This window comes from Gillisia sp. Hel_I_86 (assembly GCF_007827275.1).
Lineage (GTDB): Bacteria > Bacteroidota > Bacteroidia > Flavobacteriales > Flavobacteriaceae > Gillisia.
The window spans coordinates 115343-346028 of the sequence record NZ_VISE01000001.1 but is presented as its reverse complement, the minus strand read 5'-3'; the positions used below and the strand labels follow the sequence as shown (position 1 = coordinate 346028).

Genomic DNA, 230686 nt, shown 5'->3' with positions numbered 1-230686 from the left:
AGACAGCAAGAGCTAAAAATTCACCTAAGGAATCCCAGCGTAAATGCCCTTCTTCCAAGAATTGTTGGATGTGCTTAGGTGCAGATCCTCCTGCGCCAGTTTCAAATAAACCACCACCATTCATAAGGGGAACGATAGATAGCATTTTTGCGCTTGTTCCTAATTCTAAAATTGGAAAAAGATCTGTTAGGTAATCCCTAAGTACATTTCCACTTACCGAAATAGTGTCTTTCCCTTCTTTTACCCTTTTTAGTGTATAGTTAGTTGCTTCAAACGGTGCCATTATTTGAATGTCAAGCCCTTCAGTAGTTGCTTCAGTTAAATATTTTTTAACTTTTTTAATTACTTCGGCATCATGGCTTCTATTTTTATCTAACCAGAAAATAGCAGGCATCCCAGAAGATTTTGCCCTGGAGACAGCTAATTTTACCCAATCTCGGATTGGAGCATCTTTAACTTGGCACATTCTCCATATATCACCTTCTTCTACGCTATGCTCAATAATTACTTCGCCTTTGGAGTTTTTTACTTTTACGGTTCCATTTGAAGGAATTTCGAAGGTTTTATCGTGAGAACCATATTCTTCGGCCTTTTGAGCCATAAGACCAACGTTAGGGACTGTTCCCATGGTGGTAGGATCGAAAGCGCCATTTTTCTTGCAAAAATCTATAGTTGCTTGGTATATTCCAGCATAGCTACTATCTGGAATCACAGCTTTTGTGTCCTGCAATGCTCCTTTGGAATTCCACATTTTACCGGAAGTCCTGATCATTGCAGGCATAGAAGCATCAATAATCACATCACTTGGCACATGCAGGTTGGTAATTCCTTTATCTGAATTTACCATGGCAAGGGAAGGACCGTTTTTAAAACCTTCCTTTAGGTCAGCTTCTATTTCTTCTCTTTTGTTTTCTGATAAATCTGAAAGTGCATTTAATAAATCTCCCAATCCACTATTTGCATTTACTCCAATTTCATCAAAAGTTTCGTTATACTTTTCAAAAAGATCTTTAAAAAAGGTACGTACAGCATGACCAAAAATTATGGGATCGGACACCTTCATCATTGTCGCTTTCATGTGTAGAGAAAACAATACGTTTTTTTCTTTGGCGCCAGCAATCTGTTCATTTAAAAATGATATAAGTGCTGATTTACTCATTACAGTGGCATCAATAATCTCGCCGTCAAGAACTTTTAAATTTTCTTTTAAAATACTGATTTGACCATTGGAACCTTCTAATTCTATGCTCAAGACATCAGCATGATTAAAGGTTAGAGACTTTTCGTTGTGAAAGAAATCCCCGGACTTCATAGTAGCCACATGGGTCTTAGAATCAGATTCCCATTTACCCATGGAATGCGGGTTTTCTTTGGCATAATTTTTTACAGCTCGGGGAGCTCTCCTATCCGAATTTCCTTCCCTAAGAACCGGATTTACAGCACTCCCTTTAACCTTGTCATACTTTTGCTTAATCTTCCTTTCTTTTTCATCTTTTGGTTCACTTGGATAATTGGGTAAATCAAACCCCTTTTCTTGTAATTCTTTGATCGCTGCCTCCAATTGAGGTTCGGAAGCACTAATATTGGGAAGTTTAATAATATTAGCTTCGGGTTTAGTAACCAGTTCTCCCAGTTCCTTTAGGGAATCGGATACTTTTTGGCTTTCTGGAAGTACATCGTTGAATGCCGCTAAAATTCGAGCAGCTAGGGAAATATCCTTTGCTTCGATTTCTATATTCGAAGATTTAGTAAACTTCCTAACAATTGGTAGGAAAGAAAAAGTTGCAAGCATTGGAGCTTCATCTGTCTTGGTATAAACTATTTTGGATTTTTGTGTCATGTAAATAAATTATTTTTCTTCTCAATTGCCACAGGAAAAAATAATTTTTCCTATGATTCTCGTTTGGTTATTAAATATTAAAATTGAACTATTTTGGATGTAAATTCCAAAGTGTAGCGAAGATAGGGTTTTTAGCTATTTTATCATAGGAGCCAATGAGTATTCACGGAGTTTTAAACAAATTTTATCACTAAAAAAGCCATTTCAACATACCTTGTATATTGAAATGGCTCCTGACGAAATAACGCTTTACCGCTGGATCTTTAAGATCATTCGTAAGTCAATTACCACAACTTACTTCGTGCGTTACTTCACATGATATAATTTACTCACAAACGCGCTTAAATTATATCAAAGACGTTCAAATCTTTCAAACTGCTTTTGCTTGGCAAAATATGCGTTATATAGAAGATAAGAACCTATGTAAAGAACTTCCTTTACAGTACTATTTAAAATGGAGAAATCCTTTTGTCATTCTTCCTGTTTTTAAATGTACCTTTAAATTTACGACCAAATTTATTCATTGTCAAGAATTTTAACTATTTAGTTTTCAACAGGTTGTAAGGCTTAGTTATTAACTTTTGTTAATTACTCCTTTTTAATATTGTTAGTGGATTATAATAAAATTTCCAATAAAAAAAGCCCCAGATACGGGGCTTTTAAATAATAATAAAATTGATATTATTCCGTAACTGCTCTTAAGGCATTTACCCGACCTTTACCAAAGAAAAGGCTTTGACCGTTACCATCTATCTTGTCAGAAGTGTTTTCTATTTGTCTTGCAACTTCTTTAGGATCCATTTTACCATTTTTACCGATTATCAAGGCAGCAACTCCACTAACATGTGGTGCAGCCATACTTGTTCCTGCGCTAAAGTAATAACCATTACTTCCAGTGCTTACAATTCCATCAAGTATTGAAACATCAAAGTCCCCGCCTGGCGCTGCAACATCTATTAAAGATCTGCCATAGTTAGTGTAACTGGCAGGAATATCATAATTTGAAGAAGGATCAAAATTCCACCCTTCTGGAGCAGTGGCGGAAATTGTAATTATATTGTTCAAGCCACCAGGCAATTTAATTGCCGCTCCATTGCCGTCATAATTCTCTGCATCATTTCCTGCAGAAGCTATAATGGTTACACCTTTATTAAAAGCATAATCGATTGCTCTTTGTTGTGCGTGGATAATCTCCTGAATAACTTTTGGGCTAACCCGGTATGCATTACCGTCAGCATCAATTAATTTTCCATTTTTGCTCAAAGTTGCACCAAGGCTCATATTTACGACATCGGCATTGTTGTTTCCCGCATAAACAATTCCTGCATTTATACTACTAAATGCCCCACTTCCCGTATATTCAGATAAAACCTTTACGGCAACGAGTTCTGCTTCATAAGCAACTCCAATTACTCCAATTTGGTTTTGGGCAGCTGCAATTGTTCCTGCAACATGTGATCCATGATTAAAATAACTCCCTGGTCTAATGTTCCAATCTTCTCCAGGAACAAATGAAGCAGATAGAGATGTGTTTAAGTTAGGTGCAAGATCTGGATGTTCTGCATCAATTCCAGAATCCAGTACAAATACACTAGCTCCTTTACCAGTAAACCCAGCATTCCAGGCCTGGGGTGCGTCTATTGCATCCATGCCCCATAAATATCCATAAAAAGGTTCTTCATCACCTATACTTGGTGGAGTAACTTCTTCTTTTGGTGCGGTAACTGCCCCTCCGTCTGTAGAAGGAATCCATTTTATTTCATAATCTGGTACTACTGAAACAATTTCCTTGTTCTTTAAAGTATTCTGGATAAAATTTGCATCTTCTGAGTTTACAATCGCAATTCCAATCTCGGGAATAGTGCTAATTACTGTTCCTCCACTCTTTTTCAGGAAATTTTCTACACTTTTGGTTAATTCAGTGCTTTCGGAAATTACCATATAGTTTTTAAAAGTAGGCTCTTGCAGGTCGATGTTTACAATATCTGTAGAGTTTTCTGTAGCTTCCTCTTTTTCACAAGAGGTAAATAAAAGCCCAATGATACCTAAACAGAAAAGAATTTTAAACAAGTTTACATGTTTCTTCATAGTTAAATTTTTTATTAATTAATAAGTGGCTCCAATATAATAGATTAAATAACAATTATTATAATTTAAATCTTAAATAAGATGATAACTCGATGAAATGCGTTATAGATAATGTCAATTGCATCATTAGTTAAAACTCTTTATAAACATCGAAAAAAATAGCGCATAAAAAAAGCCCCAATTAAGGGGCTTCTGGTTTCTTGAGAAGAAAAATTATTTTCTTCTAAGTTCTTTGATACGGGCTTTTTTGCCTGTAAGACCTCTAAAGTAATAAATACGGGCTCTTCTTACGGCACCACGCTTATTAACTTCAATTTTTTGCAATGCTGGCAAGTTAACTGGGAAAATACGTTCTACTCCAACAGTACCACTCATTTTTCTAATGGTAAAAGTTTTAGAAGTTCCAGTTCCTTTAACTTGAATTACAACACCTCTAAAAAACTGGGTACGGGTTTTTGCTCCTTCCTTGATTTCATAGTACACAGTGATCGTGTCACCTGCTGAAAATTCAGGAAATTCTTTCCTTGTAACGAATTCGTCTTGAACGAATTTAATTAGGGATTCCATATTTGTAATTTTAAATAAAGTCTAAATCAACATTCACGGATCTCGCCAGAGGTTAATATAGAAACGAGTGCAAAATTATAAAATTTAAAACTATAAACAAGGCGAATTTAAATTAATCTTCTTCCAATAAATCCGGACGTAGCTTTTTTGTTCTTTCATAAGACTGCTCTTCTCTCCAGGAATCAATTTTCGGGAAATTTCCGGAGGTTAGAACTTCAGGAACCTTCCAGCCTTTGTAATCTGCAGGTCTTGTATATACAGGCGGGGCTAAAAGGTCATCCTGAAAGGAATCTGTTAGTGCCGAAGTTTCATTCCCCAATACCCCGGGAATTAATCTGATTACAGCATCGCAGATGATAGCCGCTGCCAATTCCCCTCCAGATAATACGTAGTCTCCAATAGAGATCTCTTTAGTGATAAAATGATCCCGAACCCGTTGATCTACCCCTTTGTAATGCCCACAAAGAATGATGATATTTTCCTTTAAGGAAAGTGTATTTGCTGTTCTCTGATCAAATTTGGATCCATCTGGGGTCATATAGATTACCTCGTCATAATCTCGTTGCGACTTTAATTTAGTGATGCATTTATCTATAGGTTCTATCATCATCACCATTCCCGCGCCACCACCAAATTGGTAATCGTCTATTTGCTTGTAATTATCGGTAACGTAATCCCTAAGATTGTGCAAATGGATTTCTACCAGTCCTTTTTCAATGGCCCTTTTTAAGATGGAAACTTCAAAGGGGCTGGTAAGAATATTGGGGACAACGGTTATTATATCTATGCGCATGCTAATTTATTTTACTCGATAATCGAGATTTAAATGCTCAAAGGCTTGCCTCGAAATTTTATTTTTTTTCCTATAAATACCTCGTGAGTTCGTCCGAGGTAGTTTACTTATCACTAGCTTTATTTCTTTCATCCTGCAGCAATCTTCCAAGTCTTTGCTCTTTAACCAGTGCTTTGGCTTTAAATGCTTCAAATTCTTTTTCGGTTTCTGTAAGATTGTTTTTAGCCTCGCTAGTTTGTGCGTGGCCTTTTTTGTATTTGTAAATAAAGAACAGCAGTAATAAAATCAAAATTGCAACTATTCCCCACATTAGTGCCATATACGAACCTTTACTAAAGGGCATCCCTAAAAAGGTTATCGCATCTTTTTCTGCGGTAACTTCTTTTAAATTGTCCCGGGTGTTTTCAAGATCCTTTCTTAGCTGTACTATTTCTTTTTGCTGCTGATCTATAGTGTTTTTTTGGGCAACAATTTCATTGTTTAGGTTGGAAATGAAGTTTGCTGTATTCTGTTTCAGCTTCATTAGGTCACTGTAGTCTACCACTTTATAGCCTTGATAGTCATTTGAGTTTTCAATGATAGTCGTAAATTCATCTTCCACAGGATTGTCACTTTCTTCTTTCTCCTGTGCAGTTAGCGAAAATGTAGAAGAGAGGATCGCTAATCCCAATAATAATAGTTTATTCATTTTAATGCTTTTTGGTTTGGTACTCCTAACAACGTTCCTAAAAAACAGATATTGCCAATATTCTTAATTTATTCAATTTAAGCTACTTTCATTTAAAAGAATCAATGCAGTTCATTATTGAGGTTTTATTCCCCTTGGTTTTCTCCAAGTTCTATTGTTGGTTTATAATCTCTTGCCATTTATGCAGTTTCCTATAAATTTTATTTTTCGACAGTATGTTTTGTATTAATTATCATCATTTTTTCTTTCCTGCTTTCTTTCAGCCCTTTTCTTTTGCCTCAATTCCTTTTTTTCTTCTTTGGATAATTCTTTTTCCTGAAAAGCATCTTTAAATTCGATATCATCATCTACTTCCCCAGAAAACGCTTTTATCCATGCATTTTCAAAGATGTTGAATACCGTTGGCCATACTCCAGCTTCTACATTATTAAGGTCACCTTCTAAAGGCACTTTTGTGGCCAAAGTATCTGTGCTTTGATTTTTCAGAAGAAATTTAAAAAAGCCAACAAATCCTTCCCATAATACTCCTAAAAATCCATCTTCTTTACCAATTAGCTTCGTATCTGTAAGCAGGGGTTTTAAATAACCTTTCATATACCCATCGGCTATTGCAACTTCACTATAAAGTCCAAAAGTTCCACTTTCAAAATCTATTCCTGCATAGGGCCTTGTAAAGTTATTGAGGGCAGTAACATCTCCGCCTTCGATAGATAGACTGAGATCCATATCTGGGATCTCTTTTACAAGGTTCACTTTGCCATCCAGTTTCATATTTCCTTGTCCAATGGTGATTCCCGTAGCATTTATTGGGGAGGGCAAGGTTCTGTTAGCACCAACAACATTCCTTAAATTAGCCGCAACCAACTCTATATTATTTATATATAGATCTACATTGGGTTCCTTTCGAAGTTCTACAAAAGCCACTTTTGCATTATGGGCTTCAAAATGGTTGATATCTATTGGTACAAGGTCCGTAAGTACCTTTGTCCAATCGTCTATATCTGCCGAGCCTCCTTCTTCTTCAGGAATTTCTTCATCCTGATCTTCAAAAACATAGATAACTTCTGGTTTGTACATTATTATTTCACTTACAATCTTTCCTTTTAGAAGGGATTTCCATTCGATCGAAATATCATTGGAAGGAAAATTAAGAAATGGCACTTGGGTATCTGCATTCACCTTGTTTAAATACATGCCTTTTATCTCATAGGCTCCCCTATATAGCGAAACATCGATATCTTCCACTTGTCCATAATATCCCGGAATTTCTGCTAACACTTTATTCACATGGTCTTTTAACCAATATGGCAAATAGATCCTTGCAGCAATTAACAAAGCCAAAATAATTAATGGAACGGTATACCTTTTCTTTTTATAAGCCTTCCTTTTTTTCTTTTTTTCTGAAGTCATTTTGTCATTATTGAATATGCAAATTACTTAAAACATTGTGTTTTATAAAATTCATTCCTTGGCCAAGCAATTAAGGCAAGCCGTAGGGATATTTCGTCTCCCAAATGCTCGGGAGTATATTTTGTCTTACCCAAACTGCCAAAAAAGGCAGTTCCGTCCTCTCCTTAGTAGAGGCAAATCGGAAACCCCGGGGCAGGGCCGTCGGGGAATTTTTAGATCACACCCTCCATGAGGGATAAATTTAGTGAAAATAAAAAAGGTTCGGGAGACTTCCCGAACCTTTTGATCTTATCTTGAATATTGATTTTTCTGCTAGTAGTAAGTAAACCGTCTTACTTTAGCTATATACTTGGCCAGTCTAATAACTTGATGGCTATAGCCATATTCGTTGTCATACCAGATGTAAAGCACTATATTTTTTCCATCAGCGGTAACAATGGTAGCTTTGCTGTCATAAATCGCAGGAGCCGAAGAGCCCACAATATCTGAAGACACTAATTCATTGTCTATAGAATATTTTATTTGCTCCACCAATTCTCCTTCAAGAGCATATTTTTTTAGAATAGTATTCACGCCTTCTATAGAAGTTGCCGCTTCCACTTCGAGATTTAAGATTGCCAAAGAACCATTTGGAACGGGCACTCTAATTGCATTGGAAGTTAATTTGCCATCAAAAACAGGTAGTGCTTTTGTTACTGCTTGTCCGGCACCGGTTTCAGTAATTACCATATTTAGCCCTGCCGCACGACCTCTTCTATATTTACTGTGCATATTATCTACCAAGTTTTGGTCGTTGGTATATGCATGAATCGTTTCTAAATGGCCATGAACAACCCCCAAGGAATCTTGAATAGCTTTTAAAACAGGTGTAATGGCATTCGTTGTGCAAGAAGCGGCAGAGAAGATGGAGATCTCGTCTGGATTGTGTTCCTTATGGTTAACGCCATGAACAATATTTGGAACCCCCTTTCCTGGTGCTGTAAGTAAAACCTTGCTGGCTCCTTTAGACGTTAAATGCCTGGATAGTTCTTCTTTGTCCCTAAATGCACCTGTATTGTCTATAATAAGAGCATTGTTTATTCCATATTCAGTATAATCTATCTCTTCTGGATTGTTTGCTGAAATAATATGAACAGTCGTACCATTGATGATCAAAGAGGAATTCTCTACATCTATATTAACAGTTCCTGAGAAATCACCATGTACCGAATCATTTCTTAAAAGTGAAGCTCTTTTTTCCAAAACAGTCGCATCAACCTTACCACGCGTTACAATAGCTCGCAACCTTAGTTGATTTCCAACTCCCGTCCTAGTCATTAACTCTCTGGCTACCAGTCTTCCAATCCTTCCGAAGCCATAAAGAACAACGTCTTTTGGGGTAATATCTTTATAATCTTTTGCATCTTTTAGTTTAGAAGAAATAAATGCCTTGGCATTATTGTAATCCATATCTTCTAAGTGATATTCGTACGTAAGTTTTCCAATATCCAATTTTGCAGGGGGAAGGTCTAGGTCCTTAATGGCCTGGGCAATTTCAACAGAATCGAAAATAGAGATTGGTTTTTCCACAACCGCACCTGCATATTCATGCAAACTTAGAATGTCACTTACATTTCTATTGATTAGTTGATTCCTGAATAAAACCAATTCAATGGATTTATCATACCATAAATCGCTTATTATTTTTATAAACTCCACAGAGGCACGTCTGCGGTCTGCTTGAAAAGCAAGTTCTTTTTCGTAAACTTCGTTAAATCCCATTTGTTTTTGAGTTATGTTGTGTGTTTTTAAAACGCTGCAAAAGTATAGATTTCAATCGTTTTCGTGAAATATTTATATAAAAAATAACCTGCTATAAATTTTATAGCAGGTTATTGTAATTATGATAGATTATTACCTCCAAATATAGGTTTGTTCTTTGCCTTTTTTATTTACGAAAGTAACGCTAATAGGTTCTGAAGAATTATTGGAACCCAAGATACGTTTAACGTCCTCTATACTGTTGACTGTTTGCTTATTTATTTTGGTGATGATAATTCCAATAAGTGCCTGGGATTGTTGGTCCCCTTTTAATGCCCTGGAAATTTTCACGCCATTTTTTGTATTGTATTCTCTCAGGTCTGCCTTGGAAGCATTGGTTACTTCAAGACCAATTTGCTGAATAGCAAAGGTTTCATATTTTGCCAGTTTCACTGCTACCTCACGTTCCCTACCTTCTCTAATAATCTTCACTTTAACCACATCTTTTGGCCTTTTAGACCCTAAATACCCGGTGAGGTCGGACATTTTTCTAATTTCAATATTATCTATTTTTCTTATTACATCTCCTTGTTCTATTCCCGCTAGCGCAGCACCACTCCCAGAATCTACGTCCCTAACAATAACTCCTTGAGAAGTTGTAAGGTTAAACTCTTTGGAAATAAACTGGTTTACATCTGTACCTCTAATCCCTAATATTCCTTGCTGCACATTCCCATACTCCATAAGATCCTCCACGATCTTTCTGGCATTGTTGGATGGAACTGCAAAACCATACCCTATGTAGCTACCAGTTTGAGAGGTGATCGCAGTATTGATCCCAATAAGTTTCCCGTCTATGTTAACCAAGGCACCACCGCTATTTCCTGGATTTATGGCTGCATCTGTTTGAATAAAGGATTGCGGAGTTCCATCATAAGCATTCAAATCCCGGGCTTTTGCACTTACAATACCAGCGGTAACAGTGGAAGTTAAATTAAATGGATTTCCAACAGCCAAAACCCATTCCCCCAATTTAATATCGTTGGAGTTCCCAAATGGGATATATTCCAGTTGGGTTGCATCAATTTTTATCAAGGCTATATCTGCCTTGCTGTCAACTCCTATTACTTCAGCAACATAGGTTTTATTGTTATTTAGGGTGACTTCGATTTCCCCGGCACCCTTGATTACATGATTATTGGTAATAATGTAACCATCTGGAGAGATAATAACGCCAGAACCAGACCCCTGTAAAGCTTTCCCGCTATTGCCTCCTCTAGAATAGTATTCCCATATACTATTAGGCTTATCGAAAACTGCCACATTTTTTACATGGACGACAGAGTGCACTGTCTTTTCGGCAGCTTCGGTAAAGTCTGCATTTGTTCCGTAGATATTATTTGAATTGGATACGGGAATGAATGATGAAGATTCTGTTTTCATAGGGGAGGATTCCTCAAAAAAAGATTCATCTTCATCTATTATCAATTTGTAGGAGCCTAGGGTTAATACCCCACCTAATACGGAAACACCGAGTAATTTAATAAATTGTTTCATTTCTATTTTATGATTTTTAATTCTTTAAATAACCAATCAATCTGCGGTCAAATACAAAAAAGCCCCAAATGCCTGTATATACAACGATGGTTTTTGTGCGATTGTTGTATATTTGTTTTATCCAAATTTGCATCCATGAACATCCCTTTTTATAAATTCCACGGTACAGGAAACGATTTTATAATGGTTGATAACCGCAATGATGTATTCCCCAAAAACAATACCAATCTTGTGCATGATCTATGTCATCGTAGATTTGGAATAGGAGCAGATGGTTTGATTCTTTTGGAAAACCCCGAAGGGACCTCGGAAGATTTTAAGATGGTCTATTACAATGCTGATGGCAACCAAAGTAGTATGTGCGGAAATGGAGGAAGATGTATAGTAGCGTTTGCAAAACTTCTTGGTATTATTAATGAAAAAGCGACTTTTAACGCTATAGATGGTCTGCATGAGGCAATTATAAATGGAAATATTGTGAGTTTGAAAATGCAAGATGTATTGGCGAAAGGGATAAATGAAGATGAATTGTTTTTAGATACCGGCTCTCCGCATCATATTTTATTTTCAGAACAAGTGGGGGATGTGAATGTTAAAAGAGATGGAGCATTCATTAGGTATTCAGAAAAATATGAATCTTGTGGAGGAACAAATGTAAATTTTGTTCAGAGAAAGGATGAGGATACTTTTTTGGTGAGAACGTATGAAAGAGGCGTGGAGGATGAAACCTATTCCTGTGGGACGGGAGTTACTGCGGTGGCCATCGCTGTTAATGCAATAGGAAAAACCCAAGCTACTACTATAAATTTGGAAACACCAGGGGGGAAGCTTCAAGTGTCTTTTAATAATAACAATGAAACCTATCAGAATATCTGGCTTACCGGCCCAACTACAAAAGTTTTTAAAGGAGAGTTTGAATGTTAACTTTAAAAGGAGATAAAGTATATTTAAGGGCATTGGAGCCCGAAGACCTGGATTTTATTCTGGAGGTGGAAAACTCGGAAGATTTTTGGGAGATAAGCGCCACCAGGGTACCATATTCCCGCTTTTTGATAAAGAAATACCTACAAAATTCCCATCGGGATATTTTTGAGGTAAAACAGTTGCGTTTAATGATCTGTAAGCAGGATAACACCCCCATAGGCTTAATAGATGTGTTTGACCTGGAACCCAAAGATCGTAGGGCTGCATTGGGCATCCTAATTGTAGATGATGAAAACCGAGGGAAGGGCTATGGTGTGGAAGTACTAAAACTAACCAGCAATTATTGTTTTACCCACTTAGGTTTGCATCAGTTATATGCAAATGTTATTGCAGATAATTTGGCCAGTATCAAGTTGTTCGAAAAATGTGATTTTAAATCTGTGGGGACTAAAAAAGACTGGGTTTTAGTAAACGGAAAATTTAAGGACGAAATTCTTTACCAATTAATAAATAATGTATATTAAAAAAATTCTTTGGATTATTGCCCTTCTTGGGCTTGTAGCATTAGGGATCTTCAGTTATTCTGTCTATAATTCAATTTTCTCACCGAACACTAAATTCCAAAGTAATACAGCAACAGTCTATATTCCAACAGGAGCCACATACCAAACTGCAATAGATAGTTTGCGACCGTTGCTTGATGATTTGTCTTCTTTTGATGCTGTGGCGCAAAAAAAGGGATACGCTGCAAACGTAAAGGCAGGAAAATATATTTTGAAAAAGGGCATGAACAACAATGATCTTGTGAATGTACTTCGAAGTCAGAATACTCCGGTATCGGTGGTGTTCAATAATCAAGAAAGATTGGAAGAACTTGCAGGAAGAATTGCGGTGCAAATTGAAGCAGATAGTATTTCCTTATTAAAAACCATGCAAGATGAAGCTTTTTTAAGTGCCAATAATTTAAATAAGGAAGAGGCATTGGGCCTATATATCCCCAATAAATATGAGTTTTTTTGGAATACGTCGGCAGAAGGTTTTAGAGAAAGGATGCTAACAGAATACAAAAGGTTTTGGGACCAGGGCAGGTTGGATAAAGCGAAAGAAATAGGGCTAACGCCGAATCAAGTTACCGTTGTGGCTTCCATTGTCCAAAAAGAGACTGCGAAGGTAGATGAGCGCCCAAAGGTTGCTGGTGTATATATGAATAGGTTTAATAATGGTTGGAAATTGGAGGCAGATCCAACAGTGATCTATGCTATAAAGGAAAAATCCAGAAATTTTGATACGGTTATAAAAAGGGTGCTTTACAAAGACCTTAAGTTGGAATCACCTTATAACACCTATATGAATATAACCCTACCTCCGGGTCCTATTGCAATGCCCGATATTTCTTCTATAGATGCAGTTCTAAATTATGGAAAGCATAAATATTTCTATTTCGTGGCCGATGTGGAAAATTTCGGATATCATAAATTTGCTGAAAATTTGGCTCAACACAATAGAAATAAGCAAGCGTATGTGCGATGGATCAATGCGCAAGGGGTGAATAGATAGGTATTCTTCAATTAAATTTATAACCCAACCCTCCGTAAACCGATCCTTTAATTTTATCATTAATATCCGGTCGTACCTTAATTTCCCCTTTTATATAAATAAAGAAAGGTCCAAAGTGGTAATCTAGTTCGCCTAGCGCTGCTAGGGAAGGATATAAATGTTTGGGGCGTTGGATCATTCCCAGTTCTATCCCGAGTAAAGGAGTCAGTTTTTTATCCGGCATAAGCACATAGTTCAAAGTTATTCCAAAAGATTTGTATTCAATAATCTTGAAGATTTCATAAAATAAATCTACTTGAATCTTTTCTTTTCTTGCCCCAAAACGAAACACCCCATCAAATCCACGACCGTTCACGGTTCCTTTATAAACCGCATTTCTTATATCGGCGCCAGCACTAATAAAAAAAATAAGAGTCATTGGAAAATGTGCTTCTGTACTGACTCGTGCATAGACAAGGAAATAATATAAAAATTAAAAATAAAGTTTTCAATATAATTTATAAGGTGAAAAGTTTCGTGATTCGTATAAATTTAGATCCATTCCATGGAGAAACTGCTCTTAGAATATTTTTATAAATTTTTATTCGAAGCAATTAATTAAAAGTATAATAAATGGCAGTTTGCTTCAAGGTATTTAACTTTCTAATTATCAGTTAGTTAAAATATTTAAGAGGACTTATAAAAAGTTATGTTTTGTTTAACAGGCTGTAAATCAAATTATTAAAATTTAATGTATCTTTGCACGGCGAAATTGAGAAGGGATATAAATATAATTTTATAACCAGTTGCTTCTCAGAATCAAAACATTATGAAAAAGAAAGTTGCAAAATTTTCAATTCTACCTATTTTATCAGGTGCTTTATTTTTTAGTTTCTCTACAAAAGAAGCTGCAAATTTAGAAGGATATGCCACCTCTTCCCTTGAACTATTAGAATACACAGTTCCCAATACAGAGGAAATGCCGGAAGCAAGCCTTGAGGTTCTAAAGGCTACACCTAAGCTGGGGAAATCTTATATTGGTTTTAAAGAAGCTCTGGGTTTTAAAGAATCCCGCGGTAATTATAAAATCATTAACCAATATGGGTATATGGGCAAATACCAATTTGGAAAAGGTACCCTAAAACTGATTGGAGTGTATGACACTCAATTATTTTTGGATTCACCAGCCTTGCAGGAAGCGGCATTTTATGCAAACGCATCCAGAAACAAGTGGATCTTAAAGAGGGATATTAAGAGGTTTGTTGGTAAGCGAATAAATGGAATTCTTATTACGGAATCTGGAATATTGGCTGCAGCGCATCTTGCAGGCCCTGGAAGTGTAAAAAAATATCTTAGAAGTTGGGGAGCAACTGCTTTTAGCGATGCTTTTGGAACTACTATTGGTTATTACATGAAAAAGTTTTCGGGATATGATACTTCTTTTGTTCAACCAGAAAGAAAAGCAAAAGCAATTATAGCTATTTCTTAAATATCTTTTTGAATTATAAAAATGGTAGGCCTTTTATGAAGGTCTACTTTTGTTTTGGACCATTCCAGAATAGATTTTGTGATTATATATTCCGATGCCAAGGTTAAATCGCATGCAATACAGAGCTTCGTGGCAGGATTTAAGATCTGCACCAAATCTTCAACCAACTGATTGTTTCTATAAGGGGTTTCTATAAAAAGCTGTGCCTGATTTCTTTCTGAAGAAATTCTTTCCAAGGTTTTTAATTCGTGTTTCCGCTCTTTTTTGTCTATGGGCAAATAGCCGTTAAAGGTAAAGCGCTGTCCGTTCATTCCGCTGCCCATCATAGCGAGAAGAATAGAGGAGGGACCAACTAAAGGAACTACCTGAATTCCCATTTCATGCGCCAGCTTTACAATTTCAGCACCTGGATCTGCAACCCCTGGGCAACCAGCTTCACTGAGTAAACCAACATCGATTCCCTCTTTACAAGGATTTAAAAATGTGGATAAAACAGAAACATCGGTAAATTTATTTAAGGTATTTAGCTTTAAGGAAGCTTGTGATTTTTCGGGAAGTACTTGTTTTATGGATCTTCGAGCTGTCTTTTCGTTCTCAACAATGTAATTATCTATTTTTTCGATAATACTTCCTATAGAAACTGGCAAAACATCAGAAATTTTCGATGTTCCTAAGGTGGTTGGTATTAAATATAATTTTCCTGAGAACTGAAAAATGGAATTGCTCATATTAAAAATTCGATGTTATTCGTGCGGGTGCTTCTCCTTCAATTTGCTGGCGATGATCTCGCAGGCCTCATCCAGCATTTTGTATACGTTTTTAAATCCTTCAGCTACACCCTGATAAGGATCTGGAACATCAACATTTTCACCGGGAAATATTTCATCCAAAATAAGCTTCACTTTCTTTTTGTCGTCTTCATTTCTAGCCAATGCAATCACATCGGCATAATTAAACGTATCCATAACATAGATTTGGTCAAAATGGTCGAAATCCTGAGCACTAAATTGTCTCCCCCTTTGCGAGGTGATATCTAATTTGTGACTTTTTGCTATGGCAATAGAACGGGGATCTGGCGGATCTCCTACGTGATAATCTCCCGTACCGGCAGAATCTACATAGATTTTTTTAGGGTCTGTTTTGGACTTTAGAATCCCTTCGGCTAGTGGCGATCTACAGATATTCCCGAGACATACCATTAAAACGTTGGTTTTCATAAAATATAAATTATAGGGTAAGTTTTTTGTTTAGGTCTTCCACAAACTTCTTGAATTGCTTATCTGTAGCAGCTAAATTGTCCACCGTTTTACAGGCATGAAGTACTGTGGCGTGATCTCTTTTGCCAATCTGGCTTCCGATACTCGCTAGGGATGCCTTTGTTAACTTTTTGGCAAAGAACATGGCAAGTTGTCTTGCTTGCACGATATGCCTTTTTCTGGTTTTGGACTGAAGTGTTTCTACATCCATTTGGAAGTAATCGCTAACGATCTTCTGGATATAATCTATAGATACTTCCCGCTTGGTGTTCTTAACGTAATTATCTACAATTTTTGTAGCCAATTCCAGAGTAATATCCTTTTTATTGAAAGAGGAGTGGGCGATAAGTGAAATAATAGCTCCTTCCAGTTCCCTAATATTCGTTTTTATATTGTTGGCTAGGAATTCAATAATATCTTCTGGCATTTCCACACCGTCCCGATACAATTTATTTTTGATTATGGAAACCCGGGTCTCAAAGTCTGGATGTTGCAGTTCTGCTGAAAGTCCCCATTTAAAACGGGATAATAAGCGTTGTTCGATATCTTGCATATCTACAGGTGCCTTATCACTGGTTAAAATAACCTGTTTTCCGTTTTGGTGAAGGTGGTTGAAAATATGAAAGAACACATCTTGCGTTCCCGCTTTACCGGATAATAACTGAATATCATCTACAATCAACACATCTATTATCTGATAGAAATGAATAAAATCGTTTCTGTTGTTCTTTTTAACAGACTCTATATATTGTTGCGTGAATTTTTCCGCAGAGATATATAAGACCGTCTTTTCTGGATATTTGTCCTTGATGTCCACCCCAATAGCATGCGATAAATGGGTTTTTCCAAGCCCTACGCCTCCAAAGACCAATAAAGGGTTAAAAGAAGTGCCTCCCGGTTTGTTGGATACCGCTAAACCTGCAGAACGGGCAAGCCTGTTGGAATCGCCTTCAAGAAAATTTTCGAAACTATAGTTTGGATTAAGCTGGGATTCGATCTTAACATTTCTAATCCCTGGAATAATAAAGGGATTTCTAAGCTCGGGATTTTTATTTTTAATGGGTACGTTTACTTCTTGTGAAACCATTTGGCTTCGTTGTGTGCTAGGAATTTTTTCGGTAAACGGGATTTTGTTTCCATAGGTGTTTTCCATTTTAATAACGTATACCAGTTTCGCTTTGTCACCTAATTCTTTGGTCAATGAAACCTTTAGAAGTTTTACGTAATGCTCTTCCAGCCATTCGTAAAAGAACTTAGAGGGTACTTGTATGCTCAAGGCACAATCTGTAAGTTTTACTGCCTGTATAGGTTCAAACCAAGTTTTATAAGCTTGGGGAGTGATGTTATCTTTGATAAAAGCTAGACAGCTATTCCAAACTGATTGCGCAGTTTTTGACATGCTTGTTCTTGGTTATAAAATGGTTAGTAGATCGTTGGAAACTTGAAAAGCAAAAATTTGGCTTTAACTTCTCGTGGAACAAATATGTGAACAAAATATCTAATAAAAAAATGCTTTTGGTATTGAATTTTAAGAAAATTTTACGCATACTTACTTCGTTTGATGAAAGTACAAAACCTACTTAACTTATCCCGAAAAAATCCAATGAAAAGTCATAATACTTATGTTAAAGTCAGATATGCGGAAACAGATCAAATGGGTGTGGTGCATCATGGAAACTATGCCGATTATCTGGAAATAGCGCGGCTGGACTGGCTTCACAAATTAGGAGTGTCTTATAGATCCATGGAGAAAGAAGGGGTGATGTTGCCTGTTTATGAACTTTATTTTAAATTTATAAAATCGGCATTGTTTGATGATGAACTAAAAATAGTAACCAAATTAACAAAAACGCCAAGTATTAAAATTGAATTCAACTATGAGATCTATAATCAAGCAGGTGAGTTGCTAACAATTGCAAATACAGTATTAGTGTTCATGGATACACAGTCTAGAAAACCAATTAGATGTCCAGCATATATTTTAAATAAATTGAAGGTTTAATGCCCCAGCTTTTTTATTTCAACTTTGTAAACATTGGAAAATTTTTCGAAAATAGCTTCAGATTCTTTTTTTCTTACTAAAATAAATAGTTTGCAGTCCAAGGCAAGTTGCTGATCTATCACATTAAGATTATGTTCCTTTATAATTCGCATTACCACATTCATTTCTGGATAATCGAATTGTAACAAGTAGCTATCGTCTATAGTTCTTTTTAGAATATTGCTTTCTTGCAAAGCCATTTGAGCAGCAGTTCTGTAAGCATTGATCAGTCCGCCTACGCCTAATTTTATACCGCCAAAATAGCGTACGACCACGATCAAGATATTGGTAACATCAAAAGATTGAATTTGTCCGTAAATTGGCGTTCCGGCGGAATTTGATGGCTCCCCATCATCGTTGGCCCTAAACTGATGCTCTTGTTCTTCTTTTCCTATTTGCCAAGCATAGCACCAATGTCTCGCTTGATGATGTTTCTTTTTGAGGTCTTCAATAATGCCTTTGACTTCTTCTTCAGAAGTAATAGGAAAGGCATAGCCAAAGAATTTGGAATTCCGGTCTTTGAAAATGACTTCATCAGAAGCTTTGGTTATACTTTTATAAGTGTCTTTCACAGTTTTTAAATTGCGCTGTTTGCAACCAAAAGAATACTAATAATCGCTAGAACGATCCCAATCCAGTTCTTGGTGATCAATTTTTCTTTGAACAAAAAAATTCCTAGGACTGTGGATACCAAGACTATGGCCACGTTGTTTATTGTGAAAATGGTGGAGCTATCGAAGCCGTTATTTCTAAGTGCCATAACCAGGAAATATATAGAGAAAAAATTAGGAATTCCAAGGGCGATCCCTCCAAGGATATTCCTACCGGTTATTTTTAATTTCCCCGTAATTCCTTGAAAGATCAAAACAAAGATCCCAATTATGCCAGCTACAGAAAATATGGTGGAAGAGAAAAGGGCAACGTCGGTCTTGTTTACATACCCAGATTCAATGAATTTTATAAGAGTGTCTATGAGCCCACTTCCCAAAAAGACCAAGATGGGGTATAGTAGGTTTCTTTTCTTTATGGCAATGCCCACATCTGCTTTTATGGAACTCAAGTAAACCGCGATTAAGGCCAGAACAATTCCTAATACTTTTAAAATCCCTGTACTTTCATTAAAATATAGAATCCCAAACAATACAGGAATGGCTACAGACATTTTAGTGGCAACAGAAACTACTGATAGCCCACTTCGTTGGGCGGTGATTGCGGCAAGATTGAACACGATAATAAATAGCAGCCCCAAGATCAAGGTGCCATAAAACCAAGGTTTAGATGGGATTTCGCTAATAGTAACACCTTCTACAAATCCAAAGTACCCAACTGCACATGCAATAACATAATTAAGAATGATTGCTTGAAGGGTGTTGATCTTAAATCGCTCGAACAATTTAAAGACCACAAAGATGATAGTGGACGAAAGGATACTAAGCAGTAGATATATCAAAACAATGCTTTATTGGTGGTGAATAGATCAATTACGTCCTCGCGGGTTGGTTCAAGGGTCCATATATGAATCCCTAATTTTTCGGCAGCTTTGGTATTTTCTAAAGTGTCATCTATGAACAAGCATTCTTCGGCTTTTAGTTGATGCTTGTTCAAAACAAATTCAAAAATATCTGAATTTGGTTTTCTTAAATTGATCTCATGAGATAAATAAAATGCATCAAAACAAGCTTTGAATTCTTCAAAAAATGGAATTTTTTCCTTCACCCAATCTATATGGATCTCATTGGTGTTGCTTAAAAGGATAAGTTGGTAATTCTTCGCTGATGAAAGCTTCTTGATGAATTGATATCGGTATTTTGGAAAATCCATTAATATGGAATTCCAAGCCGTAGTCATTCTTTCAGAAGTAAGGGATGAATAATTATCTATATAGGAAGCAATAAATGATTCCGTGGAAACCAAACCCATTTCATATTCCTTATTAATATGAAGGATGTTTTCTGGCAGCTCTTTGATATTTAATTTTTTAAGCTCCCTAAAAGTTGCAGGTTTGTCTAGATTGATAAATACATCGCCGAAGTCGAATATGATGGTTTTAATCATTGTGATAAATTCTTAACATATCTCCTGTATAATTGTTCTTTTCTATAAATGTGCCTGGCGGTAGAGGCGCTTTAATCCCTTTTTTGAAATGTGCGTCTCCGGTAAATATTCGAGCTTCGTCCCAAAGTCCAGCATCTATAAAAGATTGCAATGTCGTGGCTCCTCCTTCAATAATAACAGATTGAATGCAATGTGTGTATAGTACCTTACAAATTTCTGAAGTGATCTCTTTTTCGAAATCTATGGTTTCAAAAATCAAATTTTCAGAGGAAGTTTTAGTGTTTGAATTTCGGGCTTCTTCGCCACAAATCACAATGGTCTTTATGCTTTCATCCAAAAGTGCAGAATCATCTGTTAATCTTAATTGCCGATCCAAAAGTACTCTTACAGGATTTGTGCCTTTCCAAAGTCTGGTGTTCAGCTTTGGATTATCCATCACTGCTGTATTGGTGCCCACTAAAATAGCAGCCTCTTCGCTGCGCCATTTGTGCACCAATTGTTGGGAATATTTATTGGTGATCCAAACCGGTTCCCGGGGATGATTTTCTTCAGAAGAAATAGGTGCTAGAAAGCCATCTACACTTTGGGCCCATTTTAAAATAATATAGGGCCTTTGATGCTTTTGATATGTGAAAAAGCGCTTATTTAAAGCCTTGCATTCTGCATCCAGAATCCCTAAAATCACTTCGCAACCTGCATCCATCAGTTTTTTGATTCCTTTCCCAGAAACGGCAGGAAAAGGATCTACGCTTCCTATCACGATTTTTTTGATCCCACTGGCAACGATCAAATCGCTACAGGGCGGGGTTTTTCCATAATGGGAACATGGCTCTAGGCTAACATAAATAACCGCCTTTTTTAAAAGGGATTTATCTTTGACAGAATTTATGGCATTTACCTCTGCATGGGGCTCTCCTGCCTTATGATGCCAACCCTCACCAATGATTTTTTTATTATGAACAATGACACTTCCAACCATCGGATTTGGATAGGTAGTGCCTAATCCATTTTCTGCTAATTGAATGCAGCGTTTTATATATTTTTCGTGTATATTCACATCACAAAAATAGGATTAATTAGAGGAATGTGCAGTTTTAAAATTCGAGAGATTCAACCTAAAGACAACCAGAGCGTTGCAAAGGTGGTGAGAAAGGTTTTAGTGGAAATGGGAGTGCCCAAAATTGGTACTGCTTACGAGGACAAATCGCTGGACGATATGTTCACAACCTACGATCATGACAAAATGCAATATTTTGTTGTAGAAGAGAACGGTGAAATTATTGGAGGCGCAGGAATTGCTCCCTTGGCAAATGCCGATGCAACAATTTGTGAGCTTCAAAAAATGTATTTTTTGCCGATTGCCCGTGGCAGGGGAATTGGAGCTGCAATGATGAACACTTGCTTACATTATGCAAAGGCTGAAGGCTACAAACAATGTTACTTGGAAACATTGCCTTATATGGAAAATGCGAGAAGCCTTTATAATCGCACGGGATTTAGGAACCTTGAAAAACCAATGGGAGATACCGGGCATTACAACTGTACTATGTGGATGATCAAATATCTGGATTAGATTACTGAAAGCCCGCTTTTGCGACAGTTAATACTATTAACTAGCAATTCCTATTTTTCGTCATGCTGAACTTGTTTCAGCATCCCTGAAAGGAAGGTATCTTGGAGTTCTTGATGCGACGAACCTGAGAGATGAGATGGTCAGGTTTTTCTTGTCCGAAAAACGGATATACATAATGAATAATAGAATCCTTCTTAAAACTTAATTCAAAAATTCTTGGCATTGTTACTTTTAGATTATAAAAAACAATTTAATACTGCTTTGAAAAAGGAGTATCCTAAAGGGGAAATCAATTCATTTTTCAATATTCTAATAGCGCATTATCTAAATATAAGCCGGTTGGAATTAGCTTTGGATCCAAAAAAGGAGTTGTCTCCTGAAGAAAAAAACATTTTTGATAAGATTTTACTGAGATTGCAACAACATGAACCAATACAATATATATTAGGGGAAACGGAGTTCTTCGGATTAAAATTCCAAGTGGATAAAAATGTGTTAATCCCAAGACCAGAGACAGAAGAATTGGTTTCCTGGATCCTTTCAGATTTATCTGAAAATAAAACTCCAGCTTTAAAAATTATAGATATTGGTACAGGAAGCGGCTGTATTGCAATTAGTTTGGCCAAGAATTTACCAGAGGCAAAGCTTACTGCACTAGATATTTTCAAAGATGCTTTAAAAGTCGCAACCCGAAATGCCGAAGCCAATAATGTTAAGCTGAATTTTTTAAACCAAAACATCCTGAATATAAAAGACCCGCTGGGTCCTTTTGATATTATTGTTTCCAATCCGCCCTATGTTCGGGAATTGGAGAAAAAGCAAATGCACCGGAATGTCCTTGAAAATGAACCAGATGTGGCACTTTATGTGCGGGATAAGGATCCACTTGTATTTTATGAAGCTATCACGAAGCTGGCACAAGTCAGTTTAAATAAAGGAGGAAGTTTGTATTTTGAGATCAATCAATATCTTGCCGAAGAAACGGAACAAATGATGAAAAAGGCCGGTTTTAAGACCTGTCTTAAAAAGGATATTTTTGGTAATTTCAGGATGATAAGAGGAATAAAACAATAACATATAATTTCTAAATCTGTTAACATTTTGAAAACCCATAATAATTACAAGAACAACCTAAAAAGTATTGCGGTGTTTTGCGCCAGCAGTGAGGGCATGGACCCCGTGATTTTTGAGGAAGCATATCATGTAGGGGCATATTTGGCCAAGAACAATATAAATTTGGTCTATGGCGGTAGCAAACTGGGGTTAATGGGGCAAGTTGCCAAAGGAGTGTTGGATAACAATGGTACAGCAATTGGAGTGATCCCCGATTTTTTGAAGACCAAAGAAGTGGTGCATACAGGATTAACACAACTTATTACTACGGAAAATATGCACCAGCGCAAGCTAAAGATGCATGATCTTAGCGAAGGTTTTATTGCATTGCCCGGCGGATTTGGAACTTTGGAAGAGCTTTTCGAGATCCTTACCTGGGGCCAATTGGGATTGCACAAACATCCCATCGGGATCTTAAACAGCAATAATTATTATGATGATCTCTTGGCGATGATGGATAAGATGGTCGCAAAAGGTTTGCTGAAAAAATCCAATATGGATCTGGTTTTAGTAGCGAATACTATTGAAGGTTTAATAGAAAAGATGAAGAATTTTAAGCCTATGCCGGTACCGAAATGGATGAATAAAAATCAGACATGAATTTGTGATGAAGTAAAAGAGCGAAGGAGTGAAAGAGGGAAGGAGAGAGAGTGAGAGAGTGAAGAAAAAGAAAGTCTCTGTGAAGGAGCAAAGCGACTGAAACAGTCTCATGATTTGAAGTTCTGTTCATGAGATTGCATCGCTTCGTTGCACTACGCTCGCAAAGGCAGTTAAAGAGTGAGGGAATGAAAGAGTGAGGGTATGATGACCTTGCCTCACGGTGCTAAAAACTTCAAACTCATTTTTACAGGGCAACAACCAATTGAATCATGAAAATAACAAGGCTCGAAATAAAACAATCCTAATTTTTTGTCATGCTGAACTCGTTTCAGCATCCCAAGAGACCCTGAAACAAGTTACCATTGACGTATTTTTATTTATTTGTGAATCCCAGACCCTAAAACCAGTTCAGGGTGACGATGCGGAATTGTCGTCATGCTGAACTCGTTTCAGCATCCCAAGAGACCCTGAAACAAGTTGAGGCCGACGATTTTAATAGGTGAAGTGCAAATAGAAATGTACAGTATAAAAACCTCATCAGGGTTCAGTTTGACATTGTAGCAATGAATTGAAATATGAGAATTACAAGACTGGAAATAGGCTGTAGGAATATCGAAAAGCAACAAGGGTTTTACAGGGAAGTTCTTGGTCTTAAAATATATAATGAAACAGTAAACTCCTTCGAATTGCATCTTGGCTATTCTGTTCTATATTTTCAGCAGACCGATAGTTTTACGCCATATCATATTGCTTTTCATATTCCAGATAAAGAGGAGGAGAAAGCCTTGGAATGGTTGAAGTGGAGAGTCGGGGTTTTAAAGTATGAAAATTTTGAAATAGTGGATTTTAAGGGGTGGGATGCAAAATCTCTTTATTTTTATGATACCGATAAGAACATCATGGAATTTATTTCCCGACGAAAATTTAATGGCGAATCATCCAGTAGTTTTTCAGAAAAAAGTATTTTGGGCATTAGCGAGATAGGTATGGCAACGGATGAGCTTCAAGAAAAGTACAAGATTTTAAATACCAATACGCGTTTAGAGGTCTTCGATGGGAATTTCGAAAAATTTTGTGCTATTGGAGATGATGAAGGTTTACTAATAACTATCAATAGCAAACTTAAAACTTGGTTCCCTACCGGTGATATAGCATATAATTCAGCTTTTAAAATAGAATTTCAAAATAATGAAAAGGAATATGCGCTTCAATACAATGGTGAAAAATTGAAGTTTCAGAACCCTTTGAAAAACAATAATTCAGCATAACTTTCAATAAATGAATACAGAAGAAAAGATCAAGCAACTCAGGAAAGAACTGGAGCAGCATAATTACAAGTATTATGTGCTGGATTCCCCAGAAATTAGTGACTTCGATTTTGATATGAAATTGAAAGAATTACAGGAGTTGGAAGAGAAAAATCCTGAATTCTTTGATGCTTCTTCTCCTACTCAGAGAGTTGGTGGCACTATCACCAAGAATTTTGAGACTGTGGTTCATGATTTCCCGATGCAATCCCTTTCCAATTCGTATTCCAAAGAAGAATTGGAAGAGTGGGAAGCCAGGGTAAAAAAAATGGTGGATGGAAATTTGGAGTATGTATGTGAATTAAAATACGATGGTGCCTCTATAAGTATCACTTATGAGAATGGTAAGTTAACCCGTGCGGTAACCAGGGGAGATGGGTTTCAAGGAGACGATGTGACCAACAATATTAGGACAATTAGATCCATTCCCTTGAATTTAATTGGGGATTATCCCGAAAAATTTGCCATTCGGGGAGAGATCGTGTTGCCATTTGAAGGTTTCGCTAAAATGAATGCAGAGCGCGTGGAAATTGGGGAAGAACCCTATTCCAATCCGCGGAATACCGCTTCTGGAAGCTTGAAAATGCAGGACAGTGCAGAGGTTGCCAAAAGGCCTTTGGAATGTTTGCCCTATGGAATAGTTGGAAACGATCTACCAATAAAAACCCATTTTGATAGCTTGCAAAAGGCCAGGGATTGGGGCTTTAAGGTGCCAAAAGAAGCGAAATCGGTGCAAAATATGGCTGGGGTATTGGAGTTTATAGATTATTGGGATGTGCATAGGCACGAGCTGCCTTACGAGACTGATGGGGTCGTGGTAAAAGTGAACGATCTGCACCTGCAGGATGAATTGGGGAGTACCGCAAAATCCCCTCGATGGGCCATCGCTTATAAATTTAAGGCAGAGCGGGAGTCCACTATGTTAAGAAAGATAACCTATCAGGTTGGAAGAACGGGAGCAATCACACCAGTAGCAAATTTAGACCCTGTACAGTTGGCAGGAACTATTGTTAAAAGGGCATCGTTGCATAATGCCGACCAAATTCAGAAGTTGGATATTCGAGAGGGAGATACTGTTTTTGTTGAAAAAGGAGGAGAAATTATCCCAAAGATCATCGGAGTGGATTTCACCAAGCGCGACCCAAATTCTGAAGCAACCCACTATATTGAACAATGCCCTGTTTGTAAAACAGACTTGGTAAGGGCAGAAGGCGAGGCGCAGCATTATTGTCCAAATTATAATGGGTGTTTGCCTCAAATAATTGGTAGGATTCAACATTTTATTTCCAGAAAAGCGATGGATATTGAAGGTCTTGGAGGAGAAACGGTGGCCTTATTGGTGAATGCCGGCCTAATCCATAATTACGCTGATCTATATACCCTGAAAAAAGAAGATGTACTACCCTTGGAAAGAATGGCAGAAAAGTCTGCAGATAATTTGATCAATGGGATAGAAGCTTCAAAACAAATTCCCTTTGAAAGGGTGTTGTTTGCGTTAGGGATTCGCTATGTGGGAGAAACGGTAGCTAAAAAACTGGCCAAACATTATAAAAGCATTCAAAATTTAATGCAGGCTTCTACAGAAGATCTTATACATGTAGATGAAATTGGAGAGCGAATTGCCCAAAGTGTCACCGAATTTTTTGCTTCAGAAGAAAATAGAAATACTATAAGAAGACTGATGGATTTCGGCTTACAACTAGAAATATCTGCTGAAAAGTTAGCGAATCAAACCGATATCCTACAAGGAAACACTTTTGTGATCTCCGGGGTGTTTTCCAAGGTTTCCCGAACAGATCTTAAGAAATTGATAGAAGATAATGGTGGGAAAGTTTCCAGTTCCATCTCAGCTAAAACCAATTATCTGGTAGCAGGAGAAAACATGGGTCCCAGTAAATTGGCAAAGGCAGGGAAACTGGGCACACAAATTCTAACAGAAGATGCCTTTTTGGCGATGTTGAATTAAACGCTAATACTCACTCCGCTGCCGTTTAGGTTGTTCTCATTATCCAAGTAAAAGTCGATTCGACCTAAATAAAGTCCGTAGCAACCAACTTGGTTTACCAATACTTTTTTGCCTTCAAGGTTTTGCAGAATAGAGGGTTTGTCCAAAAAGGTGTGGGTATGCCCGCCAATAATCAAATCTATATTTTTTGTTTGCTTCGCTAGCAGAACATCAGATATTTTTGATTCATTTTTGTATTCATAGCCCAAGTGGGATAAACAAATTACCAGCTCACATTTTTGTTCTTGTTTTAATTTCCTTGTCATTTCCGTCGCGATCTCAACCGGATCCAGATACTGTGTTTCTTTATAAAGGCCCTCGTTCACCAATCCTTTTAATTCTATACCTAAGCCAAAAACACCAATTTTCACTCCATCTTTCATGAAGATCTTAAAGGGAGAGGTTTGACCATCCAATATGGTATTGCTAAAGTCGTAATTAGAGGATATAAAATCGAATTCTGCGTGGGGCATCTGTGCTAGTAGTCCGCTTAGGCCATTGTCGAAATCATGGTTCCCCAAGGTTGCGGCATCATATTTCAATTTGCTCATCAGCTTAAATTCCAATTCCCCGCCATAAAAATTAAAATACGGAGTGCCTTGAAAAATATCTCCTGCATCCAATAATAAAGTATTTGGATTTTCAGCTCTAATTTGTTCAACCAATGTAGCTCTCCTTGCCACTCCGCCCATATTCGGATTTCTTGCATCATTTGGCCCAAAAGCTTCAATATGGCTATGCACATCGTTAGTGTGCAGGATGGTGATATGTTTTTTTGGGTTTTTGGAAAAAGAAAGCGATAACCCACCCAATCCTATAAAGGCTCCTGTGGCAGCAGTTTGCTGAATAAAATTTCTTCTTTTCATCATTTACGGAATTTGAATGTATCGGTTGTCTATACTTGCTTTAAGTGTGTCCACTTTTTTAAAATGATCTATGATTGCATTTCTAAGCTTGTAATCTATTCGAAACAGGTTTATGGGATTTTTAAAGAATACCATGTTATCGCCACCTTGCTGCAAATAATCTGATGTCGCCACGAAATAAGTTTCTTCAGCCTTAATGAGTTCTCCATTAATAGTTGCGTTCATCGTTTTAAAATCTCGGTCGACTTTTAATTCGAGCCCACTTATCGGGTGTGCGGTTTTAGCGTTTTCAAGATAAGTTAGCATTTCCAACAGTTTTTTTCCGGAGAGCTCTACCACGACGATCTCATTTTCGAAAGGCATTAACTTAAAGCCAGTCCTTGTGGTAACCGCTCCCTTCCCGATTCCAGATCTAATACCACCGTGATTTAGAAGAACCATATCTATATTTTTGCCGGTTCGAGACTTAAAAATTGGATTGGCTTGTTCCATTATCAAATCTGCCATCATATTTCCCAGTGCCGTATTGAGCTTTCCATCATTCTTGTCCAAACTCGTGGGATTGTATGCCAGCACACTGTCCAAAGTACTGTTTAAATGTTGGGCATAAGGTTTAATATAATTTTCTATGGAAGTGTCTGCGATAATAGTGTTATCAATAGGAATTCTTTCGCCTTTTATTGCCGTTAACGTGGGCGGGATATATACATTGTTTTTACAGGCAATGAGACTTAATGCTAAAAGGAAAAGAGAGCAAATTTTAAGGTTCATCAATTTTTAATTATTGTACAATTAGCAACAAATATAGGTAGTTATTTGAAAGTCATTTTCCAAAGGATTATCATTACTACGTTCTAAAGAAATAAAAACTTGTTTCATATATTGGGGTCTGGATAAAGATTAAAGAACCTGATGTTTAACTAAAAGGTATACATAATAACAATGATAAATGAATTAAAACTCGCCATTGCAAAAAGTAGGATCGCCAGGTTAAAAAGTAGCTCTTCACACGAGTTTGCATTACCAGTGAGGTCTGCATTACTTGTGTTGGAATCGCACAACCTTTCGAAATTGCCGATTTTGTTGAAGATGAAGCAGGAGTTGGGCATAAAGGATACAAATTTCAAGGTGGTGCTCTTCAAAAATAAACAGGAAAATTTTTCGGAATTTGATGGTCTGACTTTTGTGAAAGAAGATTTAAATGTCATCGGAAGCTTCAGTAATAAAGAATTGTTGGATTTAAGCAAAAACCGCATCGATTTACTTATTACTTTTGCGGAAGAAAATAATGTGCCAATAAACCTCCTAGCGACAATTTGTAGCGCGTGCCTAAAAGTTGGAAATTCTCCAGGAAACGAGAAGGTTCTGGATGTGGTTATAAGATCCGGGGACGATGCAGGGGTTTTTGCTTCAGAAGTAATAAAAATTTTAAAACAGTTTAAAAGGAATTGGAATGAATAAATTTATAGGTACCGGAGTTGCAATTATCACCCCTTTTAGTGACGCCTTTACGGTAGATGTAGCTGCGCTTAAGAATTTGGTAAAAGATCAAATTGAAAACGGAATAGAATACATCGTGGTTCTTGGAACCACTGGGGAAAGCGCAACTTTGAGCAGCTCTGAGAAGGAATTGGTGAAAAATACCATTATAGAAGCCAACAATGGGAAATTGCCCTTGGTTTTAGGAATTGGAGGTAACAACACCGCCGCTTTGGTTGATGAGTTTAAAAATACAGATCTGGATGCATTCGATGCTATCCTATCTGTTTCCCCATATTACAATAAACCATCCCAGGAAGGGATCTATCAGCATTATAAAGCATTGGCTGCGGTTTCACCAAAACCTATTATTTTGTACAATGTTCCTGGAAGAACCGCTTCTAATATTTTGCCGGAAACCGTAAAAAGATTAGCTACGGATTTTTCAAATATCATAGGAGTGAAGGAAGCTGCGGGAGATATTGTACAAGCAATGAAACTCATTTCTTTGGTTCCAAAGGATTTTCTTGTGATATCAGGTGACGATATGGTGGCCCTGCCAATGGTGCTTGCAGGAGGACATGGGGTTATTTCGGTAATTGGACAGGGTTTGCCAAAAGGGTTTTCGCAGATGGTGCGTTTGGGATTGGAAGGAAAGGTGAAGGAAGCCTATAAATTGCATTATAAAATAGCGCCTTCTATAGATATGATTTTTGCTGAGGGCAATCCCGCAGGGATTAAATCGTTATTAAGTGCAAAGAATTCTTGTAAACCTGTAGTTCGCCTACCACTAGTGCAAGTTTCAGATAAACTGAAGCAGGAAATACAGGCATTCGTAGATCAATTTTAATTAAAGGGGGAAGTCACTATTTGCGATATTTTAAAGTTTTTTTAATATCATAGAAAAGAGTACTTTTGCCAGATGTTTTTACAAAGGATGAAAAAAGGTTTATTATTATTGGGTGTGTTTTTAATGCTGGCGTCTTGCAGTGAATACCAAAAGGTACTAAAGAGCGACGATGCAGGTAAAAAATATGCTTTGGCCGAGGAGCTTTACAATCAGGCAATTGTAGAAAACAGCAAGCCTAAATTTAGGAAAGCACTTCGTGTTTTCGAGCAGATAGTCCCGCAATATAGAGGGAAACCTCAAGGTGAAAAATTAACCTTTTTGTTTGCAGATACATACTATCAATTAGGAGACAATCAAATAGCCGGATATCAATTTGAGCGTTTTGTGGCATCCTACCCAAAAAGTGATAAAGCAGAAGAGGCTGCTTTTAAAAGTGCAAAAAGTTATTTTGCAGATTCCCCAAGGTTCGATTTAGATCAAGCGGAAACAGTAAAGGCAATTGAAGAGCTACAAAAATATATAGATAAATATCCTAACGGAGAGTTTTTAGATCAGGCTAATGAGTATGTTGCAGAATTGCGTATAAAGCTAGAGAAGAAAGCATACGAGATCGCCAAGCAATATCACCATACCGAAAATTATAAGTCGGCAATTGTGGCATTCAATAATTTTATTACAGAGTATCCTGGTTCTCCATTTAGGGAAGCAGCCTTTTACTTTAGATTCGATTCTGCTTACGAACTGGCAATAAACAGTTACGAAGTTTTAATGCAAGAAAGATTGAATACCGCAAAAGGGTTTTACACTAACTATAATAAATATTATCCTGAAGGAAGTGTGTATTACGAACAAATACAAGCAAATTATCAGGACTTGGAATCGAAATTACAAAATTTTTAATAAGAGAAAGATGATGGATTACAAAAAAATTAATGCGCCAATTAATACTACTACAATCGATAAGAATTTAGTAGATGCTCCAACAAATAATATTTATGAAGCTATTTCTGTGATCGCAAAAAGAGCTACTCAAATAAACTCTGAGATCAAAAAGGAGCTTTTGGAAAAATTGGACGAATTCGCTACTTACAACGATAGCCTTGATGAGGTTTTTGAAAACAAGGAGCAAATAGAAGTATCGAAATTCTACGAAAAATTGCCTAAGCCACATTCTTTGGCAGTTCAAGAATGGTTGGATGATAAAATTTACTACAGGGATACAACAGAACCTTCTGAAGCATAAGCTAAGATGGGAGTGCTAGAAGGCAAGAAAATACTGCTGGGGATAACTGCTGGTATTGCTGCCTATAAAACGGCCTCTTTGGTAAGATTGTTTATAAAATCTGGAGCGCAGGTTAAAGTTGTAATGACCCCCTCGGCCAAAGATTTTATTACCCCACTTACTTTATCCACACTTTCCAAAAACGAGGTGATTTCTGACTTCACAATAAATGAAGATGAAAATCCTATCTGGAACAATCACGTAGAACTCGGCCTTTGGGCCGATTTTATGCTTATAGCCCCTGCTACAGCAAACACGTTATCTAAAATGGCTTCGGGGAGCAGCGATAATTTATTACTTGCAACCTATCTTTCAGCTAAATGCCCGGTATATTTTGCTCCGGCGATGGATCTGGATATGTATTTACATCCAGCAACAAAAACCAGCTTGGAAACTTTACAATCTTACGGGGACATTATGGTTCCCGCAGAATCTGGAGAACTTGCCAGTGGCTTGGTAGGAGAAGGTAGAATGGCAGAACCAGAGAATATAGTGTCTTTTCTTGAAAAGGACCTTTTGTCGCAATTGCCCCTTCGGAACAAAAAAGTGCTTATTACCGCAGGGCCAACTTACGAGGCTATAGACCCTGTACGATTTATTGGAAATCATTCCAGTGGAAAAATGGGTTTTGAACTTGCCAAGGAAGCCGCGAAATTAGGGGCACAAGTAATTCTTATAACCGGTCCTACATATTTACAGCTGGATTCTTCCCGTGTTCAACTGGTTCGAGTTACCAATGCTCAAGAAATGTTCGAGGCAGCACATACTTATTTTGCCGATCAAGACGTTGTAATAGCTGCTGCGGCAGTTTCAGACTTTAAGCCGAAGAAAGTTTTTGATCAAAAAATAAAAAAAATGGAATCTAATTTGAACATCGAATTGATTCCTACCCAAGATATTTTAGCCTCTTTAGGTAAAATTAAAGAGCACCAAAAACTGATAGGTTTTGCTTTGGAAACCAATAATGGGGTAGAAAATGCAAAATCTAAATTAGAAAGAAAGAATTTGGATTTTATCATCCTCAATTCCCTTCAGGATAAAGGCGCAGGTTTTAAAAAAGACACCAACAAGATCAGTATAATTTCTAAAACTGAAATTAAAAATTTCGGGTTGAAACCCAAAACCGAAGTTGCGCAGGATATATTAACGGAAGTCATATCTTTATTCCATGAGTAAATTAATTTTGATGCTTGGTGTCTTCTTTTGGGTTTCCCTTGCCAGCGCACAGGAACTTAATTGTGAGGTAATTGTAAATGCTGAACAGACAGGGCAAACCAATTTGACGGTTTTTAAAACCCTGCAAACTTCCTTGTCGGAATTTATTAATAAAACAACTTGGACGGGAACTACCTATCAAGACCAAGAGCGTGTTAATTGCAGTATTTTTATAAATATCGCCAGTTTCGATAACGAGTCTTTTACAGGAACTATCCAAGTGCAGTCCTCGCGGCCGGTTTTTGGATCTTCATTAATTTCACCGATTTTTAATTTTAACGACGAACAATTCACATTTAATTATCGTGAATTCGAACCTTTAAATTATAGTGAGAACACCTATTCTTCGAACTTGGTTTCTGTGATCTCTTATTATGTCTACACCATACTGGGCTTAGATGCCGATACTTTTGCCCAAGAAGGTGGAACTGCTTTTTATGAAGAAGCAAATAGAATAGTCACCACCGCACAACAGGGAAATTCCTCTGGTTGGAGGGGATCAGATGGAACCCGGTCCAGGTATAGATTAAATGCCGATCTTTTGTCCAATGCTTTTTTAGGATATAGAACCACTTTGTATCAATATCATAGATTAGGCTTGGATACCATGCATAAAGATGTGGCAAAAGGAAAACAAGCTGTGGCTGCTTCTATCCTGAATTTAAAAAAGATGAGCGATTCTAGGCCAAACTCCTTGTTAATGCGGGTTTTCTTTGATGCAAAAGCCCAGGAAATAGAGCAGGTTTTTAGCGGGGGACCAAGCGTTCCGGTTACAGAATTAAAAGAGGCTTTAAACAGGATAGCTCCCCTATATGCTGAAAACTGGAGCAAGCTTCAATTCTAGTCATTTCCTTTTTGATTCCGAAGAAATTCTCACGTATCTTTAGCTTCAAAATTATCACACCTTGCTCACCGAATTATCCATTAAAAACTACGCCTTAATTGAAGATATAAAAATCAATCTTCAGCAGGGCTTTACCATTATAACCGGGGAAACCGGTGCCGGAAAATCCATTATGCTTGGGGCCTTGGGTCTTCTGCTAGGAAAAAGGGCAGATTATAGCGCCATTAGAAATGCAAAGAATAAATGCATTATAGAAGGCGTTTTTGACATTTCCAATTATTCCTTAAAAAGATTTTTTGAAGCCGAAGATCTGGATTTTGAGGAGCAAACCATCATTAGAAGGGAAATTTTAGTTTCAGGAAAATCCCGCGCGTTTATAAACGATACTCCTGTTACCTTACCGGTTCTTGTAAAATTAGGGGACTTCTTAATAGATGTTCATGGGCAACACCAAACCTTGAGTTTGGGTGAAAACCAATATCAGTTTCAGGTGTTGGATACTCTCGCTAAAAATCAGGGAATCCTTCAGAAATATAAAAAAGGATTAAAAGAGCATAAAAAGCTTCAGCAGCAATTAAGTGTTTTAAAAGAGGATCAGTCTCAAGCATTAAAAGAGCATGATTACAATCTCTTTTTACTGAATGAATTGCTGGAAGCGAACCTTAAAACCGGAGAGCAAGAGGAACTGGAAGAGCGCTATGAAGAACTTAGTAATGTGGAAACACTCAAGGAACATTTAGGTTTTGCGGTAAATCAAATTCAGCAAGAGGAGATAGGAAGTCTTTCCGGGCTTAAAGAAGTGAAAACAAACCTTTCTAGGATCTCGAAATTTTCAGCGAACTATGCTGCTTTTCAGGAGCGAATAGAAAGTGTAATTATAGAATTGGATGATGTGGCACAAGAACTGGAGAATTCCTTGGAGCGGGTAGAAGCCAATCCAGAAGAATTGGAACAAGTAAATGCGAAACTGCAACGTATCCATAATTTACAAAAGAAACACGCAGCCGCGAGTGTAGAAGAATTAATTGAAATCACTAATTCCCTAAATGAAAAAGTAGCACTTACAGAAAATGCCGATGCCGATCTTGAAAAGCTACAGCAAGAGCTTGTGAAAAATAGAAAAGAGTTGGAAAGTGTTTCTTTAGAGTTGCACAGGAATCGTAAAAAGATTATCCCTGATTTTGTGAAAACTGTCGAGAAAATCGTGGCAGAGCTTGGAATGCCCAATGCACGATTGAAAATTGAGCTCACCCAGAAACCAGATTTCTTTGCGAACGGGCAGGACACATTAAATTGGTATTTGTCCGCGAATAAAGGAGGAGATTTTAATGAGCTTAAAAAAGCAGCTTCCGGGGGGGAATTGTCAAGGATCATGTTGGCAGTAAAGAGTATTCTGGCCACGCAAAGCAAATTGCCAACCATTGTTTTTGATGAGATAGACACGGGTGTTTCTGGGGATATCGCACAAAAAATGGGGGATATCCTTCAAAAAATGGGCTTGAGCATGCAGGTGATTGCCATTACGCACTTACCGCAAATTGCAGGGAAGGGCAGCAAGCATTTTAAAATTTTCAAAGAAGATATCGGGGAAATTACGGTTACCAAAATTGAAGAACTCGCAAAAGAAGATAGAATAGAAGAACTTGCAATGATGCTTGGCGGTAACACCAGAAGCGAATCGGCGATGGCACATGCAAAAGCGCTGCTCAATTAATCCCTCATTGAGGGCTTAATTCCCCGAGGCCTGCCTCGAATATGTTAAAGTATTTTCCAATTCATAGCTCGTGGGCTTACCACGAGGTTCTTGATTTGAAGTTTGCTATATTTGCCAGCTAATACAACCATTAAAAACAATACATATGTCATACAATCTACTTAAAGGGAAAAGAGGAATTATTTTTGGGGCTTTAGATGAAAATTCTATCGCTTGGAAAACTGCTGAGCGTGTTCACGAAGAAGGTGGAAGTTTTGTGCTTACCAATGCGCCAATCGCTATGAGAATGGGGAACATCAATCAGCTTGCTGAGAAAACAAATTCCCAAATTATCCCTGCAGATGCTACGAAAGTAGAAGATCTTGAAAATTTAGTAGATAAGGCACAAGAAATCCTAGGCGGAAAATTGGATTTTGTATTGCATTCCATTGGAATGTCTATTAATGTAAGAAAAGGAAATCATTATACAGATATGAATTATGATTTTACTACCACAGGTTGGGATGTTTCTGCGGTTTCCTTTCACAAGACCATGCAAACCCTTTACAAAAAAGATGCGATGAATGAGTGGGGAAGTATTGTGGCATTAACATATATGGCGGCACAACGTGTGTTCCCAGATTATAATGACATGGCAGATAACAAAGCCTATTTGGAATCTATTGCGCGTAGTTTTGGATATTTCTTCGGAAAAGATAAAAAAGTTAGGGTAAATACTATTTCTCAATCTCCAACGCCAACTACAGCGGGACAAGGAGTAAAAGGATTTGACGGATTTATCGCTTATGCCGATAAAATGTCGCCGCTTGGAAATGCAACGGCTATAGATTGTGCGAATTATACCATTTCTTTGTTCTCAGATCTTACAAAAAGGGTAACACTTCAGAATTTATACAACGATGGAGGATTCTCCAACATTGGAGTAAGCCATGAAGTGATGGAAGCATTTATGAAGAATATGGAGTAAGTTCCATTCCGGTTTTATATTAAGAGAACTGTCCAAAAAATATGTAATGGTTTATCCTGAACTTGCTTCAGGATCTTAAATATGTATACCCGTAAAGTATCCTAAATTCAAAAAGGACGTCATTCTGAACTTTTTTCAGAATATTATAACATTAAGAATCAATATAGTAGGTTGAGACCCTGAAATAAATTAAGGGTGACGCAAAAACTATTGGACATACAACGGATATACAATTCTTAATAGAAGCTGAAACTCCCGAAGTGTCGGGACAGCTTGGCCTTAATCATTCTTTTCGGACGGTTTTTTTGTAAGCATAGCTGAAATATCCATTTATCGAAACTTGTAATTTTTAAAAATGCAATTAGAATATTCTTTTATAATCCCTGTTTTCAATAGGCCAGCTGAGATCCGGGAGTTGCTGGAAAGCATGGAGGAATTGGATTTTGATGGCAGTTTTGAAATAGTGATCGTGGAAGATGGTTCCACTATTTCTTCGGAAGCGATATTGGAAGATTTCAAAGATAAATTGAATATCAGTTATTATTACAAAGAGAACACCGGTCCCGGGGATTCCAGAAATTACGGGATGAAGTTGGCAAAAGGCAACTATTTTCTCATTTTGGATTCAGATGTGTTACTGCCAGAAAACTATTTACAAGAAGTAGATTTCTTTTTGTCCAAAAAGTATTACGATTGCTTTGGGGGCCCAGATGCGGCACACGAAAGTTTTACAGATCTTCAAAAAGCGATCAATTACTCGATGACGGCCTTGTTGACTACCGGTGGGATTCGCGGAAATAAACAGGCAGTATATAAATTTCAGCCAAGAAGTTTTAATATGGGGCTCTCAAAAAAGGCATTTTTGGCATCAGGTGGTTTTGGATCTATCCATCCCGGGGAAGATCCAGACCTAGCATTGCGATTGCAAAAAGAAGGTTTTGAAACCATCCTCATTCCTAATGCCGTAGTCTTCCATAAACGCCGGATAGATTGGAACAAATTCTATACACAGGTTACTAAATTTGGAACGGTTCGCCCAATTTTAAATACATGGCACCCAGAATCGGCTAAGATCACCTATTGGTTCCCGAGCTTGTTTATTTCTGGACTTTTCTTTGCCATTATCTTGTGGCTGCTGGGATCCTCCTTTTTTATATCGCTTTATCTGCTCTATTTTTTAATAATTGGAATAGATGCAGGAATAAAAAATAAAAGTGTTTATATTGGAATTGCTGCAATAATGGCAACATTCATTCAGTTTTTAGGTTATGGAATAGGATATTTAAACTCCATTTGGAAACTTAAATTTTTAAAAATGCAACCTCGGGAGGCATTTCCAAAGCTATTTTTTACAAATGAAGACTAAGTTGAAAGAGAAAAAACCATGGATAAAAAGAGGGCCTTTAAAAACCTTCTCATTTTTCCTTGGGCTTTCTGCAGTAATATGGGTGGTTGTTCAATATTCCAAAGAATATACAGAGGTAATAGAATTCCCTATTTTATATACAAACCTTCCCAAAGATAAAATCCTGGTTGGTAATAATCCAAAAACACTGGATTTGAGAATAAGGGAGCGCGGATTTCATATTGCCTGGAACCGTGTTTTCCCTAAAAATATTGCCATAGATATAAGCGATGCCATCGAGGAAGGAAATTTTTTGATCTATGACCTGGAATTACAAAAAACGGCTATTCTCTCCCAGTTGAATTTCGATTATGAGAAAGTTGATTTGCTTCAGAAAAACATGAAAATAAACTTTGAGCAGCGAGCGGTTAAAAAAGTCGCGGTTTTATCCTCGATAGACCTCAGTTTCGCAATAGGCTATTCCGCATTGGAAGAAATTAAATTACAGCCAGATTCCATAATGCTTAGTGGGCCTGCCAACATTTTGGACACCTTAAGAACCATCAAGACCAAACCTTTAAAGATCAGCAATATCAGCAATGATGTTAGGGGAAAAGTGAAACTGGAAACGGCAAACCTTAAAGCGGTTGCTTTGTATCAGGAAGAAGTGAACTACTTTGTAAGAACCGAAAAATTCACCGAGGGCAAATTGGAAGTCCCCATAAAATTACTGAATGTTCCCGAAGGAACCAATGTGGTGATCTTTCCCAAAGAAGTGGTTGTTTTTTACCAAGTGAGTTTAAAGGATTTCGAAAAAATAGAACCATCCTCATTCGAGGTGGCTGTAGATTTTAAGAATGCAAAAGACAGTGATGGATTCCTGATCGCTCAAATTCTCGAAAAGCCCAATCAGGTGAACAACATTAGGCTTAATGAGAAGAAAATCCAATTTGTAATTAAACGATGAGAATTGTAGGACTTACCGGTGGCATGGGCAGTGGGAAAACCACTGTTGCCAACTTTTTTAAGGAATTGGGTGTTCCGGTTTATATTGCCGATGATGCGGGAAAATCCTTGATGAACACCAATGCAGGGGTGAAATCCAAAATTGTTTCCTTATTTGGCAAGCTTGCTTATAGCGATGGGCATTTGGATAGAAAATATATAGCCAGTCAGGTTTTTAATTCCCCGGAAAAACTTCAGCAATTAAACCAAATCGTGCACCCGGCGGTGGGTTTGGACTTTAAAAAATGGAAGAACAATCAAGATGGCCCTTATGTGATCTACGAGGCGGCAATCCTATTTGAGGCCGGCGGCTATAAAAATTGTGATCTTATAATTTTGGTCACTGCTCCTTTGGAAGAACGAATCAAAAGATTGCAAGCCCGGGATAAAAGTTCCCTGGAGGAAATTGAAGCGAGAATTCAGCATCAATGGAGCGATGGGAAGAAACGAAAACTATCCAATTTTGAGATTATCAATAACAAACTTTCTTCAACAAAAGATCAAGTGCGAAATCTTCATGAAATTCTGATAAACACTAGGGAAATTTAGTATTTGTTTTGTTAACATTTGGTTAAATGGGTGAGGCTCTAAATGTTAAAATCTTATTTTTGAAGCATGAATAAAAGATTATTCCTCCTCCTCGTAGTGTTGATGAGCTTATCGCTCATCGGAATAATTTTCGTTCAGGGATATTGGATCAAAAGTACTGTGGATGATAAGGAACAGCAATTTTCCTATAATGCCAAACAGGTGCTTATCAACGTTTCCAAAGAACTTCAAAACAAGGAATTGGAAGCTTTTTGGTTCAATTTCGATTTTGAGGATAGCACTGCTTTAAAATTGAACAGTGCCAACCTTGAAAAATTTTTTGGTTTAAATGAATATGGTAGAAATGCTAATGGGGATCACCACAATTTATTAGAGGAAGATTTCAAGGAATCTTCTAATTTCTTGGTATCTACATCAGATAGTATTCACCTTGCTAACCTTATAAACAGCAAGGTCAACGATTTTTTAAATAAGGATCAGGTTTCTGGAAGCATCTCGGCAGAGGAGCGCATAGATAGGTTGATGAGAATGGAGGAGGCAGAAAAAGACATGTTGAGTGCCTATATTTCTGAATTTACTTCTAAAATCCCAATTCATAAAAGGCTTTCTAATGAAAAGCTTGAGGCGACGATCAAGGAGGAGCTACAAAATTTTAATTTAAAATCTGCTTTCGAATTTGGTGTTTTCACAAATTCCCTTGCAACCAAAGTTCATTCAGCTAATTTCACGATGGATTCCCCCGCAACCTATTCGGTTCCATTGTTTGTAGATATGACCGGAAAAAGCAATTACCAGTTAATGGTGAACTTTACAGAAAAAAAGGAAGTGGTACTTTCTTCGGTAATACTTATGGCGGCATTGTCCATACTATTTACCCTTATTATTGTGATTGCCTATTCAAGTGCTTTATCGCAATTGATAAAGCAACGACAGATTTCTAAAATTAAAACAGATTTTATAAACAATATGACGCACGAGTTTAAAACTCCTATAGCTACCATAAATTTAGCTTTAGATGCAATCAAAAACCCAAAAGTGGTCAACGATCAGACCAAGGTGGCAAGGTACCTGCAAATGATCCGGGACGAAAATAAGAGAATGCATGCACAAGTAGAAAATGTGTTGCAGATCTCCAAGCTGGAGAAAAACGAACTGGATCTTAAGAAGGAGCGCTTACAGCTACATGAATTGGTGGAAGATGCGCTAACACACGTAGAACTGATTGTGGAAGATAGAAATGGCTATGTTAAAACCCATTTTGGAGCTTTGAAATCTTCGGTTTTGGGAAATGAGGACCATTTAACAAATGTGATCGTAAATATCTTGGATAACGCCATAAAATATTCTATAGAAGAACCTAAAATCGATATTTATACAGAAAACGTTAGAAATTCCATAATTTTGAAGGTTCGGGATCAAGGTTCTGGAATGAGCAAAGCTGTTCAGAAAAAAATATTTGAGAAATTTTACCGGGAACATACCGGGGACATTCATAATGTAAAAGGCCATGGTTTAGGCCTTGCATATGTAAAACGAATCCTGGACGACCACCATGCTACCATATATGTGGAAAGCGAACGCGGAAAGGGAAGTACATTTATAATTAAATTACCATTAATAACGTGATATATGGAAACTGAAAACAAGAAAATTTTATTAGTAGAGGACGATCCCAATTTTGGAACCGTACTAAAAGATTATTTAGCAATGAACGACTACGAGGTTACTCATGCCAAAAATGGGATGGAAGGTTTTGAAAAGTTCAAAAAAGACGATTTCGATCTTTGTATCCTGGACGTAATGATGCCTTATAAAGACGGATTTACCCTTGCAAAGGAAATTCGCGACAAGAATGAAGATGTGCCCATTATTTTCCTAACCGCGAAAGCGATGAAAGAAGATGTATTAAAAGGATACAAAGTAGGGGCAGATGATTACCTGAACAAACCTTTTGACAGTGAAGTGCTTTTGATGAAGATTAAAGCCATCATGCAGCGTAAAACTACAGATAGTGTTGCAGATAGCAAACAATTTGAATTTCAGGTTGGTGGGCTGCACTTAAACTCCAAGTTACGGTTCTTGACCTATAAGGATAAGGAGCCTATTAAGCTATCCCCAAAAGAGAACGAATTATTAAGGTTGTTGGCATTGCACGAAAACGATCTAATGCCAAGGGAATTGGCACTTACCAAGATATGGAGGGACGATAATTACTTTACATCCAGGAGCATGGATGTTTATATCGCGAAACTTCGTAAGTATTTAAAAGTAGACGAAAATGTAGAGATCTTGAACATTCATGGGGAAGGTTTTAGATTGGTAGTTAAAAACAAAGAGGGCGAAGCCTAGATAGAAGAAATTTCAGTTTCCTAAAAAGGACTGTATAAAGGGTAGTAGGGCATATTGGGGTTTTAATTTCGGGAAGGGTTTCTTGGGATTAGACACTTCTACAATGCAGCTACAACTTTTATACGGTCTTTTTGTATTTTAAAGTTACCAGGCAAGCACAATAATATATGGGAATGGGCATTATATTTGTAATTCCCACGCAACAACTATGAAACATCACTACGCTCACATTTTATGGGTTCTACCTGTTCAAGGCACTCGCCTTGCCAAGAATTCCATGCTGTTTTTTGGCGTGATGTTTTTGATGTTTTTTTCTTCGTGGAGCGTAGTGGGGCAAGGAGCAGCAATTACCTCCCCAGGTACCCCAGACCCAACTTCAGATAGTCCAATTCCTATTACTATTGAATTTGAAGATGGAGTTGATAATTTGAATATAATAGATTTTACTGTAACTAATGGAAACTTAAGTGATCTTCAAAGATTAATTCCTGATTTCAAATATTTACCTCCTGATCAAATTTTGAAACAGTTCGAAGTTAAAACTAATATCGAAAAAATTATTGATGAAATTGAGTTGGACTTTGATAAATTAGGTAATTACTTAAATGATTTGTTAGCGGATGCTGTAGTTAGTATAGATTACAATGGTAATAATGAACTCTTCTATCTAACATACGGAAATGGATTATTTAAGAGTGGACAAACAAATCCCGTTATAGGTCCTGATGAATTTGATACACCATTAGATTTCGTAATTAATAGGAATAATGGAAAAATTTATATTGCAGACTCAGGCAAAAAACAGGTGTTGGTTTATGACTCTAATTATATCAAATTGAAACCTATCGGATCTGGAATTGCGGGAGAAAGTGATGGTCCAAGAGGGGCAACCGGACTCGCTTTAGATATTGATGGGAATATTTACGTGGCTGATAATTTTACAGAAGGTTATGATGCAATTAAGGCGTATAAGCCCAACGGAACTTTACTTTTTCCACCTATATATGATTATGAGGGAAGTCCCATTAAAGATCCATTTAGAATTGCAGTGGATTTTGATGGGAATATTTTTCTAAGTGATTCAGGTGAAGGAACAGGCAGGGTACTTATTTACAATAAAAATCGCCAACCAATAAAGAAAATTAAAGGAGGTAAACAAGGTACTCCTGGCAGTTTAATTACTGATCAATATGGTTATTTATATGTTGTGGATTTTGCAGATGAGTTCAATTTAAACGATTTATTCAATGAGCCACTGAATGTCCTTGAAAATTATAATAATCTAAAGAATGCTAACTTTTCGATTAACGTGTTTGATCCTGAAACAAATTTTGGATTTTTAAAAGAGTTATCTAATATTAATTTACCTATAGATATTACTATTGATCAATGTGGTCTTTTGAAATTAAATGATCTTCAATTAGGAGGTGAAGGAGTTGATATTTTAAAAATTTGTCCATTTGGACCATTTGGGGATTGTTATAATGTGCCAAAGACAATTGATGCTACTTTTAATTTTAGTCTAAAGACATTAAAAAAGCAAGATATTTTTTCGGCAGAAATCATTCCTGAAGTTCCTGGTCCGGTTACTGTTTCCTTGAAGGATGGGACACTTTTTAAATGTGATCCTCAGCCAAAAGCTACCTTTTCTATTGAATATAAACCTGAAGATACTACTGCCCCTGAAGCAAAATGTAAGCCTGCAACACTTTCCTTGGATGCTGATGGAAATGCTACGCTGACTGCTGCACAAGTTTATGATGGCGATGCCAGTGCGGACAATGTAACCCTAGAAATAGATAAGGAAAATTTTGATTGTTCCAATTTGGGAGCGAACACAGTTACTTTGACGGTTACGGGAGAAAATGGAAAAATAGATACTTGTGATGCTGTAGTTACGGTTGCAGATGATACCGCTCCAACCGCTAATTGTGTTGGGCCTTTTACCATCCAATTAGATACTAATGGAGAAGCTTCCATAACAGAAGCAGATATAAATAATAATTCTACGGATAATTGTGGAATCGAAAATTATAGTTTATCTCAATCCAATTTTACTAGAGCTGATGTTGGGGTGAATACTGTTTTATTAACTGTTACCGATACTTCTGGATTAAAATCAGAATGTCCGGTGCAGGTTACTGTAGAAGATAATAATGTTCCTGAAGCGACCTGCAAGCCAGTAACCCTTTCGCTGGATGCTGATGGAAATGCAACACTTACTGCGGCCCAAGTTTATGATGGCGATGCCACAGCAGACAACGTAACTCTTAAAATAGATAAAGAAAATTTTGATTGTTCTAATTTAGGAGCGAACACAGTTACTTTGACAATTACAGGAGAAAATGGAAAAACTGCAATTTGTGAAGCAATGGTAACTATAATTGACAAAATCCCACCAACCGTAAGCTGCCCACAAGATATATTGGTAGAATATACCACAGATAAAACCTATACGGTTCCAGATTTTTCAACTTTATATGCGAGTTCCGATAATTGTAGCAGCACTCTTAGTTATTCGCAAAACCCTGCATTCAATACCGTGATTACTGATGATACTCCTGCAAGCTTTAGGGTGGCAGACGAAAATGGGAATTCTATTAGTTGCCCGTTCAATATAATTTTCTTTAAAAATACCGAACTTCAAATAACAAATTGTCCAACCAGTCGGTCTTTTGAGGTGGATGAGGATTGTAGTTATTTGGTGCCAGATATTGCTTCTACCATCGAAACAAATCTTGAGGGAGCGACTGTCACACAAGATATAGCGCCCGGATTTCGGTTAAATGGTTCCCACCGCCTTACCATCACTGCGAAATTCGAAGATCAAATAGCTACTTGTGAGATCGAGCTAATTGCAAAAGATAGTATAGATCCAGTGGTTAGCTGTCCAGAAGATCAAAATGAGACTTTTGATCCCGAAAACGGATTTTCCCTGCCAAATTATATCTTGCTGGCCCAAACTTCCGATAATTGCGCAGTGGCTAAAATCGAGCAAATCCCAGACGTGGGGACTGTGATCTTTGAGGACACCGAAGTTACGCTAAGGGTAGAGGATTTAGATGGTAATGTTGCATCATGCACGTTCCAGGTGTTTTTAAACGAAGAAACTGTTGGAAATACACCACCTGTGGCAAAAGATGATGCGTATGTTACAGCTAAAGATATAAGCTTAACGGTTTCATCTCCTGGAGTTTTGGGCAATGATTCCGACGAAGATGGAGATGAACTAACAGCCGTAATACAAAGTCCACCTGCTAGTGGAACCTTGGCGTTCAATTCCGATGGTTCTTTCACCTATACCCCAAATAGTGGATTTACGGGAGAGGTTACTTTTACGTATGCGGCGAACGACGGTACTGAAAATTCGAATATAGCAAGCGTAACCATCACCGTTACTGAACCATCAGGTGATACCGTTGTTTGCAAGGAGTCGCTAACCATAGGGCTGGATGAAAATGGGATCGCCAATTTAAATGCAAGTGAATTGTTTATTTCAAGACCTGAAAACCTTCAATTTTCTGTAAATAAAGAAATTTTTACTTGTGATGAGCTTGGTGAAAATACAGTTACCTTATCTTATTCCAATAATGAGGTTCAAGCTTCTTGTGATGTCACAATTATTGTTGAGGATGTTTCTGCACCTATCCTTGGTGTAAAAGACATAAGTGTCGCTTTAAATGAATTTGGATCGGTAAGCATCACTCCAGAAATGTTAGACAATGGATCTTCGGATAATTGTGGGGAACTATCACTTAGTGTAGATAAAAGTAATTTTGGATGTAAAGAGCTAGGGTAGAACACGGTAACTTTTACCGCTACCGATTCCAGTGGGAATTCTTCCAGTACCACTGCGAGGGTTACCATTACCGGGAATTGTAATATCAATCCTTTTCCCGGAGAAGAATATATCTTTATCTATCCAAATCCTACTTCGGGGCCATTTCAGTTCGCCACCCCAACAGGAGTCACGATTCAGCGGGTAGAAGTTTTTGATGCCCGCGGAAGGATGGTCATGTTCAAAGAATATTCTGAAGCAGCCCTTCAATACAATATGGATCTTAGCGGGGTGCAAAGTGCGGTGTACATCCTAAAATTATTTACTTCGGAAGGAACCGATGTGGTAAGAGTGCTAATAGATTAATTCTAAAATGTCATTCTGAACATAGCGTAGCGGAAGTGAAGAATCTAAATAAAACCGAGTTGTCATCCTGAGACCTGTGATAAAAAAATTATCCAGCGTAGGAAATTGACGTGTTTAAAATTCTATTAGAGGAAATTTATTTCCAGGTTTTTAAGATTTTGAGGCCAGTTTAACATTGTTCGGCGTTTTGTTGGTTCTCTGGATATTGCCACGAATTCACGAATAATTTTTCGGGATTTTTAAAAGCAATAATTCGTGCATTCGTGGCCAATGATCCTGTTTATCGTTAGCCATCCTAAAACCTTTGATAAAATTATCTAGCGTAAGGAATTGATGTATTTTACGAATCCGTCAATGGTAGTTTATCGAAGAATCTCAATGAAGCAGAAATAATTATATAGTAAAAGGGATCCTTCCTTCGTCAGGATGACAAAAGGGAGTATGATTGTCACTTCGAGATCCGTGATAAAAAAATTATCCAACGTAGGAAATTGACGTGTTTAAAATTCTATTAGAGGAAATTTATTTCCAGGTTTTTAAGATTTTGAGGCCAGTTTAGCATTGTTCGGCGTTTTGTTGGTTCTCTGGATATTGCCACGAATTCACGAATAATTTTTCGGGATTTTTAAAAGCAATAATTCGTGCATTCGTGGCCAATGATTTTATCGTTAGCCATCCTAAAACCTTTGATAAAAGTATATAGCTTAGCAAATTGATGTATTTTACGAATCCGTCAATGGTAGTTTACCGAAGAATCTCAACGAAGCAGAAATAATTATATAGTAAAAGAGATCCTTCCTTCGTCAGGATGACAAAAGGGAGTATGATTGTCACTTCGAGACCCGTGATAAAAAAAATTATCCAACGTAGGAAATTGACGTGTTTTTTATATAAGCTGATGGGATGCTGAAACAAGTTCAGCATGACGACAATTCGGCATCGTCACCCTCAACGGTCTTGGTTAACACAGGAAGCGTGGAGTAGGGATGCGAACTTGTGGGCTTTGTTGTTTTTTAATTGGTCTCTAAAATATCACTTTTCACCAGACTGCCCGCTATTTGCTGGAACCGATGTTGGCAACCGGCCCTTGAGAGTTAATTAGACAAAGCTTGAATTTCTTTTTTGAGTCCTAACAAATGTCTTTTTACAATTACCCAAACAATTGCATTATCAATACTATCATATGCGTGAACCAATCTATTTCTAAATCCAATAACCTACTTATGATTTTCAATTGATAAATCCGATTCTGTTTGTTTTAGCTTATTTAATGCTTCTCCAATTATTACTAATTGTCTTTCTACAACGCTTTGTGTTTTTAAATCCTTTTGATATAAGTGAAAATCATGGGTTTAAGCTATAAAATTTTCAATCAAGTCGATAGCCATTAGTATATCAGAGAGATACTTTTTGCCTTTTTCCGTCATAAATTAAAATTTTTGTAGCATCAATATTTTTTCTTAAAATTGGATTTTTTAACGAAGATTGTGTCAATAAATCAACTTTTATTTGGAAGAATTCTTCTAATTTGTCCCAGATAGCTAACAATTTTTCTCCTCTTTCCAATGGGTCATTTTCATCAATTTCGATCAACAAATCAATATCGCTTAAATCTTCATCAAAGTGATCTGTGGTAGAAGAACCAAACGCATATAGATTTTTCACATTATATAATTTACATAATGTGGTAAAGTCAATCAATTTAGCATGTATGCTATCTTTAATTTTCATAAAGCTAATATAATCATTTTCTTTTTTAAACTAAATGGTTCTTTTCAGAGTTGAAATCGGCTTGTTGCCAACTTGTTCCAGGGTCTTTTCCGTACTTTTTGAGATGCTGAAACAAGTTCAGCATGACGAGATAGTTAGTGAATAAAACATATTTTCTTTAGTTTCAATTAAGATTTTTTTTCACTACCTATACTTCTCCTGCATCACCGATTTAATAAAATCTTCAATTTCAGAGAAAGGAGTTTTATAATCGAACCAAGTGGTTTTTTCATTTTTCCGGAACCAGGTCAACTGTCTTTTGGCATATCTACGGGAATTCATCTTGATCTCCCCTACAGCAGTTTCCAGGTCTATCCTGCCTTCAAAAAAGGCAAACAATTCTTTATATCCTACCGTATTTAAGGCATTCAACCTGTGTTTTGGATACAATGCTTGTGCTTCTTCCAGCAAACCTTCGTCCATCATAAGATCTACCCTACGATTTATACGTTCGTAAATCTCTTCTCTGGGAGCGGTAAGACCAATAGAAATTGTTTTGAAATTCCTGATTGGTTTAGGCTGATTCAAAAAAGAAGAGAACGTTTTTCCAGAACCAATACAAACCTCTAAAGCCCTAATTACCCGATGGGGATTGTTGATGTCTATCTTATTGTAATAATCTGGATCTAATTGTTCCAGCTCCGTCTTTAAAGGCCCTAAACCTTCATTTACAAGCCTGTCGTTTAGCTGTTCCCTAATTTCTTGATCTATCTCCGGAAAATTATCCAAGCCTTCAATTAAACTTTTAATATATAGTCCGCTGCCACCAACCAATATAAGAACCTCGTGGTCTTTAAAAAGCAGGTCTAGCTTTTCTATCGCTTCCCGTTCAAAATCCCCCACAGAATAATCATCTTCTATCGATTTATTGTGAATGAAATGGTGGGGGGCTGCAGCCAGTTCTTTTTTGCTTGGAGCGGCGGTACCAATAGGGATTTCTTTATAGAATTGCCGGGAATCTGCAGATAGGATCTCTGTATTGAAAGTTTGGGCAAGTTTAATGCTCAAAGCCGTTTTCCCAATGGCTGTTGGCCCAACAACACTAATTAAAATTCTAGTTTTCATTTAATTTTTTACCGCAATTATGGCAAAATTCCGAGGTTGGTTTATGATTATCTTCTCCACAGTTCTTGCATACATAAGGCTTTCGTTCATTCGGCTTGATCATATCCTTGGAAATCTCCGCCCCAACAATTCCCGTAGGCACGGCAATCACACCATAACCAACAATCATAATAAAAGAGGCGATAAACCTTCCTAAAGGAGTTAATGGGTGGATATCCCCAAAGCCTACTGTGGTAAGGGTCACTATAGCCCAGTAAATACTTAGCGGGATATTTGTAAAGCCGTTTTCTGGGCCTTCTACCAAATACATTAAAGTGCCCGTAATAATACATACTATTAATACTGCAAAAAGAAATATGCTGATCTTGGCGCGACTATTTTTTAATGCACTAATCAATTTTTGGGATTCCCCAATATATCTAGTGATTTTCAGGATCCTAAAAACCCTAAGTAAACGCAAGGCTCGCACCGCCAAGAACATATTACTCCCCCCTACAAAAAAGATGATATATGAGGGGATAGTAGAGAGTAGGTCTACAATTCCATAAAAACTGAAAATATAGTTCCTGGGTTTATTTATAGTGATGATCCTTAAAATATATTCTATACTAAAGAAAATTGTGATAATCCATTCTGCAATATAGAACTGGTCGTGATATTTAATGTTTATACTGGCAACGCTTTCCAGCATAACCAGGATAATACTTAGTACAATTAAAGCGAGTAGAACTAAATCGAACAACTTTCCCAAAGGAGTATCGGCTCCATAAATAATATGGTAAATTTTTACCCTCCAAGCTGCATGATCTTTATCAAACTTTATTTTTTTCAAATAAGGAGATTTTTAATTATTCCTAAAGTTAGGTATTTTCTTTAATTAAGAGATAAAAACCGGAATTGCCAATAACAAAAAAAGAGAGCGGATATTATATACCGGTATCTTGGGCAGCAAATTGGATGATCTTTAGTTTATGGTTCTTTCTTAGATAACTCTGGATGATATGTCGGGCATCCCTATCATTGGTCATGGGAGTAATAATAGAGCGCACAATATCTATATTGTTCATTTGATGGTTTAAATTGAAAAACCCTATTCCCTTAAATTCACCTTCTTCTACCAAAACCGCACTTTTTTCATCTATTTCCCGGCCACGATCTATCACCAGCATATTTTGATTTTGGAAATTATGAAGCGCTATAACGTCCAGGATCCGTAAATTATATTCCTCTGGCGTTTCTATATTGATGCATGCACCTTTACAGGATTTTATAGTGTAGCTGAAGCAAGGACCATCGCCAGCATGCAAGCCAGTGAGGCCCTGACAAAGTTGATGTTTCTCTATTATATTGTGTAGAACAGATTTTGCTTGCTGCAAATTTGTAAAGGTGGTGATGCTCTGTTTATGGGCATCTGATCTACCGATTTTTAGATTGATATATCCATTTTCATCCACAAATTGGTATAGGGCATAATTGAAAATAGCCTTTTTAAGAGCCTTGTTATATTTGGGCTTATTCTGCTTGATCTCTTCATGTTCTTTGAGCAAGGCAATGAGTTCATTGCCGGTAGCTTCAAAACTAACCGAGGCTACATCCTTCTGTATTTCCTTGGATTTATGATGATCGTTTGTAAAATGCTGATTGATACGCTTTCTTATGTTCTTGCTCTTGCCAATATATATAATTTCGCCCTCATCGTTGTGCAAGTAATATACGCCGGTAATAGATGGCAATTCATCTATGATCTGGATGAGTTTGGTATCTATTTGGTGTGAAGGCTCATTTCTTACGGTGGCTTTAAGGATCTCTTTTTCCAGATCTTTCGCCATTAGCATTTTAAACAACTTTACGGTTGCTAGGGCATCTCCATTGGCCCTATGCCTATCGGTTAAAGGGATTCCTAAAGATTTCACGAGTTTTCCCAAACTATAGGAGCCTTGTCCCGGGATCAGTTTTTTGGATAATTCTACAGTACAAAGGGTTTTTCGCTCAAAATCGAATCCAAGTCGGCGAAATTCCAATCTAAGGATTCTATGATCGAATTTGGAATTATGGGCAACAACAATACATCCCATAGTAATTTCCACAATTCTTTTAGCAACCTCATAAAATTTGGGTGCATTGCGAAGCATATCGTTGTTGATGCCCGTAAGTCCAACCACAAAGGGTTGGATGGGCTGTTCTGGATTAACAAGGCTAATAAATTGATCTACTACTTTGGAACCATCAAACTTGTAAATGGCTATTTCTGTAATTCCTTCTTCGTTATACTTACCACCGGTAGTCTCTATGTCTAATATTGCGTACAAAAATTCTTTTTCTTCTTAATTATAATTTCGTTCCCCAAATATAGCACTTCCTATTCGTACCATAGTGCTACCGCAGGTTATTGCTATTTTATAGTCACCACTCATTCCCATGGAAAGCACCTCAAATTGAGGGTGCTTTTTCTTGAGATCGACGTAAACAGATCTTAGATAATCGAATTCTCCTCTTACTATAGCTTCATCATCAGAGAACGTGGCCATTCCCATTAATCCTTTTACCTGGATATTATTTAATTTTTGAAATTCCGGAGAAGCTAGAATTTCCTTTGCTTCTTCTGCATCCAAACCGAATTTTGATTCTTCTTCAGCAATTTTAATTTGAAGCAAACAAGAGATGGTCCTTTCGTTCTTTTCCGCTTCCTTATTGATCTCTTTTAATAATTTAAGGCTATCAACGGCATGTATCAAACTCACAAATGGTGCCATGTATTTCACTTTGTTGCGCTGTACATGCCCAACCATATGCCATTCTATGTCTTTTGGTAGCGTTTCCCACTTCTCGGTCATTTCCTGGATCTTGTTCTCTCCAAACACCCGTTGTCCTGCATTGTAAGCTTCCAAAATGTCACTATTGGGTTTGGTTTTTGAGATAGCAACCAAGCTTACTTTTTCCCCAAGCTCCTCTTTATGTTTTTTAATGTTTTCGGAAATTTCCATTCTCTAAATTAAGTATTTATTATCCTATATGGTATTTTTAACCCTAAAACTCATAGATCGTTAATCCGCTTCTTAGTTTAGGTTCAATATAAGTGCTTTTTGGGGGCATTGTCAAGCCTTCATCTGCCACTTTTTTAAGTTCTTCAATAGTCAATGGCAACATTCCAAAACCCACGGCGAAATTACCGCTATCTACTTGAGATTTAATCTCGATCAAATCGTTTTTTCCATGGATGTAGGCAATCCTATCGTCATTGCGAAGATCCTGAATATTTAAAATAGGCTTCAATATTTTTTGATATAAAATATAGGTATCCAAATTACTCAAGGAATCCGTGAATTCATAATTTGTCTTCCGCAGATATAAAGAGTGGAATTCTCCATCCAGATACATGTTAAAATGATGTTTTTTGGTAGGTGTATAGACTTCCAGCCCTCTGCTTTCTATCCTAAACCAAAGATCCAACTGTATTAAAAACTCCTCTTTGCTCAGACCGTTTAGATCTGTGATCAATCTGCTGAATTCGAAGATCTGTAGTTTGCTTTCAGAAATAAGAAAGCTCATAAAATAATTATATGGCTCTTTGCCGGTATGATTTGGATTTGCTGCTTTGGATTCCTTGGCCAGTAAATAGGAAGAGGCACTTCTATGATGCCCATCTGCTATATAAAGTGTGGGCATAGTTTCAAATTCAGCTTTTATCTTTGCAACTTTTTCGGGGGACTCGATCTTCCATAAGATATGTTTCTCCTTATTATAGGTGGAAAACTCATATTCAGGTTCCCCTTTCATTACCTTCAGCATGAGGTTGTCCATAATTTCTGAATCGGGATAGGTCAGGAGTACCGGTTCTGTATTAAAGCCGACTACCTTTAAATAATCCTTAAAGAGGTTCTCACGGTTGGCTAGAGTGTCCTCGTGTCTTTTTATCACATTATCCTCATAATCCTGAACGCTCGCTGCGGCAATAATTCCAGAGAACATATTGGTCCTGGTAAGTATTTTATAGAAATAATAGCAAGGTGTTTTATCCTGAATAAATATTTCCTCTTCCTTAAATTCCAGATATCTATTCCTTACCAACTGAAACCTCTTCTCCCCGGTTATTTCATGCTGAAATTTATAGCCGGGATTTATGATATGCAGGAAAGAAAAAGGATTGTATTCCAACTGGGCTTTTAATTCCCCCGCACTATAATTTTCATACGGTCTGGAGGCAACCATCCCTGCCTTATCTTTGGTAGGCCTTACTGCTTTAAACGGAACTATTTTTGCCAATGATTTTTTGTTTCAGAAATTATGAAAAATTATATTTGAATGTCTGTAAAGTTTCCTAACCTAATAACGGACGTCATTCTGAACTTGTTTCAGCATCTTATAACCCTGTAATTCAATACAATAAAATGAGACCCTAAAACCCGCCCGACCGGTAAGGGCTGGTAAATTCAGGGTGACGATGCGGTATTGCCGTCATGCTGAACTTGTTTCAGCATCTATTTCATTAGAAAATCGAAAATTACGTCAAAAACCTACGCTAGGTAAATTTTTTTATCGCAGGTTTCAGGGTGACGACGAAATATTTTTATTTGTCATTTAACTCTCACTTGAGATTTCATTTGATTTAACTGAATTGTTTTGAAACGTTTTCAGCTTTCCTATTTTCAGAATAATCATAGAAACCTTCCCCAGATTTTACTCCGAGTTTTCCTGCGCGTACCATATTTGTTAATAAGGGACAAGCTGCATATTTGGGGTTTTTGAAGCCTTTGTACATTACCTCAAGTATAGAGTGGCAAACATCCAGGCCTATAAAATCTGCCAATTGCAAGGGTCCCATTGGGTGAGCCATTCCCAATTTCATCACAGTATCTATCTCATAAACTCCTGCAACACCATTGTAAAGGGTTTCAATAGCTTCATTGATCATTGGCATAAGGATCCTGTTAGCTACAAAACCGGGATAGTCGTTAACCTCTACGGGACTCTTACCAAGTTTTTCTGAAAGATCCATGATGGTTTTGGTAACCTTGTCGCTGGTATTGTATCCTCGTATGATCTCCACCAATTTCATCACCGGTACCGGATTCATAAAATGCATACCAATAACCCTTGAAGGATTGGAGATCTTAGAAGCGATCTGGGTAATAGAGATCGAAGAGGTGTTGGTAGCAAGAATAGTATCCTCAGTACAATTAGCATCCAATTGTTCGAAGATTTTCAATTTTAGATCTTCATTTTCTGTAGCAGCTTCTACTACCAATGAAACATTTTTTACTCCTGAAGGGATATCGATGAAGGTTTTAATGTTTTTTAATGTTGCTGTTTTATCTGCCTCCGTGATTTTTTCTTTTGCAAGCATTCTGTCCAAATTCTTGGAAATTGTATCCACACCTTTTTGAAGGCTTTCCTTGGAAATATCTATTAGGTTTACCTGGTATCCGCTTTGGGCAAAGGTATGGGCTATTCCGTTCCCCATGGTTCCTGCTCCAATTACTGCTATGTTCTTCATGCTGTTTTTTTAAGTAGCTATTGGTACTTGTTCCCAAATAGCTTTGTTAATTGTTGTTTGTTTGTCCGTAAAGTATCCTAAACTGAAAAAGGACGTTATTCTGTCCCGATACTTCGGAGTTTCAGAATCTTATTATAATTTAAATCACTACAATATTGAGACCCTGAAATATCCCGACGCTTCGGGACAGGGTGACGAAAGAACTTTTAGGACAAAAAACGGATATGCATAATTTCTTTTTATTTCTGAAAGTCTTTAATACTTCAATGAAGGTTTATTTCCCGAAGCTAATCTCTATTTTTTAAAACTTTCTATCACCATGTTAGCTACTTTCAAGGCTTCGGCGCCTTGTTCTAGGGTAACAACTGGTTCTGTATTATTATTTATTGCTTGCGCAAAAGATTCCAGTTCATCCAAAATCGCATTGTTGGCATCGATAGTGGGATTCTCAAAATAGATCTGTTTTTTAATCCCTTCAGCATTCTGAAGGATCATCGCAAAATCATCTGGTTCCTTGGGAGCATCCTTCATTTTTACCACCTCGCATTTGCGTTCAAGAAAATCTACCGAAATATACGCATCCCGCTGAAAAAACCGTGCTTTTCGCATATTCTTAAGGGAGATTCGGCTTGCCGTTAAATTTGCAACGCATCCATTTTCAAACTGAATTCTGGCATTGGCAATATCTGGAGTCTCACTAATAACCGATACCCCACTGGCATATACATTTTTCACCTTGGATTTCACCACACTTAAGATCACATCTATATCGTGGATCATCAAATCCAAAACCACGGGCACATCTGTCCCACGCGGATTGAACTCTGCCAATCTATGCGCTTCAATAAACATCGGTTGCCCGATCTTGTCTTTTACCGCTCTAAATGCCGGGTTAAAACGCTCTACATGGCCCACCTGCCCTTTGACTTTATGTTTTTTAGCTAAAGCAATTAATTCTTCAGCTTCCGCATAGGTGGAAGTGATAGGTTTTTCTACAAAAAGGTGTTTTCCGGCAGTGATTGCTTTTTTAGCCGTTTCAAAGTGGGTGATTGTCGGGGTTACCACATCTATCATATCTACAGCATCTATCAGGGCTTCAGCAGAAGGGAAACTTTTATAACCAAATTCGTCTTCTATATCTTTGGCTCGTTTGGTATCTCCGTCATAAAACCCTATTAACTCATATTCCGAAGATTGTTGGAGCAGTTTTAAATGGATCTTACCTAAATGACCTGCACCAAATACACCAGCTTTTAGCATGTTGTTACGTTTTCAACAAAAATAACATTTCTCGGCATAAAGCCAATATCATTTTGGTTGTAAATGAATTGGTACAAGCGTTAAATAATAATTAAAACTTAGCTTGAAGGCTTGGGTTAGATTGTTTAATTTTATGCCATAATTGCAATTTATTAAGTTGAAGGATACATTTAGACATCGGGGGAAAAGGCAACAATTGGCAGCAATTGTGGAGGCAAAAGGGGTAAAGGACAAAAAGGTTTTGGCTGCAATCAACAAGATTCCCAGACACCTGTTTATGGATAGTGGTTTTGAAGACCATGCATACCAGGATAAAGCATTTCCAATCGCTGCAGATCAAACTATTTCCCAACCCTATACCGTTGCTTTTCAAACCGAATTATTGGAGATCAAAAAAGGGGATAGCGTACTGGAAATTGGTACAGGAAGCGGCTACCAGACCGCTGTTTTATGTGAGTTAGGGGCTAAAGTTTATAGCATAGAACGCCAACGCGAGTTGTATAAAAAAACCAAAGTGTTCTTATCTAAAATTGGCTATAGGCCCAAATATTTAAGTTTTGGGGATGGATATAAAGGCTTGGAAGAATATGCGCCCTACGATAAGATTATCGTGACCGCTGGTGCGCCCTATGTTCCAAATGCGTTATTGGCTCAATTAAAAGTGGGGGGACGCTTAGTGATCCCAGTAGGAGAAAATGTGCAGGTAATGACCCTTTATATAAGAAAATCTGCCAAGGAATTCGATAAAAAAGAATTTGGTGATTTTAGGTTTGTTCCCCTTTTAGAGGATAAGAATTAGACTGATTTCATGGTTTTGTCTCCCTGAGGGGAGTCGAAGGGTCAAATAACATCTCGACTACGCTCGATGTGACAAAAGAATAAAACTGTCATTCTGAAAGTAGTGTAAAGTATTGAAGATTCTCAAGAGCAAGTGTTTTTAACCAAGAGATCCCTCCTGTCGTCGGGATGACAGTAAAATATTTTTGTCATTCAAAAGGAAACTTAGTGTGCTAAAGAACCTTTAAGTAAAAAAGCATCTCGACTACGCTCGATATGACAAAAGAATTAAACTGTCATTCTGAAAGTAGTGTATCGTATTGAAGAATCTCAAGAGCAAATGTTTTTATTTCGAGATCCTACATTGAGGGTTCTATTCATTGTGGTAATTTAAATAATTTGTCTGTTTGAGTTCTTCGACTGCGCTCAGGATAAACTGAATTCGAGAACTTTTGGACTGAACAAATAGGTTTCCCTCGAGGCATCGGGGCACTCAACCTGAAAAACCTGTAGCAAGTTTTGAACAGGCTATATTCAGATTTGTCGTCATGCTGAACTTGTTTCAGTATCTTAGGAAATACTAAGAAGACCCCTGAAACAAGTTGGGCATAATTTTCACGCAACCTTTTACAATTTTAGTGTCATATATATAAATGGAACACATGAAAAAAATTATAATACTTATAATTTCCTTTATTGCTCTAAGTTGTAGCAAGAATGATGATGACTTTATCGGTTCTATAGAAACGGATATTAACTTTATGCCAGTAGAAATTTATAACAATTCAAATATATCTGAAAATCCTAGGTTAAAACTTAAACTAATAACAAGAGAAGAATTTCCTTGCTACAATTACAGTTTAATTACAACGCAATCTATAGAAGATAATGAACTAATAATACGACTTGAAAAAATATCAGTTCCAACAATTTGCCTTACTGCCATTGGTCCGGCAACTTCTTACATTGATTTGCCAGAAAAAATCAACAAAATAACTTTTATTAATGGGAATACTATTGACCAATATTCCATTACAATAAATCAAGAAAAGATTTCTATAAACATTATTGATAATAATTTTACGCATTTATTATTTAATCAAACTTTTAGATATCCTCCCAATTCATTTGCTTATGTCTCTGGGACAAATATTGATAATACAGAAATTTATGAGCAGTTTTTAGAAGTCCTTAAAGAAAATCCTAATTTCACGGAATTTGAGTTTGAAGGAGAAGGAAGAATACCTTATCCTACTACTTCAGATGGACATTGGGTTAACCATCCTTCTAAATACTTTAAATACACAGATTACGAAGAATTTGAAAATTTAAAATCAATTCTCAAGAATTTTTCAGAGGAAAATATTGAGGAAAATTCAGGTGTTTCTATTTCGATTTACGGCTGGAATAATATAAGTTATCATAGTTGGCTAAGTAACTAAAAACCATTAGCCAACAAGTCGGTTAAGCGCAAATAGCGGGTATTCCAATGAAAAGTGTTATTTTAGAGACCAAGTAAAAACCAACAAAGCCGACAAGAATGCGTCCCCACTCCACGCTACTTGCCAAGACCGTTCAGGGTGACGGAATGGGATGGTCAAGTATTTACTGGACGAAAATGGATTTTCATTAAATCTAAAGATTACCTACTCAAAAATCCCTAAAAACTTAAGTCCGAAGATAAAGGCTGCTTCTGTTTTTCCTTGATACTTAGAGACTACATAATCAAGTCTTAATAATCGGTACTTTCCAAAGCCTAAATTGTCTATTCCCACAGAAAACTCTGTGTAGGGTTTGTTGTTTTCTATAGAAAGCGCATGCGCTCCAAGGATCAAATTATAATTCAGTTTATTGATTAGGGGAAGTTTCCCTAAGATCCAACCCTGAAAATCCTGTTCGGCATGTAGCTCCAAATAGTTGTTTTTGGTGCTCAGTTCATAATAAGGCAATAAATTGAATTTATTGAGGTAACTACCACTGCCAATACGCGTCTGATTGCCATTAAAATGCTGATAGTCCAAATAAGAGATCTCATTAGCATTTAGAAAAGCACCGCCTTTTAACGTATATTGAAAATCCCCTTTATTGCCAAGATTTACGCTTTGTATCAATGCCACGCGAACCTGATCGAAATTATATTCAGAAATATCGCTGGCAAAACCTTTCTCGTATGTGATCCATAAAGTTGGAAATTTATTAGAAGGGACATTTACTTTACTATCGGGATAACTCATGTATTTCTGGCCAAAATCTATTCTTCCGGAAACATTCAACTTAAAAATATGGTGATCTTCAAAAGGCGCACTTTCAAAATTTTCTGGCTGTAACGGATTATTGGAGGTATAAGCAACATCATCTTGATTGATCCAAGAATTATCACTGGTATTAAATAATGCATTTCGTTGCTGATAACTAACATCTGAAAACAATCTAAATCCGTTAAAAAGCTCTTGCTGGTAGGAGATTTCAGCAAACTGTTTTTCGTATAATTTCAAATAATTTCGCTCGAAAAACAAACTGGTGATATCGTTTATTCTTTCTGAAATTGGTAAAGTTGGATTTATTTGTGCAGTTGCTACTCCTGCTTCCACATTTAAAATAGGCTTGGAGATATTGTTGAATTTCTTTTGAAAACCTGCTGTTATCCTGAAACGATCATCGCTAAAGCCATAATTCATCTTAGAATAGATCCTCCAATACTTTCTGAAATTATCATCCAGATTCTTTCGATAGGAAACATCTATAGAAGTATTATATCCTTGAACGGTATTGTAGTGAGTTCCAAATAAGGGAGAAGAGATGCTAAATCGCTGCTTTTTGTAGGTTTTCCCATAGCTATATCCAAAAAGCAGATTGGAGATTGAAAATTTATTTTGGGCGGTATCTACAGAGTCCAGGTATTTTTTGGAACTTTTTAGTTCTTGGATACTATCCTTCTTCACATAATCTGTTAGCTCTTCTGTCGTTAAGGGTACCGGCCTGATATTGTTCCAGTACAGAGAATCTTTTTTGTTGGCCTGATTTGCAAAACTTAACACCTCTCTCGTAAAGGTCCTTTTTTCGAATTGAGGTTCAAAATTATAATTGCTATAAACCGCGGTAAACCTTCCATCCCCGCCAATCCCAAACATCGAAAAGCTAAAATCCACCGCCTGACTTATCTTGATCCAGAATTTATTTTCTTCAGAATATTTAAAGTTTTGCGTAAAAGTGAGTTCTTCAATTGGTGGCACCTGAATGGCCTGTCCGGTGGTTTTAAGTTCGGTTCCATAGATTTGCCAGGTATCTTCGACTATATAAATAAACCCGCTAAAAACCCGATCTTTTGGGCGTTTAGGATTTACTTGGATCTTATTTATTAGGGTGCCTTCATCATAAAAAACGCCTTCTAATTTATAATCGTAATAATTGAACGCATAATCGGCGATGGGTGAGACAATCTCTGCATTGAGGTTTATGGTATTGTTATAAAAGGAGAAATCGGATTCTTCGGCAGAATTTAAGCTGAAACCATTGTCATTCCCACTCACTTTGGAGGCGATTATTTTTTCTTTAAAATCATCTGGAGCACGAAAAGTGATTTCAGAAATAGTTTCACTTAAATATATAATTCCGCTTCGGGTAGAATCCAAGCCGCCACCAAGATCTCCAAGTTCTTGTCCCAAAATCTTTTCTGGGGCATTCTTAATCCGCCATAATCCACGGGAATAATAATTGGCCGTGTATTGCTCTAGTTTTGCAAGGTTTTTCTTTCTGCTCGCAATGGCATTTCTAATAATCCTATCAGCAGGATTGTCTTTAGAGTTGATGGTAACCTCATCCAAATTGGTTGTTTCTGAATTTAATTGGACATCCAATTGAAATGGAAATTTATCTACAAGGATCTTTTTTTTACGGGTTTGGTACCCTAAAAATTGAAAGACCAATTCATATTCGCCCTTTTTGGATAATCGAAGCTCGTAATTTCCATCTTCGTTTGTGGTAGTTCCATGTGCACCATCTTCAGTATAAATATTTACATAGGAGAGTGGGAGGCCGTTATTGTCCCTAACTGTACCTGTAACCTGTGCAAATGAAAATCGGGAAATAAGGAAAAGAAATAGGAGGAGTTTTAAGCTACCTTTCATATATAGAAGTTTTACCCTTGCAAAATAACCAAATAATAGGAATGGGGGTGGGGCTTAATTAAAGTCTTTTTTAATTCTATCTAAATTGCGCTTATTGTCCCTGTCTTTCATGGTTTCTCGTTTGTCGTATAACTTTTTACCTTTTGCCAATGCGATCTTGAGTTTTGCAATTCCACGATCATTTATAAACAGGTTGGTAGGAATAATGGTGAGACCGGTATTCTTGACCTCTTTCTCCAGTTTTTTAAGTTCCCGTTTTTGCATTAGCAATTTACGCTCACTTTTAGGATTATGATTGAAATGTGTAGCGTGGGAATACTCTTCTACATGCATGTTGATCACAAAGAGCTCGTGGTTCTGGAATTCACAAAAACTCTCGGTAATAGATGCTTTCCCCATACGAATTGCTTTGATTTCTGTCCCGGCAAGTTTAATTCCTGCCACATAGGTTTCCAGAAATTCATATTCAAATTTCGCTTTGCGGTTTTTTATGTTGATGGTATTCTTCATAGAGGCACAAAAATAGGAAGGTTTCTTTAGAAATTCCTATAATGATTTTGTAAAGTTTTAAGATCGTTCTTTTCTAAATAGGTATATGGTAAAACACCTAATAATGGGCAAATTAGAACATATATTGTCACGTCGAGCCTTTCGTCTACGCTCAAGACAGGCTAAAGTCGAGACGTTTTTGTTTGACCTTTCGACTCCGCTCAAGGTGACAAAAACTTACTCTAGGTGTCTAAATGGACCATCATAATAATTATAAAGGAATTTGCCAAGTGTAAGGAAATTGGAATTAAAGAGTCTTAAAAAATGGATATTCTGAATAATAAATATTCTATTCTGCTAATTTTTTTATCTTAGCGCCTATTAAAATTGAACTATGAGATACCTTTTAATATTTGCTTTGTTAGTATTATTTACTGCCTGCCAGAATGAAAAAGAACAACTTTCTGCAGAGGAGATTATCAATAAAACCATTGCAAATGCAGGTGGGGATAACTACAAAAATGCAACCATCGAATTTAAGTTCCGCGATAATAAATACAAGAGTGTGCGCAATGGAGGGGAATTTCTTTTAGAACGTGAAATTAGAGATTCCTTGGGTACCATTCGGGATGTAGTGAGCAACACCGGATACAAACGATTTTTAAATGATAGTTTGGTCACCGTGCCAGACAGTATGGTGGTTAAGTATACTGGCAGTATTAATTCTGTTCATTATTTTGCACATTTGCCTTATGGCCTAAACGACAAAGCTGTCAATAAAAAACTGGAGGGGGATTCAGAAATCAATGGGATGCCTTATTACCAGTTAAAAGTTACTTTTAGCCAGGATGGTGGAGGTGCAGATCATCATGATGAATTTTTATATTGGATCCATAAAGAAAATTTCACCATAGATTACCTAGCTTATAAATTTCATGTAAATGAAGGGGGACTAAGATTTAGAAAGGCGTATAACCCGCGTGTAATCAAAGGAATTCGGTTTGTGGATTACAAAAACTATGTGCAGGAGGATTTTAATACAGATCTATGCCAGTTGGATGAGTTGTTCGAAGAAGGCAAACTCGAATTGTTGTCTAAAATTGAGACAGAAGATATTCGTGTAGAGTTGAAAAAATCTTAAGTTCAATTTAATTTACCGGAAAAGATTCTCTTTATATTATGGTCCGATGGCTCTAATGAGAAGGGATATACCCGTTGTTTACCAGATCCATCGGTTCTAAGATCTCTATTTTATTTCCATTTTTTAGAAGAAAATTGGAATGGGTGATGTCTAGAACATCACGGTAATAATGATCTGTTACAATAATTCCCTTGGTTTGGCTTAGGTTTTGTAAAAGTTCCTTGAGGAGCTCTTTGTAAAGAGGTTCCAACATGGAGAATGGTTCATCTAGCATGATAAATGGGTGATCTAAAGACCCTACCAGCAATGTTTCCAAATATCTTAGCTGTCCCATGGATAATTTCCCGATTTGGGTATGATCGAATTTAGAAACCCCTTGGGCATAAAAAACTTTGTTCTGCTTTTCTTCATCATCGCAAAAAAGGGGAATGATATCCCTAACTTTAGTGCTCTTTGGTAAAAAACTATCTTGTGGAAGATAGCCAATAAGTTGGCGTGGGATTATCTCTTTGGGTTCAATAATTTCTGAATCAAATTTAATCTGAATATGATTGGCAGGCAAAGTTCCAAAAATCATTTTTAAGAGGCTTGATTTTCCGCTACCGTTCCTTCCGAAGATGCCCAAAATCTCTCCTATTTTCAGCTCAAAAGCAATATTCTCCAGAACCTTTTTTTTGCCGAATGATTTATAAGCTCCGCTTATCTCTAAAAGATGACTCATAATTTATATAGCTAAAGCGATTATGAACAATGGAAGAGCAATAATGAGATTGAGCACCCAAACTATTTTTAACAATTTCAACTTACTAAATCCCAGATTGTAATAGAGGTTGTATTCGTTGTTCTTAAAGTATTGGAAGGCAAAGCGGCCTACAAAAATTCCAAGCGTACAAAACATAAAGATGGCCCAGTACCTATTGAATAGATACATGATGAAAATAGAAAAAATCAAATTCACGATATTAACATCTATATAATAGCTCCACAGTGCCCGTACATTCATTTTCTGGATTTTTTAAATAAATTCTGCTTTGATGAAGTTATTGTTTTTAATCTAGAACATTCCTCAATGGCTCTACCTCCTTTAGGTTTTTTTTATTTTCAGTTTAACCTAAAAGGTGCAAAACAATCTTGATTTCTTTAATCCCTCATTGAGGGTTTAATTCCCCGAGGCTTGCCTCGAATTTCTAAAATTATTTTCCAATGCATACCTCGTGGGCTTGCCCCGAGGTGTTTGATTTTTATGGATTGATGCCATACCCGCCTATTATTTTAATTTCCTTAATTCTTTCTGGTGGCGAAGCCAATAGGGGCGTAGCTTGAGAAATAAGCTCTTTAACCCCAATGACTGATAAAAAGTTATAGTGATCTTCCTTGGAATCCCAAATTTCCGTGGTCCATATGGTGTTTGGATCTTCACTATCTATGCTCACTAAATATAATTGACAGCCTTTCGCCCTTGAAACCAACTCTGAAGCTTTTAATAATATAGAAGATAATTTATGCCCATTATCTTCCGTAGATTTGAATTTTACGCTAAGACCGTATTTATACATACTTTAAATTTTGTAGGGTGGTTAATCCTATAAATTTATGATATTATTTCTAAATATGTACAATAGCATGTTTTAGGCTTTACGAAATCCAACTAAAAGTCGGTTTTTACTTATAAAAACAAATAAAATCACCTTTTCACCTTAAATTCGTATATTTCGATCCATTCTTTATAGGTCATTTTTGAAGCGAGTTCAGCAATTAATTCAAAAGGAATTTGTTCTGGTTTTTTAAACCTAATACAGCTTTTCTCCATATCGAGCTTTAGTTTGCCATGCTTGGGATATTCGCTTACAGTGGCTGCTTTTATTGGCATTTATCGGTTTGGTTGCTAGTTCATTTTTCCGTTTCTCAGGTTGATCCCAGTATATAGGTATGCCTTTAGCGAACAAATAAAATCTGTCCAACCTTGAGTTTGCTGAAGGGCTTTGGCAATACCTTCTTTATTAGTTTCAAATGAATCTTCAGTAATAACCAGCTTGGTCTTGTTCTTTTCTTCAGAAAAAAGGGAGATAGATACTCGCGTCTTAATGCCACTCGCTTCCCAATTGAAAGTGATCTGCTCATTTTCTATCACTTTTAATACCTCTACATTCAATTCTACATTATAGTCCTTAAATACCCAAGTAACCTTATTTCCTTCGGAAAGTTGATCGCTGGCGTTGGATACAAAATATTTTGTTATTTGAACAGGATCTATAATGCTGTTAAACACCTTTTCCAAGGGCCGCACTACATGGTCTGTAACCTTTACTTGAATGTTCATTATTTATGGTTTCAATTTATAGTGTCTTTATAAAAATTAAAACAGCTTTACTTTCATTTTTTTATATCGGTTAAGATCCAACACATCACCCATTAAAAATTTCCCTGTCACTTTTAAATAGGGTTTTGTAACTCCTTTTGGTAAATCAAAGATCAAGGTAGTGGTTTCTTCAGATTTTGGATGGGTGTGATACTCCTCTTGCCATCCAAAGGGTTCTCTATCATTTAGCTTAATTTGAAGCTCTTTATTATTGTTGTAAATATTTCCTTTAGCATCTACTATATATGCAATGGAATTATTCCAAGTATGCTCTACAACTTCGGCATTGTTAATCACTTTAAAATTAATCCTATATCGCTTGGTATATTCATCTATAGATAAAACCTTGAAATCTGTCACGAGATACTCGAAGTCGTCATGATGGATACTTTCATTCAACCCAATTTCGAGGTCTTCGGAATTCATCTTGCAGGAAAGTGATAATCCCATTATTAGAATTAAAAAAAATAGAGGTAATTTAAGACTTTTCATTCGTACTTATTATTATTTAAAAAAAAATGAATTTTATTTAAAATAAAGATAGGGTAGTTTTTTTTAGTCTTGTTGTCCTAAAATGGGAATTACAAGGGTTATAAGGATAGAAATACTTATAATAATTTAAAAATACGAAAAATGAACATCAGGTACAATTTAATTGTTCAGGTTCTAGCTTGGAGAAGTGTTGATAATGAGAAAATATTCGTTCACTTCCTTGGGGAAGGGTTGGGGGCGAGTTTGAATAATTTATACTGTCATCCCTCCTAAATCCTTGCTGGCAAAAAGGTGGGCTCTGTCTTTGGGAAGGACTTTAAAAAGCACAGTGCTACCCTCTAGGCTTTCTTTTAAATACATACAGGATCTTGAATTCCACTGGTTCAAGTTTAAAATAGGTGTAGGCGGTATATGTGATGATTTTATGAATGTTAGTTAGACTTTAGAATTTCTGTAAATCAATTCGTTGTGTTTTTTAATAAAAAATACTGTCATTCCGAACGAAGAATGAGGAGGAATCTAATTCTATAAGGATTTCTCGTCGCTCCTACTTCTTCCCTTAACGGAACTGTCAAAACGACAAAAATTTTCTATCGAACTCGGTTTATCAACAAAAAAAAATCCGCATTCAATTTTTGATTGAATGCGGGTTATATAAGCTTTTATTGTGTTCTAGAATTTGAAAGCAAGATTGGTAAATATTCTTGTACCATCAATTCCAAATTGAGTGGTTTGCCAAGGATATTTAAACCTTCCTACGAAATCCAAGTTTCTGTCATTAGGTACACCTCCATTAGCGCTATACGCATCGGCGAAAGTATCTGGATATACATTAAATAAATTATTAGCTCCAGCAGTTAAAGTAATTTTTTCTGTGAAATCATAACTAAAACTAAGGTCAGTTAATAATTTACCTCCATAAGTAGCATCATCTGCCGGGTTACTTGGGTGTCTATAAGTAACTTTTCCGTAGTGCATCATGGATAAGTTCGTGGAGAATTTATCCAGGTTGTAATTTACTGAACCTATAATCTTAGATCTTGGTCTCCAAGATTCTACACGAGATACATCTTCTCTAGAGAACAAGGCATCCCCTAAATTGTTATCCTCAATGAATTCTGGAAACTGGGTGCTTCTAACTTCAGTTTTATTAAAGTTGGCAGCAATACTACCACCCAAATACCCTTTTCCTAGTTCTATATTGTCATAACTAAATACGATATCTATTCCTTTGGTACGTGTATTAATTGCATTTAAAAAGAATCCTGCAGCTCCTACATTCACGCTAGACAATGTTTGGTCTATTGGACTTGTAGGATCTCCGGTTGGAGTTACCTGGCCAGAAAGCACAATTCTATCATCTACATCTATTTGGTACACATCCATTGTTAATCCAATTTGTCTACTAAATCGGTAAGTTAAACCTGCTCCAATATTAAAGGAAGTTTCAGCATCTAATTTTGGAATCCCCAATGCACGTAAAGCTGGATTGGCATTGTTCAAAATTCCATTTTGTTGAATCCCATTTTCGGTAAGGGTAGTAGTAATAGCAGTATAATAAATTTGGTGTAAAGAAGGTGCCCTAAAACCACTGCTTAAAGATCCCCTAAGTGATAACTTATCATTTAGTGCTTTATACCTTGTGTTTAATTTCCAACTTACATTAGAGCCAAAGTCTGAATAATTCTCATAACGCAAAGCACCTCCAAGGAGAAAGTCTTCCGTAATATCTGCAGTAACATCTGTATATATTCCTAAATTGCTTCTATAATCATTGGAAGCATTTTCAGGTCTAAAACCACCAAAAGATTCAGATCCAGTTCTATCTGATGGATCATCCGGGGTTCCATCACCATAAGAAGCAAACTCACCTTCCTCAGTAACAAAACGTTCTGTTCGGTGCTCTGCCCCAAAGGCTACAGTAAGTGCATTTAATCCTGTGTCCTCAAACGATCTTACGATATCCAGATTATTTACGACATGGCTAAATTGATGTGCCCCATTATAAAAGTCTGATGGGCTACTTGCTCCAAAAGATTGATTGAAGGAATTTTCAATATAGTAATCTATTCTATTCTGTCCCATGGTAGAACTTAAGTCGAAATCCCACTTATTAAAAGTAGTTCTTAAACCTAAAGCAAGAGTGTAATCATTAATTCTAGGTGCCATCTCTGCCAAGAAAAATTCTGTACCTGGATAAATTTGCTCAAAACCGGGAACCCAGTAAGGTACTCTGGCAAATTGTGGAGAAGATCCACTTCTATTGGCTAGGGTACCAAAGGAATAAATTTCGGTATTGCTTTCCTCATCTAAGGTATAACCAGTGTTGTAAGTGAAATTAGTAATGGTCATATCTGGCGTTCCTACTTGGAACCCTGCTCCCGGGTTGCGTTGCAAAAATGATTGTAAATCTGATGTGGAAAAATCTGAATCGTCTGTAACTCCCCAATAATTCGCCTCATCTTCTAAGCTGGTTATTTCGCCTGCTCTTTGAGTTCTTTTAGAATCGAAATAATTAAAAGTGAAGTTGGCAAAACCTTTATCGGCTATATTTACTCCAAATCCAGTTTCAATTTGATATTGTTCTCCGTCACCTTCTGTAGTTACACTATAACTTGTGTTTATAAATGGATCTGATTTTTTCTTTAAAACCAGATTTACTACTCCGGCAACAGCATCAGAGCCATATTGGGCTGCAGCACCATCCCTTAAAATCTCTACACGCTCTAAGGCTGCAGAAGGTATTGATTTCATATCTACTCCAACCTCACCACGTCCAGGGGTTACATAGCTATATACTAATGCACTTGCATTCTTTCTTTTGCCATTTACCAATACTAATGTTCTACTTGGAAACAAGCCCCTAAGATCTGCAGGACTAAAATGTGCTGCAGCATCAGATACAGGTTGTTCTGTAGAATTATAAGATGGTACTTTATACATAAGTTGCTGATCCAGCACTCCTTTACCGGTTTGTTTTAATTCTGAAGTTGAAATATTATCAACCGGTACCGGGGAATCGAAAGATGTTCTAGGTTTCCCGCGACTTCCAACAATTATAACGTCGTCTAATCTTGCGGCATCATCTTCTAATATAATATTAATTATAGTTTGTTCTGCAATAACAATTTCAACTGTTTTAAAACCAATATAGCTTATTACAAGAATAGATTCAGCTTCAACATCAATACTAAAATTACCATCAAAATCTGTGGAGGTCCCTCTTGATGTGCCTTTAACAAACACATTAACTCCAGGCAATGGCATACCATTAGTATTGGTTATCGTACCTGATATCTGTTTTTGTTGATTATTTTTAATAAATATATCGGGCTTTTCGTTAATTACAATTGAATTATTTTCTAAAACTTCAAAATCGTAATTGCTAACTGAAAAACATTTCTTCAGCAATTCATTAAGTCTAATAGTTCCTTTAGTTATTTGAACCTCAGGTAGACCGTTAAATAAATCGGTTTGATAAATAAATTTATAATCCGTTTGATTACTAATTATTTTGAAAACTTCATCAATTGTTACTGTTCTATCTTGGTTTATTTTCACTTTAACATTTTGAGATAAAACATTATTTGGCGTGAAGCTGAAAGTTACAGAGCAGAAAAAGAATATTAAAGTTTTCATGATGTTTGTTAGCAGTTTTTTTCTGGAAAAAAGCAAAACTTTAGTTGGTTTAATTTTCATAAATTTGCGTGTGTAAATTGGTTAAAATTAATTGATTAATCACATAAGGGGGAGGAGATTTTTAGCGGTGAGATGTTGATATTTCCGTCCCTTTTTTATTTTAATATGATGGTATTCTTATTTATTTCATAAGCATTAATAATTTTGGTTTGTTTAATTAATTCTAGTATATCTTCTATTTTTTGGTCTCGACTAAGCTCTCCATTAAATTGCGTGTTTTCAAAAGATTTATTTTCAAAAATTATGTTAACATCATACCATCTAGAAAGAACTTTCATAATTTCTTTTAGCGGTTTTTTGTGAAAGATAAATTCTCCATGGATCCAACTAATTTCACTATTAACATCTATTTCTTGGACTTTTATGTCATTGGTATTGATGTCAATAACTGATTGCTGTTTAGGTTTTAAACTTCTAGTTTTATTATTGTTTTTAACCAAAACTTTCCCCTCTACCAATGTTGTGTAAATTATATTTTCATCTTGATAAGCTTTTACATTAAACTCAGTTCCCAAGACTTCAATTTCTTGAACATCAGTAAGTATTTTAAATTTTGAACCTTTATGTTTTGTACTTGGTGATACATCAAAATACGCTTCGCCATAAATAAGTTCAACTTGGCGAAGTTCTCCATCAATAAAACTTATTGGATACTTAAGTTGAGATTCAGAATTTAACCATACTTGGGTTCCGTCAGAGAGTTTGACAAAAAATTGACCTCCTCTAGGAATGGTGAGATAATTATAAGCGATTTTAGAAGGTGTTTTATTTTTAGTGGTACCATAAATTATTTCCTCTCCATTACTTTTAGCGTTTTTAGATTGAAAAGACCCTCCTTTCCCTAATAATACTACCGAGCCGTCGCTTAGTGTTAGTGATGCTTTATTAGTTCCTGCTTTTATATCGTTCGCGACTACTGGAACACTTTCTACAGGACTAATAAATAGATCATCTCTGAAAAGGTAGGTTGAAGCAAACATTCCAATAATTACAGCTGCGGCAATGTATTTTAATATGTTATAGATCTGATATTTTTCTTTTCGAATACTACGAACAATATTTTTTTTGGCTATTTTGATATCATACTTACTGATTGCCATATTCGAAAAAGTATTGGTCTTGATATATTCAAGAAATAGTATTTCGTTCTTTGGGTTGCTCATCCATAATTCCAATTGTCTAAGTTCATCGACATTTGATTCTCTGGTAAGAAACTTTACAATTAATATTTCTATGTTTTTATCCATTTATATTATAGCACCTATACTTCTATAACGAAACTAAAACTACTATACCACCCCTCTTCGTTAAAAAAAAATTAAATTTGTTTTGATCTAATTTCATATTACCCAATTGCGCTACGTATTTTCAAGTCCAAAAAAACTAATTAAACACCTTAAAAAGGGAAATACTCATGCATACACCTATATAGTAGATTTGTACTATAAAAAGCTATGTGATTATGCTAGTAACCTAGCCAGAGATAATTTTAAATCGGAAGATATTGTTCAAAATGTTATTACTCGAATGTGGCAACATCGCAAAAAGTTAGATGCTAATATTTCTATTAAGAATTACCTTTATAAATCAGTTTATAACGAATTTATAGATCAATACAGAAAGGAAAAAGCTGTTACCGTATTAGAGAAAAAGTATATAGAAGGTTTAGATAATTTTGTTGAATTAATAGATGAAAAGGAAGCCAATAGGCTATTGACTCTCGTACAACATGAAATAGAGAAATTACCTCCTAAATGCAAAGAAACATTCTTACTAAGTAAGCAGGATGGCCTAACTTACGTTGAAATTGCTGAATATCAAAATGTGTCTGTGAACACCGTTGAAAAGCAAATGGTTAAGGCTTTTTCAATTCTTAGAAAAAAAATGAAAGAAAAGGTAATGTCAATTACATTTTTATTGTTTGGTACTCAAAAAACTTAGTTAATGATGCGAATCAAGGGTTAAAAAATTAAAGGAGAATGAAGGCCGCGGCCAATTTTTCTAAAAACATGTACCAAAAAACTTTCGTTAACCTGACCTTGCTAGCCCTTTGAAAATCTGTTTTTCGATCAACCAGTTGAAAAATGATTCTATTGGTTGTCGTACGGCAGATACCGACCTCGAATACAGGTTATTGGCGGTCCTGTTGAACTCCTTTTTATTTGTAGAGTGTATATACGTTTTTAGAAACTTATCTTAAACAATTCTTCAGGATCATATAGAAGTGCTATTTATGGAAGCAAATAGCTTAGTGCAAATTAGCTAATAGAAAATGATAAGCTTCTAATTCACCGAAATCAATTTCACCTCAAAGATCAATACAGAACCTCCGGGAATCCCGCGAACATCATTATTTCCATATCCCAGATGAGCAGGAACTAGTAAAAGACCAGATCCTCCTTCCTTGAAATAAGTAATACCTTCTGTCCAGCCTTTTATTACTTGTTGTAAATTGAAGCTAATCCCATTGGAATCACTTTGATCGAACACAGAACCATTTAAATAGTAGCCTTTATAAACCACCGTTACATTGGAATTTGATGTAGGCCGCTCTCCGGTCCCTTCTTCATTTATAACATAGTATAAACCCGAGTCGCTTTTTTGAGCGTTCAAATTTTTATCAGCTATATAGGCCGTGATATCTTGTTCGTTTTGTGCCTTATAGTCTACATTTTCATTTTCTTTGCTATCACAGGCTAGAAATAGAACAACAACAAATGCAAGGAGGGGATGTTTCATGTTTGTTTTTTTTTGAGTTCAAATATAGGGAATATAGAGACTGGTTTAGGACACAAATAAATTATATACTAAAAATTCTCCTTCTGGGATATTAGTTAAAGGATTTGTTGGCTTAAAAATTTTGTGCAATCACTTCCTAAACTATCCCAACAAAAAGGTTTGTGAAAGGTTAAAAAGATACAATATGCTCTTTTCTGTTCCAATTTTATAGATTGAGTTTCCGTATTTTCAAAGATCTCTAAGAACCATAAAAAAGTGAGAACATGAAACTATTGATTTTAAAATTCAATAGCTGAAATAATTTCTAGAATTATAGGCTCTCCCACTTTTTCTTCAATTTGTTCCTTGATTTTTTTCATTTTTTCTGAATCTATAGCTTCTGGACTTACCAATTTTACAGAGACCATTAATGGTTTACCTGTTCTAACCTTTACATCCCTCAGGAAGATCGTGTCAAAATTAGTTCCCTCTAGTTTTGATGTTATTCTGGCTTCCTGCTTAATTCTATTAAAAGAAAGGGAAAGGGGGATCATTACGAGGCCAATGATAATAAGAGTATAAACAAGTCCCATTCTGGCGCGTTTAAAGGGAGCAAAACCTAGTAATAAAAATGTTATTCCGGCAAACATGATGATCCCTGCAAGGTTGGTTAAGTAAAGCAGGAAAGCACCAGAAAAGACTTCCCAGTCCCACCAGCCAATTCCAATTCCTGCTACTGCCAATGGTGGAACTAAGGCAACAGCAATTGCCACACCCGCCAAACTTTTCGCAATCCCTTCTTTTGCATGTGCGTAGGCTGCAGCAATCCCAGATGCAACAGCTATTCCCATATCCAAAAGGGTAGGAGTAAGTCGTGCATTTATTTCAGTTGTTAAAACCTTGAGGGGTATAATTATACTTACCGCAGCTGCAAATATCAATGCTACAATGGTTCCAATCAAGATGGTGACTATCCCGGTTTTAAGCATATTGGGGTCATAGCGCACCATTCCCATAGAAAATGACACGATTGGAGCAATGATGGGCGCAAGGATCATAGCACCAATAATTACCGGAGAGGAGTCTCCAAAAAGGCCAAATGTGGCAATAAGGGTGGCCAAAATCATCATCACTATAAAAGAGGAAGATAACTTGGCGTTTTCTTTTAAAACTTTGAAAAGTTCTTGAAACTCTTCTGTAGTTGCTCTGGGTAATATTGGTAATTTACTGATTATTAATTGTTCACGGCGCTCACCAGTGGGTAATTTATCTATTTTCAGGCTTTTTTTATCGTTTGCTCCAGATTTCTCAAGTGCATATATGCTTTTTTGATGAAGTTTTAATTTCTCTTTGGATACCTCTATTTGGATCTCTTTATTGCTAAATTTTTCTCCATCGTTGGTAAATTCAATTGGGGAGTCATTTTCAATTTTAAGGTTAGTAGTGGTTATTTGCCCTATGAAACTTGGGAGCTGATGTAAGGTTTTTGGATTGGGTATGAGGCTTTTAAATAAAAACACCAAAAGCTGAAACAAATTTTGAGGTGATAAGATAAGTGCCTGAAACCTGCCGTCGTTCATCACGCTATTTGAGATCAACCTCTTTGAGATCACAGAGCCCGATGCATGTTCTACTGCAACTATTCCTAAGGCTGAAGTATGGATGATCTTTTCGCCCTCTGCACTAATTACAAACGACAAATGTGAAAGTCCTGGTAGCCTCCTGATATTTTTCAAAAAACCAAATACCTCCGATAAAAACCCACCTTTGCTTCTTTTTTCTGAAAAAATAAAAACATCCCCAATATTAACCGATTGGAATACAGGAACATCATTACAACTAAGAAGATCCAATTCACAAAACTCCTCATTAGAAAGGATTTCATTTATAGCATTTTCCAATTCTTCTGATAGACCGAAGCCTTTTACGGCTTTTTGAGCTTCTGGATGGGGTAAAATTCCAAAACTCCATTCTTTTTTGGAAATGCGGGGCAATAATTTTTTTAATGCTGAATCTCCCAGATAGGTAATTAAAGTGTCATTTTCTTCAAGGGTAAAATCTGGAGATAATGGCAGCGAGAGAAGTGAAAATTCTAAATTTTCAAAATAAGGAACCAATTCATCTGCAACGATTTCTATTTCTTGCGGGTCATGTAAAATATACAGCATACAGCGATTTCAGAAATTCTAATGCAAGGTATTAATTTTTAGAAATGTCTATTTTATTTTAACCCAATCTTGGCAAAGCTTACTCTTCCTCATATTTAGGATTATTTTGTGTTGATTAGCCTGTAAATTAATATAGCGGTACGTTTGGTTAAATTTTCTATGGTATTTAAGTTTACGGTCTCTTGAGGTGTATGAGCATTAGATCCCATAGCGCCTAAGCCATCTAGGGCATCTACATAGGATACAACAAAAGATACGTCTGCCGCCCCACGCTTACTTGGATCGTAACCTTCTACTTTACCTTGATTAAGATCTATACTCACATCACTTAAAAGATCTAATAATTTTTGATTTCCCTCTGTAGGTGCCATTGCAGGATAACTATCTATAAACCTTATTTCGGCAGAAGTTTGTGGGAGATTATTGCTAACAATTTCCCTCATTTTATTTCTAGCATTTTCTTTTTGCTCTTCAGAAATAAACCGCAATCCGCCTTTTACGATCGCCTTTTGGGCTACCACATTGGTTTTCCCGAACACATTTCCTTTACTGGTCATATCATCTATTTCAGCAAAAGTTCCACCCACCAAAACGCCTGGGTTAAAAGTTAAATATTCTTCCCCTCTCACCTCTGTGTAAAATGCATTAAGAATTCTTGACATTTCAAATATCGCACCTGCACCCGTATCTTCATTAAATATTCCCGAAGAATGTGCTCTCTTTCCAGTAACTTCCACTTCCCAATCTGAAGATCCTCTTCTGGCTATCGTTGCATTGTTATAACCAGTTGCAGTTTCGAATCCTAGGGCAATATCACTTCTTTTTGCAGCATCTATTAAGTCTTTTCTGCTAATTGTTAGTGGCTTTCCAGTGCTTTCTTCATCTCCAGTAAAAGCAGCAATAATTTGAGCATTCTTCAATAGGCCGTTATCATGTAAAGCTTTTAAAGCAAATAGTATTATAACATCGCCACCCTTCATATCATTTCCTCCAGGGGCATGCGCAATACTATCATTTATTTTTTCGAATTTTTGAAACGGACTGTCCTCTTCAAATACGGTATCTATATGGCCAATTAGCAGGAGTTTTTTTCCTTTATTCCCATTGGTTTCAGCAAAAAGATGTCCTCCCCTGTTCATCTCTAATGGCATTTCTATCCATTGGGTCTTAAAGTCTATATCATTAAACGCTTCTTGAAATACCTGCCCCACTTCTTTTACTCCTTTAGAATTTAAAGACCCACTATTTATGTTTACAACTTTTTCCAAAAAGGCAATAGCCTCTGTATTGTTGCTTTCAATAGTTGCGATAATCTTTTTTTCCTTTTTGGATAATTTTTGTGCGTTTGTAGGAGTGAAACTAAAACCTATTAGGACGCTAAGAAAAACTACTTTTAAATTCATTATAAATGGTTTTTAGATTCTGTAAGTTAATAGATTACTTTAAATATGCATTCTATAATCATGAAAAATGGGATCGATAGAAGTAAATTAATGAAATAAAAAACTCCAGAGGATTAGATCTGGAGTTTTCAATAATTTTAAATTGTTATTTCTACCTGATTGGCAATAAGATCTTCAAAAACCTCTCTTTTTCGAATAAGATGAGCTTCTCCATTATACCATAATACTTCAGCAGGACGATATCTGGAATTATAATTGCTTGCCATGCTAAAACAATAAGCCCCGGCATTGCTAAAACTCAACATATCACCTTCCTTAATTTCAGAAATTCTTTTATTGGTAGCAAAGGTATCTGTCTCACAAATATACCCAACCACAGAATAAAATCGAACTTTTCCGTCAGGATGGGAAATGTTGGATATTTCATGTTGAGAGCCATAGAACATCGGCCTAATTAAATGATTGAAACCAGAATCTATCCCGGCAAAAACAGTAGAGGTGGTTTGTTTGATCACATTTACCTTAGCAACAAATTTTCCGGCTTCACTCACCAAAAATTTCCCGGGCTCGAAGGCCAGCGTGAGAACTCTGCCATATTCTTTGGAAAATTCCATAAAGCGTTCGCTCAGTTTTTCGCCTAATTCTTCAATATTGGTTTCAATATCCCCTGGTTTGTATGGCACTTTAAACCCGCTTCCAAAATCTATAAAATCCAGATCCGGAAAGTGTTTAGCAGTTTCAAATAAGATCTCCGATGCATATAAAAATACTTCGATATCCAAAATGTCGCTTCCGGTGTGCATATGGATCCCATTAATGTGCATTCCTGTATTTTCCACGATCCGCAATAAATGTGGAATTTGATGGATGGAGATGCCAAATTTAGAGTCTATATGACCTACCGAAATATTGCTGTTTCCGCCAGCCATTACATGTGGGTTGATCCTGATACAGACAGGAATTGAAGGATGTCTGGTTCCAAACTGCTCTAAAATAGAAAGGTTGTCTATATTAATTTGAACCCCTAGTTTCGTTACTTCTTCAATTTCTTCCAAAGAAACCCCATTAGGAGTGTAGATGATTTTTGAGGGATCAAATCCAGCTTTTAAGCTCAATTCTACTTCCTGAATTGAAACAGTATCCAATCCGGCTCCTAATTTTTTAAACAACTTTAGGATAGAAATATTGGATAATGCCTTGACCGCATAATTAATTCTAAGGCTTTTTACCTGTTTGAATGCCGAAGTAAGCCTGTTGTATTGGGATTCAATTTTTTCAGCATCATATACGTATACTGGGCTGCCAAATTCCGCAGCGATATTTAAGAGATCTTGATTGTTCATTAAAGTTGGATTTTAATTGCAAAAATAATCGACATTTTTAATAAGATATAAGGAATGTCAAAATAAAACACATTATCCAGATATGTTATAATTTATAAGATATACTAATTAAAAAAATATCTAAGCCTCTAGGGGGATAGGTAATTTTTCTTGATGTCTTTTTCTTATTAGGATAACACCAATGGCTATGAGGATTCCTGTCCCCGCCATTGCTGCACCTACATACTGTGCTGCAACAATGCCGTAACCGGCTGCAATGGGAAGTCCGGCCAGATAGGCTCCACTGGCATTCCCCATATTAAAAGCACTCTGATTAAGTGATGATCCCAACATTTCTGAACCTTTTGCTGAAGTGATTACCGCCATTTGAATAGGCGTGGCAATACAAAACGCGATCAATGGGAGTATAAAGGTCATCACTAATACGCCTGTTTTATCATAAGCTAGAAAAGTGTTGGTTAAAAGGGCAATTACCATAAGGACAAGGGCAATTACCACTGCATGGATGGGGCTGAACATTTCCGCAAGCTTTGCGCCAAGAAAATTTCCTGCTACCATGCCTAGGCCGGCTAGGATCATGGCATAACTTACCACGCTGTCGCTGTGTCCTGCCACATCGGTAATTAACGGGGCAATGTAACTATACCAAGCAAAAAATCCACCGGTACCAATAGTGGTGAGTAGGATTACCATCCATAATTCAGTTTTTTTTAGAATGGCAAAATCCTTTTTCATTCCTTTAGAAGGTTCTGCAGGAAAATTGGGCATCCAGAATTTAATACTTAAAAACGCAGCGACCCCAACAACCCCTACGGCAATAAAAGAAGCACTCCAATTAAAAGTCTGCCCCAACCATGTTCCTAGAGGGACCCCGATCACGTTGGCGATGGTAAGGCCGGTAAACATTATAGAAATGGCTTGAGCTTCTTTTCCTGGTTTGGCAAGTTTACCCGCAACCACCGCTCCAATTCCGAAGAAAGCACCATGTGGCAAACCAGATAAAAAGCGGGTGACCAATAAAACGGTATAAGAATTAGAAAATGCTGAAATCGTATTGAAAACTGTAAACCAAATCATTAAAAAAAAGAGTACTTTTTGTGCAGGAAATCTACTTCCAAAAACCGTAAGTAGGGGCGCCCCCACCACAACCCCTATGGCATAGGCTGATATAAAATGACCTGCCTGCGGGATATTCACATTCATGGCATTGGCCACTTCTGGCAGAATTCCCATGATCACAAACTCCGTCATCCCAATTCCAAACCCACCAATTGCTAATGCTAATAATCCTTTATTCATCTAGAAAAATTAAACCGCAAAAATAAGGTAGAATTCTTGTTTCGCGTAATAATATGGAGAGAAAACACTATAACGATTTAGTGAATTTTGTGTATAAAGTATCAGTATATATATGTTTTTTTAAAGCTTTTGAGGAGAAGAAAGTTATAACCTAAAAAAGATTGGTACAATACTTATACATTTGCTACTTTTGCGTTCCGTAATTAATACTGAAGAAAACAGATTATGAACATACACGAATATCAAGGAAAAGAAATTTTGAACAGCTTTGGCGTGCGCATTCAGCGTGGTATTGTTGCTCATAATGCAAAAGAAGCAGTAGATGCTGCAAAAGAACTTACCGAGTTAACCGGAACCGGTTGGCACGTAATCAAAGCTCAGGTGCATGCCGGGGGGCGTGGTAAAGGTGGCGGGGTAAAACTAGCCAAGAACCTCAAAGAGGTTGAAGAGATTGCAGGACAAATAATCGGGATGAACCTGGTTACCCCTCAAACCTCTGCTGAAGGTAAAAAAGTTCACCAAGTATTGGTTGCAGAAGATGTTTATTATCCTGGTGATAATGAGCCGGAAGAATATTATATGTCGGTCCTATTAAATAGAACTACAGGTCGTAATATGATCATGTATTCTACAGAAGGTGGAATGGATATAGAAACCGTTGCTGAAGAAACCCCGCATTTGATCTTTACTGAAGAAATAGATCCATCTGTTGGATTGCAAGGTTTTCAAGCCAGAAGAATTGCGTTTAACTTAGGGTTAAGCGGAACTGCTTTTAAAGAAATGACGAAATTCGTAACGGCCCTTTACAAAGCTTATGTAGAATCTGATTCAGCGTTGTTTGAGATCAATCCTGTTCTTAAAACAAGTGATGATAAGATTATGGCGGTAGATGCTAAAGTGACTTTAGATGATAATGCCTTATTTAGACATAAGAAATATGCAGAAATGCGTGATATTCGTGAAGAAAACCCGGTAGAAGTCGAAGCAAGAAAAGTGGGACTTAACTATGTAGACCTGGACGGAAATGTTGGATGTATGGTTAATGGTGCCGGACTTGCAATGGCAACGATGGACCTTATTAAACAAGCCGGTGGAGAACCAGCCAACTTCTTGGATGTTGGTGGAACTGCAGATGCAAAAAGAGTAGAAGAGGCTTTTAGATTGATCTTAAAAGATGAGAATGTAAAAGCGATCCTTATTAATATTTTTGGTGGTATTGTTCGTTGTGACCGTGTGGCACAAGGAATAGTAGATGCATACAAGAATATGGGGAACATCAATGTGCCTATAATTGTTCGTCTACAGGGCACCAATGCGGATATTGCAAAAGAAATTATAGACAACAGCGGATTGGATGTACAAAGTGCCATAGAATTCCAAGAAGCTGCAGATAAAGTTCAGGCTGTTTTAGCTTAAATCAATCTCAACTCATAAAAAAATCCCGAGCAAAGCTTGGGATTTTTTGTTTATACCAAGTGAGAAATGTGCTTATTCCCCGCTTTTATTTTCTGCAATTTTCTTCTTGGGCATGGGGCCACGCATGTGTATCACCAAGCCATTTAGGAAGTTCCTCAAAAATTGATCCCCACATTCTACATATTTGGGGTGATCTTCATTTCTGAATATGGCCCCAAGCTCGCTTTTGGTCACTTTAAAATCCACTAGCGCACATATTTGCACTATATCGTCATCACGTAGTTTTAGTGCGACCCGTAACTTCTTAAAGATGTCGTTATTTGTTAATCCCATAGCGACAAAAATAAGGATTTAAAAAAGAAGGTGGAAATATTCCGATTCATAAAAGAGGGGTATTTAAAATGGGAGGACCTAATTTTTTGACTGTGGATCTTCTGGCCTTAGTATTAGATCGATTATGGATTGAAACATCGCCATTCCTGTTGGAATAATTTCATCAGGAAAATCATAATCTGGATTGTGCAGGGCAGGGGAATGGCCTCCAGATCCTAAACCAAACATTGCCGATTTATAATATTTTGAAAACCAACCAAAATCTTCACCGAATTTATAAGGGTAGGTTTTTTCATGTATTTTTAAATTATTGATTTTAGCAGCTTTTCCAATAACCTCATTACAAAATGGATCATTTGCAGAAGTAGGAAAATAATCGAACCAGCGAGTTTCCAATCCAAGATTATATCGCTGGCAAGTTTTTACGAGTTGCTTGTTTATAGCCCATTTTAACTTCTTCATGTGTTCTTCATCCCTTGTTCTTAGTGTATAATGCAATTCCCCAGAACCAGCTGAAATGCCATAGGCAATTTGTCCCATTTTTATATGTACGGGAGTTAAAAGGGCAAAATTGGGTTTTTCAGGTGCCAAAATATTCAATAGATCAAATTGTTTTATTGTTTCTGCAATGGCCAGGGCTGGATTTATTCCGTTTTCAGGTTCTGAAGCATGAGACTCTTTTCCATTGAGCCAAATTCCAAGACTTTGTACAGAGGAGGAAAAATTGTTTTGAACCTTGATTATGGTGTGCAGTGGTACGCCAGGAATGTTGTGCAGCGCAAATACATGATCTGGTTTCAAATCTTGAAATTTTTCGGCTTCAATAATTGCTTTTGCCCCTTTTCCGGTTTCCTCTGCTGGTTGAAAAAGTAAAATAATTTTCCCGCTCTTATAATTTTGTTCTTTTATCCAAGAGCTCAATCCGGCAACTATAGCCATATGGCCGTCATGTCCGCATTTATGGGAAACTCCATTGATCTTTGAACGATATTCGAACAGATTGGCTTCTTCTATTGGCAATGCATCCAATTCGCATCGAATCATAATTACAGGGCCTTCCTTACCATACGTATAAATCGCTGCAAGACCATGCCCCCCAATATTTTCTATTAATTTTGATGGCGGATGATGGGCCAAGAAATTTTTAATACGACGTGCAGTTTCTATTTCTTCTCCCGATAATTCAGGATGTTGATGCAATTCTTTTCTTAATGCTATAATCTTTTCCAGCATTGTATGTGTAGATTTTTATTTGTTTAAAAGGTGTGCTAAAATACAGATTTTGTGTGCACTTTATGTTTTAGTAATGGGAAAGGTTTGGTTTTGAGCGCGCAGAATAATCTAGACTTAAAAATGTATTCACTTTAATTTAAATATATTTTAATTAGAATCATTAACGATCTCAATATAAAAAAGCAGATGGATTTATATCCATCTGCTTTCTATTATTAATAAGGTTCTATTTAACTAGAACTCATAATTTAAACTTAAGCTAAAATTAGCTCCTAATTGACCCAATTGTTGTACTTCTGAAGAGTATAAAAATCTTCCTCCGGCACCTGCAGTATTAGTTGATGCTTTAGTGATATCTGGATATACATCAAAAATATTGTTCAAGTTTGCTGTTAAGGAAAACTTATCTGTAAACTTATAACTAGCAATAAGATCGGTTGCAATTTTAGATGCTAGCTCTTGATCTTCTCCCCCAGATTCTGGAGCAGTAACAGTTACTTTTCCAAACATAGTATTATTCAGCCCTAAATACCACTTATCAAGATCTTGAGATAAGCCTAAGATCACTTTTGATTTTGGTCTTGAGTTCGTGATCAAGCCTTTTTCTTCACGAGCAAAAATGTTATAACCATTTGCAGCTAGTGGGCCAGGAGTAGTAATTGCATCAATAGTAGTCTCATTAAAGTTAGCTGCTAAACTTGCGCCAAAACCACTATAGTTTTTATAGTTTAATACGATATCAGCACCAGTTGTTTTAGTGTCGCCAGCATTAATAAAGAATTGAACTGCCACCACATTGTTGTCTTCCAAGATTTGCTCTACAGGGTTTGTAGAGGTGTCGTCTCCATCCGCACCAATTTGAGAAGAGAATAACACCCTGTCGTCCACATTGATCTGATAGAAATCCACAGAACCATAAAAGTTGTTACTGAATTTATAAGTAACCCCTGCCGATATATTCTTAGAAGTTTCTGCAAATAAACTTGGCACTCCTAAAGCTTGTACAGCAGGGTTGTCATTAGCTAACGTACCTTGTAATAATGGCTCGTTAGATCCAGCAACAATAATATACTGGCTGTTGGTTAAGTAACGTTGGTGTAATGTTGGTGCCCTAAAGCCTGTAGAGTAGGATCCTCTAAGAGCTCCTTTTTCTCCTAACTTATAACGACCATTCACTTTCCAAGAGAAGTTATCTCCAAAATCTGAGAAATCCTCATATCTCCCTGCAACTCCTAATAAAAGTGCATCTGTAATATCGTAATCTACTTGTGCATATGCAGCTATACTATTTCTATCCCATTCTCCAGCCTCATTAGGCCTAACCCCTGCGAACGAGTCTGAACCTCCTTTATAGTAAGAACGTGGGTCACCTTCGTAAGCAGTGAAATACTCTTTTTTCACCTCTAAGCCTGCAGCCAAACTGATGTCTTCAGTTAATAAACCGGTTACATCCAAGTTTCCTATTAAATTCTGTAATCTATATCCACCTGGATTAAAAGTTGTTGGAGACGTACCGTTATCTGCCAAATAATCCCTGTTCACAGAGTTGTTAACTGTATAGAATACCGAGTTAGCACCATAAGTTGCAGAAAGATCTGCTGTCCAGTTTTCTTTAAAGTCATATTTTAGACCTGCAGCATTAATGTAATCATCGATTGCAGTTTCGAAAGTTGGCTGGTACCCTACAAAATCTTCTTTTCTAGTCAAGAATTCAGATTCTCTTACATCTGGTCTCCAATATGGAGCGCGGTAATATGCAAAACTTTTACCGGTTCTGGTGGTGAAACCATGAAAAGAGTAAAATTCAGCATTTTCTCCTACAGGATGAGCCATGTTTACGAACAAGTCTTTTTTCTCCATTTCTGGCTGTCCAACATGCATTCCTAAAGCAGGATTATCTTTTTGCCATTGAATTTCTTGAGGCAATATAGCTCCAGGATCATCTGTCCCTGGAGTTCCTGGTCTGTTGGTAGCATTTTGCTTGTAGTATCCAAGCGTTACATTTACGTAACCACCATCTCCAATATTAAATGCAGTATTTAAATCAGATGCAAAGTTAAACCCATCACCTTCAGAGGTAATTCCTGTTTGAGAGCTAAAAGTTGTGAATTCAACATTCTTTTTCAAGACCATATTGATAACTCCTGCGATTGCATCCGACCCGTACTGTGCAGAAGCACCATCTCTAAGTATCTCTACACGCTCGATAGCTGCAGTTGGGATACTCTTTAAATCTACTCCAACTTCTCCTTTACCAGGAGTTCTGTTCAAGTAAACCTGCGCACTTTGATTTTTTCGCTTTCCGTTTACCAATACCAGAGTTCTACTTGGCCCTAATCCACGAAGATCTGCCGGGTCATAGTGAGCGGTAGCATCAGAAATTGCTTGGTTTTGTGAGTTAAAAGATGGCACCTTAAAGGTTAACATCTTATCTATAGTAGGCTGGCCACTTCTTGTTAATTCTTTTACTCCAAAATTGTCTATAGCGTTTGGAGAGTCAAGAATAGTTCTTGGCTTAGTTCTGTTTCCGGTTACCACAATTTCATCTAATCCAAAACTATCTTGTACAAGTGTAATCACAATGTTGGTTGCCGTAGTGATTTCCTGATTATTGGTTTTGAAACCTACATAAGAAGTTACTATTGTAGTTGGAAGTTTGGAAACACTAAACCCAAAATTTCCGAATTCATCTGTTGTGGTTCCGTTTGTGGTGCCTTCTTCCATTACGGTTGCAAAAGGTACACCTTCGCCTTTTTCATCCAATATTTGTCCGGTAATTGAAGTCTGTGCCCAAGATACTAAGGGGATAGAGAAAATTAATAATAAAAAATTTAACTGTTTGATTGTTTTTTTCATAATTCGATTAGTTAGTATCGTCAAATATTATCAAAAAATAGGAATTTTACTATACTAACTATTTTGTCATACATAATTAAAAATTAATAACAAAATATAAATGAAGATGATTGGCATATGATGTATTTTCAAATGTTTTGTTAAAAAGTTATATATTTCCTGTGAAGGTATCTGCAAATTAGAAAATTATATATTTGAAGGAATTATAATGAAGGATTACTAATGTTAAGGGAACTGAAAATTTAATGATCTCTTATCTATAATAATTCTAAATTGTAATTTCCGCCGGTTTTGTGAAATTATGAGTATAATTAAACCTTTATTTAGTCTAAAATGGTGGGCTAAATGCTTCAAATTCATCGCAATAAATTTCTAAAATTGAACTTTTTGTTTTGGGGTATTATGAAATTATATATTTTTCATTGTTTTTATCTGTAAATCACTGACTTTCAAAATTTGGTTGGTTTGTTATTTGTATATCCGTAAAGTATCTTAAAATGATAAATAAGGTGATTCTGTTCCGATAGCTCTCGGAGTTGTTTCAGAATCTCATAACACTAATAATCAATACAGCAAATAGACACCCTGAAATTTAGGGTGGCAAAACAACTATAGGACAAAAAACGGATATACACGTTTATTATGACCTAGTTTAAGTTAGGGGTGTGAATTCTTATTTTTACTTCGAATTACAATAGAATAATATTTTGTGTTGAAAAAAACCATTATTAAGAGCAGGCTTTTTTCAACACAAATTGTTTTTAATTCCTCATTAAGGGTCTAACCCGCCAGAAGGGACGGGCAGGTTTCCCAAGGCCTGCCCGTAACATTCAGGTGTGCTTGCCCCGAGCTTCTTGATTTAATGCTCGTTCGATCTAAAATCTGGATAAGCATTCATCCCGTGTTCATGCAAATCCAATCCTTCCAATTCTTCCCTTTCAGAAACCCTGAGTCCGGAAACAGCTTTAATTAATTTTAATATTGTAAAAGCGCTAATTGTGCAAAATCCGCCCACTATTCCAATTCCTGCCAATTGAACAAAGAACTGGTCTATTCCTGCCATGGTTCCAAAGATTCCAACCGCCAGCGTGCCCCAAATTCCACAAATTAAGTGTACCGCAACAGCTCCCACGGGATCGTCCATTTTCAGTGTATCTATTAAGGCAACTCCAAGAACAATTATGACCCCGGCAATTAAACCAATTACCACTGCTTCATTTGGCGACATTAAATCGGCTCCGGCGGTAATTCCCACAAGACCACCTAATATTCCATTCAAAAACATGGTAAGGTCATAATTCTTGTACATTAATGTAGAGGTTATAAAAGCGGAAATTCCACCTGCTGCCGCCGCCAAGGAGGTTGTTACCAGTACCCATGAGGTAATTGCGGGATCGGCAGATAGCACAGATCCTCCATTAAAACCAAACCATCCCAGCCAAAGGATCAGTACCCCTGCTGCCGCAAAAGGGATATTGTGGCCCGGGATAGGTTGAGGTTTGTTGTATTCGTTGAATTTCCCAATACGCGGGCCTAAAAGGAAAATGGCCACCAAGGCTGCCCAGCCGCCCACAGAATGTACCAAGGTAGATCCGGCAAAATCATAGAAGCCCATGCCATCAAGGAATCCACCACCCCATTTCCATGAACCTACTATTGGGTAAATTAGTCCTACATATATCACCACAAATATCATAAACCCTCCTATCTTAATACGTTCTGCAACAGCTCCAGAAACAATGGTGGCCGCAGTGGCAGCAAACATTCCTTGGAAAAGGAAATCTGTCCACCACGTATACCCCCCATTTGCATATTCAGGTAACATTCCATTTTCTGGAGCTGCTATTCCGAAGCCCGCAAACTTCAAGATCCCTGCAGAGCCTTCTTCAAATCCCGGATACATTAAATTGAAGCCTCCTATATAGTACATTAGCAACCCCGCACAAATTATAAATAGGTTTTTAAAAAGTATGTTTATGGTATTTTTTTGTCTGGTAAGTCCAATTTCCAATAATGAGAAACCGAGGTGCATAAAAAATACCAGCCCCGTGCATATCATCATCCATAAATTGTTTGCCGTAAATAATCCTGAGTCCATATAATAAATATTTTATTCTTTAATAATTAGTTTAGCGTTTCTTTTCCTTTTTCACCGGTACGAATCCTATAGGCTTCATTGATATCGGAAACAAATATTTTCCCGTCGCCAACTTCCCCGGTACGTCCTGCCGTAAGAATGGCATCGATAGTGGCTTGTTCAAAAGAATCATCTACAACTATAGATAAGTACCTACGCTGAATATCACTGGTGCTATAGGAAACCCCCCGATAGACACTCCCTTGTTTTTCGTTTCCCAAACCGGTAACATCCCAATAGGAAAAGAAGTTGATGCCTTCTTGATGTAAAGCTTTTTTGACGGCAGAAAATTTTGATTTTCTGATGATCGCTTCTATTTTTTTCATGATTTATATATTTAGGTTAAAATTTATATACTGCTGCCAGAAGAATTGAGGCTAGACTGCCTTGTGTTCCGTCGATATCTTGGTTTATGAATATATCTTGATTAGCAGAATCCATGCGCACTTCCGGGATGAGCATTAGATCCCCTATTGCCATATTTCCTGAAACAGTTACAGCAAAAACTGAAGAATCCCCGTTTGCATCATAAACGCCTAAAGCTCCAGCACCTCCGTTGAACTCTTTAAAATACTCGCCTCTGGCTCCCAGGGCAACTTTATCGTTCAGGCTATATTGTAGATATAGCGCCGCGCCATAAAAACCATAATCATCCCCCTCTACATCTCGTATTCCTGTATCTGTGAAAGCTTCTCCTGTGGCGGTAGTATTGTATGTGGTATTGAAACCTAAATAAAATCCATCTGATAAATCAACACCTGTAGCAAGATCCACCTGAAAAGTTGATCCAGCAGAAATATCTCCCCCTTTATTGCCGTTAGCCTCAAGTTTTCCGTCTTGATCTCCATATAGAAAATTCAAATAGACACTTCCTGCCTCTTTTGCATATCCAAGTTGTGCACCAAAAGTGTAGGTTCCTGCAGGATTGAACTCCGTAAAATCTGTAGGATTCATTACTGCTACCATCGCGCTAAACTCATCATTTAAAGCAAAATCCGCTTTTATCCCTGTGTGAGAAAAAGGTCCATAAGAAAACATATAAGAAGTGGAATAATTAAAGTTTGCTGAGGGCGAGATCACCTCGTATCCCAAATAGGTGTTCCAGTTACCCAGCGTTAGCGTTACCTTTTCGCTTGCATTCCAGTATACATATAACTGGTTCACGATATTGGAACTACCCAGTGAATTAAAAACGGCGTCTTCCCCTCTCGGTCCAAATACCAGATCTGCTACCGCTCCTATTTTTCCCATTTCATAGTTCATAACCACGTTTGCCATACCTATTGCAAATCCCGGATCATTAGCAAAGGACGTTGCGGGAGCCGGTGCTTCTAGTTCCTCATAATTCCTGTTAAAGGAATTTAAATTGAAGCGTGCATATACATCAGCAGAACCAGAGATATTGAATTGTTTTGTTGGAGGCTCATCTTCTTGCGAATAAGAATTGAGCACAAAAAGCATTACGAAGGGTAAATAAATTTTTTTCATATTGATATACAGTTAATTAGTTGGTCCCTAATCTATGTATATTTTGAATATGATTGCTAAAAAATAGGGGGGTATGGTATAATATTTATCACATTATTAATTAAGACCCCCTAATTTTTAGGGGGTCTTAATTAATAATAACAAAAAAACCTTAAAATTATCATTTTACTGATTAAAAATCACTCATTTTTGTATTTACGACGAAGAATTCACCTTCAAAAACTGGCAAAAACGTCAGATTCCGATTTTCAATCGATTATATCTGTCTGTAAAAAGTTGGTTGTTTGGAAATGATGTTAAAATTTTTGTTGAAGATATGATAAAAACGAGCTTTTAAATCATGAATTTCACATTAATAGATCAATATTTTGATAAATTATTAAATGTAAAAATCATTTTATTCAATATTATGCAATCAACTTTATATTATATAGATTTATCAATATTAAGTCAAAAAAAAAGGATGAGTCATGAAGGAAAAGCAAGGGTTATATTCACCCGAATTTGAACATGAAAATTGTGGTGCGGGGTTTATTTGTAGTCTAAAAGGAAAGAAATCTAATGACATTATACATAAGGCACTGGAAATTTTACAAAAATTAGAACATAGAGGTGCCGTAAGCAGCGATGGAAAGACTGGTGATGGCGCGGGTATATTAATAGACATTCCTCATGAATTCTTTGTAGAAAACTGTGACTTTGATCTTCCAGATGAAAGAGAGTATGCCATGGGAAATGTATTTCTTCCCAGAAAGGAGAATCAGCGAGAACATTGTAAAAAGATCTTTGAAAAACAAGTAACTGAAAAAGGCCTAAAAGTATTGGGATGGCGAGTGGTGCCGGTAGATGCGGGTCACTTGGGCGCCATTGCTGCGGATGTGGAGCCGGTAATAGAACAAATCTTTATAGGGAAACCAGAAAAAGGTTTAGAAGACCGGTTGTTTCAAATTAAATTATATAGCGCAAGAAAAATCACAGAACATACCATTGTAAATTCCAAATTATCGGAGAGGGAATTCTTTTACCTTCCCAGCTTGTCTACCAAGACCTTAATATTTAAAGGACTTCTTATGCCCGAGGATATTAAGTTCTATTACAAGGATCTTTTAGATCCTAAGGTAGTTACCCGTTTGGCTTTGGTACATCAGCGGTTTTCAACCAATACATTTCCAACCTGGGATCTGGCTCAGCCGTTTCGATATATGTGCCATAATGGTGAGATTAACACCTTAAGGGGCAATATTGCCAGAATGCGGAGTAGGGAAGAACTGCTGAAAAGCAAACTTTTTGATGAAGATTTAAAAGCGCTTTTTCCTATAATATTAAGTGGAAAATCAGATTCAGCCTCTATGGATATGGTAGTGGAACTATTATTAATGTCCGGGAGATCTTTGCCTGAAATAATGATGATGTTGGTGCCCGAAGCATGGGAAAAGCATCAGGAAATGAGCGAAGCCAAAAAAGCATTTTACGAATTCAATAGCTGTATCATGGAGCCTTGGGATGGACCAGCTTCCGTACCATTTACAGATGGCGATTATATTGGTGCTGTATTGGATAGGAATGGGCTTAGGCCTTCCAGATATTCAGTTACCAAAGACGATTATGTTATTATGTCTTCAGAAACAGGGGTTTTAGATATAAAACCGGAAAATATCGCATTTCACGGGAGGTTGCAACCAGGGAGAATGTTCCTGGTAGATATGAACGAAGGCCGAATAATCAATGATGAAGAGATCAAAGAAAGGATAGCTACTCGTAAACCCTATGAGAAATGGTTAGATGAAAATAGAATTCATCTAAAAGATATTCCATATAGAAATGAACCTTTACAGGTGGATCTAACTCCTATCCACCTACGTAAAAATGCTTTTGGTTATACCCAAGAAGATGTAAATAACATTATACTTCCCATGGCTGGAAATGCTAAGGAACCTATTGGTTCTATGGGTACAGACACCCCATTAGCAGTGCTTTCAGAAAGGCCACAGCTTATATATAACTACTTCAAACAACTCTTTGCACAAGTTACCAATCCGCCACTGGATGGTATCAGGGAAGAACTTATAACCGATCTAAGTTTAACTTTAGGGGGAGATACTAATCTTATGGAAATCACTCCAGAATTTTGTAAAAAAATCCGAATTAAAAATCCGGTGATTTCAAAAGAGGATTTAGATAAGATCAAGAATTTTGACCATCCAGATTTTCAATCTACCGAAATTCCAATCCTATATAAAATAGATCAGGGATTAAATGGTTTGGAAGCAGCTTTGGAAGAGATGCTTAAAACCGCAGCAAAAGTAATTGAACAAGGGAAAACCATACTTATACTTTCTGATAGAGGGGTAGATGAAACTTTGGCGCCAATTCCTGCTTTATTAGCATGCTCTTATTTAAATAGCGGCTTGTTTAAGATAGGGAAACGTTCCAAAATGAGTTTTATAATAGAATCTGCAGAGCCAAGGGAAGTACATCATTTTGCACTGTTATTTGGATATGGCGCAAGTGCCATCAATCCTTATATGGTGAACGAGATCATTAAAGAACAAATTGATGAAGGAAATTTAAATGCTGTAGATTTTAAGGAAGCCGTAGAAAATTATAATAAAGCTGTAGGAAATGGAGTAGTAAAAGTGATGAACAAGATCGGGATCTCTACCCTTAACTCATATCGAGGGTCCCAGTTGTTTGAAGCCTTAGGATTGAATTCTCAACTTATAAATAAATATTTTCCAAATACTCCTAGCCGGATAGAGGGAATTGGCCTTTATGAAGTAGAAAAGGAAATAGCAAAAAGACATAAACGTACTTTTAATGCAAAGCATATCCCCGGGGATCTGGATATGGAAATTGGCGGTGAATACAGATGGAGACGAAACGGTGAAAAACACATGTTCAATCCATTAACCATTGCAAAGCTTCAGGAATCTGTTAGAAATAATGACCCTGCGACTTACAAGGAATATGCTACTTTAGTAAATAAGCAGTCAAAACAACTTATGACAATTCGTGGCTTGTTTGAATTCTCCAATTACGATCCCATTCCTTTGGAAGAGGTAGAACCTTGGACAGAAATTGTAAAGCGTTTTAAAACCGGAGCAATGTCCTATGGCTCCATAAGTAAGGAAGCACATGAGAATTTAGCGATCGCCATGAACCGGATTGGAGGAAAAAGCAATAGTGGGGAAGGCGGTGAAGATGCAGACAGGTTTTATAAAAATGTCAATGGAGATTGGAGGAATAGCGCTATAAAGCAGGTTGCTTCTGGTCGTTTTGGAGTAACAAGTAATTATCTTACCAATGCTTCCGAGATTCAGATAAAAATGGCTCAGGGAGCTAAACCTGGGGAAGGTGGTCATTTGCCAGGGCCAAAAGTGAACAAACAAATAGCAAAGACCCGAAATAGCACCCCGTATGTAGGGCTTATTTCACCACCTCCACACCACGACATTTATTCCATAGAAGATTTAGCACAGTTGATCTATGATCTTAAATCGGCCAACCGGGAAGCCTTGATCAATGTGAAACTTGTTTCTGAAGTTGGCGTTGGAACTATTGCTGCGGGAGTGGCAAAAGCGAAAGCAGATGTCATCCTTATTTCTGGTTATGATGGTGGTACCGGGGCATCGCCTCTTACCTCTTTACGTCATGCTGGTTTACCTTGGGAATTGGGGATCGCTGAAGCCCAACAAACATTGGTTCTTAATGATCTTAGAAGCAGGATAAAATTGGAATGTGACGGGCAGTTAAAAACCGGTCGGGATGTAGCCGTTGCATGCCTATTGGGAGCAGAGGAATTCGGATTTGCGACCGCACCCTTAGTAGCGTCAGGATGTATCATGATGAGGGTTTGTCATTTAAATACCTGTCCTGTAGGAATTGCAACACAAAATCCGGAGTTGAGGAAGAAATTTGAAGGGAAGCCAGAGCATGTGGTGAATTATATGTATTTCATAGCTGAAGAGCTCCGCGAAATCATGGCGCAATTGGGCTTTAGAACCGTTGATGAAATGGTTGGGCAGGTTCATAAATTAGATAGGCAAAAAGCTGTCGATCATTTTAAATCTGCCGGGGTAGACCTTAGTCCAATTCTACATAAAATAGAAGTTCCTGCAAATGTTTCGGTACATAATACTGAAAAACAGGACCACCATTTAGAACGATCTATAGATTTTGAAATTATAGAATTAGCCCATACGGCTTTGTTCAGAAAAGAAAAAACAGTGTTGGATCTTGAAATTCATAATACCGATAGAGCAGTAGGGGCTATTTTAAGTAATGAAATATCCAAGATTTACGGTGAGCAGGGACTACCAGATAACACTTTGAAGATCAATTTTAAAGGTTCGGCAGGCCAAAGTTTCGGGGCTTTTGCAACTAAAGGACTCAGTCTTAAAGTTGACGGAAATGCGAACGATTATGTGGGGAAAGGTCTTTCCGGAGCTCGCCTTATTGTAAAGATCCCTGAGGAATCCACACTAAAGGCAGAGGACAATATCATTATAGGAAATGTGGCTTTATACGGAGCCGTTAGTGGGGAGGCGTATTTTAATGGGGTTGCTGGGGAGCGTTTTTGTGTGAGAAATAGTGGGGCTCATGCCGTAGCCGAGGGAATTGGGGATCATGGGTGTGAGTATATGACAGGAGGAGTCGCTGTGATTTTAGGAGAAACAGGTAGGAATTTTGGTGCAGGAATGAGTGGCGGTTTAGCATTTGTTTTTGATGAGAAAAATTCATTCAAAAAGAATTGTCTTGCTAAAGATTTGAATCTTGAAGAGGTGAAGGAGGAGGAAGATAAAATGCTTCTTAAAAAGTTGATCACCAATCATTACAATTATACACAAAGTAGGTTAGCACAAAGGATCCTAGAAAACTGGGAGCAATGTCTGCCAAACTTTATTAAAATATTGCCGGAAGAATATCGTTTGGCCTTGATAAGGATTGAAGAAGAAAAATTAATCGATTTAACAGAATAGGAAAATGGGAAAGCCAACCGGATTTTTGGAATATGAAAGAAAGGTAGAAGCCTATGCTCCTGCCCAGGAGCGAGTAAAAGCATTCAAGGAGTTTACCATTCCTCTTGAAGAAAAGGAACTAAAAAATCAGGGTGCACGCTGTATGGATTGCGGGGTTCCATTTTGCCATAGCGGCTGTCCTTTAGGTAACTTGATTCCCGATTTTAATGATGCTGTTTACAAAGGTAAATGGGAGAGAGCGGCTAAAATATTACATAGCACTAATAATTTCCCTGAGTTTACAGGTAGATTGTGCCCTGCACCTTGTGAAGAGGCTTGTGTATTAAACATCAATGAGGATCCTGTAACTATAGAAAATATCGAAAAAAATATAGCAGAGCAGGCTTTTGAGAATGGATGGGTTCAAGCACAAATCCCGGAGAGTAGGACAGGTAAAAAAGTGGCTGTAATAGGATCTGGTCCTGCAGGTCTTGCCGCAGCACAACAACTAAACAGAGCGGGACATTATGTTACCGTTTATGAAAGAGATGAAAAAGCAGGAGGCCTTTTAAGATATGGCATCCCGGATTTTAAATTGGAAAAATCCATAATAGATCGACGCTTGGAAGTCCTGGAAGAAGAAGGGATAAAATTTATAACCAAAGCGCATGTAGGGAAAAATATTGCAGTAGAGAAAATTAAATTGGAGTACGATGCACTAGTGCTTTGCGGCGGTGCAACGGTGAGTCGGCCATTGCCAATTAAAGGAGCTCATTTAAAGGGAATATATCAGGCGATGGATTTCTTGCCACAAAACAATAGGAGAGTAGATAATTTGCCATTTTCGGGAGAGGAAATTTCAGCAAAAAATAAGAAAGTAGTGGTAATTGGCGGTGGAGATACTGGAAGTGATTGTATAGGAACTTCTTTTAGGCAAGGAGCGCTTAGTGTTGCCAACTTTGAGATTATGGGTAAGGCTAGCTTGGAAAGGCCTAAAAATCAGCCTTGGCCCTATTGGCCTATGAGGCTTCGAACTACTTCCTCCCATAAAGAAGGAGCAGAAAGGCAATGGAGCATTTCCACAAAAGAGTTTTTGGGAGATAAGGATGGGAATTTAACTGGTTTGATCACTACACAGGTAGAATGGACGCATAAGCTGGGGGAACGTCCGCAGCTATCGGAAGTTCTTGGAACCGAACAAAAATGGGACTGCGATCTGGCATTGCTGGCATTGGGTTTTACCGGGAGTGAAACCACTTTGGCAGAACAATTGGGTTTAAAAATGGATGCTAGATCCAATGTAAAAGCATCCCTAGATAATTATATGAGCAATGTTCCCGGAATTTTTGTGGCAGGCGATATGAGAAAAGGTCAATCCCTTATAGTGTGGGCAATTTCAGAAGGGCGGGAGGCTGCGTATCATGTAGATAAATATTTAATGGGAGTTTCAAACTTACCGCTTAAAGGAGATGGGGATTTGCCGAGGGTGTAATTTTTTGATGGTATTTAAAAAAAAATGTTGTTGGATCAGAGGGAGTTCATTTTCTTTTGGGATAAATTGGTGAGCATGCATTCGAGACAGCGTCTGTAGGACTGTAACAATATAATTATAAAACAAAAAAAGCCGGCTCGATAGGGAAGCCGACTTTTAAAATACTATCAGGAAAAAGTTATTCCATGATCGAGTATATACTGTAAGAATTTGCCGGAGCCTCGAGGCTTACCAACCCATCTGCTCCCGTAGTTGGAGAAAAGGAGGAATTCCTACTATAATCCATTAACTTTTTGGAAGTCCAATGAGTTACTGTTTCTCTTCGCTTGTTATTCCCGCTTGTATTTATATAAAGAATCAATCCAGGATTATTCCCAGTCCCGTTTCTTTTCATAATATATTCATCTTTATCTACATATAACATCTCCACTTCGCCAGTAGCTATGCTGTTATGAATGGCAATTAATTGCTTTAACTGCTCCTGAAATGCAGGATCTTCATAATCTGAATAAAAAATCGTCGGATACCCATCGTGGGTGAGAATGTAAGCATAGGCTTTTAATTTGTTTTCTTTGGCAATGCGATTATCTTCATTGGAATCTTTCTCGGTATCATGATTTGCCACAAAAGTAACCGCCATTTCAGGATTGGATTTTCTAAGCATATCTTTTTCCAGGTAAGTAAGATCATCATTGCGGTCAAAAGCTTCTTCCATTTTGTAGAAGGCGGCAAAATCGAAGGCAGGAATACCTGAGGCTTCTACCCATGCCGCTAGGTTTGCCCCATTGCCATCCCAGTTTTCGCCAACAGCAAATCCACCTACAGCGTTCATCCATTCTTTGATCACCCAAGGTTCGTAGCCTTGTACATAGTCAAAGCGCCAGCCGTCAAAGCCCATCACATTTTTGTAGTATTTAGCTACGGAATTATCATTTTTCCATAGCCACTCCTGAACGCGCTCCCGGTTATGATCCAGGTTCTGTTCCGGATAGAACAAACTTCCCTCATCAAAATCGCTTACGCCGTTTGGATAAAAATCTTCAAAATTACGGTTAAACATTCCAGAAGCATTCCCATTCTCTTCATTGAAAAGGGTATAAGTGTTTTTATCCCGGTAGGGATTGTATTCTTCACCACCTCCTGAATTATGATTGATTACAATATCGGCAATCACTTCCAGGTTGTTATCATGGGCTTTTGAGATAAGGCTTTCTAATTCTTCCCTGGTTCCGAAGCGGGTTGCAACGGTACCGTGTTGGTTATATTCGCCAAAGTCAAAATAATCTGAAGGATCATATCCCATCGAATACCCGCCAGATTGTCCTTTGGTGGCTACAGGCAACCAAAGGCGATCTATACCGGCATCTGCCCATCCTACAACTTTATCAGAGAGGTTGATCCACCACTCAAAGCGGGGTTCCACATCCCAGTAAAAAGTTTGCATCATTACCCCGGAGCCGTTATCATAATTGGATAGATCCAATGCTTTGGGAGTAACCGGCGTAGGGTTTTCACCGCCCCCGGTAACATCGTCTATGGGATCTACAGGATCATTGTCACTTGAACACGCGCTTAAAGAGAGCAGTGCAGCAAACATGCTTCCGTATATTAATTTTCTTGTTTTCATGTATTTAATTATTAAAAGTAAAAAAACTGTCTAAAATTGATTTTTTTGGATTAACATTCGCCTTAATAAAGCTGGAATATTACCGTAAAACTTTTCTAGACAGCTTTAATATAAAGTCAGCTAGCCCTTGATTATTCTGTTGCAGTAGGAATAAAGATATACCTCTTGGTAATATCGTTAAACCAAATGGTATATGTTCCTGCACTTACCGGAATGTTCGCACCATCTAAAGCTTGACCACTAATGGCACTGCCTGTTCCCCAGCTAACAGCCCAATCATTATCTACCCTAAATTTCATTTCACCATTCCCCAGTTCAACATCTTGAATGTACCAAATGTGAGCATCAAATTCAGATTGAGTCATGTCAGTATCCTCATCCCACCCCCCAGAAGTAGCGTCACCAATAATACCAATAGAACCATAAGTGGCCTCTGCGCTGGCATCATATTCTGCCCAGGTGTAGGTCATGTCATCCAAGTTTACCATAAAGCTATAATATGCGTCGGCCGCTACCGGGAAAGCAGTAGGATCTTCACCCAACAGGTCACTACTTGTAAAAGATTCCCCATCAAGGCCCCATTGTGGTTGCCAAGCACCCTTGTTTTCAAGTAATTTAAAACCTTCTACATCTGCTCCACCTTTGAACCTTCCAGTGAAATAGTATATGTTTTCATTTGCTGGATCCCTAAATAATGGAGTGTTGTTATTATCGTTGCTCCATCCAGCAGCGGTTGCATCACCTACCATATACAGCTCGCGTTTGGCAGGTTCTCCTTCTACAGCTGCTTCAGGCATAACCACCGTAATAGATTTAACTTCAGAAGTTGTGTTCAAAGCATTCCCTCCATCATTACCTGCAAAAGCTTTTACTCTAAAATAAACTTGCCCTGTGTTAGGTGCTTCAGTTTCAGCGTCGTTATCCAAACCTGCATCATTAGCAAGTGTGATTAACTGACTTACTTTTACTGCTAAATTATTGTCACCTGTACTTGCAATAACATCGAAGCTTGAGAAATCTGCACTTGTTGATGCTTGAAGCTCATACGTTATATTGGTTGGAACATCAAAATCTACAGTATTCCAAACAAATCTTTCTGCAATATTGCTGGAAGTCGCTGGAGTTAATACATAAGTATCATTAAAAGAATTAATGAAATTTATACCTTCAACGTCTGGCTGGGCAATAAAAACTACATCATCATCACTAGAACAGGAATTCAATCCTAAAAGTGAAACAAACGCAAACAATAATATTAATAATTTTTTCATTTTTAATTTTTTAAAATTAGTATCCTGGATTTTGTTTTAAATTGGTGTTTACACCTAGATCTGAAGCTGGTATCGGCATAATATTTCTAAATGAAGAAGTTGTAGTTCCTTGTGGAACACCACCTTTAAATGCCCATATTCCATTTTCTGTAAACTGGTTGAATCTTATAAGATCTGTTCTTCTTTGAGCTTCCCAGTATAATTCCCTACCCCTTTCATTTATTATAAAATCTAAAGTAAGATCTGAAGCAGCGATGTTTCCACTAGAATCTCCATAAGCTCTTTCCTTTAACTCATTAATATAAGTTACAGCCTCGCCAGTGCTTCCGCCACCGCCTCTAAGTACTGCTTCTGCATACATTAAGTAAGCATCTGCAAGTCTAAACATTGGGAAATCGGTGTCTGGAAATTCTCCTGTAGAATCACTTCCTTGGTTTCCATTTATATCTACATTCTTATATTTTGCAACAGCAAATCCATCAGTAAATACAGAGATATTATTGATTTCTTTATTCTGACCTTCTGTATAAAAAATGGCTCTTTTATCTTCAGATTCTGCTCCATTAGGGAAAAGGTTTACAAACTGTGGAGTTGTTCTTAATCCAGCCCATCCGCTACTTACCCCAAAATTAGCAGGATCCATAGAACCTCCAATCGAAGCATGTATTATAAAAGTCATTCCACCATAGGCTTGGGTGTTTAAACCATCAAAAGTGATTGGGAAAATCACCTCTTCTTGTGCGCCATTTGTATCGTTATCTGCTAAAAATAAATACTGATAAGGCACATCTGGAATAGAATATCCAGCCTGGATAACTTTTGTGGTATAGGCGATAACATCTGTATATCGACCTTGTCCTGTATACACTTCAGAATTCAAATACAATTTAGAAAGCAACATCCAAACTGCAGCTTGATCTGCTCTACCATATTCATTTTGTCTTGCAGGTACAATAGTGCTTTCAATAGCTAATAATTCTCCTTCTATATAGCTAAAAAGATCTGCTCTTTGAATTTGTGGTGGTAAGAAAGCTCCAATAGGATCTTCTTCTGTTACAAACGGTGGATTCCCGAAAAGATCCATTGCGTGATAATAGCTTAAAGCTCTTAAAAATCTTGCTTCAGCTCTATATTCTGCAATTTCAGATTTTAAATCTCCCGTTACTCCACGCGCATCTAATTTAGCATCTGTAGTTTGACGTAAAAATTCATTTGTCAATGCTATTTGGTATAACAACCTGCTGTACATGGTTCTAATAAACTCATTTCCTGAAGTCCATGTTTGAGAATGAAGATCTTTAATAGTTCCATCATTCCACCCAATTACAGCTTCATCTGTAGTAAGTTCTTGAAGTTTAAAGAAAAGTCTCATATAGTTTGAGAATCCTTCATCCAATCCTGCTAAATCTGCATTTCCTGCAGGTCCTTGTTGTCCACTCAAAGAAAATCCCGCATATAATTTAGCGGTAAATTCCCTGTAAGAATCGGGATTATCAAAAACCGTGGCAGAGGTTTCTCTGTTATCCTCAGGTTTTAGTTCTAAGTCGTCCTGGCAAGACCACAATAATATTGTGCTCATAAAAAGGATCATGACTGGTTTAAAATTTCTATACATAATAATAGCTATTTGTTTTTTATTTTCTAGAAAGAAAGATTTAATCCTAACACAACATTTCTTGTTCTAGGGTAAAAGTTATTATCTATTCCATTTCCAATTTCTGGGTCTAGACCTTCGTAATCTGTAATTACAAATAAATTAGAACCTGTAATACTTGCTCTTACATCTACCTCCTCTCCTGGGAAAAGATATCCTAGAGACACATTATCTAACCTCACAAAATCAGCATTTCTTATATAATAATCTGAAAATATTTGAGATGCTTCAAAATTAGACTCTAAAACATTTGCATTTAAATTAGAATAATAGGCTTGTGGTGTTACTGTTCCGGCACCAACAAACCCATTTCCAGATTGTGTGCTGTTGTACACATAGTTTCCAAAATTCCCTCTAAAAGTGAAGCTGAAATCTAAATTCTTGTAATTAATTGTATTTGTTAACCCCATAAAATAATCTGGAGTTGCCTTCTTGTAAGCTTGACGATCTGCTTCGGTTATTTGGTTGTCTCCATTCACATCTACATATGCCCCTTCAATAGGGTTTCCTTCTTCATTGTAAACTTGACGATATACAAAAAAGGTAGTAGGATCATAACCTTCTTTCCAGATTTGGATATTGTTACCAACACCGCCACCTATTCCTCCTTGTGGAATAAAGAAATTAGGATCGTTTCCTAAAGATAAGGCAGTTATTTCGAGATCCTGAAATGAAATGTTATAATTAACATTCCAGTTAAAATCTTCTTTACGAACAATTGCAGCATCCAAACCAACTTCAATTCCACGACTTACCGTTTCTCCCACATTGGTGGTTAGTAAATCTGAAAGATTGGCACCTGCGGGTACTGGTACTGTTGCCAAAAGATCTTTAGTTTCCCTGTAATAAGCATCTACGCTCCCAGATACTCTATTGTCAAAAAATCCAAAATCCAATCCAATATTGGAAGTTTTTAATTCTTCCCATTTTAAATTTTCGTCAAATTCTTCAGGCCTTAAGGTACTTATAAAAGTATTTCCGAATTGCACCTTTGCTCCATTTTGGCTAGGCGTGTAAATACCAAGGTATCCATAATTAGGGCCAATCTCTTGGTTTCCTGTTATCCCGTATCCAGCCCTTAATTTTAAATTACTGAATACGTTGCTGTTTTCCATGAAAGATTCGTTCATGATCTTCCATCCTACAGATACTGAAGGAAAACTACTCCATCTGTTATCTTCAGAAAATCTTGAAGAACCATCTCTACGGTAACTTGCAGAAATTAAGTATCTATTAGAGATATCAAAACTTGCTCGCGCAAAATACGATTCTAAAGAATTTCTATTGATACTTATAGGGTTAGTAATAAGAGCATTGGTTTGAGTAGTTCTACTTTTGCTATTAATAAAGAACTCCTGGTAAGAATGTCCTGCTGTAAGATCAAGTTTAGTATCAATAGCATCTATTTCGTTTTTATAATTGAAGTAAAAATCCAATAAGGTATTTCTGTTGATTCCTTCATAGAAATTATCAAAACGAATAGATTGGTTATTGGCAGCCGATGTAATTGGCCTTGTTTCATATCCATTCAATTCAGCATAATCGAAACCTGCATTTAAATTGAATCTTAATTCTGGTAAAAAGGAGAATCTATAGTCTAAATTTAAGTTAGTAATGTTTCTTTTGTTCTTGGCGTTGTTGTCTCTTTGCTGTAAAAGTGCCAATGGGTTTCTGGTGGCTTGTCTAAATTCATCATCAGTTGTGTCTCCCCCTCTAAATTCAAAATAGCCATCAAAAGGACTGGTTGGGTCGTACACAGCCTGTGTAGGATCGAAACCTATCGCAGCGCCAATAGCACCTGTATCTGCGTAACTATTTTCATCTAAGATAGCTTTAGAATTAAGAGTTAACTTAAGATTGTTATCTAAGAGATTTTGAGTCAAAGTTAAATTCAACGCATTACGCTCATAGAAATCTGTTTTTAAAACCCCTTGCTGATCTGTATGGTTGAAATTTAATCTGTATGTAAAATTATCATATCCCTGACCAACTGTAATATTATGGATAGCTCCATAAGCTCTTCTGTAAATTTGGTCTTGCCAGTCTGTATCTGATGTTCCTAACAAACTAGGATCTGTACCTTCTGTACTTTCAATGATATTTCTGAACTGTGCAGCATTTAGGATACTTACTTTATCTGTAATTTCTCCACCAGTAATTTTAAGATCATATTCTACAGCAAAATCTGTTTTTGTAACTCCTTTTTTAGTAGTAATAAGAATTACTCCATTGGATGCGCGTGAACCATAAATGGAAGTTGCAGCAGCATCTTTAAGAATTACAAAATCTTCAATTTCATTAGGGTTAATCACATTCAGCTGGTTTCTAACACCTTGAACCCCTCTTTGATCTAAAGGAATTCCATCTACAACAATAAGCGGAGAATTATTCCCAGATAGGGAAGATCCACCACGAATTCTTATTTCTCCACCACCACCTGGCTCGCTGCTTGGAGTAATACGTACTCCTGCAGATTTCCCAGCAATAAGTTGCTCTGGAGAGATCACAGCTCCTTTATTGAATTTTTCAGGATCTATTTTTTCTACAGCTCCTGTTGCATCTTGTTGGGTTGTAGATCCATAACCAATCAATAATACTTCCTCTAAAGCATTCTGGCTTTCGTCTAATGTAATATCTATAGATGCTTGTCCATTATAAGGAACTTCTTGAGTAGTAAATCCTAAAAATGAAAATACCAGCACATTTCCCTCTGCCAAATTGGTTATAGTGTACTTACCGTCAAAATCTGTGGTAGTACCATTGGTTGTTCCTTTTACAATTATATTTGCTCCAGGGACTGGGAGACCGGTTGCGCTTTCTGTGACTGTACCGCTAACAGTTTGTTGGGCAAAAAAGCTCATTGGCAGCATGAAGAGCAAGATCAATGAACTTTTAAATAATTTTTCCATAAATGTTTTTGATTAATTCAACTAAAATTCAACTTTATATTCTCACTTCCTGATGCTAAATGTATGTAAACTAATTGTTAATTTTTTGGCGAAGCCCCCGATTTAGCTAGCGAAAACGTTTTCGTGTTGAAAACTTTCGTAAATTAACGTTTCCCCAAAATATTTGTAATAATTTTACATGACAATAATTAATTTCCAGCCCTACCAAGAATCCTATGAAAAAAAGATTGACCCTTAAATTAATAGCAAAAGAATTGGATGTTTCCGTTTCCACAGTTTCCAAAGCCTTACGGGACAGTGCGGAAATAAGCGAGGATACGCGCCAAAAGATCAAAGCCTTCGCAAAATTGTACAATTACAAGCCCAACAATATTGCCTTAAGCCTCAAAAACAGAAAGACCAAGACAATAGGAGTGATCATTCCCGAGATCGTTCATCATTTTTTTACCACGGTTATAAGTGGAATAGAGCACGTTGCCAATGAAAAGGGGTACCATGTAATTATTTGTAGCTCGAATAATTCCTTCGATAAGGAGGTAATAAATATGGAAATCCTTGCCAATGGAAGTACAGATGGATTTATTTTATCTGTTGCCAAAGAAACGCAGCAAAAAAAAGATTATCACCATCTTACTGAAATTATAGAGCAGGGAATGCCTTTGGTGATGTTCGACAGGGTTATAGAAGAGATTAATTGCGATAAAATAATCATCGATGATTTCTTGGGGGCCAAAAAAGCGGTGCAGTATCTTATCGATAAAAAATGCCGAAAAATAGGCCTGATCACTACCATAGATTACGTAAGCGTAGGAAAATTAAGGACCCAAGGCTATACCCAAGCATTAAAAGAAAACAATATACAACTAGATGAAGATCTAATTTTAAAAGTGGAGGATTTCGATCATAGCGAAACTGAAATTCAATCTTTTTTAAAGGATAAACAAATGGATGCCCTATTTGCCGTGAACGAACATTTTGCCATTTATGCCATTAAAGCATTTCAGGAACAAGGCTTAAAAGTGCCAGATGATGTCCAGGTCATAGGATTTACAGATGGGGAACTCTCCAAGAGGTTTATTCCAAGCCTTACAACGATAAACCAACATGGAGAAGAGATGGGGGCCCAAGCAGCACGTTTGCTTATCAAAAAATTGGAGAACGATGCTGCTGAAGAAGAACCTTTTGAAACCATAATTATCGAAACCGGACTTGTAGAGCGAAATTCCACAAAAAAATAATTTTACTGCTAACAATTAAAAATTTATATATCTTTACCGACTTATAAGTTTAGTCAAAACTAATATTTTCACTTCCGTAAATACGTTTTGACGAGTCATAGTGCTTGTCGTAATAGAAATTAATCTTACGATATGCAAAAACGCAACCTTAGTTTTTGGGAGATCTGGAACATGAGTTTTGGATTCCTGGGCATTCAATTTGGATTTGCTTTACAAAATGCCAACACCTCAAGGATTTTTGAGACATTGGGCGCCAATGTAGAAGATATTCCCATTTTATGGATTGCCGCACCGGTTACAGGGCTAATTGTTCAGCCAATTATAGGATATTTTAGCGATCGCACTTGGACCAAATTAGGCAGAAGACGCCCCTATTTCTTGGTAGGAGCCATCCTTTCATCAATTGCTTTGTTTATTATGCCCAATTCCCCCACGCTTTGGGTAGCTGCCGGAACGCTGTGGATCATGGATGCTTCCATAAACATTTCTATGGAACCATTCCGGGCTTTTGTAGGGGATAATCTTCCCGAACGCCAGCGTACGCTTGGTTTTTCCATGCAAAGTTTCTTTATAGGGATAGGAGCCGTCGTTGGTTCTCTATTGCCTTATATGTTTACAAATTGGTTTGGATTAAGCAATACCGCACCCGAAGGGATTATCCCAGACTCCGTAAAATGGTCATTTTATGTGGGAGGGGTCGTGTTTTTTCTCGCTGTTCTCTGGACCGTTTTTAAATCCAAGGAATATTCTCCCGAGGAATTGGCAGCCTTTGATAAGGCAGATAAAGCACTAACGGCTGATAAAGTTGAAATTAAAGACAAGCGAAAAAATATCAAGCAACAGTTTATTTCTGGTCTTGTTATGGCCGGGATTGGCGCAATTTTTTCTGCGATGATCTTTTATAAAGGGCTAACCAAAGAATTGTATATACTTTTTGTGGGACTCCTAATTGTGGGAGTCTTGTTTATGATCGTTTCGCAACTTCGCAAAAAAGAAGTTAGAAATGGATTTACGATCATAATAACCGATATGCTAAATATGCCTCCAACCATGAAGCAATTGGCATGGGTGCAATTCTTCTCATGGTTCGCGCTTTTTTCAATGTGGATCTACACCACTCAAGCGGTTACAGGTCATGTATTTGGCACTTCCGATACTACTTCAGAATTATATAACGATGCAGCCGATTGGGTTACTGTAATGTTTACGGTTTATAATGGTGTGGCAGCCGCTGTTGCGTTTCTATTGCCGGTTTTGGCGAGAAGGACCAGTAATAAATTCACCCATTTATTGGCGCTCTGTGCCGGAGGATTGGGTTTGATTTCCATCTATTTCCTTTCAGATAAAGTTGGATTGTTATTGGCAATGGTAGGAGTAGGGATTGCTTGGGCAAGTATTTTGTCTATTCCATATGCAATGTTATCAGGTGCGTTGCCATCCAACAAAATGGGATATTATATGGGGGTTTTTAACTTTTTTATAGTGATCCCTCAAATTGTGGCAGCAACAATTTTAGGATTTTTAGTAAAAGAATTGTTTGGAAATCAGCCAATATATGCCCTTATAATAGGTGGTTTCTCCATGATCCTTGCGGGAATCCTTACCCTTAGAGTAAAAACACAACGTAAAATAAATATCAGTGAATAAAATTAAAGGAGTAATATTCGATTTGGATGGAGTGATCGTAGATACCGCAAAATTCCATTTCCTGGCATGGAAAAAACTGGCCAATGGCCTGGGCTTCGATTTTACAGAGCTTCAAAATGAAGAATTAAAAGGAGTGAGCCGAGTGCGATCCCTCGAGAAAATATTGGAATGGGGCAACACGAGCTTATCGGAAGATGAATTCAGGGAAAAAATGGCGGTTAAAAACGACAATTATTTGTCTTATATCACCACCCTTACCAGTGAAGATATCCTGCCCGGGGTTTCCAAAATAATAGATTTTCTTTCCGAAGAAAATATTCCAATTGCATTGGGCTCTGCCAGTAAGAACGCGCGCCCTATTTTGAAGAAAACAGGATTGCTTGAAAAATTCCAGGCAATTGTGGACGGGAACGATGTAAGTAAAGCCAAACCAGATCCAGAGGTTTTCAATATTGCTGCTGAAAAAATTGGTGTGGCTCCAGAAAACTGTCTCGTCTTTGAAGATTCGGTTGCAGGAGTGCAAGCCGCGAATATCGCAGGAATGATAAGTGTAGGAATCGGTGAAAAGGAAGTGCTTCACGAAGCAGACTATATTTTCAGCAGTTTTGAAGAGATTGAAGAAGAATTTTTAAAAAAATTATTGACTACGTAAGAATGAATCAAGATTATATAAAACCAGACAATTGGTCTATCATAGAAGAAGGTTTCGATAAGGATCGAGTAGAATCTTCAGAAAGTTTATTCAGTATAGGAAACGGGAAAATGGGCCAGCGCGCCAATTTTGAAGAACAATATACAGGTGCAACCTTTCAAGGAAGTTACATCGCCGGAGTGTATTACCCGGATAAGACCAAAGTGGGTTGGTGGAAAAATGGCTATCCGGAATATTTTGCGAAAGTATTGAATGCTCCCAACTGGATTGGTATTAACGTTTTAGTAAACGGAGAAGCCCTAGATTTAAATACATGTAAAAAAGTAGAAGATTTTAGGCGGGAACTAAATATGCAAGAAGGTTGGTATAAGCGTAGTTTCATTGCCACTTTGCCCAATGATATTTCGATAAAAGTAATAACTACCAGGTTTTTGTCCTTGGAATTGGATGAAGTTGGTGCTATAGATTATCAAGTAGGGCTATTGAATGCAGATGCAGAGATTATTTTTCAACCTTATTTGGATAGCGGGATTTCCAATACCGATGCCAACTGGGAAGAGCATTTTTGGGAAACCCTTGAAGTAAAATCTGAAAAAGACCAAGGATTTATAGTTTCAAAAACATTAAAAACAGAATTTCATGCCTGTACTTTTATGCAATCGGAAATTTATGTGAACCACAAAAAAACAGCGATAGATTTTTCCGAAGAGATCCAAGAAAATAAAATAAGCTTCAGCTATAAAATTTCAGCTGAAAAAGGGGCAACGCTAAGCATTCAGAAATTTGCGGGTTACGTGACAGATATGAATCATGATCGCAAAGACCTAATTCAACCTGCTAAAGCAGTATTGGCCAGGGCCGTAAAAATGGGCTTCGAAGGCTTGCTTCAGCAACAAAAAGATGCTTGGGCAAAGATCTGGGAAATGGCAGATATCTCCATCACAGGAGATGTAAAAGCACAACAAGGGATCCGATTTAATATTTTTCAGTTAAATCAGACCTATTCCGGGAAAGATGAACGCTTGAATATTGGTCCAAAAGGGTTTACCGGCGAGAAATATGGGGGAAGCACCTATTGGGATACCGAAGCTTATTGCATTCCATTTTATATGGCGACCAAAGACCAACAAGTTGCGCGAAATTTGCTTTCTTATAGGTACAATCAGTTGGACAAAGCAATAGAGAATGCCGAAAAATTAGGTTTTTCGAATGGTGCTGCTTTGTATCCTATGGTAACAATGAACGGGGAAGAGAGCCATAACGAATGGGAGATCACTTTTGAAGAGATCCACCGAAATGGTGCCATGGTGTTCGCTATTTACAATTATGTGCGATATACGGGAGATTTCGATTATATCCCCGAAAAAGGACTTGAAGTGATGATCGCGGTTGCGCGTTTTTGGCAACAACGTGCCAACTTCAGCAACGATAAAAATAAATTTGTGATCTTGGGAGTTACCGGCCCAAACGAATATGAAAACAATGTAAACAATAACTGGTATACCAATTACCTGGCGAAATGGTGTATCGATTATTGTTTGGAAACATTGAAAAAAGTAAAAGATGGACATGCAGAGGATTTTGACCGGATCTTTGGTTTGACCAACCTTTCTGAAGCGGAGTTGATGAAATGGCAAGAAGTGGCAGATAATATGTACTTCCCATATTCTGAAAATTTAGAGGTGTTCCTTCAGCAGGACGGCTTTTTAGATAAAGAATTGGTTCCAGTCGAGAAATTAGATAAAAAACAGCGTCCAATCAACCAGAAGTGGAGTTGGGACAGGATTTTAAGATCTTGCTATATAAAACAAGCAGATGTCCTCCAAGGTTTCTACTTTTTTGAAGATCAATTCGATGAAAAAGAACTAGCAAGGCATTTCGATTTTTATGAGCCTTTAACCGTTCATGAGTCCTCACTTTCCCCCTGTGTACATAGTATCCAGGCTGCAAAGTTGGGAAGAATGAAGCAAGCTTATGAGTTTTATGTGCGTACATCCAGATTGGATTTGGACGATTACAATAATGAAGTGAAAGAAGGTTGCCATATTACGAGTATGGCCGGAACCTGGATGAGTATTGTGGAAGGCTTTGGTGGAATGCGGGTAGTGAACGATCAACTTTCTTTTAATCCTAGAATTCCAGATGAATGGGATGGATATTCTTTTAAAGTGAATTTCAGAAATCAGATTTTAAAAGTGGATGTTAAAAAAGACAACACCTCTTTTAGTTTGGAAGGAAACGAGGCTATAAAAATTTCGGTAAAAGGGAAAGAAATAGAGGTTCATCCAGATACCGCGTTAATCGTATAAAAGCTTAAATTATTTATCATGAAACAATTCTTTTTTTTGTTTTTATTTATTTCAGCAGTAAATGTAAATGCCCAAATTGAACGGATGGAACCTCCATTTTGGTGGGCAGGCATGGAGAATTCTGAAGTTCAGGTGATGTACTATGGAAAAGATATTGCAACGTACCAGGTTTCGGCTGGAGAAGGGCTTCTTTTTCAAAATGTGGTTAAAACAGAGAACCCTAATTATGTGTTTGTTACCATAGAAACTGAAGGCCTAAAGCCTGGATCTTATATAATTAACTTTCAGAAAAAAGGAAAAACTGTTTTCAGTAAACCTTATGAGCTAAAGAAGCGCAGAGAAAATTCGGCCTTGAGGAAGGGTTTCGATGCTAGTGATGCCATGTACCTTATTATGCCGGATCGTTTTGCCAATGGGAACCCAGAAAACGATTCTTCCCCAAAAATGGTCGAAAAAGCAGACCGTACAAACTTGGGTGGGCGCCACGGAGGGGATTTACAGGGAGTTATAGATAATTTGGATTATTTGGAGGATCTTGGAATTACAACATTATGGAGCACTCCCCTTTTGGAAGATAACGATAAAACCTATTCCTACCATACCTATGCGCAAAGTGACGTTTATACTATAGATCCTAGATACGGCTCTAACGAAGATTATAAAAAGTTAGCAGATGAAATGCATAAAAGGGATATGAAATTGGTGATGGATTATGTGACCAATCATTGGGGTGCAGAGCATTGGATGATCAAGGACCTGCCAACTTACGATTGGATCCATCAATTTCCGGGATATGCCAATTCAAACTATAGAATGACCACGCAATACGATCCCAACAGATCCCAGATAGATTGGAAGTATTGCGTAGATGGTTGGTTTGTAAGCTCTATGCCAGATCTCAATCAGAGTAACCCATTGGTGCTGAATTACCTTACCCAAAATGCTATTTGGTGGATAGAATATGCCAATTTAGACGGTTTTAGGGTAGATACCTATTCGTATAACGATAAAGATGGAATCGCTGCATGGACGAAAGCTATCATGAAGGAATACCCGCATTTTAATATCGTAGGAGAAGTTTGGATGCACGATCAGGCACAAATTTCTTACTGGCAAAAGGATAGCCCAATTGGAGCTATACAAAGTTATAATTCCAATTTGCCGTCTGTGATGGATTTTACGCTTCATGATGCTATCATGAGCGTTTTTGATGAAGAAAATGCAAGTTGGGACCAGGGAATGATCAAGGTGTATGAGAATTTCGTGAACGACTTTTTGTATGCAGATATCAATAACATGTTGGTTTTTGCGGGGAATCATGATACCGATAGATTTAATGAAATCTATAAAAGCGACCTAAACAAATATAAACTGGCAATGACGTTGGTGCTTACTACCCGTGGGATTCCGCAGTTGTATTATGGAGATGAAATAGGGATGGTTGGAAATAAGGCAAAACTGGGGGATGGGGATATTCGGAGAGATTTCCCGGGAGGCTGGAAAGGAGATTCGCAATCTGCTTTTTCTGAAGCCGGAAGAACAGATGTTCAGAATAGCTATCATTCGTTCACCAAGAAATTACTGAATTATAGAAAAAATAAAGAAGTGCTGCACTTCGGGAAATTGCTACAGTACTTGCCAGAGAATAATGTGTATGTCTATTTTAGGTACAATGATACAGCGCGAGTGATGGTGGTGATCAATAACAACACAGAAGACCAGGAATTAGATCTTGCTCGTTTTGCTGAAGGATTGGCAGAAAGTAGCGCTGGAAAAGAAATAATATCTGATAGGCAAATAGAATTAAGCGATAAATTGAAGATCGATGGGAAATCCTCTTTGGTGATCGAATTGAAATAATGAATTAATGATTGCCCGTTAAGATTCCTAATGTAAGTTTTTGTCACCTTGAGCGGAGTCGAAAGGTCAAACAAAAACGCCTCGATACAACGGGATTTCTAGCATCCCAGTAAATTAGGATGAGACCCAGAAACGAGTTCAGGGTGACGTAGGGAAATATTGAAATAATGAATTAATGATTGCCCGTTAAGATACCTAATGTAAGTTTTTGTCACCTTGAGCGGAGTCGAAAGGTCAAACAAAAACGTCTTTAGTGATTGAATTGAAATATTGTTTTATGATTGTTGGATTTAGTGCCATTTATGAATGCTAACTAATAAAATCTAGCTTTGCGTCATGCTGAACTGGTTTCAGCATCTTGGTAGGAATACAGGAGACCCTGAAACGAGTTCAGGGTGACGTAGGGAAATATTGAAATAATGAATTAATGATTGCCCGTTAAGATTCCTAATGTAAGTTTTTGTCACCTTGAGCGGAGTCGAAAGGTCAAACAAAAACGTCTCAATACAACGGGATTTCTAACATCCCAGTAAATTAGGATGAGACCCTGAAACGAGTTCAGGGTGACGATATGGTTTAATCATTATCAGAGAAAAAAATATATTAAATTATAAATCGGAAATAAAAAATATGAAATTCCTCCCAAATAATAAAAAAGCACTTTTTCTCTTGTTCTTGGGAATGAATTCCTTTTTCATTTCAGCTCAAAATGCAAATAGAACTTATAAAAGTTTCGAACAGAAGGCAGATATCATAAACGTTAGTACCAATGATGGAATGTATAGATTTCAAGCCTATTCTCCTGAAATTATGGAGACCAGTTTTATTCCAGCTGGCGAAAAATTTGTTCCCGAGTCGTATTCAGTTGTTTTAAAGCCGACTAAGGTTGAAACCACTACTTCTGAAGACGCTTCCTCTGTAAAAATCAAGACCCCGGGAATTAATGTAGTAATTACAAAAAAACCTTTTCAGGTGAAATATTTCTTTGAAGGGGAAGAGGTGATTTCAGAAAAAACAGGCTATTCAAAGTCTGAAATGCATCAAAAATTGGATTTCAACATATCAGAATATGAAATGCTTTTTGGTGGAGGGGCTCGTGCCTTGGGAATGAACAGAAGAGGAAATAGATTGGAATTATACAACCGTGCACATTATGGCTACGGTACAAAATCTTCTCTATTAAATTACACCTTGCCAATTATATTGTCTTCAGAAAAATACATGCTGCATTTTGACAATGCTCCCATTGGGTTTTTGGACCTGGATAGTGATCATTCAAATACGTTGAGTTACGAGACGATAAGTGGCAGAAAAACCTATCAATTAATTGTTGGGAAATCATGGGAAAAGATCCTCGAGAATTACACGCTTTTAACCGGACGGCAACCCTTGCCACCGCGTTGGGTATTTGGAAATTTCTCTAGTAGATTTGGGTATCATTCTCAAGAAGAAGTGGAAAACACCATCGAAAAGTTTAAAAAAGACAGCATTCCCGTAGATGCCGTTATTCTGGATCTTTATTGGTTTGGTCACGACATCAAAGGTACTATGGGGAACTTGGAATTTGTAAAAGATTCGTTTCCTCAGCCCAAGCAAATGATTTCTGAACTTGCCGAAAAAGGGGTTAAAACGGTTTTGGTCACCGAGCCATTTATTTTGACCACTTCGAAAAAATGGGAGGATGCTGTTAAGCAAAATGTTTTGGCTAAAGACTCGGTTGGAAATCCCTTTAAATATGATTTTTACTTTGGAAATACCGGCTTGGTGGACATTTTTGATCCAAAAGCAAAAAGTTGGTTTTGGAATATTTATAAAGACCTTAAATCCTATGGTGTTGCCGGTTGGTGGGGAGATCTGGGAGAACCAGAGGTGCATCCAGCAAAACTACAGCACAGCATAGGATCGGCAGATGAGGTACATAATATCTATGGACATTATTGGGCAAAAATGATCAAAGAAGGTTACGATGCGGAATTTCCAGAAGAGCGACCATTTATATTGATGAGGGCGGGTGCTGCAGGATCACAACGTTTCGGGTTAATTCCATGGTCTGGGGATGTAAACAGAGGTTGGGATGGATTGAAGCCACAGCCGGAGATCAGCTTACAAATGGGACTGCAAGGCTTGGCGTATATGCACTCCGATCTTGGTGGATTTGCAGGAAATTTGGAGGACGATGAGTTGTATGTGCGTTGGTTACAATATGGGGTTTTTCAACCGATTTTTAGACCTCATGCACAGGAAGAAGTGGCGTCTGAGCCGGTGTTTAAAAAAGAAAAGACCAAAGCTGTGGCTAAAAAAGCCATAGAATTAAGGTATAAGTTATTGCCCTATAATTATACGTTGGTATTTGAAAATAACCAGTCGGGAAAGCCATTAATGAGGCCTTTGTTCTTTGAGGAACCGGAAAACTATAAGATGTATACAGTCTCCAATACCTATTTATGGGGAGATAGTTTTCTGGTTTCGCCAATTTTAAATCCGGGTGTTACTACCAAAGAGGTAATATTTCCAGCAACAAACAACTGGTTCGATTTCTATACGGGCGAAAAGTATTCTAAAGGAATTACAGCTTCTGTAAAAGTGGTAGAAGATCATATTCCGGTCTTTGTGAGGGGTGGCGCCTTTATTCCCATGGCAAGGCCAATGCAAACCACTGCCAATTATAATCCTTCGGTTTTAGATGTGCATTTTTATTATGATGTGCAAGCCAAAAACAGTAATGGCACAATATATAATGACAACGGGAGCACCCCGAATGCTTTTGAAAAAGGAATGTATGAAATCGTCAAAATGGAAGCTGAAGTCAATACTGGTGCAATCAATATCACAATTAAAAAAGAAGAAGGGGAAAATGCAGCTTCAGAAATAAAACTAATAAACCTACATATTGAAAACCTTGAAAAAGAAGTGCAATTTGTTTATGTAAACGGCATAAAATTCACGGGTAAAAACTATATGCACCTAGGGAATTTAAACATTCCTGTGAGATTCGATCAAACAGATACAAGTATAAAAATAGAATTCAATTAACTAAAAACCAAGTAGCTATGATCAAAAAAATAATAATAGCATTTTGCATGATTGCTGTAATGACATCTTGTAAAGACGAAAAAAAATTAGAAGTGGCTCAGGAAAAACCTGATGAAAAGTCATTTGCCATTGCCGAGTCTGATCTTGAAAATGGAGTGATCTACGAAGCCAATATTCGCCAATATTCTCCGGAGGGCACCTTTAATGCCTTCACGCAGGATATTCCGCAGTTAAAGGAATTGGGGGTAAAAGTGATCTGGGTAATGCCGGTATATCCTATTTCAGTAAAAAACAGGAAAGCCACAGGAGGAAAAATGGTCACTGAAATCGAGGATGAAAAAGAGCGTGAAAAATACCTAGGAAGTTACTATGCAGTTTCAGATTACACCAAAGTGAACCCGGATCTTGGAACTATCGAAGATTTTCAGAAGCTGGTAGATGTAGCTCATGAGAATGGAATGTTCGTGATCATGGATTGGGTGGCCAATCATACTGGATGGGACCATGCATGGATCACAGAGCATCCGGAATATTATACCCAGAATGAAAAAGGGGAAATTGTAGACCCTTTAAATCCAGAAACAGGAGAATCTTGGGGATGGACAGATACCGCCGATCTTAACTACGACAATAAAGAGCTTTGGGAAGCGATGACCAACGAGATGAAATACTGGGTGGAGAATCATGATATAGATGGATTTAGGGCCGATGTTGCCGGAGAAGTACCAACAGAATTCTGGAACCAGGCAGTAAGAGAGATCAAAGAAGTGAAGCCGGTATTTATGTTGGCAGAATCTGAAAAAAAAGATCTTTTTTATGATGCTTTTGATATGGGCTACAACTGGGAAGGTCATCATATAATGAATGAGATCGCTCAAGGAAAAAAAGGAGTTAAAGATTGGGATGCTTATATGACCAAGATCGATACCCTCTATCAAAAAGACGATTTCTTGATGAACTTTGTTACCAATCATGATGAGAACTCATGGAATGGGACTGTAAAAGAAAGAATGGGGGATGCAGGAGAAGCGATGTTGGCCCTTACATACACATTGCCGGGAATGCCATTGATCTATAGTGGGCAGGAATACGATTTGGATCGCAGATTATTGTTTTTCGAGAAGGACAGTATTCCAAGAACCAAAGGGAAAATTTGGCCGTTACTTGTAAAGTTAGGGCAACTTAAAAATAACAATAATGCTCTTGCAGGCGGAAAAAATGCGGCTGCTTATAGTAGGTTAAAAACCAACAAAGATGAACAGGTTTTGGCTTTTTCTAGAGGAAGCGGAGATGATATGGTGATTTATGTTGCAAATCTTACAAAGGCACCTGTAAAATTCAAAATGGAATTGCATGGAAAATTTCAAAATTATATGAATTCTGAAGAGTTGGACCTAAAGAAAGATATGGAGATGGAATTCAAACCATGGGAATACAAAATATTGATTAACAACTAAGTATTTTTCAAAAATCTTTAAAAAAGCCTCATTGTTGAGGCTTTTTTTATGAGTTATCAACCGAAAACGTTTTAGTAAAATAGCAGATTAGGATATAAGGATCAAATCAAATAGATTTACGGCAATGCATGGAAAAATAAAGAAAATAGGAGTGCTTACATCAGGTGGTGACGCCCCGGGAATGAATGCCGCGATACGTGCGGTGGTAAGAAGTTGTGCATTCGAGGAAATTGAATGTGTCGGGATTTATAGAGGATATCAAGGTCTCATAGAAAACGATTTTGAAGAATTGAATGCACGTTCTGTGCGAAATGTTATAAGTAGGGGGGGGACCTTTTTGAAATCTGCCAGATCCAAGGAGTTTAGAACAGAAGAAGGTAGAAGGAAAGCCCATGAAAATCTTTTGAAAGCCGGGGTGGATGCATTGGTGGTAATTGGGGGTGACGGAACTTTTACCGGAGCCTTGCTCTTTAATCAAGAATATAATTTTAAAGTTATTGGGATTCCCGCGACTATAGATAACGATATCAATGGCACCGATTTTACCATTGGGTACGACACCGCTTTGAACACGGTGGTGGAAGCGATAGATAAAATTAGGGATACCGCCAGTTCCCACAATAGGTTGTTTTTAGTAGAGGTAATGGGGCGGGATGCCGGAGATATCGCCTTAAATAGTGGAATTGGGGCGGGTGCCGAGGAGATTTTGATTCCCGAGGAAAATAGAGGAATAGAGCGCTTGGTCCAATCTCTAAAGAAAAGTAGAAAATCCGGAAAGACCTCCAGCATCATTGTAGTTGCCGAAGGAGATAAAAGCGGAAAAAATATTTTTGAACTGGCCGAATATATAGAGGAAAACCTGGAAGATTACGAAATAAGGGTTTCTGTGCTTGGCCATATACAACGTGGCGGCTCCCCGAGTTGTTACGATAGGGTGTTGGCAAGCAAATTAGGGGTAGGCGCTGTAGATGCTCTGGTAAATGGCGAACAAAACATCATGGTGGGCATACATCATCAGCAAATTGTTTCAGTACCTTTGGAAACAGCCATTAAAAACGGAGCGAAATACGATAAGAATTTAAGAAGAGTAGCTGATATTACTTCAGTATAAAAATTGAAAAATTAAAAATTATGAGTACTAAAATTGGAATAAACGGCTTTGGCCGAATTGGAAGAATAGCATTTAGAAATGCGATTTTAAATGATGCTGTGGAAGTTGTTGCTGTGAACGATCTTTTAGATGTGGATCAACTTGCATACCTATTAAAATACGATTCGGTTCATGGAAGATTTAATGGGGAAGTGGAAGTTAAGGACGGCCATTTGGTTGTAAATGGAAAAACCATAAGAATTACCGCAGAGCGTAATCCCGAAGATCTTAAGTGGGACGCGGCCAATGTAGAAGTTGTTTTGGATTGTACAGGAATTTTTACCACCAAAGAATCTGCCGGTGCCCATATTAAGGCTGGAGCAAAAAAAGTCGTGATTTCGGCACCGTCAAAGGATGCCCCAATGTTTGTGATGGGAGTGAACCATAAAGATGTAACGGCTGATGACACTATTGTTTCCAATGCCTCTTGTACTACAAACTGTTTGGCGCCCTTGGCGAAAATTATAGATGATGAGTTTGGATTGGTGGAAGGTTTAATGACAACAGTCCATGCTACCACTGCTTCAGAATATACTGTGGATTCCCCGGCCAAGAAAAATCATAGATTGGGCAGAAGTGCCTTAAACAACATCATTCCTACTTCAACAGGGGCGGCAGTTGCGGTTACCAAGGTAATTCCTTCTTTAAAAGGAAAACTTACCGGTATGGCTTTTCGAGTTCCCACGGTAGATGTTTCTGTTGTGGATCTAACGGTGAGAACTGAAAAAGCAGCTTCTTACGATGAGATAAAGGCGGCATTTAAAAAGGCTTCGGAAGGAGATTACAAAGGAGTGGTTGCTTATACTGAAGATATGGTGGTATCGCAAGATTTCGTATCCAATACCTATACCTGTAATTTCGATGCTGAAGCTGGCATTGCATTGAACGATAATTTCTTTAAATTAGTAGCTTGGTATGACAATGAGTATGCATATTCTGCAAAATTGGTAGAACTTGCAGCCTACATAGCTTCAATTTAGAAAATTAAAAAGCCATTTATTACTAGTTAAATTTGGAATAAATGGCTTATTTTATCTCATAAAGAAATTAAAATGATATTAATTGCCGATGGTGGTTCCACCAAATGTGACTGGATTCTTCTGAACCATAAAGGGGAACAGATTCTCCAAACTCGAACTAAAGGATTAAATCCCGCAGTTTTTCCGGAAGCGATGTTGGAACAACGAATTGCAGAAAATCCGGAACTTTTTGAAGTTAGAAACGAGATAGAACGGGTTCATTTTTTTGGTGCCGGGTGTGGAACAGAAGTTCCCCGCAAACTTTTACAAGATATTATCGCAAATTTTTTTACGAATGCTTCAGAAGTTTTAGTGAAGGAAGATATGGTGGCCGCAGCTTATGCAGCTACTACAGAACCCGGAATTGTATGTATTTTAGGTACCGGTTCCAATAGCTGCTATTTCGATGGCAAAGACGTGCATATGGCCGTGGAGTCTTTAGGATATGTCCTAATGGACGAAGCCAGTGGGAATTACTTCGGAAAAAGACTAATTAGGGATTACTATTATAAAAGAATGCCACCGGAGATCGCTGCTAAATTCGAAATAGATTTCAATTTGAATAGCGATGAGATTAAAAAGAACCTTTACAAGAAAGAAAACCCAAACACCTATTTAGCTTCTTTTGCAGAATTCATTTTCACCAATGAGCGCAATGGATATTTCTACAAATTAGTGCATGAGGGAATAAAGGAATTTATGCACACACGTGTACTTTCCATAAAACACGCTCAAACAGTACCAATTCATTTTATAGGAAGTATCGCTTTTTTTAGCCAGGATATTATTAGAGCGGTTGCACAACCTTACAATCTTGAGATAGGTAACATTATTCGCAGACCTATAGACGCACTTATAGAACACTACAGAAAAAATGTGTTAAATACCTAACAGTCAATCTACCATAAATTTTTACTACATTTAAATCAAAATGATAATTAGATGCTGGTAAAAGTTTATGGTAGTGCTGTTTTTGGAGTAGAGGCTACCACAATTACCGTAGAAGTAAATGTAGCAACCGGCATTGGGTATCACCTTGTAGGGCTTCCCGACAATGCCGTTAAAGAAAGTAGTTTTCGAATTGCTGCAGCGCTTCAGAACAATTCCTATAAATTTCCTGGCAAGAAGATCACTATTAATATGGCACCTGCAGATCTTCGTAAAGAAGGCTCTGCCTATGATCTTACCTTGGCTCTTGGCATTCTCGCAGCATCCCACCAGATAAAAGCAAAAAATATAGGTGACTATCTTATTATGGGAGAACTTTCCCTTGATGGAAGCCTGCAACCAATAAAGGGAGCTTTACCAATTGCAATAAAGGCTAAAGAAGAAGGATATAAGGGGTTTATACTGCCAATCCAAAATGTGAAAGAAGCCGCCATAGTTAGTGACCTCGAAGTATATGGCGTTTCCAATATTCTGGAAGTGATAAATTACTTCGATAAAGGAACTCCTTTGGAAAGAACTATTATAGACACCAAACAGGAATTTTATAACAGCCTAGATCATTTGGAACACGATTTTGCCGATGTAAAAGGCCAGGAAAGCATAAAACGCTGTATGGAGATCGCTGCAGCAGGCGGGCATAATATAATTCTTATTGGTCCGCCGGGAGCAGGAAAGACCATGCTGGCCAAGAGATTACCGAGTATTTTACCGCCAATGACACTTCATGAAGCTTTGGAAACCACCAAGATCCATAGTGTGGTTGGTAGAATTAAAGAGCATGTGGGTTTGATGTCGCAAAGGCCTTTTAGAAGCCCTCATCATACAATTTCAGACGTGGCACTTGTTGGCGGCGGCGCCTATCCACAACCCGGTGAAATTTCCTTGTCCCATAACGGGGTTTTATTTTTAGATGAATTGCCAGAATTTAAGCGGGGTGTCTTAGAAGTGATGCGCCAACCTTTGGAAGATAGGGAAGTTACCATTTCTCGTGCTAAATTCACAGTGACCTATCCTTCCAGTTTTATGCTGGTGGCAAGTATGAACCCGAGTCCGAGTGGGTTTTTTAATGATCCCGGTTCTCCAATGTCTTCTTCCCCGGGAGAGATGCAGCGATATCTTAGCAAAATAAGTGGGCCCTTATTGGATCGAATCGATATTCATATTGAAGTAACCCCTGTCCCTTTCGAAAAATTAAGTGAGGAACGCAATGGAGAAAAAAGTATAGATATAAGAAAAAGGGTGACCAAGGCCAGGCAATTGCAAACCAATCGGTTCAAAGAAAATGATAAAGTACATTACAATGCACAAATGAACGTTAAACAGATTGCAGCATATTGTAAATTGGAAGATTCTTCAAAGGAACTGCTGAGAATTGCCATGGAACGTTTGAATCTTTCAGCAAGGGCGTATGACAGGATTCTGAAGGTTTCCCGCACTATTGCCGATCTTTCTGAAAGTGAACATATTCAAGGAAGCCATATTTCCGAAGCAATTCAATACAGAAGTTTGGACAGGGAAGGTTGGTTAGGTTAAAATTATCCTACATAACTATCGCTTACATAAGATTTTAATACATTTGAGAAATATATTTAAAACACACCTACTTGAAAACAAAAATAACAGTATTGAGCCTTTTTCTTATCTTTTTGATAGGTTGTAAAGGAGAAGAGCGCACCAAAGCAGATACAGATAAGAATGTCAAAACTGATACTATATCAGATCTCGATATATCCTTGGATTCCATTTTAGGGTCAGAAGGTGTCGAACTCAATCTAGATCAGGCGAACAAACTTGCTGCTTTACCACTTGCTTGCATTCATACTGAATATCCCAACAAATTAGGACAGACTTTAGGCGGAATAGAAGATATTAAATCTCCTAAAGAATTACATCCTGCATTTTATGGTTGTTTCGATTGGCATTCTGCAGTCCATGCGCAATGGAGCCTGGTGAAACTGCTAAAACAATTCCCTAAACTGGAAAAAGCCGAGGAGATCAAGGCGAAATTGGAAGAATCGCTTTCTAAGGAAAATATTGCTGCCGAGCTAAAGTATTTTAAAACCGAGCATAACAAAGATTACGAGCGCACTTATGGATGGGCGTGGTTGCTTAAGTTATCGCAAGAGCTTCAAACCTGGGATTCTGATCTCGGAGAGGAGTTGGCAGGTAACTTAAAGCCGCTGTCAGACCTTATGGTTGCTAATTTTACTGAATTTCTTCCAAAGCTAATTTATCCTATTCGTGTGGGAGAACATACCAATACGGCATTTGCCTTGAGTTTTGCCTACGATTATGCCGAAGCAGTTAAGGACACAGAATTTCAGGCACTAATAGACAAGAGAGCGAAAGAATTCTATCTTAAAGACGATAATTGCCCTGTGACATGGGAACCAAGCGGATTCGATTTTCTATCCCCTTGTTTACAAGAAATAGATATTATGAGCAAGGTATTGCCAAAAGCAGCTTTTCCATTATGGATCAAAGATTTTATGCCAGAGTTGATGAATGAGGATTTTGATATGGCCGTAGGAAAAGTGTCTGATAGAACTGATGGGAAGTTGGTGCACTTGGATGGACTTAATTTCAGTCGTGCATGGGTGTTATATGGTTTAGCTAATAAGTATCCCGATAGATTTTCCCATTTAAGGGCCGTGGCAGATCGTCATGTTTCCAATTCTTTTCCCAACTTAGTAGGAGATAGTTATGAAGGAGGTCATTGGTTGGGCAGTTTTGCTTTATATGCCTTACAGGAATCCAAGCAGCAAAAGTGAAAAATTGGTTTAAAAATGTAGGTCCGGGAGTATTGGTTTCGGCTGCGTTTATTGGTCCGGGAACTGTCACGGTATGTACGCTGGCAGGGGTGAATTTTAAATTTGCCTTGTTATGGGCACTGTTGTTATCCATAATATCTTGTATCGTTCTCCAAGAAATGGCCGCAAGATTGGGGTTGGTGTCCCAGGCAGGCCTTAGTGAAAGCATAAGAAAAGAAATTCGGCAGCCTATATTTAGGGGTTTGGCAATTGCTTTGGTGCTTTCTGCAATTGTAGTAGGAAATGCGGCTTACGAAGCTGGAAATATTACAGGAGCGGTCTTGGGAATTACAGCGGTGATGGCGCCCTTAGAAGTCCAGATAGGCTCTTACTTTAGTCTTAATATTTGGAGCCTTGTGATTGGTGGAGTTGCATTTATATTGCTTTATATTGGAAATTTTAAAATTTTGGAGCGCGTATTTATAGGATTGGTGGCTTTGATGAGCATTTCGTTTATAATCACAGCTTTTCTTACCCAGCCGGATTTTACAGCTATTTTAGAAGGATTATTTATACCAAAACTAGGAGCCGATGGGATATTAACCGTAATTGCTTTGGTAGGAACCACGGTAGTGCCCTATAATTTGTTTTTGCACGCGTCCCTTGTAAGTGAGAAATGGAAAGATCCTTCCAAGCTTAAAACAGCTAGAAAGGAACTTACCGCAGCCATTATCCTAGGCGGGATAGTTTCTATGGCAATCGTGATCTCTGCTGCGGCCCCCAACCTTACAGATGTCTCCTCTGCGGCCGATTTGGCAGTAGCACTTAAGCCCCTATTTGGTCAATACGCTACTTGGTTCATCGCAACTGGATTGCTGGCGGCAGGAATTACTTCTGCTATTACCGCGCCCTTGGCGGCTGCCTATGTGGTTAAAGGATGTTTTGGATGGGAGAGCGGGATGAAGTCGGTTAAATTTAGGGCCGTATGGATAAGTATTCTTGGCCTGGGAGTCTTGTTCTCCTCTTTGAAGTTTAGTCCTATAGAGATTATTCGGTTTGCACAAATAGCCAATGGTTTGCTATTGCCCATTATCGCGATTTTCCTTTTCTGGATTGTTAATAAAACATCGGTAATGGGAAAATATAAAAATACCCTGCTCCAAAATATGTTGGGGATCATAATAATCGTAATTTCTATAGCTCTAGGTGCGAAGTCTATTTATTCGGTAGTGCAGAATTTCTAAAATCATTATCCATGAAAACAATTCATATTAACTGCGATCTAGGGGAGGGCGGAAAGTATGATGCCCAATTAATGCCACATATCTCGGCTTGTAATATTGCGTGTGGGGGGCATGCCGGGGATGCCGAAACGATGCTGAAAACAGTTTCCTTGGCTATGGAAAATAAGGTGGAAATTGGAGCGCATCCTTCTTACCCCGATAGGGAAAATTTTGGAAGACAGTCTTTGGATATTTCAGAAAAGGAACTCAAAAGATCTATCCAAGAACAGCTTTTTTTGCTTGCCGAAATAGTAAAAAAACAAGGTGGAAAATTAACACATATCAAACCTCATGGAGCACTTTATAATGATGCTGCAAGGGACGAAAAAATAGCTCAAACCGTCTTGGATGCTATCTTGGAATCTGGATTGGATTTAATGCTTTACGCACCAGAAAATTCGATGATTTCCAGATTGGCAGAAGGGAAAATCCCGGTGCTATTTGAAGCTTTTGCAGATAGGAATTACAACCCAAATTTCAGTTTGGTTTCGAGAGCAAAAAACAATGCATTGATCACTCAAAAGGAGGCCGTTTTCAAACATCTTTATTCGATGTTTTTTAAGGGTGAAATAGTCTGTGAAAAGAGCATAAAAATTCCTTCAAGAGCAGCTACTTTTTGTCTTCATAGCGATACTCCGAATTCGGTGGAAATACTTGAATATTTAGTTGAAAAATTCCACGCCCTGAATATTAAAATAACAAAGCCATGAAGCAGGAATATCCTCAAATAAAACCGATGGGCGAAAGGGCTATCTTGATCAATTTTGAACCAGAAATCAATGAAAATTCACTAAAAAAGCTTCTGAACCTTAAAAAGTTAATAGAAACTGGCATAATTGAAGATAAGGTTGAGGTAATTAATACATATCACTCGTTACTAATTGTTTACGTATATGCGATAGAAAATATCTATGATAAGGTTTCAGCACTAAAAGCCCTTGTTTCCAAGGCTAATATAGGAAAAAATATCGACTCACGGATCTATCATATCCCAGTATGTTATGAGGAAGAATTTGGACTGGATCTTGAGCTGATTTCAAGCGAAAATAAATTGAAGATTTCAGAAATAATCCATCTTCATACTTCTCCAGTTTATACCGTTTATTTTATAGGTTTTTTGCCCGGATTTTTATACTTGGGTGGCCTTGATAAGAAGCTTCAAATTTCAAGAAAAGCAAGCCCAAGAATGAAGGTGGAAAAAGGGGCTGTGGGCATAGGTGAAAACCAGACTGGAATCTATCCACAATCCAGTCCGGGCGGATGGCAAATAATAGGAAATTCCCCCGTGGATTTTTTTGATAAAAACACCTATCCTCCTTGTGTGATCTTGCCAGGGGATAAAGTGAAATTTTACTCGATCGGCAAGTCTGAATTCTTGCAAATATTTGAAGATGTAGGACGTGGTGAATTTGAATTAAAAAGCGAAAAACATCATGGGTGAAATTGAAGTTTTATATCCGGGACTATACTCTTCAATTCAAGATTTGGGCAGGCATGATTTTCGAAGATTTGGAGTGCCTCAAAGTGGGGCGATGGATTCTTATGCAGCAAAAAACGCAAACCTTATGTTGTCCAATTTGGAGGCTCATCCAATTTTAGAAATCACCCAGTTGGGACCTCAATTAAAATTTTATGAACCTACCCAAATTGCAATATGTGGTGCTTATTTGAACCCCAAAATTAATGATAGCCTTGTTTTGAACAATAAGGTTCTTTCAATTGAAAAAGGGGATATATTATCTTTTGGGAAAAGAAATAATGCTTGCAGGGCATATATTGCAATTGCCGGCGGTTTCAATTCAAAAAAAATACTGGAAAGTTATAGCTGGTATAATGGAATTACCCAAAAGCAGATGTTGCAAAAAGGGGATATAATTAGGTATTCTAGATTAGAACGACCCTTGCATGGTTTAAATGCAGCGGTTAAAGTGCCCGATGAATATTTAAGGAAATGTGGGATCAAAGTTTTTACAGGACCGGAATATGGATTGTTGTCCATTTTTCAGAAAAAGTTGCTTTTTGACTCGAAATTCCATTTGGATGTCCATAACAATAGGATGGCGCTTCAGCTTAAGGAACCTTTGGAAAATAATTTAACTCCCATTATTACGGGGCCGGTACTCCCTGGTACTGTACAATTAACCCCTTCTGGTAAATTGATAGTTTTAATGCGCGATTGCCAAACTACCGGAGGATATCCAAGGATTTTACAACTTAGTGAAGATGGCATAAATATAATTGCACAAAAAGTTGTGGGAGAACCACTTAATTTTCAACTGTTTGAAATAAAATAAAGATTTTAGCGTTTATGGATTAGTTAAAGGTTAGTTAAAGGTTAAAAAGATAAAAAGTGTCAATTAATCGTGTTTTAAAGATTTAAAGCCCTACCTAAAAATCAGTTTTCACTCTTAACGACACTTTTTTTAACCTTTAACTTATTAAGTTAAATAAATGAATACTCAAAAATAGATACGGCTCAGAATTTCTACAAGGGGTTTTTTCCCCTTTTTTACGGCATTAAATTTGTTGTATCCTATTTAGAAGTTAATATCTTCCAATTATAGTTTAAAATATTAAAACAAGAAAGTGTCGTTTTTTTGTGTTTTCAATCTCTTATCAGCCCCACCTAATAATAGATTACACATCCAACGACACTTCTTTCTTTTAAAACTACTACGTATTAGTTTCAAACCAAAGATATGTCACTATCTGTCCCATTACAAGGGGATTTTTCCCTTTTTTTTAATTTTTGTTGTTTTTAACTAAAGATGTGCACCTTAAGGTCCTGAATTAAAATAACATCTAGAATGCATTTTAAGCAATTAATTGTCCTTCCCAATTATTATTAACACATATCAATGCTTTTTTGATCCAAAACACTTTTAGCAGTACTAAAGTCACTCTAAACTTATAATACGCTAAAGGGGGATTTTTCCCCTTTTTTATGATTTGAAAGAATATGTTAAAGAAAAATTCTATTTTTAACAAAGTATTTTAGTAACATTCTATATTGGAAATCTAATAAATCTTAAAAAAAAATGGGTAGAAAAATTACAGTTGTGAAAGCAAAAAAGCTACAAAAAAAATGGTGGGATACCAGATTAATTGTTACCACCAACGGAGGGGAACATGAAGATACTTGCCAGTTCTTTTATACGGTAGAAGAGCTATTGACATATTTGGAGGAGGTAAAGACGAAATCTATACAACAAGGGATAGATAATCCCGGAATCAATATATGGTTTGGTGCTTACGATGCTACCGAAACAGAACCCAGTTTGGCTACTGTGTTTTTAGCTCCAACCAAAAGAGTAAAGTCTGATGATCCAGATAAGGAATATGAAGATGTTGCTAATGATGAGATAGAACCCTTTAATGGAACTACTGGTTTATGGCCCCCGGGAGAATATTAAATGCCACAAATAAATATGCTGGATTTTATAATAGAACACAAAATTTATATTGGTCTTATTTTTGAATTAATAGCAGCTATAAGTGGGAGTTATTATTTATTTAAAACCCCAAATGTCCAGAGGGATATTAAATATTTAGCATGGTTTCTATGGTATGTTTTTTTGTTGGATCTTAGTGGTTTATATGCTTTATGGTCGTTTTTTGATGATTATAAAACCTTTCCTTTTTTGGAAGATTCATTATTCCAACGAAATGTCTGGTTACACAATTGGAATCATTTAATAAGCATTTCATTTTACAGTTTTTTATTTATTAAACAGCTTGAAAGAGTTACTTATAAAAGAATTTTAAAGTTTGCTTTGTTTATTTTTATACTACTTGGAATATTTAAATTAACAAGTTCTAATCAGTTATTCTATTCTTATGATATGACTATTCTTATTGTAGGGGTGTTATTGTTAATTATTGCTATTGCCAGTTATTATTTTGAGCTGCTAATAAGTGATCAAATTTTAGATTTTAAAAATAATTTACTTTTTTACATTTCTGTTGGCCTTCTCATTTGGCACCTTTGTGTGCCACCAATTCATATTTACAGCGTGTATTTTTCGGTAGATAATATAGATTTTATTAAAATGCATTCAACCATTTTGAGGTATAGCAATATTTTTTTATATGGCATGTTTTCATTTGGGTTTATATATTGTGCACAGATAAAAAAGCTTCCAGAGATAACTAAAAATAGGAGTGCACGATAAAAGAGAATGAGGAATATTAAATAATTGAAGTGTTTAAGAAGATAGTTGATATTTTGTACAAGAAAATAAGAGTGAAAGGTTAAATTTCAGAAACTCATTTTTAAATTAATTATGCAGTTAATATTATAATTTTTTTGACATCATAATGTGTTTGTAGAGTTATCGAAAATTTAGTTGGTTTTTAGTTTACTCATCAACTAAAAAAAAAGCCATTTTCATAGTAATAATTAAAGTGAATGCCAATTTATTGCAAGAAAAGCAATGAATCTCAAACTAACAGTAGCCCCTACACTATAGAATATATACTAGTAACCTAAAAATATGTCCAGTGGGGTTAATCAAGAATTTAAAGAATTCTCCAAAGCCAATCACCATTAATTTTCCTTTAAACTAAATTTAATGGTGTACGTACAGTTCTCTATGTATATTTTAAAAGGATCCAGTGTCGTTGCCGGACTATATTTTCTTCTACACAATCCAAAAGATAAGACCACGCGGTTTTTTGTAGCCTTTTTGGCTTTGATTTTTCTTGTGGATATAGTTGGTTATATCCCAAGATTGATAAAATATAATGAGCCGCTTTATTTTTTAAAGGATACATTTTTACAAAATGATTATTGGCTTTATAATCCCTTTATAATAATAGGCTTTAGCATGTACGCCTGGTATTTTAGATTGGATTTAAAATCTAAATTGAGGAAAAGAATCATTGCTTTTGCAATTGTATTGCTAAATATTGTTGGATATGCCCAGCTTTTTTATGATCGGATTTTCTTTACGGCACATTCTAAATTGGTGTTTTTAATCGGTTTTTTGGTAATAATGATGAGTATCTCGTTTTATTACTATGAATTGCTTAAAAGTGATAGAATCTTAGTGGTTAACAAGTCGGTAAAAATGTACATTTCTATAGGCTATCTCTTTTATAATTTAATATGCATGCCTGTTTGGATGTATTCAGACAAGTATTATAATCACTTAAATCCAGGCTTTGCACAGCTATATAATTTTACCATTTCCCTTGCCCATATTTTAATATATGGAATCTATATCTTTGCGTTTATATATTGTGCTAAAAACAATGATCAAATAGACAATCCAAACAAATCTTCTGTTTATCGATGAATAAAATCCTTAAAAATATCGTAAACTTGTGTTAAATTAACGGTATTTCATGCTTGCCAAGGAAGAACTTTTATTAATTGTTTACTTTATCGTGGTCATTTTATTCTTGACCAGTTTTGCTATTATTTTCTTTATCACATTTCAGAAGCGCAAAAATAAATTACTGCTGGAAAAATTCGAGGCAGAGACCCGATTTGAAAATGAATTGGCACAATCCAAGATCGAAATCCAAGAACAAACCCTTAAAAATGTTAGTTGGGAACTGCACGATAATATAGGCCAATTACTTTCTGTGGCCAATATGCAGCTTAATATATTATCGGGCAGTGTGGATGCTTCAGCAAAACAATCTATAAAAGATATCAAAGAAGTAGTTTCCAATTCGTTACAGGAGGTAAGATCCCTGTCCAAATCCCTTAATAATGAGGTTGTGGGATATAGCGGAATCGAGGCTTCCATTAAAAATGAATTGTTAAGGTTTGAACGTCTGAATAATCTTGAAACAGAACTTAGCAGTACAGGTGAAGCAATTGAAATTATAGTCAAGGATTCCATCATACTTTTTAGGATTATTCAGGAATTTTTTTCCAATGCTATAAAGCACTCCAAAGCGACAAAATTGGAAGTTTTTATAAATTACCTGCCAGAAGAATTGCATTTAAAAATAAAAGATAATGGCGTAGGCTTCAATATAAGGGAAGTAACCAAAAGCTCCGGACTCTTAAATATGGAGAGTCGAGCATCGCTTATAAATACCGATTTCTCTTTGAACTCTAGCCCTGGCAATGGAACTTCTTTGTCCTTACACTATCCAATTAAAATTTTCCCCTATGAAAAAAACGATAATAATCGTTGACGATCACACGTTGTTTGCACAATCTCTTCAAGGCCTTGTAAATTCTTTTCAGGAATATGAGGTATTGGCAATTCTAAAGAATGGTAAAGAGCTAGTACACTATTTTGATGCAAATCATAAAAGGCCGGATATTTTGTTATTGGATATTAGAATGCCTATTAAGGATGGAATCGACACGATGGCTTGGTTAAAAGAACATTTCCCGGAACAAAAGACTTTGGCGCTTACTATGGAACATGATGAAGAGATCATCATTAAAATGGTGCGATTGGGGTGTAGAGGATATTTACTTAAGGATATAGAGCCAGAAGAATTTTTATATGCACTGCAATCAGTTGCAACAAGTGGATATTACTTTAGTAAGGAAATAGAAGAGGTGTTGGACCATCCTGCCACTAAGAAATATGGCGATCTTAGTACTCGCGAAATGGAATTCCTAAACTATGCCTGTTCAGAAAAAACATATAAAGAGGTTGCTGAAGAAATGAATTTAAGCCCCAAAACCATAGATGGGTATAGGGAAAGCCTGTTTTCCAAACTCCGGGTAAAAAGTAGGGTGGGGATGGTGCTTTTTGCAGTAAAGAATGGTATTGTGAAAATTTAGTTTTTTGTCATCCCGATCCCGAAAGCTTTCGGGAGAGGATTACCGATGCGGTAATTGTCATTCCGACGGAGAAGGAATCTCTTATTAAATAAATTTATTACTCCTTTGGGATCCATTACTGCTCCCCAAATCCCACTAAATATTCAACTTTTTACTCATTGCAAAATTCATGTTATTCATTTCAAACTGAAAGATTTCCGCAGTATATTCGCGTTAAATTAAATATAAATCCCGTGTTAGATTCAGCCACAATAGAATTAAGAAATTTACGAGTTAAGGATTACGAAGAATTCAAAAAATCAATGGTCAAGGTGTACAGTTCCTTATCTAACGCATATTGGAGCAAGGCAGATATAAAAACCTTGGTCAACAAATTTCCCGATGGTCAATTTTGCATTATAATGGACGGTAAAATTGCGGGATGCGCGCTTTCCATGATCGTGGATTACAATAAATACGATGACGATCATAAATATGAAGATATCATTGGCGGGCATGAATTCGCCAACCATACAAAGGATGGAGATGTGCTTTATGGAATAGATGTTTTTATCCATCCAGATTATAGAGGGATGAGGCTTGGGCGAAGGCTCTATGAAGCAAGAAAAGAACTTTGCGAACAACTCAATCTAAAATCCATTATTTTTGGGGGCAGGATTCCAAATTTTAAGGAATATGCAGAGGAACTTACTCCTAAAAAATATATAGAGAAGGTAAAATTAAAGGAGATCCACGATCCAGTGCTTTCCTTTCAGTTATCCAACGATTTCCATGTAAAAAAGATTATTAAAGGCTACCTGCCAGGAGATCATGAGAGTATGGAATTTGCCACTTTAATGGAATGGCACAACATTTATTATACAAAGCCGGAGAAGCTAATCAACACCATGAAAAAGGTGGTTAGGCTGGGCTTGGTACAATGGCAAATGCGTTTGTTCAAGGATTACGACTCTTTGGTAGAGCAAATAGAATTTTTTGTGGATGCCGTTAGCGATTACCAATCAGATTTTATTTTGTTTCCAGAATTGTTCAATGCTCCCTTAATGGCGCAATTCAACCATTTAAATGAAGCCGAAGCCATTCGTGGACTTTCAAGCTATACAGATAGGTTGCTGGAAACCTTTAGAAACTTTGCCATCAATTACAATATAAACATCATCACCGGAAGTATGCCACAGGCTGTGGGGGAACATATGCATAATGTTGGTTTTTTATGCCGAAGGGATGGAAGTGTGGAACGTTATGAAAAACTCCATATCACTCCCGCCGAAGAATCTGCGTGGGGAATGAAAGGTGGTACGCAACTAAGAACTTTCGATACCGATTGTGGTAAAATTGGGGTCCTTATTTGCTACGATGTGGAATTCCCGGAATTGCCAAGATTATTGGCAGAAGATGGGATGAATATCCTTTTTGTTCCTTTTATGACAGATACCCAAAACGGATATTCCCGGGTAAAAATTTGTGCACAGGCAAGGGCGGTAGAGAACGAATGTTATGTTGCTGTTGCGGGATCTGTAGGAAACTTGCCAAAAGTCAACAACATGGATATCCAGTATTCGCAATCTGCCGTATTTACGCCATCTGACTTTGCTTTTCCGGTAAACGGAATTAAAGCTGAAGCAACACCGAATACCGAAAGTACATTGCTGGTAGATGTAGATCTGGATCTTTTAAAAGAATTGCACAGTTTTGGAAGTGTAAGAAATATGAAGGATCGAAGGTTGGATCTTTATTCCTTGAAAAAGAAGAACATTAAAGTTTCTTCATGATCTTACTTATTAAACCTACTTTATTGCCGTAAGGGGCATATCTAAGGGGAACATCCAACCATGTCCCCCTTTTTGTTATACTTTTTTTATGGGAAAAGGTATCAAAAGAGTGTTTGCCGTGATAAGCACCACTTCCACTGCTTCCAACGCCTCCAAATGGCATTTTTTTATTTGCTATCTGGATTACTACATCGTTAATTGCACCACCTCCAAAACTATACTTCCCTAATATTTCTTCTGAATATTTCCTATCTTCAGAAAACACATATAGGGCGAGGGGTTTAGAATAGTTGGCCATTATACCTGCCATTTGTTCTTCGGAATAAAAACTTAAAACCGGAAGGATAGGCCCAAAAATCTCATCTTCCATCACCTTGCTTGTTAGTGCAGGTTCCTCTATTAGAGTGGGAGCCATATATAATTGCTCTTTATCCAGATGCCCTCCAATTGGGCACATTTCAGCAATTAGCATTTTGGATAACCGGTCAAAATTCTTTTCGTTTATTATTCGGGCAAAATCAGGCGAATCCTTTGGGTTGGTTCCGTATGCAGATTTGACCTCTTTTTGTACAGCATCTATAAATTCCTTTTTAATAGAGGAATCTATAAGGATATAATCTGGCGCTATGCAGGTTTGACCAGCATTTAGAAATTTTCCCCAAACAATTCGTTTTGCTGCAAGTTGCACTTTTGCGCTTTTATGAATAATACAAGGGCTTTTCCCTCCCAATTCCAGTGTGGAGGGAGTAAGATGCGGTGCAATAGCTTGGGCCACAATTTTCCCAACCGAAACGCTTCCGGTAAAGAAAACATAATCCCACTTTTTAGTCAGCAATTCTTGAGAAACCTCAACGCCTCCTTGGATCACAGATACCCAATCTGCCGGAAAAACTTTTTGTAATAGCTCTTCCAAGATTTTAGAAGTATTCGGGGTCAATTCACTGGGCTTGAGCACAACTGTGTTACCGGCGGCAATAGCTCCCATAATTGGTGAAATAGCAAGCTGAAAAGGATAGTTCCAAGGGGCTATAATAAGACATTTCCCATAAGGTTCAGAATAGATATAATCTGAAGAAGGAAAATTTATTAGCGAACTGGAAACCTTTTTTGGCCTTGCCCATTTTTTCAATTTTTTAACAATGTATTGAAGCTCACTAAGGATAAAAGCGGTTTCGCTTAACACGCTTTCAAAAACAGGCTTTTTAAAATCTGAATACAATGCTGCGCAAATTTGATCTTCAGCACTTTCGATTTCCTTTGCGAGAAGTTGAAGCTTTTTTATTCGATCTTCAATTTTTAGGGTATTGCCATTATTGAAGAAAATTTCTTGGGATTTGAGAACCTCATCAATATTATTTTTCATAGGCTATTTAAATTTATGCTTATCCGTTTACACACCTCAAAATAGGTTTTGTCTCCCTGAGCGGAGTCGAAGGGTTAAACAAAGACGTCTCGACTGCGCTCGACGTGACATTTTTAGTTCCATTATGCCTTTTAGGCATATGAGCGGATATACAATTAAATTTTTAAAATATACGTTATTCCAACCAAGTGCGGGATGTAAAGTACCTAAAAAATGAGCTTCCCAGTGAAATACCTTTTTTAAGAGGGTGCTAAGTTGTTTTTTATAATTCTTGGCAATCGTAAAATGTCATCGCTTAAAATGCTGGTTTTCAGTAATTTGTTTGCTTATAATCTATATTGAAAGTAATTCAAAAACCTCTTTTTTATCTGGAAACTACACCTAAGAATCTACTTTTATTTCCACTTATACGAAGGAAATTCAATAATGGATAATAAACATAGTCAGATTTTAACACAAAACGATTCCAACCCAGCAGCTCAGGCCATGTTACATGCCATCGGCTTAACAAAGGAAGATTTTAAAAAGCCTTTTGTGGGAATTGCCAGTACCGGTTATGAAGGGAATCCTTGTAATATGCACCTTAACGATCTAGCCAAATTGGTTAAAGAAGGTTGTAACTCCAATAAAATGGTGGGTCTCATCTTCAATACCATCGGTGTAAGCGATGGAATTTCTATGGGAACCCCGGGAATGAGATATTCTCTGCCCTCCCGAGATCTAATTGCAGACTCTATGGAAACCGTGGTTCAAGCAATGTCTTATGACGCTATGATCACGGTGGTGGGCTGCGATAAAAACATGCCCGGAGCTTTAATGGCAATGTTGCGGGTTAACCGTCCGGCAATTTTGGTATATGGTGGTACTATAGCTTCCGGATGCCATAAAGGTAAAAAACTGGATGTGGTTTCAGCATTTGAAGCATGGGGAGCAAAGGTGGCCGGGGATATTAGCGACGAAGACTATGACAGTGTAATAGAAAAAGCATGTCCGGGAGCTGGAGCATGTGGAGGAATGTACACAGCAAATACGATGGCTTCTACTATTGAAGCTTTGGGAATGGCACTGCCTTACAACTCATCTAATCCTGCTATTGGCAATGAAAAGAAAAATGAAAGTATAGAAGCCGGAAAGGCAATACGCTTATTAATAGAAAAGGACATAAAACCAAAGGATATAGTTACCAGAAAATCTATGGAAAATGCCATAAGATTACTTACGGTACTTGGAGGCTCTACGAATGCCGTGCTGCATTATTTAGCAATAGCGAAAGCAGCAGAAGTTGAATTTGGAATGGACGATTTCGAAAAAATATGCGATTCCACTCCTTTTTTGGCTGATCTAAAACCTAGTGGGAAATATCTTATGGAAGATGTACATAGGGTTGGCGGGATCCCTGCCGTTCTTAAATATATGCTGAAAAAAGGAATGCTTCATGGGGATTGCCTAACAGTAACCGGAAAGACATTGGCAGAAAATCTGGAGCATGTTCCAGATTTAGATGAGGGACAAGATGTGATCCATCCAATTAATAATCCTATTAAGAAAACCGGGCACATCCGCATCCTATACGGGAATTTGGCTACAGAAGGATCTGTAGCTAAGATCACGGGAAAAGAAGGCTTGAAATTTAAAGGAAAAGCAAAGGTTTATAATTCTGAATATGAAGCCAATGACGGAATTTCAGAAGGAAAAGTAAGCAAAGGAGATGTAATAGTGATCCGTTTTGAAGGGCCAAAAGGGGGGCCTGGAATGCCTGAAATGCTGAAACCAACTGCTGCAATAATGGGAGCAAAATTAGGAAAAGACGTAGCCCTAATTACCGATGGAAGATTTTCCGGAGGGACTCATGGGTTTGTGGTAGGTCACATTACCCCTGAAGCTCAGGAAGGCGGATTAATAGCATTCCTTAAGGATGGAGATGAGATCACTATAAATGCCGAAAACAATACTATTAGTGTGGCCTTAAGTGATTCAGAAATAGAGAGCAGGAGAAAAAATTGGGAGGCACCAGCACTTAAATTCAATAAAGGGGTGCTTTACAAATATGCAAAAACAGTTTCCTCTGCCTCGCAGGGATGTGTTACAGATGAATTTTAATTAGTTGAATTATGGAAGTTAAAACAGCCAGTAAGGAGAAGATTATCAAACAAGCTCCAACCACGGTTTCTGGAGCAGAAGCTGTGATAAAATGTTTGTTGGAAGAGGGAATAGATACCATATATGGTTATCCTGGCGGAGCGATCATGCCTGTCTATGACGAATTGTATAAGTATCAAGATAAAATTCATCATGTCCTCACAAGGCATGAGCAAGGTGCTACCCATGCCGCACAAGGTTACGCTAGAGTAACTGGTAAAGTAGGTGTATGCATCGCCACTTCTGGTCCAGGAGCTACTAATTTGGTGACCGGGATCGCCGACGCTCAAATAGATTCTACTCCTCTGGTATGTATTACTGGGCAAGTAGGTTCACATCTATTAGGGAGCGATGCCTTTCAGGAGACCGATATCGTAGGGATCTCAACCCCTGTGACGAAATGGAATTATCAAGTAACAAAAGCAGAAGAGATTCCGGAAGTATTGGCAAAGGCATTTTATATAGCCAGATCTGGAAGGCCAGGACCTGTATTAATAGATATAACCAAAGATGCGCAGTTTGCAACTTTGGACTTCACTTATAAAAAATGTGCAGGGATTAGAAGCTACAAACCTTTTCCCAAAGTAAATCTTTCGGAAATAGAACGAGCGGCCGAGTTGATTAATTCTGCTAAAAAACCGATGATCGTTTTTGGGCAAGGCGTTATTTTAGGAGGGGCCGAAGATTTATTTCAACAAGTAGTGGAAAAAGCAGGGATTCCTGCTGCCTGGACCATTCTAGGTCTTTCAGCGTTGGCTACAGATCATCCCCTGAACGTTGGGATGGTTGGAATGCATGGAAATTATGGGCCAAATGTCCTCACCAATGAATGTGATGTCCTAATAGCTATTGGGATGCGCTTTGACGATAGGGTTACCGGAAATCTCAAACACTATGCAAAACAGGCAAAGGTGATCCATTTTGAAATAGATCCAGCCGAGATCGATAAAAATGTAAAAGCAGATGTTGCCGTATTGGGAGATGTGAAAGAAACCTTGCAACTGTTGTTAGGATTTTTAAAGCCGAAGCATCATGATGCTTGGCACCAGGAATTCAAGGATATGTACAAAATTGAATATGATAAGATCATTAATAATGAACTTAACGGGAAAAAGGGGAAACTGGGAATGGCTGAGGTAATAGATGAAATAAACACTACTTCTAAAGGAGATGCTATTATAGTTTCGGATGTTGGGCAACACCAAATGGTAGCTTGTAGATATGCAAAATTCAACCAGACTAGAAGTAATGTTACTTCTGGTGGCTTAGGCACTATGGGCTTTGCTTTACCAGCAGCTATAGGTGCAAAGATGGGGATGCCAGATAGGCAAGTAGTAGCAATTATTGGGGATGGTGGATATCAAATGACTATTCAGGAACTAGGCACCATCTTTCAAACTAAAGTTCCCGTGAAAATTGTGGTACTAAATAATGGTTTTTTGGGAATGGTAAGACAATGGCAACAATTATTTTTTGATAAACGCTATGCCAGCACAGAGTTGATAAATCCTGATTTCGTGGCAATAGCCAAAGGATACCATATTAAAGCTAAAAAAGTGACTGAACGTAATAAGTTACAAGAAGCAATTAAAGAAATGATGGATTCCCCGGAAGCATATTTCTTAGAGGTAAAAGTAGAACAAGAAGAAAATGTATTTCCTATGATCCCTACGGGAGCTGCAGTTTCAGACATAAGATTGGAATAATGGAAAAGAAAAATTATACAGTTTCCATATATACGGAAAACAATATAGGATTATTGAGCAGGATCGCTGCGATCTTCTTGAAGCGGCACATAAATATAGAAAGTATCACAGCTTCCAAAAGCGAGGTGAATGAGGTAATGCGATTTATTATTGTGGTGAAGGTTTCAGAAGAACAAGTGAAAAAAATCGTTGGCCAGATAGAGAAACAGATAGAAGTAATACGCGCATACTATCATACCGATGAAGAGCTGATCTTTCAGGAAACGGCGCTTTATAAAGTGAATTCAGCCGAATTTGTTGAAGACCTCACTATTCAGGATTTCATAAAGGAGACCAATGCACGAATTGTTACAGTGACTTCTAAGTTCTTTGTAATTGAGAAAACAGGCAAACGCCACGAAATAGATAATTTATACGATAAATTAAAACCCTATGGGTTAATGCAATTTGTTCGCTCCGGAAAAATTGCAGTATCCAAAAATGAAATGCCAATTTCAAGTATTCTTGAAGATTTTAATACCATAAATATAAACTCATGACAAATTATTTTAATAGCCTTTCCTTAAGAAATCAATTAGCCCAATTGGGTACTTGCAGATTTATGCAAAGTGAAGAATTTAGCGAAGGAATTAATGCATTAAAAGATAAAAAGATAGTAATCGTTGGTTGTGGGGCTCAAGGTTTAAACCAAGGTTTGAACATGCGCGACAGCGGACTCGATATCACCTATGCATTAAGAGAAGATGCGATTAAAGATCAAAGGCAATCTTTTAAAAACGCTTCTTCAAACAATTTTAAGGTTGGTACCTACGAAGAGTTCATCCCTTCTGCAGACCTTGTAATTAATTTAACTCCAGATAAACAACATACTTCCGTTATAAAGAAAATAGTGCCGCTTATCAAAAAAGGTGCTGCTTTATCCTATTCTCATGGTTTCAATATTGTGGAAGAAGGAATGAAGATCCGTGAAGATATTACGGTTATAATGGTAGCTCCTAAATGCCCGGGATCTGAAGTGAGAGAAGAATATAAAAGAGGCTTTGGAGTTCCTACCCTAATAGCCGTTCATCCGGAGAACGATCCCGAAGGAAAAGGATACGAATGGGCGAAAGCATATGCGTTTGCAACAGGAGGACATAGAGCTGGCGTGCTGGATTCATCTTTTGTGGCCGAAGTGAAATCGGATCTGATGGGGGAACAAACTATTTTATGTGGAGTGCTCCAAACCGGATCTATCTTAAGTTTTGATAAAATGGTGGCCGAAGGAGTGGAACCGGCGTATGCCGCAAAATTAATTCAATATGGTTGGGAAACCATTACCGAAGCTTTGAAGCATGGAGGGATCACCAATATGATGGACAGGCTTTCCAATCCGGCAAAAATCAAGGCTGCGGAAATATCTGAAGAACTAAAAACGATCATGCGTCCTCTTTTTCAAAAACATATGGATGACATTATTTCTGGGGCGTTCAGTACCAGAATGATGAAGGATTGGGATAACGACGATAAGGAGTTATTGGAATGGCGGGCAGCCACAGAAAACACCGCTTTTGAAAAAACAGAAGCGACTAAAGAAGAAATCTCTGAGCAGGAATATTTTGATAAAGGACTCTTATTGGTGGCTTTTGTAAAGTCTGGGGTAGAGTTGGCTTTTGAAACTATGGTAGAAGCCGGGATTATTGCAGAATCTGCATATTATGAATCTTTGCACGAAACTCCATTAATTGCAAACACAATAGCTCGTAAAAAACTTTATGAGATGAACAGGATTATATCTGATACTGCTGAATACGGTTGTTATCTTTTTGATCATTCCTGTAAGCCATTGATCAAAGACTACATCAACGATCTGGAATCTGGATTAATAGGCAAAACCTATGGCACAAAGGAAACAGGAGTAGATAATAAAAAACTCATCGAAGTGAATGCCTCTATTAGAAAGCATCCGGTGGAAATTATAGGGGAACAGCTGAGAGAGGCCATGACCGAAATGAAAAAAATACACGTGTAATGAGCAGTTCCTTGGTTAATAAAGAGATATATATTCCACAAATTGAAGCGGTGAAGCAAGCTGCAGAACGAATTTCAAAGGTTGCTATCAAGACTCCATTAGCTCCATCTTTTACCTATAGTAAAAGGTATGAAGCCAATGTTATGTTTAAAAGGGAAGATTTGCAGCAGGTTAGATCCTATAAAATACGTGGGGCATATAATAAGATCTCGAGTTTGCCAAAGGATCAATTAAGCAAAGGTGTGATATGTGCAAGTGCCGGGAATCATGCGCAGGGTGTGGCATTTGCATGTAATAAGCTGGAGGTTAAGGGCGTAATCTTTATGCCTATAACCACTCCCAAACAAAAGGTGGAGCAAACAAGAATGTTTGGTGGAGAATGGGTAGAAGTGGTCTTGAGAGGTGACACTTTCGATGACTCTTATAAAAATGCCATTAAATATGGGGATAAGAACAAAATGGTATTTATTCATCCTTTCGATGATGAAAAAGTAATAGAAGGCCAAGCGACAATTGGTTTGGAAATTTTGAATCAGGCCGACGGTCCAATAGATTTTATTTTTGCTCCCCTAGGAGGTGGAGGTTTACTTGCCGGACTATCTTCGGTCTTTAAGCAACTATCTCCCAACACGAAGATTATTGGGGTAGAACCGGAAGGAGCACCATCCATGAGCACCTCACTAAAGATGGGTAAGCTCATAGAACTCAAAGAGATAGACAGGTTTGTAGACGGAGCCGCTGTGCAAAAAGTTGGAGTTAGAAATTTCGAATTATGCAAGAACTTTCTGGATGATATGATTACTGTGCCGGAAGGTAAAATATGCCAGACCATCCTCGATTTGTACAATCAGGATGCGATTGTAGTGGAGCCTGCGGGAGCGATGTCCATTACCGCCATGGATACTTTTGCTGAAGAAATAAAAGGGAGAAACGTGGTTTGTATTGTAAGTGGTAGTAACAACGATATAACCAGAACTGCTGAGATTAAAGAAAAAGCCTTATTGTATGCAGGGCTTAAGCATTATTTTATAGTGCCTTTCCCACAACGTGCGGGAGCATTAAAGCAATTTGTGGCAAAGGTCCTTGGGCCAGACGACGATATCACCCATTTTGAATATTCCAAAAAACACCACAGGGAAAATGGTCCGGCCGTTGTGGGAATAGAACTTAAAGATCCAAAAGATTTTGCCCCTTTGGTTGAGCGAATGAAGGAGTATAAATTTTACGGACAATATTTAAACGATAATCCAGATTTATTTCAATTTTTAATATAATTAAATAGGTGCTTTTAAAAATTTGTTTATTTTTACCACGTGATTTCAACTATAAAGATAATATTGCCCATTTTGCGCTTTAGGCCCCGCTTCAGTCGGTAAGCTGCGCACTCCCTTTTTTAATATTATTTTATTTTTTTTTACCATCTTGAAAACCACATTCTCCATATATACTTTAAATAATTTCAGAAACACTTCTGAAAATTCTCCCGTACGCAGGTTTCCGCGCCGCCGTGTGCGTATATAATTTTATGGAACTTAGGTGAGTCCGGTTCTTCCTTCAGAAATATCAAAACTTTATTAATTCAAACTTTAATCTTTTAGCAGATGAAAATACTCATTGCTAATAAATCTCATGCAAAATATGCGGAGATCATTTGCGAAACTATAGCAGAATCTGCTAAAGTAAGGGGTACGGGTATAGCCCGAAGGACTCCAGAATATGTTATCACCAAAATGGAGAACGGCAACGCTATTATTGCATTGGATGGAGATAAATTTGCAGGATTCTGTTATATAGAAGTTTGGGGACACGATAAGTTTGTCGCCAACTCCGGTCTTATTGTAAGTCCGGACTATAGAAATCAGGGATTGGCAAAAGACATTAAAAAAGCCATTTTTGAACATTCCAAAAAGAAATTTCCAGGAGCTAAGATCTTTGGAATAACCACAGGTTTAGCGGTCATGAAGATCAATTACGAATTGGGTTACCAACCTGTTACATTTTCTGAACTAACCGATGATGATAGCTTTTGGAAAGGCTGCCAGACATGTAAAAACTACGATATTCTTACCCGTACAGAGCGTAAAATGTGCCTTTGTACCGGCATGTTGTACGATCCCAATAAGAAGAAAGGTGAAAAACCTAGACATGAAACCTTCAATGAAAAAACCTATAGGAGATTGAAGCATATTAAACAAACGCTTTTCTATAAAAAGGAAAATTCTAAAAAGGAATAAAAAATATAATTCAATGTCATTCTGAACGAAGAGCAGCGAAATGAAGAATCTCAAATAAGCAATTTGTTAATTTAATGACTTCCCTCCCGATAATTATCGGGACGCTCGAAGTGACAAAACTTTAGCTGTCATCCTGAGCTTGTCGAAGGATCTCAGCGTCATCCTGAACTTGTTTCAGGATCACAAGTAAATCGCATTGTCCTAGTGAATACTGTCATCCTGAGCTTGTCGAAGGATCACAATTATAAGAAGATTAAATAATTCTGAAAGCGATCAATATCGTTTGATTAAATAGTATTAAAAACAAAATAATGAAAAAAACAGTAATAGCATATAGCGGTGGGTTGGATACTTCCTATTGTGCAAAATATCTGTCTCAGCAAGAAAATACGGAAATCCATGCAGTAAGTGTAAACACCGGAGGGTTTTCTGAAGAGGAAATAAAAGAGATAGGTGAGAAAGCAGTTAAAATGGGTGCAAAATCCTATAAGAATATCAATGCGATTTCAACCTTCTACAACAAAGTAGTAAAGTACCTGATTTTTGGGAATGTTCTTAAAAACAACACCTACCCCTTATCTGTAAGCGCCGAACGTATAATCCAAGCCATTGAGATCGTGAATTACGCGAAGAAAATAGGAGCTAATGCCATTGCGCACGGAAGTACTGGTGCGGGTAATGATCAGGTAAGATTTGATATGATATTTCAAATCTTAGCTCCGGAGATAGAAATAATCACTCCTATTCGAGACAAGCAATTAACAAGACAGGAGGAAATAGAATATCTTAAATCCCATGGGGTAGATATGAACTGGGAAAACGCAAAATATTCAGTAAATAAAGGGCTTTGGGGAACAAGTGTTGGAGGTGCTGAAACGCTTACATCACACAAATCATTACCGGAATTTGCTTATCCCTCACAACTTATAGAAAAAGAAGCTAAACAAATTAACCTTAGCTTTAAGAAAGGAGAATTAAGTGCGATGAATGGCGAAGAAGATACTCCGGAAAATATCATAGAAACCTTAGAAGAGCTCGCCTCCAAATATGCGATTGGACGGGATATTCACGTGGGCGACACCATTATTGGAATTAAAGGGAGAGTGGGTTTCGAGGCAGCATCGGCCACGATCATTTTAAAAGCACATCATTTATTGGAGAAGCACACTTTAAGTAAATGGCAATTGCAACATAAAGATTATATAGCCAATTGGTATGGGACACATTTGCACGAAGGGCAATATCTGGATCCTGTGATGCGGGATTTTGAAGCATTTTTGCAAAATTCCCAGGAACTAGTTACCGGAACTGTCTTTATAAGCTTACACCCCTACAGATTTACTCTGGACGGAATAGAATCCAAATTTGATCTTATGAACAACGGATTTGGGAAATATGGGGAAGAGAATACAGCTTGGACTGCAAATGATGCTAAAGGCTTTATAAAGATCCTATCAAATTCAGGAAAGATCCATCAACACGTAAAAAATCAGGCATGATATCAGCAGGAATAATTGGAGGTGCCGGATACACGGCCGGAGAATTACTTAGGATCCTATTAAGGCATCCAGATGTTAACCTAGATTTCGTTTTTAGCACTTCTCAGGCTGGTTCAAAGATTTCAGCAATACATCAAGACTTATTAGGAGAAACCGCGCTTAGGTTCAGTGGAAAAATTAATCCTGAAGTAGATGTTGTGTTCTTGTGTTTAGGACATGGAAATTCGATAGAATTTTTAAATAAACATACATTTTCTAAACATACAAAGGTTATAGATCTTAGTACAGATTATAGGATGCATTCCAACGATCACTCTTTTGTTTATGGTTTGCCGGAATTTAAAAATGAAGAAATTAAAAAGGCACAATTTATAGCCAATCCCGGATGTTTTGCTACTGCAATTAGCTTAGCAATACTCCCATTGGCAGCGGAAAAGCTGCTTAAAGATGACTTGCACATAAATGCTGTAACCGGAGCAACGGGTGCAGGGATTTCACTTTCTGCTACTTCACATTTTACTTGGCGGGACAATAACTTTTCAGCATATAAGGAATTTGAGCATCAACATTTAAATGAGATAGGTCAGAGCATCCAATTGCTTCAGCCAAACTATAATTCTGAAATAAATTTCATTCCAAATAGAGGAAATTTTTCCAGAGGAATATTTGCAACTACCTACACCAATTTTGCTGGAAGTTTGGAAGATGCAAAAGCTATATATGATAAGTTTTATAAAGAAGCAGCATTCACCTTTGTGATAGAGGAAGAGGTGCACTTAAAGCAAGTGGTGAACACCAATAAGTGCTTGATAAAACTTCAGAAATTTAATGGCAAATTGTTAATAACGAGTGTCATAGATAATTTACTGAAAGGTGCTTCGGGACAAGCAGTACAAAATATGAATTTAATGTTTGGATTTCCCGAAGACCAAGGGCTTCGGTTAAAAGCCAGTTATTTCTAGAATTTAAACTCACACATTAAGCTGTGACAAAACAATTAAAATATGAAAGTAGCAATTATAGGAACAGGGAATCTTGGGAAATCCATAGCAAAGGGGCTCATCGTGAAAAATGCCATTACCACGCTATATCTTTCGAAAAGAAAACTAAATAGTATTAAAGATTTTGAAGATTATTCTGGAGTAACACTAACTTCAAATAATAAGGAAGCAGTTCAAAATTCGGATGTGCTCATCTTCGCAGTACAGCCTTTACAGTTGGAAGCAATTCTGCATGAAATAAAGGATGCTTTGACAGACAAGCATATATTGATTTCTACAGTTACAGGTTTCAAAATTTCTAGGATCGAAGAAATTGTAGGGGAAGATCATTTCATAATTCGGGCGATGCCTAATACTGCAATTGGAGTGGGGAAATCCATGACTTGCATGTGCAGTAATGTAAAAGGGGAGAAACGAATTGCGATTGCCGAAGCTATTTTTAATAGGTTGGGAACAAGTGTAATTATCCCGGAATCCAAGATGCAGGCAGCAACTGTGATTTGCGCCAGTGGGATTGCTTTTTGGATGCGTTTGATCCGGGCAACCACCCAAGGCGCTGTACAACTGGGTTTTGATGCTAAAGAAGCACAGGAGCTTTCCATGCAAACCTGTTTAGGTGCTGCAAGCCTTTTAATAGAATCTGGGAATCATCCAGAAGAAGAAATAGATAAAGTAACAACCCCTCGTGGTTGCACTATTGAAGGTTTGAATGAAATGGAACATGGAGGTTTAAGTTCTTCGCTCATCAAAGGAATTCAGGCCTCATTTAAAAAAATCAATTCAATCACAAAACTTTAAATATGGAGCTATTCGACGTTTATCCCTTATATGATATCACTCCGGTTAAAGGGGAAGGCTGTTTCGTGTTTGATGAAAAAGGCACAAAGTACTTAGATCTATATGGGGGGCATGCGGTGATCTCTATAGGCCATTCTCATCCTCACTATTTGGAAAAGCTGGGAGGTCAATTAAAGAAATTGGGTTTTTACTCTAATTCCATAAAAAATCCCTTACAGGAAGAATTGGCCAAAAAGTTAAAGAAAACTGCAAAAATTACAGATTATAGTCTGTTTTTGTGCAATTCGGGGGCAGAAGCGAACGAAAACGCCTTAAAACTTGCCTCTTTTCATACAGGGAAAAGCAAGGTGATCTATTTTGAAAATGCTTTTCACGGAAGGACTTCGGCCGCGGTTGCAGTAACAGATAATCAAGGGATCAAAGCCCCTTTAAATAAAGCACACAGCGTATGTAAACTTGCTTTCGAAGATATTTCTGGTCTCGAAAATGAATTGAAAAAGGGAGAAACGGCTGCAGTGATTATTGAATTTATTCAGGGAGTGGGAGGTTTGGATGAAGCAAGTACCGAGTTTTATCAGAAAACAGCAGCCTTATGTGAACAATACAATGTAGTTCTAATTGCAGATGAGGTACAAGCCGGATACGGTAGAACAGGTGATTTCTTCGCATATCAAAAACATAAGCTTCGCCCAGGTATCATTTCCATTGCAAAAGGGATGGGAAATGGCTTTCCAATTGGGGGGATCTTGATAGATAGCTCAATTCCTCCAAAACATGGAATGTTGGGAACCACTTTTGGTGGGAATCATTTGGCCTGTGCTGCGGGAATTGCAGTATTGGAGGTGATTGAAAAGGAACACCTTATGGACAATGCAAATAAAATGTTTGATTTTGTGCAGCAAGAGGTGGCAAAAATACCTCAGATAAAAAAGCTGAAAGGAAGAGGATTGATGCTGGGGTTGGAGTTTGATTTCGAAATCGCTACCCTTAGAAAATCCTTGCTTTTTAACCATCACATCTTTACAGGGGCTGCATCCAACAAAAAGTTGCTTCGAATTTTACCAGCATTGAATATCGAGCAGAAGCATTTTGAGATGTTATTTGAAGCGCTAAAAATTGAATTGAAAAATTATTAGTTTGATTGTCTGGTTTAGCCCTAATAATCGCTTTTAACTGGCTAGATTTAGGTTGTTCGTCATGCTGAACTTGTTTCAGCATCCAAGTAAATCCAGGGAGACCCTGAAACGAGTTCAGGGTGACGATGGTGGAGGAAAAGCAGAAATACACATTTAAGATTATCCTAACTCGTTAGCATTTAGGATCACTGGTTTAAGAATAATAAGAATGAAAAATTACATAAATCTATCAGATATAGATGATCTGCCGGCTTTGCTGGAAGACGCACTACACCTTAAAAATCATAATTCCGATCCCGAACTTGGAAAAGGAAAGACCTTGGGAATGCTATTTTTCAACCCTAGCTTGCGAACCCGACTTAGCACAGAAAAAGCAGCAAAATTATTGGGAATGGAAGTCATGGTTATGAATGTAAACAACGATAGTTGGGCTTTGGAATTTGAAGATGGGCAGGTCATGGATTCCAATAAAGCCGAACACATTAAGGAAGGTGCCGCAGTGCTTTCTCAATACTGCGACATCATTGCGGTACGTGCTTTTCCAGAATTAAAGGACAAAGAGCGGGACAATGCGGAATTGGTATTGAATGGTTTTAAAAAATATGCCTCTGTGCCTATTTTAAATATGGAAAGTGCCACTGGCCATCCTTTGCAGGCACTTACAGATGCCCTCACTATAATGGAACTCAAAAAAGCGAAACGTCCCAAGGTGGTTCTAACTTGGGCTCCCCACCCTAGAGCATTACCGCATGCAGTACCCAATTCCTTTGTGCAGATGATGCAAAAAATGGATGTCGAACTATGCATTGCGAATCCTAAAGGCTATGATCTGAACCCAGAGATCACTAAGAATACAACGATTAGTCATGATCAAAAAGAGGCACTGAAAAACGCAGATTTTGTGTATGTGAAAAACTGGAGCAGCTATGAAAATTATGGAAAAGTGCTTAAAACAGATGCCGACTGGACTTTCGACCAAGAAAAATTACGAGGTACCAACAATGCTAAAGTGATGCACTGTTTACCAGTAAGGAGAAATGTAGTAATTGCAGATGACGTGTTGGACAGTGAGAATTCCGTAGTGATCCATCAGGCAAATAACCGAACTTTTGCTGCCCAGGCGGTATTGAAATCAATTTTGAAGGGATAAGAAGGATACAAAATAATTTGGTGCTTGGTTAAAGATTAAAGACCGCTGCGCTGCTAGAAACAAGAATAAAGACTTGAAAATAACTTAGTGATAAGCAATTAGAAATTTACGTAAGTATTTTTATCAGGAGTGCTAACCAATACAGTATTAATACCTTGGCAGCTTCTTATCATTATCAAAATTTGGTTCTTGCAGAATTCTTTAATTTTTCTCGGACAACAAAAAATCAAAATGAAAAAACAAATTTTAAAAATAGTTAAAATAGGAGGGAAGCTCATTGAGAATGAGGAGAGCCTGAGTGCATTTCTGCAAGATTTTTCTCAATTGGACGGTGCTAAAATTTTAGTTCACGGTGGTGGCAAGATCGCAACCGAATTGTCCGATAAATTAGGATACAAAACCAACATGATCGAGGGGAGAAGAATTACAGATGCCAATGCAATGAATGTCATCACCATGGTATATGCAGGCCTCATCAATAAGAAAATTGTCGCCAAATTACAGGGCTTAAAAAGCAATGCTGTGGGACTTTGCGGCGCCGATGGAAAAAGTATCGTTTCCAAGAAACGGGTTGTTAAAGAAATTGATTATGGATTTGTTGGCGATGTGGAAAAAATTAATGCCCCGTTTATTTCTTCACTTTTGGAAAAAGATATTATCCCCGTATTTTCAGCTATTTCATGTAGTACTGAAGGGGAACTTTTTAATACAAATGCCGACTCTGTAGCTGCGGAAATCGCTATTGCTTTTTCTGAAAACTATCAAACTGAATTATTTTTCTGTTTTGAAAAAAATGGTGTTTTAAAAAATCCTTTGGACGATAACTCGGTGATAGAACTATTGGACACCACGACTTATCAGAACTTACTGGATGAGAATATAATAAGTGAAGGCATGCTTCCAAAATTGCACAATTGTTTTTATGCCTTAGAGAATTCAGTTTCTGAAGTTTATTTAGGAGGGGCAAACTTGCTTCAAAATGGGATTAAACATACAAAAATTATAAAATAATGGAAATTTCAAAGCTTCAAAAGAAAACCATAAAGTTATTGCAAGATCTTATAGAGACCCAATCATTTTCTTCTGAAGAGGAAGGAACAGCAGCATTATTGGAAAATTGGCTGCAGGAATTTGAAATTCCATTTCAGCGGAGTGGGAACAATGTTTGGGCCGCGAACAAACATTTCGATCACGAAAAGCCAACCTTGTTGTTGAATTCCCATCACGATACCGTTATACCCAATTCCGCCTATACTCGGAATCCTTTCGCTGCGACTATTGAGGACGGAAAATTATATGGATTGGGCAGCAACGATGCCGGCGGATGTTTGGTATCTTTGTTGGCGACTTTCTCCTATTTTTTTGAAGCACAAGACCTGAATTTTAATTTGCTTTTTGCGGGAACTGCGGAAGAGGAAATAAATGGTGAAAACGGGATTGCAAGCTTGTTGCCCTTAATTCCAAAAATTGATGTCGCTATTGTAGGTGAGCCCACGCTAATGCAGATGGCTGTAGCAGAAAAAGGACTGGTGGTTTTCGATGCCAAAGTAAAAGGAACAGCTTCTCATGCAGCGCACCCTAATAATGATAGTGCCATTTATAAATGTATTTCTGTGTTGGATTGGTGCAAGAATTTTAAATTTGAAAAAGTTTCTGAAGCTCTTGGGGAAGTAAAGCTTACGGTAACGCAAATAAACGCGGGGAGCCAGCATAATGTCGTCCCGGCTTGTGTAGACCTTGTAATAGATGTGCGAGTGAACGATCGATATAGCAATGAAGAGGTTGCTGAAATTTTGCGAAAAAATGCCCCTGTAGATGAAATTATTCCTCGTTCCCTACGGTTGAATTCTTCTTCGATTTCTATGGATCATCCATTGGTTGTTGCCGGGACTGGATTGGGAATGTCCTCCTATGGCTCACCAACCTTGTCCGATCAGGCAATGTTATCTTGTCCTTCTTTAAAACTGGGACCTGGTGATTCTACCAGATCACATTCCGCAGATGAATTTATTTATGTGCAAGAGATTGAGGAAGGGATTGAAATGTATATAAGTCTGCTTCAGCAGGCATTAAAGAAATAAGTATTAGTCATTCTGAAATAAGTTCAATTAGACAGAATTAAACATAAAATTATGAAACTCTGGGATAAAGGCATTTCTATAGATAAGAAGATTGAAAAGTTTACCGTTGGAAACGATCGGGAATTGGATCTTTTTCTTGCTGAATATGATATTATAGCCTCCAAAGCACACGCTAAAATGCTTGGGAAAATAGAAATTTTAACTTCAGATGAGGTCGATTCAATTCTAGTAGAACTCAACAAACTTCAAGCTCAGGTAGCCGAAGGCAGTTTTGTGATCGAGGAGGATTTTGAAGATGTGCATTCCAAAATTGAATTTGAACTCACAAAAACTTTGGGAGATACAGGAAAGAAGATTCATACTGCCCGATCCAGGAACGATCAGGTTTTAGTGGCAATGCAGCTTTATTTCAAAGCGAATTTATTGGAGATCTATTCGAAAACAGAAAATCTCATAGATGTCCTTTTAAATCTTGCTGAAAAGCATCAGAATAAATTGCTTCCGGGTTATACTCATTTACAAGTGGCAATGCCCTCATCTTTCGGGTTATGGTTTTCAGCCTATGCCGAAATAATAATAGATGATCTGTATTTATTGCAAGCAGGATTGAAGATAGTAGACCAAAACCCATTGGGTTCTGCTGCCGGCTATGGTTCTTCATTTCCGATAGACCGGGAATTCACTACTAAGGAGTTGGGTTTCAAAACATTAAAATATAATGTGGTTGCAGCTCAAATGAGCCGAGGAAAATGTGAGCGAACGGTAACTTCCAATATTGCTTCGCTTGCAAATACGCTTTCAAGATTTTCTATGGACATCTGTTTATATATGAGTCAGAATTTCGATTTTATCACCTTTCCAGATGAACTCACCACGGGATCCAGCATTATGCCCCACAAAAAGAATCCGGATGTTTTTGAATTGATAAGGGGGAAATGCAACAAACTTCAGGCTATTGCCAATGAAATGATATTAATTACCAATAATCTTCCTAGTGGGTACCATAGGGATTTTCAGTTAATAAAAGAGAACAGTATTTACGCGGTTGAAAATATCAAGGAAATTTTAGATGTATTTATTCACTCCATTGCGCTCATCAGGGTAAAAGATATAGATATGCAGGACGAGAAGTATAAATACCTCTTTACCGTAGATAGCATTAATGATCTGGTGATCCAGGGAAAGTCGTTTCGGGAAGCTTATAAAGTTATAGGAGGGCAGGTGGAAAATGGGACTTATATTCCTGCGCATATTAAAAACCATACACATCTTGGAAGTAAGGATAATCTTGCGCTGGATAAAATAGCTGAAAAGAAAGATTTATGATAGTTCTAAAACATGGGCGTCCGGATAAAGGTTAAAGACCGCTTCACTGCTACAGACAAGAACATAGACTTGATCTTAATTAGTTGAGAACCAAAATAGGATAAAAGTATTCTCTAAGAGGCAGTTTGCTCCTGTTTTTTTGCCATTATTTGGTTCTCACAGCGGATCCCTCCTAGGTCGGGAAGACATAAAAAAAGGATTGTCATTCTGAAGGAAATGCAGTGGACTGAAGAATCTCAATAAAACAGAATCAATTTAACTAGAGATCCCTCCTAACGTCCTATCGTGTGGACACAATTATTTACTAGTTTAAGGGATTAGCATTAATTTTACTCAAAAAATGAGAAGGGGGTTCACAGGCTTAGGGGATAAACGTTTGGTTTATCGGGGCAACAAGATTTTATCGGACCTGTTCAGCAAGAGCGTCCATTCGATCCGTCAGCTCAGCAGGAACGAATCAGACGCAAAGGCCGTTTACCGTTTTTTGCAGAACGATAGGGTCAGTGAAGAAGATATAGTAGAGAACCTGGTACATAATTGCCAGATGGCTTGTGCGGGCAAATTTGTTGTCTGTATCCAAGATACCACGGAGGTCAACCTAAGCAGCCATGGTAATAGGATCAACAAAGATGGCTTTGTGGGCACGACCAATGCGAAGAATTCCCAGGGACTGGGGTTCTTTGTCCACCCAAGTTTGGTCTTGGATGCCGTGAGCGGCACCCCCTACGGCTATTCTGATATTAAGATCTGGAACAGGTCCTTGGACTTCAAATCAAAGCATGAAAGACAGTACGGCAAGCTGCCCATGGAAGAAAAAGAGTCCTATAAGTGGATAGAGGTGTCCAAAAACACACAGGCCTCACTAAGGGACGTGGTAGCGGGAATGGTGATCGTACAAGATAGGGAAGGGGATATCTACGAACAGTTTGCAAGCATACCAGATGCACGAACAGATCTATTGATAAGGGCCCGTGCGGATAGGGCCTTGGCGGATGGGTCAAAATTGTTCAGCTGCCTGGCGGACCAGCCCTGTCAAGGATCCTATGAGGTACAGGTGGATGCCTGTGCAAAGACCAGAAGGAAAAAAAGGACCGCAAAAATTGAAATCAGATATAAAGAGGTAGAACTGAAAAGGACCAGGGCGGCCAGCAAGGCAGTGGCGCCCAGCATAAAACTATATCTGGTGGAGGCCAAAGAGGCTAACCGGGCCGGGCCGGACAGGGTGTGCTGGAGGTTATTGACAAGCCTGCCCATAGAGACCCTGGAAATGGCAGAAATGTGCGTGGAATGGTATAAGTGGAGGTGGACGATAGAAGAGGTGTTCAAGATATTGAAAAAAGAGGGCTACAATATCGAGGCGTCAGAGCTGGAGCATGGGTCATCGGTAAGAAAACTGAGCTTGTTGATAATGGAGGTCATCATCCAACTGTTCTTGATGCGGCTGGCGTATGCAGTACCAGAAGGAGAGATGAGCGCCGATAGCTGTTTCACGGAAGAAGAGCAAGCGTTTTTAGAGCACCAGATAATAAGACTGGAAGGTAGGACAGGGAAACAAAAAAACCCGTACAAGGAAAAAGGGCTAAAAAGATATGTTTGGGCGATAGCTAGACTTGGCGGATGGAAAGGCTATGAAAGCAAAAGGCATCCCGGCATAACGACCCTATGGATAGGACTGAAATATTTTAAGGCGGCCATGGAAGGGTGGACGATTCATAAAGATGTGTCCACACGATAGCTAACGTCGGGATGACAAAGTATTCAAAATACGTCAATTGTAACTGGTTTCAGGGTCTCAATTTTTTGTGTTGTTTTCCTTGGTAATGAGATTCTGAAACTCCCGTATTCTATGGTTAAAAAAAGAATGACGTCCTTTATCAGTTTATGATAGTTTACCGTCAATCAATCAAAATTGAAAAACCTCCAGAGATTAACCAAATCCAAGGAGGTTTTTGCTATTCAAACTAAAACAAATTATTAAATAATGGTCATCTGGCCTAAATTTAGATTTTCGTTATTGATATGATAATTGTCTACCTCGCTAATAAGCCCATCTAAAAAATCTCCTACTTTTTCGGTGGGGTAGTGGTATTCATTATTGATATCCTGCGTACAAATATTGAGATTAATACTAATTTCAACTGCTTTCCTAATGGCTTTAGCTTCTTCGGTCAAGTGAAAATGATCCAATAACATAGCTGCCGAAAGAATGGCTGCCAATGGATTTGCAATTCCCCTACCGGCTGCTTCAGGATAAGACCCATGAATAGGTTCAAATAAGGCATTTTTCTTCCCAACTGATGCAGATGCCAATAATCCAATACTTCCTGAAATCACACTTGCTTCGTCAGATAAAATATCACCGAATAAGTTTTCGGTAAGGATTACATCGAATTGTTTGGGATTTAAGATCATTTGCATGGCTGCATTGTCTACAAATAGAAAATCGAGTTGAATATCCGGGTACTCTTTAGCAATGGCGGTTACTGTTTTTCTCCAAAGCCTGGAAGTTTCCAACACATTGGCTTTATCTACTAAGGTTAGTTTTTTACGGCGTTTTTGAGCAGCTTTAAATGCCAGATGAGCAATTCTTTCTATTTCCATAACCGCGTAGGTGCAAACATCTGTGGCACTGGTACCTTCTTCATTTAAGCTCTTCTCACCAAAATAAATTCCGCCGGTTAACTCACGGTAAATTACCATATCCACTCCTTCAATTCGTTCGGGGCGCAAAGGGGACATCTCCATCAATTTTGAGTAGGTGCTTACAGGGCGGATATTTGCAAATAATCCCAGTTCCTTTCTCAACCTAAGTAAGCCTTGCTCCGGCCTTATTTTGGCGCTTGGATCGTTATCATATTTGGGATGCCCAATTGCTCCAAATAATATAGCATCAGATTCCTTGCATAAATCTAAAGTGGCCTCTGGTAACGGGTTGTTAAATTGATCTATGGCTGTTGCTCCAACCGAAGCTTCCTCAAAGTGAAAGTCATGATCAAAACGATCTGCTATGGATTTTAAAATTTTAACTGCCTGATGGGTAATTTCAGGCCCAATTCCATCTCCGGGCAATACTGCTATTTTTAGTTTCATCTTAGTTGGATTTTTTAGGGTAATACTTTTTTATTTTCTCTGTTAACCATATTCTATGGTCTCGCTAAGATTTTTAGAATTGGAATGTTTTTTCTTCAAACTTTTGAATGGCTTCTTTTCTGCTCACTAGAAAGTCAATATCATCAAAGCCATTTATTAGGCAATTTTTCTTATATGAATCTATTTCAAATTTCTCGGATTCTGCAGTGCTTGTTATTTTTATGAGCTGATTCTCCAGATCTACTTGAATTTCTTCTGAAGGGTTTAAATAAATCGCTTTGAACAATTTTTTGAGAAAATAGGGACTTACTTGCAGGGGGAGCAATCCATTGTTCAAAGAATTTCCTTTAAAAATATCTGCAAAATAGCTGGAAACGATCACCTTAAAACCATAAGCTTTTAAAGCCCATGCAGCGTGTTCCCTACTGGATCCACATCCGAAATTATTTCCTGCAACCAAGATGGAGCCCTTATATTTTTTGTTGTTTAAATTAAATTGAGGATTAGGATTTCCGGCTTTGTCAAATCTCCAATCTTGAAATAAATTTGCTCCAAATCCTTCCTTATCTGTAGCCTTTAAAAACCTGGCAGGGATTATCTGATCGGTATCTATATTTTCAATCTCTAATGGAACGGCAGTGTCTGTAAGACTTATAAATTTTTCCATTTAGTTTAAATTTTGAGTGAAATTGGTGATTTTCCCTGCAATTGCCGTAGCAGCAGCCGTAAGAGGGCTGGCTAATAGCGTTCTGGAACCTTGGCCTTGCCTGCCTTCAAAATTCCGGTTACTTGTGGAAACACAATATTCCCCAGCAGGAATCTTATCGTCGTTCATCGCAAGGCAAGCAGAGCATCCCGGTTGGCGCAAGGAGAAACCGGCTTCTTCAAAAATTCGTTGTAAGCCTTCCGCCTTTATCTGTTCGGCTACTTGCCTTGAACCGGGAACTATAAGTGCATTTACGTTGGTTGCTTTTTGCTTTCCTTTAATATAGTTTGCTGCAGTGCGAAAATCTTCAATTCTGGAATTGGTGCAACTACCAATAAAGATATAATTAATAGGTTTGTCAATTAAGGTTTCTCCTTCTTTAAAACCCATATATTCCAGTGCTTTTTCATCACTTTTCCCTGTATTTAGAGGGATTGGATCACTTAGTTTAATCCCCATTCCGGGATTTGTGCCATAGGTGATCATAGGTTCTATATCTAGGGCATCTAGAAAATATTCTTGGTCAAATTTTGCTCCTTCATCGGTTTTTAAAGTTCTCCAGTAGACTTTCATCATTTCAAAATCTACCCCTTTAGGAGCAAATTCCCGACCTTCTAGGTAGTTGAAAGTAGTTTCATCTGGAGCTATCAGCCCTCCGCGGGCTCCCATTTCAATGCTCATATTACACACTGTCATCCTGCCTTCCATAGACATTTCCTCAAATAGATTTCCTGCATACTCACAGAAATATCCTGTCCCCGAATTAGTTCCCAATTTGCTGATAATATATAAAATGACGTCTTTGGGAAGCACTCCTTCGCGTAATTTTCCATTCACGTTTACCCTGAGTTTCTTTGGTTTATCCACTAATAGGCATTGGCTCGCAAAAACTTGTGAAACTTGACTGGTTCCAATACCAAAGGCAATGGTCCCAAATGCTCCATGAGTAGAGGTATGGCTATCTCCACAAACAAGGGTCATCCCGGGCTGTGTAATCCCCAATTCTGGTGCCATTACATGTACTATCCCGTTATAAGGATGACCTAAGCCGTAAAGTGTGATATTATTATCTTCGCAGTTTTCAGTAAGTTGTTTGAGTTGTTTTCTAGACAGCAGATCCTTTATTGGTAAATGCTGATTTTCAGTGGGGGTATTATGATCGGCTGTGGCAACAATTTGCTTAGGCCTCAAAATAGAGATACCCCTTTCTTTTAATTCGTTAAATGCCTGAGGACTGGTGACCTCATGGATAAGATGTTTGTCTATATATAAAATATCCGGGCCTGCGGATATGGATTCTACCACGTGCGCATCCCAGATTTTATCAAAAAGTGTTTTTTTCATTAGGCAATAGCTCTGTTTCTTTTTCTGGATAAATCCATAATGACATGAATGTCATTATCGACGACTTCTTTCCTTTGGTCGGCAAAATTTAAAAACTCATTGTAGACGGTGTCCAATTGAAGTTTGGTTAATTCGTAACCCATTTTCTTTGCCCTATATGCCAAAGCGGCCCTTCCGCTTCTCGCAGTAAGTATGATTGCCGATTCTGTGACCCCTACGTCTGCAGGATCTATAATTTCGTAGGTTTCCTTATTCTTTATCATCCCATCCTGGTGAATTCCGGAGCTGTGGGCAAAGGCATTTGCTCCTATAATTGCCTTGTTTGGTTGTACTATCATTCCCATTTCCTGAGAAACCATTCTACTGGTACCATAAAGTAATTTTGAATTGATATTGGTAGTTAGATTCAAGCCCGGATGTTGTTTTAAGATCATGACGACTTCCTCCAAGGCTGTGTTTCCTGCGCGTTCGCCAATTCCGTTAATGGTACACTCAATCTGTCTGGCACCGTTAACTACGCCTGCAATAGCATTTGCAGTAGCCATCCCCAAGTCGTTATGGCAGTGGCAGGAAAGTCTTACCTTATGGATTCCAGTTACATTTTCTTTTAAATATTTCATTTTTTGACCATACTCTTCCGGAAGGCAGTAACCGGTAGTATCCGGAATATTCAAAACTGTAGCTCCGGCTTTAACAGCAGCGGTGCATACTTTTGCAAGAAATTCATTATCTGTTCTCCCGGCATCTTCGGCATAGAATTCCACATCTTCTACAAAAGTTTTGGCATAAGAAACAGCCATGATGGCTCTTTCAATAATCTTCTCTCGTGTGGAATTGAACTTATGTTTTATATGAGAATCTGAAGTCCCTATTCCTGTATGGATTCTCGGGTATCTGGCATATTTTAAAGCTTCGGCAGCAACTTCGATATCATTTTTTACAGCACGTGTAAGTCCACAAACGGCAGCATTTCTAACCAGTTTGGATATTTCGGTAACCGATTTAAAATCCCCCGGACTGGAAACCGGAAAACCTGCTTCAATCACATCCACTCCCATTTCATCCAGTCGTGCGGCAATCTTTAATTTTTGAGCTGTATTTAATTTACAGCCAGGTACTTGTTCCCCATCTCGTAATGTTGTGTCAAAAATTTCTACCTTTTCTGTGCTCATAACAGATTTATTTTACTTTATCTTTAACTAAAGTAGCAGGTTCATCTTCACAGGATAGATTAAAACACCGAGTAATTACGATAATTGATTTAGAATAGTGAAGTTAATATTGCTGATAATCAACATGTTGCAAACATAATCGTTACAATGACCAACGACCTAACAGATAATCTTTTTACCCTTATAAAATCCCTTTCCTCTTCCGAAAAAAGACAATTTTCTTTATATGTGGGTAGAATAGGTGTGAATACAGACAGTAAATTCCTTAATTTATTTAAGGTAATGGCAAAGCAATCTCAATATAACGAGAAGTTGATCCTTGAGCATACCAACATTAGTAAACAACAATTATCGAATGTTAAAGCCCACCTGTATAAACAAATCCTTGTAAGTCTTCGATTGAATCCCGCTCATCAAAGTATCCCTATACAAATTAGGGAGCAACTGGATTTTGCCCTGATTTTATATAGAAAGGGCTTATATAATCAGAGTTTAAAATTGCTTGATAAAGTAAAGTCGATTGCTCTTTATAATGAAGAAAAAAATGTAGCCTACGAAATCCTGGAATGGGAAAAAATAATTGAATCCCAATATATTACCCGTAGTATTCAGAACCGAGCGGAGAGTTTAATAAAACAAACCAAGCAACTTAGTAGGTTAAATGTCTTGGCAAGCAGGTTGTCCAATCTTTCGCTACAATTATATGGTATCTTATTAAAAATGGGCTATGCACGTACTGAAGAGGAAACCACTGCTATCAGGGAGAATTTTCAGAAAAACATGCCGAAATATAATTTTAAGGAAATGGGTTTTAGGGAAAAACTCTTGCTCTACAAAGCGTTTTTGTGGTACAGTTTTTTAACCCAGAATTTTTTATCCAGCTACCGTTATTCGTTAAAATGGATAGACTTGTTCAATGAAAATCCACACATGGTATCCTTACACCCGGTCTCCTATTTAAAAGGGAACCATTATTTATTGGAATCGTTGTTCTTTCTAAACCATGTGGAAATATTTGAGAAAGTTCTTTTGGACCTGGAGGTTACGGTTAAAGATTCCAAAATTCCGGATGATGACAATAATGCCGCTCTTTCCTTTTTATATATCTATTCAAATAAATTGAATTTAAGGTTTATGAAAGGGGATTTTTGGGGGGGAGAATTATTGGTAGAAAAAATTCAGAAGAGAATACATAAATATGAGGATAGGTTGGATGGGCATCATATCATGGTGTTTTATTATAAAATAGCCAGCTTGTATTTTGGGAATGGGGAAAATAAAAAATGTATTGAATTTTTAAAAAAAATCATTAATAATACATCTTTGAAAATGCGGGAAGATTTAATGTGTTTTTCAAGAATCCTTAACCTTGTAGCCCATTATGAAGCTGGACTGGACTATCATTTGGAAAGATTGATTCGTTCTACGTATAAATTTTTAATTCGCATGAACGATATGCATGAAGTACAGAAAGAGATGATTAAATTTTTAAGAAAATTACCAGATGTTTCTCCATTAAATATTAAAGAGGAATTTAGGAAACTTCATACTACTTTAAAACAATATGAAAACCATCCATATGAAAGAAGGGCTTTTTTATATTTGGATATTCTATCGTGGCTGGAAAGTAAAATTGAAAACAGGCCCGTTGCAGAAGTCATTAAAGAAAAAATTGCAATGCGACCCCGTTAAAATTGAAGAAAGTTCCCCTAAAATCTGCATTTTTACCAATTATTTTAAAATTTGGCTAAAAACTTACAATTCCCTAAGATTCTGGAACTAAACCTTGCAGTGCTTTTTATTAGCACGTCAGGGGTTTTGGGAAGGTATATTACTTTAAACCCATTTGTAACTATATTTTATAGAACCCTCCTGGCAGTAATTCTATTTTATATTTTTTGCAGATGGAAAAAATTGGACCTAAGAATTTCGACGGGCAGAGATCTATTAAAAATTGCGTTGAGCGGGTTATTAATGACAGGACATTGGGTAGCTTACTTTTTCGCCCTACGATATTCGAATGTGGCTATAGGGATCCTTTCACTTTTTACCTATCCCGTAGTTACTGCATTTTTGGAACCATTGCTTTTAAAAACAAAATTCAGTAAAAGTCATTTGGCCTTAGGACTCTTAGTCTTATGTGGAATTTATTTTTTGGTGCCAGAAATCAGCTTTCAAAATAACTATACCGTTGCTGTATTGCTAGGAATTTTATCTGGAATTTTCTATGCGCTAAGAAATATCTTAATGAAACAGGAAATTGAAAAATATCATGGTTCAGTATTAATGATGTATCAAATAGCAGTAGTAACTGTTGTGCTTTCACCAGTTTTATTTTTCAGTAATTTTGATGACGTAGTATTGCAATGGGCTCCATTATTGACCCTTGCCATTGTAACAACCTGTATAGGCCACACCTTGTTCCTGATAAGTCTACGGAATTTTTCTGCAACAGCAGCAAGTATCATGAGCAGTGCGCAACCCCTCTATGCTATAATTTTGGGGATCATATTCCTTGCTGAATATCCCTCGCTAAAAACAATAATAGGAGGGACGCTAATAATTGGTGCAGTTATTATTGAAAGTATGAGGTCCCTTCGCAAAAAAGCAGCCGTGGAAGGGATCGATTAATTGTATTGCGGTTAATTAAGTCGCCCTTTAAAAGTATCACCTTGTCTTATATCTCCAGAGTTGTAACCCCTCATAAACCAGTCCATTCGTTGCTTGGATGTTCCATGCGTAAAAGCATCTGGTACAACCCTTCCTTGGGTTTTTTTCTGGATAGCATCATCGCCCACAGCGCTCGCGGCACTTAAAGCTTCTTGAATATCACCTTCCTCTAAATATTCTTTATTATGATACGCCCACAGGCCTGCGTAAAAATCGGCTTGCAATTCCAATGCGACCGATAGCTCATTCGCTGCCGCCTGACTTTTACCTTGTTGCAATTGCCTTACTTTCCCGGAAGTTCCCAAAATGGTTTGTACGTGATGCCCAACTTCATGAGCAATTACATAGGCAATAGCGAAGTCACCTCCCTGAGCACCAAAACGGGTTCTCAATTCTTCGAAGAAAGAAAGATCCATATATACTTTCTGATCTGCAGGACAATAAAAAGGTCCCGATGCCGCAGAAGCCCCACCACAAGCTGTTTGAACCGCATTTGTAAACAACACCAACCCAGGCTCTTGGTAATTCATGTTATTTTCAGAAAATATCTTATTCCAAGTGTCCTCTGTATAAACGAGGATACTTTCGGTAAACTCCCCTAATTCAATTTCTTCCGCAGTTAATTCCCTAGCTCCAGAAGAAGACATAGGGGCTTGAGTTTCCAATTGCTGAAGTGTTTCAGAAATATCACCACCAGAAAAGAGTTGAATAGCTAGAAAAATAATCCCTATAATTCCCCCACCTATAGCTACTTTTCCCCCTGTGGATTTTCCTCGACGATCCTCAAAATTGCCACTTTTTCTATTGCCTTTCCATTTCATGGATTTTTTTTGTTTAAAAATACCATTTATAAAGTTAAGCTATTTATAAAATTTCAACCGCAGCCCAAATTGGATCATTGGGAGTGGGTGCTATTAAATTTAATTCCAAATCTTTTACGGGATGTTTAAATGATAATTTACGGGCATGCAGGGAAATACTTGCGTCCTTATTGCTCCTGTCAAAACCATATTTAAGGTCACCCTTAATTGGGCAACCAATCGCAGATAATTGACTTCTTATTTGATGGTGCCTTCCTGTATGTAAGTCTATTTCCAAAAGAAGATAGTTATCTAATTTCTGAATGATTTTATAATCCAAGATTGCTTTTTTGCTCTCTGGCACTTCTTTTATATGAGCGTAAGATTTATTCTGTTTTGGATTTCTCTTTAAATAATGGGTAAGGGAACCTTCTTCCTTTGGAGGCCTGTTTTTTACAAGAGCCCAATAGGTTTTCTTTGCATCCCTATCCTTAAAAAACTGATTTAACCTAGGCAAAGCTTTAGACGTTCTGGCAAAGACCACAATCCCGCTGGTTGGCCTATCCAAGCGATGGACTACTCCCAAATATACATTTCCAGGCTTGTTGTATTTATCCTTTATATATTCTTTTACAACTTCACTAAGTGGCGTATCGCCTGTTTTATCACCTTGAACAATATCTCCCGGTCTTTTATTAACAACAATTAAATGATTGTCCTCATATAAAACCTGAAGGTTCTGCTTGTTGGAAATAATCTTTTCTGAATTCAAAATAGGATAATTAGGGTTTACTACTGATTGTTTTCCGGATTGAGTATAAAATTTTTTATGTATATCCGTTTTTTGTCATAATAGTTATCTCGTCACCCTGAATTTATTTCAGGGTCTTAATTTATTGTATGGATTTACGGCGTTATGAGATTCCGACACTCCCGAAGCTTCGGGACAGAATGACGTCCTTTATTAGTTTATGATACTTTATGGACAATCAAAATAATTTTTCCGATTTAGGTGACTGCTTAAATAGATTTATGAATCCCCATAAATAAATTCAGCCTAAAATAGGTTTTAATATTGCTCCTCGTCTGTTGGGAAACTTTTGCTTTTTACATCGTTTTTATAACTTTCAAAGGCTTTGGTCATTTCTCCATGCATATCTGCATAACGCCTTAAAAACCTAGGATTGAATTGATGATTCATTCCCAACATATCATGGGTTACCAATACTTGGCCATCTACCCCATTTCCCGCACCAATTCCAATAATTGGAATGCTCACACTTTCTGCCACTTCTTTAGCAAGTTTGGCGGGTACTTTTTCCAGCACCATCGCAAAACAGCCTAATTTTTCCAACAATAATGCATCCTCTTTTAACTTTTCGGCTTCTTGTTCTTCTTTTGCACGTACCGTATAGGTTCCAAATTTATATATAGATTGTGGGGTAAGTCCTAAATGTCCCATTACAGGGATTCCCGCATTTAAAATCCGTTTTATGGATTCTTTGATTTCTTTTCCACCTTCCATCTTTACAGCATGTCCCCCACTTTCCTTCATAATTCTAATGGCAGATCTAAGTGCCTCTTTGGGATCACTCTGGTAACTTCCAAACGGAAGGTCTACCACTACCAAAGAACGCTCGATTCCCCTCACCACACTGGCGGCATGATAGATCATCTGATCCAAGGTAATAGGAAGTGTGGTCTCGTGACCCGCCATTACATTACTGGCAGAATCGCCCACCAAAATCACATCTATCCCCGCACCATCCACAATTTGAGCCATGGTATAGTCGTATGCGGTGAGCATTGCGATCTTTTCCCCATTGGCTTTCATTTCAACCAACGACTTGGTGGTAATCCTTTTATACTGTTTCTTGGCAACTGACATTAGTTCATTTTTTTAGATGGGTAAAAGTAGTAAATTAGTGTACCACATTCAAAACTTAGAATCATGAGGCGCTATTTAAGCATATTGCTATTTTTCATTGGATCCATAGGCTATGGACAGCAGACAATTGATGAAGTTGCTGCCAAGACACTTATAGAGGATTTTTTTACAGCTTTTCATAAACAAGATACTACAGCACTTAGGTCCATGGTGCATCCAGAGATCCAGATGCAGTCCATAAGTGTGAAAAAAGATGCCGAGCCTAAATTGATAATAGAAGAGTTTGGAAGCTTTTTGAAAGCTATTTCTGCAATTCCCAAAACCACAAAATTTGAAGAGAAAATCCACTCCTTTAAAATTCAAGTAGATGGTCCAATGGCAAATGTGTCTACCCCTTATTCATTTTTCGTGAATGGGGAATTAAGTCATTGTGGCGTAAATACTTTTCAGCTATTTAAAGAAAAAGGCTTTTGGAAGATCGTCTATCTAATAGATACTCGAACCAAAGAAGGATGTATTCCTGAATAAAAAAGGGCCAAATCTATACCATGCTAGGGATAAGAAATAATAGGACGGTTGCATTGTTCATGGCATGCATCGCAATTGGCCACACCATGTGTTTGTTTTCGATCTTAACTTTCCCAAAGTAAAACCCGGCTATAATCCTGGGCACGATCATTAACAACAATAAAAAATCTATTTGAAACCCATCTACATAATTGGAGATATGCACCAATCCAAAAATAACCGCGGTGATGATCCAAACACTTATATAATTCCTGTTTAAAAAACTACATGCTTTATATTGAAACGATTTAGGGATTAATTCTTTCAGAAAAAAGTAGATCAACGTGATGAAGAGCAGTAGAAAGCCAAATTTTAATGCCCAATGTACATCTACTGGTATAAAAATGGCAACACCCACGAGGATCCAGCTGCAAAGGAAAAATATGAATTCGCTTGTAGAGGGTTTAATTAGCGTGCGGAACATCCCTTCCTCCAAAACCGGAGCTATAACCACTGCCATCAATGCAAATTTCCATGGGTTTTCAGACAATAAGGAATTGAGTTCGGATTGCTGATATTTTAGAAAATTTAGATTTGGAAATAAAACTTGAAGAATTCCTAATAATGCAAAAAACACAAAATAGGAAACCAGCATCCAGCCATAATTCCGAAATAGGTTTTTAATTTTAAATAGTGTGATATGGTTTGGTTTAAACAATATAGTAGGAGCTAATAGAATTTAATGTTAGGTTAATTTGCCAGGAGTTGCTTTTAAAATCAGCAATCACTCATATTCACTTTTACTGCCAGACCCCCTTCTGAAGTTTCCTTGTATTTGGAATTCATGTCCTTTGCAGTATCCCACATAGTTTCTATTACCTTGTCCAATGGCACCTTTGCTTTTGATGCATCACTATCCATCGCAATTTCTGCAGCATTTATGGCTTTTATTGCGCCCATTGCATTGCGTTCTATGCAAGGAATTTGTACCAATCCGCCAATTGGATCGCAGGTAAGACCAAGGTGGTGCTCCATTGCAATTTCACTTGCCATTAGAACTTGGGCTGGCGTTCCGCCCATAAGTTCTGTAAGAGCTCCGGCCGCCATGGCCGATGAAACCCCAATTTCTGCTTGGCAGCCACCCATAGCAGCAGAGATGGTGGCTCCTTTTTTAAATAAACTTCCTATTTCCCCAGCAACCAACATAAATCGTTTTACTTCTTCAAAAGTAGCTTGGTGATTCTCTATGACCATATAATACATGAGCACGGCAGGAACAGTTCCGGCACTTCCGTTGGTTGGAGCGGTGACCACTCTTCCCAATGACGCATTTACCTCGTTCACGCTTAAAGCAAAACAGCTTACCCATTTTAGGATCTGTCTAAATTTAACTTCCGTATGTCTAATGGTTTCCAGCCATTCTTGTGGGGAATTGTAGGAGGCTTCTCCAAGTAATTTTTTGTTCATATCGAAGGCGCGACGGTGCACATTGAGTCCGCCGGGTAAGGTGCCTTCTGTATGACAACCAATATACATAGACTCTAGCATAACATCCCAAATCTCTTTTAATCCGTTTTGGATTTCTTCAGGAGAGCGTAAGGATTTTTCATTTTCCATCACGATTTCTGAAATGCTTTTGTTCTCTGCATTGCAATAAATCAAAAGTTCTGTTGCCTTTTCTATTGGAAACGGAAATTCCTGAAAGCTTTGCATTTTTTTCGAGGCATTCTTGCGCTCCTCTTTTACAACAAACCCGCCACCGATAGAATAGTAGGAGGAGGAGGTTTTTTTGCCATTTCTTAAGGTAGCTCTAAAAGTAATTCCGTTAGGATGGAATGGGAGAAAATTTCTATTGAATTTTATTTGGGTTTCCGGATCAAAATGGATGGCATTCTCTCCATTTAAAATGATGGATTTAGTGGTTTTAATATTGAAAATTTCAGGATCTATTTGATCTATTTCCATTCTTACAGGATCGAATCCCGCTAGGCCCAACATAACGGCAAGATCTGTGGCATGTCCTTTCCCGGTAAGGGAAAGCGAACCATAAAGATCTATATGGACGGCTTCTACTTCTTCAAAACATTTTTTGTCCTTGAGTTCTTGGATCCATCTTTGCGCTGCTCGCCAGGGACCTAAAGTGTGAGAACTGGACGGCCCAACTCCAACCTTCAACATATCAAAAACACTAATACATTCTATTTTTCGCATTCTAATCCAAAATTTAAGGACAAAAATAAGGATTTGATACTCTCAGATTTCATTTTTGCAATTTTGTTATTAAGAATTATTTGTGATTTGTTTTCGCATTAGGGATTGCAGCGATATCCTTTTAATTTTTTTGAAATTAAAAGATTAAGCGGAAAGCCCGACGCATTCATTGCGCTTGTTAGAGGCGCAATGAAGGAGGAATGCCAATAAAAACAATATTTATGACAACCTGTCAGAACTCGACCGCTGGCATAATCATTGACTATTTGTGTTTGTGAAACTGAAATAATAAAATTTAAACACGTATACTGTTATGAGTAAAATAATTGGAATTGACTTAGGTACTACTAACTCCTGTGTATCTGTAATGGAAGGTAGCGAGCCTGTGGTAATCCCTAATGCCGAGGGGAAAAGAACAACTCCTTCTGTAATTGCATTTGTAGAAGGTGGTGAGATCAAAGTGGGAGATCCTGCAAAACGTCAGGCTGTTACAAACCCAACTAAGACCATATCTTCTATAAAGAGATTTATGGGGAACAAATATTCTGAATCTTCTAAGGAAGCAGGAAGGGTTCCTTATAAAGTGATCAAAGGAGATAACGATACTGCACGAGTGGATATCGACGGGAGAATGTATACTCCACAAGAATTATCTGCAATGATCTTGCAAAAAATGAAAAAAACGGCTGAAGATTATCTTGGACATGAGGTAACTGAAGCGGTTATTACTGTTCCTGCATATTTTAACGATTCTCAACGTCATGCAACGAAAGAAGCTGGTGAGATCGCAGGACTTAAAGTAAGAAGAATTATAAACGAGCCTACTGCTGCGGCATTGGCTTACGGATTGGACAAAAAATCCGTTGATCAAAAGATCGCTGTTTATGACCTTGGTGGGGGTACCTTTGATATCTCTATCCTAGAATTGGGAGATGGTGTATTTGAAGTATTGTCTACAAATGGTGATACGCACCTAGGTGGGGATGATTTTGACCAGGTAATCATAGATTTCCTTGCAGACTCTTTTAAAAAGGCAGAAGACATCGATCTTAGAAAAGATCCTATGGCTTTACAACGTTTAAAAGAAGCTGCTGAAAAAGCGAAGATCGAATTATCTTCTTCTACACAAACAGAGATCAACTTACCATATGTTACGGCTACTGCAAGTGGGCCAAAACACTTGGTAGAGACTTTAACAAGATCTAAATTTGAGCAATTAGCGCATGAGTTGGTAAAACGTTCTATGGATCCCGTGAAAAAGGCATTAAGTGATGCGGGTCTTTCCATAAGTGATATAGATGAAGTTATTTTAGTAGGTGGTTCTACTCGTATTCCTAAAATTCAGGAAGAAGTTGAAGCATTCTTTAAAAAGAAGCCTTCAAAAGGAGTGAATCCAGATGAGGTTGTTGCAATTGGAGCAGCTATTCAAGGTGGGGTATTAACAGGAGATGTAAAAGATGTATTGTTACTGGATGTTACGCCTCTCTCCCTTGGTATCGAAACCATGGGTGGTGTTATGACCAAGTTAATCGAGTCCAACACAACGATTCCTACAAAGAAATCCCAGGTATTCTCTACAGCATCAGATAATCAACCATCGGTTGAGATCCATGTGTTGCAAGGAGAACGTCCTATGGCAACAGATAATAAAACCATTGGTAGGTTCCATTTAGATGGAATTCCACCAGCACAAAGAGGAACTCCGCAAATTGAAGTGACTTTTGATATTGATGCGAATGGTATTATTAAAGTAAGTGCTACAGATAAAGCTACCAACAAAACTCAGGATATTAGAATTGAAGCTTCTTCTGGATTAACTGAAGAGGAGATCCAAAAAATGAAGCAAGATGCTGAAGCAAATGCTGAGTCTGATAAAAAGACGAAAGAGAAAGTAGACAAGTTGAACGAGGCTGATGGAATGATCTTCCAAACTGAAAAGCAATTGAAAGAATTTGGTGATAAAATATCTGAGGATAAGAAAAAACCAGTTGAAGATGCTTTGGAAGAATTGAAGAAAGCTTACGAAACCCAGGAAATTGAAACTATTGCTCCAGCATTGGACAAATTGAACGAAGCATGGAAAACAGCTTCAGAAGAAATGTACAAGGCGCAAGCGGACGCTCAAGGCGCACCAAGTGCAAACGGAGCTCCGGGAGCAGATGCAGGTGGAGCAGACGATGCAAAGCAGGCAGATGATGTTGAAGATGTAGACTTCGAAGAAGTAAAATAAGCATCTACATAATAGGCTTTTATTGTAAGGTCGTACTAAAAGATCCCGATGAAAATCGGGATCTTTTTTTGGCTTTAACTAAACCCTCTAGTTAAAAACAATCTTTTAGAGTGTAAATATGGATAACGCTCATCCTCTTCTAAATCCTCCCCGAGGGGGAGGACTTTAAAACATTGTTAGCTCCCTTCCCCTAGGGAAGGGCTGGGGATGGGATGAGTTTAAATAATTCATGCGCTCATCCTCTTCTAAATCCTCCCCGAGGGGGAGGACTTTAAAACATTGTTAGCCCCCTTCCCCTAGGGAAGGGCTGGGGATGGGATGAGTTTAAATAATTCATGCGCTCGTCCCCTCCTAAATCCTCCCCCAAGGGGAGGACTTTAAAACATTGTTGCTCCTTTCCCACTGGGAAGGGCTGGGGATGGGATGAATTTAAAAAAGTTATCTCTTAAATATTACAAAAACAAAATATAATAGAGATAAACGAGTGTAAAAACAGAGAGTAGCCCAAGACAGATCAAACTAAAGATCCTATATGCTTTTGTGGGTTGATCTTCCTTTTTTAAATGATTCCCTGTAACCAATTTATAATTGAAATACGCCAGAAATGGCGCCGATAAAAACGAAAGTCCGGTAGCGAAATCTATCAGAAATATGAAAGAGCCGGAAAGAAAGAATAAAATACACAAGGAGAGTAGAGGTATCACAAAGATTCCAATTTTATAATCCTTCCATTTTTTCTTTTCATTTTGAACCTTATTAGTTTCCGGATTTAATAATTCTGAAATCACTCTAGGGAAAGCATCTGTTACGGTAAGGGTAGTGCTTAGCAGTGTTATAAATGCTGCGATTGATATTATTGGCGTACTCCAAAAGCCTAAAGTTTTACCATAGAGTTCTACCAATTGCGAGGAAAATTCTACTGAATTTGAAGAAAAGGAAGTACCACTTCCAAACATGACCAAAGCTCCAAGAATTAGAAATAACAACCCTATAAAGGATGCCGAAAGATATCCGATATTAAAATCTGTAAAGGCTTCTTTAATACTTGATTTATGATTGGTTTGTTTAGATTTTTCTTTGGTCCAAATGGAGTGCCAGACCGAGGCATCTATAGGAATTGGCATCCAGCCCATAAAAGCAATTATAAACCCGAGACTTGCAGTGGTCCATAAAGAAGGATGTGGGGTGCTGAGTGCCTTTTCTGTTGTTCCGGCTCCAAAAGCCATAACTACAGCGCCCAAGGTTGCTAAGGTTAAAAAAGTGACAATGATCTTCATGCTTTTATCCAATCCAGGATATTTTCCAATGATTAAAAGTGCAATACAGCATACAAGAATTATAAAACTCCAAAGAAAGGGAGACCAACCAAAGTTAAAAAGCCGTTCGGCTAAACCAGCGGTCACGATCGTAACTGCTGCCTGAATAATAAACATGGTTCCTATGGTAATAACAATAAAGATCCAATAGGGGAAAACCCCCAGTTTTTTGTAGCCGGTAATTAAATGATTTCCAGTTGCGGCGGCATATCGGGGACCAAATTCCAGAAAAGGGTATTTTGTAGCGCAAGCGATTACCAAAACCCAAATAAGGATAAATCCATAATCGGCCCCGGCTCTGGTAGACTGTACCAAATGGGAAACTCCAATGGCTGCCCCGGCTAATAAAAATCCGGGGCCAAGACTTTTTAAAAAAGAACTTTTTGATTGTTTCGTATTAGCAGTCTTTATTTTCATTCAACAAGATTATAGCTGTCAATCTAAACTAAAGATTCAATTATAGAAGGTTTCATTTCATGAACCCCCTCAAATGGGATAACAGACAGGTTATTTGGGAATAATTTCGTGGCATGAATTTTCTCATTTTTCAGTCGCTCATCATCCATATAGGGGTCATTTTTCCCATATATCATACTAACCTTAGTTTCCTCCATATACTGAAAATCTTGGGATTCTAATTCTTTAGGAAGACCACCGGAACAGAGGATGAGTTGAGAACATTGAATTTTTCTTCTGGAAATCCAACGGGTAACAACAGAAACCCCTTGTGAATACCCTAAAACTATAAGGTTTGTCGCAGTATCTAGATCTTCTGCCTTAACCACTTCATCCAAATAATTCAGTGCATTTTCTACTTCCTGCTGGGTTTTTTCTTTGGTAAACCAAGAAGCGCCTACATGCGTGTATTTTCCATTTAGATAATACTTGGAAGCAGCCTGGGGAGCGACGATATAATTTTCTTCAGGATTTAATCCTTTAAAATATTTCAGAAAGTATGTAGAAAGATATCCTATTCCATGGAAAACCACCCAAACATTTTTCGTTTTTGAAGTCCGTTCATTTAGGGTGGCGTAGGTATTTGTGATTTTATAAGAAACCTGTTTTTCGGTTGGATTCATCCTTTTTGGTTTTGTATTTTTACAAAGTAAACAATCTAATTCATATGCAGAACGAGCAATTACTCGAAAAGTGTAAACAAATGTTCAAGAATACCTTGATGGAAACCTTGGATATCGAAATTGTGGAGATTACAGACGAGTATGTGCTTGGAAAAATGCCGGTAACCCCCAAAGTACATCAACCCGATGGAGTTTTGCATGGAGGGGCTACAGTAGCCTTGGCTGAAACAATTGGGAGCATGGCTTCCCTGCTGCTTAATAATTCTTCGGAATGTATTATTCGAGGGATCGAGATCTCTGCGAACCATGTAAAAAGCATTCGCGAAGGATTTGTTTTTGCAAAGGCTTCTGCCATTCACAAAGGAAGGACAACCCAACTTTGGGACATTAAGATCACAGATGAGGAAGATAATTTGATCTCTTTGGTAAAATTAACCACCATTTCATTGCCTAAAAAAAGCTGATGAGCTCCGAAGATTTTTTCAACTTATTAAGGGATCATCTAGCCGCTGGCAATCCAACAGTAGGTTACAGGCTCCCGGGAAAAGAGTCTGTACACCTTTTATCCCAAACAACAAAGAATTCCTTTAGAATCAAGGATTTTTCGGAAAGCGGATTTGTATTTGCTCCATTTAAGAGCATAGAAAACCCACTTTTTATTCCTGAAAAGGAATCAACGAAAACTTTTTTAGCGCATTTTGCAGGATCTGATTTTGGAATGAATGCAAAAGATGGTATTTCTGAAGGGGATGAAGATCCAAGAGCAAAGTCAAATCATATAAATTTAGTCGAGGCTGGGGCAAAGGCAATCAAAGAAAGCGATCTTAAAAAAGTGGTGCTGTCAAGGAAGGAATTTCAAAAAGTGAAAAGCTCGGCTATAGAAATTTTTCAAAATTTACTTTTATTATATCCCAATGCCTTTGTTTATATCTGGAATCATCCGGAAACGGGAATATGGCTGGGCGCAACTCCTGAAACCTTATTAAAAACCGAGCGAACCAAGTTTAGCACGATGGCACTTGCGGGTACTAGAAAGCTTCAGAATTTCAAAGAAAATGGGTGGACCAATAAAGAAATAGTGGAACAACAAATTGTAACCGACTCTATCCTTTTCAATTTAAAGGCCTTGGGATATACCGGAGACCAACTGAAAATTTCCGAAACTTACACAAGTGAAGCTGGGAGTTTATTGCATTTACGGACTGATATTTCTGGAACTATCAAAAACGGCACTTCAGAAACAGGTGCTATTATAAGGGCATTGCATCCCACCCCGGCAATTTGTGGATTGCCAAAAAAAGAGGCTTACGACTTCATTCTCGAGCACGAAAAATACGACCGGGAATTTTATACAGGATATTTGGGCCCATTAAATATGACCACCGAGATCAAACGAAGCAATAGGACCCGCAATCAGGAAAATCAGGTATATTCCAGTATAAGAAAGGATTCTTCGGTTTTCGTGAATTTACGCTGTATGAAATATAATGAGGGAGAAGTTGCAATTTATGTAGGAGGTGGAATAACAAAAGATTCTGATACAACCGCAGAATGGGAAGAAACTGTAAATAAGTCCCGGACCATGAAGGCTGCTTTATAAAATATAGGCTATGGAAGAATAGTCGCTAAAAATTGTAATTTTGAAATCAATAAGATCGGCAGGGGAAATTTTTATTTGATTTTCCCGATCTAATTTATTTAAATAAATATCGTGAAATACTCCAAAATACCGGTTGCCCAATCTATTGTTGCCCTTTGTGCAGCGAAGAATATCAAGCATGTGGTGATCTCGCCAGGCTCACGAAATGCACCTTTAACTATCGGCTTCACAAATCACCCAGAAATTAAAGCTTACAGTATTGTAGATGAACGCTGCGCCGCATTTTTTGCTTTGGGAATTGCACAGCAGATAAAGCAACCGGTTGCCGTTATATGTACTTCTGGCTCTGCCTTGCTTAATTATTATCCTGCAATTGCTGAAGCTTATTATAGCGATATTCCATTGGTGGTGATTTCTGCAGACAGGCCCATAGAACGCATCGATATTGGGGATGGGCAAACAATTAGGCAAAAGAATGTTTTTGGGAACCATATTCTATATTCCGCTAATTTATATTCAGAACTGGTTTTGGAAAAAGAAGTGCTGGACAAAAAACTGCTTCAAAAACAATTCGAAAGTCGACGCCATAATGAGCGTGAGATCAATTTGGCATTGAACAGTGCACTAGAGAACAATGGTCCTGTTCATATAAATGTGCCATTTTACGAACCCCTTTACGCTTTAGAGGAAAGTGAGATCACAGATCCTGTTGAAATTTTGCCAGACCTTAGTTTAAGGGAATATTCTAAAGAAGCCTTGAAACCCTATCTAGAGCTTTGGAATTCGGCAAAACGAAAAATGGTCATTGTAGGGGTGATGCCGCCAAACAATGTAGAACAACAATATCTGGATCTTTTAGCTGAAGATCCTACCGTGATTATTTTTACCGAAACCACTTCCAATATTCATCATCCAGAGTTCTTTACCCGAATTGATACCTTGATTGGTCCCATAGAAAAATCGGAAGATGCGGCACAACAATTTAAAGCTTTACAACCCGATATTTTACTGACTTTTGGAGGGATGATCGTTTCCAAAAAGATCAAATCTTTTCTTCGGAATTATCAACCCAAGCAGCATTGGCATATAGATCCAAAAAAGGCATATAACACCTTTTTCTGTTTAAACAAGCATTTTGAGACTTCGGTAAATTCCTTCTTTCAGAAATTTTTACCCGCAACCATTTCAGTAAACAGTGATTATGCGAGTCATTGGAAAACTATAAATGAACAACGTAAAAAGCGCCATGACCTTTATGTGAGTCAGATTCCTTATTCAGATTTTAAGGCCGTACAATCCATCGTTCCTTTAATTCCAAAGGATTATAATGTTCAACTGGGAAATAGCTCGACGGTGAGGTATGCACAACTATTTAATTGGGATGCCTCGCAATCTATATTTTGCAACCGCGGGACAAGTGGAATTGACGGAAGTGTTTCGACAGCTGTGGGTGCCGCTTTGGTAAAAAAACAACCCACCATACTTATTTGTGGGGACCTGAGCTTTATATATGATAGCAATGCCTTGTGGAACAATTATATCCCTTCCAATTTCAGGATCATTGTCATTAATAATTCCGGAGGTGGAATTTTTAGAATACTTCCCGGGAATAAGAATACCGATAATTTTGACACCTACTTTGAAACCGTACACGATTTAAATGCGAAGTCTTTATGTGAGATGTACAGTTTTGAGTATGCTATGGCTCAGGATTCAAATCAAATGACTGCTGAGCTGAAGAAATTCTTTAAACCTTCAGAAAAACCGAAACTTTTGGAAATTTTTACTCCTAGAAAGCTAAATGACGAGATCCTATTGGAATATTTTGATTTTATAAAATCTTGAACCTAAAGTTCATTTATAAAATAAAATCTTGTAAATTGAGGCTCATATAACCTAAAATAACTTACCAATGACCAAAACAGAAGAAAAAGTAGCCAAATATTCCAAGGATATTAAAGACAAATTTGGAACCAGTGCCGATGAAACTTTATTAAGTGCAGTTACTAAAGCTTGTGGGCCTAGTATTTTTAACAAGGATGCCGAAACTGTTTCGGGATCGAGTTCTTCCGAATTGGAAACTGTAAAGAAAAACTTTCTAATTAAGAAATTAGGTTTAAAAGATGATGCAAAAACAGAAGACGGCTTAAATTCTGTAATGGAAAAATATGGCAAATCCAATAGAAATAAATATAGAGCAGTGGTTTATTATATGTTAACTAAACATTTCAAAAAAGAGAGTGTTTTTAGATAAATAAAAACCATTCAATTATATAAAAGAGATTGCTTTGCAGTCTCTTTTTTGTTTTTAACAAAACCCATAAAATATAAAGTATCTTTGCATTTTAAAATAAAGTTATGCTTACACTAGGACAATACCATACATTAATAATAGATCGTGATACCGAACCAGGCTTATTCCTTACCGGCTCTGGTGATTATGAGGTATTATTACCAAATAAATACAAACCGGAAAGTTTTAATATAGGAGACGAGATAGACGTATTTGTTTATTTGGACCATTCTGAACGTCCGGTGGCAACAACACTGCGGCCCTATGTTAAACTTGATGAGTTTGCCTATTTAAAGTGTGTGGAAGTATCTGATATTGGGGCATTTTTGGATTGGGGCCTAGAAAAGCACCTCTTTGTTCCTTATAGGGAGATGGCTTCAAAAATGCGTAAGGATAGCTGGTATCTAGTGTTTTGTTATTTAGATGAAGAGACCGATAGATTGGTAGCTTCCAGCAAAACCAACGCTTTTATGGATAATTCTGAAATTACCGTAGAGCCATTTGAAGAAGTGGATATTATCATAGTTAATCCAACAGATCTTGGAGTGAATGTAATTGTGAATGAATTGCACCAAGGACTTATCTATAAAGATGATATTTTTCAGGAGCTTAACCCTGGCGACCGTATGAAGGCTTGGATCAAAAAGACGAGGCCAGATGGGAAGTTGGATGTTACCTTGCAACGCCCGGGTTATAGAAGTATCGAGCCAAATGCGCAGAGTATTTTAAATGAAATATCCCTAAAAGGCGGGCATTTAAAACTTACAGATAAATCTGATCCCACCGAGATTCAGCGTGTTTTGCAAATGAGCAAAAAGAGTTTCAAAAGAGCCGTGGGAACCCTTTACAAACAAAGGATGATAGAGATAAAAGAGGATGGAATCTACCTTAAGAACGATTAATTTTTAGAGTTTTCACGCGTCGCTGCCTCGGGTATAGCATCAAGATAATCACGACATTTAAATAACAAGAGGCTAGAACCAAGAGCCAAGACAAAGGTCTAGTTTCTTGGCCCTTGTTGTTCAGCATTCCTGATTCTGTTACCTCGTAGGCTTTCCCCGTATCCTTGATTCAAAAGTTCTTAGTGGTATCTTCTGTAAAAAGGGGAATAGCTGGAATAATAAATAGAGCCGGTAGTTTCTGAAGCATCTTTATAAACCGTATTTCTCGTCCCTGTTCTTGGCAAAGAAGGATTAAAATTTTGGTTAAAGTACCTGGCATCAGTATCCCTCGGATTTAAAGAGAAGCTTACCGAACCCTTTTCTTTTGTTAAGTAAATGGGAGGTGCAAGTTCTACATACCTGTTGGCACGCATTCTTTCCTCTTCTCTCATAATTTCTGAAAGATTGATCTGAATTGGCTGGTCTTTAACATCAAAATCCACGGTTCTAATTTTAAATTTCCCAACATACGGATTCTCTGGAGCAAGCGTAGATAAAGAAGGTCTAATTTCTACACGCTGTACGATAAAATCTGCTGATTCCTCAATTGCAGGAATTTCCTGGGCCATTCCATAAGTGGAAATAAAAAGCACTAGAAAAAGAAAACCGAAAAACTTCATTTTGATCATTTGAATTAAATATATCAAGAATTGTGCAATTGATTGGTTTCGCATAGATTTCTTGTTTTTTTAAACTGAAAAATTTCGCCATCCCACAAATAGCATTATTTTTAAGCAATTTTTAAAAAAAGCAATAATTATGAAAAACACATTTTACGCAGTATTCTTTTTATTTATTGGATTCACGGGATTTTCTCAAGAAGCCGATGCCGCTTACAAAGCAAAAGCAGTTCAATTGATTGAAATCAATTCTGGTGCTACTTTCGATGTAATGCTAAAACCTCTTGTAGGGATGGTTGCCGAAGAAAACAGGGCTGCCTTTAAAAAGGATGTAGAAGAAAGCATGACAAATCTTTTCGATCAATTAGCGGTAGTTTATATGGAAAGCTTTACAGAAGCAGAATTGGATCAGATCCTAGATTTTTATGCAACTCCCGTTGGAAAAAAAATGACTGTTGAATTACCTGTAATTACTGAAAAATCCATGCAAATTGGTCAAATGTGGGGTATGAAACTCCAACCTTTAATGGCTAAATATTCGAAATAAGAATCAAATAATATTCCTTAAAAGCCTGAGAAATCCATCTCAGGCTTTTTTTTTATTAAATTGTTAGGGTCCTGAAGCGAGTTACCATTGACGTATTTTCTAAGTTGCCCCAGAATAATAGACCCTGAAACAAGTTCAGGGTGACGATTCGGAATTGGATGAAGATAAAAAAATGTCATTTTGAAGGTAACGTAGTGGACTGAAGAATCCCTGTAAAACAGGATTAATTTAATTAGAGATCCTTCCTTATGTCGGGATGACAAATAAAAGAAATCTACAACCTGTTCTGAAAGCTTTCCGAAGATAATAACTAATTCTTCTTTGTCTATATATTATGTACAGTTTTACAAAAACTCTATTTTTATAAAAAATTAGAAAGATGAGCAAGATAGAATGGAAGCCTGCTAAAATATACGAAGACATCACTTATAAAAAAGCCAACGGTGTAGCCAGAATAGCTTTTAATAGACCAGATATACGCAATGCGTTTAGGCCTAAAACCACCAGTGAACTTTACGATGCATTTTACAATGCACAAGAAGATACTTCTATAGGAGTGGTTTTACTTTCTGCAGAAGGACCTTCCTCTAAGGATGGAGTGTATTCGTTTTGTAGTGGGGGGGATCAAAAGGCTAGAGGCCATCAAGGTTACGTGGGGGAAGATGGGATGCACAGGTTGAATATCCTTGAGGTGCAACGTTTAATAAGGTTTATGCCAAAAGTAGTGATCGCAGTAGTGCCTGGTTGGGCAGTAGGAGGAGGGCATAGCTTACATGTGGTGTGCGATATGACTTTGGCCAGTAAAGAACATGCCATTTTTAAACAAACCGATGCAGATGTGACGAGTTTCGACGGAGGCTATGGCTCGGCTTATTTGGCAAAAATGGTAGGGCAGAAGCGAGCAAGGGAAATCTTCTTTTTAGGGAGGAATTATTCGGCTCAAGAAGCCTTTGAAATGGGGATGGTGAATGCGGTAATCCCACATGCCGATCTGGAAATTACTGCTTATGAGTGGGCAGAGGAAATATTGGCAAAATCCCCAACGTCTATTAAAATGTTGAAATTTGCCATGAACCTTACCGATGACGGAATGGTAGGGCAACAAGTTTTTGCAGGAGAAGCAACCAGACTGGCATATATGACAGAGGAAGCAAAAGAAGGAAGGGACGCGTTTCTAGAAAAACGCAAACCGAATTTTGAAAAAAAATGGCTTCCGTAATGGAAAATTTCACCAATCAACCAATTGATATTGCTTCATTGCCTCAGTATGAAGAAGTAGATTTTCAACCAATCTCAAAGAATTATCTCATAAAATCCAATCTTAAAAACCTTTTGTTTTTATGTGCGGCGATAATTGGTTGGGGGATTTTGTTTTATTTCGAAATAAGCCAGCTTCAATTAATTATACTTCTTATCGGGATCGTGTTATACTTTGGTTTCCAATTTTGGAACATTTCCCGGCTACAGAAGAAATATGGATTTGCCCTTAGGGAAAAGGACATTTTGTACAGAAGGGGCTATCTCATAAATAAAACTACGGTAGTTCCCTTTAACAGGATTCAGCACGCCTCTATTTCCCGGGATGTACTTGATAAGATGCTAAAGATCTCTACCCTTAAAATTTTTACGGCGGGCGGCAGCGGTAGCGATATTGTAATTCCCGGATTGGCCCCAGATCTCGCATTAAAGTTAAAAGAGGCTTTGGCCGTAAAGCTTACCACAAATGAATTCTAATTTATTTGCAGTACCTCAAAGGCAATCGAAAATTGGAATACTTCTAATTTTTCTCACCAGGATTTTTAATTTATTAAAAGGATTTTGGGCCATTATCGTATATTTTTTATTCACCGGGCCTAGTACGTCAACCATGGTTTACATTGTATTGGGTATGGTGGTTATATCAGTTCTTGTTCTTGTTTACAGCTTTGTTTATTACCAGAGGTTCCTTTTTTATATAAATTATAAAAATCAGGAATTTGTACTTCAAAAAGGGGTATTCAATAAAGAAGATATTGCGATCCCTTTTGATAGGATTCAGCAGGTATATAGTAAACGTTCCCTTCTACAACGTCTTCTGAATGTTAGCAGTTTTGTGATTGAAACAGCGGGAAGCAAAAAAGAGGAAATTGGTATTAAGGCTATTTCCAATGAAGAAGCAAACCAACTTTTGGCTATTCTGATTGAGGTAAGGAATAAATATTCAGAGAAGATCACCGATCTGGAAATTACCGAAAAGTCATCTAAAAATCAAGATTGGACTCATAAATTGAGTTTTTTAACCTTATTGAAAATAGGGATAAGCACCAATTATCTTCGAGGACTGGTATTGATGGCCGCTTTTTTCTCGACTATTTATAATGAAGCAAGAACAGTATCTGAAGAATATTCGCAAACCATACAGGAATATTTAAATGAAGTGCCTGGACCTATGGAATCGGTTTACATCTTTATGCTCATTGTGTTTATTGTTCTGCTATTGAGTATTTTAATAACCGTTGCCGAAGTGTTTATAAAATATTTCAACTTAAAATTGACCCAAACAAAAGATAGCCTGGAAGTGGAAATGGGCTTAAATACCAATACGAAAGTTTCTTTAAAGCCAACACGCGTGCAATTATTTAAGGTGATCACAAACCCTGTACAAAAATGGCTGAATTTATACGAAGTACGTATTTCTCTAGCAAACAGTGAGAATGACCTTCAGAAAAGTAAAATTAAAATTCCTGGTCTGGATAAGGTATTAGTCGCAAAGGTGAGCTCATTCCTGTATACAAACCAGTCCAAGGGTTTTCGAAAGACCTTTTCTCCAGATAAGGTTTTATTGGTGAGACGGTTGATTATTGTGATGGTTCCTGCCTTGGCCAGTTATTTTGTAGTCCCCTATGTGAATGCTATATCTTTTACAATTTGGCTTATATTGGTGGGGCTATATACCGTACTCGCTGTAATTTGGCAGATTTTAATGTACAGGTCCCTGAAATTGATAGTTTCTGATGAATTTGTTTATAAAAAGTACGGTGTCTGGAACAAAACAGAAGAACGGTTTGAGATTTATAAAATTCAATCAATAAGTATCTCGCAGCCTTTATGGTATGAAAGAAGAAACCTATTAAATGTCATTTTTCATACAGCGGGCGGAGATATTCCATTTAGAGCGGTAAGCAAGAATTTCCTCCCATATATAAATTATATGTTTTATAATATTGAATCTAATTCTCGAAGTTGGATGTAGGTTTGGTGTGAGTTCGCAAAATAAATGGATTTCTTCTAAATATTGAATATAAAAACAGATGCTGAAACAAGTTCAGCATGACGACAATTCCGCATCGTCACCCTGGCCTTGTTTCAGGGTCTTGGATTTACAAATAAATAAAAATACGTCAATGGTAATTTATTTCAGGATCTAAAAATAGTAATTAAAATGTAAAAAGAAGCTGAAACAATTCCGACAGCTATCGGAACAGCTGGACGAAACTAGTATAGGCCTTTTTAATTTCTGTGGAAATTGATTATCTCAGTTTCGGAAACTTTGAAGGGTTTGCTTCATTCATGATCCCATATATTTTTTCATAGATATCTTCAGTAGAAGGTTTAGAGAAATAATCGCCATCTGTTCCATAAGCAGGTCTATGTTCTTTTGCAGCCAAAGTTTGTGGTTTGCTGTCCAAATGCACGTACGCATTTTGATTCTCAAGAATTTGTTGCATGATGTACGCAGAAGCTCCTCCAGGGACATCTTCATCTATCACTAGAAGTCTATTGGTTTTAGCCACGCTCTTTACGATATCTTTATTAAGATCGAAAGGTAAAAGTGATTGAACATCAATTACCTCAGCGTTTATCCCCACTAATTCCAATTCATTAGCAGCTTCTTCCACTAACCTCAACGTAGATCCATAAGAAACCAAGGTAATATCTGATCCCTCCTTGATGGTTTCTATTACCCCTAACGGAGTCCTGAACTCTCCAAAGTTGTTGGGCAACTTCTCTTTAAGTCGGTATCCATTTAAGCATTCTATTACCAACGCAGGCTCGTCTGCTTCTAACAAAGTATTGTAGAACCCAGCCGCTTTGGTCATGTTTCTAGGCACCAAAATATGGATGCCTCTTAATAAATTTACCAATGCACCCAGTGGGGATCCACTATGCCAGATTCCTTCCAAACGGTGTCCTCTAGTTCTAACAATTAGCGGTGCTTTTTGTTTTCCTTTAGTTCTGTACTGTACAGTTGCGAGATCATCACTCATAATCTGTAACGCATATAATATATAATCCAAATATTGAATCTCGGCAATTGGGCGCAATCCTCTCATGGCCATTCCCAGGCCTTGTCCTAAAATAGTTGCTTCCCGAATCCCAACATCTGCTACTCGTAGTTTTCCATATTTTTCCTGAAGTCCTTCCAGACCTTGATTTACATCTCCAATGGCTCCACTATCTTCCCCAAAGATCAGGGTCTCAGGTTTTGTAGCGAAAATTTTATCGAAGTTGTCTCTTAAAATAATCCTGGCATCTACATCTTTAGCGTCGTCATCATAAGTTGCTTCAACTTCTTCTATGGAAAGTGCATTTTTTGCAGAGGCGCTATAAAGATGGCTGCTAAATTCTAGTTGAGAAGTAGAAGTGTAGGTTTCAATCCAATCTATCAAATCAGACTTTGCATTGTTTTCGTACCCTATCATATAGCGTAAACTCTTTCTGGCAGCTACTAAGAGATCTTTTTTAAGCGGATCTTTTATTTCTGAAAGTTCCTTTATCATAGATTCGATAGCATCCTTATTCCCACAGTGGGAAGCTGCATTTTCTAGAAGGGGTAATAGATCTGAAAATTTATCTCTCATTGGTTGGCTGTATGCCGTCCAGGCTGCTTTTTTTCCGTCCCTTACTTGTTTTTTAATGTCCTTATCTATGGCATCCAATTCTTCTTCTGATGCGAAGTTGTTCTCCAATATCCACTGCTTGAACTTTACATTACAATCGAAAGCTCTTTCCCAAGCTAGTCTATCTTCATCCTTGTAGCGCTCATGCGATCCGGAAGTGGAATGTCCTTGAGGTTGAGTTAATTCATTTACATGAATAAGAACAGGGGAGTGGCTAGTTCTTGCAATCTTTGAAGCTTTTTCATAAGCCTCGACAAGGGCAACATAGTTCCAGCCATTTACCACTATGATCTCGTAGCCTTTATGATCTTCATCTCGTTGAAATCCTTTAAGGACCTCTGAGATATTTTCTTTAGTTGTTTGATGTTTTGCATGAACAGAAATCCCATATTCATCGTCCCATACACTCATTACCATTGGTACTTGCAATACTCCGGCAGCATTGATGGTTTCCCAAAAATGACCTTCGGAAGTACTTGCATTTCCTATGGTTCCCCATGCAATTTCGTTTCCATTGTCCGAAAATTTTTCAGCATCTATTCCTTCGACATTTCTATATATTTTAGATGCTTGAGCCAACCCAAGCAACCTTAGCATTTGACCTGATGTTGGTGAGATATCTGCACTGGAATTCTTTTGCTTCATTAAATTCTTCCAACTTCCATCTTCCTCCAAACTGTGCGTAGCAAAGTGCCCACCCATTTGTCTCCCGGCAGACATGGGTTCATTTTCGATATTGGTATCTGCGTACAATCCCGCAAAAAACTGCTCGATAGTAAGTTCTCCAATGGCCATCATAAAAGTTTGATCCCTATAATACCCCGAGCGAAAATCTCCATTTTTGAATACTTTTGCCAATGCTAACTGGGGAATCTCTTTTCCATCACCAAATATTCCAAATTTTGCTTTGCCCGTTAAGACTTCCCTTCTCCCCAAAAGGCTACATTCCCTACTGGTAACGGCAATTTTGTAATCTTCTAAAACCTGCGCTTTAAAATCTTCGAAGGATATAGATTCTTTAGATTGTGTTTCGCTTTGCATGAAATAATGTTTGGATTGTTACAAATATAGCTAAAACTAGGGTTAAATACAATTCAGTAAAATTGGCATAATTAGTATAAAAATGCAGAAAATATTGAATTAGTTAAAGTATTGATAATTATTAAGATATAATTAACGTTTAATTATGAATATAATAATCTGTGTTGCAATTGTTCTTTAAAATATAACTAAAATATATTTTGAGATTGATGGGCTAATACCATTCTCTGGTAAACAATCTAATAAGCGTGTTTATATCCAAAGTTACGATGAACCTGACTTTTTGGTCATAATCTTTTTGTCCTATTTCCCAACCAAGATTGGAATAAACGGGCAAGAAAACTTCAAAATAGTCGGCTACAAAACTCAATCGGATTCCAGAATCGTGCACAAATGTGGGTTTAAAACTTTCATTTTTCACCAGGCCAACATCACCATACACATAGATCCATTTCCAAAGATTGGTGCTAGCGTTGGCAGTAGTGATCCATTGGTTAGCAAATTCTGGTTGTAACTGGGATTTAAACCCCCCTTCGGCAACGATAATTTGCTGACTAAATAATCCGCTAGCTTGGCTTCTTCCATAGTAATTGTAGTCGAAAAGATAATCTGTAGGGCGATCGAGCGCAAAACTGAAATAATCGTTATCTGTCTCATCATTAAAAAGAAAAGTACCCGCGAAGAACCTCAAATTGATTTGCTGGTTGTTCTTAAATAATTTTCGGTATTCTAAAGTTAAGGAAACTTTACTGAAATTCTTGGCTATTTGGTAATCTACACTCCCTCTAAAATAATCTATAAGATTGGTGTCACTAAAATTATATCCTAAATTTACCACATTATATTTAGGCTGTTCTACAGGATTGAATGGATCTTGATCTTGTTTTACATTTACATTTCGAAAGGTTAAAGACTGCCGCTGATTGTCTCTTAAATAGGAGTTCCTAAAGTAGAGCCCCACAAAAGGAGTGAATTTTTCGTAAAATAGATTGTAGCCATAAGAGAATCTTGTACCTCCCGCTCCAAATTTTAAAGCAAAAAGATTTCCATCGTCCAGGTAGCTTGTATAATTTGCTCCAGCCGATCCTACAATGGTTTTACTCGTAAACCCAAATTTGGGCGATATTTTCCATTCAAAATTCTTATTAAGAAAGGTCTTATTATAAAGTTTTGGTCCTATGGAAATACCATCATATAAGTTGTAATTAAACTCGGGCATAAAGAAAAACTGGTTATATCTTGGATCTTCTACATCTTGGAACAACCTAAACTGTAACGGCCTGTTTAATAAAGTACTTACTCTTCTATAATTATCTCTTTGGTTAACTTCTGGGGCAATTCCCTCATAATTCAATGCCAATCGGCCTATACTGTCCCTGGGAATTGTAACCTCTTTGGTGCCCGTTATCCCCTCGACCCATGTTTTGTACACCACCTTGCCCTCTTTTAGCCCATAAAGTGAAATAGGCATGCTGGTATTTCTTTTGTTTTTTATTGTTACCCGTAACGAGTCTGGTGTTTTCTGAAGCTTACTTATCTTAAAATCAATTTTCTCACTAGAGTTGATATAATCTTTTTCAAACCAGGATATATCCTTATCGGTGTTCTGTTGAAGGATATTTAGAAATTCCTGCTCGCTGGTTGGTTTTAGTACGTTGGATTTATAAAAATCTGAAATAGAATTTTTTACGGCATTGGATTGTAGGTAATCTTCCAAATATTTTAAGCCTGTTCCCGCTTTATAGGCATTGGCGATATTCTTGTTGAATTTCACCAACGAATCTTGTGCAGTCGTTAATGGCTGATCGATATTTTTTCTTGCCATGTGCAAATACAAAAACGGATATTGATCGTTAAATTCAAGGTCGGAGGCATGAAACCATCGTATTCCAAATACATCGCTTAAATTTCCAATTAGCTTCATGTTAGGGTAATATTCATCCACATAATCTATCATAAGAGAAATCATAATGGCATCATAAACCCATTGTTCATTTCTTGGATTAATAAGAATAGTGTTTTTGATGAATTGATTGGTAATGGTCTTTAATTGCTTAATGTCATATTGAAATCCATCTGGGAATGGTCTTATAAAACTTGGCAACTGGTTAAGACCGTAAACAGGATTATTTAAATATTCGTCTCTGGTTACCATGAGGGAAGCCTGTGGATAATCTCCTAGTCTTTTTTCCAGAAAACCCATAATTCTGGAAAGCAGCATCCCCTTGATTTCATTATTCAAACCTTCATCTTCTAGATTAGTGACGATCTCTGTTGAGTTTGCCTGAATAGATTCGAACCTGTAGGATTTTGTAAGGTACAGTTGGGAGGAGACGCTATTTGTGCCGGATAGATACGTGGTTTTATAGGTGTCTTCGGTAACAAACCTGTCGGTTTTAAGTGGAGAAGCAACATACAAGTAAGGTCTGGTGGATAGTTTTATCTTGACATTTATAGGGGGTGTGTATTGATTTCCCAAGTTTTTATCGCTATAGATTTCCCATTCATTTTTATATACGGCAGGGGTAACATACCAATAGTTTAATTTGAAATTACCTTGATCATCATATCCATATCTCGTGAATTTGTCTGACGGGATTTTCACAGAATAGAGTAAATTTATAGTTTGTTTTTTTCCAGGCAACAAGGGTTCGTCGAGATCTATTTTAATAATATCTGCCGCATCAATTGGCCGTTCCCAATTATATGGCTTCAGGTTTTCCCCGTTAATACTATATATTCTGGTATGCCCCCGTTCTTCTTCCCGAGCAAAATGGAACCTTCTTAAATAATCTTCAGCAAAACGTTTGGCTAGGGGAGTGGATTTATCCTTATAGCTATTGGCCCAATCATTTAAATAAATTGAAGTTAATGTATCTTGGCTCGCATTCTCATATTCAATTTTATGCTGGATATTAAAAGTGTGCGTAGAATCATTCAACACCGCAATAATATCCATGTTTGTTTGCCCAAAACTGAAACCAGTACTGAACAAACAAATGATAAAAAAGGAAATTAATTTAATTTTCAAGGGACAACATACATTAGAAATTAGTTTACTGGATTGTCCGTTTAGGTATCTAAAGTAAGTTTTTGTCACCTTGAGCGCAGTCGAAAGGTCAAATAAAAACGTCTCGACTACGCTCGACGGGACAATATTCGTTCTAATCTGCATATTAGGTGTTTTTCCGGATAAACATTTAAATTTATTCTAAAAGTTCAATACCATCTACAAATTCAGAGCTGCTCTGGTTTCTTAGAAGTTAGGGCTCAAGTTATATTCATCATAAAAATCATCCAGGATAGCAATTACTTCATCTTCGGTATCTACTACTTGCACCAAATCTATATCGCCATCACTTATATTCTGAAAATCGTCAAATAAAGTAGTTCTAATCCAATCTATTAATCCTCCCCAATATTCTCGTCCTACAAGGATAATTGGAAATTTGTCAATTTTATTGGTTTGAATCAAGGTGATTGCTTCAAAAAGTTCATCTAAAGTTCCAAAACCTCCAGGCATCACCACAAAACCTTGGGAATATTTAACGAACATCACTTTTCTAACAAAGAAATAATCGAAGTCCAAACTTTTATCATGATCTATATATGGGTTGTCATGCTGTTCGAAAGGCAATTCTATATTCAGTCCAACCGAAGTTCCACCTGCAAGATGTGCTCCTTTATTTCCAGCTTCCATAATTCCAGGACCACCTCCGGTAATTACTCCATATCCATGATCCACTATTTTTTGAGCGATCTTCTCGGTCAATTTATAATATTTTTGGTCTGGTTTTGTACGTGCAGATCCAAAAACAGAAACGCAAGGCCCAATCTGACTTAGTTTTTCGTATCCTTTTACAAACTCACCCATTATTTTAAAAATAGCCCAAGAATCATTTGTTTTAATTTGATTCCATGCTTTATTGCCTTGTTTAGCTCTCATTTTTGTATCGTTCAAAATCTTAATTTATTTTTAATTCTTTCCTTAAATAATGTGCAGTATGACTTCTCTTGTGCTTTGCAACTACCTCGGGGGTTCCGGTAACAATTACCTCTCCACCATTTTTTCCACCTTCGTAACCAATGTCTATTATATGATCGGCTAATTTTATAACATCTAAATTATGCTCTATAATAACCACAGTATTTCCCTTATTTGCTAATTTATTAAGCACGTCCATTAAAACCCGAACGTCTTCGAAATGAAGACCGGTGGTAGGCTCGTCTAATATATAAAAAGTATTGCCGGTATCGCGCTTAGAGAGTTCTGTTGATAGCTTTATTCTTTGGGCTTCGCCCCCGGAAAGGGTCGTACTTTGTTGACCGAGTGTGATGTATCCTAAACCAACATCCCTTAAAGTTTTTAATTTTCTGTAGATCTTCGGGATCAATTCAAAGAAATCTGTTGCTTCTTCAATGGTCATTTCCAAAACATCCGAGATAGATTTTCCTTTATATCGAATTTCCAGTGTTTCCCTATTGAACCTTTTTCCTTGGCAGGTTTCACATTCTACATAAACATCTGGTAGAAAATTCATTTCAATAACCCGAAGTCCGCCACCTCTGCAAGTTTCGCACCTTCCTCCTTTTACATTAAAACTGAATCTTCCTGGCTTATACCCTCTAATCAACGATTCAGGAGTTTTAGCAAACAGGTTCCTGACTTCAGAAAATAAGCCTGTATAAGTAGCAGGGTTGGATCGAGGGGTCCTACCAATAGGAGATTGGTTGATATCTATTACCTTATCTATATGTTCCAGACCTTTAATGCTCTTATAAGGCATTGGTACCTTTACACCATTAAAGTAAAAGGCATTCATAATAGGGTATAAGGTTTCGTTGATCAAGGTGGATTTTCCACTTCCAGAAACCCCGGTTACCGCGATCATTTTACCTAAAGGAACCTTTATAGTAACATTTTTTAAGTTGTTTCCTGTAGCTCCGCTAAGTACAATGTTTTTTCCATTTCCTTTTCTTCGCTTTTTGGGGATCTCAATTTCCATAGTGCCATTAAGATAGCAAGCGGTAATGGTATTGTGCTCTTTTATTTGTGCCGGAGTTCCTTGGCTTATAATTTCTCCACCATGTTTTCCAGCCTTAGGACCAATATCTATCACGTGATCTGCACGCTCTATCATATCCTTATCATGTTCCACAACAATTACTGAATTTCCTATGTCCCTAAGCGCTTCCAAGGAATTTATCAGCTTTTCATTGTCTCGTTGGTGCAATCCAATACTTGGTTCATCGAGAATGTAGAGCACTCCAACCAATTGCGATCCAATTTGTGTGGCCAATCTAATTCTTTGAGCTTCTCCTCCAGAAAGGGATTTAGAACTTCTGTTAAGGGATAAATAGGTAAGCCCAACATCTACCAAAAATTGCAAACGGGTGCGGATTTCTTTTATAACTTCGGAGGCTATTTGTAATTGTTTTTCTGAAAGGCTTGCTTCCAAATTTGAAAACCAACTAGCAAGATCTGTGATATCTTTATTTGCAAGTTCAGCTATATTCTGATTGTTGATTTTGAAATACAAAGACTCTTGACGCAATCTACTGCCGCGACAAACGGGACAGTCTATTTTATCCATATATTCTTTCGCCCAACGTCTTAAGGAGGTAGATTCATTGTTGTTATAGGTGTTCTCTATAAAGGTTGCGACTCCTTCAAAATCAATTTTAAAGTCCCTGGTGATGCCTAAGGTATCAGATTGCTTGGAAAATTTTTCCTTTCCCCCAAAAAGGATCATTTCCAGAGCAGCTTCTGGTATATTCTCTACCGGGTCACTTAATTTAAATTCAAATCGTTCTGCGATAAGTTCCAATTGGGAAAATATCCAGCTCTTTTTTTGAGGTCCATGTGGCACTAAGGCGCCATTTTTTATTGAAAGGTTTTTTTTCGGAATAACCTTATCTACATTGATTTTATAAAGAGTTCCAATTCCGTTACAATTAGGACAAGCTCCTTTTGGCGAATTAAACGAAAAATTATTTGGTTCTGGATTTGGATAAGAAATTCCAGAAGTTGGACACATTAGATTCCTACTAAAATATCTAACTTCATTAGAGTCTTGCTCTAAGACCATTAACACATCTTCCCCATGATACATGGCAGTTTTAATGCTTTCTTCTAACCTCTTATGGTCTTCTGCATTCTCGTCGATCTTTAAACGATCTACAACAATTTCAATTTCATGGATTTTGTACCTATCCAATTTCATTCCCTTTATAAGGTCTCGAACTTCTCCATCGGTTCTTACCTTCACAAATCCCTGTTTTGCAATTTGCTCAAATAATTCCCTATAATGTCCTTTTCTGGACCTAATGACCGGTGCCAGAATACTTATTTTTTTTCCGGGGAAGTTTTTAATAATAAGCTCTTTGATTTGCTCATCATTATAACTCACCATTTTTTCACCGGTATTATAACTAAATGCATCCCCGGTCCTAGCGAAAAGGAGCCTTAAAAAATCATATATTTCGGTAATGGTACCAACGGTACTACGTGGATTTTTACTTGTAGTTTTTTGCTCTATGGCAATTACAGGAGAGAGACCTTCAATTTTATCTACATCTGGACGCTCCATCCCCCCTAGGAACTGTCTCGCATAGGACGAAAAGGTTTCAATATAACGACGCTGTCCTTCAGCATAAATGGTGTCGAATGCCAGGGATGATTTCCCAGACCCGGAGAGACCGGTTATAACCACTAATTTTTCACGGGGAATGCTAACATCTATATTCTTTAAATTATGAACCCGAGCCCCTAATACTTCAATGTTTTCTTCAGCTTTAGCCATATTTTTTATCAAGTCCGCAAAGGTACTTAAACTGTTGCTAACTAAAAAGTAAGCTTCACTTAAGGCTTGTTAATTTAAACGTAAAACTTCAGGATAATATAGGAGAATAATTTCAATAGGTAATTACCTACTGGACCTAATAGTTATAAAGTAAAATAAAAAGGGATTATATTAAATAACAACTTTGTTTGGCCGTAAAGTATCCTAAACTGAAAAGGACGTCATTCTGAACTTGTTTCAGAATCTCATTACAATGTTAATCAATACAATATAAAGACCCTGAAATAAATTCAGGGTGACGAGAGAACTATTAGGACAAAAAACGGACAAACAATAATAACTTATATAACATTTGTTTTCATCTAACGTAAAACGCTTCTAAACGATTTTTTAACATATTGATTGTCAGTGTAATATTACCTGTTTAATGTTTTTCATATGGGTGATTTCCCATATATTTATTATCTGATTTATTCCCCACGATTATCGCCAATTACCCTGGCAAAATTTTAAAAAGATTCTTTTACCCCCTTGCTCCGAAAACAAGTCGCATTTGCGAACTTTTTTACATGTTCAATTCTTTACCTACGTACATATTATTAATTAATGTAAATATCTTTATAAGGGATGAGAACGGAGAAAAAGCAACTATTGGTTATAGGGAATCAACCAGGGTTCGTATCTAATTTAAAGGAAAACTTAAGTGTGTATTTTGAAATAAGTTGTGTGAATTCAATGCATTCCGGCTATAATTTGGCGGTAGGTTTATTGCCCGATATCATCTTTATAGATCAAACCTCATTACCGCCAAAAAGTTTGAAAAACATTTCAAATTTTAAATCAACCCATTTCTTGAATAAATGTTGGTTGGTTATGTATGCCGATGACAACTTTAAACAAGGGATTGATAAGGAATATAAAGAATCTATAGATGAGATTATGTACTCATCAAAAACACAATCTGAGATATTCAGTAGAATTATTCAGCAGGTTCATTCCAAGTCCTCCATTACCAATTACTGGAAGGATTCTTTTCTTGGTCTTTTTAATTTGTTGGTTAACCCTGTAGTCTTATTACAGGAGGATACTATAATTACAATGAATGATTCATTTAAGGAATCATTTAAACTGAATAACCTGGACGTTGAGAATTTGAAACTTACCGATTTTGTGAATTGTGAAAATAAAACCAAGGTTAGGGCAAGTTTAAGAAATTTTGCACATGGCAAGCATATGAAAGCGGTTACTACAACCGCATTACAGCTAAAGGACAATAAAATTAGAAATGCCAAAATTAGTTTTTGCAAATTGGATAAGATGCTCCATGGACAATTTATTATGATGATCCATTTCTCTGATGAAAACGCCATGATCAAAGAAGAGGTGGGCAGTCATTCGGTAAATGTTGAAAATTGTTTCGAAGAAAACTCCAATCTGGCAGAATTTAGTTTTACAAAAAGAGAAAAAGAAATAATTAAATTATTGTGCAAAGGCTATAAAACGAAAGAAATTTCTGATATCCTGTTTATATCCCCTAAGACTATAGAGAAGCACAGGGCAAATATCGTTAGGCGTACAAATTCTGATACGATTTTGGAAAGCATCATATACGCTATAAGCCATAATTTAATCGATTTACAGCATAACTAGGCGCTAGCATGAATTTCGAATAATGGGGGAATTCCCCCATAGGTAGAAATCAAGATATCCCTATATCTTTGCTTTAGACAAGTAAGTCACCCCCACCCGCACCTTCTTGTTTTATAAAATTAAAAAAATAGCATTGGACACTAAAATAAAAGTATTCTCATGGCTATTTGAGTAAAAATTTTATAACCTATTCTAAACATATTATTTTATTAATCAAAACGATGTAATCATGGAACTATGGCTGTGGAATAGATGCCGACCCTAATTGTGGAGTAGCTGATCATTATAAAAATCTACCAGCTGTTTTTAGGATTCCTTAAACAGAGCAGGATTTAGAAAAAGGAGGTAATTTTGTCTACTTTGAATGTGCTGCTCAAGAAAATGCTATAATTATAGTGTACACGCCGCGATTATTCTCAAATACAGTCTTAGTCAATCATTCGGTAAAGTTAATAACTCACTATGCAATGGAGATGTTATCTCAAGTTAATGATGGTGATTTAATAATTGCCCATGAGGTACAGGTAAGACTGAACAATTAAGTTGAGAGTCTTCATGTGGTATAGATGTAAAGCTTTAGATGTATGTAATAGGAATCAAGTAGCTATTGATTTGTCATTTTTCGGCTTTTGATCATACTTATTCTAATTATGTTCGTATAAAAGCAATATCAGGTGGAAGATCAGTTCAAGAATTGAATGATATTGCAAAAATATAACTCCAGCGGATTTGTCAACCGGGGGGATGCCTTGTTCGCTGAGTTAGTTTATTAATGACCTGTAATTGTTTTATTAATAATTAGAGGTGTTAATAGAAGAGGTTGTCCGATTTATTTCGGACAGCTTTTCTTTTGTCCCAAATATTAAAAATGAAACACTCTTAATCGAGTTGTGCATACTCTATCAATTGTAAACACACACCCAATTAGACCTTCCTATAAGTTAAGCGACCAATAGTTCATCTTATTTAAAAATGAAATTGTATTTCTTAATCTAAAAATTCCCCGACGTCTCTGCCTCGGGGTCCCCTATTCACCTCTCCTTATGCATCGACAAGCAAAGCGAGAGGAATGCAAAGGGTCGGAACTGCTTTTTCGCAATTCCAGGTGCGGCAAAATACAATCCCGAGTTTTCGTGACGGATTTTGGTCTCTACGGCTAAAATGAAACTGGCGAGATACCCCTACGTCTTTGCGGGGATAGTCGGTTTTAAGAAATTTTTATATTCGTAATTCAAAATATAGGGATTTTTCCCCTTTACATTTTATCTGTTTTTACTTACTTTTAATAATCAATATTAGAAGTAATACCTTCCCCATTTTCCCTATACCTCAATTCCCCTCCTTTTAAAAACTACCCTTTTAAACACAGATGTTTAGATGATTTTTTTATTGCAATCTCAGGATCATGAAGTTTTTGTTCCTGTTGCCAATGTTTAATTTAAAATTTTAATTATGAAAAAGCTCAGCATTATGCTCTCGCTATTAGTGGTTGTGTCCTTGTTTACAAGCTGCAGCAGTAACGATGATTCGAATGTTATTTCTGATGATCCCAGCGGTATGGGGGTTCTCTCTTTGGGAGTGACTCCACTTACAACCTCACGTAGTGTGGAAACCGGTGATTTATGGAAAAACCATGCAAACTGTTCGAATTCAGATTTAAGATATGTGCGCATGGCACTTAAAGACAATCAAGGAAACTGCTATTTTGGAAATACCGAATCCGGATTTCATGAGATAGAGATGGATCCTGTGGGAATGGATACTAATAATGACGGGGTCATAGATACTTGGAATACCTCCAAAGACCATAAAATGCTATTACCTGCTGGAGATTACACTTTGGAATATTTGGCAGTTACAAATAATACAGGCCGAGATTCCAAAATAATTTTAATGTCTCCCAAAAGGGGTAAGGAGGAGAATGCGATGCAGTATTATAATTTGGTAACCAATTCCTTACCTATAGAGTTTTCTATAAGAGAAGGAATGGAGCACTATATTCCATTGGAAGCGCTTTGTTTTAGAATAGAACATGCTTTTGAGTTTGGTTTTGTTTTTCTGGCTTTTGAAGATCCAAATCCGTTTTATTTATGTGCCCAATAAATTTAAAACCCAATTGCCGTATCATCCCCCCTTTTATCTGCTCCACCTTCCAATTTTCCATTGGGCAGTTTTAGGATAGCGTCTACTTTACCTAAAATTGGAGAATCCTTTTCATTTATATTATATCCTTTTGCTTCTAAAGTTTTAAGCATTTCCTTATCGAAAGAATTGGGTTCAAATCTAATTTCATCGGGCAACCATTGATGATGGAATCTAGGAGCATTTACAGCTTGTTGCATGCTCATGCCAAATTCCGATACATTTAAAATGGTTTGTAATACGGAAGTAATTATTGTAGAACCACCAGGAGTTCCAACACTCATCCAAAATTGCCCATCTTTTTCTACGATAGTTGGCGTCATAGAACTTAACATCCTTTTTTGTGGTGCTATAGAATTCGCTTCGGCACCTATAAGTCCAAACATATTTGGGACTCCGGGTTTTGCGCTAAAATCGTCCATCTCGTTGTTCAAAAAGAAACCGAGTTCCTCCACATATAACTTGGACCCGTACGCGCCATTTAATGTTGAAGTCACGGCAATGGCATTTCCGAATTGGTCTACAATAGAATAGTGGGTGGTTTCCATGCTTTCATAACCGGGAATTGCTCCATGTTCTAAACTGCTGGAAGGGGTCGCCTGATCAAAGCTGAAATTTTCCATCCGGAAATCCAGATAGCTATCGCTGGTTAATTTTGATACGGGAACCTCGTAAAAATCGGGATCTCCCAAATAATAACTTCTATCTGCATAGGCTCGTCTTTCGGCTTCCGTAATAACTTGAATTGTTTTTAAACTATTGTGCCCAAACTCCTTTAGGGGAAATTTTTCCACGGTTTTCAGGATCTGTGCCAATGCAACCCCACCACTGGAAGGCGGTGCCATGGAAATAACCCTTAAATTCCGATAATTAAAAGCGATCGGTTTTCTCCAAACCGTCTCATATGATTTTAGATCCTCGAGGGTAATAATGCCGCCATTATCCTGAATAAATTTCACCAATACCTCTCCTGTCTCTCCACCATAATATTCGGCTCTACCATTATCTGCTAATTTTTGAAGCGTTTTAGCCAGTGCCAAATTTTTAACGGTATCACCTGCTTTAAAACGTTTGGTGTATAAAATAGATTCCTTATTAACCTGCCCAAATAGTTCTTGATAGTTGTTAAAACTCTTCGCCTGCCCTTCTGTAACCACATATCCTTTTCTTGCCAAAGCGATCACGGGCGCTAAAATGGCTTCTATTGGAAGGGAGCCTAGTTTTTCATGAACAGAAAAAATCCCGGCTACGGTTCCCGGCACTCCTATCGCCAATCCGCCCAACTGGCTTTTTTCTGGAATGGCATTTCCATTTTCATCCAGATACATATCCTTAGATGCCGCAAGCGGTGCTTTTTCCCTAAAATCCAAACTGCCAATGTCTCCATTTGCCATTCTGTAAACCATAAATCCACCGCCGCCCAAGCTTCCTGCAAAAGGATAACTTACGGCAAGTGCCATTTCTGTTGCAACCATGGCATCAAATGCGTTTCCCCCGTGTTGCATGATATCTGAAGCGATTTTGGATGCTTCAGCCCTTGCAGATACCACCATTGCATGATCTGTGATGAGTCCAACTTCAGGAATTGTTTTGTTTTCAGAAGTAATTTGTGGAGTAGGTTTGCAAGCCAAGAACAAACCGAAGATGAGAAGTAAAATGGATTTTTTCATAAGATTAAGTATAGTTTAATTCCTCATTGAGGGTTTTCCCCGGGGTTCATTATTTTTTGAATTTCTTTAGAAGAATAAGGTATGATTTCACTAAAGAACACGGTGAATTCAGCTTCAAAAAGGGAATAATGGAGTTTTAACTCTTTAATGGCAGACTTCATTTTAGATCGGTTTTTGGTTCGATGATCCATTTGAAAGAGAATTTTCCCTATCCCTTCTATTGTGGCATAATTATATAACCAATTATCATGGATCATATATGGCAAAAACTGCTGCACTCTAAGAGGTAGGATATCATAATTATCTTTCAGTAAATTATAAAAATTTTGGGTGTAATCAAATAACGGAATTTTAGAATAGTCTTCCCAGTTCTTTGCCAAAAAATGATCGTATAAAATATCAACAATTACGGCACTGTAATGTCCATAGGCATTAAACAGTCTATGTGTACTTTTTCTTACCGTGGGATGTTTATCGGTAAAAGTATCCAATGCTCGGTGCAAAATAATCCCATCTTTTATTTTGTCTGGAAAATGCTGGAATTTATTGCCCTTAATAGAGTCTGCAATAAAATTCCCGATTTTTAATTCTTCAATCTCCCCCGAAAGGTAAATATGTGCGAGATAATTCATTTCTCCAAGGTACTTAATTAAGAACATCGGTACAAGCCCCGAATGGTACTGGCAGGACCTAAAAGATATGTACAGATATTTATCGAAATAAAAAAACGTTGTAAATTCCAAATAGACCTATTTAAATCATACTTCAAGCGCTTTGGGAAACCTGCCCAGCTGGGCAAATGTGAAAAATTTTCAATGTTGGATTAGTGCGAATTCCTGTTTAATTTATGTTAACTTTTGGGGAAGACCTAGCTAGCCATGTATATTTGCCGAAATTTACTTTTTAACCTTTAAACAAATACCTCATAAGAGGTTCTTTCATAAAACACTTAATTCAAAATAATATGAGTTTAATAAAATCGATTTCAGGAATTAGAGGGACAATAGGAGGGAAGCCTTCAGAAAACCTTACCCCGTTGGATGCTGTAAAATTTGCAGCTGCCTATGGAACCTGGCTTAAAAATGAAAATACAAAGCAAAAATTAAAAGTAGTAATTGGACGTGATGCACGGCTTTCGGGCTCTATGATCCAACAATTGGTGATGAACACGTTGGTGGGTTTGGGAATAGATGTCATAGATCTTGGACTTTCTACCACACCCACTGTGGAGATTGCCGTTCCTTTAGAAAAAGCTGATGGAGGAATCATCCTTACCGCTAGCCATAATCCCAAACAATGGAATGCTTTGAAATTGCTGAATAAAAAAGGGGAATTCTTAAGCGGTGCAGAAGGGGTGAAAATTCTGAACTATGCTGAAAAGGAAGATTTCGTGTTTTCTGATGTAGATGATCTAGGAGTGATTACAATTATAGGTGATTATATAGATAGACATATCGAGGAAGTTCTTAAGCTGAAGCTAGTGGATACCGAAATCGTGAAAAAGGCAAGATTCAAGGTAGTGGTGGACGCGGTGAATTCTACAGGAGGAATAGCAATTCCTGCACTTCTTAAAAGAATGGGAGTAGAAGTGGTAGAATTGTATTGCGAACCTAATGGGCATTTTCCGCATAATCCTGAACCTTTAAAGGAACACTTGGGAGATATTTGCAAGTTGGTTGTTAAGGAACATGCAGATCTAGGCGTCGTAGTAGATCCAGATGTGGATAGATTGGCATTGATAGATGAAAAAGGCGAAATGTTTGGTGAGGAATATACGTTGGTGGCCTGTGCAGATTATGTGCTTGGAAAAACTCCCGGCGATACGGTAAGCAATTTGTCTTCTTCCAGAGCACTTAGGGACCTTACCAATAGACATGGGAACACTTATAGGGCCAGTGCCGTTGGGGAAGTGAATGTGGTGGAGTTGATGAAGGAGAGCAACGCGATGATTGGCGGTGAAGGGAATGGCGGGATAATCTACCCAGAATCTCATTATGGCCGTGATAGTTTGGTTGGTGTCGCTTTGTTTTTAACTTATTTGGCTGAAAAGAAAATGACGGTTTCTGAAATAAAAAAAAGTTACCCGATGTATTACATGAGCAAGAATAAAATTGAGCTAACCCCCGAGTTAGATGTAGATGCAATCCTTGAAAATGTAAAAGAGAACCATTCATCCGAAGAGATTTCTACCGTGGATGGCGTGAAAATAGATTTTGCCGAAAACTGGGTGCACTTAAGAAAATCCAATACCGAACCGATTATTAGAATATATACTGAAGCGAAAAGCCAACAGGAAGCAGATGCTCTTGCCCAAAAAATGATCGATGAAATTAAAGCAATTGTAGCTTAGGTTCTAGGAAAAATAATAGCATCTTTTGGGATGGGGGCATCTTTATGCTTCCATCTTTTATGTGTCCAGAGATAATATTCTGGTTTTTCCTTAATTTGTTTTTCCAACTCTGTTAGAAATTTATTGGTGATCTTAAAGGGAGGTTCTTCCGCAGCATTATCGGTAATGGGAATAAAAGTAGCTTCATAAAATCCTCGGGCTTTCTTTTCCACGTGAAGGTACATTACTGCCATATCTAAATTAACAGCCAATTTCTCCGATCCCATAAATATAGGTACCGTGGTTCCCATAAACTTGGTCCAGGTTTTTGCCCTTCCAAGTTTTGGGGACTGGTCGGCAACTATGGCGTACACACCTAAAATCCCTTTATCTTGGTTGCCTTTTATGGTTTTGGTAGCTTGAGAGGTTGTAATTAATTCTCCATCAAAACGTTGGCGAATATCTTTTGCCATTTTGTCGAAATAAGGATTCTGTACCTTTTTATAAATTCCGTAGCCTCGATAATCCAAACCGTAGAGTTGTAAAGCATTTATCCACTCGTAACTTGCATAATGCCCACAGATTAGGATAATACTTTTGTTTAAATCGCGTATTCGTTGGATTTCACTAATATTGGTAAAGGTATAACGTCTTTTTAATTCTTTATTGGGGATGGAAATACTTTTTACCATCTCTAGAAACATATCACACATATGCCTAAAGGATCCCTGGCTTATCTCTTTGTATTCTTTTTTGGATCTGTTTGGTAGTGCAAGTTGTAAATTCTGGATCACGGTCTTTCTTCTATAACCAACCAAATAATATACAATGAAGAAAATCACATCTGAAACCTTATAAAAAAGCCAAAACGGGAATTTAGAAATTATCCAAAGAAACGGGTAGACTAACCAAAAAACTAATCGCTGCATCCACAAAAAATTTAGGCAAATATATGTTATATTTGGCACTAAACAGGGAAGTATTTATGGGAGATTTAGGCTTGATAACTATAATTATCATTGCGATAAATGTTATAGTTTCATTTAAAGGTTTTAATGATGTAGTTTTTTTTGAAAAGTATAAGTTCAATATTGGCGATATAAAAGCAGGGGCAAAATACCAGATCTTCACCTCTGGATTCTTGCATGTAGATACCTCTCACTTGTTCGTAAACATGCTTACCCTTTATTTTTTCGCCAATGTGGTGATCTACGATCTGGGATCTGTTGGATTTATTATAGTGTATTTAGCTAGTTTAATAATTGGTAATTTACTTAGTTATTTCTTTCATAAGAACGATCTAAACTATAGCGCAGTTGGGGCAAGTGGAGCGGTAATGGGGGTCTTGTATTCGGCTATTCTCTTGAGACCAGATATGATGCTGGGCTTGTTTTTTATTATTCCAATTCCTGCGTATGTTTTTGGAATAGGATATTTATTGTACACCATCTACGGAATGAAAAAGCGACTTGGTAATATTGGGCACGATGCTCATTTTGGAGGTGCAATTGGAGGCTTTGTGTTCACACTTATGCTGGCACCGTGGATCTTTCAGCAGCATTTGCTCATGGTGGTTTTACTGGCAATCCCAATCTTTATTTTATTCGTTCTTCAAAAAGCAGGAAAAATCTAAAGTGGTATCCTTCTTGTAATACAGTCTTAATACCTTTAAAATTCAATTAAAATGAAATCAATATTTATACTCTTTGCAGCTATGGGGACCTTTGCAGTACAGGCACAACAATTTACCAATAATATTCCGGCAGTTACTGTAAACGGGGAAGGAATCGTAAAAGTGACACCAGATGAGGTTGTTATAAAATCACGTATAGAGCATAGTGGCGAGAACCCACAGGAAGTGAAAACGCAAAATGATGCCGTTGTAGATGCCGTGATCAAATATTTGAAATCTGAAGGGGTGCCGGAAAAAAATATTCAAACCGATTATGTGAATTTGAACAAAAATTATAATTACAACGATAAAACGTATAGTTATGTAGCAAATCAGGCTATTTCAATTAAACTAGATGATTTGAAAAACTATGAAAAGATCATGAGCGGATTGCTAAAAGTTGGACTAAACAGGATTGATGGCGTGCAATTCAAATCTTCTGAAATGGATAAATATATGTCTGAAGCTAGAAAAAAGGCAGTTTTAAATGCTAAAAGCAAAGCTTCAGAATATGCTTCTTCGCTAGATCAAACTATTGGGAAGGCAATTAGTATTAGTGAGGTGCAAACCAGTAATTTTCCTCCTATGTATAGAATGAATGAAATGAAGATGAGCTCAAATTCTGTTGAAGAACAGGAAACCCTTGCTCCAGGGGAAATGGAAATTAGTGCAAAAGTTACTGTGGCTTTTGAGTTGAAATAAAACCCATTCTTGACATAAAACAAAAAAGCTACTGATATTTTCAGTAGCTTTTTTGTTTTTTAGAAGTGGCTTGGAAATCTGTCCTAGCGCATAATTTCAATATTTCGTTAAAATTTTGATTTTAGGCGGGTTATGTGATAATTTTTTAATTTTAAAAACGTTCTTCAATTAAGAACCTCCAGCCAACCCCATGGAGTAGGTCTTGATACATTTCGGGATGGAAAATACTTTTAAAAATTCGAGGCAGGACCCCTTTAATGTTTGGGGTAGGTTTCTGGGAATTAAACCCTTTATGAGGAATTAAAAATATTTTATATATGAATTTAGCTAAATTAACTTTCGTGTTTTTCGTGGGTCTATTTGCGCCCTTTATTGTGTCCTCTTGTAATAATAACGATGATGCTATGTCTCCCACCAATCAGGTGGTCGATGTTGATCAGGAAACCATAGATGAGGTCAAGACCAATGTGCAATCCGGTACTTGGAGGATAACCAAGTTCATGGAAGATGATGTTGACGAAACAGATCGCTTTACGGGCTTCAGTCTTATATTTGACGCTAACGGGACCTTAACCGCTTCAGATGGCACAGAAACTTTTATGGGAACCTGGAGCATTACCGATAGCGATTCCAGCGACGACGATTCCAATGATGATGATCTGGACTTCAATATAAATTTTAACCTTACCAACGATTTTGAAGATCTTAACGACGATTGGAATTTTGTGTCCCGGTCCGCTACTAAAGTTGAGCTTACAGATATAAGTGACGGAAATGGAGGAATAGATTTCTTGACTTTTGAAAAGAATTAATTTTTTCCAATTATCTTCGAATAACTTTAATTGGGATTGTTAATTTCCCATTCTTAAGACTTTTACATAGTTTCTGGAAATTTATTTGGAAAGTCTGAGCCTTCGACTTTATTAATTGTTTGTCCGTAAAGAATCTTAAACTGAAAAAGGACGTCATTCTGTCCCGACGCTTCGGGAGTGTCAGAATCTTATTATAATGTAAATCATTATAGTATTGGGATCCTGAAATAAATTCAGGGTGACGAAAGTACTATCAGGACAACAAACGGATAGTCATATTTTATTATAACTAATCTTAATTAAACGTTGTTATTATTATTAATTAACCAGAAGTGTTGATAATTAAATAATCTTATTTTCTTCTAGTAGAGGGCGCAAGACTTAATTTTAATATGTTTGATATGGTGGTCGGGTATCATAGTGGTTTGTACACCAAACATAATTATAAAATTTAGCTGATATTAATCAGTTTGTCCCAAAAATTTAAAATGAAAATATTTTTAATAGGATTTAGTTGTGCTTTATCGGTTTCCTTTCATTGCAAGGCTCAATCAAGTGCAACTGAGATTGGGGACAAAGGCAATTATAAAAGGGGCTATATAGTTACTGTTAAAAATGATACTATTAAAGGATTTCTATATGATAAAATCGATGCCGAAATGGCAAATATGGTTCTATTTAAAAAGGAGCGGGAAGGGACTACCGTTTCAAAATTTAAAACAACCGACCTTTTGGAGTTTGGATTTAAGAACAAGCGTACGTTCCATAGAATACAACGCATAAAAGACAATAAAGACACAACCTTTGTTTTTGCAAAAAAGATAGTTGAAGGAAAAATCGATTTATGGCTATTAAGAGGCACAAAAAAACCTTCCGAATTTTATGTGGCAAATAATAGCACCAATCAAAAAGCCCATATATTTAGACCAGGCAATAAGGATTATTTACAAATTGAGGGAAATAATTATTCGGAGGGGGATGTTAAATATTTAGGCATTCAAAGTTTTGTGGGAAATGAACCTGTAAAGGATAATTATAGGAATAGAAGGTCTAAATTTTCTGAAAAAGGAATACAAAAGGATATTGTAAGTTATAATTCTAAGTTCAGGAAAGACTATCCCACAAAAGTGTATGAGGAAGAACAGGTGTTTAGTTACGATGTAACTGTTGGAATTTCAGTATTAAAATTTGAACAAGGAGATTTTATTAGAGCTGCATTTTATAGAAATAAGACCAAGGTAGAGAAATCAAGAAAATTATCCAGAATTCAAGGAATATCTTATCATGGTTGGTTCGATGAGAATGAAAATGGTTCCCGGGAAATTCAAAACGGAACTTCCAATTACAGGTGGCAGGTTTTAAGTATTATCCCTATTGGCTATAGAATCCAGGGTGCTTCAAAAGTTTTTCAACCCTATGCATATGCGGGTCTTGGAGTAGGAATTCTTTTTAAGACAGATTATAAATTTGTGGATTCCATAAATACAGGAAGTGAAACCAGTATAGTGCCTTTTCCAACTTTAAACATGGGAGCGGGAATAAGAAGGAAATTCGGATCCAAGTATCTGTTGGCGGAAATAACACCTTCAGTAAACGGAATATTTATGAATTTAGGGGTGTCTTTTTAAAGTTTGAAGAGCTTCATATAGTTGTAATTCAAGGATCCTTAGGTATATTGAAACAGTATAGGATAACGTTCAATTTTTTTATAAAAAGTAAATATTTTGCAGTAACAAAATTCAAAAGAAGCGTCATATAAACAGTTTAATAATCAAAGCAATAATGAGTTCCCTACAATTTATTTGCACGAACAGTGATAAAATTATAGAGTATGGAACTAGAACGCCTAAAGAAGCGCACTTTTTCTAAAAAGAAAAATGCCATAATCAAGGAATATATATTGCTTGAAAAACTCGTTCAAGAACTGCAAAACAGAGAACTTCCCCCAGAGGTACTCGTAGAAATGAATGTGGAGATAGAACATTTAAATGCTTGTTTGGATGATCACCCTAGGTTTTTGTCTAAAATAAAATCTGCAAAGATGCTATTGTTAAACAATATCCATAAAAACCTCGAAATTGTTCCAAAAAATTATTACCGTAATCTATGGTTGGCAATTGGAATGTCTGCCTTCGGGCTTCCCTTGGGCATCGTATTTTCTGTAATATGGAATAATTACTCCTTTATGGCGATTGGGCTTCCTATTGGAATGTCTATAGGTATTGCGCTTGGTACCCTATTGGATAAACAAGCCGAAGAAAATAACAGGCAGTTGGAGCTGGAAATAACTTAATCTTGAGCCTATACCATTTCAATTTTTTTGGACAAAGCTTTTATGGTTAATGTACCTATTTGAGTTTCAATGAAACCTTAACCTTTATTTTTTAAAAATTTAGCCTTAAATTAGAGTGACTAATAATCAATTATCTGATTATTGGTTTTTTAAATATTATAACTCGCTAATTAAGAAATCATGAAAAAGGAAAATTGGCCGGCATTGTCCTACCAAGATGCTAAAGGAACCTATGAGACCATTCATTTATGGACCCAGATCGCTGGGAAAGTAAAATTGACACAAATGCCTTGGATAAATCATTCGTGGCATACCACATTGTTTGTAAGCCCCCGCGGATTAACAACGGGAGATATACCTTCAGAAAATAAACATTTTCAGATCAATTTCGACTTTATAGATCATGAGTTGCAAATTGTAACTAGCAAAGGAGAGCATAGTTCTTTTGATTTAAAGAACATGTCCGTTGCCGGTTGCTATAAAAATGTGATCGATTGCTTGAAAAAATTTGGGATCGAGGTAAAAATAAATACGATACCCAATGAAATGGTAGATCCCATTCCTTTGGATAAGGATGAGAAACATAATGAGTATAATCCTGTGCAGGCCTCTAAATGGCATACGGCCTTATTGAATGTAGATGAGGTTTTTAATAAATTTCGCGCAGAATTTATTGGGAAGTCAAGCCCTGTCCATTTCTTTTGGGGCAGTTTTGATTTAGCAGTTTCGCGCTTTTCTGGAAAAGAGGCGCCCAAACACCCTGGGGGAATTCCTAATTTACCAGACTGGGTTGCACAGGAAGCATATTCTCATGAAGTAAGCAGTAGCGGATTTTGGCCCGGGAATGAAATGTTGCCATTTGCAGCATTCTATAATTATATCTACCCCGAACCAAAAAGTTTTAATGATTCGCATATAAGACCTAAAAATGGATATTATTTTAAGGATCTGGGAGAATTTATTTTGCCTTATAAAGATGTGCAGCAATCTGAAGATCCATCTAAAATGCTGTTGGCGTTTTTGCATAGCACTTATAACAATGCAGCAAATCTTGCAAATTGGGATAGGAAAGTCTTGGAAAAACAAGTTGTGAGTTGATCGCTAAATTTTCGATCTTTAGCAGATGAAAATTTCTATATGAATCAAGACTTGACTTATCAAACAGAGCGACTATTATTGAGGCCGACCACTTTGAAAGATGCAGCTTTATTTTTAGAATTGCTGAATACTCCAAAATAGCTTCGGTTCATAGGAGATAGAAATATTAGTGATATTCAAGATGCCGAAACTTATATTCGTGATAACATACTACCCGTTATTAAGAAAAATGGCTTCGGAAATTATACCGTGATCAGAAAATCTGATGATGCAAAAATTGGCTGCTGTGGATTGTACGATAGGGAAGGAGTAGACGGGATAGATATTGGCTTTGCTTTTTTACCAGAGCATGAAAGGCAAGGCTATGCCTTGGAAAGTTCCACAAAGATCAAAGCGATAGGTATTTCAGATTTTGGATTATCCCAGATTAGCGCAATAACAAACCCCGAAAATTTAGGATCTCAAAAGTTGCTTGAAAAATTAGAGTTGAATTTTTCAGAAATGATCACGCTTCCAAAATCTGATGAAGTGCTCATGTTGTATAAATGGAGAGCTTAAGGAATAATTCAGTATTTTTCTACATGCGCAACTTTAAAACCCCAATATTTACAGAACATGATAGCATTAAAAAGAACCACTTCCAAGCATCCGGATTTTATTATTTTGAATAAACTGTTGGATAAGGAATTAACGATTAGAGATGGCGATGAGCATGACTTTTTCGATCAGTACAATAAAATAGATGCTATCAAGCATGTTGTTTTGGCGTATGATAATGGAGAAGCCATAGGCTGTGGTGCAATTAAAGATTTTGATGAAGAGACAGCAGAAATCAAACGAATGTTTGTGCTCCCCTCTGGAAGAGGAAAAAAGGTTGCTACCACAATACTTTCAGAATTGGAAAGTTGGGCAAGAGAGCTGGGTTATAAAAAATGTATTTTAGAAACTGGAATTACTTTTAAGGATGCCATTGGTCTGTATTACAAAGCGGGCTATGAAGTAATCCCAAATTATGGGCAATATTCAGGCATTAAAAACAGCGTCTGTTTTTGTAAGTCACTTTAAATAAGTGAATTGTAATTTTGATTTTTGAATTAAATAAATTAAGTTTACCCCTCTATTCACGAATGCCCTTCCATCGAGATGTTTTTAAGCAACGAATTTAAAGTTCGTTTTTTGTTTTAATTGCCTAGGTCCCCCCAGTATAATTTATTCCCTAATATTTATTACGCGATCTAATAGTATTGATTAAAGGTTTAATCAACCCCTTTGTTTTTAATATTCTATCGATTATGAAAAAAATTTACGAGAAAAAGACTCAAGTTTTTATTGGCTTGTGTTTGGGCTGCATTTTTGGAATATGTTTAGGATTGGTTTTAGGTGGGATAATTGGTGTTCCAACATTGGGAATTGTCGCAGGAATAAGCTCTGGAGCAATTGGAGGAATTCTAATGGCAGCATTTGTTTAAATCAACCTTCGGGTTTTTCCTTGTTTTTAGCTGAAAAAGCTTGGGAACAAATAGGGGAAATAAATAAAACCAGCAATGATCACTGCAGTTAACGCAGCAAACAATACAGCACCAGCAGCAACATCTTTAATATATCCTATTTTACTGTGAAAATCTGGATGAACAAAATCTGCAATTCCTTCTATAGCACTATTTAGGCCTTCTGTACTAAATACCAATCCGATCGCAAAAACTTGAAAGATCCATTCGGTTTTTGTAATATCAAAATATAATCCGGCAATACAAACCACAACAGAGATTATTGCCTGGACTTGTATACTTGGTTCGGTTTTTAGTAAGATCCATGCTCCTCTAACTGCATAACCCCCACCACGTATTCTTTTGCCCAGATAACTATCCTTCACTATAATAAAGTTTTTAAAGCTGCAAGATAGTCAGGTTCTTGGGATATATCAGGTACTTGTTGGGCATGTATTACTTTTCCCTCTTCATCTAGAACGATTACCACGCGGGAAAGGAGTCCTTCTAAAGGACCATCCATCATTTCTACCCCGTAATCTTTTCCAAAATCACCTTGTCTAAAATCTGATAGGTTGGTTACTTTATCCAACCCTTCATCATCTGCAAATCGTTTTAGGGCAAATGGAAGATCTCTGGAAATACATAAAACCTCTGTATTATTAAGTTTTATGGCTCGTTCGTTAAAGTTTCTAACAGAGGTAGCACATACATTGGTATCTATACTAGGAAAAATATTCAAAATCAACCTTTTTCCTTTAAAATCATTCAAATTTGCTTTGGACATGTCTGAACGAACCAATTCGAAATATGGAGCTTTTTCTCCAATTTCAGGTAAATTACCATAAGTGGTAATTTTATTCTCTCTTAAAGTTATCTGTGGCATAAATCCCGTCTCTATTGTTATAAACGCTAAATTTAATATATATGAAATGGGGTTTTACTAAAATTATCATAAAACAGTAGCGGCTGATTTAATTAATAAATCAGCCGCTACTTATATAAATTTTTAGGTGACTATCGGTCTATGGAACCCATCACTTTCTTAACGAAAAGATTGGCTGCATCTATTTCAGATTCACCATTTTCGATGAGCTGATGTACTTCTACAGCACCACATAAATTAGTGATCAATTCACCTATCACATCCATTTCCTCATCGGTCACAGATCTATGTTCTGTAAAACTCTCTAATACATCGATGGCATTCTGAAGTTTTTCAGAATTATTGTTTTTTTGCAAATGTCTAATTACTGGTAACTTCATTTACTAGGTCTTTTAACAATTCAAACTTATTGGTTTGAACTTGGTTCACTAATTTTCCATCTTTAAAAGCGGCAAAGGTTGGCAAATTATCCACATTGGCCATTTTTCTGGATTCCGGAAATTTTTCAGCATCTACCATTAAAAAAGAAGTGCTTTCATTTTCTCCTGCCAATTTTTTGAATTTAGGTTTCATCACCCTGCAATTGCCACACCATCCTGCCATATATTGTACCATTACAGTACCATTTTCGGCAACGATATCTTGTAAATTATCTTGTTCCAATTCCTTTACCATGATCTTTCTTTTTTAGTTTAGGCTTAAGTATGATGCCACACCTTTACGATCTGCTGTCATGGCTTCTTTTCCTTCTTCCCAGTTTGCAGGACAAACTTCTCCTTTTTCCTGAACATGCGTATAAGCATCTACCAAACGGATGAACTCTTGTACGTTTCTTCCCAGTGGCATGTGGTTAATGCCTTCATGAAATACAGTTCCTTCTTCATCAATTAAATAAGTAGCACGATACGTTACATTGTCCCCCTCTACTGTAATTGCTCCAGTTTCTTCGTCGTACTCCTCATTGGAAATATCCAAAATTCCAAGTTGAGAACTAAGGTTTCTGTTAGAGTCTGCAAGGATTGGGTACGTAACACCTTCTATTCCTCCATTATCTTTTGCGGTGTTCAACCATGCAAAATGAACCTCTGCTGTATCACATGACGCTCCAACAACCATTACATTTCTTTTTTCGAAATCTGCAAGTGCAGCTTGAAAAGCGTGCAATTCTGTAGGGCACACAAAAGTAAAATCTTTTGGGTACCAGAACAACAAGACTTTTTTATTGTTTTTTTGAGCCTCTTCAAGAATATTCAACTTGAAAGTATCGCCCATTTCATTCATTGCGTTTACTGCTAAATCCGGGAATTTTTTTCCAACTAATGCCATATTGAGTATATTTTGTATTTGTTAATATTCAATGGCAAAAATAGAAAAATAGCCTATAGTTGCGGGCTATTGAAATTTTAATTTCTTATTACATTATAAATTTTGACTATGATTAAATGAATTATGAATAGATATTTTCTATTTAGCATGGATTAGTCGTTTGAGGTTGAGCCGGTTGTGTGGTTAATTGCCTTATTTTAATGCTGAAAGCAGCAAAAAGTAAAGTCATGAACGGACTGATATAATTGAAGAATGCATAGCCTGCATAGGAAAGTGTAGGTACTCCTAAAACTCCACTATGGTATGCTCCACAAGTATTCCATGGCACCAGGACGGAAGTTACAGTTCCAGAATCTTCCAAGGTCCTACTTAAGTTTTCTGGAGCTAGGCCTTTATCCCTATATGCTTTTGCAAACATCTTTCCTGGAACCACGATCGCAAGATATTGATCTGATGCCGTAAGATTTAATGCTAAACAACTGAATACGGTGCTGGCAAACAATCCAAAAGTGGTGTGGAAAAGATTGAGTAAAGCAGAACTTATTTTGGTTAAGGCGCCAATAGCTTCCATAATTCCTCCAAAAACCATGGCACAAAGTATTAACCAAATGGTTCCAAGCATACCAGCCATTCCTCCGGAAGAAAACAGATCGTTCAAAGTTTCGTTATCGGTAACTATGGCGGTATCTACGGTCATAGAATTCATGATCGCTTTGTATCCCGATATAAAATCTAAATTTTCTACCCCTGAAACCTGCATTAAAATTCCTGGCTGAAAGATCACAGCGGCTGCAGCTCCCAATAATGTCCCAATTAATAAGGCAATAAGCGGTGAGGTTTTTTTGACGATCAAGAAAATTACGATTGCAGGTATTGCGAACAACCACGGGGTAATTGCAAATGTAGATTCTATGGTATTTAATATCGCAGATGTATCTGTAGTTCCCGTAACGTCCAAACTAAGACCGATAAAGATGAATATGATAATAGTTATAACAATGGTTGGCACCGTAGTATACAACATATATTTAATATGTGTAAAAAGATCTGTTCCTGCCATTGCAGGAGCAAGGTTGGTGGTATCGCTTAAAGGCGAAATTTTATCTCCAAAATAAGCTCCAGAAAGTATGGCCCCGGCCGTCATTCCAACCGAGATGTCCAACGCATTTGCAATACCTATTAAAGCAATACCTACCGTAGCAGATGTGGTCCAGCTACTTCCTGTGGCAACAGATATGATAGAAGATATGATAACCGTAGCAGGTAAAAATATAGTGGGATTTAAAATTTGAAGTCCGTAATAGATCATCGTGGGAATAATTCCGCTTACCATCCAAGTCCCGGCCAATGAACCTACCATCAACAAAATCAAGATGGCACCTGTGGTACTTTGTACGTTGTTGGCAACTTCATCTATCATGCTGCTGAATTTCACTTTATTCAGAATACCTATGATCGCAGCTACGGCACCTCCCAATAATAAAATAAATTGATTGGAACCGCTAAGGGCATCATCTCCAAAAACGTACACGTTAAATGCCAACATGCCAATTAAAGCAAATACTGGGATAAGTGCTTCCCAAATATTCAATTCTCTATTTACAATTAGTGGGTCATTTTCTTGGTGATTGGTGTTGCCTTCCATTAAGATTTATTTTCGGTTCGTAATGTTACGATTTTAACACATATTTTGCAACCCTAATATTTTAGAGGCCTTTTCTGATAGAAAGAGCTATGTGGTTTTTTGAAAATAAAGATGATTAGCGAGTGTTCAGCTAAAGTTTAAAAATTGTAAGGGCAAAAATTTTTCTGAAGAAATTGACCTAAAAAAGGCTTTGCTCAATTTAAACAATATAGCTTACAACAAGCTCTTTTCTCCATTGAGAATGGCAATTCCAGAGGAGGTCCCAATGCGAGCTACGCCAAGGTTGATATATGTCTTAGCAGTTATGAAATCCCTAATTCCACCCGAAGCTTTTATCTTCATATTTGGAGAGATCGCTTGTTTTATTTCTGAAACTACTTCTAATGTTGCACCTTTTGGTCCAAAACCCGTAGAAGTTTTAACGAAATCGGCTCCTGCATTTTCTACTATTTTGCTCGCGATATTTATTTCTTCTAAAGTAAGGTAACAGGTTTCTATAATGACTTTTAAAATTTTTCTGCCAATTATATTCTTAATAGATGCGATCTCGGTTTCCAATAAATTTAATTTTCCAGATTTAAAAAGGCCAAGGTTCATCACCATATCAATTTCATCTGCGCCATATCCAATAGCATCTTCTGCTTCAAATATTTTAGCTCTGGAAGACATTGTTCCCAAAGGAAACCCAACGACAGTACAGATCTTCACTTTAGAATCCCGTAATAGTTCTTCAGCTAAAGGCACATAGCAGCCATTAATACACACCGAAAAGAAGTTATAGGTCTTGGCTTCATCACATAACCTAGTGATATCGTCCACGGTTGCGGTAGATTTGAGCAAGGTGTGATCTATATAGGAATTGATAGGTAGCATAGTTTGCTTTTTAATGGCTCTAAGATAAAACTAATCTATTAAAAAAATGCCCGATAGAAAATCCATTCTATCAGGCATTGCTATAAATTATCTAAAAATCTTATTTCGTACGGATATTTTGCAGAAGGCCAACCGTTTCCATACAATCTTTCATCATTTTATAGGTGCGCTCAATATCGTTATCCAATCCTATGGAAAAACGAATTAACCCATCTGTAAGTCCCATTTCCAATTGCTCTTCCGCAGGGATTTCAGAAGAAGTAGATGTTCCCGGAGCACTGAATAAAGTTTTATAAAAACCTAAGCTCACTGCTAAATATCCAAGATTTCGCTCTTGCATTAATTCCATCAATTCATTTGCCTTATCCAAGCTCCCTACATCTATGGTGAGCATTCCTCCAAATCCGTAATCCTCGTTCATCATAGATTTGAATAGTTCATGGCTTGGGTGCGATTCTAAGCCGGGATACACCGTTCTAAACCCATCTTTTTCAAACTTTCTAGCTAGGAACAGCGCATTTTTGCTGTGTTGTTTCATTCTAATATGCAAAGTCCTCATGTTCTTCAAGATAGAAGCAGCACGCAAACTATCCATCGTTGGCCCCAATAACATATTAGCACCATCGATTACACTTCGCAAAGAATTGATGAATTCCTGCGTGCCACAAGTAACTCCGCCTACCGTATCGCTACTGCCATTTATGAATTTTGTTAAACTGTGAATTACCACATCTGCTCCCAATTCTGTTGGAGTGATGGAGAGTGGGGAAAAGGTGTTGTCTACTATCAGGGTAAGTCCGTGTTTTTTTGCGATCTTGGAAAGCCCGGCGATATCTGCCACTTCCAATAATGGATTACTAACCGATTCGCAGTACAATACTTTGGTATTTGGCGTTATGGCAGCTTCAACTGTTTCTAATTTAGTAATGTCCACAAAGCTGGTTTGGATATTAAATCTTGGCGCAAAATTCTTTAAAAAGGCATAAGTTCCTCCATAAATAGTTCTACTGGAAATTATATGATCCTCTGCTTTACAAAGCTGTAAAAGTGCACCGGTAATCGCGCCCATTCCAGAAGCTGCAACGTTTGCAGTCTCGGTACCTTCCATGGCAGCCAATGCTTCGCCTAAATAAAGGTTGGAAGGAGTAGAGTGCCTGGAATATAAATAGCAACCATCGGCATTTCCCTCGAACGTATCGAACATGGTCTTAGCTGAAAGAAAAGTATAGGTGGAAGAATCGGAGATAGAAGGGTTTACGCCTCCAAATTCCCCAAAATACTGAAGGTCTTGAATGTGGTTTGCTGGTTTGTATTTCATGATAGCACTTATTTTAATCCCTCATCGAGGGTTTAATTCCCCGAGGCTTGCCTCGAATTTTTAAAAATAGTTTCCAATGCATAGCTCGTGGGCTTGCCCCGAGGTTCTTGATTTACTTCAAAGTAAATAATTTATAGATAATTAGTCAATATATAGTATAAAATTCAGTTTAAAAAACTACGAATATTAAATAAACAAGAATTTTGATCGGGAATTTATTATTTTCATCTTTTATAACCGAAAAAAATTCAGGATGAACTTAGATGATATCGACAAAAAAATCCTTCATAAACTACAAGTTAATAGTAAGATCACCAATAAAAAGCTCTCCTTGGAATTAAACCTCTCGGTAACCGCCATTTTTGAGCGTATAAAAAGGTTGGAGCGTAATAATGTGATTTCCAAATATGTGGCTTTGGTAAAACCTGCGGAGGTAGAAAAATCGTTTATGGTTTTTTGCCAGATAAAACTGGTGCAGCATTCCAAAACCTATGTGGTTAAATTTGAAGATGAAGTTGCCCAACTGCAAGAGGTGCTGGAATGTTATCATGTAAGTGGGGAATATGATTATATTTTGAAAATCTTGGTGAGGGATATGGAGGCCTATCGGGAATTTATGCTAAACAAACTCACCAGTCTCGATCATATTGGGAGTACACAGAGCACTTTTATTATTAGTCCGGTTAAGAGTACAACAGCGATCGATTTGTTGTGAGTACAATTCGAAAAACCTCGAAGTTCCTGATTGGTCATTGTCTATAATAATCGTAGTTTTGTAATCGATTTTCATCAAAACATTAAAAACATATTTATGAGCACATATGATGTAGTAATAATTGGATCTGGTCCCGGAGGATACGTGGCCGCCATACGTTGCGCACAATTAGGACTGAAAACTGCGATCATTGAAAAATATTCCACATTGGGAGGCACTTGTTTAAATGTAGGTTGTATCCCAAGTAAGGCTTTATTGGATTCTTCACACCATTATGATGATGCGGTGAAGCATTTTGAAGCGCATGGAATCGAGATTTCTGGGGAAATCAAGGTGAATTTAGAGCAAATGATGAGCAGAAAATCTTCTGTGGTTTCTCAAACTTGCGATGGAGTCAAATTCTTGATGGATAAGAATAAGGTGGATGTTTATGAAGGAGTTGGTTCCTTTAAAGATGCTACCCATATTTTAGTAGATAAAACCGAAGGCGGACAAGAAACCTTGGAAGCAAAACATACTATAATCGCTACAGGATCCAAACCCTCTAATTTGCCATTTATCAACCTAGATAAAGAGCGTGTGATCACTTCTACCGAAGCCTTAAAACTTAAGGAAATTCCCAAACATTTAGTTGTTATTGGAGGGGGAGTAATTGGACTGGAATTAGGACAAGTATACAAAAGACTTGGATCTGAAGTGACCGTTGTTGAATTTATGGATAGAATTATTCCAACGATGGACGCTGCGCTTTCTAGAGAGCTAAATAAAGTGCTCAAGAAACAAGGCATGAAGATCAATGTTAGCCATAAAGTGAAGTCTGTGGCGCGCAATGGTGATGAGATCGCTATTAAGGCAGATGATAAGAAAGGAAACGAAGTAGAGTTCAAAGCAGATTATTGCTTGGTTTCTGTAGGACGTAGACCTTTTACAGATGGATTAAATGTGGATGCTGCTGGAGTGAAAATGGGAGAACTTGGGATGATTGCGGTGAACGATCATTTACAAACCAATGTGAAGAATATCTATGCAATTGGAGATGTAGTAAGAGGAGCGATGTTAGCGCATAAGGCAGAAGAGGAAGGAACCATGGTTGCTGAATTGATCGCCGGACAAAAACCGCATATCGATTATAACTTGATTCCAGGTGTTGTTTACACATGGCCAGAAGTTGCTGCAGTTGGTAAAACTGAAGAAGAATTGAAAAAAGCCGGAGTAGATTATAAAGAAGGGAAGTTCCCAATGAGAGCTTTAGGCAGATCTCGTGCCAGTGGAGATACTGATGGATTTGTAAAAATCCTGACCGATGCTAAGACCGATGAGGTTTTAGGTGTCCATATGATTGGTGCCCGTGTAGCCGATTTGATAACTGAAGCTGTAACAGCAATGGAGTTTAGAGCTTCTGCCGAAGATATAGCAAGAATGAGTCATGCACATCCAACTTATGCTGAAGCAGTGAAGGAAGCGGCCTTAGCTGCTAACGATAGAGCGATGCATATATAGGGGCTAAGACCCATTTTTTTAATGTTGCCATATTTTTCTTATAGCTATCGGGATGCCGAAGGGTGCTTGGTAATTCAAAAAGTATTTGACAATCTAAGACTGACAATTTATTACAAATAGCATTCTGAAAGAAGCACAGCGGTTTGAAGAATCTCTAAGTAAAATAGATTTCTCGACTTCGCTGAAAATGCAATGATTTCTAAAACATGTTTCGTCTGCACTTGGATAATCTCGATATCTCATATCAAGATGACGAGACCTTTGCAAAGAGGAGAATTGGTTGTTGGACTCAACGACGGATTTAAAACTTAAATAAAGCAAGGTGTCTCTTTTAAAAATATGTTGAATTCTTTAGTTAAATAGTAACTACGGAGAATTCTACATTTTTTATCGGACATCAATAAATGACAAAATGGATTTGTTAAAAAAAGAAGGGGGGTGGTATTGAATTCATTACAATTTTATAAAGATTCATTAGACTCATCTAAAAAATTTGGCGCTATAAGATTAATTTGTTCAAGGATTTTATTGGCATCACTTTCGTTTCCATTTTCTTTTAGTTGCAAATACCTAAAATATAAGAATCCGACTTCCACATATTTTAATTCATTTGGTGGTAATTCAGACAAATAAGGATCCTTAGTGGCGGGGAGATTTTTATTTAACATTTTTAAAAGACTAAATAACTTTTCCTCAATAATGTAGGAGTTTTTACCTGAGTTTGCCTGTTGTGATAAAATAGGTGCTTTAAACTCTACAGGTCTAAAGTCGTCATTATTTACCTCAATGTTTGTTAAACGTTTTTTTATGGACTTTAAGTTTCCTAAATAAAACAGTCCTACCATATGTTCAGTAGTTTTATTTGATTTATCTTGAGTAGTGCCAATAACATGTTTGATATTTTTTTTAATGACCTCCTCATTTAATTTAGAGCCTTTTTCTTGGCCTACCAAAACAATACTTGCACGCGAGCCGGAAAAATCACCACGCCATAAGGTTACTTCGGGAAATACTGTGGCAAATGTTTTAGTGATAATTTCAAAACTTTCAGGTGTTAGTTGGTATAATGGAAGCCATTGCGCGAAAACACCGCCTTTTTTAAGATGCTTTTTTGCCTGCTTAAAATGTTCAACAGTATAAAGACTTCCTGTCCCGGCATGCCAAGGCGTAAAAAGGTCTCCTACAATTACATCAAATTTTTCACTTGTACCAAGTAAAAAATTACGAGCATCATCTGCAATAATCTCAACCCGCTTATCATTAAAAAGATTATTAACCCACGGAGAAAAATATTGTTTTGCGGCCGGAATAACATTAGAAACCAATTCTACAACCACAACACGTTCTACATCATGACTTAAGGAAGCACCAGCAGTAATGCCTGTACCCATTCCTAAAAACAAAGTCTTAGTTGGTTTAGGATGAATCATTAGAGGTATATGACCTTGCATTTGTTCGACCAGAATAGAACGGGAATCTCCAAGCACATAAAAATTATCCAGTCGCATCTGAATATTTTTATCAGATTGAACTATTGATACTACACCATCACTAGATTGCCATGTTTTTAAAATCGTTTCACCTTTTTCCAAGAGTACTATAGGTGGATTTGGTAGTGAGACAATGCCAATAATCACGAGTGTGGGTATCAACAACCACTTTTTTATGGGTTTATTATTAAAATTAAATGAAATAAATAGAGCCAAGCATCCATATAAAACAGCAACAACTTTTATTGTTGTCCAAATGCCAATTGCATCGAGTAAAATAAATCCGACAATTATTGGTCCAATAGCACTACCTATTGAGTTGAACAAAATTAATCTACCCACAAATTTACCAGGAGCTTGATTTAAAAAAGGAGATGCTTTTAACAAAAAAGGAAAAATAGCACCAAAAATTACGGTTGGAAAAAACACGACTAGAAAGCTCAACTTAAATACAGCAGCAAGGTATGAGAGCCAAGATGCGCTTGGAGCTAAATAGCCCAATCCATTGGTCAATGTATTAAATACATAAGGCGAAAAACCAGTGCTAATAGCACCTAATAATAGAAGAGTTAATACTACATATTTAGTATTACTGAAGATTTTTACTAAAATATGCGATAGAAGTCCACCAATTCCCAATGCAAAAAGAAAAACCACTAAAATTGCCGAAAATGAATAGATAGAATTTTGCAATACTTGGGCGAACATCTTTGTCCAAACGGTTTCAGCTGATAGCGCCAATAAACCTGAGGAGAATGCCAGTATTTTTAATTCGGAATAATTAATTCCCTCTAACTTTTTTATAGATTTCGAAGCACTTTTATCTTTTTCAATTGAAGTTACTTCTTTGTTTACAATAAGTAATCTATCCATAAAAATTGCAATAAAACCTATACTTGCGATTAAAACTATGGTAAAATAATATGTTGCATCCACACCATATCTTGAAAGAAGTAAAAACCCAGCCAACAAAGCACCAATTGAAGCTCCTAAGGTATTTACAGCGTATAAAATGGTTCCCCTACTTGCAAGTTGACGCTTTTCTTTCCCTATAAATTGTGCTAATACAGGAAATGTTCCTCCCATAAGTACTGTTGGAACAAGAAGGAGTATTATGCTAAAAGCGAATTTTAATACAGTAAGTAAACTTTGTTTACCATTGGTAAGAGTAACTAAAGAGGCATAGTGCGTTTCATAAAATTCGATCCCTGGAATTAATAATAATGCTGTTAAGGCTATTCCAATTTCCATAAAGCCATAAGCAGAAAGTGGACGCTTAAATTTGGCTGAAGCATTCCCTAAAAACCATCCACCTATTGCCAGTCCAAGAAAAAAAGCAGCTAATGTAGCTGCCGTTGCATAGGCGGCATTTCCAAAAATCAATCCCAAGCGATACATCCAAACAACCTGTAGTATGAGCCCTGCAGTTCCCGACAAAAAAAACAATAACGATAAAACGGAAAAATGTCTTGAACTTATATTACTATGCGTTTCCTTATTTTCAATCATAGATAAGTAATTGCTATGCCAAATTTAGTACAAATATATCTTTTGCTTGTAAATTAAAAAGAGGCTCTTTCAAACCTCTTTTTAATCAAAAACAGTTATAAAACAGCCCTTCTCCTTAGTCTAAACATCCAGCATAATTAGGGTTATTGGCCTCTGATTGAGGAACTGGAAACTTGAGATTGGTACTGTATTCACCCCCTTTAAAATAGGCCCCCCATGGGAAGACATCTGAGGCTTGCATACCGTAAACGTCAACAAGACGTCTAAGATCACCATGGCGATGCCCAGTACTATAAAGCCAAAAAGCACGTTCACTCATATGAGCTAACATAAGAGCATCCCCTGTTAAACCAGAGAAATCTAAAGCTGGCAGGCTTATAGTGGCTCTAAGAGTATTATGTATAGCTTGAACGCCTGAAGCATTACCCATGTCAGCTTCTGCCTCTGCTTCAATTAAACGTGCCTCTATTCCTGAAGCAAGTGCTACTGAAGCGTTTGAAGATGGAAACTTTAACTGATTGTAATACAATGTAATATCATCTTGCCCAAAAGCCGTACCTCCATCCCAAGGAGTACGAGGATCATTTGCTGAACGATACATTAATCCATTACCTCCTTTACCATCAGCTATTGAAAACTGTCTACGGAGCGTACTCATAACATAAATACCGTTTTCTTGTCTTGGACTGTTAACCGAATGCTCGATGTTGTAAACAAAGTCTGTTGGTACAGTTGAAACTTCAGTTGCAGCATCACTAATTTGACCTAATCCTAGAAGTGCACGTGCTTTACCAACTCGAGCCAGATTGGCTAAATCTGAGTTTCCACTACTACTTGAAAGTGCTTGATCAAACCAAGTAACAGCAGCGTTAAACATTTCTGTCTGTGTTAATGGTTCCCCATAGATAATAGCTCCACCATCAGATGGCACTTTGCTAAAAGGAACCCCACCACAAAAAGTTTCAGCAAACATAACATAAGAAAAACCTACAATACTTTGCATTTCACTTTCTACATCAGGAACTCCTCCAAAACCTTGAGCTAAATCAATAGTAGCTTCAGCTCCAGCACGTGCTCTGTGCATGTTCGAAAAAATATTATCCATATCACTATTGGTATTTTGCAGAATTCTAGTGTCCCCTTCACGACGTGTTGGAAACGTGCCGGAATAATCATATTCGTCAGCCATCAGACCACTCATTGTTATCAATCCGGTTGTTGCACCATGCCCAGCAGCTGCCCCACTCATTGCAATAGCAAAATCTCCTAAGGAACCTGCTTTAAGTGTTTGTATTCCGGCTTCGCTATTTAAAGATTCAGGAGTAACAATATCTGGATCTGTAACATCAACGATACTATCACAAGATATTGTTCCAATAGCAAGAAGGAGTGAAAGGCTAATTAGAAACAGCCCTTTAAAACTACTATCCCTATTTATATTTTTTATTAATTTTTTCATAATTCAAGTATATCTATAATTATTTATTAATTAAGTTATTAAAATGAGAGATTTAAACGAATCTTCCATGAACGAGTAGGTGGTTGGCTAAGGAATTCCTCAGTAGCGAAATTAGACTGGCCTGTTGAGCTAATCTCAGGATCTAGACCAGAATAATCAGTCCATATTCCTAAATTTTGACCAGATAATGTGAGACTGGCACGTGAAAATCCAATAGTACTTACAAATTTTGGAGGTGCATTGTAAGTAAGGGATATTTCCCTTAGTCTCCAAAATGACGCATCTTCAATATACCCAGCATTGGTACCAAAGAACTTTGAAGCAACTGCCCGTGCCTGTCCAGCAAGTGAGGCATTAGGGTCGTTCAACTCCTGGGTGTTGCTGTTTCCGTTTCTCCAAGCTCCGGTATTGTTATAAAGTTTTTGACCGTCTTTGTAATTTAACAATCCCCTAAAAGAAAGTGCATTGTTAAATATCCCTACAGTTGGAGAAAATGTAATGTCAGTTGTAGCAAAAGGGTTTCCTAAATAAACTGTTTCTCCAACCTGCACTTCATTCTGACCAATAAAACCATCACCATTGTCATCATTATAAGTATATTGTTCATCCCAATATCCACCTAAAGGATAGCCCTCTACATGTCTTTGCACACCATTAAATATAACTGGTTGAATGCCTTCCCCTAATTTTTTAAGTTCAGTATCAATAAATGATGCCACTATATCTAGGTTAAAATAAAGTTTTTCAGTTTGTACAATGTTTGTATTCAAAGTTATTTCAACCCCCGAATTTTTAACAGAACCTAAATTTTCAAAACGTCCAGCACCAGCACCAAGTGATGGAGGTAATTGTCTAAAAATTAATGCGTCTTCTGTTTGTTTGTTAAAGTATGTTAGATCAAGACCTATGCGGTTGGAGAATAATTTTATATCGGCTCCAAATTCCAATTCTTCTGAACGTTCTGGTTTAAGATCTGCGTTTCCTATACCTCCAATGGTAACCCCTGTAACGCTAACGCCATCAACAGTTGCGGCAATTGGATCAAAAAATCGTAGAGCATCGTTTGTACCAGGTTGAACACCTGAAGCTCCCCATGCACCTCTTAATCTTAAGGAATTGATCCAACTTTTATCATTTGGATTAAAAAAATCTTCATTTGAAACTAGCCAAGAAGCACTTAATTTAGGGTAAAAAACAGATTTGAAAGAAGAACCAAATGAACTTCCTCTATCTGTACGAACTGCACCAGTTACAAATAACTTGTCATTAAATCCTATTTGTTCTTCAAAAAAAGCGCCAATTGTACGTTGCTCAATGGTTTGCTCATTGCTTAAGGTAACTGCAGCTCCAGCTATGGAATTACTACCAGCAACCAATTGTAGGCCAGTTGCAAAAGTTCCTTGCGTGAGTTTTTGTAAATATTGAAGCCCTACAGATGAACGTGATGTAATATTTTCAGTAAAATTTGTGCTATATGAACCCACAGCATCTAATGTGTAAACAAAGTCATTGAACCTGTTTGAAAAACGTGCGCCTTTGTCATAATTCAGAAAGGCTGGAGCCTCTCCTGTAGGAAAAAATTGAGAATCCCAGCGCGATGTAAAATCAAGGCCACCAAATACACGAACATTTATTTTTTCAGATGGTTTCCAAATGGTTTCCAAACCCGTTGTAAAACGGTTTATCAATTGTCTTGTATCAATGGTAAACAGTTCTGCAGGGGTAAATTCTCCCCAACCGTCATTTACATCAATTGACGAGGTGCCGTTAAGGCCTTGGCTCATTAAAGCAAGTGCAAAATTATCGTTTAACGGCAGCTCCAAATCGCTATTTGTATAGCTTGTTGTTAAGCTCACCTTTAATTCATCTGTGATTTGAGCGCCAAAATTTCCCCTGAAATTTGATTTTTTAATATTGCTCACAGGTACAACACCTTCGTTATTGGAAAGACTACCAGATAGAAAGTATGTTACAAATTCCCCTCCACCAGAAACACTTAAACCAGCACCAACCGAATAACCGGTACGGAAAGGCGAGGTACGGGAATCATTAAGAGGTTGAAAAGAGTTTACTGTACTATGTACAAAAGTTCCATCTGCAGCTTCAAAATTGAACCCTGGATTTCCAGCCGCATCAAGTGCCTGGTAATTTTTTGGGTAGGTTGTTATATCTTCTACCAATCCACTTTCCAAAAATGCCGACCATCTTGGTTCGCCAGCTTTTCCTTTTTTTGTTGTGATTAAAATTACCCCATTGGCAGCAATGGAACCGTAGAGTGTTGCAGCTGAAGGTCCTTTAACAATTTCTATGGTCTCAATATCTTCTGGATTGATATCATCCAACCTTGATGGAGATTGCCCTCCGGTTTCGAAGGAAATTGAATTGGATTCGTTGTTAATTAAAACACCATCTACATAAATTACCGGTTCATTGGATAATGAAGCACTGTTGGAACCTCTAATTCTAATTTTAGAGCCCATACCTACCGATCCTCCACTGGCTCCTATTGAGACACCAGCAGCTTGACCTTGAAGAACATCAAAAACGTTGTTAATAGGACGCTCTTTAACATCATCAGAAACTTTTAGGTTGGCTATTGAATTACCCATCTCTACCCGTTTACGGGCACCAGTCGCCGTAATGATAACTTCGTCCAAAGATTGGTCATCTTGTACCATTCGAACATCTACTGTAGTATTTTGCCCTACTACCCTGCGAACGGTTTTCATACCAACATAGGTAAACACCAATACGGCCTGTTCAGAATCCACGTTAATACTAAAATTGCCATCAAAATCTGTCATTTCTCCTGTAGCAGTTCCTTCAACCAGAACATTTACACCTAATAATGGTTGGTTGTTTATATCTGAGACATTCCCGGTTATTTGTCGTTGTTGGATCAACTTTACATCTTTAACAGGAACAACATTGTCTTGATTTTTTAACAAATCATTTTTTAAAATGATTTGTTTTTTAAATACTTCAAAATCTACGTTTGAATTTGAGAACACGGTTGTTAAAATAGATGATATGCGTTCTCGATTGGCTATAACAGTAACTTTCTTTTTATAATCAACTTCACTGTCGTTGAACATAAATTTAAAATCGCTTAATGATTCTATTTTGTACAAAACCTCTTCAATTGTAGCATTTTCCATGTGCAATGAAATCTTGGTTTTTTGTGCATAAGAATCATTTGCATAGAGATTGAGGAAAGAAACTACTAGGAATAATGTGCTAAGCTTCATTTTTAAATCGAATTTTAATTGAAAAGAGGGTAACTCCCTTTGCTTAAATAGATTTTTCATATTTTTGTAGTGAATTAATTGGTTAATATTATTAATCATGGTTTAAATCGGAAAATGTTCCAGCATTTTCTGATTTTTTTATATGTATATATTTTAAAGTATAAAATATAAGGACATAGGTCTTATTTTTGATTATGTATTAGGTTTTGAAGAAGTTTTATACCATATTTAAAAGCTTTTAGTTAATTATTATTTGATCGTTGATTATAGAGTAATTTATATTATAGTTTTTATGAAATACTTCTAAGACTTGTTCGATGGTTTCTATATCAAAACTGGCAGTAAAAAATTCCTCATCTAATTTTTTATTGTTGTTTATAATAGTTACATCATAATGTCTCTCTAGTTTCCTTATAATATTTTTAAATGGTAAATGTCTAAATAGAATTCGTCCTTCTATCCAAGCTGTATGCATCGCTATATCTGCTTTTTCAATAGAAATTTCTTTGTTGTGCTTATTCCAAGATGCGATGAATCCGGGTTTTAATAGGGATGCGGAATTTTTATTATACTCCATGTTATTATTAAAAATGCTCACCGAACCTTCTACCAGTACTGTATTTACTTCATCATTTTCTGGATAGGAGGACGCATTAAACTTTGTGCCAAATACTCGAACTCCAACATTGTTCATATTAACAATAAAAGGATGATCGGTATCTTTTGTGACATCAAAAAACGCTTCCCCATTTAAGTACACTTGTCGTTCTTTTCCTTTTAAGAATTTAATGGGGTATTTTAAAGAAGTTCCTGAATTTAAAAAAATATGAGTGCCATCGGATAGCCTCAACTCAAACCTTTTTCCATAAGGCACGGTCAAGGTGTTGTAAACCAATTTTTCTATTGTTGCTTTATTGTCATATATTAATTGATTTCCTTTTTGCGAACCTATTATCGTTCCGTCATTATTTACAACTCTCTCTGTTCCATCTTCAGAGAGAATTTTAATGTTTCCGTCTTCCAATTGCAGGATGATCTCATTTTTATTAGTGGTTGTAACATCATTTTTATTTGCTGTTTTAAAATTATTATGTGAAAAATAACCAATACTAATAAATAGCACTGCAGCAGCAGCATATTTAAAAAACTTTTTAATCTTAAACCTATTTAAGAAATTTTTATCTTTCCTTATTCTGTCAAGCAGCAGCTTTTCGGTCTTTTTTGTGTTGTATTGGGACATATTGTTGCGGATTGCGTGATCTATTTTTGAACTAGAAATAAATAAGTCTTCAGTATCCTTTTTTTCGAGCCATAACATAAGATCATCCAACTCGGTTGTAGATATGGAACCTGTGAAATATTTCGCCAGTAATTTTTTGCTTCTTGTACTTTTCATTTATTATATAACGAAGCCCATTCACAAAACCCTTAATAAATTTGATTTTTTTTTTAGTAATATTGTAACATTGTTTAACAAACAATTAGTATTTAGCAAGAAATGCGCCGAAGATTCAAAGAAAATGCCAATTTAATAGGGCACCTAAAAAAAGGTGATGGAGATGCTTTTTCATTTTTGGTAAACAGTTACAATCATCAATTGTGTGTGTATGCAAATAGTTTGGTTAACGATAAGGCATTGGCCGAAGACATTGTACAGAATGTATATATAAAAACATGGGAAAAACGCAAATATTTAAATGAATGTTTTTCTATTAAAAGTTTTTTGTACAAATCTGTTCATAATGAGTTTATAGACCAATATAGAAAAAATCGATCTGTAACAATACTGGAGAAAAAATATATTGAAACGCTTGATGCTATTGTTGAAGAAGATTATAATGTTTTAGAAAAACTGTATCTTTTAGTTCAAAATGAAATTCAAAATCTGCCCCCAAAATGTAAAAATATATTTCTGTTGAGCAAGAAGGAAGGATTGAGCAATGTAGAAATCTCTGAACATCTCAATATTTCCACTAAAACGGTTGAAGCACATATAACAAAGGCATTTTGCCTTATCCGAGAAAGGGTAAGCCTCCCTACAAATATGGGCGCTTTCCTTTTTTTGTTGTTTGTTTGAAAATTAGGCGATAAAAAAAATAGAAAAAACTCAATCCATGATAAGTAAGATAGAGTGATTTAATTTGATCTAGAATGAGCAAAAAAACTTCAATATTTTAAGCTTTTACTTTGCTTCTCTATCTCTGTACATTATTTTCATGCAATAAAAAAAATTTTAGAACCAGTCAACTCCACGACAGCGTCATCATGTAATTACTTGGCATTTGTCTTTAAGACCATTCAGAATGCTTGTCCTTTTTCCCAGTTCAATTCGTTAGGAAAATGCTTAGCCTCCGCAATGGATTCTTTCAGAACCCGCTTGTGGCAGTTTTTGAAAGAACGACAGTGACCCATAGATGCTGAAACAAGTTCAGCAGGACGTTTTGATTAATGATTTTTACAGGTTAAAATCAATACTATGGCGTCACCATGAACCTGCCCGACAATGCCGTTCAGGCGGTTTTAATTCAGGGTCTAATATAGGACAGCTAATGTAAAAAAATCACCAAAGGTAGCTCCCAGAAAATTACTCTACTACAAAATCAAAATAAGTATCCGGACAAGGTTCCGGTTGGAAAGTATAATGCCACCATTCTTCTGGGTAAGGCAGGAAACCATATTTGGTCATTGTCTTTTTTAACAATTCCCGGTTCTTCTTTTGTTTAGGGGTGATATCTGGATAGTTATGATGGGAAATCTCGCCAAAAAAATCGTAAGTTCCGCCCATATCCACTTCTTCCCCAGATTTCACATCAATCAGGGTAAGGTCCAGAGTACTTCCTCTTGAATGTCCTGACCTGCTGGCAAGGTAACCTAGGTTAAACAATTCCTTTTTTGTCACTTCTGGATAAAATTTGACTTTCATCAAGGTATCTCCTGGTCTTTTTACCCATTCAATAAAATGATCAACCGCCCTTTGTGGCCTGTAAGCATCAAATATCTTGAGACAGTAACCCTGAGTTTCCAGTTCAGCCTGCACTTTTTTAAGAACCTTAGCTGCAGGTTTTGTTAGGATTGCTTTGGGCTTCAGGTAACCTTCAATCGGTTTACCGATGAAGTTATTGGAACCGGCATAACGCATATCAAGAACAATATCCGGGATTACCTGATCTACATATACAAAATTTTTCGGTAGTTTTTTTTCCTGAATTGAAAAACCTAGAAAAAAAAAGATGTAAAAAATTATTAGAAAAGTCTTCATTGATTTTTTTAAAGTTAATGGCTTTAGTTTTGAGAAGCATTGATCTAATCAATTTTAAAAAATACTTATCTGATATGTCAATGGTAATGAGTCAAATTAACAAAAGATAACGGATTAAAAAAACAATAGCGACTCTTAACTAGGGCCTTTTCATTCAATAAAAAATTTCTTAAAACCTGTTAACTCCAAGGCAGCAGAGGCACCATGTAATTATATTTACTTGGCGGATCAAGTAAATTAATGAGATGCTTCTCTAATATCCCTAGAGGAAGAATGTGTTTTGGTGATTTTCCACTGTCCATCTATTTTCTTTAAGTCGGATGTGGCGACAGCTTTCTTTTTAATAATTCTTGTTTCCATTCCTTTTTCTTGGTTAGCTTTTAGAGCTATTGTAAAATTATAAGTTTCAGTTGTAAATGCGTAAGGCATATCTATTTTCACCTCAATTTTATAATCGGAAAAGGTAAAACTGTCAAAAGCTTTTAATTCTGGACCAAGATGATGGGATTCATAAGTTTCAAAGGTGCCCTCGGAACCACCAGATTCAAAAACTGTGGCTTCTTTTGTGAAAAGTTCTTTAGTGCCTTGGGTAGTTAAATTTTGCACAGCATCTTTGTAGCTTTTCATAACTGCTGCTACAGCTTCTTTCTCTGCTGAAACGTCAACAGCTTCTTCTTCTAATACTTCTACTTCTTCTACTTTTTGTTCTTGTTCTTTACAACTTGTAAAAGTTAAAAGGAAAATTACGACCAGTCCGATTGATTTTAAATACTTACTCATCCTTTTTGTTTAGTGAATTAAATAGTTCTTATCTAATTTACAAACCTAAAAACTTTTTCAACAGGATTTATCTATTTTAGCTTATTTCTATTTAGATGTAATTTTACTTAAATTCAACTTTGATTATTTATAAGGCATCAAATAAATAAACACCTAAAGGGTTTTGACAGTTGGCCCATCTAATATCGATGGTTTTCCTCTTGCTTGCCAAAAGCCAATAGATGAGATATAAGCAATAGATTATTTTGAACCAAGGATAGTCTAAGCCTTGTGATATGGTTAAAGCACCTTCAAACAATCTTAAGTTTTCAATAAACCATTATGGATTTCAAATTTATAGCTTTAAACAAAAGAATGAAATTCTTATCATATATTATTCTAATAGTCAGTTGCCTTTCCCTGAATTAGGCTTGTCCTGATGGTGTTCCAAATACTTTTGAACCATCAGTTATGTTATTCGTTTATAGAACAGCTGTTTACTTTATTGATTAGGCCTTTAATATCCTATTTTGTTCAATTAATAGGTTAATCCGTTGGGTGAAATCAATATTTAGCATTAAATATAATGATGCTAATCTAATAGCTCGAAACCCACTTTTCTTTTCAACTACAACTTCGACAGGCTCAGCCTAACATTAGTTTTATGTAGAACTCTTCAATAATAGTTTTCAACCTATTAAAACTTTCCATACTTTTAAGGTATAATTCTTAATAACAAGAAATCATGGCCAAAGAAAAATCCCCTTCAAAAAATTCAGCAAAGAAAGAACCTGTGTTGAGCTTAAAAGAAAAGCGTGCTGCAAAAGCTGCCAAGAAGAAAAACAAAAGTTAAAAGATAAAACTAAGCTATTTCGATCATGTAGGTAGCGCAAAAACTATGGGTAGGCATTAATTTATTAATGCCTTTTTTAGTTTTAAAATTTTGGTCGGTGCCCTCGATATCTGCTATTCCCAACCAAGGTTCTATACATACATAAGGCGCATTGGGTTTAGCCCAAATCCCCAAATTATTAAAGTCAGAATAACTTAGGCTTAAGATCCTTCCGGAATGATTACTGTTAAGGCTCACTTTTTTAGAAGGAATGTCTTGAAAAATAAGAGCATCATTATCGAAAAGGTCTTTTCTCAAATTGATCTTGTCGTCATTTTTTAAAACTGCTTCAGAAATATTGGAAATTAAACCCTCGTTAGATAAAACACACGTGTTCAGTTCCATTTTTTGGTCGAATTCCAGATAGTAATCCTCATAGGTTTCTCCTGGAAAAAGTGGCGCATTAAAAGCCGGATGCCCTCCAATTGAAAAATAAATTTCCTTGGTATCCAGATTGAATACTTCGTGTTTTACTTCTAAAGTTCTTTCATTCAGTATAAAACTGATTTCCAATTCAAATTTAAAAGGATAATTTTTCAAGGTGTCCTCAGCGTATTTCAAACTGAAAGTCAGCCGATCCTGAGCTTTGCTTTTAAGAATCACATCTTCATTATTCCTAAAAAAGCCATGCTTGGGCATATGATAACTTGAACCTTCAAAAATATAGGTGTCATTTTTTAGGGCACCAATAATCGGAAATAGGTTGGGAGCGTGACTTTCCCAATATGCAGGATCGCCTTGCCAAATATATTCTTTCCCGTTAAGTTTATTTACTATACTGCAGAGTTCGGCACCAATAGATTTTATGCCAATACTTAAAAGTTCATTTTCCACTCTATGTATTGCTACATTTTTCATAAAAACAAATTGTTAAAAAGTTGACCTTTTATTTTTTGTGGCGTCTATTCGCACCCTTGTCTCCTCGGGTTTGAGGCTTCTTATACTTTTTGGCGATTTCACGTCTATAAGATCCTCCAAGATTTTCCTTGCTGTTCTTCTCACTTTTGTCGTGGTATGCAGGACCAGGCGCATCCTCATCACGCCTTTTCCGGGGATTGTTTATTTCAAAGATCTTAGGCTGCTCTTCAGGTATAAGAATTGTAGAGATCTCCACAGTTTCCGGCAACTCGAATTGAGGCACCTTCATCTTCATAAGATTTTCGATCCTCTCTAAATTATCCTCTTCTTTTTCTGTAGTTAAAAGAAAAGAGATTCCTTCTTTTTCCGCACGTCCGGTTCTACCAATTCGATGCATGTAATTCTCCGGGTATTCCGGCGTATCAAAATTTATAACGTGAGACACGTTTTCTATATCCAATCCACGCGCCATAACATCTGTAGCCACAAGAATCCTACTAAAGCCTTCCCCAAATTGTTTTATGCTTCGCAACCTGTAATTCTGAGTTTTGTTGGAGTGGATCACGGTACATTCCTCTGGGAATTCCTCTGCTAAACTTTCAAATAGCCTGTCGGCCAAACGCTTATAAGCTACAAAAATAAGCACTTTGGTATAGGTTTCTTTATCTTTTAATAAATCTCTCAGGAAATTGACTTTCGTATGGAAATTCACTATTCTATAACCTCGTTGCTCGATATTGTCCAGCGGAGTTCCACTAATGGCAACCGATATTTTTACGGGCTGTTTAAAGCTGATGTCTATAATTTCTTCAACCGCTTCGGTCATCGTGGCAGAGAACATAATGTTCTGCCTGTTTTGCGGAAGCAATTCAATAATATTGTTTATCTGAAATCTAAAACCTAGATCCAACATGACATCTACTTCATCTATCACCAATTTCTGGATAGATTTCATTTGTACTGCACGGCGCAAAATAAGATCGTACAATCTTCCTGGAGTAGCAACAATAATATCCAATCCCTGAAGCAGATCGGAATGTTGTGTATTGATATTGGTTCCCCCATATATCCCGGTACTACGGGTATTCATGTAGGCAGTTAATTTCTCTATTTCTTCCCTTACCTGTACCACCAATTCCCTGGTAGGTACTAAAACTAAAACTCTCGGGTTCTTTTGTTCAGAATATTTAAGCATCCTAAGAATAGGCAACATATATGCAAATGTTTTACCAGTTCCCGTTTGTGCAATTCCCACTACATCTTTCCCGGACATTATAGAAGAAAATGCCTGTTCCTGAATAGGTGTAGGCGTGTGGAATTTTAAATCTTCCAACGCATTTAATAATGGGGTATTTAAATTAAGATCCTGAAAAGTCACCTGAGTTTGTTTTAATTAGCTGCAAAGATAAGTTTTGCAGCTAAGGAATAAGATAAAAAAGGTATGGAAATACTCAGCTTTTGTTTTAAAGGGATTTTTAATATATAAAATTCTCTGATGGCTCTGCCTCGGGGTTTCGGTTTCACCTCTCCTTGGGAGAGGTCAGAACTGCCCTTTTTGGCAGTTCTGGGTGAGGAGATTTTTTTTATTTTTAAAGTATCCCAATAAATAGGTATTTTTGAAATCCATGAAATACCCACTATGAAAAAGATCTTGGCCTTTGCAGGCTCCAATAGCAGTACATCCATCAATCAACAATTTATCAGGCATATAGCCAATAGAATTAATGGCCATGATATCAAAATCATTAAATTAAGAGATTACGACATCCCAATGTTCAGTGTAGATAAACAAAGCACCAATGGTTTTCCCTTGGATATCCAGGTGATTAAAAACCTCATTTCTGAACATGATGCATTGATGATCTCTGTGAATGAGCATAATGGGATGGTTTCTGCATTTTTCAAGAATATCCTTGACTGGCTTTCCCGCTTGGATCGAAATTTTTTGGCACATAAAAAAATCCTTTTGGTGAGCACTTCTCCGGGAGCCCGTGGCGCTGCATCTTCGTTGGAATATACCAAAGGAATTTTACCGAGATTTGGTGGGCAAATTATAGAAAGCTTTAGTTTTCCTTCCTTCAACGATAATTTTGAAAATGATAGCATTCAAAATGAAGTATTGAATATGGGAATTGAAGATGTCTTGACTACCTTTGCGCATGAAATTGAAGATTAAGTGCGTACTACTACCCAATTTTTACTAGAAGACCCAACCGCATTCAAAAAGAAGCTTTTTAAATGGAGTGCACAATTCCATGAGATCGCTTGGCTCGATAGTAATAATTACCCGCAAACGGCCTCTAATTTTGAAGCGGTTCTTGCCGTGGAAGCCTTTACCGCTCTAAAAACCGATTATCACGGAGCTTTCGATCAATTAAAGGAATATCAGGAAATCACCAAAGATTGGATCTTTGGGTACCTTTCTTATGATCTTAAAAATGATCTCGAGAATTTGAATTCGAAGAATTTCGACGGATTGAAGTTTCCAGATCTGTACTTTTTTCAGCCTCAAAAATTGATTTTAGTAGGTAAGGACAAAGTTGAATTCCGTTACCTGAAAATGGTCGATGCTGAGATGGTTTCAGATTATGAAGAAATCCTTGAGCCAGATTTAGATTCAAAAACTATTTCTTCTGAAGAAAAAAATGAACTTTCACCTGTTCGAACAAGAATATCCAAAGAAGAATATCTCCAAAAAGTTTCAGAAATGCTGAAACATATCCATAGAGGGGATATTTACGAAGCTAACTTTTGTCAGGAATATTATGCTGAAAACAAGGCGATAGATCCCTCAACCGTGTTTCAGAACCTCAATGCAATTTCTTCCCCGCCTTTTGCTTCATTTTTAAAATTGGAAGATTATTATTTGCTTTCGGCATCCCCGGAACGCTATATAAAAAAGGATGGCAATAAAGTGATTTCCCAACCCATCAAAGGAACTGCAAGAAGGGCAACAACTGAAGAGGAGGATCAAAAAATAGTGGAGTTGCTGGCAAAAGACCCAAAAGAACTTTCTGAAAATGTGATGATCGTAGATCTGGTTCGTAACGATATTTCCAGAGTTGCAAAAAAAGGGAGTGTGCACGTAGCCGAACTCTGTAAAGTATATTCCTTTAAACAGGTACATCAGTTAATTTCAACTATTTCAGCAGAACTCGAAGTAGGTTGTACCCCCGTAGAAGTGCTAAAAGCTACGTTCCCAATGGGAAGTATGACGGGCGCACCTAAGATTTCTGCCATGAAAATTATTGAAGAATTGGAAGAAAGCAAACGCGGACTTTACAGTGGCGCAGTGGGCTATTTTACCCCCGAAGGCGATTTCGATTTTAATGTAGTGATTAGAAGTATCCTTTACAATGCAAACTCTCAATATGTCTCATTTTCAGTAGGTGGCGCAATCACTTCCAGGTCTATTCCTGAACAGGAATATGAAGAATGCCAATTAAAGGCGAAGGCGATGCTGGAAGCGTTAGGACCTTAAATACAAACTTGGCATGTAGCATATTAAAACTTCTCTTTTTGTCAAGTCTTAAAACAGGCTTATTTCTTATCTTTGAAGCTTATGGAAAAAGCCTTCAAAAATCACCTGAAATCTCAATTCCCTTTTTTATGTCAGGGCAAATTATTGCTGGCAGTTAGTGGGGGAGTGGATAGCGTGGTTTTGGCTCATCTCTGTAAACTTGCTAAATTGAATTTTTCCATTGCACATTGTAATTTTGACCTTCGGGCTGAAGAAAGTGATGCCGATGAGGAATTTGTTCTGGATCTAGCCGAAAAACTAGATGTAGAAGTTTATATCGAAAATTTCGACACGACTACTTTTGCTGAAAATGCTAAAATTTCCATCCAAATGGCGGCCAGGGAATTAAGATATCACTGGTTCGAAGAGCTGAGTGTTGCTATGAAGTTCGATTACGTGCTAACAGCACATCATGCCAATGATAATCTGGAAACTTTTTTGATCAATCTGGTTCGAGGAAGTGGCTTGGAGGGTTTTACCGGGATTAAAGCGGTAAATAACTCGGTGGTTAGGCCTTTGCTTTCCTTCTCGAGAAAAGAGATCGAAACATATGCGCACGATCATAAAATTACTTGGAGAGAAGATAGCAGCAACGCTTCCAATAAATACCTTCGGAATACAATCCGTCATGAGGTTATCCCCGTTTTAGAGAAGTTGAATCCGCGGTTATTGGAGGGTTTTCAGAATACGCAATCGCACCTTACAGAAAGCTCGAATTTGGTTGAAGACTATATGGGGTTGATCTATCCTGAGATTGTTTCCAAAAACAAATATGGGTACGAGCTAAAAGTGGAGTATTTGAAAAAACTTCCTAATCAAAAAGCGGTTTTATATCAATTGTTGAAGACCTTCGGTTTTTCTGAATGGGATGACGTGTATCAACTGTTGGATGCGCAAACCGGAAAAATGGTCCTTTCTGAAACCCACAGACTCATTAAAGACCGAGAAGTCTTGCTTTTAACCGAGATCCCTGCCGAAGATAAGCTTCAGAAATATGGGATTCGGGAAGGAGAGCGAATTATTATGTTGCCAATGGGCAGGTTCACAATTTCTGAAGTGGACAAAATTGCCAATGATACCCCAAATAGCATTTATGTAAACAAAGAATTGCTCCAATACCCATTGATTTTGCGAAAATGGGAGGAGGGTGATTTCTTTTATCCGTTTGGAATGAAAGGAAAGAAAAAGTTAAGCGACTTTTTTAAAGACAAAAAATTATCTTTGCCCGAGAAGGAAAATTGCTGGTTGCTGTGTTCCAATGAAGATATCGTTTGGGTTATAAATCAGCGCGCAGATAATAGATTTGCGATTACAGATCCTTCTCAAAAAATAATAAAAATTACCTACTCTTTATGAAATATTTCTGGTCACTGCTCCTCTTATTAATTTTTCCTATAACCCTAGTTTCTCAGGTTTTCACATCTTCCGATGAAGAGCCACAAATCGAGGAACCTATTACTTGGGATTCCCATTTGGAAAAGGAAAACGATAGTATTTATAAGCTAAAATTTACGGCGAAATTAGATAAAGGCTGGCATTTATATTCCCAGGATGTAGAAGAAGGAGGTCCAATAGCTACTAATTTCACCTTTAATAATTCGGGTGCTACTTACGAGTTGGTGGGAGAAACATCCGAACCTAATGTGCCTACCTATTACGATGAGGTCTTTGGGATGGAGATCAAATATTTTGAAGATAAAGCTGAATTTTTTCAGACCATAAAAGTTATAGATCCCAATGCGATCATTGAAGTTGAAGTGGAATTTATGGTGTGTGACGATACCATGTGCTTGCCTCCAGATACGGTTCCATTTCAAATTTCTGTGGCGGCAAATAAAACCGTTAAGGGATATGCAAATGAAGAAATCACTCCTGTAGATCTGGCAAAAACAGAAGCACTTAGTATAGGCATGAAGGGTTGGGAAACCTACAAACCGGAAGGGGAGGAAAAGGAAGGTTTTATCACCATTTTCCTTTTAGGATTCTTGGGTGGCTTGATCGCTTTATTAACACCTTGCGTATTTCCTATGATCCCATTAACGGTTTCCTTTTTCACGAAAAGTGCAAAAAGCAAACAAAAAGGATTGGTAAATGCCATTCTCTACGGGCTATTTATATTTTTGATATATTTATTATTAAGCGTTCCTTTTCATCTTTTAGATAGTCTGGCACCGGAGATCCTAAATAACATCTCCACCAACGTTACCCTGAATATCATATTCTTTGTGATTTTTATAGTGTTCGCATTCTCCTTTTTTGGGTATTATGAAATCACTTTACCGAGCTCTTGGAGCAATAAAATGGACGATAAAGCTTCCAGTATTGGAGGGGTGGTAGGCATCTTTTTTATGGCGCTTACCTTGGCTTTGGTTTCTTTCTCTTGTACAGGTCCTATTTTGGGATCTTTATTGGGAGGGTCGTTAAGCAGTAATGGAGGGGCAATGCAGCTATCCTTTGGAATGGGAGGTTTTGGCCTTGCCTTGGCCTTGCCTTTTGCATTGTTTGCCTTGTTCCCAAATTGGTTGAATTCGTTGCCAAAAAGTGGAGGCTGGTTGAATACCGTTAAAGTGGTACTTGGGTTTATAGAATTGGCACTTGCCTTTAAATTCCTTTCCAATGCAGATCTTGTAGAGCATTGGGGGCTCCTAAAAAGGGAGATCTTTATTGGGATCTGGATCTTGGTTGGAATTGGATTGATGCTTTATTTATTCGGAATAATAAGATTTCCCCATGATGGCCCAAAAAAGAAGTTGAGCAAATCCAGATTTGGTTTTGGGGTCCTTACCTTTATCTTTGTACTGTATCTCTTTCCTGGCATAACAAATTCAGGATTTGCCAATCTTAAACTTCTAAGCGGATTTCCCCCTCCATTGTTCTATAGTGTGTACGAAAAAGACACGCAGGGCCCACTTGGGTTGAAGGCATATAAAAGTTGGGAAAAGGGCTTGGAGATCGCCAGACAAGAGAATAAACCAATCATAATAGATTTTACCGGGTGGGCATGTGTGAATTGCCGAAAAATGGAAGAACAGGTATGGAGCAACCCAGAGGTTTATGAGGTACTAAAGAACGATTATATCCTTGTTTCTTTATATGTGGATGATCGGGAAGAACTACCCGAGCATGAACAATTTAACTATGTTCGGGCAAATGGAAGTATTAAAAAGATCAAAACGATTGGAGATAAATGGGCAACCTTCCAAACAGTGAATTTTCAGAATAATTCACAGCCTTTTTATGTGTTGCTGGATACTGAACTAAATTTACTGAATTCACCTATTGGCTATACTCCAGATTCTAAAGAATTTTTGGAATGGCTTCGTCAAGGACTCTAAAAAATGGATGTAGAGTAGGGGTTTATATTTTTCAAGCTTAAGCCGTTAATCCCTCATTGAGGGTTCGACCTACCTGACCAGTTGGGCAGTTGCCTTGTCCAGATAGGGTACCCCGGGATGCTTCTAATTTTTATAAGTATTTTTGCCATTCATATATTTTGGGCTTGTATCGAGGTTCTTGATTCTCTATCTTTAGTTTTTTAAAATCTGAAACTATGAAATGAGCCCGTATGTTTATTTGGTTACTAACCGAAATGCAAATTGGCGAATCGCATACATCCTATTGATAACAAATAATATAACCAGATGAAATTAACCTATTTCCCACTTATTTTTATAATAAGCCTTTTCCTACCCCTATCAGTATACTCCCAAACTGAGGAGGATTATCAAGTAGCCGATAATTATACCAAACAAGAAGTCGAGATCACGATGCGGGATGGTATAAAATTACATACCACTATCTATTCCCCGAAGGATACTTCCAAGAAATACCCAATTTTATTGCAACGTACCCCGTACAGTTCCAGACCGTATGGAAAAGATGAATTTAGATCGAAGATCGGCCCCAATGAATATTTAATGAAAGAAGGAAACATCTTTGTATATCAAGATGTTCGTGGAAGATGGATGAGCGAAGGGGTGTACGATAATATGCGTGCTTATATCCCCAAGAAAAAAGGAAAACAAATAGATGAAGCTAGTGATACCTACGAAACCATAGATTGGTTGTTGAAAAACACTAAAAACAACAACGGGAAAGTGGGAACTTGGGGTATCTCTTACCCTGGTTATTATGCCTTGTATTCTTTGCTGGATGCACATCCTGCTTTAAAAGCGGTTTCTCCACAAGCGGGGATTGGGGATTTCTTTTTTGATGACTTCCACCACAATGGCGCTTATTTATTGAGCTATTGGAGGGCAACTGCCGTTTTTGGATACGAAAAATCCACCCCTTCCGATACTTCTTGGTACAAATTCCCGGAGTTGGGAACCCAAGATCAATATCAATTCTTTTTGGATAATGGCCCGTTGAGCAACTTGGACAAATATTATAAAGAAGACAATGTGTTTTGGACACAGTTAAAGGAGCATTCCAGTTATGATGAATTCTGGAAATCCAGGGGACTAATTCAGCATTTAAAAGATATAAAACCGGCAGTGATGATCGTTGGAGGATTATTTGATGCCGAAGATTTGTATGGCCCTTTTGAATCCTATAAAAATATCGAGGCGAAAAGTGACAATTACAACACCATTGTATTTGGGCCTTGGAGCCATGGCGATTGGGCCAGGGATTCTAAAAGGCAAGCAATCGGAAATGTATATTTTGGGGATGATATCTCTAAAAACTATCAAAAAGATATTGAAACCAAATTCTTCAATCATTTTTTGAAAGGTCCCGGCACTAAAGATTCTGGTTTGCCAGAAGCTTATGTTTACGATACAGGTAATAAAAAATGGGGTAGCTTCGAGCAATGGCCTCCAAAAGGAACAGTTAAAAAAACCTGGTTTTTAGGAGCTGATCAAACGCTTACCGAAATTGCTTCAGAAGAAAACCAAACTTTTGTGAGTGACCCTAAAAAACCGGTCCCTTATTCAGAAGATATTAAAATGGTATTCACACCAAGAAAGTATATGACAGATGATCAGCGGTTTTCTGCGAGAAGACCCGATGTATTGGTTTATGAAACCCCTGTTTTGGAGGAAGATATGAGTTTGGTAGGCGCTATTCAAGCGCATTTATATGTTGCCACCACAGGAACCGATGCAGATTGGATCGTGAAGGTGATAGACGTATACCCTGCAGATGCTGAAGATACCGAGGAAACCCAAGCATATTTAAAAATGGGCAATTACCACATGATGGTGCGTAGCGAAGTAATGAGGGGCCGTTTTAGAAATAGTTTCGAGAACCCGGAACCTTTTAAACCAGGAGAAAAAACATCGGTAGATATCACTTTGCAGGATATCAACCATACGTTTAAGAAGGGCCATAAACTGCAAATTCAG

189 protein-coding genes and 1 pseudogene (2 of these 190 cut by a window edge) are annotated in these 230686 nt (G+C 37.3%); 102 read left to right on the top strand and 88 right to left on the bottom strand.

The genetic code is table 11. The features are described 5' to 3' along the window. From JM83_RS01495 to JM83_RS01460, 8 genes are all read right to left on the bottom strand, one after another. On the bottom strand, window positions 1-1840 hold the 5' portion of the coding sequence (locus JM83_RS01495) for an NADP-dependent isocitrate dehydrogenase (RefSeq protein ID WP_144958718.1). 383 nt of this gene lie to the left of the window's left edge; 1840 of the gene's 2223 nt are visible here — the first part of the coding sequence; it begins with the start codon at window positions 1838-1840; its stop codon lies beyond the left edge, outside the window. A gap of 681 nt (window positions 1841-2521) precedes the next feature. Further along, window positions 2522-3928: a S8 family peptidase gene (locus tag JM83_RS01490; protein WP_144958716.1), complete on the bottom strand. Its 1407-nt coding sequence runs from the start codon at window positions 3926-3928 to the stop codon at window positions 2522-2524. 213 nt (window positions 3929-4141) lie between these two features. Continuing rightward, window positions 4142-4495 (bottom strand): 50S ribosomal protein L19, encoded by a 354-nt coding sequence (gene rplS, locus JM83_RS01485; RefSeq protein WP_144958714.1) that lies wholly within the window; start codon window positions 4493-4495, stop codon window positions 4142-4144. A gap of 112 nt (window positions 4496-4607) precedes the next feature. Next, complete coding sequence (trmD, locus tag JM83_RS01480) at window positions 4608-5288, bottom strand: tRNA (guanosine(37)-N1)-methyltransferase TrmD (protein ID WP_144958712.1); 681 nt, start codon at window positions 5286-5288, stop codon at window positions 4608-4610. A gap of 103 nt (window positions 5289-5391) precedes the next feature. Next, window positions 5392-5976: a hypothetical protein gene (locus JM83_RS01475; RefSeq protein WP_144958710.1), complete on the bottom strand. Its 585-nt coding sequence runs from the start codon at window positions 5974-5976 to the stop codon at window positions 5392-5394. Between the two features lie 225 nt (window positions 5977-6201). Beyond that, complete coding sequence (locus tag JM83_RS01470) at window positions 6202-7386, bottom strand: DUF748 domain-containing protein (RefSeq protein WP_144958708.1); 1185 nt, start codon at window positions 7384-7386, stop codon at window positions 6202-6204. 312 nt (window positions 7387-7698) lie between these two features. After that, window positions 7699-9147, bottom strand: a complete 1449-nt coding sequence (locus tag JM83_RS01465) for a glyceraldehyde-3-phosphate dehydrogenase (RefSeq protein ID WP_144958706.1) — start codon at window positions 9145-9147, stop codon at window positions 7699-7701. 132 nt (window positions 9148-9279) lie between these two features. After that, window positions 9280-10683: a S1C family serine protease gene (locus JM83_RS01460; protein WP_144958704.1), complete on the bottom strand. Its 1404-nt coding sequence runs from the start codon at window positions 10681-10683 to the stop codon at window positions 9280-9282. A 135-nt stretch (window positions 10684-10818) separates the two neighbouring features. On the opposite strand from JM83_RS01460, the gene dapF reads away from it, so the two are divergent. Genes dapF through mltG form a run of 3 tightly spaced genes read left to right on the top strand, consistent with a single transcriptional unit; the run spans window position 10819 to window position 13164 of the window. Next, a complete protein-coding gene (gene dapF, locus JM83_RS01455) occupies window positions 10819-11607 on the top strand; it encodes a diaminopimelate epimerase (RefSeq protein WP_144958702.1) in 789 nt (262 codons plus the stop codon). Continuing rightward, on the top strand, window positions 11601-12131 hold the full coding sequence (locus JM83_RS01450) for a GNAT family N-acetyltransferase (RefSeq protein ID WP_144958700.1): 531 nt from the start codon (window positions 11601-11603) through the stop codon (window positions 12129-12131). Before dapF ends, JM83_RS01450 begins: the two co-directional genes overlap by 7 nt. Beyond that, entirely contained in the window at window positions 12121-13164 is a 1044-nt protein-coding gene (gene mltG / locus JM83_RS01445) for an endolytic transglycosylase MltG (protein WP_144958698.1), read from the top strand. Before JM83_RS01450 ends, mltG begins: the two co-directional genes overlap by 11 nt. 7 nt (window positions 13165-13171) lie before the next feature. Here mltG and JM83_RS01440 read toward each other — a convergent pair whose 3' ends face one another. Further along, window positions 13172-13582, bottom strand: a complete 411-nt coding sequence (locus JM83_RS01440; RefSeq protein WP_144958696.1) for a hypothetical protein — start codon at window positions 13580-13582, stop codon at window positions 13172-13174. Between the two features lie 390 nt (window positions 13583-13972). Here JM83_RS01440 and JM83_RS01435 point away from each other — a divergent pair, with 390 nt between their 5' ends. Then, the gene (locus tag JM83_RS01435; protein WP_144958694.1) at window positions 13973-14632 is read left to right on the top strand and encodes a peptidoglycan-binding protein LysM; all 660 of its coding nucleotides are present in this window, start codon (window positions 13973-13975) and stop codon (window positions 14630-14632) included. Here JM83_RS01435 and JM83_RS01430 read toward each other — a convergent pair. From JM83_RS01430 to dnaA, 3 genes are read right to left on the bottom strand one after another with little or no spacing between them, the layout of a single operon-like run. Then, window positions 14629-15360, bottom strand: a complete 732-nt coding sequence (locus tag JM83_RS01430) for an SAM-dependent methyltransferase (protein WP_144958692.1) — start codon at window positions 15358-15360, stop codon at window positions 14629-14631. The two genes, JM83_RS01435 and JM83_RS01430, sit on opposite strands and share 4 nt — an antisense overlap. Window positions 15361-15375: 15 nt before the next feature. Continuing rightward, on the bottom strand, window positions 15376-15849 hold the full coding sequence (locus JM83_RS01425; RefSeq protein WP_144958690.1) for a low molecular weight protein-tyrosine-phosphatase: 474 nt from the start codon (window positions 15847-15849) through the stop codon (window positions 15376-15378). Window positions 15850-15859: 10 nt separating this feature from the next. Continuing rightward, window positions 15860-17287: a chromosomal replication initiator protein DnaA gene (dnaA, locus tag JM83_RS01420; RefSeq protein ID WP_144958688.1), complete on the bottom strand. Its 1428-nt coding sequence runs from the start codon at window positions 17285-17287 to the stop codon at window positions 15860-15862. A 204-nt stretch (window positions 17288-17491) separates the two neighbouring features. Here dnaA and JM83_RS01415 point away from each other — a divergent pair, with 204 nt between their 5' ends. Beyond that, complete coding sequence (locus JM83_RS01415; RefSeq protein WP_144958686.1) at window positions 17492-17890, top strand: acyl-CoA thioesterase; 399 nt, start codon at window positions 17492-17494, stop codon at window positions 17888-17890. Here the strand turns inward: JM83_RS01415 and JM83_RS01410 are convergent. From JM83_RS01410 to ribD, 4 genes are read right to left on the bottom strand one after another with little or no spacing between them, the layout of a single operon-like run. Further along, window positions 17887-18501, bottom strand: a complete 615-nt coding sequence (locus tag JM83_RS01410) for an IMPACT family protein (RefSeq protein WP_144958684.1) — start codon at window positions 18499-18501, stop codon at window positions 17887-17889. The genes JM83_RS01415 and JM83_RS01410 overlap by 4 nt on opposite strands. 5 nt (window positions 18502-18506) lie before the next feature. Continuing rightward, window positions 18507-19379, bottom strand: coding sequence for an EamA family transporter (locus JM83_RS01405; RefSeq protein WP_144958682.1), 873 nt, complete (start codon window positions 19377-19379; stop codon window positions 18507-18509). Next, on the bottom strand, window positions 19376-19984 hold the full coding sequence (locus JM83_RS01400; RefSeq protein WP_144958680.1) for an HAD family hydrolase: 609 nt from the start codon (window positions 19982-19984) through the stop codon (window positions 19376-19378). The genes JM83_RS01405 and JM83_RS01400 overlap by 4 nt, the downstream gene beginning before the upstream one ends. Continuing rightward, the gene (ribD, locus tag JM83_RS01395; RefSeq protein ID WP_144958678.1) at window positions 19977-21041 is read right to left on the bottom strand and encodes a bifunctional diaminohydroxyphosphoribosylaminopyrimidine deaminase/5-amino-6-(5-phosphoribosylamino)uracil reductase RibD; all 1065 of its coding nucleotides are present in this window, start codon (window positions 21039-21041) and stop codon (window positions 19977-19979) included. Before ribD ends, JM83_RS01400 begins: the two co-directional genes overlap by 8 nt. 27 nt (window positions 21042-21068) lie before the next feature. On the opposite strand from ribD, the gene JM83_RS01390 reads away from it, so the two are divergent. The 5 genes from JM83_RS01390 to ligA all read left to right on the top strand — a co-directional run bounded on the left by JM83_RS01390 (window position 21069) and on the right by ligA (window position 26543). Next, window positions 21069-21557, top strand: a complete 489-nt coding sequence (locus JM83_RS01390) for a GNAT family N-acetyltransferase (protein WP_144958676.1) — start codon at window positions 21069-21071, stop codon at window positions 21555-21557. A 222-nt stretch (window positions 21558-21779) separates the two neighbouring features. Further along, a complete protein-coding gene (gene prmC / locus JM83_RS19340; RefSeq protein ID WP_261376300.1) occupies window positions 21780-22631 on the top strand; it encodes a peptide chain release factor N(5)-glutamine methyltransferase in 852 nt (283 codons plus the stop codon). Window positions 22632-22658: 27 nt separating this feature from the next. Then, window positions 22659-23270, top strand: a complete 612-nt coding sequence (locus tag JM83_RS19335) for a TIGR00730 family Rossman fold protein (RefSeq protein ID WP_261376299.1) — start codon at window positions 22659-22661, stop codon at window positions 23268-23270. A 575-nt stretch (window positions 23271-23845) separates the two neighbouring features. Further along, the gene (locus JM83_RS01380; RefSeq protein WP_144958674.1) at window positions 23846-24538 is read left to right on the top strand and encodes a VOC family protein; all 693 of its coding nucleotides are present in this window, start codon (window positions 23846-23848) and stop codon (window positions 24536-24538) included. A 10-nt stretch (window positions 24539-24548) separates the two neighbouring features. Continuing rightward, entirely contained in the window at window positions 24549-26543 is a 1995-nt protein-coding gene (ligA, locus tag JM83_RS01375) for an NAD-dependent DNA ligase LigA (protein WP_144958672.1), read from the top strand. Here ligA and JM83_RS01370 read toward each other — a convergent pair. Together JM83_RS01370 and JM83_RS01365 are read right to left on the bottom strand one after the other, a co-directional pair. Next, window positions 26540-27448, bottom strand: coding sequence for a bifunctional metallophosphatase/5'-nucleotidase (locus JM83_RS01370; protein WP_144963661.1), 909 nt, complete (start codon window positions 27446-27448; stop codon window positions 26540-26542). The genes ligA and JM83_RS01370 overlap by 4 nt on opposite strands. A gap of 3 nt (window positions 27449-27451) precedes the next feature. Then, the gene (locus JM83_RS01365) at window positions 27452-28219 is read right to left on the bottom strand and encodes a 5'-nucleotidase C-terminal domain-containing protein (protein ID WP_144958670.1); all 768 of its coding nucleotides are present in this window, start codon (window positions 28217-28219) and stop codon (window positions 27452-27454) included. Between the two features lie 171 nt (window positions 28220-28390). Between JM83_RS01365 and JM83_RS01360 the strand changes: the two genes are divergently transcribed. The 15 genes from JM83_RS01360 to JM83_RS01290 all read left to right on the top strand — a co-directional run bounded on the left by JM83_RS01360 (window position 28391) and on the right by JM83_RS01290 (window position 45191). Continuing rightward, the gene (locus JM83_RS01360; RefSeq protein WP_144958668.1) at window positions 28391-28909 is read left to right on the top strand and encodes a DUF6913 domain-containing protein; all 519 of its coding nucleotides are present in this window, start codon (window positions 28391-28393) and stop codon (window positions 28907-28909) included. Beyond that, on the top strand, window positions 28902-29777 hold the full coding sequence (gene dapA, locus JM83_RS01355) for a 4-hydroxy-tetrahydrodipicolinate synthase (protein WP_144958666.1): 876 nt from the start codon (window positions 28902-28904) through the stop codon (window positions 29775-29777). The genes JM83_RS01360 and dapA overlap by 8 nt, the downstream gene beginning before the upstream one ends. Window positions 29778-29849: 72 nt before the next feature. Continuing rightward, window positions 29850-30677 (top strand): outer membrane protein assembly factor BamD, encoded by an 828-nt coding sequence (locus JM83_RS01350; protein WP_144958664.1) that lies wholly within the window; start codon window positions 29850-29852, stop codon window positions 30675-30677. A 13-nt stretch (window positions 30678-30690) separates the two neighbouring features. Next, the gene (locus tag JM83_RS01345) at window positions 30691-31020 is read left to right on the top strand and encodes a DNA-directed RNA polymerase subunit omega (RefSeq protein WP_144963660.1); all 330 of its coding nucleotides are present in this window, start codon (window positions 30691-30693) and stop codon (window positions 31018-31020) included. 6 nt (window positions 31021-31026) lie between these two features. Continuing rightward, the gene (coaBC, locus tag JM83_RS01340) at window positions 31027-32235 is read left to right on the top strand and encodes a bifunctional phosphopantothenoylcysteine decarboxylase/phosphopantothenate--cysteine ligase CoaBC (protein ID WP_144958662.1); all 1209 of its coding nucleotides are present in this window, start codon (window positions 31027-31029) and stop codon (window positions 32233-32235) included. After that, window positions 32228-33118 carry a DUF4835 family protein gene (locus JM83_RS01335; RefSeq protein ID WP_144958660.1) on the top strand — a complete coding sequence of 297 codons (891 nt, stop codon included), beginning with the start codon at window positions 32228-32230 and terminating at the stop codon, window positions 33116-33118. The genes coaBC and JM83_RS01335 overlap by 8 nt, the downstream gene beginning before the upstream one ends. A gap of 61 nt (window positions 33119-33179) precedes the next feature. Further along, window positions 33180-34832: a DNA repair protein RecN gene (recN, locus tag JM83_RS01330; RefSeq protein ID WP_144958658.1), complete on the top strand. Its 1653-nt coding sequence runs from the start codon at window positions 33180-33182 to the stop codon at window positions 34830-34832. Between the two features lie 145 nt (window positions 34833-34977). Continuing rightward, entirely contained in the window at window positions 34978-35799 is an 822-nt protein-coding gene (locus tag JM83_RS01325) for an enoyl-ACP reductase (protein ID WP_144958656.1), read from the top strand. A gap of 355 nt (window positions 35800-36154) precedes the next feature. Continuing rightward, window positions 36155-37165: a glycosyltransferase gene (locus JM83_RS01320; RefSeq protein ID WP_144958654.1), complete on the top strand. Its 1011-nt coding sequence runs from the start codon at window positions 36155-36157 to the stop codon at window positions 37163-37165. Beyond that, entirely contained in the window at window positions 37155-38111 is a 957-nt protein-coding gene (locus tag JM83_RS01315; protein ID WP_144958652.1) for a CdaR family protein, read from the top strand. Before JM83_RS01320 ends, JM83_RS01315 begins: the two co-directional genes overlap by 11 nt. Then, window positions 38108-38698: a dephospho-CoA kinase gene (gene coaE / locus JM83_RS01310; protein ID WP_144958650.1), complete on the top strand. Its 591-nt coding sequence runs from the start codon at window positions 38108-38110 to the stop codon at window positions 38696-38698. Before JM83_RS01315 ends, coaE begins: the two co-directional genes overlap by 4 nt. A gap of 66 nt (window positions 38699-38764) precedes the next feature. Then, a complete protein-coding gene (locus JM83_RS01305) occupies window positions 38765-40324 on the top strand; it encodes a sensor histidine kinase (protein ID WP_144958648.1) in 1560 nt (519 codons plus the stop codon). Between the two features lie 3 nt (window positions 40325-40327). Next, on the top strand, window positions 40328-41047 hold the full coding sequence (locus JM83_RS01300; protein ID WP_144958646.1) for a response regulator transcription factor: 720 nt from the start codon (window positions 40328-40330) through the stop codon (window positions 41045-41047). A 208-nt stretch (window positions 41048-41255) separates the two neighbouring features. Then, window positions 41256-44846, top strand: coding sequence for an Ig-like domain-containing protein (locus JM83_RS01295; RefSeq protein ID WP_144958644.1), 3591 nt, complete (start codon window positions 41256-41258; stop codon window positions 44844-44846). 66 nt (window positions 44847-44912) lie between these two features. Continuing rightward, window positions 44913-45191 (top strand): T9SS type A sorting domain-containing protein, encoded by a 279-nt coding sequence (locus JM83_RS01290; protein WP_144958642.1) that lies wholly within the window; start codon window positions 44913-44915, stop codon window positions 45189-45191. Between the two features lie 1094 nt (window positions 45192-46285). Here JM83_RS01290 and JM83_RS19330 read toward each other — a convergent pair. The 9 genes from JM83_RS19330 to JM83_RS01245 all read right to left on the bottom strand — a co-directional run bounded on the left by JM83_RS19330 (window position 46286) and on the right by JM83_RS01245 (window position 54780). Further along, on the bottom strand, window positions 46286-46405 hold the full coding sequence (locus JM83_RS19330; protein ID WP_261376877.1) for a DUF86 domain-containing protein: 120 nt from the start codon (window positions 46403-46405) through the stop codon (window positions 46286-46288). A 181-nt stretch (window positions 46406-46586) separates the two neighbouring features. Next, window positions 46587-46922 (bottom strand): nucleotidyltransferase family protein, encoded by a 336-nt coding sequence (locus JM83_RS01280; RefSeq protein WP_144958640.1) that lies wholly within the window; start codon window positions 46920-46922, stop codon window positions 46587-46589. 183 nt (window positions 46923-47105) lie between these two features. Further along, window positions 47106-48026, bottom strand: coding sequence for a tRNA (adenosine(37)-N6)-dimethylallyltransferase MiaA (gene miaA, locus JM83_RS01275; RefSeq protein ID WP_144958638.1), 921 nt, complete (start codon window positions 48024-48026; stop codon window positions 47106-47108). After that, window positions 48016-48858 carry an ion transporter gene (locus tag JM83_RS01270; protein WP_144958636.1) on the bottom strand — a complete coding sequence of 281 codons (843 nt, stop codon included), beginning with the start codon at window positions 48856-48858 and terminating at the stop codon, window positions 48016-48018. The genes miaA and JM83_RS01270 overlap by 11 nt, the downstream gene beginning before the upstream one ends. Window positions 48859-48952: 94 nt before the next feature. Next, window positions 48953-50335 (bottom strand): exonuclease domain-containing protein, encoded by a 1383-nt coding sequence (locus JM83_RS01265; protein ID WP_144958634.1) that lies wholly within the window; start codon window positions 50333-50335, stop codon window positions 48953-48955. A 15-nt stretch (window positions 50336-50350) separates the two neighbouring features. Continuing rightward, complete coding sequence (locus JM83_RS01260; RefSeq protein WP_144958632.1) at window positions 50351-51010, bottom strand: YggS family pyridoxal phosphate-dependent enzyme; 660 nt, start codon at window positions 51008-51010, stop codon at window positions 50351-50353. 43 nt (window positions 51011-51053) lie between these two features. Further along, complete coding sequence (locus tag JM83_RS01255) at window positions 51054-52289, bottom strand: DUF1015 domain-containing protein (protein WP_144958631.1); 1236 nt, start codon at window positions 52287-52289, stop codon at window positions 51054-51056. A 343-nt stretch (window positions 52290-52632) separates the two neighbouring features. Continuing rightward, window positions 52633-53520: a 3-hydroxyacyl-CoA dehydrogenase family protein gene (locus tag JM83_RS01250; RefSeq protein WP_144958629.1), complete on the bottom strand. Its 888-nt coding sequence runs from the start codon at window positions 53518-53520 to the stop codon at window positions 52633-52635. Between the two features lie 294 nt (window positions 53521-53814). Then, window positions 53815-54780, bottom strand: coding sequence for a Gfo/Idh/MocA family protein (locus tag JM83_RS01245; RefSeq protein ID WP_144958627.1), 966 nt, complete (start codon window positions 54778-54780; stop codon window positions 53815-53817). 157 nt (window positions 54781-54937) lie between these two features. On the opposite strand from JM83_RS01245, the gene JM83_RS01240 reads away from it, so the two are divergent. Beyond that, window positions 54938-55579, top strand: a complete 642-nt coding sequence (locus tag JM83_RS01240) for a protein-L-isoaspartate(D-aspartate) O-methyltransferase (RefSeq protein WP_144963659.1) — start codon at window positions 54938-54940, stop codon at window positions 55577-55579. A 640-nt stretch (window positions 55580-56219) separates the two neighbouring features. After that, a complete protein-coding gene (locus tag JM83_RS01235; protein WP_144958625.1) occupies window positions 56220-56999 on the top strand; it encodes a hypothetical protein in 780 nt (259 codons plus the stop codon). A gap of 204 nt (window positions 57000-57203) precedes the next feature. Here JM83_RS01235 and JM83_RS01230 read toward each other — a convergent pair whose 3' ends face one another. Continuing rightward, the gene (locus JM83_RS01230; protein WP_144958623.1) at window positions 57204-59684 is read right to left on the bottom strand and encodes a DUF5686 and carboxypeptidase regulatory-like domain-containing protein; all 2481 of its coding nucleotides are present in this window, start codon (window positions 59682-59684) and stop codon (window positions 57204-57206) included. Between the two features lie 54 nt (window positions 59685-59738). After that, window positions 59739-60194 carry an SsrA-binding protein SmpB gene (smpB, locus tag JM83_RS01225; protein ID WP_144958621.1) on the bottom strand — a complete coding sequence of 152 codons (456 nt, stop codon included), beginning with the start codon at window positions 60192-60194 and terminating at the stop codon, window positions 59739-59741. Between the two features lie 373 nt (window positions 60195-60567). Here smpB and JM83_RS01220 point away from each other — a divergent pair, with 373 nt between their 5' ends. After that, complete coding sequence (locus JM83_RS01220; protein ID WP_144958619.1) at window positions 60568-61314, top strand: DUF6503 family protein; 747 nt, start codon at window positions 60568-60570, stop codon at window positions 61312-61314. A gap of 52 nt (window positions 61315-61366) precedes the next feature. Here JM83_RS01220 and JM83_RS01215 read toward each other — a convergent pair whose 3' ends face one another. The 8 genes and pseudogenes from JM83_RS01215 to JM83_RS01180 all read right to left on the bottom strand — a co-directional run bounded on the left by JM83_RS01215 (window position 61367) and on the right by JM83_RS01180 (window position 69111). After that, window positions 61367-62035 carry an ATP-binding cassette domain-containing protein gene (locus JM83_RS01215; protein ID WP_144958617.1) on the bottom strand — a complete coding sequence of 223 codons (669 nt, stop codon included), beginning with the start codon at window positions 62033-62035 and terminating at the stop codon, window positions 61367-61369. A 3-nt stretch (window positions 62036-62038) separates the two neighbouring features. Continuing rightward, complete coding sequence (locus JM83_RS01210; protein ID WP_144958615.1) at window positions 62039-62317, bottom strand: hypothetical protein; 279 nt, start codon at window positions 62315-62317, stop codon at window positions 62039-62041. Between the two features lie 238 nt (window positions 62318-62555). Further along, the gene (locus tag JM83_RS01205) at window positions 62556-62870 is read right to left on the bottom strand and encodes a putative quinol monooxygenase (protein ID WP_144958613.1); all 315 of its coding nucleotides are present in this window, start codon (window positions 62868-62870) and stop codon (window positions 62556-62558) included. Window positions 62871-62998: 128 nt separating this feature from the next. Beyond that, window positions 62999-63163 (bottom strand): annotated as a pseudogene (locus tag JM83_RS01200) (DUF1801 domain-containing protein); the annotation flags it as partial. 36 nt (window positions 63164-63199) lie between these two features. Continuing rightward, complete coding sequence (locus JM83_RS01195; protein ID WP_144958611.1) at window positions 63200-63634, bottom strand: SRPBCC domain-containing protein; 435 nt, start codon at window positions 63632-63634, stop codon at window positions 63200-63202. Between the two features lie 36 nt (window positions 63635-63670). Then, window positions 63671-64123, bottom strand: coding sequence for a hypothetical protein (locus JM83_RS01190; protein WP_144958609.1), 453 nt, complete (start codon window positions 64121-64123; stop codon window positions 63671-63673). A gap of 714 nt (window positions 64124-64837) precedes the next feature. Beyond that, complete coding sequence (locus tag JM83_RS01185; RefSeq protein WP_144958607.1) at window positions 64838-67804, bottom strand: TonB-dependent receptor; 2967 nt, start codon at window positions 67802-67804, stop codon at window positions 64838-64840. Window positions 67805-67959: 155 nt separating this feature from the next. Next, the gene (locus JM83_RS01180; RefSeq protein WP_144958605.1) at window positions 67960-69111 is read right to left on the bottom strand and encodes a FecR family protein; all 1152 of its coding nucleotides are present in this window, start codon (window positions 69109-69111) and stop codon (window positions 67960-67962) included. Window positions 69112-69217: 106 nt separating this feature from the next. Here JM83_RS01180 and JM83_RS01175 point away from each other — a divergent pair, with 106 nt between their 5' ends. Next, window positions 69218-69805: an RNA polymerase sigma factor gene (locus JM83_RS01175; RefSeq protein WP_144958603.1), complete on the top strand. Its 588-nt coding sequence runs from the start codon at window positions 69218-69220 to the stop codon at window positions 69803-69805. A gap of 342 nt (window positions 69806-70147) precedes the next feature. Here JM83_RS01175 and JM83_RS01170 read toward each other — a convergent pair whose 3' ends face one another. The 5 genes from JM83_RS01170 to JM83_RS01150 form a co-directional block, all read right to left on the bottom strand. Continuing rightward, entirely contained in the window at window positions 70148-70603 is a 456-nt protein-coding gene (locus JM83_RS01170) for an FKBP-type peptidyl-prolyl cis-trans isomerase (RefSeq protein WP_144958601.1), read from the bottom strand. Between the two features lie 278 nt (window positions 70604-70881). Beyond that, window positions 70882-72750 carry a TIGR00341 family protein gene (locus tag JM83_RS01165; RefSeq protein ID WP_144958599.1) on the bottom strand — a complete coding sequence of 623 codons (1869 nt, stop codon included), beginning with the start codon at window positions 72748-72750 and terminating at the stop codon, window positions 70882-70884. A gap of 101 nt (window positions 72751-72851) precedes the next feature. Further along, the gene (locus tag JM83_RS01160) at window positions 72852-74153 is read right to left on the bottom strand and encodes a M20/M25/M40 family metallo-hydrolase (protein ID WP_144958597.1); all 1302 of its coding nucleotides are present in this window, start codon (window positions 74151-74153) and stop codon (window positions 72852-72854) included. A gap of 137 nt (window positions 74154-74290) precedes the next feature. Then, entirely contained in the window at window positions 74291-75496 is a 1206-nt protein-coding gene (gene lysA / locus JM83_RS01155; RefSeq protein ID WP_144958595.1) for a diaminopimelate decarboxylase, read from the bottom strand. A gap of 120 nt (window positions 75497-75616) precedes the next feature. Then, on the bottom strand, window positions 75617-76795 hold the full coding sequence (locus JM83_RS01150) for an MFS transporter (protein WP_144958593.1): 1179 nt from the start codon (window positions 76793-76795) through the stop codon (window positions 75617-75619). 225 nt (window positions 76796-77020) lie between these two features. On the opposite strand from JM83_RS01150, the gene sucC reads away from it, so the two are divergent. Then, window positions 77021-78211, top strand: coding sequence for an ADP-forming succinate--CoA ligase subunit beta (gene sucC, locus JM83_RS01145; RefSeq protein WP_144958591.1), 1191 nt, complete (start codon window positions 77021-77023; stop codon window positions 78209-78211). Between the two features lie 72 nt (window positions 78212-78283). On the opposite strand, the gene JM83_RS01140 is transcribed toward sucC, so the two are convergent. The 6 genes from JM83_RS01140 to JM83_RS01115 all read right to left on the bottom strand — a co-directional run bounded on the left by JM83_RS01140 (window position 78284) and on the right by JM83_RS01115 (window position 86258). Beyond that, window positions 78284-78544: a DUF1456 family protein gene (locus JM83_RS01140; protein ID WP_144958589.1), complete on the bottom strand. Its 261-nt coding sequence runs from the start codon at window positions 78542-78544 to the stop codon at window positions 78284-78286. 78 nt (window positions 78545-78622) lie between these two features. Beyond that, entirely contained in the window at window positions 78623-79777 is a 1155-nt protein-coding gene (locus JM83_RS01135; RefSeq protein ID WP_144958587.1) for an amidohydrolase, read from the bottom strand. 234 nt (window positions 79778-80011) lie between these two features. Further along, window positions 80012-82633 (bottom strand): TonB-dependent receptor, encoded by a 2622-nt coding sequence (locus JM83_RS01130; protein WP_144958585.1) that lies wholly within the window; start codon window positions 82631-82633, stop codon window positions 80012-80014. Window positions 82634-83492: 859 nt separating this feature from the next. Then, window positions 83493-84731 carry an ammonium transporter gene (locus JM83_RS01125; RefSeq protein WP_144958583.1) on the bottom strand — a complete coding sequence of 413 codons (1239 nt, stop codon included), beginning with the start codon at window positions 84729-84731 and terminating at the stop codon, window positions 83493-83495. 26 nt (window positions 84732-84757) lie between these two features. Next, window positions 84758-85096: a P-II family nitrogen regulator gene (locus tag JM83_RS01120; protein ID WP_144958581.1), complete on the bottom strand. Its 339-nt coding sequence runs from the start codon at window positions 85094-85096 to the stop codon at window positions 84758-84760. A gap of 16 nt (window positions 85097-85112) precedes the next feature. Continuing rightward, window positions 85113-86258, bottom strand: a complete 1146-nt coding sequence (locus JM83_RS01115; protein WP_144958579.1) for a porin — start codon at window positions 86256-86258, stop codon at window positions 85113-85115. A gap of 470 nt (window positions 86259-86728) precedes the next feature. Between JM83_RS01115 and gltB the strand changes: the two genes are divergently transcribed. Further along, window positions 86729-91237 carry a glutamate synthase large subunit gene (gene gltB, locus JM83_RS01110; protein ID WP_144958577.1) on the top strand — a complete coding sequence of 1503 codons (4509 nt, stop codon included), beginning with the start codon at window positions 86729-86731 and terminating at the stop codon, window positions 91235-91237. A 4-nt stretch (window positions 91238-91241) separates the two neighbouring features. Continuing rightward, complete coding sequence (locus JM83_RS01105; RefSeq protein WP_144958575.1) at window positions 91242-92708, top strand: glutamate synthase subunit beta; 1467 nt, start codon at window positions 91242-91244, stop codon at window positions 92706-92708. 178 nt (window positions 92709-92886) lie between these two features. Here JM83_RS01105 and JM83_RS01100 read toward each other — a convergent pair whose 3' ends face one another. From JM83_RS01100 to JM83_RS01085, 4 genes are all read right to left on the bottom strand, one after another. Beyond that, on the bottom strand, window positions 92887-94335 hold the full coding sequence (locus tag JM83_RS01100) for an alpha-amylase (RefSeq protein WP_144958573.1): 1449 nt from the start codon (window positions 94333-94335) through the stop codon (window positions 92887-92889). A 131-nt stretch (window positions 94336-94466) separates the two neighbouring features. Further along, entirely contained in the window at window positions 94467-95606 is a 1140-nt protein-coding gene (locus JM83_RS01095) for a SusF/SusE family outer membrane protein (RefSeq protein ID WP_144958571.1), read from the bottom strand. Between the two features lie 16 nt (window positions 95607-95622). Then, window positions 95623-97185 (bottom strand): RagB/SusD family nutrient uptake outer membrane protein, encoded by a 1563-nt coding sequence (locus JM83_RS01090; RefSeq protein ID WP_261376296.1) that lies wholly within the window; start codon window positions 97183-97185, stop codon window positions 95623-95625. A 62-nt stretch (window positions 97186-97247) separates the two neighbouring features. Continuing rightward, window positions 97248-100169, bottom strand: coding sequence for a SusC/RagA family TonB-linked outer membrane protein (locus JM83_RS01085; protein ID WP_144958569.1), 2922 nt, complete (start codon window positions 100167-100169; stop codon window positions 97248-97250). A 215-nt stretch (window positions 100170-100384) separates the two neighbouring features. Between JM83_RS01085 and JM83_RS01080 the strand changes: the two genes are divergently transcribed. The 22 genes from JM83_RS01080 (at window position 100385) to JM83_RS00975 (ending at window position 128044) form a co-directional block, all read left to right on the top strand. Further along, window positions 100385-101407, top strand: coding sequence for a LacI family DNA-binding transcriptional regulator (locus JM83_RS01080; protein ID WP_144958567.1), 1023 nt, complete (start codon window positions 100385-100387; stop codon window positions 101405-101407). 132 nt (window positions 101408-101539) lie between these two features. Next, the gene (locus JM83_RS01075) at window positions 101540-103054 is read left to right on the top strand and encodes an MFS transporter (RefSeq protein WP_144958565.1); all 1515 of its coding nucleotides are present in this window, start codon (window positions 101540-101542) and stop codon (window positions 103052-103054) included. Continuing rightward, window positions 103047-103706, top strand: coding sequence for a beta-phosphoglucomutase (pgmB, locus tag JM83_RS01070; RefSeq protein ID WP_144958563.1), 660 nt, complete (start codon window positions 103047-103049; stop codon window positions 103704-103706). The genes JM83_RS01075 and pgmB overlap by 8 nt, the downstream gene beginning before the upstream one ends. Window positions 103707-103708: 2 nt before the next feature. After that, window positions 103709-106015 carry a glycoside hydrolase family 65 protein gene (locus tag JM83_RS01065; RefSeq protein ID WP_144958561.1) on the top strand — a complete coding sequence of 769 codons (2307 nt, stop codon included), beginning with the start codon at window positions 103709-103711 and terminating at the stop codon, window positions 106013-106015. Window positions 106016-106033: 18 nt separating this feature from the next. After that, a complete protein-coding gene (locus tag JM83_RS01060; RefSeq protein WP_144958559.1) occupies window positions 106034-107875 on the top strand; it encodes a glycoside hydrolase family 13 protein in 1842 nt (613 codons plus the stop codon). A 630-nt stretch (window positions 107876-108505) separates the two neighbouring features. Further along, on the top strand, window positions 108506-110908 hold the full coding sequence (locus tag JM83_RS01055) for a TIM-barrel domain-containing protein (RefSeq protein ID WP_144958557.1): 2403 nt from the start codon (window positions 108506-108508) through the stop codon (window positions 110906-110908). A gap of 17 nt (window positions 110909-110925) precedes the next feature. Further along, window positions 110926-112365 (top strand): alpha-amylase family glycosyl hydrolase, encoded by a 1440-nt coding sequence (locus tag JM83_RS01050; RefSeq protein ID WP_144958555.1) that lies wholly within the window; start codon window positions 110926-110928, stop codon window positions 112363-112365. Between the two features lie 124 nt (window positions 112366-112489). Next, window positions 112490-113476, top strand: a complete 987-nt coding sequence (gene pfkA / locus JM83_RS01045) for a 6-phosphofructokinase (protein WP_144958553.1) — start codon at window positions 112490-112492, stop codon at window positions 113474-113476. Window positions 113477-113496: 20 nt separating this feature from the next. Next, a complete protein-coding gene (gene gap, locus JM83_RS01040; RefSeq protein ID WP_144958551.1) occupies window positions 113497-114495 on the top strand; it encodes a type I glyceraldehyde-3-phosphate dehydrogenase in 999 nt (332 codons plus the stop codon). A 72-nt stretch (window positions 114496-114567) separates the two neighbouring features. Further along, window positions 114568-115425 carry an N-acetylglucosamine kinase gene (locus JM83_RS01035; RefSeq protein WP_144958549.1) on the top strand — a complete coding sequence of 286 codons (858 nt, stop codon included), beginning with the start codon at window positions 114568-114570 and terminating at the stop codon, window positions 115423-115425. A gap of 51 nt (window positions 115426-115476) precedes the next feature. Continuing rightward, window positions 115477-117015, top strand: coding sequence for a YifB family Mg chelatase-like AAA ATPase (locus tag JM83_RS01030; RefSeq protein ID WP_144958547.1), 1539 nt, complete (start codon window positions 115477-115479; stop codon window positions 117013-117015). Window positions 117016-117086: 71 nt separating this feature from the next. After that, window positions 117087-118253: a DUF2891 domain-containing protein gene (locus JM83_RS01025; RefSeq protein WP_261376293.1), complete on the top strand. Its 1167-nt coding sequence runs from the start codon at window positions 117087-117089 to the stop codon at window positions 118251-118253. Beyond that, window positions 118250-119476 (top strand): Nramp family divalent metal transporter, encoded by a 1227-nt coding sequence (locus JM83_RS01020; protein WP_144958545.1) that lies wholly within the window; start codon window positions 118250-118252, stop codon window positions 119474-119476. Before JM83_RS01025 ends, JM83_RS01020 begins: the two co-directional genes overlap by 4 nt. 11 nt (window positions 119477-119487) lie before the next feature. After that, the gene (gene pxpA, locus JM83_RS01015) at window positions 119488-120225 is read left to right on the top strand and encodes a 5-oxoprolinase subunit PxpA (protein ID WP_144958543.1); all 738 of its coding nucleotides are present in this window, start codon (window positions 119488-119490) and stop codon (window positions 120223-120225) included. After that, complete coding sequence (gene pxpB / locus JM83_RS01010; protein ID WP_144958541.1) at window positions 120222-120956, top strand: 5-oxoprolinase subunit PxpB; 735 nt, start codon at window positions 120222-120224, stop codon at window positions 120954-120956. Before pxpA ends, pxpB begins: the two co-directional genes overlap by 4 nt. Beyond that, window positions 120949-121809, top strand: a complete 861-nt coding sequence (locus tag JM83_RS01005) for a biotin-dependent carboxyltransferase family protein (protein WP_144958539.1) — start codon at window positions 120949-120951, stop codon at window positions 121807-121809. The genes pxpB and JM83_RS01005 overlap by 8 nt, the downstream gene beginning before the upstream one ends. A 744-nt stretch (window positions 121810-122553) precedes the next feature. Next, window positions 122554-122928, top strand: coding sequence for a hypothetical protein (locus JM83_RS01000; protein WP_144958537.1), 375 nt, complete (start codon window positions 122554-122556; stop codon window positions 122926-122928). 15 nt (window positions 122929-122943) lie between these two features. Next, window positions 122944-123687: a hypothetical protein gene (locus JM83_RS00995; RefSeq protein ID WP_144958534.1), complete on the top strand. Its 744-nt coding sequence runs from the start codon at window positions 122944-122946 to the stop codon at window positions 123685-123687. Between the two features lie 399 nt (window positions 123688-124086). Further along, the gene (locus JM83_RS00990; RefSeq protein WP_144958532.1) at window positions 124087-124812 is read left to right on the top strand and encodes a hypothetical protein; all 726 of its coding nucleotides are present in this window, start codon (window positions 124087-124089) and stop codon (window positions 124810-124812) included. A 49-nt stretch (window positions 124813-124861) separates the two neighbouring features. Beyond that, entirely contained in the window at window positions 124862-125668 is an 807-nt protein-coding gene (locus JM83_RS00985) for a sensor histidine kinase (RefSeq protein WP_144958530.1), read from the top strand. Beyond that, the gene (locus JM83_RS00980) at window positions 125643-126272 is read left to right on the top strand and encodes a response regulator (protein ID WP_144958528.1); all 630 of its coding nucleotides are present in this window, start codon (window positions 125643-125645) and stop codon (window positions 126270-126272) included. The genes JM83_RS00985 and JM83_RS00980 overlap by 26 nt, the downstream gene beginning before the upstream one ends. A gap of 233 nt (window positions 126273-126505) precedes the next feature. Then, on the top strand, window positions 126506-128044 hold the full coding sequence (locus JM83_RS00975; protein WP_186434931.1) for a carbon-nitrogen hydrolase family protein: 1539 nt from the start codon (window positions 126506-126508) through the stop codon (window positions 128042-128044). On the opposite strand, the gene JM83_RS00970 is transcribed toward JM83_RS00975, so the two are convergent. Next, window positions 128028-129407: an aldehyde dehydrogenase gene (locus JM83_RS00970; RefSeq protein WP_144958526.1), complete on the bottom strand. Its 1380-nt coding sequence runs from the start codon at window positions 129405-129407 to the stop codon at window positions 128028-128030. The genes JM83_RS00975 and JM83_RS00970 overlap by 17 nt on opposite strands. A gap of 426 nt (window positions 129408-129833) precedes the next feature. Here JM83_RS00970 and ilvD point away from each other — a divergent pair, with 426 nt between their 5' ends. The 15 genes from ilvD (at window position 129834) to JM83_RS00895 (ending at window position 148223) form a co-directional block, all read left to right on the top strand. After that, window positions 129834-131507 (top strand): dihydroxy-acid dehydratase, encoded by a 1674-nt coding sequence (gene ilvD, locus JM83_RS00965; protein WP_144958524.1) that lies wholly within the window; start codon window positions 129834-129836, stop codon window positions 131505-131507. Window positions 131508-131518: 11 nt separating this feature from the next. Next, entirely contained in the window at window positions 131519-133252 is a 1734-nt protein-coding gene (gene ilvB / locus JM83_RS00960) for a biosynthetic-type acetolactate synthase large subunit (RefSeq protein WP_144958522.1), read from the top strand. Next, window positions 133252-133791: an acetolactate synthase small subunit gene (ilvN, locus tag JM83_RS00955; protein ID WP_144958520.1), complete on the top strand. Its 540-nt coding sequence runs from the start codon at window positions 133252-133254 to the stop codon at window positions 133789-133791. The genes ilvB and ilvN overlap by 1 nt, the downstream gene beginning before the upstream one ends. Beyond that, window positions 133788-135263, top strand: coding sequence for a ketol-acid reductoisomerase (ilvC, locus tag JM83_RS00950; protein WP_144958518.1), 1476 nt, complete (start codon window positions 133788-133790; stop codon window positions 135261-135263). Before ilvN ends, ilvC begins: the two co-directional genes overlap by 4 nt. Next, a complete protein-coding gene (gene ilvA / locus JM83_RS00945; RefSeq protein WP_144958516.1) occupies window positions 135263-136537 on the top strand; it encodes a threonine ammonia-lyase IlvA in 1275 nt (424 codons plus the stop codon). Before ilvC ends, ilvA begins: the two co-directional genes overlap by 1 nt. A 327-nt stretch (window positions 136538-136864) precedes the next feature. Then, window positions 136865-137497, top strand: a complete 633-nt coding sequence (locus JM83_RS00940) for a GNAT family N-acetyltransferase (protein ID WP_144958514.1) — start codon at window positions 136865-136867, stop codon at window positions 137495-137497. 311 nt (window positions 137498-137808) lie between these two features. Next, window positions 137809-138996 (top strand): argininosuccinate synthase, encoded by a 1188-nt coding sequence (locus JM83_RS00935; RefSeq protein WP_144958512.1) that lies wholly within the window; start codon window positions 137809-137811, stop codon window positions 138994-138996. Beyond that, window positions 138993-139958, top strand: a complete 966-nt coding sequence (gene argC, locus JM83_RS00930; RefSeq protein ID WP_144958510.1) for an N-acetyl-gamma-glutamyl-phosphate reductase — start codon at window positions 138993-138995, stop codon at window positions 139956-139958. Before JM83_RS00935 ends, argC begins: the two co-directional genes overlap by 4 nt. Window positions 139959-140000: 42 nt before the next feature. Then, window positions 140001-140795 carry a pyrroline-5-carboxylate reductase gene (gene proC, locus JM83_RS00925; RefSeq protein ID WP_144958508.1) on the top strand — a complete coding sequence of 265 codons (795 nt, stop codon included), beginning with the start codon at window positions 140001-140003 and terminating at the stop codon, window positions 140793-140795. Between the two features lie 2 nt (window positions 140796-140797). After that, window positions 140798-141931, top strand: a complete 1134-nt coding sequence (locus JM83_RS00920; RefSeq protein WP_144958506.1) for an aspartate aminotransferase family protein — start codon at window positions 140798-140800, stop codon at window positions 141929-141931. Between the two features lie 208 nt (window positions 141932-142139). Next, window positions 142140-143081 carry an N-acetylornithine carbamoyltransferase gene (locus JM83_RS00915; RefSeq protein WP_144958504.1) on the top strand — a complete coding sequence of 314 codons (942 nt, stop codon included), beginning with the start codon at window positions 142140-142142 and terminating at the stop codon, window positions 143079-143081. Window positions 143082-143312: 231 nt separating this feature from the next. Beyond that, the gene (gene argB, locus JM83_RS00910) at window positions 143313-144092 is read left to right on the top strand and encodes an acetylglutamate kinase (RefSeq protein WP_144958502.1); all 780 of its coding nucleotides are present in this window, start codon (window positions 143313-143315) and stop codon (window positions 144090-144092) included. After that, entirely contained in the window at window positions 144092-145162 is a 1071-nt protein-coding gene (locus tag JM83_RS00905; protein WP_144958500.1) for a M20 family metallo-hydrolase, read from the top strand. Before argB ends, JM83_RS00905 begins: the two co-directional genes overlap by 1 nt. A gap of 51 nt (window positions 145163-145213) precedes the next feature. After that, window positions 145214-146488 (top strand): argininosuccinate lyase, encoded by a 1275-nt coding sequence (argH, locus tag JM83_RS00900; protein WP_144958498.1) that lies wholly within the window; start codon window positions 145214-145216, stop codon window positions 146486-146488. Window positions 146489-146828: 340 nt separating this feature from the next. Further along, a complete protein-coding gene (locus tag JM83_RS00895; protein WP_144958496.1) occupies window positions 146829-148223 on the top strand; it encodes an IS4 family transposase in 1395 nt (464 codons plus the stop codon). Between the two features lie 239 nt (window positions 148224-148462). Here JM83_RS00895 and leuB read toward each other — a convergent pair whose 3' ends face one another. The 4 genes from leuB to JM83_RS00875 form a co-directional block, all read right to left on the bottom strand. Then, entirely contained in the window at window positions 148463-149578 is a 1116-nt protein-coding gene (gene leuB / locus JM83_RS00890) for a 3-isopropylmalate dehydrogenase (protein ID WP_144958494.1), read from the bottom strand. A gap of 73 nt (window positions 149579-149651) precedes the next feature. Further along, window positions 149652-150245, bottom strand: a complete 594-nt coding sequence (gene leuD / locus JM83_RS00885; protein ID WP_144958492.1) for a 3-isopropylmalate dehydratase small subunit — start codon at window positions 150243-150245, stop codon at window positions 149652-149654. After that, window positions 150246-151628, bottom strand: coding sequence for a 3-isopropylmalate dehydratase large subunit (gene leuC, locus JM83_RS00880; RefSeq protein WP_144958490.1), 1383 nt, complete (start codon window positions 151626-151628; stop codon window positions 150246-150248). It abuts the gene before it with no gap. After that, complete coding sequence (locus JM83_RS00875; protein ID WP_144958488.1) at window positions 151628-152800, bottom strand: 2-isopropylmalate synthase; 1173 nt, start codon at window positions 152798-152800, stop codon at window positions 151628-151630. Before JM83_RS00875 ends, leuC begins: the two co-directional genes overlap by 1 nt. A 147-nt stretch (window positions 152801-152947) precedes the next feature. Between JM83_RS00875 and JM83_RS00870 the strand changes: the two genes are divergently transcribed. Beyond that, window positions 152948-154492 (top strand): hypothetical protein, encoded by a 1545-nt coding sequence (locus tag JM83_RS00870; RefSeq protein WP_144958486.1) that lies wholly within the window; start codon window positions 152948-152950, stop codon window positions 154490-154492. Between the two features lie 51 nt (window positions 154493-154543). Further along, the gene (locus JM83_RS00865; protein WP_144958484.1) at window positions 154544-155431 is read left to right on the top strand and encodes a DMT family transporter; all 888 of its coding nucleotides are present in this window, start codon (window positions 154544-154546) and stop codon (window positions 155429-155431) included. 11 nt (window positions 155432-155442) lie between these two features. Here the strand turns inward: JM83_RS00865 and JM83_RS00860 are convergent, their stop codons facing one another. The 3 genes from JM83_RS00860 to panB form a co-directional block, all read right to left on the bottom strand. After that, complete coding sequence (locus JM83_RS00860; protein ID WP_144958482.1) at window positions 155443-156291, bottom strand: neutral zinc metallopeptidase; 849 nt, start codon at window positions 156289-156291, stop codon at window positions 155443-155445. A gap of 43 nt (window positions 156292-156334) precedes the next feature. After that, window positions 156335-157042, bottom strand: a complete 708-nt coding sequence (locus JM83_RS00855; RefSeq protein ID WP_144958480.1) for an RluA family pseudouridine synthase — start codon at window positions 157040-157042, stop codon at window positions 156335-156337. 297 nt (window positions 157043-157339) lie between these two features. Further along, complete coding sequence (panB, locus tag JM83_RS00850) at window positions 157340-158158, bottom strand: 3-methyl-2-oxobutanoate hydroxymethyltransferase (protein ID WP_144958478.1); 819 nt, start codon at window positions 158156-158158, stop codon at window positions 157340-157342. A 63-nt stretch (window positions 158159-158221) separates the two neighbouring features. On the opposite strand from panB, the gene JM83_RS00845 reads away from it, so the two are divergent. Continuing rightward, entirely contained in the window at window positions 158222-158686 is a 465-nt protein-coding gene (locus JM83_RS00845) for a nuclear transport factor 2 family protein (protein WP_144958476.1), read from the top strand. A 13-nt stretch (window positions 158687-158699) separates the two neighbouring features. Here the strand turns inward: JM83_RS00845 and JM83_RS00840 are convergent, their stop codons facing one another. Both JM83_RS00840 and JM83_RS00835 read right to left on the bottom strand, forming a co-directional pair. Further along, window positions 158700-159320: a type II CAAX prenyl endopeptidase Rce1 family protein gene (locus JM83_RS00840; RefSeq protein WP_144958474.1), complete on the bottom strand. Its 621-nt coding sequence runs from the start codon at window positions 159318-159320 to the stop codon at window positions 158700-158702. Window positions 159321-159442: 122 nt separating this feature from the next. After that, the gene (locus tag JM83_RS00835) at window positions 159443-160876 is read right to left on the bottom strand and encodes an L-serine ammonia-lyase (protein ID WP_144958472.1); all 1434 of its coding nucleotides are present in this window, start codon (window positions 160874-160876) and stop codon (window positions 159443-159445) included. Window positions 160877-161189: 313 nt separating this feature from the next. Between JM83_RS00835 and dnaK the strand changes: the two genes are divergently transcribed. Continuing rightward, window positions 161190-163106 (top strand): molecular chaperone DnaK, encoded by a 1917-nt coding sequence (dnaK, locus tag JM83_RS00830; RefSeq protein ID WP_144958470.1) that lies wholly within the window; start codon window positions 161190-161192, stop codon window positions 163104-163106. A gap of 452 nt (window positions 163107-163558) precedes the next feature. Here dnaK and JM83_RS00825 read toward each other — a convergent pair whose 3' ends face one another. Further along, window positions 163559-164839: an Nramp family divalent metal transporter gene (locus JM83_RS00825; RefSeq protein WP_144958468.1), complete on the bottom strand. Its 1281-nt coding sequence runs from the start codon at window positions 164837-164839 to the stop codon at window positions 163559-163561. Between the two features lie 23 nt (window positions 164840-164862). Further along, on the bottom strand, window positions 164863-165501 hold the full coding sequence (locus JM83_RS00820; protein ID WP_144958466.1) for an alpha/beta hydrolase: 639 nt from the start codon (window positions 165499-165501) through the stop codon (window positions 164863-164865). An 80-nt stretch (window positions 165502-165581) separates the two neighbouring features. Here JM83_RS00820 and JM83_RS00815 point away from each other — a divergent pair, with 80 nt between their 5' ends. The 5 genes from JM83_RS00815 to JM83_RS00795 all read left to right on the top strand — a co-directional run bounded on the left by JM83_RS00815 (window position 165582) and on the right by JM83_RS00795 (window position 170296). Continuing rightward, window positions 165582-165965 (top strand): PaaI family thioesterase, encoded by a 384-nt coding sequence (locus tag JM83_RS00815; protein ID WP_144958464.1) that lies wholly within the window; start codon window positions 165582-165584, stop codon window positions 165963-165965. Further along, window positions 165965-167101 (top strand): chorismate-binding protein, encoded by a 1137-nt coding sequence (locus tag JM83_RS00810; RefSeq protein WP_144958462.1) that lies wholly within the window; start codon window positions 165965-165967, stop codon window positions 167099-167101. The genes JM83_RS00815 and JM83_RS00810 overlap by 1 nt, the downstream gene beginning before the upstream one ends. 111 nt (window positions 167102-167212) lie before the next feature. Next, a complete protein-coding gene (gene menD / locus JM83_RS00805; protein ID WP_144958460.1) occupies window positions 167213-168946 on the top strand; it encodes a 2-succinyl-5-enolpyruvyl-6-hydroxy-3-cyclohexene-1-carboxylic-acid synthase in 1734 nt (577 codons plus the stop codon). A gap of 67 nt (window positions 168947-169013) precedes the next feature. Further along, on the top strand, window positions 169014-169355 hold the full coding sequence (locus tag JM83_RS00800) for a DUF2853 family protein (RefSeq protein WP_144958458.1): 342 nt from the start codon (window positions 169014-169016) through the stop codon (window positions 169353-169355). Window positions 169356-169459: 104 nt separating this feature from the next. After that, window positions 169460-170296, top strand: a complete 837-nt coding sequence (locus JM83_RS00795) for a S1 RNA-binding domain-containing protein (protein WP_144958456.1) — start codon at window positions 169460-169462, stop codon at window positions 170294-170296. Between the two features lie 179 nt (window positions 170297-170475). On the opposite strand, the gene JM83_RS00790 is transcribed toward JM83_RS00795, so the two are convergent. Beyond that, window positions 170476-170955 carry a hypothetical protein gene (locus JM83_RS00790; protein WP_144958454.1) on the bottom strand — a complete coding sequence of 160 codons (480 nt, stop codon included), beginning with the start codon at window positions 170953-170955 and terminating at the stop codon, window positions 170476-170478. Window positions 170956-171094: 139 nt separating this feature from the next. Here JM83_RS00790 and JM83_RS00785 point away from each other — a divergent pair, with 139 nt between their 5' ends. The 4 genes from JM83_RS00785 (at window position 171095) to JM83_RS00770 (ending at window position 174734) form a co-directional block, all read left to right on the top strand. Next, window positions 171095-171502: a DUF2059 domain-containing protein gene (locus JM83_RS00785; protein ID WP_144958452.1), complete on the top strand. Its 408-nt coding sequence runs from the start codon at window positions 171095-171097 to the stop codon at window positions 171500-171502. Window positions 171503-171881: 379 nt separating this feature from the next. Further along, window positions 171882-172721, top strand: coding sequence for a 1,4-dihydroxy-2-naphthoyl-CoA synthase (locus JM83_RS00780; protein ID WP_144958450.1), 840 nt, complete (start codon window positions 171882-171884; stop codon window positions 172719-172721). Next, window positions 172721-173236, top strand: coding sequence for a PH domain-containing protein (locus JM83_RS00775; RefSeq protein WP_186434929.1), 516 nt, complete (start codon window positions 172721-172723; stop codon window positions 173234-173236). Before JM83_RS00780 ends, JM83_RS00775 begins: the two co-directional genes overlap by 1 nt. 133 nt (window positions 173237-173369) lie before the next feature. Beyond that, window positions 173370-174734 carry a PH domain-containing protein gene (locus JM83_RS00770; RefSeq protein ID WP_186434928.1) on the top strand — a complete coding sequence of 455 codons (1365 nt, stop codon included), beginning with the start codon at window positions 173370-173372 and terminating at the stop codon, window positions 174732-174734. A 277-nt stretch (window positions 174735-175011) separates the two neighbouring features. Here the strand turns inward: JM83_RS00770 and JM83_RS00765 are convergent, their stop codons facing one another. The 4 genes from JM83_RS00765 to uvrA all read right to left on the bottom strand — a co-directional run bounded on the left by JM83_RS00765 (window position 175012) and on the right by uvrA (window position 184226). Continuing rightward, a complete protein-coding gene (locus tag JM83_RS00765; protein ID WP_144958445.1) occupies window positions 175012-177423 on the bottom strand; it encodes a thiamine pyrophosphate-dependent enzyme in 2412 nt (803 codons plus the stop codon). Between the two features lie 214 nt (window positions 177424-177637). Continuing rightward, entirely contained in the window at window positions 177638-180382 is a 2745-nt protein-coding gene (locus JM83_RS00760; RefSeq protein WP_261376292.1) for a metalloprotease, read from the bottom strand. A gap of 297 nt (window positions 180383-180679) precedes the next feature. Next, window positions 180680-181369: a TIGR00730 family Rossman fold protein gene (locus JM83_RS00755; RefSeq protein ID WP_144958443.1), complete on the bottom strand. Its 690-nt coding sequence runs from the start codon at window positions 181367-181369 to the stop codon at window positions 180680-180682. 19 nt (window positions 181370-181388) lie between these two features. Next, window positions 181389-184226 (bottom strand): excinuclease ABC subunit UvrA, encoded by a 2838-nt coding sequence (uvrA, locus tag JM83_RS00750; protein ID WP_144958441.1) that lies wholly within the window; start codon window positions 184224-184226, stop codon window positions 181389-181391. A gap of 627 nt (window positions 184227-184853) precedes the next feature. Between uvrA and JM83_RS00745 the strand changes: the two genes are divergently transcribed. After that, window positions 184854-185876, top strand: coding sequence for a LuxR C-terminal-related transcriptional regulator (locus JM83_RS00745; RefSeq protein ID WP_144958439.1), 1023 nt, complete (start codon window positions 184854-184856; stop codon window positions 185874-185876). Window positions 185877-187328: 1452 nt separating this feature from the next. Continuing rightward, window positions 187329-187979: a hypothetical protein gene (locus JM83_RS00740; protein WP_144958437.1), complete on the top strand. Its 651-nt coding sequence runs from the start codon at window positions 187329-187331 to the stop codon at window positions 187977-187979. Between the two features lie 2 nt (window positions 187980-187981). Here the strand turns inward: JM83_RS00740 and ggt are convergent, their stop codons facing one another. Both ggt and JM83_RS00730 read right to left on the bottom strand, forming a co-directional pair. Beyond that, the gene (gene ggt, locus JM83_RS00735) at window positions 187982-189688 is read right to left on the bottom strand and encodes a gamma-glutamyltransferase (protein WP_144958435.1); all 1707 of its coding nucleotides are present in this window, start codon (window positions 189686-189688) and stop codon (window positions 187982-187984) included. Window positions 189689-189711: 23 nt separating this feature from the next. Beyond that, a complete protein-coding gene (locus tag JM83_RS00730) occupies window positions 189712-190320 on the bottom strand; it encodes an ACP phosphodiesterase (RefSeq protein ID WP_186434927.1) in 609 nt (202 codons plus the stop codon). Between the two features lie 332 nt (window positions 190321-190652). Between JM83_RS00730 and glmM the strand changes: the two genes are divergently transcribed. After that, window positions 190653-192038: a phosphoglucosamine mutase gene (glmM, locus tag JM83_RS00725; protein ID WP_144958433.1), complete on the top strand. Its 1386-nt coding sequence runs from the start codon at window positions 190653-190655 to the stop codon at window positions 192036-192038. Here glmM and JM83_RS00720 read toward each other — a convergent pair. Continuing rightward, complete coding sequence (locus JM83_RS00720; protein WP_144958431.1) at window positions 192035-192946, bottom strand: lysophospholipid acyltransferase family protein; 912 nt, start codon at window positions 192944-192946, stop codon at window positions 192035-192037. The two genes, glmM and JM83_RS00720, sit on opposite strands and share 4 nt — an antisense overlap. 56 nt (window positions 192947-193002) lie before the next feature. Here JM83_RS00720 and JM83_RS00715 point away from each other — a divergent pair, with 56 nt between their 5' ends. From JM83_RS00715 to JM83_RS19060, 9 genes are all read left to right on the top strand, one after another. After that, complete coding sequence (locus tag JM83_RS00715; RefSeq protein WP_144963653.1) at window positions 193003-193650, top strand: rhomboid family intramembrane serine protease; 648 nt, start codon at window positions 193003-193005, stop codon at window positions 193648-193650. A 51-nt stretch (window positions 193651-193701) separates the two neighbouring features. Continuing rightward, complete coding sequence (locus JM83_RS00710) at window positions 193702-194391, top strand: SIMPL domain-containing protein (RefSeq protein WP_144958429.1); 690 nt, start codon at window positions 193702-193704, stop codon at window positions 194389-194391. Window positions 194392-194708: 317 nt separating this feature from the next. Then, window positions 194709-195203, top strand: a complete 495-nt coding sequence (locus tag JM83_RS00705; RefSeq protein WP_261376291.1) for an META domain-containing protein — start codon at window positions 194709-194711, stop codon at window positions 195201-195203. A gap of 488 nt (window positions 195204-195691) precedes the next feature. Further along, window positions 195692-196831, top strand: coding sequence for a hypothetical protein (locus JM83_RS00700; RefSeq protein WP_144958428.1), 1140 nt, complete (start codon window positions 195692-195694; stop codon window positions 196829-196831). A gap of 203 nt (window positions 196832-197034) precedes the next feature. Beyond that, complete coding sequence (locus JM83_RS00695) at window positions 197035-197496, top strand: hypothetical protein (RefSeq protein WP_144958426.1); 462 nt, start codon at window positions 197035-197037, stop codon at window positions 197494-197496. Between the two features lie 180 nt (window positions 197497-197676). Beyond that, entirely contained in the window at window positions 197677-198594 is a 918-nt protein-coding gene (locus JM83_RS00690) for a DUF5996 family protein (protein ID WP_144958425.1), read from the top strand. 150 nt (window positions 198595-198744) lie between these two features. Then, entirely contained in the window at window positions 198745-199152 is a 408-nt protein-coding gene (locus JM83_RS00685; protein WP_315897856.1) for a GNAT family N-acetyltransferase, read from the top strand. Between the two features lie 57 nt (window positions 199153-199209). Next, window positions 199210-199659, top strand: coding sequence for a GNAT family N-acetyltransferase (locus JM83_RS00680; protein WP_144958423.1), 450 nt, complete (start codon window positions 199210-199212; stop codon window positions 199657-199659). 227 nt (window positions 199660-199886) lie between these two features. Beyond that, entirely contained in the window at window positions 199887-200063 is a 177-nt protein-coding gene (locus JM83_RS19060) for a hypothetical protein (protein ID WP_186434926.1), read from the top strand. Window positions 200064-200089: 26 nt separating this feature from the next. Here the strand turns inward: JM83_RS19060 and JM83_RS00675 are convergent, their stop codons facing one another. The 8 genes from JM83_RS00675 to JM83_RS00640 all read right to left on the bottom strand — a co-directional run bounded on the left by JM83_RS00675 (window position 200090) and on the right by JM83_RS00640 (window position 206129). Then, entirely contained in the window at window positions 200090-200467 is a 378-nt protein-coding gene (locus tag JM83_RS00675; protein WP_144958421.1) for a diacylglycerol kinase family protein, read from the bottom strand. Further along, window positions 200467-200967: a thiol peroxidase gene (gene tpx, locus JM83_RS00670; protein ID WP_144958419.1), complete on the bottom strand. Its 501-nt coding sequence runs from the start codon at window positions 200965-200967 to the stop codon at window positions 200467-200469. Before tpx ends, JM83_RS00675 begins: the two co-directional genes overlap by 1 nt. Before the next feature lie 131 nt (window positions 200968-201098). Next, window positions 201099-201347: a DUF6952 family protein gene (locus JM83_RS00665; RefSeq protein ID WP_144958417.1), complete on the bottom strand. Its 249-nt coding sequence runs from the start codon at window positions 201345-201347 to the stop codon at window positions 201099-201101. Next, entirely contained in the window at window positions 201328-201642 is a 315-nt protein-coding gene (locus tag JM83_RS00660; protein ID WP_144958415.1) for a thioredoxin family protein, read from the bottom strand. The genes JM83_RS00665 and JM83_RS00660 overlap by 20 nt, the downstream gene beginning before the upstream one ends. 12 nt (window positions 201643-201654) lie before the next feature. Beyond that, entirely contained in the window at window positions 201655-202293 is a 639-nt protein-coding gene (locus JM83_RS00655) for a peroxiredoxin (protein ID WP_144958413.1), read from the bottom strand. Window positions 202294-202435: 142 nt separating this feature from the next. After that, window positions 202436-203938, bottom strand: a complete 1503-nt coding sequence (nhaC, locus tag JM83_RS00650; RefSeq protein ID WP_144958411.1) for a Na+/H+ antiporter NhaC — start codon at window positions 203936-203938, stop codon at window positions 202436-202438. Between the two features lie 213 nt (window positions 203939-204151). Further along, complete coding sequence (deoC, locus tag JM83_RS00645) at window positions 204152-204811, bottom strand: deoxyribose-phosphate aldolase (protein ID WP_144958409.1); 660 nt, start codon at window positions 204809-204811, stop codon at window positions 204152-204154. A 100-nt stretch (window positions 204812-204911) separates the two neighbouring features. Beyond that, window positions 204912-206129 (bottom strand): aminotransferase class I/II-fold pyridoxal phosphate-dependent enzyme, encoded by a 1218-nt coding sequence (locus JM83_RS00640; protein WP_144958406.1) that lies wholly within the window; start codon window positions 206127-206129, stop codon window positions 204912-204914. Between the two features lie 253 nt (window positions 206130-206382). Here JM83_RS00640 and JM83_RS00635 point away from each other — a divergent pair, with 253 nt between their 5' ends. Further along, on the top strand, window positions 206383-206844 hold the full coding sequence (locus JM83_RS00635) for an Lrp/AsnC family transcriptional regulator (RefSeq protein ID WP_144958404.1): 462 nt from the start codon (window positions 206383-206385) through the stop codon (window positions 206842-206844). 96 nt (window positions 206845-206940) lie between these two features. Next, window positions 206941-208344 carry a dihydrolipoyl dehydrogenase gene (lpdA, locus tag JM83_RS00630; protein ID WP_144958402.1) on the top strand — a complete coding sequence of 468 codons (1404 nt, stop codon included), beginning with the start codon at window positions 206941-206943 and terminating at the stop codon, window positions 208342-208344. 461 nt (window positions 208345-208805) lie between these two features. On the opposite strand, the gene JM83_RS00625 is transcribed toward lpdA, so the two are convergent. From JM83_RS00625 to JM83_RS00610, 4 genes are all read right to left on the bottom strand, one after another. After that, on the bottom strand, window positions 208806-211343 hold the full coding sequence (locus tag JM83_RS00625) for a fused MFS/spermidine synthase (protein ID WP_144958400.1): 2538 nt from the start codon (window positions 211341-211343) through the stop codon (window positions 208806-208808). A 115-nt stretch (window positions 211344-211458) separates the two neighbouring features. Then, window positions 211459-212802, bottom strand: coding sequence for a hypothetical protein (locus JM83_RS00620; RefSeq protein ID WP_144958398.1), 1344 nt, complete (start codon window positions 212800-212802; stop codon window positions 211459-211461). 38 nt (window positions 212803-212840) lie between these two features. Next, window positions 212841-216110 (bottom strand): SusC/RagA family TonB-linked outer membrane protein, encoded by a 3270-nt coding sequence (locus tag JM83_RS00615; protein ID WP_186434925.1) that lies wholly within the window; start codon window positions 216108-216110, stop codon window positions 212841-212843. 178 nt (window positions 216111-216288) lie between these two features. Then, window positions 216289-217446: a FecR family protein gene (locus tag JM83_RS00610; RefSeq protein WP_144958394.1), complete on the bottom strand. Its 1158-nt coding sequence runs from the start codon at window positions 217444-217446 to the stop codon at window positions 216289-216291. Window positions 217447-217548: 102 nt separating this feature from the next. Here JM83_RS00610 and JM83_RS00605 point away from each other — a divergent pair, with 102 nt between their 5' ends. Then, window positions 217549-218127 (top strand): RNA polymerase sigma factor, encoded by a 579-nt coding sequence (locus JM83_RS00605; protein WP_144958392.1) that lies wholly within the window; start codon window positions 217549-217551, stop codon window positions 218125-218127. Window positions 218128-218634: 507 nt separating this feature from the next. On the opposite strand, the gene JM83_RS00600 is transcribed toward JM83_RS00605, so the two are convergent. The 4 genes from JM83_RS00600 to JM83_RS00585 all read right to left on the bottom strand — a co-directional run bounded on the left by JM83_RS00600 (window position 218635) and on the right by JM83_RS00585 (window position 223196). Then, window positions 218635-219309: a M15 family metallopeptidase gene (locus JM83_RS00600; protein WP_144958390.1), complete on the bottom strand. Its 675-nt coding sequence runs from the start codon at window positions 219307-219309 to the stop codon at window positions 218635-218637. A gap of 237 nt (window positions 219310-219546) precedes the next feature. Next, window positions 219547-220089, bottom strand: coding sequence for a nuclear transport factor 2 family protein (locus tag JM83_RS00595; protein WP_144958389.1), 543 nt, complete (start codon window positions 220087-220089; stop codon window positions 219547-219549). An 841-nt stretch (window positions 220090-220930) separates the two neighbouring features. Further along, complete coding sequence (locus JM83_RS00590; RefSeq protein WP_144958387.1) at window positions 220931-221818, bottom strand: aldose 1-epimerase family protein; 888 nt, start codon at window positions 221816-221818, stop codon at window positions 220931-220933. A gap of 28 nt (window positions 221819-221846) precedes the next feature. Beyond that, window positions 221847-223196: a DEAD/DEAH box helicase gene (locus tag JM83_RS00585; RefSeq protein ID WP_144958385.1), complete on the bottom strand. Its 1350-nt coding sequence runs from the start codon at window positions 223194-223196 to the stop codon at window positions 221847-221849. Window positions 223197-223457: 261 nt separating this feature from the next. Here JM83_RS00585 and JM83_RS00580 point away from each other — a divergent pair, with 261 nt between their 5' ends. The 5 genes from JM83_RS00580 to JM83_RS00560 all read left to right on the top strand — a co-directional run. After that, on the top strand, window positions 223458-223994 hold the full coding sequence (locus tag JM83_RS00580; RefSeq protein WP_144958383.1) for an NADPH-dependent FMN reductase: 537 nt from the start codon (window positions 223458-223460) through the stop codon (window positions 223992-223994). Beyond that, window positions 223995-225299: an aminodeoxychorismate synthase component I gene (gene pabB / locus JM83_RS00575; protein WP_144958381.1), complete on the top strand. Its 1305-nt coding sequence runs from the start codon at window positions 223995-223997 to the stop codon at window positions 225297-225299. An 81-nt stretch (window positions 225300-225380) separates the two neighbouring features. Continuing rightward, window positions 225381-226694, top strand: a complete 1314-nt coding sequence (gene tilS / locus JM83_RS00570; RefSeq protein WP_144958380.1) for a tRNA lysidine(34) synthetase TilS — start codon at window positions 225381-225383, stop codon at window positions 226692-226694. After that, window positions 226691-228673, top strand: a complete 1983-nt coding sequence (locus JM83_RS00565; RefSeq protein WP_144958379.1) for a protein-disulfide reductase DsbD family protein — start codon at window positions 226691-226693, stop codon at window positions 228671-228673. The genes tilS and JM83_RS00565 overlap by 4 nt, the downstream gene beginning before the upstream one ends. A gap of 306 nt (window positions 228674-228979) precedes the next feature. Then, window positions 228980-230686, top strand: partial view of a CocE/NonD family hydrolase gene (locus JM83_RS00560; RefSeq protein WP_144958378.1) — the 5' portion only. Its footprint extends 150 nt past the window's final position; 1707 of the gene's 1857 nt are visible here — the first part of the coding sequence; it begins with the start codon at window positions 228980-228982; its stop codon lies off the right edge, out of view.

Bases quoted from the DNA above. Each gene is read 5' to 3' on its own strand.
- miaA (WP_144958638.1), bottom strand. From the start codon at position 48,026: ATGAAAACTAGAATTTTAATTAGTGTTGTTGGGCCAACAGCCATTGGG.
- JM83_RS01335 (WP_144958660.1), top strand. From the start codon at position 32,228: ATGAGTAAATTAATTTTGATGCTTGGTGTCTTCTTTTGGGTTTCCCTT.
- JM83_RS00790 (WP_144958454.1), bottom strand. From the start codon at position 170,955: ATGAAGTTTTTCGGTTTTCTTTTTCTAGTGCTTTTTATTTCCACTTAT.
- JM83_RS00710 (WP_144958429.1), top strand. From the start codon at position 193,702: ATGAAATCAATATTTATACTCTTTGCAGCTATGGGGACCTTTGCAGTA.
- JM83_RS01125 (WP_144958583.1), bottom strand. From the start codon at position 84,731: ATGGACTCAGGATTATTTACGGCAAACAATTTATGGATGATGATATGC.
- JM83_RS01170 (WP_144958601.1), bottom strand. From the start codon at position 70,603: ATGAAACATCCCCTCCTTGCATTTGTTGTTGTTCTATTTCTAGCCTGT.
- ilvB (WP_144958522.1), top strand. From the start codon at position 131,519: ATGGAAGTTAAAACAGCCAGTAAGGAGAAGATTATCAAACAAGCTCCA.
- JM83_RS00915 (WP_144958504.1), top strand. From the start codon at position 142,140: ATGAAAAATTACATAAATCTATCAGATATAGATGATCTGCCGGCTTTG.
- JM83_RS01095 (WP_144958571.1), bottom strand. From the start codon at position 95,606: ATGAAAAAATTATTAATATTATTGTTTGCGTTTGTTTCACTTTTAGGA.
- JM83_RS00595 (WP_144958389.1), bottom strand. From the start codon at position 220,089: ATGAGTAAGTATTTAAAATCAATCGGACTGGTCGTAATTTTCCTTTTA.
- JM83_RS00730 (WP_186434927.1), bottom strand. From the start codon at position 190,320: ATGAATTATCTCGCACATATTTACCTTTCGGGGGAGATTGAAGAATTA.
- JM83_RS01460 (WP_144958704.1), bottom strand. From the start codon at position 10,683: ATGAAACAATTTATTAAATTACTCGGTGTTTCCGTATTAGGTGGGGTA.
- pxpB (WP_144958541.1), top strand. From the start codon at position 120,222: ATGAAGCAGGAATATCCTCAAATAAAACCGATGGGCGAAAGGGCTATC.
- JM83_RS00760 (WP_261376292.1), bottom strand. From the start codon at position 180,382: ATGGATATTATTGCGGTGTTGAATGATTCTACGCACACTTTTAATATC.
- JM83_RS01180 (WP_144958605.1), bottom strand. From the start codon at position 69,111: ATGGATAAAAACATAGAAATATTAATTGTAAAGTTTCTTACCAGAGAA.
- leuD (WP_144958492.1), bottom strand. From the start codon at position 150,245: ATGGAAAAATTTATAAGTCTTACAGACACTGCCGTTCCATTAGAGATT.
- JM83_RS01295 (WP_144958644.1), top strand. From the start codon at position 41,256: ATGAAACATCACTACGCTCACATTTTATGGGTTCTACCTGTTCAAGGC.
- JM83_RS01415 (WP_144958686.1), top strand. From the start codon at position 17,492: ATGAAAAGTCATAATACTTATGTTAAAGTCAGATATGCGGAAACAGAT.
- JM83_RS00845 (WP_144958476.1), top strand. From the start codon at position 158,222: ATGAGGCGCTATTTAAGCATATTGCTATTTTTCATTGGATCCATAGGC.
- JM83_RS00810 (WP_144958462.1), top strand. From the start codon at position 165,965: ATGAGCTCCGAAGATTTTTTCAACTTATTAAGGGATCATCTAGCCGCT.
- JM83_RS01035 (WP_144958549.1), top strand. From the start codon at position 114,568: ATGATATTAATTGCCGATGGTGGTTCCACCAAATGTGACTGGATTCTT.
- deoC (WP_144958409.1), bottom strand. From the start codon at position 204,811: ATGCTACCTATCAATTCCTATATAGATCACACCTTGCTCAAATCTACC.
- ggt (WP_144958435.1), bottom strand. From the start codon at position 189,688: ATGAAAAAATCCATTTTACTTCTCATCTTCGGTTTGTTCTTGGCTTGC.
- panB (WP_144958478.1), bottom strand. From the start codon at position 158,158: ATGTCAGTTGCCAAGAAACAGTATAAAAGGATTACCACCAAGTCGTTG.
- JM83_RS01430 (WP_144958692.1), bottom strand. From the start codon at position 15,360: ATGAGCAATTCCATTTTTCAGTTCTCAGGAAAATTATATTTAATACCA.
- JM83_RS00770 (WP_186434928.1), top strand. From the start codon at position 173,370: ATGGTTTACATTGTATTGGGTATGGTGGTTATATCAGTTCTTGTTCTT.
- JM83_RS01075 (WP_144958565.1), top strand. From the start codon at position 101,540: ATGCAAAAACGCAACCTTAGTTTTTGGGAGATCTGGAACATGAGTTTT.
- pxpA (WP_144958543.1), top strand. From the start codon at position 119,488: ATGAAAACAATTCATATTAACTGCGATCTAGGGGAGGGCGGAAAGTAT.
- JM83_RS00795 (WP_144958456.1), top strand. From the start codon at position 169,460: ATGCTTACACTAGGACAATACCATACATTAATAATAGATCGTGATACC.
- JM83_RS00700 (WP_144958428.1), top strand. From the start codon at position 195,692: ATGAAAATATTTTTAATAGGATTTAGTTGTGCTTTATCGGTTTCCTTT.
- JM83_RS01425 (WP_144958690.1), bottom strand. From the start codon at position 15,849: ATGAAAACCAACGTTTTAATGGTATGTCTCGGGAATATCTGTAGATCG.
- JM83_RS01065 (WP_144958561.1), top strand. From the start codon at position 103,709: ATGAATCAAGATTATATAAAACCAGACAATTGGTCTATCATAGAAGAA.
- mltG (WP_144958698.1), top strand. From the start codon at position 12,121: ATGTATATTAAAAAAATTCTTTGGATTATTGCCCTTCTTGGGCTTGTA.
- JM83_RS00995 (WP_144958534.1), top strand. From the start codon at position 122,944: ATGCTGGATTTTATAATAGAACACAAAATTTATATTGGTCTTATTTTT.
- JM83_RS01140 (WP_144958589.1), bottom strand. From the start codon at position 78,544: ATGGGATTAACAAATAACGACATCTTTAAGAAGTTACGGGTCGCACTA.
- nhaC (WP_144958411.1), bottom strand. From the start codon at position 203,938: ATGGAAGGCAACACCAATCACCAAGAAAATGACCCACTAATTGTAAAT.
- JM83_RS00785 (WP_144958452.1), top strand. From the start codon at position 171,095: ATGAAAAACACATTTTACGCAGTATTCTTTTTATTTATTGGATTCACG.
- JM83_RS01000 (WP_144958537.1), top strand. From the start codon at position 122,554: ATGGGTAGAAAAATTACAGTTGTGAAAGCAAAAAAGCTACAAAAAAAA.
- JM83_RS00565 (WP_144958379.1), top strand. From the start codon at position 226,691: ATGAAATATTTCTGGTCACTGCTCCTCTTATTAATTTTTCCTATAACC.
- trmD (WP_144958712.1), bottom strand. From the start codon at position 5,288: ATGCGCATAGATATAATAACCGTTGTCCCCAATATTCTTACCAGCCCC.
- JM83_RS01030 (WP_144958547.1), top strand. From the start codon at position 115,477: ATGCTGGTAAAAGTTTATGGTAGTGCTGTTTTTGGAGTAGAGGCTACC.
- argB (WP_144958502.1), top strand. From the start codon at position 143,313: ATGAAAAAACAAATTTTAAAAATAGTTAAAATAGGAGGGAAGCTCATT.
- ilvC (WP_144958518.1), top strand. From the start codon at position 133,788: ATGACAAATTATTTTAATAGCCTTTCCTTAAGAAATCAATTAGCCCAA.
- JM83_RS00970 (WP_144958526.1), bottom strand. From the start codon at position 129,407: ATGAAAAATAATATTGATGAGGTTCTCAAATCCCAAGAAATTTTCTTC.
- JM83_RS00665 (WP_144958417.1), bottom strand. From the start codon at position 201,347: ATGAAGTTACCAGTAATTAGACATTTGCAAAAAAACAATAATTCTGAA.
- JM83_RS01380 (WP_144958674.1), top strand. From the start codon at position 23,846: ATGAGAATTACAAGACTGGAAATAGGCTGTAGGAATATCGAAAAGCAA.
- JM83_RS00780 (WP_144958450.1), top strand. From the start codon at position 171,882: ATGAGCAAGATAGAATGGAAGCCTGCTAAAATATACGAAGACATCACT.
- JM83_RS01230 (WP_144958623.1), bottom strand. From the start codon at position 59,684: ATGAAAGGTAGCTTAAAACTCCTCCTATTTCTTTTCCTTATTTCCCGA.
- JM83_RS00870 (WP_144958486.1), top strand. From the start codon at position 152,948: ATGACCAACGACCTAACAGATAATCTTTTTACCCTTATAAAATCCCTT.
- JM83_RS01280 (WP_144958640.1), bottom strand. From the start codon at position 46,922: ATGAAAATTAAAGATAGCATACATGCTAAATTGATTGACTTTACCACA.
- JM83_RS00615 (WP_186434925.1), bottom strand. From the start codon at position 216,110: ATGAAAAATCTATTTAAGCAAAGGGAGTTACCCTCTTTTCAATTAAAA.
- JM83_RS01215 (WP_144958617.1), bottom strand. From the start codon at position 62,035: ATGAGTCATCTTTTAGAGATAAGCGGAGCTTATAAATCATTCGGCAAA.
- JM83_RS00800 (WP_144958458.1), top strand. From the start codon at position 169,014: ATGACCAAAACAGAAGAAAAAGTAGCCAAATATTCCAAGGATATTAAA.
- leuB (WP_144958494.1), bottom strand. From the start codon at position 149,578: ATGAAACTAAAAATAGCAGTATTGCCCGGAGATGGAATTGGGCCTGAA.
- JM83_RS00605 (WP_144958392.1), top strand. From the start codon at position 217,549: ATGCGCCGAAGATTCAAAGAAAATGCCAATTTAATAGGGCACCTAAAA.
- JM83_RS00705 (WP_261376291.1), top strand. From the start codon at position 194,709: ATGAATTTAGCTAAATTAACTTTCGTGTTTTTCGTGGGTCTATTTGCG.
- JM83_RS00690 (WP_144958425.1), top strand. From the start codon at position 197,677: ATGAAAAAGGAAAATTGGCCGGCATTGTCCTACCAAGATGCTAAAGGA.
- JM83_RS01135 (WP_144958587.1), bottom strand. From the start codon at position 79,777: ATGCTGGAAAAGATTATAGCATTAAGAAAAGAATTGCATCAACATCCT.
- JM83_RS00820 (WP_144958466.1), bottom strand. From the start codon at position 165,501: ATGAATCCAACCGAAAAACAGGTTTCTTATAAAATCACAAATACCTAC.
- JM83_RS01235 (WP_144958625.1), top strand. From the start codon at position 56,220: ATGAAAAAAATTATAATACTTATAATTTCCTTTATTGCTCTAAGTTGT.
- gltB (WP_144958577.1), top strand. From the start codon at position 86,729: ATGAAGGAAAAGCAAGGGTTATATTCACCCGAATTTGAACATGAAAAT.
- JM83_RS00660 (WP_144958415.1), bottom strand. From the start codon at position 201,642: ATGGTAAAGGAATTGGAACAAGATAATTTACAAGATATCGTTGCCGAA.
- leuC (WP_144958490.1), bottom strand. From the start codon at position 151,628: ATGAAAAAAACACTTTTTGATAAAATCTGGGATGCGCACGTGGTAGAA.
- JM83_RS01055 (WP_144958557.1), top strand. From the start codon at position 108,506: ATGAAATTCCTCCCAAATAATAAAAAAGCACTTTTTCTCTTGTTCTTG.
- JM83_RS00745 (WP_144958439.1), top strand. From the start codon at position 184,854: ATGAGAACGGAGAAAAAGCAACTATTGGTTATAGGGAATCAACCAGGG.
- JM83_RS00580 (WP_144958383.1), top strand. From the start codon at position 223,458: ATGAAAAAGATCTTGGCCTTTGCAGGCTCCAATAGCAGTACATCCATC.
- JM83_RS19060 (WP_186434926.1), top strand. From the start codon at position 199,887: ATGAAAAAAATTTACGAGAAAAAGACTCAAGTTTTTATTGGCTTGTGT.
- JM83_RS01210 (WP_144958615.1), bottom strand. From the start codon at position 62,317: ATGAATGTACGGGCACTGTGGAGCTATTATATAGATGTTAATATCGTG.
- JM83_RS01105 (WP_144958575.1), top strand. From the start codon at position 91,242: ATGGGAAAGCCAACCGGATTTTTGGAATATGAAAGAAAGGTAGAAGCC.
- JM83_RS01115 (WP_144958579.1), bottom strand. From the start codon at position 86,258: ATGAAAAAAATTTATTTACCCTTCGTAATGCTTTTTGTGCTCAATTCT.
- JM83_RS01005 (WP_144958539.1), top strand. From the start codon at position 120,949: ATGGGTGAAATTGAAGTTTTATATCCGGGACTATACTCTTCAATTCAA.
- JM83_RS00715 (WP_144963653.1), top strand. From the start codon at position 193,003: ATGGGAGATTTAGGCTTGATAACTATAATTATCATTGCGATAAATGTT.
- JM83_RS00635 (WP_144958404.1), top strand. From the start codon at position 206,383: ATGAACTTAGATGATATCGACAAAAAAATCCTTCATAAACTACAAGTT.
- gap (WP_144958551.1), top strand. From the start codon at position 113,497: ATGAGTACTAAAATTGGAATAAACGGCTTTGGCCGAATTGGAAGAATA.
- JM83_RS00610 (WP_144958394.1), bottom strand. From the start codon at position 217,446: ATGAAAAGTACAAGAAGCAAAAAATTACTGGCGAAATATTTCACAGGT.
- glmM (WP_144958433.1), top strand. From the start codon at position 190,653: ATGAGTTTAATAAAATCGATTTCAGGAATTAGAGGGACAATAGGAGGG.
- ilvD (WP_144958524.1), top strand. From the start codon at position 129,834: ATGGATAATAAACATAGTCAGATTTTAACACAAAACGATTCCAACCCA.
- JM83_RS00625 (WP_144958400.1), bottom strand. From the start codon at position 211,343: ATGATTGAAAATAAGGAAACGCATAGTAATATAAGTTCAAGACATTTT.
- JM83_RS01390 (WP_144958676.1), top strand. From the start codon at position 21,069: ATGTGCAGTTTTAAAATTCGAGAGATTCAACCTAAAGACAACCAGAGC.
- smpB (WP_144958621.1), bottom strand. From the start codon at position 60,194: ATGAAGAATACCATCAACATAAAAAACCGCAAAGCGAAATTTGAATAT.
- JM83_RS00840 (WP_144958474.1), bottom strand. From the start codon at position 159,320: ATGCTGGTTTCCTATTTTGTGTTTTTTGCATTATTAGGAATTCTTCAA.
- JM83_RS00815 (WP_144958464.1), top strand. From the start codon at position 165,582: ATGTTCAAGAATACCTTGATGGAAACCTTGGATATCGAAATTGTGGAG.
- JM83_RS01345 (WP_144963660.1), top strand. From the start codon at position 30,691: ATGGATTACAAAAAAATTAATGCGCCAATTAATACTACTACAATCGAT.
- JM83_RS01250 (WP_144958629.1), bottom strand. From the start codon at position 53,520: ATGAAGAACATAGCAGTAATTGGAGCAGGAACCATGGGGAACGGAATA.
- JM83_RS01350 (WP_144958664.1), top strand. From the start codon at position 29,850: ATGTTTTTACAAAGGATGAAAAAAGGTTTATTATTATTGGGTGTGTTT.
- JM83_RS00600 (WP_144958390.1), bottom strand. From the start codon at position 219,309: ATGAAGACTTTTCTAATAATTTTTTACATCTTTTTTTTTCTAGGTTTT.
- JM83_RS00905 (WP_144958500.1), top strand. From the start codon at position 144,092: ATGGAAATTTCAAAGCTTCAAAAGAAAACCATAAAGTTATTGCAAGAT.
- JM83_RS01320 (WP_144958654.1), top strand. From the start codon at position 36,155: ATGCAATTAGAATATTCTTTTATAATCCCTGTTTTCAATAGGCCAGCT.
- JM83_RS01085 (WP_144958569.1), bottom strand. From the start codon at position 100,169: ATGGAAAAATTATTTAAAAGTTCATTGATCTTGCTCTTCATGCTGCCA.
- JM83_RS01470 (WP_144958708.1), bottom strand. From the start codon at position 7,386: ATGACTTCAGAAAAAAAGAAAAAAAGGAAGGCTTATAAAAAGAAAAGG.
- JM83_RS01080 (WP_144958567.1), top strand. From the start codon at position 100,385: ATGAAAAAAAGATTGACCCTTAAATTAATAGCAAAAGAATTGGATGTT.
- JM83_RS01050 (WP_144958555.1), top strand. From the start codon at position 110,926: ATGATCAAAAAAATAATAATAGCATTTTGCATGATTGCTGTAATGACA.
- ilvN (WP_144958520.1), top strand. From the start codon at position 133,252: ATGGAAAAGAAAAATTATACAGTTTCCATATATACGGAAAACAATATA.
- JM83_RS01315 (WP_144958652.1), top strand. From the start codon at position 37,155: ATGAAGACTAAGTTGAAAGAGAAAAAACCATGGATAAAAAGAGGGCCT.
- JM83_RS01195 (WP_144958611.1), bottom strand. From the start codon at position 63,634: ATGAACATTCAAGTAAAGGTTACAGACCATGTAGTGCGGCCCTTGGAA.
- JM83_RS00755 (WP_144958443.1), bottom strand. From the start codon at position 181,369: ATGAGAGCTAAACAAGGCAATAAAGCATGGAATCAAATTAAAACAAAT.
- JM83_RS00640 (WP_144958406.1), bottom strand. From the start codon at position 206,129: ATGAAATACAAACCAGCAAACCACATTCAAGACCTTCAGTATTTTGGG.
- JM83_RS00990 (WP_144958532.1), top strand. From the start codon at position 124,087: ATGGTGTACGTACAGTTCTCTATGTATATTTTAAAAGGATCCAGTGTC.
- dapA (WP_144958666.1), top strand. From the start codon at position 28,902: ATGAATAAATTTATAGGTACCGGAGTTGCAATTATCACCCCTTTTAGT.
- proC (WP_144958508.1), top strand. From the start codon at position 140,001: ATGAAAGTAGCAATTATAGGAACAGGGAATCTTGGGAAATCCATAGCA.
- JM83_RS01450 (WP_144958700.1), top strand. From the start codon at position 11,601: ATGTTAACTTTAAAAGGAGATAAAGTATATTTAAGGGCATTGGAGCCC.
- sucC (WP_144958591.1), top strand. From the start codon at position 77,021: ATGAACATACACGAATATCAAGGAAAAGAAATTTTGAACAGCTTTGGC.
- JM83_RS00875 (WP_144958488.1), bottom strand. From the start codon at position 152,800: ATGAGCACAGAAAAGGTAGAAATTTTTGACACAACATTACGAGATGGG.
- JM83_RS01360 (WP_144958668.1), top strand. From the start codon at position 28,391: ATGATAAATGAATTAAAACTCGCCATTGCAAAAAGTAGGATCGCCAGG.
- JM83_RS00655 (WP_144958413.1), bottom strand. From the start codon at position 202,293: ATGGCATTAGTTGGAAAAAAATTCCCGGATTTAGCAGTAAACGCAATG.
- JM83_RS01490 (WP_144958716.1), bottom strand. From the start codon at position 3,928: ATGAAGAAACATGTAAACTTGTTTAAAATTCTTTTCTGTTTAGGTATC.
- JM83_RS01435 (WP_144958694.1), top strand. From the start codon at position 13,973: ATGAAAAAGAAAGTTGCAAAATTTTCAATTCTACCTATTTTATCAGGT.
- JM83_RS01150 (WP_144958593.1), bottom strand. From the start codon at position 76,795: ATGAATAAAGGATTATTAGCATTAGCAATTGGTGGGTTTGGAATTGGG.
- JM83_RS00835 (WP_144958472.1), bottom strand. From the start codon at position 160,876: ATGCGAAAAATAGAATGTATTAGTGTTTTTGATATGTTGAAGGTTGGA.
- JM83_RS01300 (WP_144958646.1), top strand. From the start codon at position 40,328: ATGGAAACTGAAAACAAGAAAATTTTATTAGTAGAGGACGATCCCAAT.
- JM83_RS01165 (WP_144958599.1), bottom strand. From the start codon at position 72,750: ATGCTGTATATTTTACATGACCCGCAAGAAATAGAAATCGTTGCAGAT.
- coaE (WP_144958650.1), top strand. From the start codon at position 38,108: ATGAGAATTGTAGGACTTACCGGTGGCATGGGCAGTGGGAAAACCACT.
- dnaA (WP_144958688.1), bottom strand. From the start codon at position 17,287: ATGTCAAAAACTGCGCAATCAGTTTGGAATAGCTGTCTAGCTTTTATC.
- JM83_RS00895 (WP_144958496.1), top strand. From the start codon at position 146,829: ATGAGAAGGGGGTTCACAGGCTTAGGGGATAAACGTTTGGTTTATCGG.
- JM83_RS00680 (WP_144958423.1), top strand. From the start codon at position 199,210: ATGATAGCATTAAAAAGAACCACTTCCAAGCATCCGGATTTTATTATT.
- JM83_RS01160 (WP_144958597.1), bottom strand. From the start codon at position 74,153: ATGAATTTAAAAGTAGTTTTTCTTAGCGTCCTAATAGGTTTTAGTTTC.
- rplS (WP_144958714.1), bottom strand. From the start codon at position 4,495: ATGGAATCCCTAATTAAATTCGTTCAAGACGAATTCGTTACAAGGAAA.
- pfkA (WP_144958553.1), top strand. From the start codon at position 112,490: ATGCATGGAAAAATAAAGAAAATAGGAGTGCTTACATCAGGTGGTGAC.
- JM83_RS01440 (WP_144958696.1), bottom strand. From the start codon at position 13,582: ATGACTCTTATTTTTTTTATTAGTGCTGGCGCCGATATAAGAAATGCG.
- JM83_RS01465 (WP_144958706.1), bottom strand. From the start codon at position 9,147: ATGGGATTTAACGAAGTTTACGAAAAAGAACTTGCTTTTCAAGCAGAC.
- JM83_RS01400 (WP_144958680.1), bottom strand. From the start codon at position 19,984: ATGATTAAAACCATCATATTCGACTTCGGCGATGTATTTATCAATCTA.
- uvrA (WP_144958441.1), bottom strand. From the start codon at position 184,226: ATGGCTAAAGCTGAAGAAAACATTGAAGTATTAGGGGCTCGGGTTCAT.
- JM83_RS00720 (WP_144958431.1), bottom strand. From the start codon at position 192,946: ATGCAGCGATTAGTTTTTTGGTTAGTCTACCCGTTTCTTTGGATAATT.
- JM83_RS00985 (WP_144958530.1), top strand. From the start codon at position 124,862: ATGCTTGCCAAGGAAGAACTTTTATTAATTGTTTACTTTATCGTGGTC.
- JM83_RS01120 (WP_144958581.1), bottom strand. From the start codon at position 85,096: ATGAAAAAAATAGAAGCGATCATCAGAAAATCAAAATTTTCTGCCGTC.
- JM83_RS00940 (WP_144958514.1), top strand. From the start codon at position 136,865: ATGAAAATACTCATTGCTAATAAATCTCATGCAAAATATGCGGAGATC.
- JM83_RS00825 (WP_144958468.1), bottom strand. From the start codon at position 164,839: ATGAAAATAAAGACTGCTAATACGAAACAATCAAAAAGTTCTTTTTTA.
- JM83_RS00980 (WP_144958528.1), top strand. From the start codon at position 125,643: ATGAAAAAAACGATAATAATCGTTGACGATCACACGTTGTTTGCACAA.
- JM83_RS01365 (WP_144958670.1), bottom strand. From the start codon at position 28,219: ATGAACCTTAAAATTTGCTCTCTTTTCCTTTTAGCATTAAGTCTCATT.
- tpx (WP_144958419.1), bottom strand. From the start codon at position 200,967: ATGCCACAGATAACTTTAAGAGAGAATAAAATTACCACTTATGGTAAT.
- JM83_RS01245 (WP_144958627.1), bottom strand. From the start codon at position 54,780: ATGCTAAAAGCTGGTGTATTTGGTGCAGGTCATTTAGGTAAGATCCAT.
- dapF (WP_144958702.1), top strand. From the start codon at position 10,819: ATGAACATCCCTTTTTATAAATTCCACGGTACAGGAAACGATTTTATA.
- JM83_RS01100 (WP_144958573.1), bottom strand. From the start codon at position 94,335: ATGAAAACAAGAAAATTAATATACGGAAGCATGTTTGCTGCACTGCTC.
- JM83_RS00620 (WP_144958398.1), bottom strand. From the start codon at position 212,802: ATGAAAAAATTAATAAAAAATATAAATAGGGATAGTAGTTTTAAAGGG.
- JM83_RS01060 (WP_144958559.1), top strand. From the start codon at position 106,034: ATGAAACAATTCTTTTTTTTGTTTTTATTTATTTCAGCAGTAAATGTA.
- JM83_RS00695 (WP_144958426.1), top strand. From the start codon at position 197,035: ATGGAACTAGAACGCCTAAAGAAGCGCACTTTTTCTAAAAAGAAAAAT.
- JM83_RS00765 (WP_144958445.1), bottom strand. From the start codon at position 177,423: ATGCAAAGCGAAACACAATCTAAAGAATCTATATCCTTCGAAGATTTT.
- JM83_RS00775 (WP_186434929.1), top strand. From the start codon at position 172,721: ATGGAAAATTTCACCAATCAACCAATTGATATTGCTTCATTGCCTCAG.
- JM83_RS01325 (WP_144958656.1), top strand. From the start codon at position 34,978: ATGTCATACAATCTACTTAAAGGGAAAAGAGGAATTATTTTTGGGGCT.
- ligA (WP_144958672.1), top strand. From the start codon at position 24,549: ATGAATACAGAAGAAAAGATCAAGCAACTCAGGAAAGAACTGGAGCAG.
- argC (WP_144958510.1), top strand. From the start codon at position 138,993: ATGATATCAGCAGGAATAATTGGAGGTGCCGGATACACGGCCGGAGAA.
- JM83_RS01370 (WP_144963661.1), bottom strand. From the start codon at position 27,448: ATGAAAAGAAGAAATTTTATTCAGCAAACTGCTGCCACAGGAGCCTTT.
- tilS (WP_144958380.1), top strand. From the start codon at position 225,381: ATGGAAAAAGCCTTCAAAAATCACCTGAAATCTCAATTCCCTTTTTTA.
- dnaK (WP_144958470.1), top strand. From the start codon at position 161,190: ATGAGTAAAATAATTGGAATTGACTTAGGTACTACTAACTCCTGTGTA.
- JM83_RS00590 (WP_144958387.1), bottom strand. From the start codon at position 221,818: ATGAAAAATGTAGCAATACATAGAGTGGAAAATGAACTTTTAAGTATT.
- JM83_RS01205 (WP_144958613.1), bottom strand. From the start codon at position 62,870: ATGTATAAATACGGTCTTAGCGTAAAATTCAAATCTACGGAAGATAAT.
- JM83_RS01475 (WP_144958710.1), bottom strand. From the start codon at position 5,976: ATGAATAAACTATTATTATTGGGATTAGCGATCCTCTCTTCTACATTT.
- coaBC (WP_144958662.1), top strand. From the start codon at position 31,027: ATGGGAGTGCTAGAAGGCAAGAAAATACTGCTGGGGATAACTGCTGGT.
- JM83_RS01130 (WP_144958585.1), bottom strand. From the start codon at position 82,633: ATGAAAAAAACAATCAAACAGTTAAATTTTTTATTATTAATTTTCTCT.
- JM83_RS00920 (WP_144958506.1), top strand. From the start codon at position 140,798: ATGGAGCTATTCGACGTTTATCCCTTATATGATATCACTCCGGTTAAA.
- ilvA (WP_144958516.1), top strand. From the start codon at position 135,263: ATGAGCAGTTCCTTGGTTAATAAAGAGATATATATTCCACAAATTGAA.
- lysA (WP_144958595.1), bottom strand. From the start codon at position 75,496: ATGAACAATCAAGATCTCTTAAATATCGCTGCGGAATTTGGCAGCCCA.
- JM83_RS01260 (WP_144958632.1), bottom strand. From the start codon at position 51,010: ATGGAAATTTCCGAAAACATTAAAAAACATAAAGAGGAGCTTGGGGAA.
- JM83_RS00740 (WP_144958437.1), top strand. From the start codon at position 187,329: ATGAAAAAGCTCAGCATTATGCTCTCGCTATTAGTGGTTGTGTCCTTG.
- JM83_RS01185 (WP_144958607.1), bottom strand. From the start codon at position 67,804: ATGAAAACTTTAATATTCTTTTTCTGCTCTGTAACTTTCAGCTTCACG.
- JM83_RS01220 (WP_144958619.1), top strand. From the start codon at position 60,568: ATGAGATACCTTTTAATATTTGCTTTGTTAGTATTATTTACTGCCTGC.
- lpdA (WP_144958402.1), top strand. From the start codon at position 206,941: ATGAGCACATATGATGTAGTAATAATTGGATCTGGTCCCGGAGGATAC.
- JM83_RS01305 (WP_144958648.1), top strand. From the start codon at position 38,765: ATGAATAAAAGATTATTCCTCCTCCTCGTAGTGTTGATGAGCTTATCG.
- argH (WP_144958498.1), top strand. From the start codon at position 145,214: ATGAAACTCTGGGATAAAGGCATTTCTATAGATAAGAAGATTGAAAAG.
- JM83_RS00935 (WP_144958512.1), top strand. From the start codon at position 137,809: ATGAAAAAAACAGTAATAGCATATAGCGGTGGGTTGGATACTTCCTAT.
- JM83_RS01190 (WP_144958609.1), bottom strand. From the start codon at position 64,123: ATGGGATTATCACTTTCCTGCAAGATGAATTCCGAAGACCTCGAAATT.
- JM83_RS01090 (WP_261376296.1), bottom strand. From the start codon at position 97,185: ATGAGCACAATATTATTGTGGTCTTGCCAGGACGACTTAGAACTAAAA.
- JM83_RS00860 (WP_144958482.1), bottom strand. From the start codon at position 156,291: ATGAAATGGAAAGGCAATAGAAAAAGTGGCAATTTTGAGGATCGTCGA.